Annotated in this window: 160 protein-coding genes, 6 tRNA genes and 3 pseudogenes (1 of these 169 cut by a window edge); 91 read left to right on the top strand and 78 right to left on the bottom strand. The window is 61.4% G+C overall.

Features of this window, described 5'->3' with window-relative positions; translation table 11 throughout:
• A partial coding sequence (locus tag E8E75_RS15080; protein WP_280359337.1) for an FAD-binding protein occupies positions 1-691 on the top strand: 691 nt, incomplete at its 5' end.
• 61 nt (positions 692-752) lie between these two features.
• Here the strand turns inward: E8E75_RS15080 and E8E75_RS15075 are convergent.
• On the bottom strand, positions 753-1,682 hold the full coding sequence (locus E8E75_RS15075; RefSeq protein WP_120650128.1) for an alpha/beta hydrolase: 930 nt from the start codon (positions 1,680-1,682) through the stop codon (positions 753-755).
• Between the two features lie 115 nt (positions 1,683-1,797).
• Here E8E75_RS15075 and E8E75_RS15070 point away from each other — a divergent pair, with 115 nt between their 5' ends.
• The 8 genes from E8E75_RS15070 to E8E75_RS15035 all read left to right on the top strand — a co-directional run bounded on the left by E8E75_RS15070 (position 1,798) and on the right by E8E75_RS15035 (position 9,083).
• Positions 1,798-2,616: a transporter substrate-binding domain-containing protein gene (locus tag E8E75_RS15070; protein ID WP_120650130.1), complete on the top strand. Its 819-nt coding sequence runs from the start codon at positions 1,798-1,800 to the stop codon at positions 2,614-2,616.
• Between the two features lie 14 nt (positions 2,617-2,630).
• Positions 2,631-2,987, top strand: a complete 357-nt coding sequence (locus E8E75_RS15065) for a DUF4398 domain-containing protein (RefSeq protein ID WP_077526125.1) — start codon at positions 2,631-2,633, stop codon at positions 2,985-2,987.
• The gene (locus E8E75_RS15060; protein ID WP_120650132.1) at positions 2,987-3,796 is read left to right on the top strand and encodes an OmpA family protein; all 810 of its coding nucleotides are present in this window, start codon (positions 2,987-2,989) and stop codon (positions 3,794-3,796) included. Before E8E75_RS15065 ends, E8E75_RS15060 begins: the two co-directional genes overlap by 1 nt.
• 156 nt (positions 3,797-3,952) lie before the next feature.
• Positions 3,953-5,386, top strand: a complete 1,434-nt coding sequence (locus tag E8E75_RS15055) for a PLP-dependent aminotransferase family protein (RefSeq protein WP_120650134.1) — start codon at positions 3,953-3,955, stop codon at positions 5,384-5,386.
• 117 nt (positions 5,387-5,503) lie between these two features.
• The gene (locus E8E75_RS15050; RefSeq protein WP_153917223.1) at positions 5,504-7,228 is read left to right on the top strand and encodes a VWA domain-containing protein; all 1,725 of its coding nucleotides are present in this window, start codon (positions 5,504-5,506) and stop codon (positions 7,226-7,228) included.
• A gap of 1 nt (position 7,229) precedes the next feature.
• Positions 7,230-7,820, top strand: coding sequence for an RNA polymerase sigma factor (locus E8E75_RS15045; RefSeq protein ID WP_120650138.1), 591 nt, complete (start codon positions 7,230-7,232; stop codon positions 7,818-7,820).
• Positions 7,817-8,485, top strand: a complete 669-nt coding sequence (locus tag E8E75_RS15040; protein WP_153917221.1) for a hypothetical protein — start codon at positions 7,817-7,819, stop codon at positions 8,483-8,485. Before E8E75_RS15045 ends, E8E75_RS15040 begins: the two co-directional genes overlap by 4 nt.
• On the top strand, positions 8,475-9,083 hold the full coding sequence (locus E8E75_RS15035) for a hypothetical protein (protein WP_178123421.1): 609 nt from the start codon (positions 8,475-8,477) through the stop codon (positions 9,081-9,083). The genes E8E75_RS15040 and E8E75_RS15035 overlap by 11 nt, the downstream gene beginning before the upstream one ends.
• Positions 9,084-9,165: 82 nt before the next feature.
• Here the strand turns inward: E8E75_RS15035 and E8E75_RS15030 are convergent, their stop codons facing one another.
• From E8E75_RS15030 to E8E75_RS14995, 8 genes are all read right to left on the bottom strand, one after another.
• Positions 9,166-10,989: a long-chain-acyl-CoA synthetase gene (locus tag E8E75_RS15030; RefSeq protein WP_153917219.1), complete on the bottom strand. Its 1,824-nt coding sequence runs from the start codon at positions 10,987-10,989 to the stop codon at positions 9,166-9,168.
• A gap of 240 nt (positions 10,990-11,229) precedes the next feature.
• Entirely contained in the window at positions 11,230-12,054 is an 825-nt protein-coding gene (locus E8E75_RS15025) for an NAD(P)-dependent oxidoreductase (protein WP_120650144.1), read from the bottom strand.
• A gap of 128 nt (positions 12,055-12,182) precedes the next feature.
• Positions 12,183-14,168, bottom strand: coding sequence for a geranyl-CoA carboxylase subunit apha (gene atuF / locus E8E75_RS15020; protein ID WP_153917217.1), 1,986 nt, complete (start codon positions 14,166-14,168; stop codon positions 12,183-12,185).
• Between the two features lie 127 nt (positions 14,169-14,295).
• Complete coding sequence (atuE, locus tag E8E75_RS15015) at positions 14,296-15,090, bottom strand: isohexenylglutaconyl-CoA hydratase (protein ID WP_153917215.1); 795 nt, start codon at positions 15,088-15,090, stop codon at positions 14,296-14,298.
• A 4-nt stretch (positions 15,091-15,094) separates the two neighbouring features.
• Complete coding sequence (gene atuD / locus E8E75_RS15010) at positions 15,095-16,255, bottom strand: citronellyl-CoA dehydrogenase (RefSeq protein ID WP_120650150.1); 1,161 nt, start codon at positions 16,253-16,255, stop codon at positions 15,095-15,097.
• A gap of 72 nt (positions 16,256-16,327) precedes the next feature.
• Complete coding sequence (gene atuC / locus E8E75_RS15005) at positions 16,328-17,944, bottom strand: geranyl-CoA carboxylase subunit beta (protein ID WP_120650152.1); 1,617 nt, start codon at positions 17,942-17,944, stop codon at positions 16,328-16,330.
• Positions 17,945-17,948: 4 nt separating this feature from the next.
• Positions 17,949-18,824: an SDR family oxidoreductase gene (locus tag E8E75_RS15000; RefSeq protein WP_120650154.1), complete on the bottom strand. Its 876-nt coding sequence runs from the start codon at positions 18,822-18,824 to the stop codon at positions 17,949-17,951.
• 11 nt (positions 18,825-18,835) lie between these two features.
• On the bottom strand, positions 18,836-20,623 hold the full coding sequence (locus E8E75_RS14995; protein ID WP_153917213.1) for an acyclic terpene utilization AtuA family protein: 1,788 nt from the start codon (positions 20,621-20,623) through the stop codon (positions 18,836-18,838).
• 193 nt (positions 20,624-20,816) lie between these two features.
• On the opposite strand from E8E75_RS14995, the gene E8E75_RS14990 reads away from it, so the two are divergent.
• Entirely contained in the window at positions 20,817-21,446 is a 630-nt protein-coding gene (locus E8E75_RS14990) for a TetR/AcrR family transcriptional regulator (RefSeq protein ID WP_218569233.1), read from the top strand.
• Between the two features lie 108 nt (positions 21,447-21,554).
• Positions 21,555-22,376 carry a transporter substrate-binding domain-containing protein gene (locus tag E8E75_RS14985; RefSeq protein WP_120650158.1) on the top strand — a complete coding sequence of 274 codons (822 nt, stop codon included), beginning with the start codon at positions 21,555-21,557 and terminating at the stop codon, positions 22,374-22,376.
• Here the strand turns inward: E8E75_RS14985 and E8E75_RS14980 are convergent.
• The 3 genes from E8E75_RS14980 to E8E75_RS14970 all read right to left on the bottom strand — a co-directional run bounded on the left by E8E75_RS14980 (position 22,327) and on the right by E8E75_RS14970 (position 23,879).
• A complete protein-coding gene (locus E8E75_RS14980) occupies positions 22,327-23,082 on the bottom strand; it encodes a CPBP family intramembrane glutamic endopeptidase (RefSeq protein WP_153917241.1) in 756 nt (251 codons plus the stop codon). The two genes, E8E75_RS14985 and E8E75_RS14980, sit on opposite strands and share 50 nt — an antisense overlap.
• A 52-nt stretch (positions 23,083-23,134) precedes the next feature.
• Positions 23,135-23,302, bottom strand: coding sequence for a DUF2897 family protein (locus E8E75_RS14975; protein ID WP_120655166.1), 168 nt, complete (start codon positions 23,300-23,302; stop codon positions 23,135-23,137).
• Positions 23,303-23,405: 103 nt separating this feature from the next.
• Positions 23,406-23,879, bottom strand: a complete 474-nt coding sequence (locus E8E75_RS14970) for a multidrug/biocide efflux PACE transporter (protein ID WP_120650161.1) — start codon at positions 23,877-23,879, stop codon at positions 23,406-23,408.
• 90 nt (positions 23,880-23,969) lie between these two features.
• On the opposite strand from E8E75_RS14970, the gene E8E75_RS14965 reads away from it, so the two are divergent.
• From E8E75_RS14965 to pyrF, 3 genes are all read left to right on the top strand, one after another.
• On the top strand, positions 23,970-24,857 hold the full coding sequence (locus E8E75_RS14965; protein WP_120650163.1) for a LysR family transcriptional regulator: 888 nt from the start codon (positions 23,970-23,972) through the stop codon (positions 24,855-24,857).
• Between the two features lie 42 nt (positions 24,858-24,899).
• A complete protein-coding gene (locus E8E75_RS14960) occupies positions 24,900-25,643 on the top strand; it encodes a hypothetical protein (protein ID WP_120650165.1) in 744 nt (247 codons plus the stop codon).
• A 65-nt stretch (positions 25,644-25,708) separates the two neighbouring features.
• Entirely contained in the window at positions 25,709-26,407 is a 699-nt protein-coding gene (pyrF, locus tag E8E75_RS14955; protein WP_120650167.1) for an orotidine-5'-phosphate decarboxylase, read from the top strand.
• A gap of 45 nt (positions 26,408-26,452) precedes the next feature.
• Here the strand turns inward: pyrF and E8E75_RS14950 are convergent, their stop codons facing one another.
• Positions 26,453-27,457: an NADP-dependent oxidoreductase gene (locus E8E75_RS14950; protein WP_120650168.1), complete on the bottom strand. Its 1,005-nt coding sequence runs from the start codon at positions 27,455-27,457 to the stop codon at positions 26,453-26,455.
• A gap of 227 nt (positions 27,458-27,684) precedes the next feature.
• On the opposite strand from E8E75_RS14950, the gene E8E75_RS14945 reads away from it, so the two are divergent.
• Complete coding sequence (locus E8E75_RS14945; protein ID WP_120650170.1) at positions 27,685-28,446, top strand: SDR family oxidoreductase; 762 nt, start codon at positions 27,685-27,687, stop codon at positions 28,444-28,446.
• Positions 28,447-28,527: 81 nt separating this feature from the next.
• Here the strand turns inward: E8E75_RS14945 and E8E75_RS14940 are convergent, their stop codons facing one another.
• Together E8E75_RS14940 and E8E75_RS14935 are read right to left on the bottom strand one after the other, a co-directional pair.
• Complete coding sequence (locus E8E75_RS14940) at positions 28,528-29,742, bottom strand: benzoate/H(+) symporter BenE family transporter (RefSeq protein ID WP_120650172.1); 1,215 nt, start codon at positions 29,740-29,742, stop codon at positions 28,528-28,530.
• Positions 29,742-30,359 carry a LysE family translocator gene (locus tag E8E75_RS14935; RefSeq protein ID WP_120650174.1) on the bottom strand — a complete coding sequence of 206 codons (618 nt, stop codon included), beginning with the start codon at positions 30,357-30,359 and terminating at the stop codon, positions 29,742-29,744. Before E8E75_RS14935 ends, E8E75_RS14940 begins: the two co-directional genes overlap by 1 nt.
• 149 nt (positions 30,360-30,508) lie before the next feature.
• Here E8E75_RS14935 and E8E75_RS14930 point away from each other — a divergent pair, with 149 nt between their 5' ends.
• Positions 30,509-31,138, top strand: a complete 630-nt coding sequence (locus E8E75_RS14930; protein ID WP_120650176.1) for a hypothetical protein — start codon at positions 30,509-30,511, stop codon at positions 31,136-31,138.
• Here the strand turns inward: E8E75_RS14930 and E8E75_RS14925 are convergent.
• Positions 31,135-31,590 carry a MarR family transcriptional regulator gene (locus tag E8E75_RS14925; protein ID WP_107504110.1) on the bottom strand — a complete coding sequence of 152 codons (456 nt, stop codon included), beginning with the start codon at positions 31,588-31,590 and terminating at the stop codon, positions 31,135-31,137. The two genes, E8E75_RS14930 and E8E75_RS14925, sit on opposite strands and share 4 nt — an antisense overlap.
• A gap of 82 nt (positions 31,591-31,672) precedes the next feature.
• Between E8E75_RS14925 and E8E75_RS14920 the strand changes: the two genes are divergently transcribed.
• The 3 genes from E8E75_RS14920 to E8E75_RS14910 all read left to right on the top strand — a co-directional run bounded on the left by E8E75_RS14920 (position 31,673) and on the right by E8E75_RS14910 (position 33,927).
• Positions 31,673-32,839 carry a PLP-dependent aminotransferase family protein gene (locus E8E75_RS14920; RefSeq protein ID WP_153917211.1) on the top strand — a complete coding sequence of 389 codons (1,167 nt, stop codon included), beginning with the start codon at positions 31,673-31,675 and terminating at the stop codon, positions 32,837-32,839.
• 18 nt (positions 32,840-32,857) lie between these two features.
• Positions 32,858-33,460, top strand: coding sequence for a glutathione S-transferase family protein (locus tag E8E75_RS14915; RefSeq protein ID WP_153917209.1), 603 nt, complete (start codon positions 32,858-32,860; stop codon positions 33,458-33,460).
• 119 nt (positions 33,461-33,579) lie between these two features.
• Entirely contained in the window at positions 33,580-33,927 is a 348-nt protein-coding gene (locus tag E8E75_RS14910; RefSeq protein WP_120650182.1) for a GFA family protein, read from the top strand.
• A 71-nt stretch (positions 33,928-33,998) separates the two neighbouring features.
• Here the strand turns inward: E8E75_RS14910 and folE are convergent, their stop codons facing one another.
• Together folE and E8E75_RS14900 are read right to left on the bottom strand one after the other, a co-directional pair.
• A complete protein-coding gene (gene folE / locus E8E75_RS14905) occupies positions 33,999-34,547 on the bottom strand; it encodes a GTP cyclohydrolase I FolE (protein ID WP_120650184.1) in 549 nt (182 codons plus the stop codon).
• An 83-nt stretch (positions 34,548-34,630) separates the two neighbouring features.
• Positions 34,631-34,969, bottom strand: a complete 339-nt coding sequence (locus E8E75_RS14900) for a helix-turn-helix domain-containing protein (RefSeq protein WP_120650186.1) — start codon at positions 34,967-34,969, stop codon at positions 34,631-34,633.
• 89 nt (positions 34,970-35,058) lie between these two features.
• Here E8E75_RS14900 and E8E75_RS14895 point away from each other — a divergent pair, with 89 nt between their 5' ends.
• Positions 35,059-35,622 carry a carboxymuconolactone decarboxylase family protein gene (locus E8E75_RS14895; protein WP_153917206.1) on the top strand — a complete coding sequence of 188 codons (564 nt, stop codon included), beginning with the start codon at positions 35,059-35,061 and terminating at the stop codon, positions 35,620-35,622.
• Between the two features lie 35 nt (positions 35,623-35,657).
• Here the strand turns inward: E8E75_RS14895 and E8E75_RS14890 are convergent, their stop codons facing one another.
• The 3 genes from E8E75_RS14890 to E8E75_RS14880 all read right to left on the bottom strand — a co-directional run bounded on the left by E8E75_RS14890 (position 35,658) and on the right by E8E75_RS14880 (position 37,308).
• The gene (locus tag E8E75_RS14890; protein ID WP_153917204.1) at positions 35,658-36,242 is read right to left on the bottom strand and encodes a Smr/MutS family protein; all 585 of its coding nucleotides are present in this window, start codon (positions 36,240-36,242) and stop codon (positions 35,658-35,660) included.
• Positions 36,243-36,292: 50 nt separating this feature from the next.
• Entirely contained in the window at positions 36,293-36,613 is a 321-nt protein-coding gene (locus E8E75_RS14885; protein ID WP_120650191.1) for a hypothetical protein, read from the bottom strand.
• 98 nt (positions 36,614-36,711) lie between these two features.
• On the bottom strand, positions 36,712-37,308 hold the full coding sequence (locus E8E75_RS14880) for a cysteine hydrolase family protein (protein WP_120650193.1): 597 nt from the start codon (positions 37,306-37,308) through the stop codon (positions 36,712-36,714).
• A gap of 225 nt (positions 37,309-37,533) precedes the next feature.
• Here E8E75_RS14880 and prmB point away from each other — a divergent pair, with 225 nt between their 5' ends.
• Entirely contained in the window at positions 37,534-38,448 is a 915-nt protein-coding gene (gene prmB, locus E8E75_RS14875; RefSeq protein WP_120650195.1) for a 50S ribosomal protein L3 N(5)-glutamine methyltransferase, read from the top strand.
• A gap of 9 nt (positions 38,449-38,457) precedes the next feature.
• Here the strand turns inward: prmB and E8E75_RS14870 are convergent, their stop codons facing one another.
• Positions 38,458-39,237 (bottom strand): hypothetical protein, encoded by a 780-nt coding sequence (locus tag E8E75_RS14870; RefSeq protein WP_120650197.1) that lies wholly within the window; start codon positions 39,235-39,237, stop codon positions 38,458-38,460.
• Between the two features lie 105 nt (positions 39,238-39,342).
• Positions 39,343-40,323, bottom strand: coding sequence for an alpha/beta fold hydrolase (locus tag E8E75_RS14865; RefSeq protein WP_153917203.1), 981 nt, complete (start codon positions 40,321-40,323; stop codon positions 39,343-39,345).
• Between the two features lie 133 nt (positions 40,324-40,456).
• On the opposite strand from E8E75_RS14865, the gene aroC reads away from it, so the two are divergent.
• The 6 genes from aroC (at position 40,457) to E8E75_RS14835 (ending at position 45,473) form a co-directional block, all read left to right on the top strand.
• Complete coding sequence (gene aroC / locus E8E75_RS14860) at positions 40,457-41,548, top strand: chorismate synthase (protein ID WP_120650200.1); 1,092 nt, start codon at positions 40,457-40,459, stop codon at positions 41,546-41,548.
• Entirely contained in the window at positions 41,545-42,705 is a 1,161-nt protein-coding gene (locus E8E75_RS14855) for an MFS transporter (protein WP_120650202.1), read from the top strand. Before aroC ends, E8E75_RS14855 begins: the two co-directional genes overlap by 4 nt.
• Positions 42,702-43,316, top strand: coding sequence for a methylthioribulose 1-phosphate dehydratase (locus E8E75_RS14850; protein WP_120650204.1), 615 nt, complete (start codon positions 42,702-42,704; stop codon positions 43,314-43,316). The genes E8E75_RS14855 and E8E75_RS14850 overlap by 4 nt, the downstream gene beginning before the upstream one ends.
• A gap of 87 nt (positions 43,317-43,403) precedes the next feature.
• Complete coding sequence (locus E8E75_RS14845) at positions 43,404-43,949, top strand: acireductone dioxygenase (protein ID WP_028627809.1); 546 nt, start codon at positions 43,404-43,406, stop codon at positions 43,947-43,949.
• Between the two features lie 98 nt (positions 43,950-44,047).
• Positions 44,048-44,731: an acireductone synthase gene (gene mtnC, locus E8E75_RS14840; RefSeq protein ID WP_120650206.1), complete on the top strand. Its 684-nt coding sequence runs from the start codon at positions 44,048-44,050 to the stop codon at positions 44,729-44,731.
• A 184-nt stretch (positions 44,732-44,915) separates the two neighbouring features.
• On the top strand, positions 44,916-45,473 hold the full coding sequence (locus E8E75_RS14835) for a histidine phosphatase family protein (RefSeq protein ID WP_120650208.1): 558 nt from the start codon (positions 44,916-44,918) through the stop codon (positions 45,471-45,473).
• Between the two features lie 26 nt (positions 45,474-45,499).
• Here the strand turns inward: E8E75_RS14835 and E8E75_RS14830 are convergent, their stop codons facing one another.
• Together E8E75_RS14830 and E8E75_RS14825 are read right to left on the bottom strand one after the other, a co-directional pair.
• Positions 45,500-46,000 carry a methylated-DNA--[protein]-cysteine S-methyltransferase gene (locus E8E75_RS14830; protein ID WP_120650210.1) on the bottom strand — a complete coding sequence of 167 codons (501 nt, stop codon included), beginning with the start codon at positions 45,998-46,000 and terminating at the stop codon, positions 45,500-45,502.
• A 2-nt stretch (positions 46,001-46,002) separates the two neighbouring features.
• Positions 46,003-46,863 (bottom strand): DNA-3-methyladenine glycosylase, encoded by an 861-nt coding sequence (locus tag E8E75_RS14825; RefSeq protein WP_153917234.1) that lies wholly within the window; start codon positions 46,861-46,863, stop codon positions 46,003-46,005.
• Positions 46,864-47,070: 207 nt separating this feature from the next.
• Here E8E75_RS14825 and speE point away from each other — a divergent pair, with 207 nt between their 5' ends.
• Positions 47,071-47,931, top strand: a complete 861-nt coding sequence (speE, locus tag E8E75_RS14820) for a polyamine aminopropyltransferase (RefSeq protein ID WP_120650212.1) — start codon at positions 47,071-47,073, stop codon at positions 47,929-47,931.
• Positions 47,932-48,083: 152 nt separating this feature from the next.
• Here speE and E8E75_RS14815 read toward each other — a convergent pair whose 3' ends face one another.
• Genes E8E75_RS14815 through E8E75_RS14805 form a run of 3 tightly spaced genes read right to left on the bottom strand, consistent with a single transcriptional unit; the run spans position 48,084 to position 51,142 of the window.
• Positions 48,084-49,070: an alpha-L-glutamate ligase-like protein gene (locus tag E8E75_RS14815; RefSeq protein ID WP_120650214.1), complete on the bottom strand. Its 987-nt coding sequence runs from the start codon at positions 49,068-49,070 to the stop codon at positions 48,084-48,086.
• Between the two features lie 3 nt (positions 49,071-49,073).
• Positions 49,074-50,600, bottom strand: coding sequence for an inactive transglutaminase family protein (locus E8E75_RS14810; protein ID WP_120650216.1), 1,527 nt, complete (start codon positions 50,598-50,600; stop codon positions 49,074-49,076).
• Between the two features lie 5 nt (positions 50,601-50,605).
• A complete protein-coding gene (locus tag E8E75_RS14805) occupies positions 50,606-51,142 on the bottom strand; it encodes an ATP-dependent zinc protease (RefSeq protein ID WP_120650217.1) in 537 nt (178 codons plus the stop codon).
• A 304-nt stretch (positions 51,143-51,446) separates the two neighbouring features.
• Here E8E75_RS14805 and E8E75_RS14800 point away from each other — a divergent pair, with 304 nt between their 5' ends.
• From E8E75_RS14800 to prpF, 5 genes are all read left to right on the top strand, one after another.
• Positions 51,447-52,169, top strand: a complete 723-nt coding sequence (locus E8E75_RS14800; protein WP_120650219.1) for a GntR family transcriptional regulator — start codon at positions 51,447-51,449, stop codon at positions 52,167-52,169.
• The gene (gene prpB / locus E8E75_RS14795) at positions 52,166-53,050 is read left to right on the top strand and encodes a methylisocitrate lyase (protein ID WP_120650221.1); all 885 of its coding nucleotides are present in this window, start codon (positions 52,166-52,168) and stop codon (positions 53,048-53,050) included. Before E8E75_RS14800 ends, prpB begins: the two co-directional genes overlap by 4 nt.
• 85 nt (positions 53,051-53,135) lie before the next feature.
• Entirely contained in the window at positions 53,136-54,293 is a 1,158-nt protein-coding gene (gene prpC / locus E8E75_RS14790) for a 2-methylcitrate synthase (protein ID WP_120650222.1), read from the top strand.
• Positions 54,293-56,914, top strand: coding sequence for a Fe/S-dependent 2-methylisocitrate dehydratase AcnD (acnD, locus tag E8E75_RS14785; RefSeq protein WP_120650224.1), 2,622 nt, complete (start codon positions 54,293-54,295; stop codon positions 56,912-56,914). Before prpC ends, acnD begins: the two co-directional genes overlap by 1 nt.
• Before the next feature lie 95 nt (positions 56,915-57,009).
• The gene (gene prpF, locus E8E75_RS14780; protein WP_153917201.1) at positions 57,010-58,197 is read left to right on the top strand and encodes a 2-methylaconitate cis-trans isomerase PrpF; all 1,188 of its coding nucleotides are present in this window, start codon (positions 57,010-57,012) and stop codon (positions 58,195-58,197) included.
• A 52-nt stretch (positions 58,198-58,249) separates the two neighbouring features.
• Here prpF and E8E75_RS14775 read toward each other — a convergent pair whose 3' ends face one another.
• Positions 58,250-59,068, bottom strand: coding sequence for a pyruvate, water dikinase regulatory protein (locus E8E75_RS14775; RefSeq protein ID WP_120650228.1), 819 nt, complete (start codon positions 59,066-59,068; stop codon positions 58,250-58,252).
• Positions 59,069-59,232: 164 nt separating this feature from the next.
• Between E8E75_RS14775 and ppsA the strand changes: the two genes are divergently transcribed.
• From ppsA to E8E75_RS14735, 8 genes are all read left to right on the top strand, one after another.
• On the top strand, positions 59,233-61,602 hold the full coding sequence (gene ppsA, locus E8E75_RS14770; protein WP_120650230.1) for a phosphoenolpyruvate synthase: 2,370 nt from the start codon (positions 59,233-59,235) through the stop codon (positions 61,600-61,602).
• A gap of 65 nt (positions 61,603-61,667) precedes the next feature.
• The gene (locus tag E8E75_RS14765; RefSeq protein ID WP_120650231.1) at positions 61,668-62,654 is read left to right on the top strand and encodes an alpha/beta fold hydrolase; all 987 of its coding nucleotides are present in this window, start codon (positions 61,668-61,670) and stop codon (positions 62,652-62,654) included.
• A gap of 404 nt (positions 62,655-63,058) precedes the next feature.
• A complete protein-coding gene (gene rraA / locus E8E75_RS14760; RefSeq protein WP_120650233.1) occupies positions 63,059-63,547 on the top strand; it encodes a ribonuclease E activity regulator RraA in 489 nt (162 codons plus the stop codon).
• A gap of 47 nt (positions 63,548-63,594) precedes the next feature.
• Positions 63,595-64,590, top strand: a complete 996-nt coding sequence (locus E8E75_RS14755; RefSeq protein WP_153917197.1) for a zinc transporter ZntB — start codon at positions 63,595-63,597, stop codon at positions 64,588-64,590.
• Positions 64,591-64,638: 48 nt separating this feature from the next.
• Positions 64,639-64,893: a CrfX protein gene (locus E8E75_RS14750; RefSeq protein WP_174235567.1), complete on the top strand. Its 255-nt coding sequence runs from the start codon at positions 64,639-64,641 to the stop codon at positions 64,891-64,893.
• Positions 64,894-64,895: 2 nt separating this feature from the next.
• Positions 64,896-65,720 (top strand): mechanosensitive ion channel domain-containing protein, encoded by an 825-nt coding sequence (locus E8E75_RS14745; RefSeq protein ID WP_120650239.1) that lies wholly within the window; start codon positions 64,896-64,898, stop codon positions 65,718-65,720.
• 96 nt (positions 65,721-65,816) lie between these two features.
• Entirely contained in the window at positions 65,817-66,407 is a 591-nt protein-coding gene (gene sigX / locus E8E75_RS14740; RefSeq protein WP_120650241.1) for an RNA polymerase sigma factor SigX, read from the top strand.
• 108 nt (positions 66,408-66,515) lie between these two features.
• The gene (locus E8E75_RS14735; protein ID WP_120650243.1) at positions 66,516-67,568 is read left to right on the top strand and encodes an OmpA family protein; all 1,053 of its coding nucleotides are present in this window, start codon (positions 66,516-66,518) and stop codon (positions 67,566-67,568) included.
• A 254-nt stretch (positions 67,569-67,822) separates the two neighbouring features.
• Here the strand turns inward: E8E75_RS14735 and cobA are convergent, their stop codons facing one another.
• From cobA to acnB, 13 genes and pseudogenes are all read right to left on the bottom strand, one after another.
• On the bottom strand, positions 67,823-68,560 hold the full coding sequence (gene cobA / locus E8E75_RS14730; protein WP_153917195.1) for a uroporphyrinogen-III C-methyltransferase: 738 nt from the start codon (positions 68,558-68,560) through the stop codon (positions 67,823-67,825).
• Between the two features lie 136 nt (positions 68,561-68,696).
• Positions 68,697-69,698 (bottom strand): annotated as a pseudogene (locus tag E8E75_RS14725) (FAD-dependent oxidoreductase); the annotation flags it as partial.
• Between the two features lie 253 nt (positions 69,699-69,951).
• A complete protein-coding gene (locus tag E8E75_RS14720; protein ID WP_153917191.1) occupies positions 69,952-71,622 on the bottom strand; it encodes a bifunctional protein-serine/threonine kinase/phosphatase in 1,671 nt (556 codons plus the stop codon).
• Positions 71,623-71,713: 91 nt separating this feature from the next.
• Positions 71,714-72,925, bottom strand: a complete 1,212-nt coding sequence (locus E8E75_RS14715) for a nitrate/nitrite transporter (protein ID WP_153917189.1) — start codon at positions 72,923-72,925, stop codon at positions 71,714-71,716.
• A gap of 416 nt (positions 72,926-73,341) precedes the next feature.
• Positions 73,342-73,785 carry a thioesterase family protein gene (locus tag E8E75_RS14710; RefSeq protein WP_120650257.1) on the bottom strand — a complete coding sequence of 148 codons (444 nt, stop codon included), beginning with the start codon at positions 73,783-73,785 and terminating at the stop codon, positions 73,342-73,344.
• An 80-nt stretch (positions 73,786-73,865) separates the two neighbouring features.
• Positions 73,866-74,552 (bottom strand): polysaccharide lyase family 7 protein, encoded by a 687-nt coding sequence (locus tag E8E75_RS14705; RefSeq protein WP_120650259.1) that lies wholly within the window; start codon positions 74,550-74,552, stop codon positions 73,866-73,868.
• Positions 74,553-74,790: 238 nt separating this feature from the next.
• Positions 74,791-75,450 carry a hypothetical protein gene (locus tag E8E75_RS14700; RefSeq protein WP_120650260.1) on the bottom strand — a complete coding sequence of 220 codons (660 nt, stop codon included), beginning with the start codon at positions 75,448-75,450 and terminating at the stop codon, positions 74,791-74,793.
• Positions 75,451-75,912: 462 nt separating this feature from the next.
• Positions 75,913-77,157, bottom strand: a complete 1,245-nt coding sequence (gene alaC / locus E8E75_RS14695; RefSeq protein WP_120650262.1) for an alanine transaminase — start codon at positions 77,155-77,157, stop codon at positions 75,913-75,915.
• Between the two features lie 158 nt (positions 77,158-77,315).
• Complete coding sequence (locus E8E75_RS14690) at positions 77,316-78,668, bottom strand: pyridoxal-dependent decarboxylase (RefSeq protein ID WP_153917187.1); 1,353 nt, start codon at positions 78,666-78,668, stop codon at positions 77,316-77,318.
• A gap of 98 nt (positions 78,669-78,766) precedes the next feature.
• Positions 78,767-79,345, bottom strand: coding sequence for an ANTAR domain-containing response regulator (locus tag E8E75_RS14685; protein ID WP_120650266.1), 579 nt, complete (start codon positions 79,343-79,345; stop codon positions 78,767-78,769).
• A 14-nt stretch (positions 79,346-79,359) separates the two neighbouring features.
• Positions 79,360-80,580 (bottom strand): CmpA/NrtA family ABC transporter substrate-binding protein, encoded by a 1,221-nt coding sequence (locus E8E75_RS14680; protein ID WP_153917185.1) that lies wholly within the window; start codon positions 80,578-80,580, stop codon positions 79,360-79,362.
• Between the two features lie 191 nt (positions 80,581-80,771).
• Positions 80,772-80,981, bottom strand: coding sequence for a YgdI/YgdR family lipoprotein (locus tag E8E75_RS14675; protein WP_120650270.1), 210 nt, complete (start codon positions 80,979-80,981; stop codon positions 80,772-80,774).
• Positions 80,982-81,135: 154 nt separating this feature from the next.
• Positions 81,136-83,745 (bottom strand): bifunctional aconitate hydratase 2/2-methylisocitrate dehydratase, encoded by a 2,610-nt coding sequence (gene acnB, locus E8E75_RS14670; RefSeq protein ID WP_120655168.1) that lies wholly within the window; start codon positions 83,743-83,745, stop codon positions 81,136-81,138.
• 401 nt (positions 83,746-84,146) lie between these two features.
• Here acnB and E8E75_RS14665 point away from each other — a divergent pair, with 401 nt between their 5' ends.
• Entirely contained in the window at positions 84,147-84,623 is a 477-nt protein-coding gene (locus E8E75_RS14665) for a DUF1289 domain-containing protein (protein ID WP_153917233.1), read from the top strand.
• Between the two features lie 41 nt (positions 84,624-84,664).
• Here E8E75_RS14665 and E8E75_RS14660 read toward each other — a convergent pair whose 3' ends face one another.
• Positions 84,665-85,528, bottom strand: a complete 864-nt coding sequence (locus tag E8E75_RS14660; protein WP_120650272.1) for a universal stress protein — start codon at positions 85,526-85,528, stop codon at positions 84,665-84,667.
• Between the two features lie 172 nt (positions 85,529-85,700).
• Here E8E75_RS14660 and miaE point away from each other — a divergent pair, with 172 nt between their 5' ends.
• Positions 85,701-86,303: a tRNA isopentenyl-2-thiomethyl-A-37 hydroxylase MiaE gene (gene miaE, locus E8E75_RS14655; RefSeq protein WP_120650274.1), complete on the top strand. Its 603-nt coding sequence runs from the start codon at positions 85,701-85,703 to the stop codon at positions 86,301-86,303.
• A 52-nt stretch (positions 86,304-86,355) separates the two neighbouring features.
• Here the strand turns inward: miaE and lpxH are convergent, their stop codons facing one another.
• Both lpxH and E8E75_RS14645 read right to left on the bottom strand, forming a co-directional pair.
• Positions 86,356-87,078 carry a UDP-2,3-diacylglucosamine diphosphatase gene (gene lpxH / locus E8E75_RS14650; protein WP_120650276.1) on the bottom strand — a complete coding sequence of 241 codons (723 nt, stop codon included), beginning with the start codon at positions 87,076-87,078 and terminating at the stop codon, positions 86,356-86,358.
• Positions 87,075-87,569 (bottom strand): peptidylprolyl isomerase, encoded by a 495-nt coding sequence (locus tag E8E75_RS14645; RefSeq protein ID WP_120650278.1) that lies wholly within the window; start codon positions 87,567-87,569, stop codon positions 87,075-87,077. The genes lpxH and E8E75_RS14645 overlap by 4 nt, the downstream gene beginning before the upstream one ends.
• 122 nt (positions 87,570-87,691) lie before the next feature.
• Between E8E75_RS14645 and E8E75_RS14640 the strand changes: the two genes are divergently transcribed.
• Together E8E75_RS14640 and cysS are read left to right on the top strand one after the other, a co-directional pair.
• Entirely contained in the window at positions 87,692-89,359 is a 1,668-nt protein-coding gene (locus E8E75_RS14640) for a glutamine--tRNA ligase/YqeY domain fusion protein (RefSeq protein ID WP_120650279.1), read from the top strand.
• Positions 89,359-90,744: a cysteine--tRNA ligase gene (gene cysS / locus E8E75_RS14635; protein ID WP_153917180.1), complete on the top strand. Its 1,386-nt coding sequence runs from the start codon at positions 89,359-89,361 to the stop codon at positions 90,742-90,744. Before E8E75_RS14640 ends, cysS begins: the two co-directional genes overlap by 1 nt.
• 58 nt (positions 90,745-90,802) lie before the next feature.
• On the opposite strand, the gene folD is transcribed toward cysS, so the two are convergent.
• Entirely contained in the window at positions 90,803-91,657 is an 855-nt protein-coding gene (gene folD, locus E8E75_RS14630) for a bifunctional methylenetetrahydrofolate dehydrogenase/methenyltetrahydrofolate cyclohydrolase FolD (RefSeq protein ID WP_153917178.1), read from the bottom strand.
• 263 nt (positions 91,658-91,920) lie between these two features.
• On the opposite strand from folD, the gene E8E75_RS14625 reads away from it, so the two are divergent.
• The 10 genes from E8E75_RS14625 (at position 91,921) to E8E75_RS14580 (ending at position 101,152) form a co-directional block, all read left to right on the top strand.
• Positions 91,921-91,997 (top strand) — tRNA-Arg (locus E8E75_RS14625).
• Between the two features lie 34 nt (positions 91,998-92,031).
• Positions 92,032-92,107: transfer RNA gene (locus E8E75_RS14620), tRNA-His, on the top strand.
• 57 nt (positions 92,108-92,164) lie between these two features.
• Positions 92,165-92,249 (top strand) — tRNA-Leu (locus E8E75_RS14615).
• A gap of 119 nt (positions 92,250-92,368) precedes the next feature.
• Positions 92,369-92,444: transfer RNA gene (locus E8E75_RS14610), tRNA-His, on the top strand.
• 244 nt (positions 92,445-92,688) lie between these two features.
• Positions 92,689-93,999 (top strand): trigger factor, encoded by a 1,311-nt coding sequence (gene tig, locus E8E75_RS14605; RefSeq protein ID WP_120650284.1) that lies wholly within the window; start codon positions 92,689-92,691, stop codon positions 93,997-93,999.
• Positions 94,000-94,095: 96 nt separating this feature from the next.
• Positions 94,096-94,737 (top strand): ATP-dependent Clp endopeptidase proteolytic subunit ClpP, encoded by a 642-nt coding sequence (gene clpP / locus E8E75_RS14600; RefSeq protein WP_077523795.1) that lies wholly within the window; start codon positions 94,096-94,098, stop codon positions 94,735-94,737.
• Positions 94,738-94,846: 109 nt separating this feature from the next.
• A complete protein-coding gene (clpX, locus tag E8E75_RS14595) occupies positions 94,847-96,127 on the top strand; it encodes an ATP-dependent Clp protease ATP-binding subunit ClpX (protein ID WP_077523794.1) in 1,281 nt (426 codons plus the stop codon).
• A 133-nt stretch (positions 96,128-96,260) separates the two neighbouring features.
• Complete coding sequence (gene lon / locus E8E75_RS14590; protein ID WP_120650286.1) at positions 96,261-98,657, top strand: endopeptidase La; 2,397 nt, start codon at positions 96,261-96,263, stop codon at positions 98,655-98,657.
• A 135-nt stretch (positions 98,658-98,792) separates the two neighbouring features.
• Entirely contained in the window at positions 98,793-99,065 is a 273-nt protein-coding gene (gene hupB / locus E8E75_RS14585) for a nucleoid-associated protein HU-beta (RefSeq protein WP_003087931.1), read from the top strand.
• 212 nt (positions 99,066-99,277) lie between these two features.
• A complete protein-coding gene (locus E8E75_RS14580; RefSeq protein WP_153917175.1) occupies positions 99,278-101,152 on the top strand; it encodes a SurA N-terminal domain-containing protein in 1,875 nt (624 codons plus the stop codon).
• 179 nt (positions 101,153-101,331) lie between these two features.
• Here the strand turns inward: E8E75_RS14580 and fabI are convergent, their stop codons facing one another.
• From fabI to E8E75_RS14550, 6 genes are read right to left on the bottom strand one after another with little or no spacing between them, the layout of a single operon-like run.
• On the bottom strand, positions 101,332-102,126 hold the full coding sequence (gene fabI / locus E8E75_RS14575; protein ID WP_120650290.1) for an enoyl-ACP reductase FabI: 795 nt from the start codon (positions 102,124-102,126) through the stop codon (positions 101,332-101,334).
• A gap of 20 nt (positions 102,127-102,146) precedes the next feature.
• Complete coding sequence (locus E8E75_RS14570) at positions 102,147-103,754, bottom strand: ABC transporter ATP-binding protein (RefSeq protein ID WP_120650292.1); 1,608 nt, start codon at positions 103,752-103,754, stop codon at positions 102,147-102,149.
• Position 103,755: 1 nt separating this feature from the next.
• Positions 103,756-104,775, bottom strand: coding sequence for an ABC transporter permease (locus E8E75_RS14565; protein ID WP_120650294.1), 1,020 nt, complete (start codon positions 104,773-104,775; stop codon positions 103,756-103,758).
• 2 nt (positions 104,776-104,777) lie between these two features.
• Complete coding sequence (locus tag E8E75_RS14560) at positions 104,778-105,863, bottom strand: microcin C ABC transporter permease YejB (protein WP_153917174.1); 1,086 nt, start codon at positions 105,861-105,863, stop codon at positions 104,778-104,780.
• Positions 105,864-107,711: an extracellular solute-binding protein gene (locus E8E75_RS14555; RefSeq protein ID WP_120650298.1), complete on the bottom strand. Its 1,848-nt coding sequence runs from the start codon at positions 107,709-107,711 to the stop codon at positions 105,864-105,866. It abuts the gene before it with no gap.
• A complete protein-coding gene (locus E8E75_RS14550; RefSeq protein WP_120650300.1) occupies positions 107,708-109,534 on the bottom strand; it encodes an extracellular solute-binding protein in 1,827 nt (608 codons plus the stop codon). Before E8E75_RS14550 ends, E8E75_RS14555 begins: the two co-directional genes overlap by 4 nt.
• Positions 109,535-109,770: 236 nt before the next feature.
• Between E8E75_RS14550 and E8E75_RS14545 the strand changes: the two genes are divergently transcribed.
• Positions 109,771-111,225: an HDOD domain-containing protein gene (locus E8E75_RS14545; RefSeq protein WP_120650302.1), complete on the top strand. Its 1,455-nt coding sequence runs from the start codon at positions 109,771-109,773 to the stop codon at positions 111,223-111,225.
• Here the strand turns inward: E8E75_RS14545 and E8E75_RS14540 are convergent.
• Together E8E75_RS14540 and gloB are read right to left on the bottom strand one after the other, a co-directional pair.
• Entirely contained in the window at positions 111,213-112,805 is a 1,593-nt protein-coding gene (locus tag E8E75_RS14540) for a LysM peptidoglycan-binding domain-containing protein (RefSeq protein WP_153917170.1), read from the bottom strand. The two genes, E8E75_RS14545 and E8E75_RS14540, sit on opposite strands and share 13 nt — an antisense overlap.
• Positions 112,806-112,903: 98 nt before the next feature.
• Entirely contained in the window at positions 112,904-113,683 is a 780-nt protein-coding gene (gene gloB, locus E8E75_RS14535; protein WP_153917168.1) for a hydroxyacylglutathione hydrolase, read from the bottom strand.
• Positions 113,684-113,744: 61 nt separating this feature from the next.
• Between gloB and E8E75_RS14530 the strand changes: the two genes are divergently transcribed.
• From E8E75_RS14530 to E8E75_RS14510, 5 genes are all read left to right on the top strand, one after another.
• Entirely contained in the window at positions 113,745-114,509 is a 765-nt protein-coding gene (locus E8E75_RS14530; RefSeq protein ID WP_120655170.1) for a methyltransferase domain-containing protein, read from the top strand.
• Positions 114,510-114,953, top strand: a complete 444-nt coding sequence (gene rnhA, locus E8E75_RS14525; protein ID WP_120650308.1) for a ribonuclease HI — start codon at positions 114,510-114,512, stop codon at positions 114,951-114,953. It begins immediately after the preceding gene.
• Between the two features lie 238 nt (positions 114,954-115,191).
• Positions 115,192-115,929 carry a DNA polymerase III subunit epsilon gene (gene dnaQ / locus E8E75_RS14520; RefSeq protein ID WP_120650310.1) on the top strand — a complete coding sequence of 246 codons (738 nt, stop codon included), beginning with the start codon at positions 115,192-115,194 and terminating at the stop codon, positions 115,927-115,929.
• A gap of 104 nt (positions 115,930-116,033) precedes the next feature.
• On the top strand, positions 116,034-118,289 hold the full coding sequence (locus E8E75_RS14515) for an arginine/lysine/ornithine decarboxylase (protein ID WP_153917167.1): 2,256 nt from the start codon (positions 116,034-116,036) through the stop codon (positions 118,287-118,289).
• 21 nt (positions 118,290-118,310) lie between these two features.
• Entirely contained in the window at positions 118,311-119,675 is a 1,365-nt protein-coding gene (locus E8E75_RS14510) for an amino acid permease (RefSeq protein ID WP_153917165.1), read from the top strand.
• Here the strand turns inward: E8E75_RS14510 and nhaB are convergent.
• Positions 119,659-121,161, bottom strand: coding sequence for a sodium/proton antiporter NhaB (gene nhaB / locus E8E75_RS14505; protein WP_153917163.1), 1,503 nt, complete (start codon positions 121,159-121,161; stop codon positions 119,659-119,661). The two genes, E8E75_RS14510 and nhaB, sit on opposite strands and share 17 nt — an antisense overlap.
• A 219-nt stretch (positions 121,162-121,380) precedes the next feature.
• On the opposite strand from nhaB, the gene E8E75_RS14500 reads away from it, so the two are divergent.
• The 3 genes from E8E75_RS14500 to nudC are packed head-to-tail and all read left to right on the top strand — an operon-like array spanning position 121,381 to position 124,746.
• Positions 121,381-122,193: a crotonase/enoyl-CoA hydratase family protein gene (locus E8E75_RS14500; RefSeq protein WP_280359293.1), complete on the top strand. Its 813-nt coding sequence runs from the start codon at positions 121,381-121,383 to the stop codon at positions 122,191-122,193.
• Positions 122,194-122,231: 38 nt separating this feature from the next.
• Positions 122,232-123,911 carry a ferrous iron transporter B gene (locus E8E75_RS14495; protein ID WP_120650320.1) on the top strand — a complete coding sequence of 560 codons (1,680 nt, stop codon included), beginning with the start codon at positions 122,232-122,234 and terminating at the stop codon, positions 123,909-123,911.
• Between the two features lies 1 nt (position 123,912).
• On the top strand, positions 123,913-124,746 hold the full coding sequence (gene nudC / locus E8E75_RS14490) for an NAD(+) diphosphatase (protein WP_153917161.1): 834 nt from the start codon (positions 123,913-123,915) through the stop codon (positions 124,744-124,746).
• Here nudC and E8E75_RS14485 read toward each other — a convergent pair.
• Positions 124,720-125,493, bottom strand: a complete 774-nt coding sequence (locus E8E75_RS14485) for a TSUP family transporter (protein ID WP_280359343.1) — start codon at positions 125,491-125,493, stop codon at positions 124,720-124,722. The genes nudC and E8E75_RS14485 overlap by 27 nt on opposite strands.
• Positions 125,494-125,599: 106 nt before the next feature.
• Here E8E75_RS14485 and E8E75_RS14480 point away from each other — a divergent pair, with 106 nt between their 5' ends.
• Complete coding sequence (locus E8E75_RS14480) at positions 125,600-126,250, top strand: hypothetical protein (RefSeq protein WP_120650326.1); 651 nt, start codon at positions 125,600-125,602, stop codon at positions 126,248-126,250.
• A gap of 96 nt (positions 126,251-126,346) precedes the next feature.
• Here E8E75_RS14480 and E8E75_RS14475 read toward each other — a convergent pair whose 3' ends face one another.
• The 4 genes from E8E75_RS14475 to E8E75_RS14460 all read right to left on the bottom strand — a co-directional run bounded on the left by E8E75_RS14475 (position 126,347) and on the right by E8E75_RS14460 (position 129,501).
• Complete coding sequence (locus E8E75_RS14475) at positions 126,347-127,114, bottom strand: SDR family oxidoreductase (RefSeq protein ID WP_120650328.1); 768 nt, start codon at positions 127,112-127,114, stop codon at positions 126,347-126,349.
• A gap of 25 nt (positions 127,115-127,139) precedes the next feature.
• Positions 127,140-128,210: a phosphotransferase family protein gene (locus E8E75_RS14470; protein ID WP_120650330.1), complete on the bottom strand. Its 1,071-nt coding sequence runs from the start codon at positions 128,208-128,210 to the stop codon at positions 127,140-127,142.
• Between the two features lie 206 nt (positions 128,211-128,416).
• Positions 128,417-128,731, bottom strand: a complete 315-nt coding sequence (locus E8E75_RS14465; protein ID WP_077526001.1) for an SCP2 sterol-binding domain-containing protein — start codon at positions 128,729-128,731, stop codon at positions 128,417-128,419.
• A 59-nt stretch (positions 128,732-128,790) separates the two neighbouring features.
• Entirely contained in the window at positions 128,791-129,501 is a 711-nt protein-coding gene (locus tag E8E75_RS14460; protein WP_120650332.1) for a histidine phosphatase family protein, read from the bottom strand.
• 209 nt (positions 129,502-129,710) lie between these two features.
• Here E8E75_RS14460 and sohB point away from each other — a divergent pair, with 209 nt between their 5' ends.
• From sohB to E8E75_RS14440, 4 genes and pseudogenes are all read left to right on the top strand, one after another.
• Positions 129,711-130,736 carry a protease SohB gene (gene sohB, locus E8E75_RS14455; protein WP_280359288.1) on the top strand — a complete coding sequence of 342 codons (1,026 nt, stop codon included), beginning with the start codon at positions 129,711-129,713 and terminating at the stop codon, positions 130,734-130,736.
• Between the two features lie 164 nt (positions 130,737-130,900).
• Positions 130,901-131,065: a periplasmic nitrate reductase, NapE protein gene (gene napE / locus E8E75_RS14450; RefSeq protein WP_153917155.1), complete on the top strand. Its 165-nt coding sequence runs from the start codon at positions 130,901-130,903 to the stop codon at positions 131,063-131,065.
• Positions 131,062-131,600 (top strand): annotated as a pseudogene (locus tag E8E75_RS14445) (molybdopterin-dependent oxidoreductase); the annotation flags it as partial. The gene napE and the pseudogene E8E75_RS14445, both read left to right, overlap by 4 nt.
• Positions 131,595-131,693: pseudogene (locus tag E8E75_RS14440) on the top strand (NapC/NirT family cytochrome c); the annotation flags it as partial. The pseudogenes E8E75_RS14445 and E8E75_RS14440, both read left to right, overlap by 6 nt.
• 19 nt (positions 131,694-131,712) lie before the next feature.
• Here E8E75_RS14440 and E8E75_RS14435 read toward each other — a convergent pair.
• Entirely contained in the window at positions 131,713-132,567 is an 855-nt protein-coding gene (locus tag E8E75_RS14435; RefSeq protein WP_120650336.1) for an alpha/beta fold hydrolase, read from the bottom strand.
• Between the two features lie 109 nt (positions 132,568-132,676).
• On the opposite strand from E8E75_RS14435, the gene E8E75_RS14430 reads away from it, so the two are divergent.
• A complete protein-coding gene (locus tag E8E75_RS14430) occupies positions 132,677-133,255 on the top strand; it encodes a TetR/AcrR family transcriptional regulator (RefSeq protein WP_120650338.1) in 579 nt (192 codons plus the stop codon).
• Positions 133,256-133,369: 114 nt separating this feature from the next.
• Here the strand turns inward: E8E75_RS14430 and E8E75_RS14425 are convergent, their stop codons facing one another.
• Both E8E75_RS14425 and E8E75_RS14420 read right to left on the bottom strand, forming a co-directional pair.
• Positions 133,370-133,870, bottom strand: a complete 501-nt coding sequence (locus E8E75_RS14425; protein ID WP_120650340.1) for a DUF934 domain-containing protein — start codon at positions 133,868-133,870, stop codon at positions 133,370-133,372.
• Positions 133,854-135,512, bottom strand: a complete 1,659-nt coding sequence (locus E8E75_RS14420; RefSeq protein WP_153917153.1) for a nitrite/sulfite reductase — start codon at positions 135,510-135,512, stop codon at positions 133,854-133,856. The genes E8E75_RS14425 and E8E75_RS14420 overlap by 17 nt, the downstream gene beginning before the upstream one ends.
• A gap of 453 nt (positions 135,513-135,965) precedes the next feature.
• Here E8E75_RS14420 and E8E75_RS14415 point away from each other — a divergent pair, with 453 nt between their 5' ends.
• Positions 135,966-137,051 (top strand): ABC transporter substrate-binding protein, encoded by a 1,086-nt coding sequence (locus E8E75_RS14415; RefSeq protein ID WP_153917151.1) that lies wholly within the window; start codon positions 135,966-135,968, stop codon positions 137,049-137,051.
• Between the two features lie 3 nt (positions 137,052-137,054).
• Here E8E75_RS14415 and E8E75_RS14410 read toward each other — a convergent pair whose 3' ends face one another.
• The 3 genes from E8E75_RS14410 to E8E75_RS14400 all read right to left on the bottom strand — a co-directional run bounded on the left by E8E75_RS14410 (position 137,055) and on the right by E8E75_RS14400 (position 139,107).
• Entirely contained in the window at positions 137,055-137,273 is a 219-nt protein-coding gene (locus E8E75_RS14410) for a DUF2970 domain-containing protein (protein WP_120650346.1), read from the bottom strand.
• Positions 137,274-137,328: 55 nt separating this feature from the next.
• A complete protein-coding gene (locus tag E8E75_RS14405) occupies positions 137,329-138,369 on the bottom strand; it encodes an RNA methyltransferase (protein WP_153917149.1) in 1,041 nt (346 codons plus the stop codon).
• A 66-nt stretch (positions 138,370-138,435) separates the two neighbouring features.
• Positions 138,436-139,107 carry a hypothetical protein gene (locus tag E8E75_RS14400; protein ID WP_174235568.1) on the bottom strand — a complete coding sequence of 224 codons (672 nt, stop codon included), beginning with the start codon at positions 139,105-139,107 and terminating at the stop codon, positions 138,436-138,438.
• A gap of 110 nt (positions 139,108-139,217) precedes the next feature.
• On the opposite strand from E8E75_RS14400, the gene E8E75_RS14395 reads away from it, so the two are divergent.
• Complete coding sequence (locus E8E75_RS14395; RefSeq protein WP_069084458.1) at positions 139,218-139,511, top strand: DUF1883 domain-containing protein; 294 nt, start codon at positions 139,218-139,220, stop codon at positions 139,509-139,511.
• Positions 139,512-139,533: 22 nt separating this feature from the next.
• Here the strand turns inward: E8E75_RS14395 and E8E75_RS14390 are convergent, their stop codons facing one another.
• Positions 139,534-140,919 (bottom strand): FAD/NAD(P)-binding protein, encoded by a 1,386-nt coding sequence (locus E8E75_RS14390; RefSeq protein ID WP_120650349.1) that lies wholly within the window; start codon positions 140,917-140,919, stop codon positions 139,534-139,536.
• Between the two features lie 78 nt (positions 140,920-140,997).
• On the bottom strand, positions 140,998-144,690 hold the full coding sequence (gene metH / locus E8E75_RS14385; protein ID WP_153917147.1) for a methionine synthase: 3,693 nt from the start codon (positions 144,688-144,690) through the stop codon (positions 140,998-141,000).
• A 173-nt stretch (positions 144,691-144,863) separates the two neighbouring features.
• On the opposite strand from metH, the gene E8E75_RS14380 reads away from it, so the two are divergent.
• Together E8E75_RS14380 and nfuA are read left to right on the top strand one after the other, a co-directional pair.
• Entirely contained in the window at positions 144,864-147,149 is a 2,286-nt protein-coding gene (locus E8E75_RS14380; protein ID WP_153917145.1) for a fatty acid cis/trans isomerase, read from the top strand.
• Between the two features lie 94 nt (positions 147,150-147,243).
• Positions 147,244-147,828 carry a Fe-S biogenesis protein NfuA gene (gene nfuA, locus E8E75_RS14375; protein WP_120650354.1) on the top strand — a complete coding sequence of 195 codons (585 nt, stop codon included), beginning with the start codon at positions 147,244-147,246 and terminating at the stop codon, positions 147,826-147,828.
• A 181-nt stretch (positions 147,829-148,009) separates the two neighbouring features.
• On the opposite strand, the gene E8E75_RS14370 is transcribed toward nfuA, so the two are convergent.
• From E8E75_RS14370 to E8E75_RS14355, 4 genes are all read right to left on the bottom strand, one after another.
• Entirely contained in the window at positions 148,010-149,176 is a 1,167-nt protein-coding gene (locus tag E8E75_RS14370) for an MFS transporter (RefSeq protein WP_153917143.1), read from the bottom strand.
• A 22-nt stretch (positions 149,177-149,198) separates the two neighbouring features.
• On the bottom strand, positions 149,199-149,441 hold the full coding sequence (locus E8E75_RS14365) for a DUF1272 domain-containing protein (RefSeq protein WP_153917141.1): 243 nt from the start codon (positions 149,439-149,441) through the stop codon (positions 149,199-149,201).
• 10 nt (positions 149,442-149,451) lie between these two features.
• Entirely contained in the window at positions 149,452-150,459 is a 1,008-nt protein-coding gene (locus E8E75_RS14360) for a DJ-1/PfpI family protein (protein WP_153917139.1), read from the bottom strand.
• Between the two features lie 219 nt (positions 150,460-150,678).
• Complete coding sequence (locus E8E75_RS14355) at positions 150,679-150,948, bottom strand: hypothetical protein (protein ID WP_120650362.1); 270 nt, start codon at positions 150,946-150,948, stop codon at positions 150,679-150,681.
• Between the two features lie 314 nt (positions 150,949-151,262).
• On the opposite strand from E8E75_RS14355, the gene E8E75_RS14350 reads away from it, so the two are divergent.
• The gene (locus E8E75_RS14350; protein WP_280359274.1) at positions 151,263-151,931 is read left to right on the top strand and encodes a PA2778 family cysteine peptidase; all 669 of its coding nucleotides are present in this window, start codon (positions 151,263-151,265) and stop codon (positions 151,929-151,931) included.
• Between the two features lie 59 nt (positions 151,932-151,990).
• Here E8E75_RS14350 and E8E75_RS14345 read toward each other — a convergent pair whose 3' ends face one another.
• Positions 151,991-153,274 carry an FAD-binding oxidoreductase gene (locus E8E75_RS14345; RefSeq protein WP_120650367.1) on the bottom strand — a complete coding sequence of 428 codons (1,284 nt, stop codon included), beginning with the start codon at positions 153,272-153,274 and terminating at the stop codon, positions 151,991-151,993.
• A gap of 184 nt (positions 153,275-153,458) precedes the next feature.
• Between E8E75_RS14345 and E8E75_RS14340 the strand changes: the two genes are divergently transcribed.
• From E8E75_RS14340 to E8E75_RS14280, 13 genes are all read left to right on the top strand, one after another.
• A tRNA-Val gene (locus E8E75_RS14340) sits at positions 153,459-153,535 on the top strand.
• A 227-nt stretch (positions 153,536-153,762) separates the two neighbouring features.
• Positions 153,763-155,685, top strand: coding sequence for a threonine--tRNA ligase (gene thrS, locus E8E75_RS14335; RefSeq protein ID WP_120650369.1), 1,923 nt, complete (start codon positions 153,763-153,765; stop codon positions 155,683-155,685).
• A complete protein-coding gene (infC, locus tag E8E75_RS14330) occupies positions 155,685-156,236 on the top strand; it encodes a translation initiation factor IF-3 (RefSeq protein ID WP_174235599.1) in 552 nt (183 codons plus the stop codon). Before thrS ends, infC begins: the two co-directional genes overlap by 1 nt.
• Positions 156,237-156,297: 61 nt before the next feature.
• Complete coding sequence (gene rpmI, locus E8E75_RS14325) at positions 156,298-156,492, top strand: 50S ribosomal protein L35 (protein WP_016493509.1); 195 nt, start codon at positions 156,298-156,300, stop codon at positions 156,490-156,492.
• A gap of 28 nt (positions 156,493-156,520) precedes the next feature.
• Positions 156,521-156,877, top strand: coding sequence for a 50S ribosomal protein L20 (rplT, locus tag E8E75_RS14320; RefSeq protein ID WP_016493508.1), 357 nt, complete (start codon positions 156,521-156,523; stop codon positions 156,875-156,877).
• Between the two features lie 94 nt (positions 156,878-156,971).
• Complete coding sequence (pheS, locus tag E8E75_RS14315) at positions 156,972-157,988, top strand: phenylalanine--tRNA ligase subunit alpha (RefSeq protein ID WP_153917135.1); 1,017 nt, start codon at positions 156,972-156,974, stop codon at positions 157,986-157,988.
• 37 nt (positions 157,989-158,025) lie between these two features.
• The gene (pheT, locus tag E8E75_RS14310; protein ID WP_153917133.1) at positions 158,026-160,404 is read left to right on the top strand and encodes a phenylalanine--tRNA ligase subunit beta; all 2,379 of its coding nucleotides are present in this window, start codon (positions 158,026-158,028) and stop codon (positions 160,402-160,404) included.
• Between the two features lie 3 nt (positions 160,405-160,407).
• A complete protein-coding gene (ihfA, locus tag E8E75_RS14305) occupies positions 160,408-160,710 on the top strand; it encodes an integration host factor subunit alpha (RefSeq protein ID WP_003282572.1) in 303 nt (100 codons plus the stop codon).
• A complete protein-coding gene (locus E8E75_RS14300) occupies positions 160,691-161,047 on the top strand; it encodes a MerR family transcriptional regulator (RefSeq protein WP_016493505.1) in 357 nt (118 codons plus the stop codon). The genes ihfA and E8E75_RS14300 overlap by 20 nt, the downstream gene beginning before the upstream one ends.
• Positions 161,048-161,134: 87 nt before the next feature.
• Positions 161,135-161,211 (top strand) — tRNA-Pro (locus E8E75_RS14295).
• Positions 161,212-161,792: 581 nt separating this feature from the next.
• The gene (locus E8E75_RS14290; protein ID WP_280359270.1) at positions 161,793-163,592 is read left to right on the top strand and encodes an AAA family ATPase; all 1,800 of its coding nucleotides are present in this window, start codon (positions 161,793-161,795) and stop codon (positions 163,590-163,592) included.
• Positions 163,593-163,600: 8 nt separating this feature from the next.
• On the top strand, positions 163,601-165,319 hold the full coding sequence (locus tag E8E75_RS14285; RefSeq protein WP_280359269.1) for an ATP-dependent helicase: 1,719 nt from the start codon (positions 163,601-163,603) through the stop codon (positions 165,317-165,319).
• Positions 165,320-165,456: 137 nt separating this feature from the next.
• On the top strand, positions 165,457-166,890 hold the full coding sequence (locus tag E8E75_RS14280) for a DUF4263 domain-containing protein (protein WP_280359267.1): 1,434 nt from the start codon (positions 165,457-165,459) through the stop codon (positions 166,888-166,890).
• Positions 166,891-167,493: 603 nt separating this feature from the next.
• On the opposite strand, the gene E8E75_RS14275 is transcribed toward E8E75_RS14280, so the two are convergent.
• Entirely contained in the window at positions 167,494-168,390 is an 897-nt protein-coding gene (locus tag E8E75_RS14275; RefSeq protein ID WP_280359266.1) for a hypothetical protein, read from the bottom strand.
• A 429-nt stretch (positions 168,391-168,819) separates the two neighbouring features.
• Here E8E75_RS14275 and E8E75_RS14270 point away from each other — a divergent pair, with 429 nt between their 5' ends.
• Entirely contained in the window at positions 168,820-169,497 is a 678-nt protein-coding gene (locus E8E75_RS14270) for an inovirus Gp2 family protein (RefSeq protein WP_280359264.1), read from the top strand.
• A 34-nt stretch (positions 169,498-169,531) separates the two neighbouring features.
• On the top strand, positions 169,532-169,726 hold the full coding sequence (locus tag E8E75_RS14265; protein ID WP_124984804.1) for an AlpA family transcriptional regulator: 195 nt from the start codon (positions 169,532-169,534) through the stop codon (positions 169,724-169,726).
• Positions 169,727-169,920: 194 nt separating this feature from the next.
• On the opposite strand, the gene radC is transcribed toward E8E75_RS14265, so the two are convergent.
• Positions 169,921-170,415 (bottom strand): DNA repair protein RadC, encoded by a 495-nt coding sequence (radC, locus tag E8E75_RS14260; protein WP_280359260.1) that lies wholly within the window; start codon positions 170,413-170,415, stop codon positions 169,921-169,923.
• Between the two features lie 596 nt (positions 170,416-171,011).
• Positions 171,012-172,025 carry a hypothetical protein gene (locus E8E75_RS14255; protein ID WP_280359258.1) on the bottom strand — a complete coding sequence of 338 codons (1,014 nt, stop codon included), beginning with the start codon at positions 172,023-172,025 and terminating at the stop codon, positions 171,012-171,014.
• A gap of 176 nt (positions 172,026-172,201) precedes the next feature.
• Here E8E75_RS14255 and E8E75_RS14250 point away from each other — a divergent pair, with 176 nt between their 5' ends.
• Complete coding sequence (locus E8E75_RS14250) at positions 172,202-172,549, top strand: helix-turn-helix transcriptional regulator (RefSeq protein WP_280359255.1); 348 nt, start codon at positions 172,202-172,204, stop codon at positions 172,547-172,549.
• A 346-nt stretch (positions 172,550-172,895) separates the two neighbouring features.
• Here E8E75_RS14250 and E8E75_RS14245 read toward each other — a convergent pair whose 3' ends face one another.
• Both E8E75_RS14245 and E8E75_RS14240 read right to left on the bottom strand, forming a co-directional pair.
• On the bottom strand, positions 172,896-173,789 hold the full coding sequence (locus E8E75_RS14245; RefSeq protein WP_280359341.1) for a hydrolase or metal-binding protein: 894 nt from the start codon (positions 173,787-173,789) through the stop codon (positions 172,896-172,898).
• Positions 173,790-173,881: 92 nt separating this feature from the next.
• Positions 173,882-174,528: the 3' portion of a lambda-exonuclease family protein gene (locus E8E75_RS14240; RefSeq protein WP_280359253.1), read on the bottom strand. The gene runs 358 nt beyond the window's last position; 647 of the gene's 1,005 nt are visible here — the last part of the coding sequence; its start codon lies beyond the right edge, outside the window; its stop codon occupies positions 173,882-173,884.

Here is a 174,528-nt window from a genome sequence, read left to right as displayed (position 1 = left end):
GGGCAAGGGCTACAGCCACGTGCTGGCACCCGCCACTACCAACGGCAAGAACTACCTGCCGCGCGTGGCGGCCCTGCTGGACGTCGACCAGATCTCCGAGATCATCGCCGTTGAAAGCGCCGACACCTTCAAGCGTCCGATCTACGCCGGCAACGCCATCGCCACCGTGCAATCCAGCGCGGCCGTGAAAGTGATCACCGTGCGTACCACCGGTTTCGACGCCGCTGCCGCTGAAGGCGGTTCCGCTGCCGTTGAAGCCGTGGGCACTGTTTCCGACGCCGGCAAGTCCGCCTTCGTCGGTGAAGAGCTGGCCAAGTCCGATCGTCCGGAACTGACCGCTGCCAAGATCGTCGTTTCCGGCGGCCGTGGCATGCAGAACGGCGACAACTTCAAGCACCTGTATGCCCTGGCCGACAAGTTGGGCGCTGCCGTGGGTGCCTCCCGTGCCGCCGTCGACGCCGGTTTCGTACCGAACGACATGCAGGTCGGCCAGACCGGCAAGATCGTCGCGCCGCAGCTGTACATCGCCGTCGGCATCTCCGGTGCCATCCAGCACCTGGCGGGCATGAAGGACTCCAAGGTCATCGTCGCGATCAACAAGGACGAAGAAGCCCCGATCTTCCAGGTGGCCGACTACGGCCTGGTGGCGGACCTGTTCGAAGCCGTACCGGAACTGGAAAAGCTGCTGTAATAGCGCTTCCCGGCCTGCCGTACAAAAAACCCGCGCTTCGGAGCGGGTTTTTTATTGCCGTTTAACGGCGGCTGGCGTCGAGGAAGGCCTGGTAGTGCCGGGCAGTTTCTTCCGGGCGCTCGAGCATGGGAGCGTGTCCGCAGTCCCGCATGATTACCACTGTTGGTTTTTTCAGCAGTGGTTTCATTACCTCGATGCTGGATACATCCAGCACGCGGTCGCGATCTCCCCAGAGCAGCAGGGTAGGGGCCTCGATTCGCGACAGCTCAGGCTCCAGTGGGATATAGCGCTCCCGGAGCTGGCGGAAGACTTCGTTGTAGTGCGCCTCGTTAGCCATGGATTGTTCGGCGAGGTAGGTCTTCACTGACTCGGGAAGGGGCGGCGGCTCGACGAAGACGAAATCCAGCAAGTGCTGGAAGTCATCGGCATTGCGCACTATCAGGGGATTGGACTGGCCGCCTTCGATCAGGCGAAACAGTTCGCTCTTGTTCGGGGCCGTGATCCCGCCATTGTCGAACAACCCCAGGCTGCGCACCTGCTGCGGGTAGCGTGCTGCGAAGATCCCGGCGATATGGCCGCCCATGGAGTTGCCTACCAGGTGCACTTTGCCCAACTCCAGTACCTTGATGAAGGACTCCAGGCGCTCGGCCTGGGTGCCGACATCGTAGCTGCCGGCAGGACGGTCGCTGTCACCGAAGCCAGGCAGGTCAAGCGCGATGACGTGGTAGCGCTCGGTAAAATGGCGGGCGAAGCGCAGCCAGTTGTCCTTGCTGGCGCCGAACCCGTGGATCATCACGATGGTTTCGCCCTTGGTCGGGCCGCCCTCGTAGTAATGGATGCTAAGATCGCCCAGCGCGATCTGGCGCTCCGACAAACCGGCAAGTTGGCGCTCAACGAGGCGCACGCTGGCGGTGAGCGCCATGGGAGAGAAGTAGAGGGTTGTCGCCGCAGCCGCTAGCAAGATGATGACTGCGATGATGAGTTTCTTCATGGCCTGCCCTTATTGCGAATAGTTCTTTAAGCCGCCTGTACGCTAGCATGAAGCTCGCTCCAGGCGATGCAGCACAAGTCGGTGCCAATCGAATGTCCAGCCCAGGAAACTTCAGATGCCAAGATTGCAGCTCTCGTCCTTGCTCCTCGTGCTGTGCCTGTTGCCCGGAGTCGGGCAGGCCGCCGGGAAATGCGAGCGTCTGGTGGCCACCGGCAATCCCGAGTATCCCCCCTATCTGTGGCGCGATCCCGAGAACCCCAAGCAACTCATAGGCGCCAATGCCGACCTGCTCAAGCAGATCGCCAAGGAACTCGGGCTCAAGGTGGAAATCCTCTACACCGGCCCCTGGTCCCGTGCCCAGGATGAAGTCCGTACCGGTCGCGTCGACCTGATCGCAGGGGCCTTCCTCACCCTGCCGCGCCTGGAAACCATGGACTACGTTCATCCGGCCTTCCTGGAAACCCAAAGCGTCGTCTGGGTGAAGCGCGAGCGCGCGTTCCCCTACAGCGGTTGGGAAGACCTGCGCAGCCACATCGGCGGCACGCTGGTGAAGAACAGCTTTGGCGAGGCCTTCGACCGCTTCGCCAAGGAGAATCTCAAGCTCGAAGAGGTTCCCAGCCTGACCCAGGCCTACCAGAAGCTGCTGCTGGAGCGCACCGACTACGTGCTCTATGAGCGATACCCCGGCCTGGTGCTGGCCGACACCCTGGGCATGGCCGACGATCTGGCCGCGCTGGAACCTCCGATTTCCAGTGAAGGTCTGTACCTGACGCTGTCCCACAACTCGGCCTGCAACGACCCCTGGCTGCGCGGACAGCTCGCGAAAAAAATGACAGAATTGGTCGCCGCCGGAGTGCCGGAAACCCTGCTGCAGCGCAACCTGGAACGCTGGAAGGCACTGCAGATGATGCAACCCGCCGGCACTCCCGAATGATTAGGAATCCTCTAGTGAGCAAGACACCCCTGTTTGCCGCCGGCCTGGTTGTGCTGGCCCTGGCCGGCTGTGCCAGCGATCCGGCGCCCATCGAACAGATGCGCCTTACCGAGAAGGCCGTGGAGCAGGCCAAGGCCGTCGGCGCCACCGAACAGATCGAGGAAATGAAGCTTGCCCAGGACAAACTCGCCCTGGCCGAGAAGAACATGGGTGAGCAGGACTACAAGCGTGCGCGCGTCCTGGCCGAAGAGGCGGAACTGGATGCACGCCTTGCGGAAGCCAAGGTGCTCACCAAGAAGAGCCAGGACCAATTGGCCGAGCTGACCGCGCGGATCAATCGCCTGCGCAAGCAGCTGGGAGACGTGCAGTGATGCGGAATCATGCATTGACCGCCGGCCTGATGCTTGGCCTTGGACTGCTCGGTGGTTGCGCCAACCAGCAGCAGACCGAACAGAGCCTCGAGCAGGCTCGCCAGATGTTCCAGAAGGTAAAGGAGGACCAGAACGTCCTCAGCGCCGCGCCGAAGGATGTGATCCGCGCTGGCGAATCCCTGGCTCGTGCCGAGCGCCTGTCCAGCTATTGGGGCAATGACCGGGACGTAGTCCACTACGCGTATCTCAGCCAGCGCTACAGCGAGATCGCCAGCCAGCACAGCGAACAGAGCCAGAACCAGGCGCGTGCCGCCAAGTTGCAGATGGAGCGCGAGCGCCTGCAACTGGCACTGCGTGAAGCCAAGCTCCTCAGTGTCCAGCAGCAGGGCAAGTGGCTTGAAGAGCAGATGATCGCGCTGGCCGCCACTGAGACCGATCGTGGCCTGGTGATGACCCTGGGCGATGTGCTGTTCGATACCGGTCACGCTGATCTCAAGGCTTCGGCCAATCGCACGGTGCTGAAACTGGTGCAGTTCCTCCAGTTGAACCCACGCCGTGTCGTACGTATCGAGGGCTACACCGACAGCAGCGGCAACAAGGCAGACAACCTCAGGCTCTCCACCGATCGTGCCCAGGCGGTGGCGGATGCCCTGGTCGACCTCGGCATCGATGCCAAGCGCATCCAGGTCCAGGGTTATGGCGAAGCCTTCCCTGTAGCCGAAAACGCTTCCAACCGCGGCAGGGCGCAGAACCGTCGAGTGGAGATCGTCTTCTCCAATGAAAAGGGCGAGCTCGGCTCGGCACGCTGAAGCCGCTCTGCCACAAGGCCCCGGTTGCCGTTCGGCACCGGGGCTTTTTCATGCCTGGACAAATTCACTGTATCGCACACAATTTCCCGATCTGTACCGGTGCAGTTGTTAAGTGTTCAGATAGTGTTTCGGTCCAGTGATACAGGTGCTGCCGTCATGACCAATCTGTTGCTCTACCAACGCATCGCCCAGCAACTGGCCGATGATATTCGCCGAGGCGTCTACCAGCCGGGCGAACGCGTGCCTTCGGTGCGCAAGCTCAGTTCCCAGCTCAGTGTCAGCCACGCCACCGTGCTGCAGGCTTACGCAAGCCTGGAGGACCAGGGACTGATTCGCGCTCGTCCGCAATCCGGCTTCTATGTGCACCAGACCCCGGCCCTGACCGCGTCCACCCCGGATATCGCTCGTGTCGAACGCCCGGGCCTCGTCACCCGCGCCAGCATCATTCAACAGGTTCTAGCCGAGTCCCGCCGCGAGGGCGTCTTCCCCTTGGGCGCAGCCGTTCCCCATGTCGATTACCTGCCGGTACGCACCCTCCACCAGCAGCTCGCCAAGGTCACACGCTTCCATAGCCCGCGCGCCTTCAGCTACATGTTCAGCCCCGGCTTCGAGCCGCTGCGTCGCCAGGTGGCGATCCGCATGCGCGACGCCGGCGTAGTGGTTGACCCCAGCGAAGTGGTGATCACCCACGGTTGTGTGGATGCGCTGCAGATGAGCTTGCGGGTGCTGACCCGTCCGGGTGACCTGATTGCCACGGAGTCGCCGACCTATTACGGCCTGCTGCAACTGGCCGACCTGCTTGGCCTGAAGGTCATCGAGATCCCGAGCGACCCGACCACCGGCATCAGTCTGGAGGCCCTGCAGCTGGCAGCCAACCAATGGCCGATCAAGGCGCTGGTTCTGACTGCGCGCCTGAGCAACCCGCTGGGCGGCACCATTCCCGAGGAGCGACAGAAGCAACTGCTGCGCCTGTCCTCGGACTTTGACATCCAGATCATCGAAGACGATATCTATGGCGAACTGATGTTCGATCAGGGGCCTTCCAAAGCGATCAAGGCGTATGACCTGGACGACCGGGTGATCTACTGCTCCAGCTTTTCCAAGACGCTGTCGCCTGGTGTGCGCATCGGCTGGATGGTCGCCGGCAAGTACCAGGCGGAAATCCAGCGCCTGCAGACTTTCAGTACCCACTCGGCGTGCAGCGTCACGCAGATGGGGGTGGCGGCCTACCTCGAGAATGGCGGCTACGACCGGCACCTGCGCTACATCCGACAGGAGTACCGGAAGAACCTCACTGCCTTCCAGCTCGCGGTCCAGCAGTACTTCCCAGAAGGCACCCAGATTACCCGCCCCAATGGAGGCTTCATCCTCTGGATCAGCTTGCCGGCCAAGGTGAACACCAAGGACCTGCACATGCGTGCCTTGCAGCAGGGCATCAGCATCGCGCCGGGGCTGATCTTCAGTAACACGGAACAGTTCAACCACTGTGTACGGTTGAACTGCGGCATCCCGTGGAACCGCGAGGCTGAGCGGGCCATGATGACGCTCGGCATGCTGGCCAAGCAGCTGTGCCAGGAAGTGGGGCTGTAACTTTCAGCCAGGGGCCGCCTGTGGTCCTTGGCGAATGATTTTTTCCTGCATTAACCCGTCTGGCGTAAGGCATCCGTCTACTGGTGCGAGTGGCTCATTCGTTCCCAGGAGGCATCCATGTCCAGCCATCAGTTCCTTGCGCACCAACCTTTGGCCGCTGGCTTCACCGCGGGCCTGCTGCTCGCCCTGGCCGCCTGCAGCGCCCAGGATGCCTCGGCTCCGCCCGCCAGCAAGGCCTCGGTGCCGCCTGCGGTATTGAACCAGCCCGAGCCGGAGATGCACCGGGAGGCCATCGCCAGTGCGCCGGAAACGCTCGCCAAGCGCGCCGATTACGCTGCCGAAGCACGACAGATGCCAATGATCGCGCCCGCCCCAATGCAAGATGCCTTGCTGCCGGGCTACCGCGATGTGCCCCGGGAGCAGTACCAGCATCTGGCTGACAACCCGGTGCATTCGGTGGCCAACGAGCCCGTCTCAACCTTCAGCATCGACGTGGACACGGGCAGTTACGCCAATGTGCGACGCTTCCTCAGCGGCGGCCAATTGCCGCCGGCCGACGCGGTGCGGCTGGAGGAGATGGTGAATTATTTCCCCTACAGCTACCCAATGCCCGAGGGCGATGTGCCGTTCGGCATCGGCATCGAACTGGCGCAGACTCCGTGGAACCCACAGACGCGTTTGTTGCGAGTGGCAATCAAGGCATCCGATAGCAAGGTCGCACAGCTGCCGCCGGCCAATCTGGTGTTTCTCGTGGATGTCTCCGGTTCCATGGATCGCCGCGAGGGCCTGCCCATGGTGCAAGGCACCCTGAAACTGCTGGTGGACCAGTTGCGACCCCAGGACCGGGTTTCCCTGGTCACTTATGCGGGGGAGGCACGGGTGGTGCTTGGCTCCACGCCTGGCAGCGAGAAGGCGAAGATCCGGACCGCCATCGATCAGCTCAGCGCCGGCGGTTCCACGGCGGGCGAGTCGGGTATCCAGCTGGCTTATGCAGAAGCGCAGAAGGGCCTGATCCCGAATGGCATCAACCGTATCCTCCTGGCCACCGATGGTGACTTCAATGTTGGCATCAGCGACTTCGAAAGCCTCAAGCAGTTGGCTGCGCAGAAGCGCAAGGGCGGGGTATCCCTGACCACGCTGGGTTTCGGCATGGACAACTACAACGAACGGCTGATGGAGCAGTTGGCCGATGCCGGTGACGGCAACTACGCCTATATCGACAACCTGCGCGAGGCACGCAAGGTACTGGTGGACCAGCTTGATTCGACCCTTTCGGTAGTGGCCCGCGACGTGAAGCTGCAACTGGAGTTCAATCCGGCCGAAGTCAGCGAGTACCGCCTGCTGGGTTACGAGAACCGCGCGCTCAAGCGTGAAGACTTCAGCAACGACAAGGTGGATGCCGGCGAGATCGGTGCCGGACACACCATCACCGCGCTCTACGAGATCGTCCCCGCAGGTGCCAAGGGCTGGCTGGAGCCGCTGCGCTACCAGTCGACCGCCAAGACCCAAGGCAATCCTGGCGAACTTGCCTGGTTGCGTGTGCGCTACAAGGCGCCGGGTACGGAGCAGAGCCGCTTGTTGGAACGTCCCATCGCTGCCGCCAATGTGACCAGCCCCGGCGAGGCCAGCGAGGACCTGCGCTTTGCTGCTGCGGTAGCTGCCTTCGCCCAGCTGCTCAAAGGGGGGCAATACACCGGGGATTTCAGCCTGTCCGACAGCGCCAGCCTGGCTCGCGCGGCCCGTGGCGACGATCGCTTCGGCTTGCGTAGTGAGTTCGTACAACTGGTGGAACTGGCGCAAAGCCTGCAAACTCCCGCTCCATCCCACGCGCGGAAGGAATGACGTGAACGCGATCCTCACGGATGACGACGCCGCTTTGCTGCGGCGTTACCGCAACGGCGATGCCGAGGCCTTTGGCGTGCTCTACGCGCGGTATCGCCTTGGCCTCTACCGTTTTCTCTGTGGCCTGTGTGGTGATGGCGCGCTGGCCGAGGAAATCTTCCAGGAAACCTGGCTGAACCTGATTCGCAGCGACTCCTCGCCGCTCGGCCAGGCCAGTTTCAAGACCTGGCTCTACCAGATCGCTCGCAATCGCCTGATCGACCATTGGCGCAAGTACGGCCGCTTGCAGGGCCGGGAAGAAACCTTCGATGAGACGCTCCACGGTGAGGCACTGCCGGGCAGCAGCCCGGATCCCGAACGGGAGCTTTCCCTGAGCCGGGACCAGCAACGCCTGCGCGCGGCCCTGGACGAATTGCCGGGTGAGCAGCGCGAGGTGTTTCTGTTGCGTGCCCATGGCGACCTGGAAGTGACCGAGATCGCAGAACTCACGAGTACACCCGCGGAAACGGTGAAAAGCCGTCTGCGCTATGCGCTGCAGAAGTTGCGTCGGCTGTTGGCCGACCCGGCCGCGGCGGAGGAGGTATCCGCATGAACCAAGACCCGCACAAGCCGGACGCCATGGAACGGGAACTGCTCGAACATTACCGTCGCCACTGTCACGACGAGCCCTCGGTGCTACTGGACCAGCGTATCCTCGCCGCGGCTGCGGCGCAGGCAGCGCAGAACAGGGCTGAAAAAGTGCCTTCCTGGGGAAAGCACCTGCATGCCTGGCTGTTCGGTTCTGGCGGTCGGCAGCGCTGGGCGGTCGCTGTGGCCGGCTTCGCCACTTTGGGCATCGGGCTCAGCCTGACCTTGCGCACCCAGCAGGAGGCCGAGCAGCGTTTCGATGCTCCGCCCGCCAGCCCCATGCAGTACTCCGCTCCGGCGCCGGCCGCTGCACCCATGTCCAAGGCCGCACCGGCCACCCTGGCCAGCCCTCCTGCCCAGACTGAGAAAAAAGCTTCGGCCATGGCCGACAGCAGCGCCGAAGTCGAGGCACGCCAGAAAGAACCGATGCAATTGGAAGAGGCCGCACCCAAGGCCGAAATGGCCAGGGCCGCACCGCCAGTCGAGCCGCGAGCCAGCTTGCAACGCGTGCTGGAACTCAACAGGGCAGGCAAGCGCGAGGAAGCACGCAAGCTGATGAGTGAATTGCAGACCCGCTACCCCGAGCGGGATATCGCCGCCGAGCTGCGGAAACTGGAGCGTGACCGCTGACAGCGGTCGCGCCGGACTTGCCACGCTGCTGGCTAAGGTGGAGCATGGCGCCATCACTGCCCCCGCTAGAACTTCCATGCGTTCGATTCATCTGCTTTGTGCCGGCCTGGCACTGACTTTGTTGGCGGCATGCGACAAGGATGCCCCCTCGCAGCCCAAGTCGCCTCCCGCGCCGCCACCCATCTCCGCCAGCCCGGAGCCGGCGCGCTCGGCTTCCGAACCGGCTGCACCCGTGGAGCCCCCGCCCGTGCCGGAGTCCAAGCCGGTACCACCGCCACCGGTGCCAACGCCCAAGCCGGTGCCGTCGCCTCCTGCTCCGGTCAAGCCGAAGGAACCGCCGGTGGCCGCTTCGACCGAGGCGCCATTGCCCAAGGCCAAGCTCGACCTCACCTTGCCGAAGGGGCTGGTCGATCAGCTGCAGCCGAGCGAAGCCACTGCCGATCTGCCGGACCAACCCCTGCTACCGCAGATGTTCGTGGAGAAACCTGCACCGGAGAGCCCGTTTCAGCTCAATGGCAAGTTGATTACCAACGAACGGGAAGACGACTACTGGCGCTCCGTTGAGGGCGCCGAATTGCAGTTCGAGTTCAAGCGATAGGCCGTCGCAGTCGTAGGTCGGCGCCAGCCTGTGGGAGCGAATTCATTCGCGCATGATTTCGCCCGCACAGTTTCAGGAAGCCTCAGAAACGGTATTCGCCGCGCTGTATTGCCTGATACAGCGCCCCATCCAGGGGGCGAAAGTCCGGATCGCCCGGCAGGCGGGCGAAGAGGGGCTCGCGCACTGATTCCGGGTCATAGGCTTGCTGCTTCAGCTCGGTCTTCTTGTACTTGAAGGTCCCAGTGGTCTCCACCTCTCCCAGCAGGCGCACGAAGAGTGGCGAGGCGTAGGCCGGCAGTTCTCGATCCAGATGATCGGCAAGGGCCTGGCGATCCAGTTGTGTGCCACTGCTCAGGCGCAGGGCTGCCATGCCGCAACGGCCATTAGTGCCGGGAATTTCCACGCCGTAGACCACCGCGTCCTCCACGCCGGGAAAGGCGCCCAAGGCGTTCTCGACCTCGGTGGTGGAAACGTTCTCGCCTTTCCAGCGGAAGGTGTCGCCAAGGCGGTCGACGAACTGTGCATGCTTGCAGCCGATACCACGCATCAGGTCGCCGGTGTTGAACCAGGCATCGCCCTTCTTGAACACGTCACGCAAGATCACCGCCTCGCTCTTGGCCGGATCGGTGTAGCCGTCGAAGGGCCACTTGGGGCTGATCTCGCTGATCAGCAGACCCGGCTCACCCTGCGCCACTTCCTGAAGGAAGCCACGAGGGTCCCGTAGCGGACGGTCATTTTCCAGGTCATAGCGGACGATGGCGAAAGTTGCGGGGGAGAACCCCACCGTATTGTCGAAGTTGAATACGTTGGTGAAGCCAATGTTGCCTTCGCTGGAGGCGTAGAACTCCATCACGCGCTCGATACCGAAGCGCGATTTGAACTCACCCCAGATCGACGGGCGCAGGCCGTTACCAATCATGCAGGTCAGGCTGTTGCTCCGCTCCTCGGGGCAGGGCGGCTGGTTTAGAAGGTAGCGGCAGAGCTCGCCGATATAGCCGAAGCAGGTGGCCTGATAGCGCGCGACATCCTTCCAGAAATTGCTGGCGGAGAACTTGCGACGCAAGGCGATGGCGGCACCACCGGCCAGCACCGAGGCCCAGCTCACGGTGACTGCGTTGTTGTGATAGCAGGGCAGGGTCAGATAGAAGACGTCGGTCTCGCTAAGGCCAAGACCCGAGTGGCCGAAGCCGCCATAGGCCTTGATCCACTTGCCATGACTGAGGATCGAAGCCTTGGGCAGCCCTGTGGTGCCTGAGGTGTAGATATAGAAACACGCGTCCTTGAGGCGCACCTGCCCGGTGTCCGCCGGGTTGTCCCCGGGCTGGCCCAGGGCGAGGCGCATCAGGTTCCGCCAGCCGGCGGGAGCGTCGCCGGGCTCGAGCAGGCTATCGGCATCGGCCACCCAATAGCAGCGACGGGAGTCTTCCAGTTCATTGCGAACTTCATCGAAGGCACCGCGTAGCTCTTCGCCCACCACGAAATGCCGAGCTTTCACCAGGTTGAGGCTATGGCTGAGCACCTTGCCGCGCTGTGTGGTGTTCACCAGGGCGGCGATCGCCCCGAGCTTTGCCAGCGCGCCGAGTACCGCCAGCACTTCGATACGGTTCTCCAGCATCACAGCCACCACGCTGCCATGGGCAACGCCTTCGGCCTTCAGGGCATTGGCCAGACGGTTACTCCAGGCATTGAGCTGGGTGTAGTTGAGCTGGCGTTGTTCGTCGACCACTGCAGGGCGATCGGGATACAGGCGCGCGGCTCGCTCCAGCGCCCATCCGAGGGAGAGCGCTTTCTCGCGGTTGCGAATGCCGGTGTAATAAAGCCCCAGCAGCATGCGCGGCAGGCGTGGCAGGTTAGTCGGCAGGCGGGCGATGAATCTCAATGGGGAAATCAGTTCGACCTGGCTCATGGTTCTCGCGTGTTGTCGTTGTTGTACGCAGTCGTCTTCCTGACTCTAGAACGGGTCGCCGAACCCCACCATGACCCTCGCGCGGCGATGTGGGGGCAGATGGGCAAATAGTGGCGGTGGCGCAAGGCTGTTGTAGGGGCGAATTCATTCGCCAAGGGCAGCATCGCTGCCCCATTCGATCTTTCAGGGCAGACCTTCGGCCTGCTTGGCGAATGAATTCACCGCTACAGGTTTTGGACCTCAATCCAGGAACAGATCCGGCACCAGCGAGCCCCCTTGCGGGTCGTAGCGGTACTGTTCGAAGTCGGTCTGGCCTTGCTCGCGCAGGATTTCTTCGTCGATCAACAGGCGGCCGGTGATGCTGCGACCCTGGCTTGCCAGGATGGCGTAGGCGGCATCAGCCATGATCGCCGGCGTGCGCGCGCGCTTGAAGGCGTCGCGGCTGCCCAGTTCGAACTCGATGGCGGCGGTAGCGATCATGGTTTGCGGCCAGAGTGAGTTGACGCTGATGCCATAGCGCTTGAACTCCTCGTTCATGCCCAGGGTCAGCATGCTCATTCCGTACTTGGTGACGGTGTAGGGCCCGTGCTGGGCGAACCATTTGGCTGCCAGGTTGAGCGGCGGCGACAGGCTGAGAATATGGCCATTGGCGCTTTGCTTCAGATAGGGCAGAGCGGCTTGGCTGCAGACCATCACTGCGCGAGTGTTGATCTGGTACATCAGGTCGAAACGTTTGGGCTCCAGGCGCTCCACGCCCACCAGCTTGATGGCGCCGGCATTGTTGACCAGTGCGTCGATGCCGCCGAAGTGTTCGGCGGCCCTGGCCATGGCCTCGCGTACGGCGTTCTCGTCGCGCACGTCCAGTTGCAGCGCCAGGGCCTTGCCGCCGGCAGCTTCCACTTCCTCGGCCACGCTGAAGATGGTTCCAGCCAGCTTCGGATGGGGCTCGGCGCTTTTGGCGGCGATGACGATATTGGCGCCATCGGCGGCGGCGCGCAGGGCGATTTCACGGCCAATGCCGCGACTGGCGCCGGTGATGAACAGGGTCTTGCCGGAAAGAGACATCTGGACCTCCTGGTTCTTGTTGTTGTCCGGGGCCGCGCTGCGGCCATTGGCGAATGAATTCGCCCCTACAGGGCGAATCGTGCCGCAATCCTTCGCAAGCAGAGCTCGCTCCTACGAAACGTACCTCGTCAGAGGCTTTCCTCTACCTCCACCAGCAACTGGCGGCTTTTCACCTGGTCGCCTTGGCTGACCTGAACGCGGCGGATCACACCGTCAACGCCGGCCTTGAGCGGGTGCTCCATCTTCATGGCTTCCAGTACCACCAGTAGCTGGCCCTTGGAGACGCGGCAGCCTTCGGCCACCAGCACCTCGACAATGGCACCGTCCATGGGCGCCTTCACTACGCCGGATCCGGCACCGGCTTGGCCGCCGGCGGGCTCGTGGGTGACGTCTTGCAGTTCCAGATTGCCGTTCTGGCCATACAGCCAGAGCTGTGCGGCCTGCTGGTGGTAGGCGATGCGGCGACGAATTCCGTCCAGCTCCACGATCGCCCAGCGGCCATCGGCGCTCACCAGGCGAACGGCGATCTCCGCGTCATTCACCCTTGCCAGCAGGCGTGGTTGCCGGCCGGCCTCCTGCACAGCCAGCTCCACGGCGTGCTTCTGCTCTCCTTGACGCAGCACCAGGCACCAAGGGGCACTGCCGGCGCTGCGCCAGCCGGCGAGACTGCCCTGGTGGGCGGAGCGCGTGGCCGAGGCCTGGTAGAGCAGGGTGGCTGCGACGGCCAGCTCCATCGGCGAAGCCGATTGCGGGCAGAGGCTGGAATCGTCGCCGAAAGCGTCTCCAATAAAGGCGGTGGTGGCTTCCCCGCTGGCGAACCGAGGGTGACGCAGCAGGTTGGCGAGGAAGCGCTGGTTGCCCTTCACGCCGAGCAGCACGCAGTCCTCCACCGCGCGTGCGAGCTTGCGCCGGGCTTCGTCGCGAGTGGCACCCCAGGCGATTACCTTGGCCAGCATGGGATCGTAGAACGGCGACACGGCTTGGCCTTCCACCAGACCGTGGTCGATGCGGATACCCTCCAGTTCGGCTGGCTCCCAGCGCAGCACGTCGCCGGTTTGGGGCAGGAAACCGGCAGCCGGGTCCTCGGCATAGAGGCGTACCTCCATGGCGTGGCCGTTGAGGTGGATATCTTCCTGTTTCAACGGCAGCGGTTGGCCTTCGGCAACGCGAATCTGCCAGGCCACCAGGTCCTGGCCCGTAATCAGTTCGGTCACCGGGTGTTCCACTTGAAGGCGGGTGTTCATCTCCAGGAAGTAGAAGTCGCCACGGGTATCCAGCAGGAACTCCACTGTACCGGCACCGACATAGTTAACCGTGCGTGCTGCCTGTATCGCCGCTTCGCCCATGGCACGGCGCAGTTCGGCGGTCATGACCGGGCAGGGCGCTTCCTCGATGACTTTCTGATGACGACGCTGCACCGAGCAATCACGCTCGCCTAGATAGACCAGGTTGCCGTGCTGATCGCCGAACACCTGGATTTCCACGTGACGCGGTTTCAGTACGGCCTTTTCCAGGATCAGTTCGGCGCTGCCGAAGGCATTCAGCGCCTCGGAGCGAGCGGTGCGCAGTTGTGCCGCGAGTTCGTCCGGGCCGTTCGCCAGACGCATGCCACGGCCGCCGCCACCGGCGCTGGCCTTGATCATCAGTGGGTAGCCGATGCGCTCGGCTTCGCGGGCCAGCGTGGCGTCGTCCTGTTCGGCACCTTCGTAACCGGGGATGCAAGGCACGCCGGCCTCCAGCATGGCCAGCTTGGAGAGGCGCTTGCTGCCCATCAGGTGGATAGCTTCCACGGTCGGGCCGATGAAGGTGATGCCGGCAGCCTCGCAGGCCCGGGCGAAGTCAGCATTCTCGGAAAGGAAGCCGTAGCCGGGGTGAACGGCGTCGGCACCGGTCTTTTGCGCGGCGCCGATGATGGCCGGGATCGACAGGTAGGACTGGCCCACCGGCGCCGGACCGATGCACACCGCTTCGTCAGCCAGCTGCACATGGCGGGCGTCGACATCGGCTTCGCTGTAGACGGCGACAGTGCGATAGCCGAGGGCCTGGGCGGTACGCATCACCCGGCAGGCGATCTCGCCTCGGTTGGCGATCAGGATCTTGTTGAGGCTGGGCATATTCTCTGGCTCCTCGGTTTCGATTCCCCTCTTCCCCTGGGAGAGAGGCCAGGGGGGAGGGGGCTACCTGCGCGCGGCGTGGTTCCCCTCACCCCAACCCTCTCCCTGGGGGAGGGGGAGTAAAGGCTCACTGCGCCCAAGTGGGCTTGCGCTTCTGCACGAAGGCCATCGTGCCCTCGGTGCCTTCGGCGCCGGTCACGGCGGCGGCGAACTGCTCGGCGGCGCTATCCAGCAAGGGGCCAAGGGGTTCGTTTTCCGTGGCTAGTAGTAGTGCCTTGGTTCGGGCGTTGGCGCCTGGCGCACAGCGGCGGACCTGCTCCAGGCTCTCGGCCAGGCGCTGCTCGAGGGCTTCGGTGTCGGCTTCGGCGAAGTGGACCAGGCCCAGGCGCAGGGCTTCTCGACCGTCGAAGCGCGCGGCGGTCAGGGCCAGACGGCGCGCCTGGGTGAGTCCGATGCGCTTGACCACGAAGGGTGCGATCTGCGCCGGCAGAATGCCCAGGCTCGTTTCCGGGAGACCGAATTGGGCGCCGGCAAGGGCAATGGCGATATCCGAGACGCAAGCCAGGCCGAAGCCGCCGCCGAGCACCGCGCCTTCCAGCACGGTGATCAGTGCCTGGGGCTGTGCTTGGGCTTCTTCCAGTAGGCTGCCGAAGGCGCGGTTCAGGTCGCGATAGGCATCGCTACCGGCCGCACGGGCGCTGGCCATGTCCTTGATATCGCCACCGGCGCAGAAGTGCCCACCGGCGCCGCGCAGCACCACGGCGCGCACGCTGGCGTCGCTGTGCACAGCAGCTAGCACCGCGCGCAGTTCTTCAACCATGGCCAGGCTCATGGCGTTGCGACTGTCCGGGCGGTTGAGGGTGACGTGAAGTACGCCTCCAGCCAGTTCCAGCAGCAGGGCTTCGCAGTTCGGCAGGGTCATGGCGTCAGCCCTTCTTCTTGCCCGGCAGGATGCCCATCAGCTTGCAGATGATGCCGAGCATGATTTCGTCCGCACCGCCGCCGATGGAAACCAGACGGGTGTCGCGGTAGGCGCGGGAAACATGGTTGTCCCACATGAAGCCCATGCCGCCCCAGTACTGCAGGCAGGCGTCGGTGACTTCGCGGCCGAGGCGGCCGGCCTTGAGTTTGGCCATGGAGGCCAGGCGCGTGACGTCCTTGCCGCTGACGTAGAGCTCGACGGCCTGGTAGACCAATGCGCGCAGGGCTTCGATCTCGGTCATCAGCTCGGCCAGGCGGAAATGGATCACCTGGTTGTCGATCAGTGGATTGCCGAAGGTCTTGCGTTCCTTGCAGTAGTCGATGGTGACGTCCACGCAGTGCTCCAGGCCCTTGATCATGTTCGCGGCGCCGAACATGCGTTCTTCCTGGAACTGCAGCATCTGCATCATGAAGCCGGCGCCTTCGTGACCGATGCGGTAGCGCTGCGGCACGCGGACGTTGTCGAAGAACACCTGGGCGGTTTCCGAACTGCGCATGCCGAGCTTGTCGAGGTGGGCGCTGAGGGTGATGCCGGGGGTGTTCATCGGCACCATGATCAGCGACTTGTTGACGTGCGGCTTGTCGTCCGAGGTGTTGGCCAGCAGGCAGATGAAGTCAGCGCTGGGGGAGTTGGTGATCCACATTTTGCTGCCGTTGATCACGTAGTCGCTGCCGTCCTTGCGGGCGGTGGTCTTCATCCCGGCGACGTCGGAGCCGGCGCCCACTTCCGAAACGCCGATGCAGCCGACCATCTCGCCGGCGATGGCCGGGCGCAGGAACTCCTCGCGCAGTTCATCGGAGCCGAAACGCGCGAGGGCCGGGGTGCACATGTCGGTCTGCACTCCGATGGACATGGGAATGCCGCCGCAATGAATGGTGCCGAACTCTTCGGCGGCGACGATGGAATAGCTGTAGTCCAGGCCCATGCCGCCGAACTTCTCCGGCTTGGAGATGCCCAGCAGGCCCAGCTCCCCGGCTTTCTTGAAGATGTCGTGGATCGGGAAGCGACCTTCCTTTTCCCACTGGTCGACATAGGGGTTGATCTCCCTGTCGACGAAATTACGCACCGTGCGGCGAAGTTCTTCGTGTTCCTGGGTAAAGATCATTCTTCTTGTTCTCCTTGTAGGGTGCGCCCTGCGCACCGAGATCCGGGATGGTGCGCAAGGCGCACCCTACCTTCAAAACCGGGCCACGCCGAAGCTGTTGGCCTTGAGCGGGCGGGCGTCGGCCTCCGCGCAGATATCCAGCAGATAGCCCAGCAGTCGGCGGCTGTCACGGGGGTCGATCAGACCGTCATCCCAAAGGTTGGCGGTGCCGTAGAGGGCGGTGGACTGGCTGTCGAGCTTCTGTGCGGTCACCTGTTCGAGCATGTCGAGCATCTTCGGGTCGGGCTCCTTGCCCTCCTTGGCGTGCTTTTCCTCGGTGACGATGCGCAGCACCTTGCCGGCCTGGGCACCGCCCATTACCGCCGTACGGCTGTTGGGCCACGCGAAGATGAAGCGTGGGTCGAGGCCGCGGCCACACATCGCGTAGTTGCCCGCGCCGTAGGAACCGCCCACCACCAGGGTGAGTTTCGGCACGCGGGCGTTGGCCACGGCCTGGATCATCTTCGAGCCATGCTTGATCACGCCCAGTTGTTCGGACTCGGTGCCGACCATGAAACCGGTGGTGTTGTGCAGGAACAGCAGAGGCACATTGGCCTGCTCGCAGAGCTGGATGAACTGTGCTGCCTTGGCCGCGCCCCGGGGCGTAATGGGGCCGTTGTTGCCGATCAGCCCGCAGGGGCGACCTTCGATGCGCAGGTGGCCGCAGACGGTCTGGCTGTCGAATTCATTCTTGAAGTCCAGGAACTCCGAGCCGTCGGCAATGCGGGCGATGATCTCGCGCACGTCGTAGGGTTTCTTCGGATCGGCCGGGACCACGCCCAGTAATTCCTCGGTGCTGTACAGCGGCTCGCGCCAATCGGTATTGGCACGGGCTGGCAGTTGGGCATTCCAGGGCAGCATGGCGAGGATGTCGCGGGCAAGGCGCAGGCCATCGGCGTCGTTCTCGGCCAGGTATTCGGCGGTACCGGCTACCTGGGCGTGCATTTCGGCACCGCCCAGTTCTTCGTCGGTCGCCACTTCACCGGTGGCGGCCTTCAGCAGCGGCGGGCCGGCGAGGAACATCTTGGCCTTGCCGCGCACCACGATGACGTAGTCCGACAGCCCAGGCTGATAAGCGCCGCCGGCAGTACTTGAGCCATGCACTACGGTCACCTGGGGGATGCCCATGGCGGAAATCCGTGCCTGGTTGGCGAAGCCTCTGGCGCCTTCGACGAAGATTTCCGCAGCGTAGTTGAGGTTGGCGCCACCGCTTTCTGTAAGGGCCACCAGCGGCAGCTTGTTCTCCATGGCGATCTGCTGCAGGCGCAGTGTCTTCTTGAGCCCCGTAGGGGAGATGGTGCCGCCCTTGATGGCGCTGTTGCTGGCACTGATCAGGCAACGGATGCCGGAGATGTAGCCGATGCCGGCGATGATGCCGCCGCCGGCCTGTGTGCCGTCCTTGTCGTCGTGCAATTTGTAGCCGGCCAGGGAGCAGAGTTCGAGGAAGGGGCTGCCCGGGTCCAGCAACAGGTTCAGGCGCTCGCGGGGCAGCAACTGGCCGCGTTTCTCGAACTTCGGTTTGGACTCGGCTGCCTTGTCCAGCACCTTCTGCTCGACGTCACGGAAGCTGGCGATCGCGTCGAGCATGGCGTCGCGGTTTCTGGCGAAGTCTTCGCTCTGGGCATCGAGTTCGGATTGGATGACCGTCATCGTGTCACTCCTGGTCCTTCAGCACGTCAGGCAGGTAAGCGCGGTGGAAGCCGTTGTAGCCCTTGCTCTGGCCCGGCTTGGCCTTGGCCAGGGGGAAGGCGCGGCTGCCCTGACTGGCGGCACCGTCGATACGAATGGTGTTGCCACTGATGAAGGCGGCGCCGGGGGAGAGCAGGAAGACAATAGCGGCGGCGACTTCCGACTCGCTGCCGATGCGCTTGAGTGGCACGTGTTCGCGAAGGGTCGGGATGATGGCCTTGAAGGCGCCTTCATAAGTGTCCATGCCGCTGGACGCGATCCAGCCGGGAGCCACGGCGTTGACCCGCACACCCGCATGACCCCACTCAACGGCGGCGGTCTTGGTGAAGTTCTCCATGCCGGCGCGGGCGGCGCCGGAGTGGCCCATGCCAGGCATGCCGCCCCACATGTCGGCGAGCATGTTGACGATGCTCCCGCCGGTCTTGCTCAGCGACTGGTTGAACACCTCGCGGGCCACCAGGAAGCCGCCTACCAGATTGGTGCGTACAACGGTCTCGAAACCTTTCTGGTTGATCGAGGCGAGCGGGGCGGGGTATTGGCCACCGGCATTGTTGACCAGGTGATGGATGGCGCCGTGTTCGGCCAGCACGGCTGCCACCATGGCTTTCACTGCGTCTTCGTCGCGGATATCGCAGGCCTGCCAACTGGCGACACCGCCATCTTCGATGATCTCCCCCGCGGTCTTTTCCAGTTTCTCCGGCTTGCGACCGACAAGAACGACATGTGCGCCCAGGGCCGCCAGCTCATGGGCGGTGCAACGGCCGATGCCACTGCCGCCGCCAGTGACCATGATGGTCTGGCCGCTGAACAGGCCAGGCTTGAATATCGAGTCGTATGCCATGGATTGCATCCTCAGAGGCTGTCGGCCAGGGCCTTGGGCACCGGCACCGGGAATTCCAGGAGTTGCTGGGCGAAGGCTTTGCCTTGCGGGTCGATGCGCAGGCTGGCGACACCGCCGCCGCCGAGGGCGTTTTCCAGCAGGAAGTTGAGGCTGTGGCTGCCCGGCAGGTACCAGCGAGACACGCGCCCGAACTGGGGATCGAGGACATGTCCCATCCAGTCGACCACGGCTTCCGGGGTCAGGGCTTCGGCGATCCAGGGCAGGAACTCCGCCTTGCGTGCCATGACGCCGATATTGCTGTGGTTGCCTTTGTCGCCGGAGCGCGCAACCGCTAGCTTGACCAGCGGAACGCTGGCACTGGCCTGGCCATCGGCGCTGGGCATCGGCAAGTCTTCGGCCAGGGTTGCCGGGTCGAAGTTGCCTACCTGCGGTAGGGCGCATTCGCTGCGTTGGCCATCCAGCTCCACTTCCAGACGGCAAGCGGATTTGTCTACCAGAAAGGAGAACAGGCGGATCACCGGATAGACCGTGGGCCGGCCCCCGACTATGCCGGTGAGGCCCGGCGCCATGCCGGTGGCGGCCTGCGCGATCTCGCGGGAGAACAGCACCAGGGCGTCCTTGCGGTTGTGGCTGACGGCGATCTTGATCACCACTTCGCGGCTGTCCTGGCGCTGGCCGTGGGGGCCATAGGTCGCCTCGCTGCCGAGCAGTTCGATGTTCACGTCGCGGTAGGGCCCCCAGCCGCGCCCGGCGAATATCTCTTCGGTCTTGGCGATGATCGCGCGGCTGACCCGCTCGGCTTTCTTGACTGCGTCGATGCCGGCCAGCAGGCAACTGGCGGTGCAGCGGAAACCATCGGGGTAGGTGGCGCTGACCTTGTACTGCGGCGTCGGGGCCAGCCCACGAGCGCCTAGTACGCGTACGCGGTTCGGGCCGGCTTGGTCGAGGGTGACGCGCGTGAAGTCGCAAACCACGTCGGGGAGCAGGTAGGCGCGCGGGTCGCCGATCTCGTAGAGCATCTGCTCGCCGACCGAGAAAGGCGTGACCAGGCCGCCGGAACCGTCCGGCTTGGTCACGCAGAAACTGCCATCGGCCTCCACTTCGATGATGGGGAAGCCGATGTGTTCATAGTCCGGCACCGACTCCCAGTCGGTGAAGTTGCCGCCAGTGCACTGGGCTCCGCACTCGATCAGATGACCGGCAAGGGCGGCCTGGGCGAGCTTGTCGTGATCCTCCCAGGACCAGTCGAACTCGTGGACCAGCGCTGCGCTTACCACCGCGCTGTCCACTACTCGGCCGGTGATGACGATGTCGGCACCCTGATCCAGCGCGGCCACTATCCCCGGTGCACCGAGGTAGGCGTTGACCGAAACGCACATGGGGGGCAGCGGGGCGTTCGTGAACATCTCGCGGATGCCGGACTTGGCCAGTTCACCCAGCCGTGGCTGCAGGTTGTCGCCATGCAGGACAGCGATCTTCATCGTTACGCCAGCCTTTTCGCAGGCGGCGGCCAGGGCGCTGGCGCAGGCCGCCGGGTTCACCCCGCCAGCATTGCTGATCACGCGCACCTTCTTCTCGGCGATCGCCGGCAGCAGGGGGGCCAGGACCTCGACGAAGTCGGTGGCGAAACCGGCGTCCGGGTCCTTCAGGCGAGCTCCGGCCATGATCGACATGGTGATTTCGGCCAGGTAATCGAAGACCAGATAGTCCAGCGTGGCGCCATGTACCAATTGGGCGGCGGCGGTGGAGGTGTCGCCCCAGAATGCAGAGGCGCAGCCGATGCGTACGGTTCTTGTCATTGGAGTATTCCGCAGCACTGTTGGGTGATGGATTGAACACTACCAAGCAAGCGCTTGGTTGAAAAGTGCCTGGCTAGCTCTTTTTCACCCGAGCGCTTGCTTGGGCGCATCAGCCAGCATAGATTTCATCAATCAAGACAGAGACTTGCGAACCATTCTTAAGTTGGAGTGGCTGACCGCAGCGGGGAAACCAATGAGCCTTGACGACGAAAAAGCCCAGGCGGTGATGCAGGAACTGGTTGCCAGTGGCCAGATCACCGACCCCGAAAGTGCCCGTGGCAAGCTGCTGCAGACCGCTGCCCACCTGTTCCGTAGCAAAGGTTACGAGCGCACTACCGTGCGTGACCTGGCCGGCGCGGTAGGTATCCAGTCCGGCAGCATCTTCCATCACTTCAAGAGCAAGGATGAGATCCTGCGTTCGGTGATGGAGGAGACCGTCCTTTACAACACTGCGCTGATGCGAGCTTCGCTGGCGGAAGCCGGAGATTTGCGCGAGCGGGTACTGGCGTTGATCCGCTGCGAACTGCAATCCATCATGGGTGGCACTGGCGAAGCCATGGCGGTGCTGGTGTACGAGTGGCGCTCGCTTTCGGAGGAAGGGCAGCAGTACATCCTCCAGTTGCGCGAAGCCTATGAGCAACTCTGGTTGGGCGTCCTGGGCGAAGCGAGAACCGAGGGATACTTCACCGCCGATCCGTTCATCCTGCGGCGTTTCCTCACCGGCGCCTTGAGCTGGACCACCACCTGGTTCCGCCCGGAGGGCCCGATGAGTCTCGATCAGCTCGCGGAGCAGGCGCTATCCCTGGTGATCAAGGACGCCTGAAGGCAAATGTGAGATTTGTCACGTCCTGCTCGGGGAAGAGTGGGTAGTTGCAACGTTAATCACGTACTCTGCGGCGCAGTGCCGTAACTGCAGGGAGCAGCGGTAGAGATGGAAGTTTGCAGGGGGTTGTCCCTGAAGGCGTTGTGGGTTTCCGTAGTCCTGCTGATTTCAGCGCCTGCAGTGGCGTCGCAGACCGTGCAGGTCGCCGGCGCGCATTTCCCACCCTATGTGGTCAAGCCGGAGTCGGCCGAAGCCAGCGGCCTGCTTCTGGACATGCTCGCTGCACTCAACGAACTGCAGACGGACTATCGCTTCGTCGTGCGGCCGACCTCCATTCCTCGGCGCTTCCGCGACTTCCAGGAAGGGCGGATCGACCTCGCGGTATTCGAGAATCCGGACTGGGGGTGGCAGGGTATTCCCGGCGCGCGGATCGACATGGGCCTGGAAGATGCAGAAATATTCGTCGCCAAGGCTCAGCAGGGGCGCAGCCAGCATTACTTCGCCAAGCTGGCCGGCAAGCGACTCGCGCTCTACAACGGCTATCACTACGGCTTTGCCGGCTTCAATCCCGATCCTGAGTTCCTCCAGCGCGAGTTCGACGCGAAGCTCACCTATTCCCACGACAGCAACCTGCGCATGCTGCTGCGGGATCGGGCGGATATCGCCTTGGTGACACGTTCCTACTTCAATGCCTACCTGGAGCAGAACCCGAGCCTGGCCGGCAGCTTCCTGGCCAGCGAACGGCTGGACCAGAGTTACCACCACTACGCCGTGTTGCGGCCAGGAGCCCCCATCAGTGCCGCGCAGTTTTCCGCGCTGCTTAACAGGCTACACAGTGGCGGCCAGTTGCAGCAGATATTCGGGCGTTATGGGGTGGTGGTCAGGCCAGTCGCAACGGGTAACTCAGTAGCAACAGATGGCAGAGATTGACCCCCAGGTGCAGGGCGATGGCTACCGAGAGCCGTCCGCTGTAGTGGAACGCAAGGCCGTAGCCCAGGCCGGCGAGTCCTGCGACTAGCGCGAACAGTGGGCTGAAGGGCAGGTGGACGGCGCCGAAGATCGCCGCTGTGAGCAGCACGCCCTTGCGCCCACCCAGCCAGGAAACCAGCGCTGGTTGGAGCAGGCCACGAAACACCAGCTCTTCCGCCAGCACCGTGGCCAGCAGGTTCACTGCCAACCACTCCCAGATCATCTCCGGCCATTTCGGCTGCCAACCCACGAGACCGATTGCGAGTGCCAACCCCGGCACCAGCAGCAGGGTTGCCAATGCAGCGAACCATGCCCGCTGCGGCGCCAGTGCGGGTGGCGCCGGGCGGCCCAACCAGCACGCCAGCAAGGTCATGCCCACCAGCAGCTTGTCCCAGGACAAACGCAGGGCATATGGCGGAGCATCGGGGTTCAATTGCTGTGGAGCAGCAAGGACAAGTGGGCTGAAGCCCGGCAGCAGATGGGCGGCCAGGGCGACGGAGAAAAGCAGGGTTACCGGCAGCCAGACTCGGGGCGGTAGCAGGCGTTCGGCGAGGACCCAACCGGAGAATGCGACGCCCGCCAGCAGTGCCACGACTTGCACGCCACCCAGGCCCTGGCCGATGGCGAGGACGACAAGCGGGAACAGCAGTTGCAGGTGAAGCGGCATGCCGCTTCCCTGTGGCAATGCCTCGGTCTGTTCTTCAGGGGCGGGCACGGGGTCAGCGGTCCTTGGCGTCCTTTGCATCCATTTCGGCATTGCGCTCGCGGATGCGCTTGAGTTGCTCTTCTGTCAGCGGCAGTTTCTTTGCCGTATCGCGCAACACCATCAGGCTACCGACTATGGAGCCGATGGCCAGGACCAGTATCAGCCAGGCATACCAAGGCATGATCATCTCCCGTGGAAAGGGTGGTTACTCTATTCGATTGTGCTCGCCTTTCCACGTTCCCGAGAATCATTCATTTCGATAGCCGGCTGTGAAGGAGCTGCTGTTACCTCAGCGCGCTGCATTCGCTGGGCCGTACTGCCGGCTCCTCCATCAGGCGGGCGCGAAGCGTGTCGTAAGCCCAGTTGAAGATCAGGGTGTAGGGCAGGAAGAACAGCAGCAGCCCGATATCCAGCACAAAGGCCTCCAGCAGTCCGATCGAAAGCCACCAGGCCGCCAGCGGCACCAGCACCAGGATCAACCCCAGCTCGAACAGCACGGCGTGGGCTATCCGTACCGGCATGGTGCGCTGGAACCCCAGGCGTTGCTGAGCCCGGTCGAACAGGCTGTTGAAGAGCATGTTCCAGAGCATCGCCACGGTGGAGAACATCAGGGTCAGTGCACCCATGTGCGCCAGTGACTTGCCCAGTACCAGGGAGAGCACGGGGGCGGTCAGCAGGACGGCCAGGCCTTCGAAGGCGAGGGCATGGAAAACCCGCTCCTTGACGGTTTTGTTCAGGGCTACATTGGTTTGGGTCATGGCGCTCTCCAGGCTTGGAGTGAATGTCTGGTCTGTATTCTCATCGGTCTATGGGATAGGGTTAAGTGAGATGCCATCGGGAAAACCGATATGAACTACTCGCCTGAATCTTTGGAAGCCTTTGTCCATGCCGTCGCCCTGGGTTCGTTCAGTGCAGCCGCGCGCAAGCTGGGCAAGAGCCAGTCAACCGTCAGCGAGGCTATCGCCCGATTGGAGATCGACCTGGGCCTGGAGCTCTTCGATCGCAGCAGTCGTCAACCCCAGCTGACCGATGCCGGCCGTGTCCTGCTGGATCGAGTCGAGGAAATCCTCGCTGCTTCGGATCGTCTGCAGCATGCAGCGGCGCAGCTGGCCGGTGGATTGGAGCCCCGGGTAAGCCTGGCCTTGTCGGATGCGTATCAGTCCGGGCAGTACGAAGAGCGTCTGGCCGAGATGGATCAGCGTTACCCCGACCTCGAGTTCGAGTGCCTGATTGCCGAGCACAATGACGTAATCGAGTTGGTCGCGCAGGGGCGCGCAACCTTGGGTCTGCTGGCTTCTCAGGGGACCTACCCGCCGGAGTTGGGGGCGGCAACCGTTGCCGAGCGTGCCGACTTCGGTCTTTTCGTGGCCCAGGAGCATCCGCTGGCGCAAATGAGTGATGTGCAGGAGAGCGACCTGGCGGGGTGGCGCTTGCTGCGCCTGAATACGCTGGGCAATGCGCTGGCGCTGGACGACGGTCTGCCAAACAGTGGTGGTCGTTGCTGGTCCGCGCCGAGCTATCTGCTGCTGCTGGAAATGGCCAGTAACGGCTTCGGCTGGGCCGAGCTGCCGCGCTGGCTGGTGAGCGGTTACGCCAACGGCCGCCTTAAAGAACTGCAGGTGCCCGGATGGCCGCGCAGTCAGGCCGTGGATGTGGTCTGGTCCCGCCAGCGGCGCCTGGGCCCGGCGGCAAGCTGGCTGTTGGGGCGCCTGCTGGACCGTCCGGCCGCCCGATGAGCCCCTTCTGTTAGCCTTGGGCCCGGCATTCAAGGAGGATACATGCAGATTTCCGTCACCCTACAAGCGGGTCTCTGGGGCTGGCTGGCCGCCAGTAGCCTGCTCATCGGCGCGGCCGTCGGTTTCCTGGTGAAGCTGCCGCAGAAGGTCGTCGCCTCGATCATGGCCTACGGCAGTGGTGTGTTGGTCGCCGCCCTGTGCTTCGGGCAGATCCCCGAAGCCGAGCGCATCGGCGGTCTCTGGCCGACCCTGGCCGGGCTGCTGGCCGGCGGTGTGGTCTTCGTCCTGGCGAGCCAATACATCGATCACCTGGAACGGCACCATCGCCGCAAGAGCGGCAACGGCGGCGGCAGCATGGTCGCCTTGCTCATCGCCGTTGGCGCATTCCTCGATGGCATCCCCGAATCCCTGGGGCTCGGGTTGGGGTTGCTGGATGGTGGGGACGTAAGCCTGCTAATGCTGGTGGCGATCTTCCTCGCCAACCTGCCCGAAGGCCTGGCCAGTGCGGCCGGGCTACGCGAGGAGAAACGCAGCGGCTGGCTGGTGTTCGGGCTCTGGGGTGCGATAGCACTGCTGTCCGGGCTGGCGGCCATGGCTGGGCCGGGATTGTTCGCCGACCTCCCTCCTCATTGGCTGGCTGTCGCCCTGGGCTTTTCGGCGGGGGCGGTGCTTTGCATGCTGGTGGATACCCTGATCCCCGAGGCGTTCGAGAGTACCCACGCCTGGACCGGGCTGGTCACCCTGGCTGGCTTCATGACGGCATTCGCACTCGACCACATCGTGTGAAGCAGCGACGCGCGCCGGCTTCCGCTACAATGCGCGCCGTTTCCGATTCGTATGAGATTTTCCCCATGTCCGCCTGTCAGACGCCGATCATTGTCGCCCTCGACTTTCCTACCCGCGAAGCCGCGCTTCGGCTGGCCGACCAGCTGGATCCCAACCTGTGTCGGGTCAAGGTGGGCAAGGAGCTGTTCACCAGCTGCGCCGCGGAAATCGTCTCGACGCTGCGCGACCGGGGTTTCGAGGTCTTCCTTGACCTGAAATTCCACGACATCCCCAACACCACCGCCATGGCGGTGAAGGCCGCTGCCGAAATGGGTGTTTGGATGGTCAATGTGCATTGCTCTGGCGGCCTGCGCATGATGGCGGCCTGCCGCGAGACACTGGACAAGTTCAATGGGCCCAAGCCGTTGCTGATCGGCGTGACCGTGCTGACCAGCATGGAGCGCGAGGATCTCGCCGGCATCGGCCTCGACATCGAGCCGAAGGAGCAGGTCCTGCGTCTGGCGGGCCTGGCAGACAAGGCTGGCATGGATGGCCTGGTGTGCTCGGCCCAGGAAGCCACCGATCTCAAGGCCGCCTATCCGCGCCTGCAACTGGTCACTCCGGGCATCCGTCCCGCTGGCAGTGCGCAGGACGACCAACGCCGCATCCTCACTCCGCGCCAGGCCCTGGATGCCGGCTCCGACTACCTGGTGATCGGCCGTCCGATCAGCCAGGCAGCCGACCCGGCCAAGGCCCTGGCCGCAGTCGTCGCCGAACTGGCCTGATGCCGACTCAGGTGCGCTGCCCGGGCAGCGCACCTTTCGCGCCATTCAGCGAACCTTCAGCACCAGCTTCCCGAAGTTCTCCCCGCTGAACAGTTTGCCCAGGGTTTCCGGGAAACTTTCCAGTCCCGTCACCACGTCTTCCTTGCTTTTCAAATCGCCACTGGCCAGCCAGCCGGCGATGTCCTTGACCGCCTCGCCGAAGCGCGGCGCGTAATCGAACACCACCATGCCTTCCATGCGTGCGCGGTTGACCAGCAGCGCCAGGTAGTTGGCCGGCCCTTTCACCGCTTCCTTGTTGTTGTACTGGCTGATGGCGCCGCAGATGACGATGCGCGCCTTGCGGTTGATGCGGGTGAGCACGGCATCGAGGATGTCGCCGCCGACATTGTCGAAGTAGACGTCAACGCCCTTCGGGCATTCACGCTTGAGCGCGGCGTGGAGGTTCTCGGCCTTGTAGTCGATTGCACCGTCGAAACCCAGTTCTTCCACCAGGTAGCGGCACTTGTCGGCACCGCCGGCGATACCCACCACACGGCAACCCTTGATCCGTGCAATTTGGCCGGCAACGCTGCCTACCGCGCCAGCGGCCCCGGAGATGACCACGGTTTCCCCTGGCTGGGGCTGGCCTACGTCGAGCAGCGCGAAGTAGGCGGTCATGCCAGTCATGCCCAGGGCTGACAAGTAGAGCGGCAACGGCGCCTGGTTGGGGTCCACCTTCTGGAAGTCGCGTGGCTCGCCGAGGAAGTAGTCCTGCACGCCGACCACGCCGCAAACGTGTTCGCCCACCTGGTAGTCCGGGTGTGAAGACGCCATCACCTTGCCAATGCCCAGGGCGCGCATGACCTCACCTATCGCCACTGGCGCGATGTAGGAACGGGCGTCGTTCATCCAGCCGCGCATGGCCGGGTCCAGGGACAGGTAGAGGTTCTCCACCAGCACCTGCCCGGCAGAGGGTTCGTCGGCCGGGGTTTCCACATAGGAGAACGTCTCGCGAGTGGCTGGTCCGACCGGGCGTTGGGCAAGGAGGAACTGGCGATTGAGGAGAGGCATGGCAGGAGCTCCAGATGAGGGAAAGCCTTGGTGATAGTCCCGTGGCGCGGTCGCGGCAAGTCCGCTGGCCGGGCGGAATGTACAGGCATGGATGTCCGTGATCTTGAATGGGCGCTTTCATCATCGATCTGGATGGTTCGCCCACCAGAGCCCTGATGATGCTGACGCCCTGTGCCGGTCACTGATTAGACTTCGCCACAGTTTCCATTCCCGTCGAGGATGCACAGATGAGCATGAAGTTCTCCGGCCAGGTTGCCCTGGTGACCGGCGCCGCCAACGGTATCGGCCGCGCGACTGCCCTGGCGTTCGCCGCTGAAGGCTTGAAGGTAGTGGTTTCCGACGTGGACACCGTCGGTGGAGAAGGCACCGTGGAGCTGATTCGCACCGCCGGTGGCGATGCAAGCTTCATTCGTTGCGACGTGACCCGCGAAGCCGAGGTTCAGGCGCTGATGGAGGGCACGGTCGCTGCTTACGGCCGCCTCGACTACGCCTTCAACAATGCCGGCATCGAGATCGAGAAGGGTAAGCTGGCCGAGGGCAGCGAGGCCGAGTTCGACGCCATCATGGGCGTCAACGTGAAAGGTGTGTGGCTGTGCATGAAGCATCAGATACCGCTTTTGCTGGCCCAGGGTGGCGGCGCCATCGTCAACACCGCCTCTGTGGCGGGGCTGGGCGCCGCGCCGAAGATGAGCATCTATGCCGCTTCCAAGCACGCGGTGATCGGCCTGACCAAGTCGGCCGCCGTCGAGTATGCGAAGAAGAAAGTACGAGTGAATGCCGTATGCCCGGCAGTGATCGACACCGATATGTTCCGCCGCGCCTACGAGGCCGATCCGAAGAAGGCCGAGTTCGTCGCGACCATGCACCCGGTGGGACGCATCGGCAAGGTGGAGGAAATCGCTGCTGCCGTGCTTTACCTCTGCTGCGACGCGGCAGGCTTCACCACCGGTCATGCCTTGGCCGTGGATGGTGGCGCCACTGCGATCTGATTGCCTAACCCCTCGTGCGAATTCATTCGCGATTGAAATCGCTCCCACAACAAAGAGAAAGGCGCCAATTGGCGCCTTTCTTCATTTTTGCTTGCCACTGTCCCAGTTGAGGATCAGCAAGGTCAGTACCCCGGCGATCAGTCCCCAGAAGGCGGAGCCGATCGACAGCAGCGTCATGCCGGAGGCGGTGACCATGAAGGTGATCAGCGCCGCCTCGCGTTCCTTGGGCTCGTGCATTGCAGCGGTCAGGCCATTGCTGATGGAACCGAACAGCGCCAGGGCTGCGATGGACAGCACCAGTTCCTTGGGCAGTGCGGCGAACAGCGCCGCCAGGGTCGCGCCGAAGGTTCCGGCGATGCCATAGAAAATCCCGCACCAGACTGCGGCGGTATAGCGCTTGTTGCGGTCTTCGTGGGCATGAGGTCCGGTGCAGATGGCTGCGCTGATGGCCGCCAGGTTGATGCCGTGGGAGCCGAAGGGCGCCAGCAGCAGGGACGCAATGCCAGTGACCGAGATAAGCGGCGAGGCAGGTACCTGGTAGCCGTCAGCACGCAGCACGGCGATGCCGGGGATGTTCTGCGATGCCATGGCCACCACGAACAGCGGGATGCCGATACTGATCACCGCCGTGACGGAAAACTTTGGCGTCGTCCACACCGGTTCGGCCAGGGCGAACTCGAAGCCGCTGAAATCCAGCAGGCCAAGAACCGCCGCCATCACACAGCCCACCAATAGCGCCACCAGCACGGCATAGCGCGGCTGCAGGCGCTTGAATACCAGGTAGCTGAAGAACATTGCCAGCACCAGGGCGGTGCGGTGTTGGGCGGCGATGAAGATCTCGCTGCCAATCTTGAATAGGATGCCCGCCAATAGCGCCGCTGCCAGCGACCCCGGCAGGCGACGCATCAGTCTTTCGAATCCGCCAGTCAGGCCAACCAGGGCGAGGAGGGCGGCGCAGACGATGAAGGCCCCGATTGCTTCTCCATAGCTCACGCCCGGCAGGCTGGTAATCAGCAGGGCCGCACCCGGGGTGGACCAGGCGACGACGATGGGCGTGCGATAGCGCAATGAGAGCCCGATGGTTGTCAGGGCCATGCCAATGGACAGCGCCCAGATCCATGACGAAATCTGCGCGCTGCTGAGCCCTGCAGCCTGTCCCGCCTGGAACATCAGCACCAGAGAGCTGGTGTAGCCGGTGAGCATGGCGATGAAGCCCGCCACGACGGCCGAGGGCGAGGAATCGGCCAGGGGACGAAGACGCGTCGGATTGGCCGGGGTTTCTGAAGTTGAGGTCATCAGATCGTTCCGTGGACGTCGACCAATATGGGGTAGAGCGAGGCCACCAGCAGCAGGGCCATGCCGATGTTGAACAGGCGCAGTATGCGTGGTTCGGCAAGCCAGCGGCGCAGCAGGCTACCCGCTACGGTCCAGAGTCCGACGCTGGGGCAGTTGATCAGGGCGAAGAGGGCTGCAATCAGCACCACGTTGACCACGAAATTGTCCTGCGGGGTGTAGGTGGTGATGGCGCCAATCGCCATGACCCAGGCCTTGGGGTTGACCCACTGGAAGGCCGCCGCCTGCAGGAAAGTGAAGGGTTTGGGTCGATTCTCGACGTTTCCTTCGTCCGGGGCACCGGAGCCAGCGATCTTCCAGGCCAGGTAGAGCAGGTAGGCGGCGCCGATGTAGCGCAGCGCGGTGTAGAGCACGGGAACCTGCTGGAAAATCTGGGATAGACCCAGGCCTACGCACATCACCAGCACCATGAAACCGACGCTGATGCCAAGCATGTGCGGCAGGCTACGGCGTACCCCGAAGTTCACCCCGGAAGCGAGCAGCATCATGTTGTTGGGGCCGGGCGTCACCGAGGTGACGAAGGCGAAGAGAATGAAGGCGAAGATCAGTTCCAGGCTCATGGCGGTCACCTTGTCGTTGTGTCCGCAGACTAAAGCCAGTTGCCTTGCAACGTCCCGATACAGCAGTGCGCGGGTTGAGCAATACAGTCAGTTGGCACCCCCGGTATCTGCGGCTACTGTGATGTTTTTTGCCGCTTGGAGTGCCACACATGGAGGAGAACCCCTACGCCGCCCCTCGCGTGGAACTGGTGGAGGACGCGGGGCCCCGCCAGATGAACGGCTGGACGCCTGGGCATTTGAGACTCTTGGGCTGGCTGAGCCTGGCCTGTGCCGTGTGTACCCTGATCCTCACGGGTGTCGCCGTAGCTGCTGGCGCCACCGAAGACCCGCTTATGACGCGCCTGTCCGACTGGATCGGCGTGGCGTTGACCCTTTTGGGGTGTTACCTGCTGATCCGCCTGAAGCTGTTCGCCGAGGCGCGCTTTTCCGCCGATGGGCTGGCACCGCCAGTCTGGGCAGTGATCATCGGTAGCCTGGCGATCGAAGGACTGGATTTTCTAATGGGTGATGCCAGCACCGAACCCGGCTGGCCCATGCTGTTCTACTTCGGTGCGGTCGCCGTGCTCGGCGCCTTGACGGGTTGGCTCGGTGTGCGCCTGCTCAAGGTGCAGAATGCATATCCGGCATTCCGGGTGATGGGCTGGCTGGATCTGGTGGGCGGCATCATGATGGCCACCATCGTGCTGATGCTGCTGGGGCTGCTGCCACTCATTGCCGGCAATCTGGCGATGATGCTGGTGTTCTTCCGGGGCGCGCGGGAGCTGGAACCCTCCAGCTAGTCCTCGGCGGCTTCAGTCTGCCGTGCGGTGCAGAGCGCCTGGTTGACTTCAAGCCAGCCTCGCACCGCCTCCTCCCCGGCCTCGCCAAAGGCGCGTTGCAGTAGTCGCGCCTGTTCCCGGCGCAGGGCCTGTTCCAGCCTGGCGCCCTCGGCAGTGAAACCCAGCAGGCGCTTACGCTTGTCATCGTCGGCAGCCACGCTCTCAACCAGCTTCATCTCGATCAGCTGTCGCAGCGGCGTGTTCAACGCCTGCTTGGTTACGCCCAGATAACCCAGCAGTTCCTTGACGCTCAGACCAGGGTACTTGGCAATGAAGAACAGGATGCGGTGGTGCACCCGCGACAGGCCTCGGCGGGCGAGGATTTCGTCCGGCTTGCTGGTGAAGGCCTGATAGCCAAAGAAAAAGGCTTCCATGGCGGCTTGCTGAATGCTGGGATTTTTCAGGTCAAGCATATTGACGTATCTGTCGCGGTCGTCGTAGTTTCGGTCAAGCAGTTTGACTTAATTTCCTCGCTTCCGCACCCGGTGACAATCCATGGCATTCTCCGAACGCATCGCCCGCCTGAAAAGCTCCCTGATCCGCGAAATCCTTGCCGCCGCCCAGCGTCCGGAAGTGATGTCCTTCGCCGGAGGCCTGCCGGCCGAGCCGATGCTTCCGAAAGTGGACTGGAGCGAAATGCCAGCCAGCATGGGCCAGTACGGCATGAGCGAGGGCGAGCCGGCGCTGCGTGAGGCCATTGCCGCTGAAGCGCGCGCCCTTGGCGTGCCCTGTGAGGCGAGCCAGGTATTGATTGTCAGCGGCTCGCAGCAGACCTTGGACCTGGCGTCCAAGCTATTCATCGATCCGGGCACCGAAGTGCTGCTAGAGGCCCCGACCTATCTGGCGGCTCTGCAGGCCTTCCAGCTGTTCGGTGCCGATTGCATCGCCGTGCCGCAGGAAGCCGATGGCCCGGAGATCGCCGCGTTGCGCCAGCGCCTGGAGCAGCACAAGCCGTCCTTCGCCTACCTGATCCCGACTTTCCAGAATCCGTCCGGTACCCGCTACAGCGAGGCCAAGCGTGATGCGGTCGCTGCGCTGTTGGACGAGTTCGGAGTGACGCTGATCGAAGACGAGCCCTATCGCGAGCTGGTGTTCGACGAAGGCAGCGCCACGCCCATCGTCAGCCGCCTGAAAAAGGCCAGCTGGATCTACACTGGTACCGTTTCCAAGACCCTGCTGCCGGGCCTGCGAGTGGGCTTCCTGATTGCCACCCCGGACCTCTTCCCGCACCTGCTGCGCCTGAAACAGTCCGCGGATCTGCACACCAACCGCATCGGTCAGTGGCAGGCGCTGCAATGGCTCGGCACCGAGCAGTATCGCCAGCATCTGGCCGAGCTGCGTGACTTCTACCGAGTGCGCCGCGACTCCATGCAGGTTGCACTGGAGGAACACTTCGGCGAGCTGGCCACCTGGGAAATTCCCCAGGGCGGGCTGTTCTTCTGGCTGACCCTGAAACAGCCGCTGGATACTCGCACGCTGCTCAAGCCGGCGCTTGAGCAGAACGTTGCCTTCATGCCGGGCGAACCGTTCTTCATCGACCCGGACAAACATCCGGGCCACTTGCGACTGAACTTCAGCCATGTGGCACCCGAGCGCCTGAGCGAAGGTTTGAAACGACTTGCTGGCGTCATCCGTCAGGCCCAGGCCGCGGAAGCTGCCTGACCACAGAGGAGTAGAGCGATGTACAAGGTTTACGGCGACTACAAATCGGGCAACTGCTACAAGGTCAAGCTGATCCTGAATCTGCTCGGCCTGCCGTATCAATGGGTGCCGGTGGATATCCTCAAGGGCGAGACCGAGAGCCCTGAGTTCCTCGAGAAGAACCCCAACGGCAAGATCCCGGTCCTGGAACTGGAGGACGGCACCACGCTCTGGGAATCCAACGCCATCCTGAATTTCCTCGCTGAAGGCAGCGACTTGCTGCCCGCGGAGCCGCGCCTGCGCACCCAGGTGCTGCAGTGGCAGTTCTTCGAGCAGTACAGCCATGAGCCCTACGTCGCGGTAGCGCGCTTCATCCAACTATATAAAGGCATGCCGGAAGACCGCCTGGAGGAATACAAGGTCTGCCAAGTGCGCGGACAGAAGGCGCTGAAGGTGATGGAGAAACAGTTGCAGCGCACGCCGTACCTGGTGGGGGATCGCTATTCCATCGCCGATATCGCTCTCTATGCCTACACCCATGTGGCCCATGAAGGCGGATTCGATCTGTCCGGCTACCCGGCGATCCTCGCGTGGCTGGATCGTGTGGCCAGCCATCCGCGGCATGTGGGAATGTTCGACTGAGATTTCCCAGTTACGAGAGAAGCCGGCGCAAGCCGGCTTTTTCGTGATGGCGGGCTCTCCGGGCCTGTACTAAGTTGGTCGCTTCAGCCTGGCCACAGGCTTTCTTCGGAGTGTCGACCATGAAATACCGGGGCAGCTGCCATTGCGGGAAGATCGCCTTCGAAGTCGAGGGGACCCTGGAACAGGTCATGGAGTGCAACTGTTCACTGTGCAGCCGACGCGGCTACCTGCTCTGGTTCGTCCCGCGCGAACAGTTCAAGCTTTCCACCCCGGAGTCCGGCCTCTCCACCTATCGCTTCAATCGCATGCATATCGCCCACCACTTCTGTGCCAACTGCGGCTGCGCGCCCTTTGGCGAAGCGACCGATCCCAGGGGCAAGGCCATGGCCGCAGTGAACGTGCGTTGCCTGGAGGATGTGCCCCTGGATGGGCTCAAAATACTGAAGGTGGATGGGAAGACCTTCTAGACAGTCCGACCTTGTGCCGGAAACAGAAACGAAAAAGCCGGCAGAAGCCGGCTTTTTCGTGGGTGCAAAACTCAGTTGTTGATCAGACTGAGGAACTCGCTGCGGGTGGCGGCGTTCTCGCGGAACTCGCCGAGCATCACCGAGGTGACCATGGAGGAGTTCTGCTTCTCCACGCCGCGCATCATCATGCACATGTGTTGGGCTTCGATGACCACGGCCACGCCCAGGGCGCCAGTGACCTGTTGTACCGCTTCGGCGATCTGGCGGCTGAGGTTTTCCTGGATCTGCAGGCGGCGGGCGAACATGTCGACGATTCGCGCGACCTTGGACAGGCCTAGCACTTTGCCGCTGGGGATGTAGGCCACATGGGCCTTGCCGATGAACGGCAGCAGGTGGTGCTCGCAGAGCGAGTACAGCTCGATGTTCTTCACCAGCACCATTTCGCTGTTGTCGGAGCTGAACAGAGCGCCGTTGGTGACTTCCTCCAGCGTCTGCTGGTAGCCGCGGCAGAGGTACTGCATCGCCTTGGCGGCGCGCTTCGGGGTATCGAGCAGGCCTTCACGGGAGACGTCCTCGCCGAGCTGGCCGAGGATCGCGGTGTAATGCTGTTCCAGGGACATGGAAATTCCTGTGGGGATTTACGCAAAGGCGCAGGGTAGGGCGCGAAGGGGCGGCTGGCAAGGGCGCCATGCGCCAGCGCGAGTCATTTTTCAGGCGCGGGCAGACGGCTGGCCCAGTGCTCCGCCCAATCCGCCAGGGGCAGGCAACGTCGCACCAGTTCCTCTCCGTCCTCTGTCAGGCTGTAGCCAGCCTCGCCATTTTCCACCAGCAGCGCCTGGCGCAACTCGCCGAGCCGAGTGTTCAGCACCGAAGGCGACAGGCTTTCGCAGCGAGCTTGCAAGTCGCGGAAAGTCGCAGGTCCTTGGTGCAGTTCCCAGAGAATGCGCAGGCTCCAGCGCCGCCCCAGGAGATCGAGCAGCGCCATGATTGGTCGCCCGCTGGCGGAGCCGCGGACGGGATGACCGGGAAAGGGTGTGGTCATGAGTGATCCTCTTGCTTCTAATTCAGTAGCGGTCTGCAATGTTGAGTGCTACGTTTTCGATAGCGTAACAGCCCAACAGGAGCATCGCCATGAACGAACCCCGTATCCAGCCGGCCCAACCACCCTATGACACCGCCATCCAGGCCGCCTTCGACCGGGTGATGCCGCCCGGAGTACCACCATTGCTGCTGTTTCGCTGTGTCGCCCGCAATCCTCGCGTGTTACAGCGGATGATGGCTGGTGGGCTGCTGGATCGCGGCAGCATCGGCCTGCGTGAGCGGGAACTGCTGATCCTGCGCAGCACCGCCCGATGTGGCGCCGAGTACGAGTGGGGTGTGCATGTGGCGGCATTCAACGCCAAGGCCGGATTCAGCCAGGCGCAGCTGGACGATACCTGCCAGGTAACGGTGGAGCCGAGCCTATGGGAGGGATCGGAGCTGGCGCTGCTGGCCCTCGCCGATGCCCTGCACGAGTGCGCGGATATCGACGATGGCTTGTGGCGGCGGCTACGCGAGTATTTCAGCGAGGAACAGCTGGTTGAGTGCGTGATGCTGGCGGGGTTCTATCACGCCGTTTCCTTCCTGGCGAAGGGATTGCGCGTGGAGTTGGAGGCGCATGCGCCGAGGTTTCCATCTGATCGTTCGCAGGGTTGAATCCGCTACGGGGCTTCAACCCTGCAGGCCGAAGGCTACTCGTCGCGGCCTTCAAGCATGGTGCGGCGCAGCATCACATAGACGGCGCCAGTGCCACCATGTTTCGGCAGGCAAGAGGTAAAGCCCAGTACCTGCGGGTGCTGGCGCAGCCAGGTGTTGACGTGGCTCTTGATCAGCGGCCGCTTGCCGTCCAGGCGTGCTGCCTTGCCATGGGTCACGCGCACGCAGCGCACCTCGAAGCGGGTGGCCTCGGCAATGAAGTCCCATAGCGTCTCGCGGGCCTTTTCCACGGTCATGCCATGCAGGTCGAGGCTGCCGTCGAAGCCGATCTGGCCCTGCTTGAGTTTGCGCATCTGGCCTTCCTGTACACCATCGCGGGCCCAGTGCAGTTCGTCTTCGGCACCGACATCGATGACGAACTGATCGGACAGGCCGTCGACCTTGACGTTGGCCACACTGATGGTCGCATTTTGCCGGCGGTTGGCCAGCTGCTTCTGGTCGGCGCGCACCTTGCCGGTATCGGCGCGATCATTCTGGATGCGCTTCACACCGCGCATCTGCTCGGCGAACAAGGAGCTTTCGTTGTTCCAGGAGTCGTTTTTTTGGGTGTCGTCTTGCATTCAGGCCTCCGCGAAGGGCGGCTAGTTTACCCAAATGACTCGCTCGAGGCTTAGTCGCGTTTCTTCATCAGGTGGGGCGACATGCTGAGGCCGGCGCGACGCCGCGAACGCCGCCGGCAGAGGCGCCAGGCAAGTACGCCGATCCAGAGGAAGAGCAGGCCGAAGAGCAGCAGCACGATGGCCGCGCCCGTGCTTTCGTTGAGGGGGCCGAGGGCAGGAGCGCGGCCAAGGAGGGTAGCGGTGCCGGCCATTGCCAGCATCACGCCGAAGCCGGCGAAGAGCGCGGACAGGGCCGCGGCAAAACGCCAGCGCCAGCTGCCTGGACCGCGTGGGCGGAGGCGGCGGGCATCGAAACCATCGGATAACTTCATCCGGACGTCCTCTTGCTTGATCGGGGTATGACCGGCGCCAGCTGGCGGTGGTTCCGGTCGACCCCGTCGCGGATGTCGCGGGATGTGATGACGCTTCCTTAGATAAGCGCCTTGGCCTGCGGCACCACGCTGGCGAAGTTGTCGGCGAGTGCGATCACCTCGACACGGTGCATGTCTTCCGCGCTGATGACGCCGCCATCGACGGTCGGCAGGTCGCGGGTTGCGCAGGCGGCGCTCACCAGCGTGCAGCGATAACCATAGTCCTTCGCGGCGCGGACCGTGGTGCTGATGCTGGAATGGGTCATGAAACCGCAGACGATCAGGTCAAGGTGGCCGATTGCCTGCAGGCGATCATGCAGGTCGGTGCCGGCGAAGGCATTGGGCAGGCGCTTCTCGACGACGATCTCGCCAGGCAGGGGCGCGACCTCGGGCAGATGCTCGCCGCGCTCGCCGCGGGGATCGAAGATGCCGCCAGGTACACCAAGGTGCTTCACATGGACAATGGCGCTGCCCATAGTGCGGGCGGTGGCGAGGAGGCTGGCGATTTCGCTGAGGGCGGCATCCAGGCCGGGCAGGGCGAGAACGCCACTGCGGTACTCTTCCTGAGCGTCGATGATCACCAGGGTGGCATTGTTCAGGTTGGCGGGCGGATAGCCGCGGCCACTGAGCTGGAACATGGATTTCGGGGCGGACATGCGAATCTCCAGGTACGACATGGCCACTATTGTCCGCCCTGCGGCGCAATAAGTGAACCATGGACCAAGGTCCAGTTGCCCCGCCAGCGCATGATGACCAGCCGCTGCGTGGCGTGCAGGTGGGAATCGGACCTTGGTTCGGGGCTTCCGTTCGTCGGTTGCCGCGGGCTGCCCCGGGGCGGCAGGGGTGGTAGAATCTGCGCCCCGTTTCCTGAGGTAGTTGCCGTGTCTGAATCCCGCCTGCGCACCCTGCGTGACTACATCCGCTGGGCTGTCAGCCGTTTCCATGCTGAGAACCTGTTCTTCGGTCACGGCACCGACAACGCCTGGGATGAGGCTCGTCAACTCGTACTTGGCGCTCTGCACCTACCTTACGAGATTTCCGACAGCTACCTGGACTGCCGCCTGGAAGACGACGAATGCGCGCGCCTGCGTGAACTGCTGCGTCGGCGTATCGAAGAGCGCGTGCCGGTGGCCTACCTGCTCGGTGAAGCCTGGTTCTGTGGCATGCCCTTCGTGGTCGACGAGCGAGTTCTGGTACCGCGTTCCCCCATCGCTGAACTGATCCAGCAGCATTTCGCTCCCTGGTTGCCCCAGGATCCGGCACGTGTGCTCGATCTCTGCACCGGCTCGGGTTGCATCGGCATAGCCTGCGCCCATGCCTTCCCCGCGGCCGAGGTGGTGCTGGGCGATCTTTCTTTCGACGCGCTGGAAGTGGCCAACCTGAACATCGAGCGCCACAGCCTGGAAGACAGGGTCTACACCGTGCAGGGCGATGGCTTCGACGGGCTGCCGGGGCAGCGCTTCGACCTGATCGTTTCCAATCCGCCTTACGTTGATGCCGAGGACTTCGCCGACATGCCGGCCGAATATCAGCATGAGCCCGAACTGGGCCTGGCTTGCGGCAACGACGGCCTGGACCTGGTGCGGCGCATGCTGGCCGAAGCCGCCGATCACCTGACCGAGAAAGGCCTGCTTATCGTGGAAGTGGGTAACAGCCAGGTGCACGTCGAAGAGCTGTATCCGGAGGTGGATTTCCTCTGGCTGGACTTCGAGCACGGTGGTCACGGGGTATTCATGCTCAGCGCCAACCAGTGCCGGGAGCACCAGGCGCTATTCCGTGCGCGCTTGAATCCCTGACTCTGGGGGTCAGTGGGTGGTGATCCAGATCAGCAGGCCGGCCTGGAACACGGCAAAGACCACCAGGCATGCGATGGTAAAACGCAGTCCGCCGTCTTCTCGCTTGTAGACGGCGATGCGCTCTTCCAGTTTGCGAATCTCCACTTCCTGCCGATGCAGGTTCTGGTCGGCTTGTTCGAGCATGGCAGCGGCTTCCTGCAGCCCCACCAGCTGGACTTTCTCGCGGTGCCAGTCACCGTGCAGCTCACTGACCCGCCCGGCGCCGTAGCTCGCTTTCAGTTGCAAGTTGTCCTGGTACTCGATCCCGAAGCCTTGGGCCTTGAGCACGTGGTCGCGGCGCAAGCGGGCTTCGTTGTCCAGGGCGTCCTTGGCCGGCAGGGCGCCACCTTCGACTCGATAGTGCGCCCAGTGTTGCTTGGCCCAGGCAATGCCTTGGGCCAGGAGAAAGCGCCCCAGGCCACGGTTCTGCGGCTCCAGGTTCAAACCGTTGTCCGGTCCGAAACGAACCTCCTTGCTGCGGTGATCCACCCAGACTTCCAGAAGATTCTGCTCCTTGCGCACTTTCTGCCCGGGAAGCCCGACGCTCAGGCGCAGCACGCTCTGTTCCTTGCTGTGGCGTTCCACGCGCCCGAGTTCGACGAATCGCAGCGGGCGTGACCCGGTGTGTCGGTCGATGGGCAGGGGCGCGAGACGCAGCAGGTCGAAGTGTTCGGCCGCCAGCTCGGACCACGGATGGGGCTGGGGTTCGGCTTCTTCAGCGCTCTGCTGTTCGGCTGTGCTTTCGGTCATCGGGAGGTACCTTGTAAGGGCCGGTGACGATGAATCTGGTACGTGGGTACATATTCTGTGCGCAACTGCCCTTGCCAGGCGAGATTTCCTACAGAACCTTCCGCCTTATCGACTGATCTTCGAGTTTCTGGAGTCGAACTGCTCCTGAATGAATGCGAGGATGCGTTCGCCCAGCTCTCGCGCCAGGGGCAGGTTCGGGTTGCCGTAGGACGCCAGTTGCTGATCCATCTCCATGGGGACTATGCGCAGCATGTGGTTCATGCCCTCGATGATGGCTAGCTCGGCGTCAGGTCGTGCGGCCTTGAGCTGCTCAGCGTCGTTCACGCTGACCTGGATGTCGTGGCTGCCCTGCAGGATCAGCGCCGGCATCCGCAGTCGACCGAAGGCCTCGGACGGGTCCTGGCGGAACAGGGAAATCAGGTAGGGCTGCACGCTGGGGCGGAACAGTACCTCCAGCGACTGCGGCACCTCGGCCACTTGCTGGCCAGCGCGCAAGCTGGCCAGCAGGGCTTCGCTCTGATGCAGTAGGGGCGGCGGCAGGCGGCTTTGCAGCTGGTCGCGCAGCAACTGGTCGATGGGGCGGGCGCTGCCAGCAATGCTGACAAGCGCGTCGGCGCCTGCACCCTCCGCTGCGAGACTGGCAATCAGTGCGCCTTCGCTGTGGCCGATGAGGATGAGTTGCGAGAAGTGCGGGTTCCGCTTCAGGCGCTGGCCCCAAGCCGCCGCATCCTGGGCGTAGAGCTCGATGCTGAGCTGGCGTTCATCGATGCCGGCATCCTGGCTGCCGGCGATGCCACGCTTGTCGTAGCGCACGCTGGCAATGCCATTGCGTGCCAGCAATTGAGCGAGTTTCTTCAGGCTGTCGTTGCGTCCGCCGAGCGGATTGTTGCCGTCGCGATCCGTGGGGCCGGAGCCGGCGATGATTAACGCCACCGGCACGGGGCGATCGATATTCGGGCGAAGCAGGGTGCCGCGCAGTATGCCGCTACCGGTGTCCAGTTCGAGGGGGCGTTGCAGCACGCTCTGGGGCGCGGCCTGGGCCAGGCTGGCGAGGAGGGGGAGGAGAAGCAGTAAGAATCGCAGCATTTAGGCGGAGTCGGTTGTCGATTTGGCGGGTTGGACGCGATTGGCGGCGCAAGGTTCGAGGGGTGAACTGGCCGGACGCCGCGGGTATACTGCTCGACCTTCGATCGAGGCCCATTTCTGCGGAGCACTGTGCATGTCCGGCAACACCTACGGCAAGCTGTTCACCGTCACCACCGCTGGCGAAAGCCATGGTCCGGCGCTGGTCGCCATAGTCGACGGCTGCCCGCCGGGGCTGGAACTGTCCCTCGAGGACCTGCAACGTGACCTCGACCGCCGCAAGCCGGGTACCAGCCGCCATACCACCCAGCGCCAGGAAGCCGACGAGGTGGAAATCCTCTCCGGCGTGTTCGAAGGCAAGACCACCGGTTGCGCTATTGGCCTGCTGATCCGCAATACCGATCAGAAGTCCAAGGACTATTCGGCGATCAAGGACCTGTTCCGCCCGGCCCATGCCGACTACACCTACCACCACAAATATGGCATCCGCGACTACCGTGGCGGCGGCCGCTCCTCGGCACGGGAAACCGCCATGCGCGTCGCCGCTGGTGCCATCGCCAAGAAGTTCCTGGCCACCCAGGGCATCACCGTGCGCGGCTACATGAGTCAGCTCGGCCCGGTCGAGATTCCCTTCAAGACCTGGGACTCGGTGGAGCAGAACGCCTTCTTCAGCCCTGACCCGGACAAGGTGCCTGAGCTGGAGGCCTACATGGACCAGCTGCGCCGCGACCAGGATTCCGTGGGAGCGAAGATCACCGTGGTCGCCGAGGGCGTGCCGCCGGGGTTGGGCGAGCCGATCTTCGACCGCCTGGACGCTGAACTGGCCCATGCGCTGATGAGCATCAACGCGGTGAAAGGCGTGGAAATCGGTGCCGGTTTCGACAGCGTGTCGCAGCGCGGCACCGAGCACCGCGACGAGCTGACCCCGGAAGGTTTCCTCAGCAACAATGCCGGCGGCATTCTCGGCGGTATTTCCTCCGGCCAGCCGATCGTCGCCAACCTGGCGCTCAAGCCGACGTCCAGCATCACGACCCCCGGCCGCTCGATCGACATCCATGGCAATCCGGTGGACGTGATCACCAAGGGCCGTCATGACCCTTGCGTGGGCATTCGTGCCACTCCGATCGCCGAAGCCATGATGGCCATCGTGCTAATGGACCACCTGCTGCGCCATCGCGCGCAGAACGCCGACGTGCGGGTGGAAACCCCGGTGCTCGGCCAGCTGTGACGGGCGGCGCGAACGCGCTGCCCTATTGGCGGCTGTCCAGCTTCTATCTCTTCTATTTTTCCCTGCTGGGCGCCACGGCGCCCTTCCTCGGCCTGTACTTCGCGCACCTGGGTTTTTCCAGTGAGCGCATCGGCGAGCTGCTGGCCATCCCCATGCTGATGCGCTGCGTGGCGCCCAATCTCTGGGGCTGGCTGGGCGACCGCAGTGGCCGACGCCTGGACATCGTGCGCTTCGGCGCGTTCTGCACGCTGGTGACCTTCTCGCTGATCTTCGTCAGTCACAGCTATGCCTGGCTGGCATTGATCATGGCTCTGCACGCCTTCTTCTGGCACGCAGTGCTGCCGCAGTTCGAGGTTATTACCCTGGCGCACCTCCGGGAGCAGGCTGCGCGTTACAGCCAGGTGCGGTTGTGGGGCTCCATCGGCTTCATTCTCACGGTGATCGGCCTGGGGGCGTTGTTCGAGCTGTTCAGCCTGGACCTGTATCCCTGGGCGCTGGTTGTCATCATGGGTGGAATCGTCCTCAGCAGCTTTTGGGTACCCAATGCGGTCCCCCAGGCGCGGCCAGATGCGCCGGGGCAGGGCGGTTTCCTCGCCCAGCTGCGTCAGCCGGGCGTATTGGCCTTCTATTCCTGCGTGGGGCTGATGCAGCTGTCCCACGGCCCCTATTACAGCTTCCAGACGATCTATCTGGAGTCGCTCGGCTACTCGCGCAGCCTGATCGGTCAGCTCTGGGCCCTGGGGGTCGTGGCTGAGGTACTGCTTTTCATGGTGATGGCGCGGATCCTGGCGCGTTACTCCGTGCGTGTGGTGCTACTGGCCAGTGTCCTGATCGCCGCCCTGCGCTGGTTGCTGATCGGCAACTTCGCCGACCAACTGCCGGTGCTGCTGTTCGCCCAGCTGTTGCATGCCGCCACTTTCGGCAGCTTTCATGCAGCCGCCATCCATTTCGTGCAACGTCGTTTCGGTCCGCGCCAGCAGGGCCAGAGCCAGGCGCTCTACGCTGCACTTGCCGGTACTGGCGGAGCGCTGGGGGCGCTTTACTCGGGCTACAGCTGGAGCAGCCTGGGGCCAGTCTGGACATACGCCATCGCCAGTCTCGCGGCGCTTGCCGCAGCCGTTATCATTGCCACCCAATTGCAAGAGGAGCGGGCATGAATCGCCAACAACTCGCCCAGGAAATCATCGACGCCGGCCGCTTCCTTTACGGTCGTGGATGGTCACCGGCCACCAGCAGCAACTACTCGGCAAGACTGTCCGCCACCGAGGCGCTGTTGACCGTCTCTGGCAAGCACAAGGGCGAGCTCGGCCCGGATGATGTGCTGGCCACCGATATGGATGGCAAAAGCCTGGAGCCGGGCAAGAAGCCGTCGGCGGAAACCCTGCTGCACACCCAGCTCTACCGCTGGAAGCCGGAAATCGGTGCGGTGCTGCACACACACTCGGTGAATGCCACCGTACTGTCGCGTCTGACCCTGGCTGATTCGCTGGTATTCGCCGACTACGAGCTGCAGAAGGCCTTCAGTGGCATCAGCACCCATGAGTCCCAGGTGCTGGTGCCGATCTTCGACAACGACCAGGACATCGCTCGCCTGGCCACCAAGGTGCAACCGTGGCTGGACGAGCACCCGGACTGCGTCGGTTATCTGATCCGTGGTCACGGCCTCTATACTTGGGGGTCGCGCATGAGCGACGCCCTGCGCCAGATCGAAGCATTCGAATTCCTCTTCGAGTGCGAGCTGAAGACGCTTTCGATCACCCGGCGCTGAAGCTTCCTTCACACGAAGATGCCTGACTGACAACGGTGCCGACCGACCCGCCAGAGAGCCGGGAGGACGCCCGCAAGGAGTACCCAGATGAGCAGCCTGACCGTTTACCACGAATCCAGCCCCGACCTGCCGAACAAGGTCCTGACCCACCTGGATGACATCGCCTCCACTCTCGCGTCCGTCGGTGTGCGCTTCGAGCGCTGGGAGGCGTCCGCCCCCATCGCCCCGGGTGCCAGCCAGGAGGAGGTGATCGCGGCCTATCGCCCGCAGATCGACCGGTTGATGCAAGAGCAGGGCTACGTGACTGTCGACGTCGTCAGCTTGACCCGCGACCACCCGCAGAAAGACGAACTGCGTGCCAAGTTCCTCGACGAGCATCGCCATGGCGAAGACGAAGTGCGTTTCTTCGTCGCCGGACGCGGCCTGTTCACCCTGCACATCGACGACTATGTCTATGCCGTGCTCTGCGAGAAGAATGACCTGATCTCCGTGCCAGCGGGCACTCGCCACTGGTTCGACATGGGCGAGCATCCGCATTTCGTCGCTATCCGCCTGTTCAACAACCCGGAAGGCTGGGTCGCCAAGTTCACCGGCGACGAGATCGCCAAGCGCTTCCCGCAGCTGGAAGACTGATCCCGGCCTCTGTAGGAACGAACTTGCTCGCGACGCTTTGTGATTTCGCCAGCAAGTTGGTTCCTACGACGGCAACATCCGATTCACCTGGAGTCCCCATGTCCATCAAGGCCATTCTCACTGATATCGAAGGTACTACCAGCGCGGTGAGCTTCGTTTATGACGTGCTGTTTCCCTTCGCTGCCAGCCATCTGCCGGAATTCGTCCTGACCCATGCCGATGAACCGGCGGTGGCGCAGCAGGTCGAGGCCGTACGCCTGGAAAGCGGTGAAGCCGGGGCCAGCCTGGGGCGAGTCGTGGAAATTCTCCTCGGCTGGATTGCCGAGGATCGCAAAGTCACGCCGCTCAAGGCGCTACAGGGCATGGTCTGGGAGCAGGGTTATCGCGCCGGCCAGCTCAAGGGACATGTCTACCCGGATGCGGTGGAAGCGCTGGCCCGCTGGAAACAGCAAGGCTATGCGCTTTACGTCTATTCCTCCGGTTCCATCCAGGCCCAGAAACTGATTTTCGGCTGCTCCGAAGCGGGTGACCTGACCCCTCATTTCTCCGGCTACTTCGATACGACCTCCGGACCCAAGCGCGAGGCAGCGTCCTATGAGCGCATCGCTGAGTCCATCGGGCTGCCTGGCGAGGAGATCCTCTTCCTCTCCGATGTGGTTCAGGAATTGGATGCCGCGCGCGAGGCCGGTATGCAGACCATCGGCCTGGCGCGCGACGGCGGTGTGCTGGAGGGACACGAAACCGTGGCGAGTTTCGCGGTGATCGATCTGGCGCGTTTCTGACACTGACTGAAATCGTCTGACAGAGCGCGAGGAAGGCTTCTGCCGGCCGATCTATCCTTGGGGGGACTGCATCCACCTGGGAGCGTCCCCCCATGGGTTCCTGCCTTTGCATCGTTACGGCTAGCCCCGTCCCGGGCCTGTACAGGGCAACCCGCGGCCGGACGTTGCAACCGGCGGCCCGGCAATGACCCGCCTACTCGTCCTGATGATGATTGCGCTGCTGGCATTGCCGGCGGCAGCCGACCAGAAGTCGGCCTGGCAGGCGCTCCGCGAGGGCAAGGCCTTTCTCCTGCTGCGCCACACGACCGCCCCCGGTACCGGTGACCCGGAAGGCTTTCGGCTGGGGGATTGCAGTACCCAGCGCAACCTCAGTGACAAGGGGCGCCAGGAAGCGCGGCGCTGGGGCAAGCTCCTGGTGCGTCGTAAGGTCGAGCAACCGCGCCTCTATACCAGCACCTGGTGCCGTGCCCAGGACACCGCGCAGGAGATGGGGTTGGGGGCCGTCGAGACCCTGCCGGCACTGGATTCCTTCTTCAGTGACCCGGACAGCCAGGCCGCGCAAACGGTGGAGATGCGCAAGGCCATCGAAAAGGTGCCCAAGGACCGGCCGGTGGTGATGGTCAGTCATCAGGTGAACATCAAGGCACTGACCGGGGTTGAGCCGAAGAGCGGGGAAGGGCTGATCATCGAGCTGCCGCTGGCCGATCCGCCCAAGGTATTGGCGCGTGTCCGCCAGCCCTGAGATCGGACCGAAACCCAGTCTCTGGGCTAGATCAGCAGCAATTGGTCCTGTTCAGGCTGCAGCTTCACACCTTCAAGCTTCAGTAGCAGCGCCTTGCGCGGCAGGCCGCCGGCGTATCCGGTCAGGCTGCCGTCGCGGCCGATTACCCGATGGCAGGGAATGATGATGGAAATGGGGTTGGCGCCGTTGGCCGTACCTACAGCCCGCACTGCTTTGGGATTGCCGATGCGTTCCGCCAGCTCGCTGTAGCAGGTGGTGTGACCGTAGGGAATTTGCAGGAGCGCCTGCCAGACCCGCTGCTGGAAAGGCGTACCCCGTGGCGCGAGAAGCAGGTCGAAGCGCTTCAGGCGGCCGCCGAAGTAGCGGTCGAGTTGACGGCAAGGGTCATCCAGCCGTCGGCCGGCAGCTTCCCAGCGTTCGTCCGGGTAGCCGCGTCCCTCGTTGTCCATGTAGAGCATCTGCAGGCCGGACTCGTCGCCCGCCAGCAGCAGTGGGCCGGTGGGGCTTTCGTGGTAGCGGAAGTACATTTTCATTGCTCCTCGGCGTAGCTCTGCCAGAGATAGACGGCTGCGTAGGCCCGCCAGGGGCGCCACTGTTCAGCGCGTCTGGCCAGTTCCTTCGCGCTGATGCCGCCAGGGCCCCAGAGCGGCGACTTGAGCAGGCCCAGGTCGGCGGTGGGGAAGGCGTCTGGCTGGCCAAAGGCGCGCAGGGCGATGTACTCGGCCGTCCAGCGACCGATGCCGGGCAGGGCGCAAAGGCGTTCGACCAGGGCTTCGACGCCGGCGGCCAGGCTCAGTTCCAGGCTGCCGTCGGCCACCGCAAAGGCGAAGCGGCGCAATGTGTCGACACGTTTGCCGGGCATGCCGATGCCGGGCAGCGGATCGTCGGCGATGGCTTGTGCAGAAGGGAAGAGCCGCTGCGGCCCGTCGAGTTCGGCATCCGCCAACGGCTCGCCAAGACGCTCCACCAGGCGTCCGGCAATGGTCACCGCTGCCTTCACGGTGACTTGCTGGCCGATGATGGTGCGCACGCCCTGCTCGAATGGGTCGAAGGCGACAGGCAGGCGCAGGCCCGGATAACGAGCCAGCAGTCCCTGTAGCAGAGGATCGCGGCCCAGGTGATGAGCGATGGCCGCCGGATCGCTGTCCAGGTCGAACATCTGGCGGATGCGCGGCGCCACTTGGGGGGCAAGGTCTCGGGCCGATGGGCTCAGCTCCAGTTCCAGGGCGCCGGGCAGCGGGCGCAAGCGAAACCAGCCGCTGCGCTCGCCCAGTCGGAAGCTGCGGCAGTAACTGTCGGCGGTCAGATGCTCGACACCAGGCAGCCGCCGCAGGGCGAAATGTTGCTGGAACTGCTTCCAGCTCCAGGGCTCGAAATAGTCAAGGCGCATGGACTTGGTGGGCTCGTGGGAATCGGAAAAGGGAGCGTTAGCGGTCATGGTGCGACGATATTCTCTTGGCGCTGCGCCGTCTCTGCAAAACTGACTTTCAAATTCCCCAGTCGCGGTTCGACCTGACATCGAAGCCACAGTAGAATGCGCGCCTTTTCATGGGGCGGTGGCACCGTCCGCTAATACAGCCAGCAGGGGAAACAACCCATGAGCGATTATCAGGAAACTCTCTACGACGGTTACGGCCAGCGCTTCCGCATGGACAAGCTGCTGCACGAAGTGCGCACCGAGCACCAGCACCTGGTGATCTTCGAGAACTCGCGCATGGGTCGTGTCATGGCCCTCGACGGTGTGATCCAGACCACCGAGGCGGATGAGTTCATCTATCACGAGATGCTCACCCACGTGCCTATCCTCGCCCATGGCGCGGTGAAGAGCGTCCTGATCATCGGTGGCGGCGACGGCGGCATGTTGCGCGAAGTGAGCAAGCATCGCGACATCGAGCGCATCACCATGGTCGAGATCGACGGCACCGTGGTCGAAATGTGCAAGGAGTTCCTGCCGAATCATTCCAAAGGCGCCTATGAAGATCCGCGCCTGAACCTGGTGATCGACGACGGCATGCGCTTCGTCGCCACCACTCAGGAGAAGTTCGACGTCATCATCTCTGACTCCACCGATCCCATCGGTCCGGGCGAGGTGCTGTTCTCCGAGAACTTCTACCAGGCCTGCCGCCGCTGCCTGAACGACGGCGGCGTGCTGGTCACCCAGAATGGCACCCCCTTCATGCAGCTCAGTGAGGTGCAGACCACTGCGAGCCGCATGGACAGTCTCTTCGCCGACTGGCACTTCTACCAGGCGGCCGTGCCGACCTACATCGGCGGCGCCATGACCTTCGCCTGGGGGGCTACCGACGCCGAACTGCGCAAGCTCCCGGTGGAAACCCTGCGCCAGCGTTACGCCGGCAGCGGTATCGTGACCCGTTACTACAACCCGGAAATTCATGTTGGCGCGTTCGCCCTGCCACAGTACGTCCTGCACGCGGTGAACAAGCCGAGCAACGACTGAGGTTGTCGGGGTAAATGAAGAAGGGGCCAGAAGGCCCCTTTTTTCGTGGATGAACAATGGGAGAGCGGGATTCTCTCACTCTGGTTCTCTTCCGGAGTTCCGGAAAAGAAAAAGCCCGGCGTGTGGCCGGGCTTATTCCTTGAAGCGATGAATCAGATCTCCGTCGGTCGCACGTGGCCGAAGAGTTCCTGGGAAAACCGTACGCGTTCGTCCGGGGTTTCCTGGATGCCCTTGGCTTTAAGCTCTTCGAGGCGTGCCTCGACGGCGTGTGCGCGATGGGTCAGGCCGCAGTCGTTGGCGATCTGGATGTTAAGGCCGGGACGAGCGTTGAGCTCGAGGATCAACGGCCCCTTGTCTTGGTCCAGCACCATGTCGACACCGATGTAGCCCAGGCCGCACAGCTCGTAGCAACCAGCCGCCAGTTTCATGAAGCCGTCCCAGTTGGGCAGCTGCACGCCATCAACCGCGTTGGTGGTGTCCGGGTGCTTGGCGATCTTGTTGTTCAGCCAGGTGCCGCGCAGGGTGACCCCGGTAGCCAGATCCACGCCAACGCCGATGGCGCCCTGGTGGAGGTTGGCCTTGCCGTTTGACTGCCGGGTCGGCAAGCGCAGCATGGCCATTACCGGGTAACCCATCAGCACGATGATGCGGATGTCCGGCACGCCTTCGTAGCTGATGCTCTTGAAGATCTGGTCAGGCGTCACACGGTACTCGATCAGCGCGCGGTCACGGTGCCCGCCGAGGGAGTAGAGACCGGTAAGAATCGAGGAGATCTGATGCTCGATTTCCTCGTGGCTGATGATCTTGCCAGAGACCGTCTTGTAGCGGCCTTCGAAGCGGTCGGCGATTACCAGGATGCCATCGCCGCCGGCACCCTGCGCCGGCTTGATCACGAAGTCGTTGCGCTCGCCGATGATCTCGTTGAGCTTCTCGATTTCCTTCTCGGTGGAGATGACGCCGTACATCTCGGGTACGTGAATCCCCGCTTCGATGGCGCGCTGCTTGGTGATGATCTTGTCGTCGACGATCGGGTACAGGTGCCGTTTGTTGTACTTCAGCACGTAGTCCGCGTTTCGCCGATTGATACCCATGATGCCTTTGGCTTCTAGGGCTTTCCACGTCTTGATCAGGCCGAACATGGCTCAGTCCTTCAGGAAGGCTTTGAAGCGGAAGAGTTCGGTCAGGCGGTAGCCGCGGTAGCGACCCATCGCCAGCATGAAGCCCACCATGATCAGCAGCACTGCCGGGAAGGTGAAGATGAAGTAGGTCAGCTCCGGCACGGTCATCAGCAGGTGCGCCAGGGTGGCCGCTACCAGGGTGCCAATGGCCACTTTGAAGGCATGGCCGCCGCCGCGCTCTTCCCAGGTGATGGACAGGCGTTCGATGGTCATGGTCAGGATCACCATCGGGAACAGGGCGACGGACAGGCCGCGTTCCAGGCCGAGCTTGTGGCTCAGCAGGCTGATGACTGCGATCAGCACCACCACGAATGTCAGCACCACCGATAGTCGCGGCAGCATCTGCAGCTTCAGGTGTTCGAGATAGGAACGTAGCGACAGGCCAAGCGCCGTTATGATGGTGAAGAGCACGATTCCGAAGCCCAGCTGGGTTTCGCGGAAGGCGAGGGCGATCAGCACCGGGGTGAAGGTACCCAGGGTCTGCAGGCCGCCGAGGTTGCGCAGGATCAGGATCACCAGCACGCCAATCGGGATCATGATCATGATCTGGTAGGTCTGCTGGGTCTGCAGCGGCAGGCCGTAGAGCGAGTACTCGAGGAAATCGGCGTCGGTGTTCTCGTCGGTCAGCTTGGCCAGGCGGATGGCGTTCATCTCGCTGTTGTTCATGCTGAAGGTCACCTGGACCTTCTTGCCACCATCGACAGTGATCAGATTGTCATCACCGGTCCACCAGATCAGGCGGTCGCTGGGCAGGCCCTGCTCGCCGGTGTCCGGGTTGAAGTACAGCCAGTTCTCGCCGTTGAAGCTGCGCAGCCAGAGCTCGGGGCTCTGTGCTTGTTCGCTCATCAGGCGGATGGTGTGGACGCGCTCCATCGGCACATGAGCAATAGACAGCAGCAGCTCGATGGCCTTGGCCTTGTTCGGGGTGCCGGTGTCGCCGGCCAGCAGCAGCTTGACGTTGTCATCGTTCAGGTTGTTGACCCGCTTGATGGTCTCGCTGATGAAGGTCTCGACGTCAGCCGAGTGCTGGCGGATGGGAGCCAGCAGGGCTTCGGCGGCGATCTTCTCGGGACCTTCCACCGGAATGCTGTCGCGGAAGATCGGCCCCTTGTCCTTGGGCTTCTCGCCGCTATAGCGCTTGGTCAGTACCAGGCGGTAATAAAGGGTCTGGTTGCCACTGGCGCGACGCGCCGACCAGGTCACCTTTCGGTTGCCGTCAGCGCGATTGATGCTCACCCCATAGTTGTTGGAGATGAAGCTCTCGTTGAGGCTGACGTAGTCCCGGTTCAGCGGCGGAACGAACATCTGGACCTTCACCGGATCGCGCGGGTTTGCCTGGAACTCGACCTTGGCGTCGATGTTCCAGAGATCGTCGGTCGCATCCTCGGTGATCGGAATGCCCTGGATGAATATCTGGTAGGCCGTTATCAGAACGCCCAGGCTCACCAACAGGGTGATCAGGACTTTCAGATGCAGGGTAAGAGAGCGCATGTGGGTTACTCGTCAGAGTTTGCGTCGGTGGCACAACCGGGTTTGCCGGCAGCGTATTTAAGGCTCGGGTCGACCAGTGCATCGAAGCGCTTGAGCGCCTCGGAACCGATCAGAAGCGGGTATTGGAAAGCACTACGGTCGGTGAGGTTCACTTCGATCTGCCGCAGGGCCTTGCCCATGCACACCTCCAGTTCGATGACCGGGCGTGCGGTGTAGGTCTTGCCTTCGTCGGGGTTGAAGTCCCCGGCACGGCGCTTGATCTTGCTGATTCGGGCCAGGGGGCGCTCGATCGGATGTTCGTGGGCATCATCGATGGCCAGGTAGAAGCGCACCCAGGTCTCGCCGTCCTTCTTGAAGCGCTTGATATCCCGCGCACTGAGGGACGCGGTCTTGGCACCGGTATCGAGCTTGGCGGCGACCTCCAGGTCGAGATCCTTCAGCTTGGCGTATTCATTGAGGCCGTAAACGGTCTTCTCGTTGGCGAAGCCAAGTCCGGGGAGGGCGAGCAGGCAGGCAAACGGGGCGAAGGGCTTGAGTGTCATAAGTCCTTTGAGCGTAACGCGGTCATCGGTCCAGGAGCCCGGCCCACGGCCATCTTGGCGGCGGCGCCTGGTCTGGGAGTCTAGCAGGCAAGTCATTGGCGCCCAGACTGGCGCTGGCGGCGCGCATTCTAACACGCGGATTTTCCGGCGCGACAGACGCTTATGGCTTCGGGCGCACGAGCGTGATGCCGTACCCGGTTTTTCAGCTATTAGATGGATTGTCGACAATTGGTCGGTGATTGTTTGACATGGTGGGGTTGATGGCAGTAGTTTTGCTCAACCAAACAACAATGTGTCGACAATCATGCTGGACACCCCTGAAGCCCCCGTTACTGAACAGCTGGACTCGGAAACCCTCTCCGAGAGCGTCTTCCGGCGCATCCAGACAGCCATCGTGCGTGGCGAGATCGCTCCGGGCAGCAAGATCTCCGAACCCGAGTTGGCGCGGACCTACGGAATCAGCCGTGGGCCGCTGCGCGAGGCGATCCATCGCCTGGAGGGTCAGCGCCTTCTGGTGCGCGTGCCCCACGTCGGTGCGCGAGTGGTGTCCCTCGGTCACGCCGAGCTGATCGAGCTGTACGAGATTCGCGAGTCCCTCGAAGGCATGGCCTGCCGCCTGGCCGCAGAGCGCATGAGCCAGGCCGAGATCGACGAGCTGCGCCGGGTGCTGGATACCCACGAGCGTGACGAGGCCTTCCAGGCCGGACGCGGCTACTACCAGCAGGAAGGCGACTTCGACTTCCACTACCGGATCATCCAGGGCAGCGGCAACCAGACCCTGACCAAGATGCTCTGCGGCGAGCTTTATCAGCTCGTGCGCATGTACCGCCTACAGTTTTCTTCCGTGCCGAACCGACCACGCCAGGCCTTCAACGAGCACCACCGCATTCTCGATGCCATCGCCGATCGTGACGGCGAGCTGGCCGAGCTGCTGATGCGCCGTCACATCGGTGCCTCCAAGCGCAACATCGAGCGCCACTACAAGGAAGCGCTCGCCAACCCGTCCAAAACACGAGGTGAGTCATGAGTCAGAAAACCGCCGGCCAGCGCTTCCGCGACGCCATTGCCGAGGAACATCCGCTGCAGGTCATCGGCGCCATCAACGCCAACCATGCGCTGCTTGCCAAGCGTGCCGGCTTCAAGGCCATCTACCTGTCTGGCGGCGGCGTCGCTGCCGGTTCGCTGGGTCTGCCGGACCTGGGCATCAACACCCTGGATGACGTGCTCACCGATGTACGCCGCATCACCGACGTCTGCGACCTGCCGCTGCTCGTGGATATCGACACCGGCTTCGGTCCCAGCGCGTTCAACATCGAGCGCACCATCAAGAACCTGATCAAGGCTGGCGCGGCTGCCGCTCACATCGAAGACCAGGTTGGCGCCAAGCGCTGCGGTCACCGTCCGGGCAAGGAGATCGTTTCAACCGAAGAGATGGCCGATCGTGTCAAGGCCGCTGCTGATGCCAAGACCGACCCGAACTTCTTCCTTATTGCCCGTACTGACGCCATTCAGGCCGAGGGCGTGGATGCCGCCATCGAGCGCTGCCTGCGCTATGTGGAAGCGGGTGCCGACGCCATCTTCGCCGAAGCGGCCTACGATTTGCCGACCTACAAGCGCTTCGTCGATGCGTTGGGCGTGCCGGTGCTGGCCAACATCACCGAGTTTGGCGCAACCCCGCTGTTCTCGCGCGACGAGCTGGCTTCGGTCGGCGTCGCCATCCAGCTCTACCCGCTGTCGGCTTTCCGTGCGGCCAACAAGGCAGCCGAAGCTGTCTACACCGCGATTCGTCGCGACGGCCATCAGAAAGAAGTCATCGACCTGATGCAGACTCGTGCCGAGCTGTATGACCGCATCGGCTACCACGCCTTCGAGCAGAAGCTCGATGCGCTGTTTGCTGCCAAGAAGTAACCGGAAGTGGGGCGCCCCGGTTGGCGGGGCGGCCTGCGGAATAACAAGACTCAAGCAACCGGATTGAAATGAGGAGAATCACGCGATGAGCGCTTCCGAAACCACTACTGCCTTCAAACCGAAGAAGTCCGTGGCCCTGAGTGGCACCGCCGCTGGCAACACTGCCCTGTGCACCGTTGGCCGTACCGGTAATGACCTGCACTACCGTGGCTACGACATTCTCGATTTCGCCAACGCTTGTGAGTTCGAGGAAATCGCTCACCTGCTGGTTCACGGCAAGCTGCCGAACGTTGCTGAGCTGGCCGGCTACAAGGCCAAGTTGAAAGCTCTCCGCGGCCTGCCGGCCGGTGTCAAGGCTGCCCTTGAGCAGTTGCCGCCGTCCGCCCATCCGATGGATGTGATGCGTACCGCCGTCTCCGTGCTGGGTTGCCTGTCCCCGGAGAAGGACGATCACAACCATCCGGGCGCTCGTGACATCGCTGACAAGCTGATGGCCTGCCTGGGCTCCGCGCTGCTCTACTGGTATCACTTCAGCCACAACGGCAAGCGCATCGACGTCGAGACCGATGACGACTCCATCGGCGGTCACTTCCTGCACCTGCTGCATGGCGAGAAGCCGCGCGCCTCCTGGGTCCGTGCGATGCACACCTCGCTGATTCTCTACGCCGAGCACGAGTTCAACGCCTCCACTTTCACTTCTCGCGTGATCGCCGGCACCGGCTCCGACATGTTCTCCTGCATCACCGGCGCCATCGGTGCGCTGCGTGGGCCGAAGCATGGCGGTGCCAACGAGGTGGCCTTCGAGATCCAGAAACGCTACGACAACCCGGATGAGGCGGAAGCCGACATCCGCGCCCGCGTCGAGAAGAAGGAAGTGGTGATCGGTTTCGGCCACCCTGTCTACACCGTGTCCGATCCGCGCAACAAGGTGATCAAGGAAGTGGCTCGCGAGCTCTCCGCCGAGCAGAGCAACACCAAGATGTTCGACATCGCCGAGCGTCTGGAATCGACCATGTGGGAAATCAAGAAGATGTTCCCCAACCTCGACTGGTTCAGCGCCGTCAGCTACCACATGATGGGCGTGCCCACCGCCATGTTCACTCCGCTGTTCGTCATCGCCCGTACCTCGGGCTGGTCGTCCCACGTCATCGAGCAGCGCATCGACGGCAAGATCATCCGCCCGAGCGCCAACTATGTCGGCCCGGAAGACCTGAAGTTCGTGCCCCTCAAGGACCGTAAGTGATGAACAGCCAATACCGTAAGAGCCTGCCCGGTACGGCGCTCGACTACTTCGACACCCGCGAGGCGGTGGATGCCATCGCCCCCGGTGCCTACGCCACGCTGCCATACACCTCCCGCGTGTTGGCCGAGCAGTTGGTGCGCCGCTGCGATCCGGCCATGCTGACCGATTCGCTCAAGCAGCTGATCGAACGCAAGCGTGACCTCGACTTCCCCTGGTACCCGGCCCGCGTGGTCTGCCATGACATCCTCGGGCAGACCGCCCTGGTGGATCTGGCCGGCCTGCGCGATGCGATTGCCGAGCAGGGAGGTGATCCGTCCAAGGTCAACCCAGTAGTGCCGACCCAACTGATCGTCGATCACTCGCTGGCCGTGGAGTTCGGCGGTTCCGATCCGGACGCCTTCGAGAAGAACCGTGCCGTCGAAGAGCGCCGCAACGAGGACCGTTTCCACTTCATCGAGTGGACCAAGACCGCGTTCAAGAACGTCGACGTGATCCCGGCCGGCAACGGCATCATGCACCAGATCAACCTGGAGAAGATGAGCCCGGTGATCCAGGCGCGAGGTGGCGTTGCCTTCCCGGACACCTGCGTTGGCACTGACAGCCACACCCCGCATGTGGACGCTCTGGGTGTGATCGCCGTCGGCGTCGGCGGCCTGGAAGCGGAAACCGTGATGCTCGGCCGAGCGTCTATGATGCGCCTGCCCGACATCGTCGGCGTCAAGCTGACCGGCAAGCGCCAGCCCGGCATCACTGCCACCGATATCGTCCTGGCTCTGACCGAGTTCCTGCGCAAGGAGAAGGTGGTGGGCGCCTATGTCGAGTTCTTCGGCGAGGGTGCTGACAGCCTGTCCATCGGTGATCGCGCCACCATCTCCAACATGTGCCCGGAGTACGGCGCCACTGCGGCGATGTTCTACATCGACCAGCAGACTATCGACTACCTCAAGCTGACCGGTCGCGAGCCGGAGCAGGTGGAGCTGGTGGAGAACTACGCCCGGACCACGGGTCTGTGGGCCGACGCACTGGTCACCGCCGAGTATGAGCGCGTGCTGCAGTTCGACCTGTCCAGCGTGGTGCGCAACATGGCGGGTCCTTCCAACCCCCATCGTCGCCTGCCGACTTCCGCGCTCGCCGAGCGCGGCATCGCCGACGAAGCGAAGCTGGAGGCCGGCAAGGCTGAGGAAGCCGATGGCCTGATGCCGGATGGCGCGGTGATCATCGCTGCCATTACCAGCTGCACCAATACCTCCAACCCGCGCAACGTCGTGGCCGCCGGCCTGCTGGCGAAGAAGGCCAACGACCTCGGGCTGGTGAGCAAGCCTTGGGTGAAGACGTCCTTCGCGCCGGGCTCGAAGGTCGCCAAGCTGTACCTGGAGGAATCCGGTCTACTGCCGGAACTGGAGAAGCTCGGCTTCGGCATCGTCGCCTACGCCTGCACTACCTGCAACGGCATGTCCGGTGCGCTGGATCCGGTGATCCAGCAGGAAATCATCGACCGTGACCTTTATGCCACGGCCGTGCTGTCCGGCAACCGTAACTTCGACGGACGTATCCACCCCTATGCCAAGCAGGCTTTCCTGGCTTCGCCGCCGCTGGTGGTGGCCTACGCGATCGCCGGCACCGTGCGTTTCGACATCGAACAGGATGTGCTGGGCCATGACCAGGCTGGCAACCCTGTCACCCTGAAGGACCTATGGCCGAGCGACGAAGAGATCGACGCCATCGTCGCTGCCTCGGTGAAGCCCGAGCAGTTCAAGCAGATCTACATCCCGATGTTCGACCTCGGCACCGTGAAGGAAGCCGAAAGTCCGTTGTACGACTGGCGTCCGATGAGTACCTACATCCGCCGTCCGCCGTACTGGGAAGGCGCTCTGGCCGGTGAACGCACCCTTAAGGGCATGCGCCCCTTGGCTGTACTGCCGGACAACATCACCACTGACCACCTGTCGCCGTCCAATGCCATCCTCGCCAACTCGGCGGCTGGCGAGTACCTGGCGAAAATGGGGCTGCCGGAAGAGGACTTCAACTCCTACGCCACTCACCGTGGCGATCACCTCACCGCGCAACGCGCCACCTTCGCCAACCCGCAGCTGGTGAACGAAATGGCCGTGGTGGATGGTGAGGTGAAGAAGGGCTCCCTGGCCCGCGTTGAACCGGAAGGCAAGGTCATGCGCATGTGGGAAGCCATCGAGACCTACATGGATCGCAAGCAGCCGCTGATCATCATTGCCGGCGCCGACTACGGCCAGGGCTCTTCCCGTGACTGGGCAGCCAAGGGCGTGCGCCTGGCGGGTGTCGAGGCGATCGTGGCCGAAGGCTTCGAGCGTATCCACCGCACCAACCTGATCGGCATGGGCGTGCTGCCGCTGGAGTTCAAGCCGGGTGCCACCCGCAAGACCCTCGGCATCGACGGCACCGAGACCTTTGACGTGATCGGTGAGCGCAAGCCGCGTGCCGACCTGACCCTGGTCATCCGCCGTACCAATGGCGAATCCATCAAGGTCCCTGTGACTTGTCGCCTGGATACCGCCGAAGAGGTGTCGATCTACGAGGCTGGTGGTGTACTGCAGCGCTTCGCCCAGGACTTCCTTGAGTCCTCGTCGCAGAAAGCTGTCGGCTAGCCCATCTGTAGGCGCGAGCTTGCTCGCGAATGGCTCCCAGTGCGGGGGGTTATTCGCGGGCTAGCCCGCTCCTACCGTACCTACAGGACATGAGAATGGCCCACGTACCTCAAGTGAAAATCCCCGCCACCTACATTCGCGGTGGCACCAGCAAGGGTGTGTTCTTCCGCCTGCAGGACCTGCCCGAGCGCTGCCAGGTGCCGGGCGCGGCGCGCGATGCGCTGTTCATGCGCGTCATCGGCAGCCCTGATCCTTACTCCGCTCATATCGACGGGATGGGTGGGGCCACCTCCAGCACCAGCAAGTGTGTGATCCTGTCGAAGAGCAGCCAGCCGGATCACGACGTGGACTATCTCTACGGGCAGGTCTCCATCGACAAGGCCTTCGTCGACTGGAGCGGCAACTGCGGCAACCTCTCTACCGCCGCCGGAGCCTTCGCGCTGCATGCAGGGCTGGTGGATCCGGCGCGGATACCTGACAACGGCACCTGCGTGGTGCGCATCTGGCAGGCCAATATCCAGAAAACCATCATTGCCCATGTTCCGGTCACCAATGGCCAAATCCAGGAAACCGGCGACTTCGAGCTCGACGGTGTGACCTTCCCCGCGGCGGAAATCGTGCTGGAATTCCTCGATCCGTCCGACGACGGCGAGGAGGGTGGTTCCATGTTCCCGACCGGAAACCTGGTGGACGACCTGGAGGTGCCGGGTATCGGTACCCTCAAGGCGACCATGATTACTGCGGGTATCCCTACGGTGTTCGTCAATGCCGAGGCCATCGGCTACAGCGGCACGGAGTTGCGCGAAGACATCAACGGTAATCCTGAGGCACTGGCTCGGTTCGAGGCGATCCGGATTGCCGGGGCTTTGCGCATGGGGCTGATCAAGAGTGCGGAGGAGGCTGCGACCCGGCAGCACACGCCGAAGATCGCCTTTGTTGCACCGCCCAGGGATTACCTGTCTTCCAGTCGCAAGGAAGTGAAGGCTGGCGACGTCGACCTGCTGGTGCGCGCACTGTCCATGGGCAAGCTGCATCACGCCATGATGGGTACCGCAGCGGTAGCTATCGGGACCGCTGCTGCGATCCCCGGTACCCTGGTGAACCTCGCGGCCGGTGGCGGCGAGCGCAATGCGGTGCGTTTCGGGCATCCGTCGGGCACTCTGCGAGTTGGTGCCGAGGCCTGCCAGGTAGATGGTCAGTGGCAAGTCACCAAGGCCATCATGAGTCGTAGCGCCCGCGTGCTAATGGAAGGATGGGTACGAGTACCTGGCGATTCCTTCTAAAGCGGCAGTCGTGAAAAAGCCCGCCGAAGCGGGCTTTTCTTCCGGGATCGGCTTACTTGAGGCGTCGTTCGACACCTTTCTCCACCAGGATCTTGGCGGAAATCTCTTCTACCGAGAAATGCGTGGAGTTGATGAAGGTGATGTTCTCGCGGCGGAAGAGATTCTCCACCTCGCGCACCTCGAACTCGCACTGGGCGAAGCTGGCATAGCGGCTGTTCGGCTTGCGCTCGTTGCGGATGGCGGTAAGGCGGTCGGGGTCGATGGTCAGGCCGAAAAGCTTGTCCTTGTACTTCTTCAGGGCGGCAGGGAGCTGCAGTCGCTCCATGTCCTCTTCGGTAAGCGGATAATTTGCGGCACGAATTCCGTATTGCATTGCCATATAAAGGCAGGTCGGCGTCTTGCCGCAGCGGGATACCCCGACGAGGATCAGGTCGGCCTTGTCGTAGTAATGAGTGCGGGCGCCATCGTCATTGTCCAGGGCGAAGTTCACAGCTTCGATCCGCTCCATATAATTGGAGTGGTGACCGATGGAGTGGGATTTGCCGACCGAGTAGGACGAATGTGAGGTAAGTTCCTGTTCCAGCGGCGAAAGGAAGGTCGAGAAGATGTCGATCATGAAGCCGTTGGAAGTGGCCAGGATGTCGCGGATTTCCTGGTTTACGATAGTGTCGAAGATGATCGGACGGGCACCGTCTACATCCGCAGCCTTGTTGATTTGCTGTACCATGGCGCGCGCTTTTTCAACGCTGTCGATATAGGGCCGCGTGATCTTGTTGAAGGTGATGGTTTCGAACTGCGCCAGGAGGCTCTGGCCAAGGGTTTCCGCAGTGATACCGGTACCGTCGGAGATGAAGAAAGCGGTTCGTTTCATTTGCGCCAAAGGCCTTAAGTCGGGAACGATTCTTGGCTATGATAGGCCGCGTTTTTCGCCAGGCCCGAGCCGGTCGGCATTGTGACGTATTTTTCTGGACCAGCGCCAGAACGCTGCGGAGCTGTTCCGCATGAGCTTTTCCAACAAATAGTGGAGAGATCACCTTGGTAGAGTACGTAGTTTCCCTCGATAAGCTCGGCGTTCACGATGTTGAGCATGTGGGGGGCAAGAACGCATCCCTGGGCGAGATGATCAGCAATCTGGCTGGTGCCGGTGTTTCCGTTCCCGGTGGTTTCGCCACTACTGCCCAGGCCTACCGTGACTTCCTCGAGCAGAGCGGCCTGAACGATCGCATCCATGCGGCCCTCGACGCCCTGGACGTGGATGACGTCAACGCCCTCGCCAAGACCGGTGCGCAGATTCGCCAGTGGGTAATGGATGCCGAGTTCCCGACCCGCCTGGATGCGGAAATCCGCACCGCCTTCGCCGCCATGGCTGGCGACAATCACAACATGGCCGTGGCCGTGCGTTCCTCCGCCACCGCCGAGGACCTGCCCGACGCATCCTTTGCCGGCCAGCAGGAAACCTTCCTGAACATCCGTGGCGTGGACAACGTGATCCGTGCCGCCAAGGAGGTGTTCGCCTCCCTGTTCAACGATCGTGCCATCGCCTACCGCGTGCACCAGGGCTTCGACCACAAGCTGGTCGCCCTGTCCGCTGGCGTGCAGCGCATGGTCCGCTCGGAAACCGGCACTGCCGGCGTGATGTTCACCCTGGATACCGAATCCGGCTTCCGTGACGTGGTGTTCATCACCTCCGCCTACGGCCTCGGCGAGACCGTGGTACAGGGTGCCGTCAACCCTGACGAGTTCTACGTGCACAAAGCGACCCTGGAAGCTGGTCGTCCGGCCATCCTGCGCCGCAACCTGGGCAGCAAAGCGATCAAGATGGTCTATGGCGAGGAAGCCAAGGCTGGCAAGTCGGTGAAGACCGTGGACGTGGACCGCGCTGACCGCGCTCGCTTCTCCCTGTCCGACGCCGAAGTGACCGAACTGGCCAAACAGGCTCTGATCATCGAGAAACACTACGGCCGCCCGATGGACATCGAGTGGGCCAAAGACGGTGACGACGGCAAGCTGTACATCGTTCAGGCCCGTCCGGAAACCGTGAAGAGCCGCTCCAGCGCCACCGTAATGGAGCGCTACCTGCTCAAGGAAAAGGGCAAGGTCCTGGTGGAAGGTCGTGCCATCGGCCAGCGCATTGGCGCCGGCCAGGTCCGCGTGATCCACGACGTATCCGAGATGGACAAGGTTCAGCCGGGCGACGTACTCGTCTCCGACATGACCGACCCGGACTGGGAGCCCGTGATGAAGCGCGCCAGCGCTATCGTCACCAACCGTGGCGGTCGTACCTGTCACGCGGCGATCATCGCCCGCGAGCTCGGCATTCCGGCTGTAGTGGGTTGTGGCAATGCCACTCAGGTGCTTCAGGATGGCCAGGGCGTAACCGTTTCCTGCGCCGAGGGTGACACCGGCTTCATCTTCGAAGGCCAGCTGGGCTTCGATATTCGCACCAACTCCGTCGATGCCATGCCCGACCTGCCGTTCAAGATCATGATGAACGTCGGCAACCCGGATCGCGCCTTCGACTTCGCCCAGTTGCCCAACGAGGGTGTAGGTCTGGCACGTCTGGAATTCATCATCAACCGCATGATCGGCGTGCATCCAAAGGCGCTGCTGAACTTCGCCAGCCTGCCGGCGGAGATCAAGGAAAGCGTCGAGAAGCGCATCGCCGGTTACAACGATCCGGTCGGCTTCTACGTCGAGAAGCTCGTTGAAGGCATCAGCACCCTGGCCGCTGCCTTCTGGCCGAAAAAAGTCATCGTGCGCCTGTCGGACTTCAAGTCCAACGAATACGCCAACCTGATCGGCGGCAAGCTGTACGAGCCGGAAGAAGAGAACCCGATGCTGGGCTTCCGCGGTGCTTCCCGCTACATCAGCGAGTCCTTCCGTGACTGCTTCGAACTGGAATGCCGTGCGCTGAAGAAAGTGCGCAACGAGATGGGTCTGACCAACGTCGAGATCATGGTGCCCTTCGTGCGCACCCTGGGTGAGGGGAGCCAGGTGGTCGAGTTGCTGGCCAGCAATGGCCTGAAGCGCGGCGAGAATGGCCTGAAGGTCATCATGATGTGCGAGCTGCCATCCAACGCACTGCTGGCCGATGAGTTCCTGGAATTCTTCGATGGCTTCTCCATCGGCTCCAACGACCTGACTCAGCTGACCCTGGGCCTGGACCGTGACTCCGGCATCGTCGCTCATCTGTTCGACGAGCGTAATCCGGCGGTCAAGAAGCTGCTGGCCAATGCTATTGCCGCCTGCAACAAGGCTGGCAAGTACATCGGCATCTGCGGCCAGGGCCCCTCCGACCACCCGGACTTGGCCAAGTGGCTGATGGAGCAGGGTATCGAGAGCGTGTCTCTGAACCCTGACTCTGTACTGGATACCTGGTTCTTCCTGGCGGAAGGCCAGGCCTGATCCCTCGTAAGTCGAAACGAAAAGGGCGGGTTCGAAACCCGCCCTTTTTTGTGCAAGCAGCAATCATGCAAAGCAGTAGCGAACTCTTTCCCGTTGCGCTGATGAGCGCAGAACTCCGTGGCGACCTGACTGAAGATGTCTATCGCCTGAAGCCCGGCAACAGCCCCGACCCCAGCGTCGAATTGGTGCTGACGCGCCTTGGCCTCCTGGGGCAGGAGGATGTCCGGGGTGTGCCGGTCATACTGGTCCACGGCAGTTTTTCCAATCGCCGGTTCTGGTATTCGCCCAAGTGCCTGGGTCTTGGGCCATATCTAGTCCGTGCCGGCTTCGATGTGTGGATCGCCGAGATGCGCGGCCACGGCCTGTCGCCGCGCAACCAACAGTACCGACGTAACCGAGTGGCCGATTACGCGCGCTTTGATCTGCCCGCCATTGCCGCTTTCGTTCGCGAGCAATGTGGTCAGGTGCCGCACTGGATAGGCCATTCCCTGGGCGGCACGACCCTTGCCGCTGCCCTTGGTGGACACTATCTGGGCGAAGAGGACGTGGCGTCCGCCGCACTGTTCGGTAGTCAGGTCAGCCGCGTCTACTGGCCGCTGAAGATGCCGCCGGTGGAGTGGGGTGGTCGGTTGCTGCTCAAGCGCTTCGAAGTGCTGTCGGGCTCGCGTCTGAAGCGAGGTCCGGAAGACGAGCCTATCGGCCTTGCTCTGGAAAGCATGCGCTGGCACGGCCTGTTCGGCCGATTCGGGGACGACGAGCGGGATTGGTGGGCCGGGTTATCGGATGTGCGCATCCCTGTGTTGGGGGTGGCGGCCGCGGGTGACCAGCAGGACCCAGTCTGGGCGTGCCGCAAGCTGTTGGAGCAGGTGCCTCGGGAGTACCGCCATTTCCTGCGACTGGCCAAGGACGAAGGATTCAGCGACGACTTCGGTCACATCGAGATGCTGGTGAGCAAGGCTGCCGAGCGTGAGGTCTGGCCGCTGGTTGCCCATTGGTTGGAACGCCTGTCTTTGCCCGTGACAACGCCGACCGCTGAGGTCACGGCGCTCTAGTCCGCTGCCTGCCCGCAGTTTCCGGTTTCGGGTGTCGGGAGGCTGTGCTAAAGATGGCGGGAATCGCGGAGTGGCGGAGGCTCCATATTCGTGGCGCTGGAGTGGTTGATCAATCTGCAGGATGGTTATTGAGGCACGTTTCAGGTGTGCAGGCGGTCATAGTTGCTGAGCGTCGTTGATCAGCACTCGATCCTCGTGGAAAATCGCTGCCCGCGTCAGGGCGAGCCGCTGCATTCGGCCACTTTTCGCGGTGGCGCGCTGCGTTGTTCCAGGTATGGCGGCCTCTTCGACCTGGCCAGTGGTCGTCCAGTCAATGCGCCTTGCCCTCCGTTGTAGCGCGTGACGCCGACCTTTGACGGCGACCGCATCGGTCTCGATCTGTAACTGTTATCAAGGAGATTTCCATGCAATACGTTACCCCTGATCTGTGCGATGCCTATCCGGACCTGGTCCAGGTCGTCGAGCCAATGTTCAGTAACTTTGGCGGGCGCGATTCCTTCGGCGGCGAAATCGTCACCATCAAGTGCTTCGAGGACAACTCCCTGGTCAAGGAGCAGGTCGACCTGCCGGGTAAGGGCAAGGTGCTGGTGGTTGACGGCGGTGGCTCCCTACGTCGCGCTCTTTTGGGCGACATGCTTGCCGAGAAGGCCGCGAAGAACGGTTGGGAAGGCATCGTTGTCTACGGTTGCATCCGTGACGTCGACGTGATCGCTCAGACCGACCTGGGTGTCCAGGCCCTGGCCAGCCATCCGATGAAGACCGACAAGCGCGGCATCGGAGACCTGAATGTGGCGGTCACCTTTGGTGGTGTCACCTTCCGCCCGGGCGAGTATGTGTACGCGGACAATAACGGCATCATCATTTCGCCCAAGCCCCTGGAAATGCCGGCCTGATCGAGAGGGCCCGGCGGAAGCCGGGCTTTTTCTTCCAAGGAGACTGAATGTTCGAGGAGCAGAACGCCCAGTGGGGGCTAGTACATGCCTTTGTGCTGGACGGGAAGGGAGGCGCCGAGCCGATTTCACGGGAGGTGCTGGCAGAACTGAAACTGGCGCCCGCGCAAAGTCTCTGGTTGCACTGGGACCGTAGCCACCCCTTGGCGCGGCGTTGGCTGCGGGAGCAGAGCGGGCTATCCGAATTCGCCTGCGACCTGCTGCTGGAAGAAAGCACTCGGCCGCGCATGCTGGCCCTACCTGATGACGAGTTGCTGCTGTTCCTTCGTGGCGTGAACCTAAATCCAGGAGCCGTCCCCGAGGACATGGTGTCGGTGCGTATCTTTGCTGCGGCGCAGCGCATTGTCTCGCTACGCCTGCGACCCCTGCATGCCACGGATGAGCTTATCGAGCAGTGGGCAAAGGGTACTGGCCCGAGGGTGGCATCCGAGGTGCTGCTCTATCTGGCCGAGCATCTGACCGTGAAGATCGACTCGCTGGTGGCGGAGTTGTCCGAGACCATCGATGAGCAGGAAGAGCAGCTCGACAATAACGAACGCTTCCGCCCCGATCATGACCTGATGATGCAAATTCGTCGTCGCGCCGCCGGCCTCAAGCGATTTCTGTCTCCCCAGCGCGATATCTATGGCCAGTTGGTGCGCAGCAGGATGCCCTGGTTCGTCGATGACGACAGTGACTACTGGAACGAGTTGAACAACAGGCTGACTCGCTATCTGGAAGAGTTGGAGCTGATTCGCGAGCGTATCGGCCTGGTGCTGGAAAGCGAGAATCGCCGCCAGGGAGAACGGACCAGTCGGACCATGTACCTGCTTGGCATTACCACCGGTTTTTTCCTGCCGCTGAGCTTCATCACCGGCTTGCTGGGAATGAATGTAAGGGGAATTCCCGGAGACGAGACGTCTTATGGCTTCATCATTGCCTGCGTATTCATTCTCGGCATAGCAGGGTTCCAGATTTGGCTGTTTCGTCGTTTGCGCTGGCTTTGATGTGACCTGAGCCGACCCGGGCACGTCTAGCCGACATATCCACGCGAGGTGCGCATGCACGATCCGTTTGAAGAATCCCTGCGGGACCTGCTCAAGGCGTCTCCGCAGCCCGATCATGATGATGACGCTACCCTGGGCCGCGTGCTCAAGACTGCCAATCGTCAGGTGGGGGCGGGGGACCTGTTCAGCCTCATGGGTCACTGGCTCGACGCCATGATGATCGCCCTCAACAATGGTTCGCCCCACTTGGCGCCTGTTTCGCGCCGCAACGCTTCTGTCCGTTCTGAAGATAAGGCTGATTGAACATGGAATTCGACCCCTGGACTCAAGGTCTCGTTAACGCCATGACCTCGGTATGGACGCCGGTAGCGGGCTTCATCCCGCGCCTGTTCGGCGCGCTGGTCGTGGTTCTGCTGGGCTTCGTGGTGGCCAAGCTGCTGGATACCCTTCTGTCCAAACTGCTGGCCAAGTTGGGTCTGGATCGCCTGATGGGGGGCACCGGTCTGACCAAGATGCTGGCCCGTGCCGGGATTCAGGTGCCGGTTTCCACCTTGATTGGCAAGATCGTCTACTGGTTCGTACTGCTGATCTTCCTGGTATCCGCGGCCGAATCCCTGGGGCTGGACCGCGTTTCAGCGACCCTCGATGTGCTGGCTCTCTATTTGCCCAAGGTGCTGGGCGCGGCGCTCGTGCTGCTCGCAGGGGTGCTGCTGGCGCAACTGGTCAGCGGGCTGGTGCGTGGCGCGGCTGAGGGCGTTGGCCTGGAGTACGCCCATGGTCTGGGCAGACTTGCCCAGGGCCTGGTCATCATCATCAGCATCTCCGTGGCCATTGGCCAACTGGAGGTCAAGACCGAACTGCTGAACAACGTTATCGCGATCGTGCTGATCTCCATCGGCCTGGCAGCAGCGCTGGCACTGGGTCTTGGCAGTCGCGAGATCGCCGGGCAGATCCTTGCAGGAATCTATGTGAGGGAGCTTTATCAGGTTGGGCAACAAGTGAAGGTTGGCGATGTCGAAGGGCAGATCGAGGAGATCGGCACGGTGAAGACCCTGCTGCTCACCGAGGAAGGTGAGCTGGTATCGGTGTCTAACCGTACTTTGCTCGATCAACGGGTAACCAGCCGCTAACACGACGGCATTTCCCTGCTAATGTATGCCGCCAGACAAGGTGCGTGGTTCTCTGCGCCCCGGCGGCTTTTGACCTGACTGTCGGCCCGACCCGTTTTGAACAAGCCCCAATCGCTTTCTTTGCGCTATGACCCACGCGAGCTCTCCGATGAAGAGCTGGTGGAGCGTGCGCATGTCGAGCTGTTCCATGTCACCCGCGCCTATGAAGAACTGATGCGGCGTTATCAGCGCACGTTGTTCAACGTCTGTGCCCGATATTTAGGGAACGACCGTGATGCGGACGATGTCTGCCAGGAAGTGATGCTCAAGGTGCTCTATGGTTTGAAGAACTTCGAAGGCAAGTCGAAGTTCAAGACATGGCTATATAGCATCACGTACAACGAGTGCATTACTCAGTATCGGAAAGAGCGTCGAAAACGACGTTTGCTAGATGCACTGAGTCTGGATCCCCTTGAAGAAGCCTCGGATGAGAAGTCGCCCAAGGTCGAGGAGAGAGGGGGGCTCGAGCGATGGCTGGTACATGTCAATCCCATCGACAGGGAGATTCTTGTGCTACGTTTTGTCGCAGAGCTGGAGTTCCAAGAGATCGCAGACATTATGCATATGGGCTTGAGTGCGACAAAAATGCGCTACAAGCGTGCGCTGGATCGCCTTCGCGAAAAATTTTCCGGACTCTCTGAAACTTAGTTCGGGAAAAATTATCTCTTATGGGCCGGCGTGTTCTGCTAGACTTGCCGCCCAAGTTGTCTGGAGATTGTTCGACAACTTACTGACCACCAAGATGGGGATTTACGGATGAAACTGAAAAACACCTTAGGCGTAGCCGTTGGCTCTCTTGTTGCCGCCTTTTCGCTGAACGCGCTGGCTCAGGGCCAAGGCGCAGTTGAGGTGGAAGCTTTCGGTAAGCGTTACTTCACCGACAGTTCTCGCGATCTCGAGAACGGCAACCTGTACGGCGGCTCGGTAGGCTACTACCTGACCGACGACGTCTCCCTGGCTCTGTCGTACGGCGAATACCACGACATGACCTCCGAAGACGCTTTCGGTACCGACGGCCACAAAGATATCAAGGGCAACCTGGCTTCCCTCGATGCCATCTACCACTTCGGCACCCCGGGTGTTGGCCTGCGTCCGTACGTTTCTGCCGGCTTCGCCCATCAGAACATCAGCAACATCCCGCCGCGTACCGGTCGTGACCACAGCACCTTCGCCAACGTTGGTACCGGTCTGAAGTACTACTTCACCGAGAACTTCTTCGCCAAGGCTAGCCTGGACGGCATGTACAACCTGGACGCCCAGGAATCCGAGTGGATGGCTGGCGTAGGTGTTGGCGTGAACTTCGGCGGTTCCACCAAGCAAGCCGAGCCGGCTCCGGCCCCGGTTGCTGAAGTGTGCGCTGACAGCGACAACGACGGCGTGTGCGACAACGTCGACAAGTGCCCGGACACCCCGGCCAACGTCACCGTTGACGCTGATGGCTGCCCGGCTGTTGCCGAAGTCGTACGTGTTGAGCTGGACGTGAAGTTCGACTTCGACAAGTCCAAGGTGAAAGAAGAAAGCTACGGCGACATCAAGAACCTGGCTGACTTCATGAACCAGTACCCGGCTACCACCACCACCGTTGAAGGCCACACCGACTCCGTCGGTACCGACGCCTACAACCAGAAGCTGTCCGAGCGTCGTGCTAACGCCGTTCGTGAAGTGCTGGTTGACCAGTACGGTGTAGGTAGCGAGCGAGTCAACGCTGTTGGCTACGGCGAAACCCGCCCGGTTGCTGACAACGCCACTGCTGACGGCCGCGCTGTTAACCGCCGCGTAGAAGCCGAAGTAGAAGCCCAGGCCAAGTAATTGGTTTGAGCGGTAAGAAAAACCCGGCTCAGGCCGGGTTTTTCTTTGCCCGGAGAAAAGTGCCGGAAGAAGTCGGCAATTTCGAGCGCCGCCGTTTGGTGCCAGGCACAGCCTGCTTTCTGTACGCGCGAATTCATTCGCGAAGGGCCGCTAGCGGCCCGTGATCCCGTATCGCGAGTTCGCTCCTGCGTCCACGCCCATAAAAAAGCCCGACATCGCCGGGCAAGCACTACTTCGCAGGAGCGAAGATAGATTCAGGCGCTTTGCGCCAGAGGGAGGGCTGCCTGTGCTGTTGCGACTTCCCCGATGACCAGGATCGCCGGACTTTTGAGCTCAAAGGCTTTGGCGTCCTCCTGCATGTGCGCGAGTGTGCTGCGGCATTCACGTTGCCAGGGTAGTGAGGCGTTTTCGATCATCGCCACGGGCATTGCGCCGGGCATGCCGCCCTCCAGCAGCCCTTGATGGATATCCCCCAACTTGGCCACCCCCATATAGACCACCAGGGTGGTACCTGACTGCGCCAGGGCTTTCCAGTTGAGGGTGCTGTCGTCCTGGGTATGGGCGGTGACCAGGGTCACGCCGCGGCTGATTCCGCGCAGGGTCAGGGGAATGCCGCAGTTGGTGGCGCCAGCCAGCCCGGCGGTGATGCCATTGACCAGTTCGCTTTCAACGCCACGCTCAGCCAGCCAGTCGGCCTCTTCGCCACCGCGACCGAAAATGCACGGGTCGCCACCTTTCAGTCGTACCACGCATTTGCCCTGGCGCGCATAACGCAGCATCAGACGATGGATGAACTCCTGTGGGGTCGAGCGGCAGCCGCCGCGTTTGCCGACCCGGACTACCTGGGCTCGCGGGCTGTGCTCCAGCACGGCCGGATTGACCAGGTCGTCGATCATTACCACATCAGCCTGATTCAATGCCTTTACCGCTTTCAGGGTGAGGAGTTCCGGGTCGCCGGGGCCCGCGCCTACCAGCCAGACTTTGCCGTTCATTGGGGTTCTCCAGTGCGCTAGACGCGCCGCAAATGATTCAGGTCCACGCCAGCACTTCGTCGGAAGCCAGCTCTATCTGCCACTCATGCAAGGGGCACGCGCCGGGCATGCCGTGTGTCTGCCCTGGGTGTGGTATATCGCCGGCGCTGAACATCTCGATACCGGCAACCTTGAGCCGAGTACCGGTGTGGGAACCCGGGTAGCGAGCGAAGCCGAGCATGGCCAGGTGATTGGCGCACACCTTGGCTTGCTCCATCAGTGGAGCAACCAACCCGTAGGAGATGCCCCGGTGGTTCGCGCACTCGCCAATGGCATAAATGCGTGGGTCGTAGGTCTGCAGGGTGTCGTCGACCAGGATGCCGTGATTGCAGGGCAGGCCGGCCCGTTCGGCCAGCTCGGTGTTGGGCGTGATTCCGGCGGCCATTACCACCAGGTCGGCGGTTATGATCTCGCCGCCGGCCAGCTGTACTGCGCAGACGCGGCCGTCACCGTTGTCGATCAGCTCTTCGGTATTGGTGCCCAGGCGGAAACGGATGCCACGGGCCTGCAGGGCGCGTAGTAGCTTGTCGCCGGAAGGCTGGTCGAGCTGTTTTTCCAGCAGCCAATTCGGCAGGTGCACGACGGTAACGTCCATGCCGCGTTGCTTGAGGCCATTGGCTGCTTCCAGGCCAAGCAGGCCGCCACCGATCACCACGGCGTGGCTATGGGTGCGGGTTGTTTCGATCATCGCTCGAGCGCCGGCGATATCGCGGTAGCCAATTACACCCTGCAGGCGATTGCCGGGTATGGACAGGCGACTCGGCGTCGAACCGGTGGCGATGACAAGACGGTCGTAGTCGGCGCGGGTGCCATCTTCGGCAATCACCTGGCGTCGCTGGCGATCGATCTTCACTACCTTGCGATTCAGTAGCAGCTCGATGCCATTCTCAACGTACCAGTCCAGGTCGTTGAGGATGATGTTCTCGAAGGACTGCTCGCCGGCCAGTACCGGGGATAGCAGAGTGCGGTTGTAGTTCGGGTGGGGTTCGGCGCCGAACACGGTGATCCGGTAGTGCTCAGGTGCCAGTCTCAGCAGTTCTTCGAGAGTACGCACTCCGGCCATGCCGTTTCCGATCACCACCAGCTTGGATGTCTTCATGCCAGGACACTCCTGCACAAACGTCGAGCAAACAAAAAAGGCGTCCCGCTGTTGCCAGCAGGACGCCTTTGTCCAAGTCCCGTTCTATCGGGAAAGTGCCGTCTCGTCGTTGAGGCGGGCGCTTTTTGTAGATTGTCGTAATGGACATTGCAGCCCTCGTGCCAACCCCGGAAGTACCGTATTCCGGGGGGGAGAGCGATGACCTGGTGGTCGCTGCGCCCTGGCTTGGGGCATTTTGCTCCAGTCTGGTGCGCTACCCGTGCAGGAACAGGACCAGTAGCACCAGGTTCGCCAGCAGGGACGAAAGCGCTATACCGCGCCAGACTTTCAACGGTTCGCGCTCCAGTAGCGGTCGGGGCTTGGCCGTCAGCGCACGGCGTTCGCCTTGCTCCAGGGCCAGTAGCCACTCTTCCATTGTTTCGTAGCGGGTAGCGGGGTCTGCGGCCACCGCTCGCGCCAGGCATTCATCGAGCCAGGCGGGCAGGTCGGGCCGGTAGCGGCTGGCCGGCGTGGGTGTGCCAAAGCGTGGATGCTGAAATGCTTCGATCTCCCCATGGGGGTAATGGCCGGTCAGCAGGTGGTACAGGGTGACCCCTGCCGCGTAGAGATCCTGCTTCGGAGAAGGGGCCGCACCGGTGAACGCTTCCGGCGCGATGTAGCTGGGCGTCCCAGGCAGGCTGTGGGCCTCGTCCTGGGACAGGCCAGGACAAAAGACCAGGCCGAAATCCAGCAAGCGCAGTTCGCCGTCATCCCCCCAAAGCAGATTCTCCGGCTTGATATCGCGATGCAGGATGTTGCGTCGGTGTAATTGGCCAAGAGCCTTGAGCAGCCGTGGGGCGATATCCAGCCATTCCGGCAGTGGCATGGGGCCGCCGAGGCGCAGGTGCTCGGCCAGGGTCTGCCCGGCATACTCGCGCTGCACGTAGTACAGATGCTGGCGCTGGGGCAGCGGATGGGCTTCTGGAAAATGGCGCCCCGCGACGCGGCGCAGGAACCACTCTTCCAGCATCAGGGCCGGCCCGGCGGTTGGCTCGTCGTGTCGGCTGGTGGGCAAGGTCTTGAGTAGCCAGCGACGGTCCTGGCTGTCCCGAACCCGATAGACAATGGACTGGCGCGATTCTGCTATCAGGCGTTCCACCTGCCAGCCCTCGAAGACCTGACCTTCCTGCAGGCGCGGTGGCAGCGGCCAGTGATCGAGCTGCGCCAGGGTATCTGCCAGACCCGTCTGGGGCAGGTTGTCGACGCGGATCAGCAGCGCGCTGGCGTTGTCCTGGCCGCCCGCCAGGTGCGAAGCACTGACCAGAGCCTGGGCGGCGGCAGGGAGGTCCTGTTCGTCTTGCAAGATGCGCTGGATGCCGTGGTCGCCGAGCACTGCCCAGACGCCATCGCTGACCAGCACGAATCCCTCGCGCTCCGACAGCTCGCCGTCCAGGTAGTCCACCACCAGGTGCTGGTCCAGGCCGAGGGCGCGTTTGAGCACATGCTGCATGCCGGGTTGTTCCCAGACGTGGTCTTCGCTGAGTCGCGTCAATTGCTGGCCGTCCCAGCGGTAGGCGCGGCAGTCGCCGACATGGGCCAGGGTGAAGCGGCGTCCTCGCAGCACCATGGCGGTCAGGGTGGTGAGCAGCGGCTGGCCGCCTCCATTGGCCTGGAGCCAGCGGTTCTGGGCCACCAGCAGCCGGTCCAGGGATTGAGCCACTGCCCAGGTTTCCGGCGTCGAGTAATAGTCCAGCGCCAGGGCCTGCAAGGTGGCGCGCGCGGCGAGACCGCCGTCGGCGCACTGGCTGACGCCGTCGGCGAGGGCGAAGAGATAGCCCTTGCTGGCCGCGAGGGCCGGCGCCGGAGTGACTACCCGGACGGCGTCCTGGTTTTCCGTGCGCGGACCAGTGGAGCTGGCTTCGCCAAAGCTGAGTTGCAGGGTCATCGACGGTCCGTCCTGTATGGCGAAAGGAGCGCGAGGCGCTCCTTGGTCGGATCAGTTCCGGCACCGCAAGGGTGCCGGATCGGGCTCGAGGTCAGACGCGGGCCGCGGTGACGGCAGCGGAGCCCCAGGTGGTGCGCCAGCGTTGCTTCACACCATAGAGGCCGAACCATGCCACTACGCCCAGGCTGGCGAACAGCCACAGGCCCAGCTGGTAGTCGCCGGTATGCTGTTTGATGGCGCCAAGGCCAGCAGTCAGGCAAAAGCCGCCAATTCCGCCGGCCATACCGATCAGGCCGGTCATTACGCCGATTTCCTTGTGGAAGCGTTGCGGTACCAGTTGGAAGACTGCCCCGTTGCCGGCACCGAGGCTCAGCATGGCAACCACGAACAGGGATAGGGCGGCGCTGGAACTGGAGATGTGGAAGCCCACTGCAGCGATGCACACCGAGGCCACGGTATAGACCACCAGCAGCGTGCGGATGCCGCCGATGCGGTCGGCAAAGGCACCCCCCAGCGGGCGCATCAGGCTGCCGGCGAAGACGCAGGCGGCGGTGTAGTAGCCGGCGGTAACCGGGGCCAGTCCGTATTGGTCATGGAAGTAGCCGGGCAGGGTGCTGGCCAGGCCGAGGAAGCCGCCGAAGGTCACGCTGTAGAACAGCATGAACCACCAGCTGTCGCGGTCACCCAGGGCCTTGAGGTAATCACCCAGTGCCTTGGGCGCGGGGCGGTTGGGGGCGTTGCGCGCCGCCACGAAGAAGATTGCCAGGGTCAGCACCAGCGGGATCAGCGCCAGTCCGAAGACGTTGTTCCAGCCATAAAGGGCCGCGAGGCCGGGGGCAAAGAGGGCGGCCAGAACGGTACCCGAGTTGCCGGCGCCGGCAATTCCCATGGCCTTGCCCTGGTGCTGCGGCGGATACCACTGGGAGGCGAGCGGCAGGGCCACGGCGAAAGAGGCGCCGGCGAAGCCCAGGAAGAGGCCGAGGAGCAGCGCCTGTTCATAGGTGTGAATGCCCATCCGCCAGGCGATGAACAACGAAGCGATCACCACTACCTGTCCGACCAGCCCGGCGGCTTTCGGAGAAGTGCGGTCGGCCAGCATGCCCATCAGGAAGCGCAGCACCGCGCCGGCCAGGATGGGCGTGGCCACCATCATCGCGCGCTGCTGGGTGGTGAGCTGGAGATCGGCTGCGATCTGCACACCCAGCGGACCAAGGACGTACCAGACCATGAAACTCAGGTCGAAGTAGAGGAAGGCGGAGAACAGGGTGGGCGTGTGGCCGGCTTTCCAGAAACTCGTTGTCATCGAACACCTCATCTGCAGTTAGGGGCCGGGAGGCGCGCGCACCATGATCGTGGGCATGGCGGTTGCACCTCCCGGTTAAACGTCGCGCTTGTGGCGCGCCGTCCTGCGGCCGGGGCCGCAGCGGGATTGAGTGAGCTGCAAGTGAACGTCCGGATCTCGGCCCGTTCACTGCCCCATCGCTGGGGCCGGAACTAAAAAGGCGCCGCACCACTACCCGCATTGCTGCGGAGTGACGCGACGCCTTTGTCGTGTAGTAGGGCAACCGCCTTTGGCTACCTCTGCCTGTAATAGAGCAAGAGCCGGGCCAATCCCGGGAAGTGCCGCCCTAGCGTGCTTTTCCGACCCCTTACCGGTTTGTGCGCTGATTCAAAACGGGGCGATGTGGTCGTGGGTGCACCGAGTTGAAGCTGAATGGTTCAGTCGAGCCAGTTCACCTTCGGGAAGGTACTGCGGAAGTTCTCTGGCATGGGAACCACGCGGGATTCCCGATAGTTGAAGAATACGAAGCCGGACTTGGCCATGGCCACCTGCTTGCCGTCAGCCGGCCGGGTGATGCGGAAGGTGATATCGCCGCCGTACCGGTTGAAGTCCATGACGCCGACTTCGAACAGCAGTTGATCGCGGGCGTGTGCCTCGGCCCGGTAGGTGGTCGCAAGGTCGGTGACGATGATCCCGATGCCATCCTCGGCGGTTTCGTTGATGCCGAACTCGAACAGGAAGCGCGCCCGGGCCTCGGAAATCATCGAGATCATCGAGTCGTTTCCCAGGTGGTTCGCGCCGTTGATGTCGGTGACGCGTACGGTCAGATGGGTGGAGTAGCAGTACTGATCTTCGGGGAAGTTCAGGGACAGTCGAGCCATTGGAACCTCAAGCGTAGAAGCGGCGAGGGGGCGATTCTACGCCCGTGCGATCGGATGTACCGTCATTCCCCGGTTGAATCTCAGCGATGCAGCCCGTTCAACCAGTAGAAGGTCACACGACCACCTTCGTTGGTCGCGCCGTAATTATCCTGGATGTAGGCACCAGCCTTGAAATAGAGCTGTTGATTGCTCCAGTAGCCGCTGAGCTGGCGGTACAGGTTGCCGTCATCGCCCTTGCTGGTGACGACGATGCCCAGCCTGCCGGTGGGGGTGAGGCGCAGGTCGTAGCCGAAGCGTTCGCCGAGGTCGACGTTTTCCGCCAGTACGATGTTCTCCACCTCCGCGTCGCCCGGCCGCTTGCGCAGCAGTGCTTCGATCCGGCCGTTGCCGCGCAGGTAGTGGTACTGGATCTTCAGCAGCGGATCATTCTGGCTGCCGGGCTCGTCTTTGCTATGAATCTGGCCGATGACAATCTTGTTCTGGCTCGGTACCTGATCCACTGAAAGCACGGCACTCAGGTAGTTGTCTGCGCTGGCCTGGTACCAATAGCTCAGGGTTCCGTCGGCCTGGGTTTCGCGCAGCTCTGTACGTGGATAGCTGGCGTCCTCGGTGCGGGAGCCGTTCACCGGCACCCAGAAACTGATGCTGCCGTCGGAGTTGCGTCGGAAGTACTGGCTTTCGTAACCGTTATTGAGGCGGTCGGTGGTAATGAGGGTATTGGAGCTGGTGGCTGGGACCGTGAGGTTCCAGGTGCTGAGGTCGATCACTGGATGTCCTTACTGCGGATTACCTATGGGCAGCAGTTCGTACATGCGGAAGGTAGAAAAGTTCCGGATCGGGTCAACAAGGGAGGGGATTTGGACTTTAGTGCCTGTTCGTGATGAGTCGGCGAGAGGAATTGCTCGAGGTGCTCGAAGTGCTGATTGGAAGTTTAGGGTGAAGTTTATCCGAGTGTTATCCGTTAAAACTCTTGTTTGAAACTGGGCATCCTTGCCCAGCCATCTCTTACAGCGAGGCGAGTGCGGGTTTCACTCCGGAAGGAGCGAGGTTCTCATCTCTGTTGCTTGCCCACTTCACCAGCAGCGTCATCGCGACGAAGCCAAGGCAGATGAACAGCGGGTAAGCGAACATGATTTCGCCAAGGGAGTATTTCCAGCTGAGCGGACGAGCGATGCCCAGCATGGCTCCGTAGAACCAGGAGACTCCGGAGACGACGCCCGAGAACACCGCGAGGGTGCGGGCGTTGGTTTCCATCTTGACCAGCGTGCCGGCCTTCTTGATGGCAGGCAATACAGCGCTGTGCAGCAGGAAACCGTTTACGGTCAGCAAAGTTACGACCAGGATCTTGGCCTGGAGTTTGGGGTTGAGGAAGTACACCGCGCCTTTGACAGAGTAGTCCAGCAGTACGATACCTATCCCTGTTACCCAGAGTGCCGCAAGTGCAAGCAGTACAGTTTTCTTCAGAGTATCAAGATGGGTTTTGTCGCTATGGGCCGCGTTGTCTTCGCCGGTGATCATCTGCTTGATCATGGCGTAATCGCTGGTCAGGACCAGGCCGATTGCCACGCAGCAGGCGATCAGGTGGGCATAAACAACACCCATGCGCATTAATTCCATGGTTGCTTCCTGTTTGAACAGGGAGGTAATTAGATGATACAGCTCCATGGTTGACCTCTTGTTTTACAAAGTAAGTTGGTGTGCTGATGCAGTAAGGGCACCGATATATTGTTTAAATTACTCGTTAGCCTCTAAGGACTTTTGAGTGGTTGGTCAGGTTGTTAATGCATCTCTAGTTTTGTTCATGTCTTCATAGGCATTCCTCCTTTTTTGAGACAGAGAATCCTCCTGCACGTGAACTTGTGCATTTGGAATCGCTCCGGACTCAAGGGGAAAAAGACATGCGCGCCGATGACCGACCATGGTTCAAAAGTGGCGCGATGCACTTAGGCTTTCATCAGAGTGGTAGAACCCTGATTTTGTTCAAAAAGCGATCTGAAAGCCGACGAGCGGTTGTACTTGGGGAGGTGTGCCAAGCGCTTGAAAAGGCGAGGAAACCTTGCCGGGTGGGCGTTTGGGGAAAGTTCAGAGGAGGGAGCGTCCCCTGTGACCAGGGGACGCTTTCGTGCGTCAGGCCTTGCTGGCCTTCCGGGACTTGGGCGGAGTCGAGGGTTCAAGGTGTCCGTCGGCGCGGAACATGCCCTTGATGCCGCGAACGGCCTGGCGGATCCGGTCCTGGTTCTCGATCAGGGCAAAGCGCACATGGTCATCGCCGTAGTCGCCGAAGCCCAGGCCCGGGGATACGCAGACCTTGGCGTCCGCCAGGAGCTTCTTGGAGAACTCCAGCGACCCCATGGAGGCATAAGGCTCGGGAATCTTGGCCCAGACGTACATCGAGGCTTTCGGGTTCTCCACCATCCAGCCGATCTCGTGCAGGCCTTTCACCAATACGTTACGGCGCTGACGGTACTGCTCGGCGATATCGCGCACGCACTGCTGATCACCTTCCAGGGCGGCGATGGCGGCCACCTGCAGTGGGGTGAAGGTGCCGTAGTCGTGATAGCTCTTGATCCGCGCCAGGGCACTGACCAGTTCCGGGTTGCCGACCATGAAGCCGATCCGCCAGCCCGCCATGTTGTAGCTCTTGGACAGTGTGAAGAACTCGACCGCGATGTCCTTGGCGCCAGGCACCTGCATGATCGAAGGTGCCTTCCAGCCGTCATAGACGATGTCGGCATAGGCCAGGTCATGCACCACCAGGACGTCATACTGCTTGGCCAGGGCCACCACGCGTTCGAAGAAGTCCAGCTCCACGCATTGGGCGGTGGGGTTGGAGGGGAAGCCGATGATCATCATCTTCGGCTTCGGAATGCTCTCGCGAATCGCCCGTTCCAGCTCGGCGAAGAAGTCCACGCCGGGCACCAGGGGAACCGAGCGCACCTGGGCGCCGGCGATCACGGCACCGTAAATGTGGATCGGATAGCTGGGGTTGGGCACCAGTACCGTGTCGCCATGGTCAAGGGTGGCGAGCATCAGGTGCGCCAGGCCTTCCTTGGAGCCGATGGTGACGATGGCTTCGGATTCGGGATCGATCTCCACGTCGTAGCGGTCCTTGTACCAGCGCGAGATGGCTCGGCGCAGGCGGGGAATGCCGCGGGAAGTGGAGTATCCGTGGGTGTCTTCACGCTGGGCGACCTGCACGAGCTTTTCCACGATGTGCGGCGGGGTGGCGCCGTCGGGGTTGCCCATGGAGAGGTCGATGATGTCTTCGCCGCGACGGCGTGCAGCCATCTTGAGTTCGGCGGTGATGTTGAAGACGTAGGGGGGGAGACGATCGATGCGCGCAAAACGGCGCGGTGAACGCTGGTCAGCCATGCTTTCCTCGGATACGTAAGCGCCCGGAACCGTCCGAGCGACGTCGGCCACTGCGGTGGCCTGGCGGCGAAGATAAGGGCTTCGCAGGGCGGTTGTCGAGGGGAGTTTCGTGCAGGTAGCCGCACCTCCGGGAATCTGGAGTGCGGCTGAGTGAGTCGTCAGCGGGAAATGCCCTTCAGGCCTGCGAGAAGGGTAGCCAAGTGCTCGATGTCGTCATCGGTGGTGCGCCAGGACGAGATGCTGAGGCGGAAGGCCGGACGGCCCTGCCAGAGCGTGGGGCCGAACCAGACTTCGCCCGAAGCCTGGGCCGCGCTGCGGATGGCGATCGTTTCTTCGTCGCTGTCGGCGCGCACGAGCACTTGGTTCAGTGCCACGCGATTGAGTACCTGATAGCCGGCCGCACGCAGGCGCTCGGCAAGGTTTTCGGCCTGGCGCATGTGGCGATCGATCATGCTGGCCAGGCCATCGCGACCGAGGGAGGCGAGGGCGGCCCAGACGGGCACACCGCGGGCGCGGCGGGAGAACTCCAGGGTCAGGTTCTTCTGCGCATCTCGCGAGGCACTGGCATAGGCAGCATCACTGTTCATGGCGATGCTCAGCGCGTCGGCGTCACGGCAGATGGCCATGGCTCCGTCGTAGGGTGTGTTCAGCCACTTGTGGCCGTCGCAGGTCCAGCTGTCGGCATGCTCCACGCCGTTGGCCAGTTGGGCATGGGACGAAGCGCGGACCCAGAGGCCGAAAGCGCCATCGACATGCACCCAGGCGCCGGCGGCGCGGGCGCGGGGAATCAGTTCGGCGAAAGGATCGAACTCGCCCGTATTGACCTCGCCGGCCTGCAGGCAGAGGACAGTCATGTCATCCAGTGGCGGCAAGCGCCCCGGATCGATGCGGCCGAACTCGTCGGTGGGTGCCACCAGCAGACGGTTCATGCCGAACCCCAATATGCGCAGGGCTTTCTTCACGGTGATGTGCACATTGGCGGAGACCACCACGCGTACCTCCGGTGCCCCCATCAGGCCGTCGCCGTCGAAGTCCCAGCCCTTGCGCTGCAGAAGTGCGCGACGGGCCGCGGACAAGCAGGCGAGGGTGCAGGCGGTGGCGCTGGTGCCAAAGCCGACCGCACTGCTGGTAGGCAGGCCAAGACTTTCCAGGACCCAGCGTGCGGCCACTTTTTCGATGCGATCGGCGGCCGGCGAGTTGTCGAAGGAGGACGCGCACTGATCCCAGGCCAGCGCCAGGCGCTCGGCGGCCGCCGCGGCCGGCAGGGTTGCGCCGATGACGAAGCCGAAGTAGCGACCGCCATTGGACGCGGTGGTGGCGGGGGAGCCCAGTTCATCGAGCTGGTGCAGCACCTCGGCGGCCGGGCGACCCCGCTCCGGCAATGGTCCGTCGAAGGCTGCCAGCGCCTGGATGGCTTCCGGGGAAGGGAAGACTCGGCGCCCGGGTATGCCATCCACGTAGGCGAGGGCGCGGCGGTCGGCGTCTTCGAGAATCTGGCGTTCAGTGTCCATGGCGGTCTCGCTGGCAGGAGGGGGCTCCTTACCTTAGCGGGACCGCGCGAAAGCCAGCAGATACACCTGACGGCATACAGTTGTGTTGGGTTCGGACTTCAATGACCCAGCATGTCGTGCATCGCAATGATCTGTTCGGCTACCTGGATCAGCTTCTGCTGCCGGCTCATGGCCTGGCGGCGCATCAGGGTGTAAGCCTCTTCCTCGTTGCAGTTCTTCATTTTCATCAGCAGCCCCTTCGCCAGTTCGATGCGCTTGCGCTCGGCCAGTTGCTGGTCACGGGCGTTGAGCTGGGCGCGCAGGGCCTGGTCGCTTTCGAAGCGCGCCATGGCGACATCGAGGATGGGCTGCAGGCGGTCGACCTGGATGCCTTCGACGATGTACGCGCTGACGCCGGCCTGAATGGCCTGGCGCATGACCTTCGGGTCGTGCTCGTCGGTGAACATGACAATGGGGCGGGGCTGGTCGCGACTGACCAGTACCACCTGTTCCATTACGTCGCGGCCCGGGGACTCGGTGTCGATGAGGACCACATCCGGGCGGATGGCCTCGACTCGCCCTGGCAGGTCGATGGTCAGGCCGGATTCGTCGATGACGTCGAAGCCGGCTTCGATCAGGGCGGCCTTGAGTCGGCCGACTTTCTTCGCAGTGTCGTTGATCAGCAGAATACGCAGCATGGCGGCGGTCTTCCCTAACGGCTACAGGCGATGGCGCGGGAGTTGCCGGCCAGGGAGTGGATCGGGAAACTGCGGGCGTAGCCGGCGGGGTCGCTGCCGTCCCAGGTGCGACCGTCAATCAGGGTGGCGCTGCGCATGAGGTCTGGAAGCGGGACGTCGAGGGCTTCGGCCGCCTCGCGATAAATGTCCAGACGCTGTACGCGTCGGGCAACGGCCAGGTAGTCCGGGTCGTCCCGCAGCAGGCCCCAGCGGCGGAACTGGGTCATGAACCAGATGCCGTCGGAGAGGTAGGGCATGTTCACCTTGCCTTCTGCGTGGAAACGCAGCGGGTGCTCGTCCTCCCAGACATTGCCGAGGCCATCCTGGTAATGGCCAAGGAAGCGCGGCTCGATGGCAGACAGGGGGACGTCCACGTAGTCGCTGCCACTGATCAACTGAGCGGTGCTGCGGCGGTTTTCCAGGCTGGCATCGATGAAGCGGCTGGCTTCCAGCACGGCCATGGTCAGCGCGCGTGCAGTGTTGGGGTACTGCTCGGCAAATTCGCGAGTTACGCCAAGCACCTTCTCTGGGTGGTCAGGCCAGATCATCTGGCTGGTAGCGAGAGTGAACCCCTGGCCCTGGTCTACGGCCAATGCACCCCAGGGGCCGCCTGCGCAGAAGCCATCGATTCGGGCGGCCTTGAGGTGGGCGACCATCTGCGAAGGCGGCACGACAACTGTGTCGACGTCGCGTAACGGGTGGATGCCCTGGGCGGCGAGCCAGTAGTTCAACCACATGGCGTGGGTGCCGGTGGGAAACGTCTGGGCGAAGGTCAGGCGCGCTCCGCTCTGGTGCACGTGATGGGCTAGTGCCTCGGAATTGGTCACACCGATGCGCTTGAGTGGTTCAGACAGGTTGATCGCCTGCCCGTTCTGGCAGAGTCCCATGAGAATGGCCATTTCCGCGCTAGGACCACCAATACCGAGTTCGATCCCATAGATCTGCCCATAAAGGGCTTGCGCTGCATCCAGCTCACCGGACAGCAGCTTGTCACGCAGGGTTGCCCAGGACGACTGGCGCTGCAGTTCGAGAGTCAGCCCGTAGGGCTGGGCGAACCCCTGGGTGGCCGCGACTATCAGGGATGCCGAGTCGGTCAGGGGCATGAAGCCAAGGCTGAGCATGCACTTCTCCGGTGCATCGCTGCCTGCGACCCAGGCCAGGTTGTCCGTACGCGTGGTGTTCTGCTTATCCGTCATTGTGGTGGCCACCTATCAGCAAAATGGCGCCGATCCGGAGCAGCCGGGGCCGGCCGGAATCGACGCCATTGTCAGCAGCCCGCTCCGTCGTTGGAGCAGGCTTCGTTGAAGCTGCTGAAGCAAGCGATATGCCAGCGGCAATAAAAACTAGCCCCGCGAGAGCGGGGCCAGGGTTGGAGGTTGGAGCTAGCTTAACGTTCGATGATCTGCTTCACCTGGCTCTGCGGAATCTGCTGGGTTCGACCTTCGTGGTCCTCGAATTCGAGCATGCCGGTGTCTTCATCCAGTTCAGGCTTCTCATCGGTGGCGATGAGCTGGCCGTCGGTTGTGGCGATCAGGTATTCGCTGGAGCAGCCTGCCAAGCCAAGGGCGCAGATGAGTATCAAGGACCAGGTTTTCATGGCGGCATCCAAGTCGTGGGGGCTGATACTTGGAACATAGCTGCTGGCAGGGAGGCTGCAAGTTGGCCTGACGGCGAACGGCCTGGCAGCCTCCGGAAAAGAAAAAACCCCGCACGGGGCGGGGCTTTCTCATTGCCGAGCTACCGATGGGGCCTTAGGCCTGGACCACCGGAATCTTGGCGTTTGCAGCGGCTTCCTTGTACTCGGCGATCTGGTCGAAGGACAGGTAGCGGTAGATATCGGCAGCCATGCTGTCGATGTTCTTCGCGTATTCCATGTACTCCTCGACGGTCGGCAGTTTGCCCAGGATCGAGGCAACGGCCGCCAGCTCGGCGGAGGCCAGGTAGACGTTGGTGGCGTCGCCCAGGCGGTTCGGGAAGTTACGGGTGGAGGTGGAGACTACGGTGGCGCCAGTCTGTACGCGAGCCTGGTTGCCCATGCACAGGGAGCAGCCCGGCATTTCCATGCGTGCGCCGGCCTTGCCGTAGATGCCGTAGTAGCCTTCCTCGGTCAACTGGTGCTGGTCCATCTTGGTCGGCGGAGCCAGCCACAGACGGGTCGGGATGCCGCCCTTGACCTTGTCGAGCAGCTTACCGGCAGCGCGGAAGTGGCCGATGTTGGTCATGCAGGAACCGATGAACACTTCGTCGATCTTGTCGCCAGCCACGGTGGACAGCAGGCGGGCATCGTCCGGGTCGTTCGGCGCGCAGAGCACAGGCTCCTTGACGTCGGCCAGGTCGATTTCGATTACGGCGGCGTATTCGGCGTCCTTGTCGGCTTCCAGCAGTTGCGGGTTGGCCAGCCAGGCTTCCATCGCCTTCGCGCGGCGCTCCAGGGTACGGGCGTCGCCGTAGCCTTCACCGATCATCCAGCGCAGCAGGGTGATGTTGGACTTCAGGTACTCGGCGATCGCATCTTCCGGCAGCTTGATGGTGCAACCGGCGGCGGAACGTTCGGCGGAAGCGTCGGACAGCTCGAAAGCTTGCTCGACGGTCAGGTCGTTCAGACCTTCGATTTCGAGGATGCGGCCGGAGAAGATGTTCTTCTTGCCTTTCTTCTCGACGGTCAGCAGACCAGCCTGGATGGCGTAGTAGGGGATGGCATGCACCAGGTCACGCAGGGTGATACCGGGCTGCATCTTGCCTTTGAAACGCACCAGAACGGATTCCGGCATGTCCAGCGGCATGACGCCGGTGGCGGCGGCGAAGGCCACCAGGCCGGAACCGGCCGGGAAGGAGATGCCGATCGGGAAGCGGGTGTGGGAATCGCCACCGGTGCCAACGGTGTCAGGCAGCAGCATGCGGTTCAGCCAGCTGTGGATGATGCCGTCGCCCGGACGCAGGGACACGCCGCCGCGGGTCTTGATGAAGTCCGGCAGAGTGTGGTGGGTGTTGACGTCGATGGGCTTCGGATACGCGGCGGTGTGGCAGAACGACTGCATTACCAGGTCGGCGGAGAAGCCGAGGCAGGCGAGGTCTTTCAGCTCGTCGCGGGTCATCGGGCCAGTGGTGTCCTGGGAGCCGACGGTGGTCATCTTCGGCTCGCAGTAGGTGCCCGGACGGACGCCTTTGCCTTCCGGCAGACCGCAGGCACGGCCAACCATCTTCTGGGCCAGGGTGAAGCCCTTGCCGCTGTCGGCGGGGGACTCCGGCTTCTTGAACAGGTCGGACGCACCCAGGCCCAGCTCGGCACGGGCCTTCTCGGTCAGGCCGCGGCCGATGATCAGCGGAATACGGCCGCCGGCGCGAACTTCGTCCAGCAGGACCGGGGTCTTCAGTTCGAAGGTGGTGACTACTTCGCCGCTGTCGTGGCGAACGACCTTGCCTTCATAGGGGTAGACGTCGATCACGTCGCCCATGGCCAGGTTGGTGCAGTCGAATTCGATCGGCAGGGCGCCGGCGTCTTCCATGGTGTTGTAGAAGATCGGGGCGATCTTGGTGCCGAAGCAGAAGCCGCCAGCGCGCTTGTTCGGAACGAACGGAATGTCGTCGCCGAAGAACCACAGTACCGAGTTGGTGGCGGACTTACGGGAGGAGCCGGTACCGACCACGTCACCGACGTAGGCAACCGGGAAACCCTTGGCCTTGACGGCTTCGATCTGGTTCAGCGGACCAACGGAGCCCGGCTGGATCGGCTCGATGCCGTCACGAGCCATTTTCAGCATGGCCAGGGCATGCAGCGGGATGTCGGGGCGGGACCAGGCGTCCGGAGCGGGCGACAGGTCGTCGGTGTTGGTTTCGCCAGGCACCTTGAACACGGTCAGGGTGACTTTCTCGGCGACGGCCGGCTTGGCCTGGAACCACTCACCTTCGGCCCAGGACTTCAGCACGGCCTGGGCGTTGGCGTTGCCTTTCTTGGCGCGCTCGGCGACGTCGTGGAAGGCGTCGAACATCAGCAGGGTGTGCTTCAGTTGCTCGGCGGCGACGGCGGACAGTTCGGCATCGTCCAGCAGTTCGACCAGGGTGGCGATGTTATAGCCGCCCTGCATGGTGCCCAGCAGCTCAGTGGCGCGGGCCTTGCTGATTAGCGGAGAAGTGGCTTCGCCCTTGGCGATAGCGGAGAGGAAACCTGCTTTGACGTAGGCGGCTTCATCCACACCCGGCGGAACACGGTTGGTGATCAGGTCGAGGAGGAAAGCCTCTTCGCCAGCCGGGGGATTTTTCAGCAGCTCGACCAGGCCTGCAGTTTGTTCGGCGTTCAGCGGCTGGGGCACGACCCCTTGGGCGGCACGCTCTTCTACGTGTTTGCGATAGGCTTCAAGCACAGTTTTACCCTCATCAGTGGCCCTGGAGTAGTCCAGGGCGCTCATCCAGGAATCCGCCGAACGCATGCGCCGCACAGCTTTTTGGGCTGTCTGGCCAAGGTTTCGGCGGCCTCCATCGAGAAGCTGTTTTCAAAGTTTTACGCCGGAAGGAAGGCCTGATGAGGGCTGGCGGCGGACATCCCGGGCGGGATGCCCGGCGCCATTATTTCCTGCCGGATCGACTGTGCTCGTGACGCTTTGAAAACAGCTTCCAACGGATATCGGCGCCTAAAATGGCGGGCTGATTCTAATGGAAAGGCGCGGCAAAGTTAAGACGAAATCCCTATTTACCCGCGCGTGACCCTGATTAGACAAAGGGCTAAGATGGCCGGCCCGTGTCACCTGCCGAATCCGCCTCCACCATGTCCAACCAGCGCATCAAGACGCCTTGCGTCGGCCTCTGTTCAACCGTCTATGGCGATCATGTGTGCCGCGGCTGCAAGCGTTTCCATCATGAGGTGGTGAACTGGAACCTCTACAACGAGGAAGAGAAGCGCGCGGTCTGGCGGCGCCTGGAGATCCTGCTAGTGCAGGTGATGGCGGCCAAGTTGGAGGTGTTCGACCCGGAACGCCTGCGGCACCAACTGGAGCAGCGCCAGGTGCGTTTCGTACCCGAGCAGTCCCCTTACTGCTGGGCGTACCAACTGATCGCGCGAGCCTCGCGGATGATCAACCGCCTCGACGCCTACGGCATCTCGTTGCTTCCTGAGTTTCGCGACTGGGCATTGCCAGAGTTGCGGGAAGCCATTGATCGGGAATTTTTCCTGCTGTCCGAGGCGCACTACGAGCGCTATATCGCTCCACGTTTCCTGCAAGAGGGCGTCGAGAGTCGTGTCTGAAGAAAAAGCCGCCATCAGGCGGCTTTTTCTAGTGGCTCGAATCAGCGCTGTGCGACCAGTTCCTCCAGGTGGGCGATGATCGCGTCGGGTTTGAGGACCAGGACATCGCTTTCCAGGGTATCCAGCACGACTTCGGCAGTATTGCCGATCAGTGCACCGGACAAGCCGGAGCGAGCGACAGTACCTATCACAGTGACCACGGCTTCGAGCTTGTGGGCGACGTGGGGAATCAATACGTCTGCCGGACCTTCCTCGATGTGCAACCGCTCATCGCTGACGTCGTATTCAGCCTGGAATGCACGGCATTCGTCGCGGTAACGCGCCTCGATGGTTTCCTTGAGCTGGAAGGTGGGGTCTGCTGCCGAGAGCATGGGTGACGGGTGGGCGCTGATCACATGTAAGGTGCCGTGCGCCAGGCTGGCGATGTCGTAGCCGTGACTGACGATGGTGGCGTGCAGGGTGCGGTGCTCGCCGTCGCTGTTGCCCACGTCCACTGCAGCCAGGATGTTGCCGCCGGTCCAGGGCTTGTCAGTCTTTACCATCAATACCGGCCCCGGGCAGAAGCGCAGGAGCTTCCAGTCGTCCGGTGTGAGCAGGGCCTTTTTCAGCGGGTTGTCCGGCACGTGCTGCTTGATGACCAGGCCGCAGCCTTCCGCCTGCTGCGCAGCGATGATGGTGTGGTGCTGGTTGTCCAGCCAGCTTTGCTGTGTGCTGGCGCTATAGCCTTCAGCCTTGAGCGATTCGGCGAGGTCGCTGAGATAGTCGGCATGGTCGCCCTTGCGGTCGCAGATCAGCAGGTGCAGGTGCGACTGAGTCACTCCGGCGATCAGTTTTGCCCGTTTCAGGGCAAGGCCCTCCGGCCGGTCCGGCTCCAATACCACCAGAATGCTGCGAATGGCTTGCATGGTCCTATCTCCCTGTCGATGGCATATAGCCAAAACAAATGTAGTCCCGATTCCGCTTTGGCGTTCTTGACATATATCAAACGGCCCAGGCTGGTCGTCGCTTCCGGCATTCGTATAATGCTCCGCCTTCGAGAGCCCGGCCAGCGTGGCCCCAGCACGATGAGAACCGCTTGTGAACCCGCCTGAGATCCATGACTTCCTTGGTTGCCGCACCCCCGATGCCTGGGTGGCGGCCGCACTGGCCGATCAGGAAACCCTGCTGATCGACCATAAGAACAACGAGTTCAAGGCAGCGTCCACGGCCATGGCGCTGATGGCCAAGTACGCCACCCGGTTGGATTTGATCAATTTCATGTCTCGCCTGGCCCGTGAGGAGCTGGTGCACCACGAGCAGGTGCTGCGCATCATGAAGCGCCGCAAGATCGACCTGAAGCCCGTGTCGGCGTCGCGCTACGCGTCCGGCCTGCGCAAGCTCGTGCGCGCGCATGAGCCGCAGAAACTGGTGGATACGCTAGTGGTGGGGGCTTACATCGAAGCGCGCTCGTGCGAGCGTTTCGAGGCGCTGGTGCCGCATCTTGATGAAGAGCTGTCGAAGTTCTATGGCGGATTGCTGAAAAGTGAGTCTCGCCACTATCAGGGCTACCTCAAGCTGGCCTATCTATACGGCGAGGCGCGGGATGTGGATCACTGCATCGAGAAGGTGCGAGTGGCCGAGCAAGAGCTGATCGAGTCGCCCGACGAGGAGTTTCGTTTCCATAGCGGCGTACCGGTCTGAAGCGGCAACGCAAGAGCGCCCTCGAGGGGCGCTTTTTTATTGGACGCGGGGGTCAGTCCAGGCTAAACGGGGTCTGCCGGAAACCGCTCTCATCCACCTGAAGGGCCCAGCCTTGCCGGTCCCAGTCGCCGAGGACGATGCGCCGAGCGGGGTGGCCATCCAGTTCCAGGTCGTGAGTGGCGGGGCGATGCGTATGGCCGTGAATCAGGATCCTTGCGTCGAATTGGCGAAGCATGCGTGGAACTTCTTCTGCGGTGACGTCGGTGATTTCCACGGCTTTCTGCCGCGTCTGCATGCGGCTTTCCTTGCGCAGCTTGCGTGCCAGCTTGTAGCGCGTCGCCAAGGGCAGGTTGCGCAGGATGAACAGGCTAACGGGGTTGCGCAGCCACTTGCGCAGGCGCATGTAGGCCTCATCCTGGGTGCACAGGCTGTCGCCGTGCATCAGCAGCACCGGCTCGCCATTCATCTGCACCAGGCTCGGGTCCTTCAGCAGGGTGCAGCCGGCTTCGCGGCAGAAGGCGCTGCCGATCATGAAGTCGCGGTTGCCGTGCATGAGGAAGATGCGTGTTCCACTGTCGGCGAGTTTGCGCAGGGCCTGGGCGATGGAGCGCTGAAAGGGCGTCATCGCATCGTCACCGATCCAGGCTTCGAAGAAGTCGCCGAGGATGTAGAGGGCTTCGGCTTGCGGTGCGCGGGTCTGCAGAAAATGAAGAAACGCCCGGGTGATGTCCGGGCGTTCCTCTTCGAGATGCAGATCGGAGATCAGCAATATCACTCGGCGATCTCGGCCTTCTCGATGATCACGTCATCGACCGGGACGTCCTGGTGGCCAGCCTTCATGGTGGTGGCCACGCCCTTGATCTTGTTCACCACGTCCATGCCTTCCACGACTTCACCGAACACGGCGTAGCCCCAGCCTTGCACGGTCGGCGCGCTGTGGTTGAGGAAGGTGTTGTCGGCAACGTTGATGAAGAACTGGGCGGAGGCCGAGTGAGGCTCCATGGTGCGGGCCATGGCAATGGTGCCGACCTTGTTGGACAGGCCATTGTTGGCCTCGTTCTTGATCGGGGCGCGGGTGGACTTCTGCTTCATGCCCGGCTCGAAGCCGCCGCCCTGGATCATGAAGTTGCCGATTACGCGGTGGAAGACGGTGCCGTCGTAGTGGCCGGACTTCACGTACTCCTTGAAGTTGGCCACGGTTTCCGGGGCTTTGTCTTCGAAGAGTTGCAGGGTGATGACGCCGTGGTTGGTGTGCAGCTTGATCATTTGGCTATTCGCTCTATCGAGAAATCCAAGGCCTGTCAGGGGATTGACAGCTTCGGCTATGATAAGCGCTTTGATTTGGCCGGCCTACCCTGAGCCGCGCACCAGCTAGATGTAAGGACCCCATGAGCAAGCCAGAGACTCCCGCCGCTTCCAACTTCCTGCGCCAGATCGTCCAGGCGGACCTGGATGCCGGCAAGCACACCAAGATCGTCACCCGCTTCCCGCCGGAGCCCAACGGCTACCTGCATATTGGTCATGCCAAGTCGATCTGCCTGAACTTCGGCCTGGCCAAGGAATTCGGTGGTGACTGCCATCTGCGCTTCGACGACACCAACCCCGCGAAGGAAGACCAGGAGTACATCGACGCCATCGAAAGCGATGTGAAGTGGCTGGGCTTCCAATGGGCCGGCGAGGAGCGTTACGCGTCCAACTATTTCGACCAGTTGCATGACTGGGCTGTCGATCTGATCAAGGCCGGCAAGGCCTTTGTCTGCGACCTGTCGCCGGAAGAAATGCGCGAGTACCGCGGCAGTCTGACCGAAGCCGGTAGGAACAGCCCGTTCCGCGACCGCTCAGTGGACGAAAACCTGGACCTGTTCGCTCGCATGAAGGCCGGCGAATTCCCGGACGGCACCCGTTCGCTGCGCGCAAAGATCGATATGACTTCGCCGAACATGAATCTGCGTGATCCGATCCTCTATCGCATCCGTCATGCCCATCACCACCAGACCGGTGACAAGTGGTGCATTTACCCGAGCTATGACTTCACTCATGGCCAGTCGGACGCCATCGAGGGCATCACTCACTCCATCTGCACCCTGGAGTTCGAGGATCACCGCCCGCTCTACGAATGGTTCCTGGAGAACCTGTCGGTCCCGGCCCAGCCGCGCCAGTACGAGTTCTCGCGTCTGAACCTGAACTACACCATTACCAGCAAGCGCAAGCTGAAACAGTTGGTGGATGAAGGTCATGTAAACGGCTGGGACGACCCGCGCATGTCGACCCTGTCCGGATATCGTCGCCGGGGCTATACCCCAGAATCGATCCGCAATTTCTGCGAAATGATCGGCGTGAACCGTGCCAGCGGTGTGGTCGATATCGGCATGCTGGAATTCAGCATTCGCGACCATCTGGATGCCACTGCGCCGCGTGCCATGTGCGTGCTGAAGCCTCTGAAAGTGGTCATTACCAACTATCCGGAAGGCCAGGCCGAAAGCCTCGAACTGCCGCGCCATCCAAAGGAAGACATGGGCGTACGCGTCCTGCCGTTCGGCCGCGAGCTGTACATCGATGCTGGAGACTTCGAAGAAGTCCCGCCGGCCGGCTACAAGCGCCTGATCCCGGGCGGTGAAGTACGTCTGCGTGGCAGCTACGTGATCCGTGCTGACGAAGCCGTCAAGGACTCCGATGGCAACATCGTCGAGCTGCGCTGTTCCTACGACCCGGAGACCCTGGGCAAGAACCCCGAGGGGCGCAAGGTCAAGGGCGTCATCCATTGGGTGCCGGCCGAAGGCAGCGTCGAGTGCGAAGTGCGCCTGTATGACCGTCTGTTCCGTTCGGCGAACCCGGAGAAGTCGGAAGAAGGTGGCAGTTTCCTCGACAACATCAATCCAGATTCCCTGCGGGTACTCAGTGGTTGCCGTGCCGAGCCTTCCCTGGCTAATGCGCAGCCGGAGGATCGCTTCCAGTTCGAGCGCGAAGGCTACTTCGTTGCCGACCTGAAAGAGACTCGGCCCGGTAAGCCGGTGTTCAACCGCACCGTGACCCTGCGCGATTCCTGGGGGCAATGATGGCGCTGTCGATCTACAACACCCTCAGCAAGGCCAAGGAGCCATTGCAGCCGCTGGTCGGCAACCAGGTGCGCATGTATGTCTGCGGCATGACCGTCTATGACTTCTGCCACATTGGCCATGCCCGTGTGATGGTCGCATTCGACGTGGTTGCGCGCTGGTTGCGCCATCGTGGCTACGATCTCACCTACGTACGCAACATCACCGACATCGACGACAAGATCATCCGTCGCGCCAACGAGAATGGCGAGCCGTTCGAGGCTCTGGTGGATCGCATGATTGCGGCGATGCATGAGGATGAGGCGCGTCTCTCTGTGCTGCGTCCGGATATTGAGCCGCGCGCCACTGGCCACATCGCCGGTATGCACGAGATGATCCAGACCCTCATCGACAAGGGTTTCGCTTACGCGCCAGGCAACGGCGACGTGTACTACCGCGTCGGCAAGTTCGAAGGCTACGGGAAGTTGTCACGGCGCAAGATCGATGAGCTGAAGATCGGTGCGCGTATCGAAGTGGACGAAATCAAGGAAGACCCGCTGGACTTCGTGCTCTGGAAAGGCGCCAAGCCGGGTGAGCCGAGCTGGGCGTCGCCTTGGGGGGCGGGTCGTCCGGGGTGGCACATCGAGTGCTCGGTAATGTCCACTTGCTGTCTTGGCGAGACATTCGACATCCATGGTGGTGGTCCGGACCTCGTGTTCCCGCACCATGAGAACGAGATTGCGCAGAGCGAAGCGGCCACCGGCAAGCTTTACGCCAAGTCCTGGATGCATGCCGGCGCGGTACGTGTCGATGGCGAGAAGATGTCCAAGTCGCTGGGCAACTTCTTCACCATTCGCGAGGTGCTGGAGAAATATCACCCTGAGGTGGTTCGCTATCTGCTGGTGTCTAGCCACTACCGTAGTCCGATCAATTATTCCGAAGAGAGCCTCAAGGAAGCGAAGGGCGCTCTGGAGCGCTTCTATCACGCCCTCAAGGGGTTGCCTGATGTCGCGCCGGCAGGCGGTGAAACTTTCGTCGAGCGCTTCGCGGCAGCCATGGATGATGACTTCAATAGTCCGGAAGCCTGCGCGGTGCTCTTCGAGATGGTGCGTGAGGTCAATCGACTGCGCGATGGCGACCTTCAGGCTGCTGCTGCCCTGGCGGCGCGGCTCAAGGAATTGGCCGGCCTGCTCGGTGTGCTTCAGCTGGAGCCGGATGCCTTCTTGCGCGCAGGTGCTGAAGGCAAAGTGGATGCAGCTGAGGTCGAGGCGCTGATTCAGGCGCGGTTGCAGGCGCGTTCCGACAAGAATTGGGCTGAGTCCGACCGTATCCGCGACCAACTGACCGCCATGGGGGTCGTGCTGGAAGATGGCAAGGGTGGCACTACCTGGCGCTTGGCTGACTAGTTTGATTGCCCAATAAAAAAGGCCGCACTTAGCGGCCTTTCTTATTTCTGTTTGCGCCTCAGGCGTGGAGCGTTTCAGCGGCGTAGAGGGTGTTTTCCAGCAGGCATGCACGAGTCATGGGGCCGACGCCGCCGGGAACCGGAGTGATCCAGCTGGCGCGCTGTTCAGCTACGTCATATTCCACGTCGCCAACCAGCTTGCCGTCGTCCTGGCGGTTGATGCCGACATCGATGACGATGGCGCCGGGCTTGATCCACTCGCCCTTGACCAGGCCCGGCTTGCCAGCGGCCACTACCACCAGGTCCGCATTGCCCACATGTCCGGCCAGATCCTTGGTGAAACGATGGGTGACGGTCACGGTGCAGCCGGCCAGCAGCAGTTCCAGAGCCATGGGGCGGCCAACGATGTTGGAGGCGCCCACGACAACCGCGTTCATGCCATAGAGGTTTGCGCCGGTGCTCTCCAGCAGGGTCATGATGCCCTTCGGGGTGCAGGGGCGGAGCAGGGGGATGCGCTGCGCGAGGCGGCCGACGTTATAAGGGTGGAAACCATCTACATCCTTGTCGGGATGGATGCGCTCAAGCAGCTGCGAAGCATCCAGGTGCTCCGGCAGCGGCAGCTGGACCAGGATGCCGTCAATGGCCGGGTCTTCATTGAGGCGGTCGATCAGCGCCAGGAGTTCGGCCTGGCTGGTGCTGGCGGGAAGGTCATGCGCTTCGGAGAGAAAGCCGACTTCCTCGCAGTCCTTGCGCTTATGTGCGACGTAGACCTGGGAGGCGGGATCGCTGCCGACCAGGATCACGGCGAGACCGGGAACGCGAAGTCCCTGCTGGCGACGCTCGGCGACACGTTGGGCTATCTGCTGGCGGAGGCGGGCGGCGATCGTTTTGCCGTCGATCAGTTGTGCGGTCATGACGCTAGATTAACCATCGGGAAGGGCTAAAAAGGGCGCGTATTCTCGCATGGAGGGGCGGGCGGGCAAAGGCGGCTGGTCAGCATTTTCCCGTAAGCCCTTTATCTTTCTGATTTTTTTCAATTTTCCTGTTGACGAGGTGTGGGGCTGGCTATAACATGCGCCCCGCTTGTCGAGCACAGCCTGTCGCTGGGTAAGATGGCAAGGGTGGATCCAGGTGATTCAGCTCAAGCCAAAGCTTTATAGTCTGCTCGCAGATTTAAGCGCCCGTAGCTCAGCTGGATAGAGCATCCGCCTTCTAAGCGGATGGTCGCAGGTTCGAGTCCTGCCGGGCGTGCCATTTGGCACATTTGGCACAAGCAATGCGTAATATGGTGGGCGTAGCTCAGTTGGTAGAGCACAGGATTGTGGCTCCTGGTGTCGTGGGTTCGATTCCCATCGTCCACCCCATATTCGAGAGAACGCCAGGCCGCGCGCCTGGCGTTTTCGTTTCAAGCGTTGCCTCTAGCGGACGTGGTGGAATTGGTAGACACACTGGATTTAGGTTCCAGCGCCGCAAGGCGTGAGAGTTCGAGTCTCTCCGTCCGCACCATGATGTTCGAGTCGTGCTGAATGGCGGATGATCCGCTGGTTCTTGACGATTCTGGTTGTTGAACGGGTTGGTCCCAGTGGACCTCCGTTGCCGATGAAAATCGGTGAATAGGTAATATGGTGGGCGTAGCTCAGTTGGTAGAGCACAGGATTGTGGCTCCTGGTGTCGTGGGTTCGATTCCCATCGTCCACCCCATATTCATGAAGGCGCCAGGCTCAATGCCTGGCGTTTTCATTTCCGGGCCGTGCGGTGCGTCCCGTCGCGGCAGGGAGTTCGAGTCGTTGCCTGTCAGCGAAGCATCCTGATTTCTGTTTCTTCTATCCCTTCCTTTTGCCGGCTGTTTCTGCTGGGTGACTTCTGTAAATCGACCCACTAGAATGCATGCCCTTGATTCTGGGGCCGGAACGGCCGGCTAATGTCTGTGCAACGAGGAATATCCATGCAAGTTTCTGTAGAAAGCACCTCCGCTCTTGAGCGCCGCATGACCATCGGCGTGCCGGCCGAGCGCGTCGAGGACGAAGTGACCAAGCGCCTGCAGCAGACTGCCCGCCGCGCCAAAGTTGCCGGTTTCCGCCCGGGCAAGGTGCCGATGAGCGTCATTCGCCAGCGCTTCGAAGATTCCGCTCGTCAGGAAGTTCTGGGCGATTTGATCCAGTCCTCCTTCTATGAAGCTGTGGTTGAGCAGAAGCTGAACCCGGCTGGCGCTCCGGCCGTCGAGCCGAAAGTGTTCGAGAAGGGCAAGGACCTGGAATACATCGCTACCTTCGAAGTATTCCCCGAATTCCAGGTTGCCGGCTTCGAAGGTATCGCCATCGAGCGCCTGCAGGCTGAAGTTGGCGACTCTGACGTCGACAACATGCTGGACGTGCTGCGCAAGCAGAACACCCGTTTCGAGGCTGTTGAGCGCGCTGCCGAGAATGGCGACCAGCTGAATATCGACTTCGTTGGCAAGATCGATGGCGAAGCCTTCGCTGGCGGTACTGCCAAGGGCACCCCGCTGGTGCTGGGTTCCGGCCGCATGATCCCGGGCTTCGAAGAGGCTTTGGTTGGCGTCAAGGCTGGCGAAGAGCGCGTGATCAACCCGACTTTCCCGGCTGATTACCAGAACCTGGACCTGGCCGGTAAGACCGCCGAGTTCACCGTGACCGTCAACAGCGTTTCCGCTCCCCAGCTGCCGGAGCTGAACGACGAGTTCTTCTCCCTGTTCGGCATCAAGGAAGGCGGCCTGGAAGGCTTCCGCACCGAAGTTCGCAAGAACATGGAGCGTGAACTGCGTCAGGCCACCAAGTCCAAGGTGAAGAACCAGGTAATGGACGGCCTGCTGGCTGCCAACCCGGTTGAGGTTCCGAAGGCCCTGATCGGTAACGAAGTCAACCGTCTGCGCGTGCAGGCTGTTCAGCAGTTCGGTGGCAATATCAACCCTGAGCAACTGCCGGCTGAGCTGTTCGAAGAGCAAGCCAAACGTCGTGTCGTGCTGGGTCTGATCGTCGCTGAAGTGGTCAAGCAGTTCGAGCTGAAGCCTGACGAAGCCCGCGTGCGTGAGCTGATCGAAGAGATGGCTTCCGCTTACCAGGAGCCGGAACAAGTCGTGGCCTGGTACTACAAGAACGACCAGCAGCTGAACGAAGTCCGTTCTGTTGTGCTGGAAGAACAAGTTGTAGATACTGTCCTGCAGAAGGCCAACGTTACCGATAAAGCGGTTTCCTACGAAGAGGCAGTCAAGCCGGCAGAAGCTCCGCAAGCCGACTGATTGTTCCGCCTCCTTCGAGTACACCATAAGCCAGCCTCCGAGCTGGCTTATGCGTCTTTAAGACATGACTATTCAATTAGGGAGTGATCGCAGGACATGTCCCGCAATTCTTTTATGCAGCAAATGCCTGACATCCAAGCCGCTGGCGGCTTGGTGCCGATGGTGATCGAGCAGTCCGCCCGTGGTGAGCGCGCCTACGACATCTACTCGCGCCTGTTGAAGGAGCGCGTAATTTTCCTGGTGGGCCCGGTCGAGGACTACATGGCCAATTTGGTGGTGGCGCAGCTTCTGTTCCTCGAGGCTGAGAACCCCGACAAGGACATCCAGCTCTACATTAACTCTCCGGGTGGTTCGGTTACCGCCGGCATGTCGATCTACGACACCATGCAATTCATCAAACCCGACGTTTCGACCCTTTGCATTGGTCAGGCGTGCAGCATGGGTGCGCTGTTGCTGGCTGGTGGTGCTGCAGGCAAGCGTTACTGCCTGCCGCATTCTCGGATGATGATTCACCAGCCGCTGGGCGGCTTCCAGGGCCAGGCGTCGGATATCGAGATTCACGCCCGTGAAATCCTGACCATCCGCGAGCGCCTGAACAAGATCCTGGCTGACCACTGTGGCCAGCCTATCGACGTGATTGCCCGCGATACCGACCGCGACAACTTCATGAGCGGCGACGAAGCAGTCAAATACGGCCTGATAGATCAGGTGCTCAACAAGCGCCAGATCGCGGGTTAAGCCCATCCGCAGGACCGCGGCCGGAGAATATCCGGCCGTTTCGCGGGGTTGAAAATGCCCGCATTTGCCTTCATCTTGTGTTTCACGCCTACCCGATTGGATCGATCGAATGACTGACACCCGCAACGGCGAGGACAACGGCAAGCTGCTTTATTGCTCCTTCTGCGGCAAAAGCCAGCACGAAGTGCGCAAACTGATTGCCGGTCCCTCCGTATTTATCTGCGACGAGTGCGTCGACCTGTGCAATGACATCATCCGTGAGGAGGTGCAGGAAGCCCAGGCCGAGAGCAGTGCGCACAAGCTGCCCGCGCCAAAGGAAATCCGCAACATCCTCGACCAGTATGTGATTGGCCAGGAACGTGCGAAGAAAGTGCTCGCGGTAGCGGTGTACAACCACTACAAGCGTCTGAACCAGCGTGACAAGAAAGATGATGTCGAGCTGGGCAAGAGCAACATCCTGCTGATCGGCCCGACCGGTTCGGGTAAGACCCTGCTGGCCGAAACACTGGCTCGTTTGCTGAATGTTCCCTTCACCATCGCCGATGCGACCACCCTCACTGAGGCTGGCTACGTTGGCGAGGACGTCGAGAACATCATCCAGAAGTTGCTGCAGAAGTGTGACTACGACGTCGAGAAGGCCCAGATGGGGATCGTCTACATCGACGAAATCGACAAGATTTCCCGTAAGTCCGATAACCCGTCGATTACCCGCGATGTTTCGGGTGAAGGCGTGCAGCAGGCGTTACTGAAGCTGATCGAGGGCACCGTTGCCTCAGTTCCTCCGCAGGGTGGACGCAAGCATCCGCAGCAGGAGTTCCTGCAGGTCGACACCCGCAACATCCTGTTTATCTGTGGTGGTGCGTTTGCCGGGCTGGAGAAAGTAATCCAGAACCGTTCCACTAGAGGTGGCATCGGCTTCAACGCAGAGGTTCGAAGCAAGGACCTGGGCAAGAAGGTGGGTGAGGCTCTCCGCGAAGTCGAGCCGGAAGATCTGGTGAAATTCGGCCTGATCCCCGAGTTCGTCGGCCGTCTGCCAGTCATCGCTACTCTCGACGAGCTGGACGAAGCTGCGCTGATGCAGATTCTCACCGAGCCGAAGAATGCGCTGACCAAGCAGTACACCAAACTGTTCGAAATGGAAGGTGTAGACCTCGAGTTCCGTCCCGATGCTCTCAAGGCCGTTGCCCATCGTGCGCTCGAGCGCAAGACTGGTGCTCGTGGCCTGCGTTCCATCCTCGAAGGAATTCTGCTCGACACCATGTATGAGATTCCCTCTCAAACAGATGTAAGCAAGGTAGTCATCGACGAAAGTGTCATCGAAGGATCGTCCAAGCCTCTGTTGATCTACGAGAACAACGAGCAGCCTGCCAAGGCGGCGCCTGACGCTTGATGAAACAAAGGGGCCTGCGGGCCCCTTTGTATTTCCTGCCTCAAAGCTTGTTTTTTCCCGGGCCTAACCCCATCTTAGGGCCAAGGGTTTTCCCATCTGTTTACGGCCTTAGGGCCGCCGTAGAGCTGATACCATGAATACGACTGCTGAATTACCTCTCCTGCCATTGCGCGATGTCGTCGTCTATCCGCACATGGTCATCCCGCTTTTCGTAGGGCGTGAGAAATCCATCGAAGCACTCGAGGCTGCGATGACGGGGGACAAGCAGATTCTCCTGGTTGCCCAGAAGAACCCCGCCGATGACGATCCGGGCGAAGACGCCCTGTATCGCATGGGCACCGTCGCCACTGTGCTCCAGTTGCTGAAACTGCCGGACGGCACCGTGAAGGTGCTGGTTGAGGGCGAGCAGCGTGGCTCGATCGAACGTTTCATCGAAGTGGATGGGCATTGCCGCGCCGAAGTCAGTCTGGTCGATGAAGTCGATGCGGGCGAACGCGAATCCGAAGTATTCATCCGCAGCTTGCTCAGCCAGTTCGAACAGTATGTGCAGCTGGGCAAGAAAGTGCCTTCCGAGGTGCTCTCCTCGCTGAACAGCATCGACGAGCCGGGCCGTCTGGTGGACACCATGGCTGCTCATATGGCGCTCAAGATTGAGCAGAAGCAGGAAATTCTCGAGCTGACTGATCTATCCGAGCGCGTTGAGCATGTGCTGGCGTTGCTGGATGCCGAAATAGACTTGTTGCAGGTCGAGAAGCGCATTCGTGGTCGCGTCAAGAAGCAGATGGAGCGCAGCCAGCGTGAGTACTACCTGAATGAGCAGATGAAGGCCATTCAGAAGGAGCTGGGCGACATCGATGAAGGTCACAACGAAGTCGAAGAGCTGAAGAAGCGCATCGACAACGCCGGCCTGACCAAGGAGGCAATGGCCAAGGCCAATGCCGAGCTGAACAAGCTGAAGCAGATGTCGCCGATGTCTGCTGAAGCGACTGTAGTGCGCTCCTACATCGATTGGCTGGTCAATGTGCCGTGGAAGGCCGAGAGCAAGGTTCGCCTGGACTTGGCCAAGGCCGAAGACATCCTCGATGCCGACCATTACGGTCTGGATGAGGTCAAGGAGCGTATCCTTGAATACCTCGCCGTGCAGAAGCGCGTGAAGAAGGTAAAAGGCCCCGTACTTTGCCTGGTTGGCCCGCCCGGCGTGGGCAAGACCTCACTGGCCGAGTCCATTGCCCGTGCCACCAATCGCAAGTTCGTACGCATGGCCTTGGGTGGTGTGCGCGACGAGGCTGAAATCCGTGGCCACCGCCGCACATATATTGGTTCCATGCCGGGTCGCCTGATCCAGAAGATGACCAAGGTTGGCGTGCGCAACCCCCTGTTCCTGCTCGACGAAATCGACAAGATGGGCAGCGACATGCGCGGTGATCCTGCGTCTGCACTGCTGGAAGTGCTCGATCCTGAGCAGAATCACAACTTCAACGACCATTACCTGGAAGTCGATTACGACCTCTCGGACGTGATGTTCCTCTGCACCGCCAACTCCATGAACATTCCGGCCCCGTTGCTGGATCGTATGGAAGTGATTCGGTTGCCGGGTTACACGGAAGACGAAAAGGTAAACATCGCGGTCAAGTACCTCGCACCCAAGCAGACCAAAGCCAACGGTCTGAAGAAGGGCGAGCTGGAATTCGACGAGGCAGCCATCCGCGACATCATTCGCTACTACACCCGCGAAGCCGGTGTGCGTAGCCTTGAGCGCCAGATTGCCAAGGTTTGCCGCAAGGCCGTGAAGGAGCATGCCCGTGAGAAGCGCTTCGCTGTACAGGTCACGGCTGAATCCCTCGAGCATTTCCTGGGCGTGCGCAAATATCGCTACGGGCTGGCCGAGCAGCAGGATCAGATCGGTCAGGTGACTGGTCTGGCCTGGACCCAAGTTGGTGGTGAGTTGCTGACCATCGAGGCCGCGGTCGTTCCCGGCAAGGGCCAGTTGACCAAGACCGGTTCGCTGGGTGACGTGATGGCAGAGTCCATTACGGCTGCGCTTACCGTGGTTCGTAGTCGTGCGAAGAGCCTTGGTATTCCCGCCGACTTCCATGAAAAACGCGACATTCACATTCATATGCCTGAAGGGGCCACTCCGAAGGATGGCCCGAGCGCCGGCATCGGAATGTGCACGGCCCTCGTTTCAGCCATGACGCAGATTCCGGTTCGTGCCGATGTAGCCATGACCGGGGAAATCACCTTGCGTGGCCAGGTGCTCGCGATTGGTGGTTTGAAAGAGAAGTTACTGGCTGCGCATCGTGGTGGAATCAAGACCGTGATCATTCCCGAAGAGAATGTGCGCGATCTCAAAGAAATTCCCGAAAATATCAAGCAAGACTTGGCGATTAAACCGGTTAAATGGATTGACGAGGTCCTGCAAATTGCGCTGCAATACGCCCCGGAGCCCTTGCCCGATGCGGCTCCGGAGATGGTTGCAAAGGATGACAAGCGCGAGACTGATTCCAAGGAGCGAATCAGCACGCATTAGCCGGGGGGCTTTCTTGACACATTTTTCGAGCCCTTGTTATAAAGCGGCTCTTATGTGTTAGCAGGCCATCCAGCACCCGCTTTGCTTACACCAAACAACTAAGAAACAACTCAACAGAAATAAGGGGACTTAAGAGTGAACAAGTCGGAACTGATTGATGCTATCGCCGCATCTGCTGACATCCCGAAAGCTGTAGCTGGCCGCGCGCTGGACGCAGTTATCGAATCCGTTACTGGCGCTCTGAAGGCTGGTGACTCCGTGGTGCTGGTTGGCTTCGGTACTTTCGCTGTTAAAGAGCGTGCCGCTCGTACTGGCCGTAACCCGCAGACTGGCAAGCCGATCAAGATCGCTGCTGCCAAGATCCCTGGCTTCAAAGCCGGCAAAGCTCTGAAAGACGCCGTCAACTAAGCGTCTTTTGGGCTCTGCCCGACCGGGTCGGGTTCAACCTGACCCGATAGCGGAGCGGTGGAAGCGGAGAGTTTCTTCCTACCACCAGAGAGGTCGAATCTCAGACTCCGCAAGCTACGAGAAGGCGCATCCTTGGATGCGCCTTTCTCATATTCGGATACTCTACCCGCGTTACTCGGCTGCGACTTAATGCGGCCGTTTCTGGGGGACCCATGCTGCAGAACATACGGGACAATTCACAGGGGTGGATTGCCAAAACCATTATTGGCGTAATCATCGCACTGCTGGCGCTGACCGGCTTCGACGCCATTTTCAATGCCACCAGCAATCGCCAGAACGCGGCTGAGGTCAACGGTGACGAAATCACTCTGGACCAGTTGAGCGAAGCTGTGAACATGCAGCGCCGCCAGTTGCAGCAGCAACTGGGCAAGGACTTCGATGCTTCCCTGCTGGACGAAAAGCTGCTGCGCGAAGCCGCGCTGAAGGGCCTGATTGAGCGCAAGCTCCTGCTGCAAGCAGCCGGTGATGCCGATTTCGCTTTCTCGCAAGGCGCCCTTGACCAGCTCATCCTGCAGACGCCGGAGTTCCAGGTGGACGGCAAGTTCAATGCCGACCGCTTCGATCAGGTCATCCGCCAGATGAACTACAACCGCCTGCAGTTCCGTCAGATGCTTGAGCAGGAAATGCTCATCGGCCAACTGCGTGCGGGCTTGGCTGGTAGTGGCTTCGTGACTGATGCGGAAGTTGAAGCCTTCGCTCGCCTGGAGAAGCAGACCCGCGATTTCGCGACCCTGACGCTCAAGGCTGATCCGGCTGCCGTCAGCGTTTCCGATGAAGAGCTGAAAACTTATTACGACGCCCATGTCGACCAGTTCAAGAGCGCCGAGCAGGTTGTGATCGAGTATGTCGAGCTGAAAAAGGCTGCCTTCTTCGACCAGGTCGAAGCCAAGGAAGAAGACCTCAAGGCTCAGTACCAGAAAGAGATCAGCAACCTGGCTGAGCAGCGTCAGGCCGCCCACATCCTGGTGGAGGTCAACGACAAGCTCAACGAGGAACAGGCCAAGGCGAAGATCGAGCAGGTCAAGCAGCGCCTGGACAAGGGCGAGGACTTCGCCGCGCTGGCCAAGGAATTCTCCGATGACTCCGGCTCTGCTGCCAATGGCGGTGACCTTGGCTTCGCAGCTCCTGGCGTATATGAGCCTGCCTTCGAGGAATCGCTGTATGCGCTGAAGCAGGGTGAAGTGTCCGCCCCCGTGCGTACCCAGTACGGCTGGCACCTGATCAAGCTGCTGGGCGTACAAGCACCTGAAGTCCCGAGCTTCGAGAGCCTCAAGCCGAAGCTGGAGCACGACATCAAGGCCCAGCAAGTTGAGCAGCGTTTCGTCGAAGTGAGCAAGGAGCTTGAAGACGCCGCGTTCGAGGCTTCCGACCTGGCCCAGCCGGCCCAGGAACTGAAGCTGGAAGTCAAGACCAGCGCACCCTTCGGTCGTGAAGGTGGCGAAGGCCTGACGGCCAACCGCCAGGTCCTCCAGGCTGCATTCAGTCCGGAAGTGCTGGAAGACGGTGCCAACAGCTCGGCGATCGAGCTGGACCCGGATACCGTGATCGTCCTGCGCGTCAAGGAGCACAAGAAGCCTGAGCAGCTTGGCCTGGATAAGGTCGGTGACAGCATTCGTCAGCATCTGATGGGCCAGAAGGCAGGCGAAGCCGCCAAGGCCAAGGGTGATGCGCTGATTGCCAGTCTGCGCGAAGGCAAGACCCCGGTTGAGCAAGCTCAGGAAGGCCAATCCTGGAACGTGGTAGAAGCCGCTACCCGCAGCCAGGAGGGAGTCGAGCCTTTGCTGTTGCAGACCCTGTTCCGCATGCCGAAGCCGGCCGCTGCAGACAGGCCTGAGTTCACTGGTGTGAAGCTGAACAATGGCGACTACGTTGTAATTCGCCTGAACGGCGTCAATGTGCCGGAGGAGAAACTCTCCGAGCAGGAAAAGGCGATGTACAGCCGATTCCTTGCTTCGCGCAGTGGCCAGCAGGATTTCGCTGCCTACCGCCGCCAGGTCGAAGAGAAAGCGAAGATCGAGCGTTTCTGATCGATTCGCTGAAGAAGAAGGCCGCTTATGCGGCCTTTTTCTTTTGTGCGCCCAGCTTAATAACCGAACCGAACCGAACCGAACCGATTCGCGAGCAGGGCTCGCTCCTACAGGGTGGACGCGTCGGTGACGGCCACAAAAAAGCCCGCACGAGTGCGGGCTTTTTTGGGGGGCGACTATCAGTCTTCGATATTGCCCATGGCGGTGGTGTTGAAACCACCGTCGACGTACATGATTTCGCCGCTGATGCCCGAGGCCAGATCGGAGCACAGGAAGGCGCCGGCGTTGCCGACTTCTTCGATGGTCACGTTACGGCGCAGGGGGGTCTGCTTCTCGTTGGCGGCGAGCATCTTGCGGAAGCTCTTGATGCCGGAAGCGGCCAGGGTGCGGATCGGGCCGGCGGAGATCGCGTTGACGCGAGTGCCTTCCGGGCCGAGGCTGCCGGCCAGGTAGCGAACGCCTGCTTCCAGGCTGGCCTTGGCCATGCCCATGACGTTGTAGTTCGGCATGGTGCGCTCGGCACCCAGGTAGGACAGGGTCAGCAGGCTGCCGTTGCGGCCTTTCATCAGTTCGCGACCGGCCTTGGCCAGGGCGACGAAGCTGTAGGCACTGATGTCGTGGGCGATGCGGAAACCTTCACGAGTGGTGACTTCGGTAAAGTCGCCGTCCAGCTGGTCGCCAGGGGCGAAGCCAACGGAGTGCACGATGCAATCCAGGCCATCCCACTTCTTGGCGAGGGCCTCGAAGACCGCGACGATTTCTTCGTCCTTGGCCACGTCGCAGGGGAAGCACAGCTCGGCGCTGGAGCCCCAGCCCTCGGCGAACTCTTCCACGCGGCCTTTCAGTTTCTCGTTCTGATAGGTGAAGGCGAGCTCGGCGCCTTCGCGATGCATGGCTGCAGCGATGCCCGATGCGATGGACAGTTTGCTGGCTACGCCAACGATCAGTACGCGCTTACCGGCGAGAAAACCCATGTGCTTTCATCCTCTTCTGGTTAATGGGCAGTTTCCGGAGCCAGGAATGCGGCTTCCAGCAACTGCTTCGTATAGCTGTGCTGTGGGGCAGCGAAGATGGCATCGGCCGGACCCTGTTCGACCACCTGTCCGTGCTTGATCACCATCAGGTGGTGACTCAGGGCCCTGACCACCGCCAGATCATGGCTGATGAACAGGTAGGTCAGGTTGTACTTGGTCTGTAGCCTGCGCAGCAACTCCACTACCTGGCGCTGAACCGTCCGGTCGAGCGCCGAGGTGGGCTCGTCCAGCAGGATCAGTGCCGGTTTCAGCACCAATGCCCGGGCAATGGCAATCCGCTGCCGCTGCCCGCCGGAAAACTCGTGGGGGTAGCGGTGCCGGGTTTCCGGATCCAACCCTACCTCCAGGAGCGCATCGATGATGGCTTGTTCCTGTTCCGCTTCGGTGCCGATACGGTGGATTCGCAGACCCTCTCCGACAATCTGACCCACGCACATGCGTGGGCTAAGACTGCCGAAGGGGTCCTGGAAGACCACCTGCATCTCGCGCCGGAACGGCCGCACATCCTTTTGCGACAGGCCTTCCAGGGACTGGCCCTGGAAGCGGATGCCGCCCCGGCTGCCAAGCAGCCGGAGAATCGCCAGGCCCAGCGTGGACTTTCCAGAGCCACTTTCGCCCACGATGCCCAGGGTTTGGCCCTGCGGCAGGCTGAAGTTGACGCCGTCCACGGCCTTTACATGATCCACGGTGCGCCGCAGCAACCCCTTCTTGATGGGGAACCACACGCGCAGGTCATCGACCTCCAGCAGTGGCGCGCCCTCGGGGTTCTCTGCCGGCCGGCCCGAAGGCTCGGCGCCGAGCAGTTCCTTGGTGTAGGGATGCTGCGGTGCATGGAACAGCTCATCACACGACGCTTGTTCGACGATGCAACCGCGCTGCATGACACATACGCGATGTGCAATTCGCCGAACCAGGTTCAGATCATGGCTGATCAGCAGCAGCGCCATGCCCAGGCGGGCCTGCAATTCCTTGAGCAGTTCGAGAATCTTCAGCTGGACGGTGACATCCAGCGCGGTAGTGGGTTCGTCGGCGATCAGCAGTTCCGGCTCGTTGGCCAGGGCCATCGCGATCATCACCCGCTGCCGCTGGCCGCCAGACAGCTCGTGGGGGAAAGCCTTGAGGCGCTTGTGCGGTTCGGGTATGCCGACCAGCTCCAGCAGTTCCAGGGTCCGCTTCGTGGCGGCCTTGCCTGTCAGGCCCTTGTGCAGGGCGAGCACTTCGTTGATCTGCTTCTCGATGTTGTGCAGCGGGTTGAGCGAGGTCATGGGTTCCTGGAAGACCATCGCGATGCGGTTGCCACGAATGCCCCGCAGTTTGTTCTCGGGTAGTTTCAGCAGGTCCTTGCCGGCGTAGTGGATGCTGCCGCTCGGGTGGCGGGCGAGCGGGTAGGGCAGGAGGCGCAGGATGGAGTGGGCGGTCACCGACTTGCCGGAGCCGCTTTCGCCTACCAGGGCCAGGGTCTCGCCCTTGCGGATGTCGAAATTGATGCCTTCGACTACGCGTTGGGCCTTGTCGCCGCTGACAAACTCGACGGAGAGGTCGCGGATTTCGATCAGGTTCTCGCTCATCTCACTTCCTCGGGTCGAAGGCATCGCGCGCGGCTTCGCCGATGAAAACCAGCAGGGTCAGCATGGCCGCCAGCACCAGGAAGGCGGAGATGCCGAGCCAGGGCGCCTGCAAGTTGGATTTGCCCTGGGCCACCAGCTCGCCGAGGGAGGGCGCTCCTGGCGGCAGGCCGAAGCCGAGGAAGTCCAGTGCGGTGAGGGTGCCGATTGCGCCGGTCAGGATGAACGGCATGAAAGTCATGGTGGACACCATGGCGTTGGGCAGGATATGGCGGAACATGATGGCGCCGTTCTGCATGCCCAGGGCGCGCGCAGCACGCACGTATTCCAGGTTGCGGCCGCGGAGGAACTCGGCCCGCACCACGTCCACCAGGCTCATCCAGGAGAACAGCAGCATGATGCCCAGCAGCCACCAGAAGTTCGGCTGCACGAAGCTGGCCAGGATGATCAGCAGGTAGAGCACCGGCAGGCCGGACCAGATTTCCAGGAAACGCTGCCCGACCAGGTCGACCCAGCCGCCATAGAAGCCCTGCAGGGCGCCGGCGATCACGCCGATGATCGAGCTGAGCAGGGTCAGGGTCAGGGCGAACAGAACCGATACGCGGAAGCCGTAGATTACCCGTGCCAGCACATCGCGGCCCTGGTCGTCGGTTCCCAGCCAGTTGTCCGCCGAGGGCGGCGCGGGGGCCGGCACCTTGAGGTCGTAGTTGATGGTTTCGTAGCTGAACGGGATGGGCGTCCAGATCATGCTGCCGCCCTTGGATTCGATCAGTTCGCGGATATAGGGCGTCTTGTAGTTGGCTTCCAGCGGGAATTCGCCACCGAAAGTGGTTTCCGGGTAGCGCTTGAGGAAGGGGAAATACCACTGGCCGTCGTAGTTGACCGCCAGAGGCTTGTCGTTGGCGATCATCTCGGCACCCAGGCTCAGGACAAAGAGGATCAGAAATAGCCACAGTGACCACCAGCCGCGCTTGTTGGCCTTGAATCGCTCGAAGCGCCGCTGGTTGATGGGGGAGAGGGCCATGCTCAACCCTCCCGGCTTTCGAAGTCGATACGCGGATCGACCAGGGTGTAGGTGAGATCGCCAATCAGTTTCACGACCAGCCCCAGTAAAGTGAAGATGAAGAGCGTGCCGAAGACCACGGGATAGTCGCGGTTCAGGGCTGACTCGAAGCTCAACAGGCCCAGCCCATCTAGGGAGAAGATCACCTCGATCAGCAGGGAGCCAGTGAAGAAGATGCCGATGAAGGCCGACGGGAAGCCAGCGATGATCAGCAGCATCGCATTGCGGAATACGTGGCCGTAGAGCACGCGATTTTCCGACAGGCCCTTGGCGCGGGCGGTGACCACGTACTGCTTGTTGATCTCGTCGAGGAAGCTGTTCTTGGTCAGCAGTGTGAGCGTGGCGAAGTTGCCGATCACCAGGGCAGTCACCGGTAGCGCCAGGTGCCAGAAGTAGTCGGCAATCTTTTCGGTGAAGCTAAGCTCGTCGAAGTTGTTCGAGGTGAGCCCGCGCAGTGGGAACCAGTCGAAATAGCTGCCGCCGGCGAAAAGCACGATCAGCAGGATGGCGAACAGGAAGGCAGGAATGGCATAGCCGACGATGATGGCGGTGCTGCTCCAGACGTCGAAGGCGCTGCCGTGGCGTACCGCCTTGGCGATTCCCAAGGGAATGGACACCAGGTACATGATCAGGGTGCTCCAGAGCCCGAGGGAGATGGACACCGGCAACTTCTCGATGATCAGGTCGATAACCTTGGCGTCACGGAAGAAGCTCGTCCCGAAGTCCAGCTTCAGGTAGCTCGTGATCATCAGCCAGAAGCGTTCCGCGGCGGGCTTGTCGAAGCCGTACATCTTCTCGATCTCGGCCACCAGTTCCGGGTCGAGGCCTTGGGCTCCGCGGTAGTTGGAGCCAGCAGTGGCAACTTCCGAACCACCTCCGGAGATCCGACCGGTGGCGCCGCCCGCGGCGGCATCGAAGCCTTCCAGCTTGGCGATCATCTGCTCGACCGGACCGCCGGGAGCGGCCTGGATGATGATGAAGTTGATCAGCAGGATGCCGAACAGCGTTGGAATGATCAGCAGCAGTCGACGGAGTATGTAGGCGAGCATTTACTGTGCATCCGGCTCGGAGGTGGGTTGCTCAGACTGGCTAGCAGTTTCCGTGCCCGGTTTCTGCCACCAGGTCATCAGGCCGAAGTCATACAGCGGTGTGCTGTCCGGGCGCTGGAAGTGGTTCCAGTAGGCGACGCGCCAGGTATCGACGTAGTAGTTGGGCACCACGTAGTGCCCCCACAGCAGTACTCGGTCCAGGGCGCGAGCGTGTTTCACCAGGCTCTGGCGCGAGTCGGCGCGGATCAGGCCTTCCACCAGTTTGTCGATGGCAGGGTCACGCAGGCCGATGAAGTTGCGGCTGCCGGCGCTGTCGGCACTGCGCGAATGCCAGTACTCCATCTGTTCGTTACCCGGCGAGTTGGACTGGCCCCAGGTGGCGGGAATCATGTCGAAGTCGCGCGAGCGCAGTCGATTGATGTACTGGGATACGTCCACGCGGCGGATCTGCAGGTCTATACCCAGTTCGGCGAGGTTGCGCTTGAAGGGGAGGATCACTCGCTCGAGGTTGGCCTGGGCGGTAAGGAACTCGAAGACCAGGGGCTTGCCGTCCGGGCCAACCATTTTGTCGTTCTCGATCTTGTAGCCGGCGTCCATGAACAGCTGGTAAGCGCGACGCTTTTGTTCACGGATGATGCCGCTGCCATCGCTGACCGGTGGCTGGAATACCTGGCTGAAGACTTCTGCCGGCACTTGGTCGCGCAGCGGTTCGAGAATCTTCAGTTCATCAGCGTCAGGCAGCTCGTGGGAAGCCATTTCCGAGTTCTCGAAGTAGCTGCTCGTGCGTTTGTAGGAGCTGAAGAAGAGTTGCTTGTTCGCCCATTCGAAGTCGAACAGCTGGGCGATGGCTTCGCGCACGCGACGGTCCTGGAATACTGGTCGGCGAATGTTGAAGGCGAAACCTTGCATGCCGGTTGGATTGTGGTTGGGGATAGCTTCCTTGAGGATCTTGCCGGCGCGCAGGGCGGGGCCTTCGTAGCCGGTGGCCCAGTCCTTGGCGGAATACTCCAGGTTGAAGTCGAACTGCCCGGCCTTGAAGGCTTCAAGGGAGACCGACATGTCGCGGTAGTAGTCCACTGTGATGGCGTCGAAATTGTAGTAACCGCGCGTCACTGACAGGTCCTTGGCCCACCAGTCCTTGACCCGCTCGTAGCGGATCGAGCGACCGGCGTCGACCTTGGCAATACGGTAGGGGCCACTGCCTACCGGGGGTTCCATGTTGGTCTTGCCGAAGTCGCGGCCTTCCCAGTAGTGCTTGGGCAGCACCTGGATCTGGCCGATGATCAGCGGCAGCTCGCGGTTGCCTGGATGCTTGAAATCGAAGCGCACACGTTGTTTGTCCTCCGCCTCCACCTTGGCGACGTCCGCATAGTAATGGCGGTACATGGGGTCGCCGTGCTCGACCAGGAGGTTGAAGGTGAAGACCACGTCTTCGGCGGTCACTGGCTGACCGTCATTGAAGCGTGCCTTGGGGTTCAGGTAGAAGCGCACGTAGCTGTTGTCCGGCGCTTTCTCGATCTTTTCAGCCAGCAGGCCGTACTCGGTGAAGGGTTCGTCCGGGGAGTGGAAGGTCAGGCTGTCGTAGATCAGGCCCAGCTGGTCGGCTGAATTACCGCGGGGGATGAACGGGTTGAGACTGTCGAATCCGCCAACCCCGGCGAGGCGCAGTATGCCTCCCTTGGGGGCATCCGGATTGACCCAGGAGAAGTTCTTGAAGTTTTCCGGGTACTTGGCCGGCTCATCGTAAAGGGTGATGGCGTACTTCGGCTCGGCGATGGCGAGCCCGGCCAGGGATAGCAGCAGGGCGCCACAGCCTTGCAGGCAAAGGTTGCGTAGCGTTTTGCTCATCGGGCGTTCTCCGTGGGCTTCAGCCACCAGGCGCGCAGGCCCAGGGTGTAGGGCGGCGTGGTGACGAAGGCGAACCGGTTGCGGTACGCCAGGCGGTGATAGTTGATGTACCAGTTGGGGATGCCGTAGTGCTGCCACAGCAGGGTGCGGTCCAGTGCGCGTGCGGCGGCCAGCTGTTCGTCGCGGCTCTGGGCGCCGAGGAGTTTCTCGATCATCTCGTCGGCTACCGGGTTGGCGACGCCCGCATAGTTCTTGCTGCCCTTCACGCCTACCTGGCTGGAATGGAAGTAGAGGTATTGCTCCAGGCCGGGGCTCAGAGTCTGCGGCAGGGTCATGAGGATCATGTCGTAGTCGAAGTGGTCCAGGCGCTGCTTGTACTGGGCGCGATCCACCGTACGCAGGCTGACGTCGATGCCGATGCTGGCGAGATTTTCGCGGTAGGGCTGGAGGATGCGTTCAAGGTTCGGATTGACCAGCAGGATTTCGAAACGTAGCGGCTGGCCACGATCATTTACCAGGCGCTGGCCGGACAACTTCCATCCGGCTCCGGCCAATAGACCCAGGGCACGGCGAAGGGTTTCCCGCGGAATGCCTCGGCCTTCTGTGGTTGGCACCTGGAAAGGCTGAGTGAACAGTGGCTCGGGCAATTCCTGGCGATGCGGGGATAGGAGTAGCCACTCATGCCCCTCGGGCTTGCCCACGGCGCTGAACTCGCTGTTCGGGTAATAGCTGGCGGCGCGTATGTAGGCGTTGTTGAACAGCGTGCGGTTGGTCCATTCGAAGTCGAACATCAGCCCCATGGCTTCGCGGACCTTGCGGTCGCCGAACACTGCGCGTCGGGTGTTCATGAACAGGGCCTGTGTCTGGGTCGGGATCTGGTGCGGAATCTCCGCGCGGATCACATCCCCTCGGGCGATGGCTGGAAAACGATAGCCGTTGGCCCAGTTCTTCGCCTGGTGCTCGATGTAAAAATCGAACTCGCCGGCCTTGAAGGCTTCGAAGGCGACGTTGCTGTCTCGGTAGAACTCCACCTCAACCCGGTCGAAGTTGTACTTGCCGCGGTTGGCTGGAAGCTGTTCGCCCCACCAGTCCTTGACTCGCTCGAACACCAGGCTGCGCCCTGGCCTCACCTGGGTAATGCGATAGGGACCACTGCCCAAGGGCGGCTCGAAGCTGGTCGCCTTGAAGTCTCGGTTCTTCCAATAGTGCTGCGGCAGCACCGGCAGTTCGCCGAGGCGAAGAATCAGCAGCGGGTTGCCGGCGCGTTTGAGCACGAAACGGATGCGGTGGCGGTTGAGGATGTCGACCCGCTTTACTTCCTGAAGGCTGGTGCGGTACTGCGGGTGGCCATTCTTGATCAGGGTGCGGTAGGAAAAGGCTACATCGAAGGCGGTTATCGGCTTTCCATCGTGGAAGCGGGCTTCTTCGCGCAGGTTGAACACCACCCAGCTTCGGTCCTCGCTGTACTCGACGCTCTTGGCGATCAGGCCGTAGCTGGAGGCAGGTTCGTCGCCGGACGGGTCGTACTGGCCGGTGCCCACCATCAGCGGCTCGTTCAACTCGGTCACGCCGTACTGCTGGAAGTTCGGCGTGGACACCGGGCTGGTGCCCTTGAAGGTGTAAGGGTTGAGCGTGTCGAAGGTGCCGAAGGCCATCACCCGCAAGGTGCCGCCTTTGGGAGCGTTGGGGTTGACCCAGTCGAAATGGTCGAAATTGGCGGGGTATTTCAGGGCGCCGAACTGAGCGTAGCCGTGGCTTTCGGTCAGGTTGGCGAAGCAGGGTTGGGCCAGCAGGCCAATGAGCATGAACGCAAGACGACGCATCAGGCGGGGGTCCGATCCATGGATATCGTGTCGGGCATGTGGGTGCTGGCCTCGCTGGCGGGATGGCGCGGGCATCGGGCCGGCGAAATCGTGTCAGGGGTCACGCGCCGCGGGTGTCGGCGGTAACGGCTGGCAAGTACAGTAACAGCTTGTACAGGCAAGAAAAAAGGGCCAGCCTGCGGGTAGCTGGCCAGCATTCTGGCCACCATTCTGAATTTTGCGCAGGGGTGCCAATCTTGGGTGAACGCAGCCATGGTTTGCAGTCATGGATCGACCGCCTCAACGAGGCCGAATTACCCGCTCTGGCCGCGGTGGTGCAGGACCTGCACCAGATGGCCCAACAGGACAAATCCTCCGTTCAGCAGCTGGCAGATGTGCTGCTACGTGACGCGACGCTGACCTCCAAGGTGCTGAAGGTTGCCAACAGCGTCTATTACAACCCGTCCCAGGAAGCCATTCGCACGATCTCCCGCGCCATCGTGCTGATCGGTTTCGAGAACGTGCGCCTGATCGGCCTCTCGGTCAGTCTTATCGACAGCCTGCTGGCTCGAGGCCCGAGGGAGCAGTTACCGGAGATTCTGGCGCGCTCCTTTCACGCGGCGGTACAGGCCCGCAACATTGCCGGCTACCTCCTGGCGCGGAGCCAGGAAGAGGTGTTCATCGCCGCCCTGTTACACAACCTGGGTGAACTGGCGTTCTGGGGCTGTGGTGGCGAGCAGGCTGATGAGCTTGCTGCAGCGCTGGCGCAACCGGGAGTCGATGAAGAGCAGGCAGTGCGCGAAGTGTTGGGCACCAGCTTCCGCCAATTGACCCTGGGTCTGGTCCGCAGCTGGAACCTGGGTGAGCTGGCGAGTCTGGCGCATACCGGCTCCGCCCAGAGTGACCCGGCGGTGAAGGCCGTGAGCCTGGGGGTTCGGATCAGCGAGGCAGCCTTGCAGGGCTGGGACTCAGCCTCCATGACGCAACTTGTAGAGCAACTGGCCGGACTGGTCGGCCTGAGCCGGGAGGAGGCCATGCAGCAGGTGCTGGCCAGTGCCGATGAAGCGGTCAAGGTGGCCACCACATTTGGTGCCAGCAAGCTCTGCCACCTGATACCCCATACCGACCCGGAGCAAATCCGTCTGCAGAGAGAACAGCGCCAGGCGCGGCTGCTGCAACCGGATCTGCTGGTTATGCAGCAGGCCTTGCAGGAACTGGGAATGCTGGTGTCGCGCAAGGCGGACATCAATCTCGTGCTCGATACCCTGCTTCAGGGGTTGCACCAGGGGGCCGGGCTGGAGCGGGTGATGGTTGCAGTGCTGACCGACCAGCGCAGTCGCTTCACGGTGCGTCGGGCGGTGGGCGAGGGCAGCCAGCGCTGGCTCGACGGCTTCGTCCTGCCCGCCGGCCAATCAGAGCAACCCAATCTATTCAGCTACGTATTGCGTGCCCGCGAGACTCTCTGGATGGGTGTGCCCGCGAGTTATAGCCTGAGCGACCTGGTTACGCGGCCGATGCGCGAATGGCTGGGACAGGGGATGTTCTTCATTGCGCCGCTACTGGTGGGCAAGCGGGAGATCGGGGTCATCTACGCTGACTGCCGCCTTTCTGGACGGGCGTTACGGCACGAGCAGTTCGTGGCGTTCCAGCATTTCGCCCAGGCGGCGGGGCGCTGCCTGGAGGCGATGGCGCAGAAGAGTCAGGGCAGGTAGACCGTCAGGGTCTGGCCGGGCTTCAGGGCGCGGTCGCTGCGGGGGTTCCAGCGTTGAAGATGCTTCATCTCAACGTTGAAGCGCTTGGCGATCAGATAGAGGGAATCGCCCTGTTTGACCTTGTAGTAGGTCACTGACTCGCGGCCGTTGCTCTTGGACTTCCCCCTGCTGGTGGCGCTGGCGCTTGCGACCTGGGTGGCGCCGCCTTCAAGTTTCAGCACCTGGCCTGCCTTGAGGTGGTTGCCCTTGAGGTGGTTCCAGCGCTTGATGTCCTGCACAGTCACCTTGTACTGACGGGCGATGGTCGAAAGGTTGTCGCCCCTCTTGACCTTGTGGTTGCGTGCCGGGGTCGGCGCCGGGGCACTGGCGATGTTCTGGAAGAGCGGCTTGTCAGGTTTCAGGCCAGGCTCGACCGGGATGCTCAGCTGCTGGCCTACCCGCAGGTGGTTGCCGGAGAGGCCGTTGATCTCTTTCAGCGTCTTGACCGTGACGTGGTAACGGTTCGCGATGCCATGCAGGCTATCACCGTTGCGCACGCGGTACTGCTGCCAGTCCACCAGCATCTGGGGCTTCATCAGGGCAAGGTTGGCGGTCAGCAATTCGGCCTTGTCGGTGGGGACCAACAGGTGCTGCGGGCCATCCATGGTGATGCGTTTCTTGAAGGCCGGATTGAGCTGGTACATCTCATCGGCGTCCATGTCCGCCATCGCCGCCACGCGAGACAGGTCCAGGCGCTGCTGCTTGACTTCCACTACTTCGAAGTACGGCTCGTTGGCGATGGGGTTCAGGTTCACGCCATAGGCTTCCGGCGCCATCACCAGCTGCGACAGGGCCAGCAGCTTGGGTACGTAGTCCTGGGTTTCCTGGGGGAGCGGCAGGTTCCAGTAGTCGGTCGGCAGGCCGAGCTTCTGGTTGCGCTCGATGGCACGGCTGACGGTACCTTCGCCAGCATTGTAGGCAGCGAGGGCCAGCAGCCAGTCGCCGTTGAACATTTCGTGCAGGCGTTCGAGGTAGTTCAGGGCAGCGTTGGTGGACGCGGTGATGTCACGGCGGCCGTCGTACCAGTTGGTCTGGCGCAGGTTGAAGTGGCGACCGGTCGACGGAATGAACTGCCAGATGCCCACGGCATTGCTTCGCGAGTAGGCGAACGGGTTGTAGGCGCTTTCCACCACTGGCAGGAGGGCCAGCTCAAGGGGCATGTTGCGTTCTTCCAGGCGCTCCACAACGTAGTGGATATAAAGGCTGCCACGGTCGCTGGCGCTTTCCAGGAAGGAGGGCTTGCTCACGTACCAGAGGCGCTGGCGCTCGATGCGTGGGTTGACGCCGATCTCGTCTTGCAGCTTGAAGCCGTTGCGCATGCGTTCCCAGATGTCCTGGGGTTCGCGCTCGGTCTGCGCCTCTTCCAGCCACTGGGCCTGTTGCTGCATGGCCAGTGCGCGGTCGGTGTCGCGGCCCTGGTCATCGTCCTTCTGACCCGTGCCGGAGCAGCCGGCAAGCGTGACGGCGCACACCACCACAAGCGCGCGCGCGGCTCGTGCCAATGCATCCAGGTCGAGATTTCTGATCGGCGAAGACAACATTGGCTGTGAGGTTTTTCCGGCAAAAAAGTCCGGCGATTCTAGGAATCGACCTATGGTTGGTCAAGTTTTCACCAATTCGCCAGAGCCTGACCGAGTGTTCAGAATTGGTCTTTCCAGGCTCGAAGGGTCGCGAAGACCTCGGCTGGCGTAGGGTTATCCCGACCCGCCCGCTCGTCGGCCATTTGTTTAACGGATGTTTCAGTCACCCGCAGGAAGGGGTTGGTCGCCAACTCGAGGGCGATGGTTGATGGCAGGCTGATACCGCCTTGCTCGCGCATCCGGGTGACCTCATCGAAACGCTTGGAAGTGGCATGGTTGCCGGGCTCTACGGCTCTGGCGAAACGCAGATTGCTGAGCGTGTACTCGTGGGTGCAGAAGACCTGGGTGGCCGCCGGCAGCGCCGCCAGGCGATTGAGGGAGTGATGCATCTGCTCCGGCGTTCCTTCGAACAGCCGGCCGCAGCCGGCAGCGAACAGCGTATCGCCACAGAACAGCAGCGGTTGCCTGGTTTCCCCATGGTAGTAGGCGATATGGCCCAGGGTGTGGCCGGGTACTTCGATCACCTGGAACTCCAGTCCCAGTACCTGGACGGTGTCTCCGTCACCAAGCGCTTCGTCGCGGGCAGGAATCTTCTCCTGCACCGGGCCTAGTACGCGGGCGCCGGTTGCATCCTTCAGTCGCGCAACGCCGCCGACATGATCATGGTGATGATGGGTGACCATGATGTCGGTCAGCTTCCATCCGGGATGGGCTTCTAGCCAGGCCAGCACCGGTGCAGCGTCGCCGGGGTCGACCACGGCGCAGTGTCGGGTTGTGTCGTCCTGCAGCAGCCAGAGGTAGTTGTCGGAAAAGGCGGGGAGGGCATCGATCTGGATCATGAAGGGAGTCGCCAAGCAGAGAGCAATGGAGCATCTTAGGGCTCTCATGCAGGAGATTGCCATGACCGAAAAAGCATTCGCCCAAGCCGATGCCGACTGGCTGGAGCTGATCTCCGGGGCCCGCTCCTGGTTCTCCGGTCCCCTCGGCGGCCTGATGCTGTTCGAAGAGCAGCGCTTGCTGGAGGACGAGATGGCGCGCTACTTCGGCGGCTATCTGGTGCACTACGGACCCCGTGCGGAGTTGCCCCCAGGAGCCAAACAAATCCAGCGCTGCGTGCATCTCGGTGCGCCATTGCCCGGCGTGGAGATTGCCTGCGAAGAGTCCGCCTGGCCGCTCAGCGAACACGCCGCGGACGTGGTGGTGCTGCAACACGGCCTGGATTTCTGCCTTTCCCCCCATAGCCTGCTGCGTGAAGCCGCACGCAGTGTCCGTCCAGGCGGGCACCTGATCATCGTCGGGGTCAACCCATGGAGTGCCTGGGGCGTGCGCCACTACTTCGCTCGTGATGCCCTGCGCCGTGCCCGCTGCATCTCGCCGACACGGGTCAGCGACTGGCTGAACCTGCTGGGCTTCGCGCTGGAGAAACGCCGCTTCGGGTGCTATCGTCCGCCGCTTGCTTCGGCCGCCTGGCAAACACGCCTGGCTCGCCTGGAGCGCTGGGGCGCCGCCGGACAAGGGTTCGGTGCGGGCTTCTATCTATTGGTGGCGCGCAAGCTGGTGATCGGCCTGCGGCCACTGCGTCAGGCCCGGCGAGAGCCCATGGGCAAGCTGGTTCCCATGCCGGTGGCTAAGGTCAGCCGGTGCGATTCGAAACATGAGGCTTAAGTGAGCGATCTGGTCGAGATCTATACCGATGGCGCCTGCAAGGGCAATCCTGGTCCTGGCGGCTGGGGCGCCTTGCTGGTGTACAAGGGTGCCGAGCGCGAGCTCTGGGGTGGTGAGCGCGATACTACCAACAACCGCATGGAATTGATGGCCGCCATCATGGGGCTGGTAGCGCTCAAGCGTTCCTGCGAGGTGAAGATCATCACCGACTCCCAGTACGTGATGCAGGGCATCACCGAGTGGATGCCTAACTGGAAGAAGCGCGGCTGGAAGACCGCTGCCAAGCAGCCAGTGAAGAACGCCGACCTCTGGCAAGCCCTGGATGAGCAGGTCAATCGCCACACCGTGCGTTGGCAATGGGTACGCGGCCATACCGGCCACCCCGGCAACGAACGCGCCGACCAGTTGGCGAATCGGGGTGTCAGCGAACTCAACGCCCGTTAGAACCCGTTCACGATCAGCTGGGCGTCAGCCCTGCGGCGTTGAAAAGCAGTCTCGGAAAGTCGCTTGCGGCTAACGCGCTTCAGCGCGGCACGAAGGGGAGCGAAGCGAGTAATGCTCATTTACAGCTGTAAACTCTGCTTCCTCCCCTGTTTTTGCCTTGCATGGCCCTAGCTCGCAAGATCGTGAGCGGGCACTTAGAATTGCGCCCTTGCGGCAATCTCCTTCATAGGCCCTGAACATGCGTTTTGTAGTCCTCGATACTGAAACTACCGGCATGCCGGTCACCGACGGCCATCGCGTCATCGAGATCGGCTGCGTCGAGATGGAAGGCCGGCGCCTTACTGGTCGCCATTTCCACGTTTACCTGCAACCCGACCGTGAGGTGGATGAAGGCGCCATCGCGGTACACGGGATCACCAACGAATTCCTGGTGGGCAAGCCGCGCTTCAAGGACGTCGCTGACGAATTCTTCGAGTTCATCAAGGGCGCCGAGCTGATCATCCATAACGCGGCGTTCGACATCGGCTTCATCAACAACGAATTCGCCCTGCTGGGGCAGTCCGATCGCAGCGACGTCACCGAGCACTGCACCGTGCTCGACACCCTGATGATGGCCCGCGAGCGCCACCCGGGGCAGCGCAACAGCCTGGACGCCCTGTGCAAGCGCTACGACGTCGACAACTCCAACCGTGAACTGCACGGCGCATTGCTCGACGCCGAGATCCTCGCTGACGTCTACCTGGCGATGACCGGAGGCCAGACCAACCTGTCTCTCGCCGGCGAAGGTAGCGAGGGCAGCGGTGGTCGAGCCCAGGCTTCACCGATCCGTCGCCTGCCGGCCGATCGCACGCCCAGCCGGGTGATCCGCGCCAGTGAGGAAGAGTTGGCCGCCCACGCTTCGCGCCTGGCCGCCATCGAGAAAGCCGCCGGGGCTCCGGCTCTCTGGGTGCAGATGGACGCTCCACCAGCTTCCTGATTGCGACCTTTACGTACAGCCAGTGGCTGCGGGGGTACCACCCCTGTGATCGAGCTTCTACCCTGAGGGCATAGGCGGGCAGGCCCGCCCCTCAGGGAGCCACAATGTATAAAGAGCTCAAGTTCCCCGTCCTCATCGTCCATCGCGACATCAAGGCCGATACCGTTGCCGGTGACCGGGTTCGCGCCATCGCCCGAGAACTGGAGCAGGAAGGCTTCACCATCCTCTCTACCGCCAGTTCCGCCGAAGGCCGCATCGTCGCTTCCACCCACCACGGCCTTGCGTGCATTCTGGTCGCCGCCGAAGGCGCCGGGGAAAACCAGCGATTGCTGCAGGACATGGTGGAGCTGATCCGCGTGGCCCGCGTGCGTGCGCCACAGCTGCCGATATTTGCCCTGGGCGAGCAGGTGACCATCGAGAACGCACCCGCCGAGGCGATGGCAGACCTCAACCAGCTACGTGGTCTGCTTTATCTCTATGAGGACACGGTGCCCTTCCTTGCCCGCCAGGTGGCCCGAGCTGCGCGCAACTACCTGGAAGGCCTGCTACCGCCATTCTTCCGGGCGCTGGTGGAACACACCGCGCAATCCAACTATTCCTGGCACACGCCTGGCCACGGCGGTGGTGTGGCCTACCGCAAGAGCCCGGTGGGGCAGGCGTTTCACCAGTTCTTCGGCGAGAACACGCTGCGCTCGGACCTCTCGGTATCGGTGCCGGAACTGGGCTCGTTGCTGGATCACACAGGTCCCCTGGCCGAAGCCGAGGCCCGGGCCGCGCAGAACTTCGGCGCCGACCATACCTTCTTCGTGATCAACGGCACTTCGACCGCCAACAAGATCGTCTGGCATTCGATGGTTGGCCGCGACGACCTGGTGCTGGTGGATCGCAACTGTCACAAGTCGATCGTCCATTCCATCATCATGACTGGCGCCATCCCGCTGTACCTGACGCCGGAACGAAACGAGCTGGGCATCATCGGACCGATTCCGCTACGCGAGTTCAGCCGTGAGTCGATCAAGGCGAAGATCGATGCCAGTCCGCTCGCCAAGGGGCGCGAGCCGAAGGTCAAGCTGGCGGTGGTGACCAACTCCACCTACGACGGTCTCTGCTACAACGCAGAAATGATCAAGCAGGCACTGGGCGATTCGGTGGAAGTGTTGCACTTCGACGAGGCCTGGTACGCCTATGCAGCGTTCCACGATTTCTACGCCGGCCGCTACGGCATGTGCACCCAACGCGAGGAGCGCTCGCCGCTGGTATTCACCACCCACTCCACACACAAGCTGCTGGCAGCATTCAGTCAGGCGTCGATGATCCATGTACAGGACGGTGGCGCTCGCCGGCTCGACCGGCACCGCTTCAACGAAGCGTTCATGATGCACATATCGACCTCGCCGCAGTACGGCATCATCGCCTCGCTCGATGTGGCTTCCGCAATGATGGAAGGGCCGGCCGGGCATTCGCTGATCCAGGAAACCTTCGATGAGGCCCTGCGCTTCCGCCGCGCCCTGGCCAATGTGTGGCAGAACCTTGCGGCGGACGACTGGTGGTTCGACATCTGGGAGCCGCCCCTGGTCGAGGGAACCGATGCCGTCAGTACCGTGGACTGGCTGTTGCGCCCGGATGCGGACTGGCACGGTTTCGGCGATGTGGCAGACGACTACGTGCTGCTCGATCCGATCAAGGTCACCCTGGTAACGCCGGGCCTGACCGCTGACGGCAAGCTGGGCGAACAGGGCATTCCCGCGGCGGTTGTCAGCAAGTTCCTCTGGGAGCGGGGGCTGGTGGTGGAGAAGACCGGCCTCTATTCATTCCTGGTGTTGTTCTCCATGGGCATCACCAAAGGCAAGTGGAGCACCTTGCTCACTGAGTTGCTGGAGTTCAAGCGCGGTTACGACGCCAATCAGCCGCTGAGCGATGCGTTGCCCTCGATCGCCACTGGACATGGGGCCCGATATGCCGGCATGGGGCTGCGCGATCTCTGCGACGCGCTGCACGCCTGCTATCGCAACAGCGCCACACCCAAGGCGCTGCGACGCATGTACACCAAGCTGCCGGAGTTGGCGATGAAGCCGGCTGACGCCTATGACAAGCTGGTCCGTGGCGACGTGGAGCCGGTGCCCCTGGACAAGCTGCAAGGGCGCATCGCCGCTGTGATGCTGGTGCCCTATCCGCCGGGCATCCCTTTGATCATGCCGGGCGAGCGCTTTACGGCTGAAACACGCGCGATAATCGACTATCTGGAGTTCGCGCGAACCTTCGACATCAGCTTCCCGGGCTTCGATATCGACGTCCATGGGCTCAACTGTCAGGAAAGTCCTACAGGTCGCTGCTATACAGTGGACTGCATCAGGGAATAAATCGGACTGCGGGGGAACGCGATGGCGACTGGGGAAGTGGCGAAGCCTCGCGGCAGAATGGGGTTCTGGACCTGCACCGCGCTGGTGGTGGGCAACATGATCGGCTCGGGCGTGTTCCTCCTTCCCTCGAGCCTGGCCGCCTACGGTGGCCTCAGCCTGTTCGGCTGGCTGATCTCCAGCACCGGAGCGGTGATCCTTGCGTTGACCTTTGCCCGTCTGGCGAGGCTCAACCCCTCGGCCGGGGGACCTTATGCCTATACCCGCGACGGATTTGGAAACTTTGCCGGCTACCTCTGCGCCTGGACCTACTGGAAGGCTGCGTGGATAGGCAATGCGGCCATCTCCGTGACCCTGGTGGGCTACCTGCAGGTCTTCATTCCCGCGCTGCGCGATCCGGTGCTGATGGTGGGCACCGCAATCGGCGCGATCTGGCTCTGCACCCTGATCAACCTGCGCGGCATCGGCGCATTCGGCCTGGCACAGAACATTCTCACCGCGCTCAAGCTCATCCCACTGCTGCTGGTGGGTATTCTCGGCTGGTTTTCCTTCCATCCCGAATACCTGCGAATTCCCGAGGTCAGCGAGCTGCCGCCAGGCGCTGGCGGATACGCCAATGCCATCGCCACCACGGCGGCACTCACGCTCTGGTCATTCATTGGCCTGGAGTCGGCGACCGTGCCGGCGGATGATGTCGACGACCCCAAACGCACCATCCCACGTGCCACGGTGTTTGGGACCCTGGTGGCGGCCGGGGTCTACATCCTTTCCATTACTGCCGTACAAGGCGTTCTGCCGCCCGACGTGCTGATGCATTCCACGGCGCCTTTCGCCGATGCAGCGCGGGTGCTGGTGGGGGAGTGGGGCTATCACCTGGTGGCCGGCGGCGCGGTGATCGCCTGCCTGGGCGCGCTGAATGGCTGGGTCCTGCTGCAGGGCCAGATTCCGATGGCCACCGCCCGCGATGGCCTGTTGCCTGAATCTCTGGCGCAGACCAACAAGTACGGCGTGCCGGCCCATGGCCTACTGGTTTCCGGCGTGCTGGTCACTGCGCTGGTGCTGGTGGATGGCCAGGGCGACCTGGTGGAGGTGTTCAACGTCATCATCCTGCTCGGCACCATGACAGGCGTGGTGCCTTATGCCTTCTGCACCGCAGCGTTGCTGCAGCAACTGGCGGTGAAGCCCGGCGACTTCTCCGAGCGCGAACGTGGTCGGCTAGTGGCCATCGGCGTGCTGGGCTTTGTCTATTCCATCTGGGCCCTCTACGGCACCGGCGAGCAGGCCATCTTCTGGGGCTTCCTCGTGCTCATGGCCGGCATTCCGCTCTATACCTGGCGGCAGTGGCGCAATCGGGTGCAGGCCGAGGCGGCCGTCAGAGCCAATGGCTGACGGCCCACCAGCCGAGTACGCCCATCACGATGGTGTAGGGCAGGGCCATCCACACCATGCGGCCGTAGGACAGGCGCACCAGCGGTGCCACGGATGAGGTGAGCAGGAAGAGGAAGGCCGCCTGGCCGTTGGGCGTGGCGACACTGGGCAGGTTGGTACCGGTGTTGATGGCCACCGCCAGGGTGTCGAAATGCTCGCGGGTCATGTTCCCGGCATCCAGCGCGTTCTTCACTTCGGTGATGTAGATAGTGGCAACGAAGACGTTGTCGCTGATGGCCGAGAGCAAACCGTTGGCGATGAACAGCATCCCCGGTTGCTGGTCCACCGGCATCGCCAGTACCGCGTGGATGATCGGGGTGAACAGGTGCTGCTGCTGGATCACCGCCACCACCGCGAAGAAGGTCACCAGCAGGGCGGTGAAGGGCAGGGCGTCCTGGAATGCGCGGCCAATCTGGTGCTCGTCGGTGATGCCGTTGAAACTGGTGATCAGCACGATCACCAGCAGGCCAATCAGTCCCACTTCCGCCACATGCAGCGCCAGGCAGAGGATGAGAATCAGCGCTGCCACGCCCTGGACCATCAGCGCCAGACGCTGGTTCTGGGTGCGCCGCAGGTTCTCTTCATGGGCGAAGTCAGCCAGCACCTGCCGTACGCTGTCTGGCAACTGGGCGCCGTAACCGAACCAGCCCAGTTTCTCCAGCAGCACGCAAGTCAACAGGCCCGCCGCCAGCACCGGCATCGACACCGGCGCTACGTTCAGGAAGAAGTCCTTGAAGTGCCAGCCGGCCTCGTGGCCGATCAGCAGGTTCTGCGGTTCGCCCACCAGGGTGCAGACACCGCCCAGGGCGGTGCCCACGGCGGCATGCATCAGCAGGCTGCGGAGGAAGGCACGGAAGGTCTCCAGATCCTCGCGGCTGGAGCTGGCGACGTCGTGGTCGGAGTCGGGGCTGTGCTCATCGCCCGCACCCTTGCCGGAGGCTACGCGGTGGTACACGCCGTAGAACCCGAGGGCAACGCTGATGATCACGGCAGTCACGGTCAGCGCGTCAAGGAAAGCCGAAAGGAAGGCCGCCAGCAGGCAGAACATCAAGGCCAGCAGGGTCTTGCTGCGCACGCCGAGCAGCAGGCGGGAAAACAGCAGGAGCAACAGGTCCTTCATGAAATAGATGCCCGCCACCATGAACATCAGCAGCAGGATCACTGGAAAGTTGTGCTTGAGCTCCTCGTAAACCGCGTCGGGTGTCGCCAGGCCGAGCAGTATTGCCTCCAACACCAGGAGCCCGCCCGGCAGCAGGGGATAGCACTTGAGAGCCATGCCCAAGGCGAAGATGAACTCACCTACCAGCAACCACGAGCACACCACCGGGCCGAGAAGCCAGAGCACTACGGGATTCAGCACCAGGAAGCCGATGATCGTCAGCTTGTACCAGCGCGGCGAGTTGCCGAGGAAATTGCGGCCGAGGGCGACGGCGGGCGAGGCGGGCATCGGGGTTGTCCTTGGACTTGTGGTTACAGATGGGCGCAGGGAAAGTGACAGCCTGGTCCCGGTAGATCAAGCGTTTAAGCCGGTTTTTCGATGTGAAGTGGCAATTGCATGGCGTGGCCTGCGTCACAGTGGGCAGCATCGACTTTTACTTCGTGCTTGTTATAGTTGCCGGGCTTCCTGAATGACACTTTTTCTGTGGCGCACGCCGAGGACTGACCCGTGCCTGATTACAAAGCCTTCCGCGTAGAGTTGGCAGACAAGATCGCCCATGTGCAGATCAATCGTCCGGAAAAGATCAACGCGATGAATGCCGATTTCTGGAAAGAGATCGTCGATGTATTCCGCGAGATCGAGGATAACGATGAAGTTCGGGTAGTGGTGCTTTCCGGCGCGGGCAAGCATTTCTCCTCGGGCATCGACCTGATGATGCTCGCCTCCGTCGGTGCCCAACTTGGTCCGGATGCTAGTCGCAACGCACGCGCCCTGCGCCGCAAGATTCTAGAGCTGCAAGCCTCGTTCAACGCTGTCGACAACTGCAGCAAACCGGTGATCGCGGCTATCCAGGGCTACTGCCTGGGTGGCGCCATTGACCTGATTTCAGCTTGCGACATGCGTTACTCGACCGCCGATGCGCAGTTCTCCATCAAGGAAATCGACATCGGCATGGCGGCTGACGTCGGCACCCTGCAGCGCCTGCCGCGCATCATCGGCGACGGCATGATGCGCGAACTGGCCTATACCGGCCGCACCATCGACGGTGAAGAGGCGCAGCGCCTCGGGCTGGTCAATCGAACCTACGCCGACCAGGTCGCCCTGCTCGACGGGGTGTTCGGCATCGCCCATCAGATCGCCGCCAAGTCCCCTATCGCCGTACGCGGAACCAAGGAAATGATCCGCTACATGCGCGACCACCGGGTCGACGATGGCCTCGAATACATCGCCACCTGGAACGCCGCCATGTTGCAATCGGCCGACCTGCGCGTGGCCATGACAGCCCACATGAGCAAGCAGAAGCCAGAGTTCGCTGACTGATGCGATTCCGCACACTCGCGCGGGAGGCGCATTAAGGCATGGTCACTGGAGTCACTTCGCTGGGGCTGGTGCGCGACGAACTGTTCGCCACCATGGAGCATGCGGAACAGAGCCTCGAGCAATTCATTGCCGAGCGTCAGAACGGCAGCCTTTTGCAGCTGGCCGTGGAAGCCATGCACCAGGTACGTGGAACGCTCAACCTGATCGAGCTCACCGGCGCCGAACTGCTGGCCCAGGAGCTGCTGGACCAGGCCACCGACATTCCCACGGGAGCGGGCGAGGAGCGCGACGTCCAGCTGGCAGCGCTGAGCAATGCACTACATGTGCTGCGCCGCTACCTGGAGAATCTCGACCTGCATCGCCAGGAAATGCCGGAGCTGCTGCTGCCCGCCATCAACGACCTGCGTCAGGCTGGCGGCCAGCCGCCACTGCCGGAGAGTTACTTCTTCAGCGTCCGCCTGGACCAGGCGCGTCGTGTCGCGGTGGAGGTTCGGTTGCCGGAAGGTGCCGATCCCGACGCCCTGGCCCGGCGTTTCCGTCAGGCCTATCAGCAAGGGCTGCTCGGCTTCCTGCGCGGACAAAAGGTATCCAGTGCGCTGCGCACGATGGAGCGCGCACTTGGTGGCCTCGAACGCCTGTATGGCGATCAGCCCCGTGGCCGCCTGTGCTGGATCGGTGCGGCCGCAATCGAGTCGCAACTGGCCGGCCAACTGTTGGCGCGCAAGTCGCGCAAGCAGCTGTTTTCGCGGCTGGACCGTGAGCTGAAGTCGCTGCTGGCCAACGCCGCCTACGAGGCGCCGCGTAATCTGCAGAAGGAACTCCTCTACCTGGTTGCGTTGGCCGACAGCCAGGCACCTCGCTCCCAGGAACTGCGCGAAGTCTTCGGCATGACCGCGCTGCCTTTTACCGACCAGCTCCTGGAGCAGGAATACCAGCGTCTGTCCGGCCCTGGTCAGGCGGTTATGCGTTCGCTGTCCTCGGCCATCTTCGAGGAGCTGAACAGCGTCAAGGATATGATCGACCTGATCGAGCGCGGCACTGCGCCGGGCGAGTCCTTTGGAAGCCTGCACGCTCTGCTCGGAAAGCTGGCCAAGACGCTCGTCATGGTCGGCCTGAACTCCCCCGGCAATGCCTTGCAGGTACAGCTGCCGATGGTGGCGGCCTGGGGCGCAAGCAAACCAGTCGATTCCAGCGAATTGCTCAAGCTCGCCGATGCGGTGCTTTATGTGGAAAGCATGGTGGCCGGCCTCGATAGCGGCGAGCGCCGAGGCGTGCGCCAGGCCGTCGAGCCGGGGCATGAAGCGGAGTCCTTCGCCAATCATCAACTGGCCGAAGCGCGTATCGTGGTGCTGGATGAAGCCCAGGCGGGGCTGTCCCTGGCCAAGCGGGCCATCACTGCGTATCTCGAATCGAACGGCGACAAATTGCACCTGGCCAACGTACCGGTAAGTCTGCAAGCCGTGCGTGGCGGGCTGTGGTTCCTCGGTCAGGAGCGCGCCGCCGCCCTGGTTGCCGCCTGCGCGGAATACATCCAGCAGCAGATGCTGGAAACCTCCTTGATGCCTTCGGAGCAGATGCTTGAAACCCTGGCAGATGCCCTGACCAGCCTCGAGTATTACCTCGAAGGCGGCGCCGGCATGCGTCGTGGCTTCCAGACCGATGTGCTCGACCTGGCCGCCAATAGCGTGCGCGCCCTCGGCTTGCCGGTGGCGGCCTGATATGGCGGGCGAGCGCTGGCAGTCGGGCTTGCTGGATGCCTCGGCACCTGGTGGCTGGGCCGTGGCCCACTGCCGCCAGCAGTTCCTCACTGACAGCAATGGCGTGCTGTTTCCCCGTGAGTGGCTGAAGCGCCAGGAGTTGCCGGTGCTCGCCGAGCATGGCATCGGTCACTTCGATGGTGACCCTATCTACCTGCTGGAGCTGGCTCACCCGGCCGACGTGGCTGGCTGCTTCTGGCAGGGTCTGCGCCAGGTGATGTTGCAGGGTGATCCGGATACCTTCCGCATGCTCGGTTACGCCAGCCAGATTGGTACCTGGGCGGACCAGAACCGTTTCTGCGGCAGCTGTGGTCAGCGTATGGAGCAGGTCGCGGGCGAGCGTGCAATGCGCTGCCCGAGCTGTGAAGTTCACCATTATCCGCGGCTGTCACCGAGCATGATCGTGCTGGTGAGTCGTGGCGACGAGTTGTTGCTGGCGCGCTCGCCACGCTTCGTCAGTGGCGTCTACAGCACGCTGGCGGGTTTCGTCGAACCCGGCGAGTCCGTGGAAGAGTGCGTGGCTCGCGAGGTGCGGGAAGAGGTCGGCGTAGAAATCGGCAATATCCAGTACATCGCCAGCCAGAACTGGCCGTTCCCGCATTCGCTGATGCTTGGCTTCCACGCCGAATACCGTAGTGGTGAGATCGTGCCGCAGCCCGGTGAGATCGAAGATGCCCGCTGGTTCCCCGTGGATGCGCTGCCGCCATTGCCGGCGCAGCGCTCCATCGCGCGTTACCTCATCGACCTCTACGTTGCGCGTCGTCTCGGCCTAGCCGATCCAGTGTTGCCACACTAGACGCGCGGTCAGCGCCAGTACCACCAGGATGAACACCGGGCGGATGAACTTGGCGCCGCCCTTGATGGCGGTGCGTGCGCCGAGGAAGGCACCAGCCATCAGCGCCACCCCCATGCTGATACCCAGTGCCCAGGCGACCTGGCCGGCGGCGATGAAGACCACCAGGGCCATGGCGTTGCTGACGAAGTTCATGCTGCGGGCGACGCCGCTGGCGCGCACCAGGTCCAGGGGATAGAGCAGCAGGCTGCTGACGGTCCAGAAGGCGCCAGTGCCAGGGCCTGCCACACCGTCGTAGAAACCCAGTCCGAGGCCCTGGGGCCATTGGCGGTCACGGGGTATCGGTGCGTCCTGGCTGTGCTCGACATCCGGCGTCTTGCCGAACAAGAGGTAGAGGCCACATCCGAAGACCACCACCGGCAGCATCTGGTTGAGCCATGCAGCGGGTAGCCAGTGAGCGATCACCGCGCCCAGTGCGGCGCCGATGGCCGTGGCGATCAATGCGTTGCGCCATTTCGATGGGTCGAACAGCTTGCGCCGGTAGAAGGTGTAGCTGGCGGTGGCGGAGCCGAAGGTGGCGCAGAGTTTGTTGGTGCCCAGCACCAGGTGGGGCGGCAGACCCGCAGTGAGCAGGGCGGGGATGGTCAGCAGGCCGCCGCCGCCCGCGATGGCATCGATGAATCCGGCAAGAAAGGCAACGGCGGCGAGAATCGCCAGGGTGGCGGGATCGACCGCCAGCTCGAAGGGGATTGGCATGGAAAACGAGGTCCGTGTCTACAACTGCCGCGTGGCTTGTGGCTGCGGCTTTGGGAGTTGCGCATAATGCCGGCATTTTCACGCATAAGGAATGGGCTCCATGCAGTATGACGGCCTGGCCTGGGCTACTGCCCTGCTGGCGGTGTTGGTCGCGGTAGTGGCGGGACGCATTCTCTTCGACCGCAGCTGGTTCCTCGGCTGGCTCCGTGGCACCTGTGGGCTGGCATTCCTCGCCCTGGCGTTGCTGGTAGCGTTGGTGGCCCGGGATCTGTGGAGCTACAGCACGCTACCCGAAGACAAGCCATTGGTGACCCTGAGCTTCAAATCCATGGGGCCGCAGAGCTATCAGGTCACCTTGCTCGAGGGGGCTACCGAGCGCGAACTGCTGCTGGATGGCGACCTTTGGCAGCTGGATGCGCGCCTGTTCAAGTGGAAAGGGTTGGGCAACCTGCTGGGGCTTCAACCGGGCTACCGCCTGGAGCGGTTGTCGGGTCGCTTCCTGGCCATCGAGCAGCAAGCCCTGGCCCAGCACCCGCGCGCGCAACTGGCGAGCAGCCCCTACGGCGTCGATCTTTGGCGCTGGCTGCGTCTGGCACAGCGCGACTTCTTCCTTTTCGTGCCTGAGGCTCAGCGTGTGACCTATCTGCCGATGGCTGACGGTGCGGTGTATTCCGTGAGTCTGTCACCCACAGGCCTGCTGGCCCAGCCACTGAACCAGGTGGCCAAGGAAGCGTTGAAGGACTGGCGCTGATTCCAGGACATCTCACTGCGGGAGCGAATTCACTCCCAAAGAATCCTGGACATGAAAAAGGGAGCCCTCGGGCTCCCTTTTTCATGGGCGTGAGCCTCAGGAGAGGAAGCCGCCGTCGACGTTCAGTGCAACGCCGGTGGTGTAGCTGGAGGCATCGCTGGCCAAATACAGAACGGTGCCAGCCATCTCGCTCGGGTCGGCAACGCGCTTGAGCGGGATGCGCTGCAGGGCGACGTTGAGGATGGCATCGTTCTTCACCAGGGCCGAAGCGAACTTGGTGTCGGTCAGGCCCGGCAGCAGGGCGTTGCAGCGGATGCCGAACTGGGCGCATTCCTTGGCGAAGACCTTGGTCATGCTGATCACGGCGGCCTTGGTCACGGAGTAGATGCCCTGGAACTCGCCTGGGGAAACGCCGTTGATGGAAGCGACGTTGATGATGCTGCCACCACCGTTCTGCTTCATCAGCTTGCCGCCTTCGATGGACATGAAGTAGTAGCCACGGATGTTGACGTCCACGGTCTTCTGGAAGGCCGACAGGTCGGTGTCCAGCACGTTGCAGAACTGTGGGTTGGTCGCGGCGTTGTTGACCAGGATGTCGAGGCGTCCGAACTTCTCGCGGATCTCGGCAAAAACGTTCTGGATCTGTTCCATCTCGCCGATGTGGCAGGCGATGGCGGTGGCCTTGCCGCCTTCGGCGATGATGGCATCGGCGACGGCCTGGCAGCCCTCGATCTTGCGGCTGGAAACGATCACGTGGGCACCTTGCTGGGCCAGCAGCTTGGCGATGGCTTCACCGATGCCGCGGCTGGCGCCTGAAACGAAGGCGATCTTGCCGTCGAGGTCGAACAGGTTGGTCTTGGACATGGGGTTCCCCTTGTTGTAAGCCGGTTTACAGCCGTGATTGGTTGATGACCTGCAGGCTCATCTGCTCCAGCAGCTTGTTCATGTGGATGAACTGGGCGAAGCGCTTGTCCTGGGTCTGGCCGTGGAAGTAGCGGTAGTAGATCTGCTGCACGATGCCGGCCAGGCGGAACAGGCCGTAGGTGTAGTAGAAATCGAGGTTGGTAATCGGCGGCAGGCCGGCGCGCTCGGCGTAGTAGTCGGCGAACTCCTGGCGGGTCAGCATGCCCGGCAGGTGGCTCGGCTGGCGGCGCATCAGTTGCACCGGCGCTGGGTCCTTGGCCTCGATCCAGTACGCCAGGGTGTTGCCTAGGTCCATCAACGGATCACCGATGGTGGTCAGCTCCCAGTCCAGTACGCCGATGATCTTCAGCGGGTCATTCGGATCGAGAATGACGTTGTCGAAGCGGTAGTCGTTATGCACGATGGCCGGCTTGTGGTGGTCTGCGGGCATCTTGTCCTTGAGCCAGGCCTTCACCGGTTCCCAGGTCGGGGCGTCCGGAGTCGTGGCCTTCTCATAGCGGTCGGTCCAACCCGCGATTTGGCGCTGCACGTAGCCTTCCGGTTTGCCCAGGTCGCCCAGGCCGCAGGCGTTGTAGTCGACCTTGTGCAATTCGACCAGCTTGTCGATGAAGCTCAGGCAAAGCTCACGGGCCTGGCCTTCCTCGAGCTTCATGTCGGCTGGGAGGTCGGCGCGCAGGATCACGCCCTTCACCCGCTCCATCACGTAGAACTCGGCACCGATCACCGATTCGTCAGTGCAGTGCACGTACGCCTTCGGGCAGTAGGGGAAGCCGGAATTGAGCTGGTTGAGGATGCGAAACTCACGGCCCATGTCATGGGCGGATTTCGCCTTGTGGCCGAAGGGTGGACGGCGCAGCACGAACTCCTGGTCGGGGTATTCCAGCAGGTAGGTCAGGTTGGATGCACCGCCAGGGAACTGGCTGATGCGCGGGGTGCCGGTCAGGCCTGGAATGTTGGCCTTCAGGTATGGGTCGATAACAGCGGCGTCGAGCTCTTCGCCTTCGCGGATGCGGGTGGACTGATCAGTAAGCGTCATGCTTATCCCTTCTACTTATGATGGGGGCCCGAGACTATTCGCTAATCTAATGCCGCCTTGGCGGCGTCACAAGCTGAACGAGCCGTTATAGACAAAGGTGTTGCAGCACAATCAGGCTGCCTGATTCGCCTGTGCCGTCTGCATCGGGCGAAAAAAAACCGGAGCCCTGGGACTCCGGTTTCTTGTTCGTGATCTGAGCGTTGAGCTTAGACCGGGAACAGTTCGCCGAGCTTCATCGCCAGCATCATGTCGCCTTCGGCGCGCAGCTTGCCGGCCATGAAGGCCTGCATGCCGTCGGTTTCGCCGGTCATGATGCCGACCAGGGTGGCGCTGTCCATGATCAGGGTGACGTTCGGATTCGGGGCATCACCCTGCTGTACGTCGCAGGTGCCATCCTTGACTACCAGGTAGTGGTTGTCGCCATCTTCGATGTTGAACTGGAATACCAGGTCCAGGCCAGCGGCGGCACCGGCGTTGAACTTGGACTGCATGGTTTTGACGATGTCAGCAACGTTGGTCATGGTGTTTTCCTTTTTCTAGGGTTTTATCCAGCGGCCCTTCCGGCCGCGGTGGGCCGGACTCAGCGATAAGTGATGAGTTCCGGCGCCTTCAACAGTTCCAGATGCACATGACTGTTGAAGGAAGCCAGGGTCACTTCGCTTCCACGGAACTTCAGGCGGCTGAGCGAGGTGTTTACGATCTGCCAATTGAGGCTGAAGGCGCTGTCGGCCGGTACACCCGCTACCAGGTGGAGCAGGGCGGTGATGGTGCCGCCCGAGGTGAACACGGCAATGTTCTGCTTGCTGTCAGCGTCGGCCAGGACACGTTCAAGACCACCACGGACCTGCTCGACGAAGGCGGACCAGCTCTGTAGGCCAGGCTTGTCGTACTCACCGGAGACCCAGCGCAGCACCAGCTTGGAGAACAGGCGCTGGAACTCGGCGCGGTTCTGCACGGCGTTGCGCAGCACGTGCAGCGCTTCGGGTTCTTCTGGAAGCAAATCCGGGAGCAGGGCGCGAATCACCGCGTCGGCATCGAATTCGTTGAAGGCTGGATCGATCTGGATTGCAGGAGCGCCAAGACCGGCAGCGTCGAACTGTGCGAGTGCGGCCTGGGCGGTATGCTGCTGGCGACGCAGGTCGCCGCTGTAGCAACGATCCAGACGCAGGCCCAGTTGGGCAAGGTGGGCGCCGAGTACTTCGGCCTGGCGGATGCCGGTGGGCGAGAGGACATCGTAGTCATCGGCGCCGAAGGAGGCCTGGCCATGTCTTATCAGATAGATGCTGCCCACGTACTGGCGTCCCGTGAGGTTGAAAGTTCCGCGAGGGTATGAGGAAGCCAGGGGGCTGTCAACGAAAAAACATACGCTTGTTTGAATGCATTCCCACTGTTTATGCAGACGTTTCCGTTAACTGGCGAGCCGGGAATGGCGCCGTTATGCTTGCGGGTCTTCGCGCCACCGAAAGGCCGGCGCCAGTTGGGATAACAAAGGGGATTCAAGTGGAGTTCTTTGCCGAGTACGCAGGTTTTCTGGCCAGGACCGTGACTGTGCTGGTGGCCATCCTTGTCGTGCTGGTGGCCATCGCGGCGTTGCGTGGCCGCAACCGTCGTGTGGCCAGCGGTCATCTGGATGTACGCAAGCTCAACGACTTCTACAAGGACCTGCGCGAGCGCCTGGAGCACTCGGTGCTGGACAAGTCGCACGTGAAAGCCGCGCGCAAGGCTGAAGCCAAGGCAGCGAAGAAAGCCAAGAAGACGGCCGAGATGAAGCCACGGGTCTTCGTGCTGGACTTCGATGGCGACATCAAGGCTTCGGCAACTGATCACCTTCGCCATGAAGTGACCGCACTGCTGTCGATGGCCACGGACAAGGACGAAGTGGTGGTGCGACTGGAAAGCGGGGGTGGCATGGTACACAGCTACGGCCTGGCTTCGTCGCAACTGGCGCGCATTCGCGATGCTGGCGTACCGCTCACGGTCTGCGTGGACAAGGTCGCGGCCAGTGGTGGTTACATGATGGCGTGCATCGGCAACAAGATTCTCGCAGCGCCTTTCTCCATCATCGGTTCCATCGGTGTCGTTGCGCAGCTGCCAAATGTGCATCGACTGCTGAAGAAGCACGATATCGACTTCGAGGTGCTTACCGCCGGCGAGTACAAGCGCACGCTGACTGTGTTCGGCGAAAACACCGATAAGGGCCGGCAGAAGTTCCAGGAGGACCTGGAAACTACTCATGAGCTGTTCAAGGGCTTCGTCGGGCGCTATCGCCCGCAGCTGGATATGGCTGAGATCGCCACGGGCGAGGTCTGGCTGGGCATGGCGGCGCGGGACAAGCAACTGGTGGACGAGCTGAGTACCAGTGACGAGTACCTTGCCACGCGGGCCAAGGAAGCAGAACTGTTCCATTTGCACTTTGCCGCTCGCAAGAGCTTGCAGGAGCGCGTAGGGCTTGCCGCCAGTGTGACGATCGATCGTGTGCTGCTGAGCTGGTGGGAGCGGCTGAGCCAGCAGCGTTTCTGGCAGTAAACCCGATCTGCGCCAGGCCCTCTCAACCGCCTGCATTGAGCGACTCGGTTTCCCAAAAGCGAGTCGCCGCGTGTTTTTGTCGCACGCTGCCCCCCTCATCTCTCTCCTTCACTACCGTCGGCAAGATCTTGGCTAACTCCAGTTGCCGACGGAGAAGTGCCGCCATGACTGCCGATACTGGAGACAGAAGCAAGCGCAAGGAAACCCGGTTGTTCCTTTTCCTGGTGGCGTGTCTGTTTCCCATCCTTGCCGTGATGATCGTCGGCGGATACGGCTTCATCGTCTGGATCTACCAGATGATCGCCGGGCCCTCCTGTGTAAAGGGCTGATCGACCGCCGGCTCAGTGCGTCCCAGGTCAAGGTCGCGGTGCTTTCCACGTTCCGGCACCGCAGCTTCGACCTTGCCGACATACCCATGGTGTTCAAACCGCAGAGCGACCTGTTCATCCTCAACTACATCATCCAGAGCGGCGCGGTCAATCAAGACTTCATCGACAAGCACGTCAGGTTCGCCCAGGGCGCCGAAGTCATCGGCTACGGGCTGAGGCCTACCGACCCGCTGGAACAAAAGGCGAAGAACGCGGCCAAGGCCAACACCTGGTCCGACATCGTTTTCGACGAGTTCGCTGCTTACGTGAAGCTCTATACCCTCGAGCGTGCGGCCAAGGAATCCGGGGTTTCCGCCGCGCACCTGAAAACCCTGGCCGAGATGTATGCCGACCCGAAGCGCAAGGTGGTGTCGTTCTGGACAATGGGTTTCAACCAGCACACGCGTGGGTCTGGGCGAATAACCTGATCTACAACATTCATCTGCTCACCGGGAAGATCAGCGAAGCCGGTAATAGTCCATTTTCTCTCACCGGCGCGCTGGCTTCGGGCGAGGCTACCTGCATCGACTGTCACAAGGGGATCGCACACCACCTCCCTGACATGACTGGTGTGAAAGGGTGGCAGTAGCGCTCCAGGTTGGTGGTTATCAGGTCAGCTCGGGCAGCAACACGCTCTTCCACAGGGACTGTTCGTACTGCGGTTTGAAGAATCCGAAGTGGCCGATGTTCTGCTCGCCCACATCGGCGGGCGCGATGCGTTTGAAGCGTTTCTCTGCCTGGCGATAGAAGCTGTGCAGCGACTCGGTGTTGCGCCCGGACATCATCTCGTCGTCGGTAAAGGAGATCGAGGTGATGGGCGTACGTACCGCGGAAAAAGCCTCCCTCACTTCTTCGCCTTCAGCGCCCACGGCGTACTCCGGGTCCAGGCACCAGCGCCGCCACTGATTGATTACTCCCTTGGGCAGGTCGCCCACCATCCCCAAGCGCTTGCCGGGGAAGTAACCGGCCAGAGGCGTAACCAGCGGGGCGACCAGGAACCACAGGAGCCATACGCGGCGGCGCAGTTCGGCGGTGTTCTCGCGCCAGTAGCCGCTGCCCGTAGCAATGGTCAGCACTTTGCTGATGCGTTCTGCCCCTTCGACGAAGGGCAGGATCTGTCCTCCCAGGCTGTGACCGATCCAGTACAGTGGCTTGCTGCCGGCCGCATTGGCCACCAGTGAGAGCATGGTGCTGCAGTCATGGCGGGCCCAGTCGAGGATGTCCACGTTCAGGTTGCGCAGATGGCCATTGCGCGACTGGCCCATGCCGACATAGTCGAACGTGGCGACCAGGTAACCCCGGTCCGCCAGCCAGGTGGCGAAAGGGGCGTAGTAGCGTTGCGGCACACCCATGGCAGGTACTATCAGCACTGCAGCCTGGACCTCGCCTTTGGGGCGGAACCAGTTGGCGCTGATGAAGTGGCCGTTGCCGTTGTCGATCCGGGTTTCTGTCGAGCTGCTCATTGCATCCATCCTGACGTCGAGAGGCTTCTGGAAAAGCGTGAACCCGGGCAGTATACGAAAGCTAGAAAAGTATTCTAGAAAAATATTCTAGTCTCATCAAAGGACATTCATGAGCCGTCCCTCGCGCAAAGACGACATTCTCCAGGCCGCCTTGGCCTGTTTCAGTGAACAAGGGGTGGATGCCACCACCATCGAGATGATTCGTGATCGCTCGGGTGCCAGCATCGGTAGCCTCTATCACCATTTTGGTAACAAGGAGCGGATCATCGCTGCGCTCTACCTGGAGGGGGTCAGCGGCTATGCGCGCTTGCTGGAGGCAGGCTTCGCCAAGGTCGACAGTGCCGAGGGTTGCATCAAGCTGCTGGTGGCCTGCTACGTCGATTGGGTGCTGGCGAACCCGGATTGGGCTCGTTTCATTCTGCACAGCCGGGGTAGGGTAGAGGCGAGCGAGTTGGGCGAGCAGCTTCGCGAAACCAATCGCTTGCACCACGGGCGAATCGACGAGGTTCTGCGGCCCTACCGCGAACAGGGTGCCTACCGTGAAATGCCTCGTGACTGCTTCGTTTCCGTCGTCATCGGCCCGGTACAGGATTTCACCCGCAATTGGTTGGCCGGGCGCACCCGCACGAGCCTGGCCGATTGCCGCGAGTTGTTCATGCAGGTGGCATGGGACGCGGTTCGCGCCTAGTCCTTGGTGGAAAATGTACTTGTGGAGCGAATTCATTCTCGAATGAATGCGCCCCACAAACACCACACCCAACAAAAAGCCCCGCAGATGCGGGGCTTTTTATCGGCGCGTCACTCAGGCCGTGCGGCGGCGGAACAGCGGCAGGGGCTGATCGCTGGACGCCTGGTAGACCTCGGAGAACTCCTCGAAGGCCTTGAGGGCGTCGTACGGGTCCTTGTCCGCACGCAGGGCGAAGGCGTCGAAACCGCAACGCTTGAGGGCCCAGAGCTGGTCGCGCAGCACATCGCCAATCGCGCGCACTTCGCCCTTGTAGGCGTAGCGCTGGCGTAGCAAATAGGCGGTAGAGGAGTGACGGCCGTCGGTGAAAGCCGGGAAGTTCAGGGCGATGACCTGGAAGTGCTCCAGGTCATCAGCGATTTCCTCGATTTCCTCATCGCTGTCCAGCCAGACGCCCAGGCCGCCATCGCGTGCCTTCAGCGCATGGGCGTGATCGCGCCAGAGCGCGAGCGGAATGATGATGTCGTCGCAGTTGGGGATGCCGTCGAGGGTCGCGTCCTTGGCCAGCAGATGCCAGGTCTCGTCGATGACCTGGCCGTTCTTAATGATTCGCTGCATATACGCGCTCCTTGAACGGATCGATACCGATACGGCGGAAGGTGTCGAGGAACTGCTCGTCCTCGGTGCGCTGTTCCACGTAGACCTTGATGATTTTCTCGATCACATCGGCCATTTCATCCTGGGCGAAGGACGGACCGAGGATCTGTGCCAGGCTGGCATCACGGCCGGCGCTGCCGCCGAGGGACACTTGATAAAACTCCTGGCCCTTTTTGTCCACGCCGAGAATGCCGATGTGGCCGACATGGTGGTGGCCACAGGCGTTCATGCAACCGGAGATGTTCAGGTCCAGGTTGCCGATGTCGAACAGGTAATCCAGGTCGTCGAAGCGACGCTGGATGGCTTCGGCCACCGGGATCGACTTGGCGTTGGCCAGGGAGCAGAAGTCGCCGCCCGGGCAGCAGATGATGTCGGTCAGCAGGCCCACGTTCGGCGTGGCGAAGCCAAGCTCACGCAGTTCTCCCCACAGGGTGAAGAGCTGGGACTGCTCGACGTCAGCGAGGATGATGTTCTGGTTATGGCTGTTGCGGACTTCACCGAAACTGTAGCGGTCGGCCAGGTCGGCGATGGCGTCCAGTTGCTTGTCGGTGACGTCGCCGGGGGCCACGCCGGTGGGCTTCAGTGACAGGGTCACAGCCACGTAGCCGGGCTTCTTGTGGGCCACGACGTTACGGGTGCGCCAGCGGCCGAAGCCGGGGTGCTCGGCATCCAGGGCTGCGAGGGCGGCGTCCTGGTCTTCCAGGGCCTTGTAGGTCGGGTCGACGAAGTGCTTGGCGACGCGAGCCACTTCAGCTTCGGTCAGGGTGGTGGGGCCATCCTTCAGGTTGGCCCACTCGGCATTCACGCGCTCGGCGAAGACTTCAGGGGTGAGTGCCTTGACCAGGATCTTGATGCGCGCCTTGTACTTGTTGTCACGGCGGCCATAGCGGTTGTACACGCGCAGGATGGCGTCGAGGTAACTGATCAGGTGCTGCCAGGGCAGGAACTCGTTGATGAAGCTGCCCACGATCGGGGTACGGCCCAGGCCGCCACCGACGGATACACGGAAGCCCAGTTCGCCGGCATCGTTCTGCACCGCTTCCAGGCCAATGTCATGGACTTCGATGGCCGCGCGATCGCTTACGGCGCCATTGACGGCGATCTTGAACTTGCGCGGCAGGTGGGAGAATTCCGGATGGAAAGTGGACCATTGGCGGATGATCTCGCACCAGGGGCGCGGGTCGACGAGCTCGTCACGGGCAACGCCGGCGAACTGGTCGGTGGTGGTATTGCGGATGCAGTTGCCGCTGGTCTGGATGGCGTGCATTTGCACGGTGGCCAGCTCGGCGAGGATTTCCGGCACATCTTCCAGCTCCGGCCAGTTGTACTGGACGTTCTGGCGGGTGCTGATGTGGGCGTAGCCCTTGTCGTAGTCGCGAGCGATCTGCGCCAGCTTACGCACCTGGACCGAAGAGAGCAGGCCGTAAGGCACGGCAACGCGCAGCATGGGCGCGAAGCGCTGGATGTACAGGCCGTTCTGCAGGCGCAGCGGGCGGAATTCCTCACCCGAGAGCTCGCCTTCCAGATAGCGGCGGGTCTGATCGCGGAACTGCTTTACGCGGTCCTCGACGATCCGTTGATCGTACTCGTCGTATACGTACATGAAATGTCCTGTTGTCAGGCTGCTTACAGCTTTTCTGCGCGCACGGCCGCGCACTCCCCGCGGAGCCGGAGGAAGATACCAGTTCGGGGTTATGCGCAAAAGTGATGTTTGAGTATATGTAAAGAACCAAAAGTTATTGTTTGGCGGGGGTGCATAACCCTTCGGCTTGAGCCCCTGCAGGGGCTGGTCTTTACTCGATGTGCAAGCCGCCTATAACCACAACAAATGGGGGACGCCATGACCGATCATTCCGAGGACTCCAACCGTGACAGCAAGGTTGACGCCTGGGCCATCTTTTTCCTGATTCTGATCGCCGTTTCCACCGCTGTTTTCTGGGTCAGCCACCAATAAAGAAGGCGTAAAGCGGGCCAGCTTCCACTGGCCCGCTTCGTCGCGCCCGAATGCCCTGCAAGAAGTGGTTATACTTCGCCGCTGCTTTTTCAGGGTGATCGAATGAAAGGTCGCTACTCCTCCCTTCTTTTTGGCTTATGCCTGGCGTTCAGCCAGTCGCTGAGTGCCGCATCCGTGGTGTTTCTCAATCCGGGCCGTACTAGCGAGCCCTTCTGGGCCAGCTATGCGCAGTTCATGGAAGCCGCTGCCCGCGACCTGGGTATGGGCCTCGAGGTCCGATATGCCGAGCGCGATATGAACCTGATGCTTGAGCAGGCCCGCGAAGTGCTTCAGGGCGAGAATCGGCCCGATTACCTGCTGTTCGTCAATGAGCAGTATGCGGGACCGGAAATCCTGCGCCTGGCCCGAGGCAGCGGGGTCAAGCTGTTCACGGTGAACAGCAACCTGACACCCGACCAGCAGATGCTCACCGGGGCCACCCGGGAACGCTATCCCGACTGGATCGGCAGCATGGTCGCGAACGATGAGGAAGCCGGGTACCTGATGGCGCGTACGCTCCTGGATCTGCAGGAACAGCGTACGCCCGGTCAGCCCTTCGATGTGCTGGCATTCTCCGGCGTCAAGCAGACTCCCGCTGCGCAGCTACGCGAGCAGGGGCTCATGCGCGCCCTGGCGGAGGCTCCCAATGCCCGCTTGAGGCAGTTGGTCTATAGCGAATGGAATCGCGATCGTGCCTACACCCAGGCGTTGCAATTGTTCCAGCGCTATCCGGAGGCCAAGGTGGTGTGGTCGGCCAATGATGAGATGGCCTTTGGTGCAATGAAGGCTGCCATTGAGCTTGGGCATGAGCCTGGAAAGGATGTGCTGTTCTCCGCCTTGAACAATTCCACGGAAGTCCTGCACACCTATCTCGATGGGAAGATCAACGCCCTGGTCAGTGGCCACTTCACCATCGGCGGTTGGGCCATGGTGCTGCTCCACGACTATGACGCCGGACTGGATTTCGCCAGGCATGGTGGCAAGGACCGGGAAGTGCGGTTGTTCATGTCGCTGGATCGGGACAAGGCGACACGCCTGCTGCGGCGTTTCGAGCGACAGGGTTTCGATCTCGATTTCCGAAAATTCAGCCTGGTCGGCAAGAAGGCTGCCGGCGATTACCGATTCTCCCTCGAGCCGTTGATCGACTGAGGCTCACACGCCAGCGAAGTGAAGCACCAACTTCACCAGCCCATAGAGCACCAGCACGAAGATCGCCGTGAAGAGCACGCCCAGGATGATGAAGTGACTGGGCTTGCCGCGGCTGAAGTCGCGAGCGCGGTTCTTCCCGCTCTGCACGCCGAAGGCGGCCGCCAGCACGCTTTGCAGCATTTCCCGGAAGCTCAGGGGTTGGTCGTGATTCTTGTCGTCCATGGAGCACCTCCTGGCCTGAGCTTAGCTCGTTGGGCCGGATTTGCCGTTGGTCGTTTCAGGACGTGGGGCGGTGCAGGCGGCGGGTGTTGACCAGTTCCACTGCGCGGGCACGCAATTGTCCACAACCGCCCTCGACGTCCTGCCCGGCAGAGTTGCGGACCTTGGTGAGCACCCCGCGACTGTGCAGGTAGCGCACTATCTGCACGATGCGGTCACCGTCAGGGCGCTGGTATTCGTCCGCGTCCAGGCTGTTGTAGGGAATGAGGTTGAGCACCGCGTACTTGCCCTTGAGCAGACGCAGGATGCCATCCATTTCCTCCTGACTGTCGTTGATGCCCTTGAGTAGCGTCCATTGGTACTGGATCGGATAACCGATGGTGCGGGCATAGGTTTCGCCCAGCTCCACCAGTTCGTCCGGGGTGATGCGCGGTGCCTTGGGCAACAGCTGTTCGCGAAGATCGGCGCGGGTGGTATGCAAGGACAGGGCGAGGGCAGGCTTGACCCGCTCGCGAGGTAGTCGCTCGAACACGCGCATATCGCCCACGGTCGAAAACACCAGGTTCTTGTGGCCGATGCCGCCGTCGGTGCCTAGCAGGTCGATCGCTTCCAGCACGTTCTCCAGGTTGTGGGCGGGCTCGCCCATTCCCATGAACACCACCTTCTTCACCGGTCGGAAGCGGCGCGCGAGGGCGACCTGGGCAACGATTTCGGCACTGCCTATCTGACGAAGCAAACCGCTCTTGCCAGTCATGCAGAATACGCACCCCACAGCACAGCCAACCTGGGTGGAAACGCAGAGGCCGTCTCTGGGCAGTAGCACGCTCTCCACCATCTGGCCGTCGCGCAGCGCTACCAGCAGGCGGGCAGAGCCGTCGGAACCAGGGTGCTGGGAGTCCAGTCGCACCAGCGCGTCCAGCTGTTCGGCCAACGCAGGCAGGCCGTCGCGGACGCTCAGAGGCAGGAAGTTTTCAGTGTGCTGGCGACGGGTGCCGCTATCCAGGGGTTTGCCTTGCAGCCAGGCACGCACCACCCGTCCGCTGTGGACGGGGAGGGCGCCGAGGTCGGCCAGCTGTTGATGGATATCGCTGATACGCATGGGGCGCGCATCCTACCACTGTCCCCGAAGGCGTGGCAGGACCGCCAGGCGTCCAGCTTGCCGGCTTCAGGGAGCCTCTACGGTGATAGCCAATGCGGAGGTCATCCGGATAACCACTTCCTGATTGAGATAGGAAGGCTTTAGCTCGATGTCGGGGCGCACCCTCACGACCTTGCGGGTGCCATCGTCGAACTCCAGCGTGGCGGTGTGCTGTGTGGTGTCGATGGCTTTGACCACTGCAGTGACTTCCACGGTATTGGCCGCCAGCATGCCCGGTTTGTCGCCTTCGGGAGCGGTTGCGACCAGGCCGGCAGCGCCATCTTCATGGGCTTCGCCAGGCGCGCGCAGCTGGATTACCCGCTCGTGGGTCACCACTGCATTGACCCGGTCTCCGATTTTCAGCTGCGGGAAATTGCGCATTTCCGGCACCGCGTTGAAGGTCTGGCGATTGCCCTTTTCGTCTTCAAGAGTGAAGGTCCGCTTCTGATGATCGATGGCCGTAACGACCGCCGAGACTTGCTCCGTCTCCGTGACGACGCTACCTGGGACACCCTGGGCGTAGGCTTCGCCTGTGCTGGTGGTCGCGTCCAGACCATCATTCTCGGCATGACTGCTGCACGCTCCGAGCAGGCTGAGTGTGATCAAGAGCGCAGGGATATGGCTGGAGTGAGGCATGTCGTGTCCACCTTGTTTGATCGGCTTCCAGAATGATTGGATGCGCGGCAGGCGGTCGTCCATTTTTATCCGGGCATCCCGCCTGGTCGGCTTCTTCAGCGTAGGCGAGGCGACGACATTTGCCTCCGTGGTATTCTGGCGCGCTGTTCGATCCAGTGATCCAGGAGCTGTAAATGAAGTTCATCCATCAACGCGAGCACCTCAACGAGGGCGACCTGGTCGTCATCCAGTGCTCGCAGACCTGCAACATTCGCCTGATGAGTGATGCGAACTTCCGCAGCTTCAAGAACGGCGGCCGTCACAGTTATCACGGCGGCGCGTTCGACCGTTTCCCGGCGAAGATCGTGATCCCTAGTACCGGCTTCTGGAACGTCACTCTCGACACCGTTACCCGTCGCGCCATCAGCGTCACGCGCAAGCCTAACTTCGAGTGGTCGATCAAGTTCGTGAGACGTACCAAGGGTTGAGCCCAATGCATGGTAGGCCAGGCTAGTTGGTCTGGTCGCCGCTCAGTAGCAGCTCTGCAAGTCTGGCCGCGTGTTGACGCAACTCTGGCACCGCGGTCGCTTCCCAGTAACGGGCACGGAGCATGGGGCTCAGCAGGAACAGGCGCTCATGGGCGTCGTTGTCTCTGCCGATCAGGCGATAGTCCGCTGTGGCCTCCACGCCCAATCCTTCGTCGTCTCGTCGTACAACGCCACGGGCGTGTAAACTGTTCAACAGCGGCTCGTCCAGTCTTGTGAGGTCACTACAGGGCCCCGTGCAGTTGATGATGTGGTCGACCTCGAAGCGTTTCGTCTGCTGCTTTCCGCGCAGCTTCAGATCCAGTATCAGCGCCTCTTCGGAGGCCTTTGCCGTTCTCACGCATCCGGCGACTACCTCCAGATGGCGATGCTGTAGCATTGCTTCGATTCGCGCGGAGACTTTCGGTGCAGCTCTGTGTCGATGAACCTCCCAATATGGCTGCAAGTGGCGCAGAAAGCGTCTGCGCTCGCTGCTATCCAGCTGCTGCCAAAGCATTGGCGTCGCAGGGCGCAGCGCTGCGAGCGCTTCACGCCAGTCATAACCATCACGCTGGGCAGCGCGCACGTATGCCCGGATGCCGGACAGCAAGTGCCTAGTCCTGGCCCGACGGAGCAGCGAATCGGGTACCGCCGGAAGGTTTGGTGATTCCAGATTGGAGCGGTGGGCCTGAGGCAGAAGCGCCCGCCGTGAAAATGCTTGCAGCGTGCCGTTGTGGCCTTGGTCTTGAAGGGCCAGCGCCACGTCGAGCATGGTAAGTCCGGTGCCGATCAACAGGACCCTTGCATTCCGCTCGATTGGCCCGAGCGCGTGGGGCCGCCACGGGTCGCGAATGAATCGTGAATCTGAGGCAATGCTGGCGAGTGGAGCGGGTACCGCTGGTGCGAAGTTCCCCGTGGCAATCACTGCCTGTGTGCTTTCCAGGCGACGGCCGTCCAGCAAGGTCAGGACGACCTGGTCGGACGCCATGTCGATATCGATGACCTGGGCTACGACATGCTCGAACGAAACTACCGGAGATTTGCAGGCAATAGCCTCCGCCAAGCGCTGCTCCAGATAATCCCCATAGAGGCTCCGAGGCAGAAAGTCGCCCATCCGCGCGCTGGGCAATTTGGACTGGGCGTACAGGAGGAAATCGTCATGGCGTTCCGGGAACAGGCTCATGCGTCCTGCGGGAACGTTGAGTAGGTGGCTGGTCGAACGGGTGCCGTAGGCCAGTCCTCTCGCCAGGCGTCCTGAGCGATTGATCAGCTGAACATGCAGTGGTCCTCTAGCGTGGTTCAGCAACTGGACGGCCAGCGCCGTCCCACAGAATCCGCTGCCAATGATGCTGATGTGCTGATGCACTCTCATGCCTATCCCCCAATACGTCCTTCGGGCACACTGCTGCAACGGATCAGATCAATTGCAATGATGCAACGCGTGCCTTTTCTAGTTCTCGTAGCCGAGGTTGGGCGCCAGCCAGCGCTCGCTTACGGTCTGGTCCTGAGCCTTGCGTTTACTGTAGCTCTCGATCTGGTCGCGCTCGACTTTGCCCACGGCAAAATACTGAGCCTCGGGGTGGGCGAAGTACCAACCGCTGACCGCGGCCGCCGGGAACATCGCGTAGTGCTCGGTGAGGGTGACGCCGGAAGCGCCTTGCGGATCGAGCAGGCGGAAGAGGGTGCCTTTCTCGGTGTGGTCCGGGCAGGCCGGGTAGCCGGGAGCGGGGCGAATGCCCTTGTACTGCTCCTTGATCAGCGCCTCGTTGTTCAGTTGCTCGTCGGCGGCGTAGCCCCAATATTCCTTGCGCACACGCTCGTGCAGCCACTCGGCGCAGGCTTCTGCCAGGCGGTCAGCCAGTGCCTTGACCATGATCGCGCTGTAGTCGTCGCCCTTGGCTTCGTACTGCTTGGCCAGTTCTTCGGCACCGATGCCGGCGGTGGTGATGAAGCCGCCGACGTAGTCGGTGATGCCGCTTTCCTTGGGCGCGACGAAGTCGGACAGGCAGAAGTTTGGCTTGCTGTCAGGTTTGATGGTCTGCTGGCGTAGGTGGTGCAGTCGGGCGAGGGCCTTGCCGTGGTTGTCGTAGACCTCGATGTCATCGTGGTCCACCTGGTTGGCCGGCCAAAAGCCGAATACCGCGCGGGCCTTGATCTGCTTGCCCTCGATCAGCTGCTTGAGCATGGCCTGGGCGTCGTTGAACAGCGAGGTGGCCGCTTCGCCCACGACCTCATCGGTAAGGATGCGCGGGTACTTGCCGGCCAGGTCCCAGGAAATGAAGAAGGGTGTCCAGTCGATGTACTGGGCCAGTACGGCCAGGTCGATGTCTTCCAGTACCTGGGCGCCAGTGAAGCTCGGCTTGGCTGCGCGGTAGCTGTTCCAGTCGAACTGCGGCTTGTTGGCCAGGGCGTCGGCATAGGCCAGGCGCTCTGTACGGGAAGCTCGATTGGCTGTGCGTTCGCGGACTTCGGCGTACTCGATGCGGGTCTTCTCGACGAAGCCGGCCTTGAGTTCCTTCGACAGCAGCTGAGTGGCAACGCCCACGGCGCGGGAGGCGTCGGTCACGTAGACCACCGCATCGTTGCTGTACTGCGGGTCGATCTTCACGGCGGTGTGGGCCTTGGAGGTGGTGGCGCCGCCAATCATCAGCGGCAGCTTGAAGCCCTGGCGCTGCATTTCCTTGGCGACGTGGACCATCTCGTCCAGCGACGGGGTGATCAGGCCGGAGAGTCCAATGATGTCGCACTTCTCGGCGATGGCGGTCTGCAGGATCTTCTCCGCCGGCACCATCACGCCCAGGTCGACGATGTCGTAGCCGTTGCAGCCGAGCACCACACCGACGATGTTCTTGCCGATGTCATGCACGTCGCCTTTCACGGTAGCCATGAGGATCTTGCCCTTGGCTTCGGGCTTGTCGCCTTTTTCCGCTTCGATGAAGGGAATCAGGTGCGCCACGGCCTGCTTCATCACGCGCGCCGACTTGACCACCTGGGGCAGGAACATCTTGCCCGAGCCGAACAGGTCGCCGACCACGTTCATACCGCTCATCAGCGGGCCTTCGATGACTTCGATCGGGCGCGCGCATTGTTGGCGGCACTCTTCGGTGTCTTCGACGATGAAGGTGGTGATGCCCTTGACCAGCGCATGCTCCAGACGTTTGCCGACCGGGTAGCTGCGCCACTCTTCGTTCTCGGCCTCCTTCACCGCGCCGCCGCCCTTGAAGTTGTCGGCAATGGCGAGCAGGGCCTCGGTGGAGTCGGGGTTGCGGTTGAGCACCACGTCTTCGACCTTTTCACGCAGCTCGGCCGGGATCTCGTCATAGATCTCCAGCTGGCCGGCGTTGACGATGCCCATCGTCAGGCCGTTCCTGATCGCATGGTAGAGGAACACCGAGTGGATGGCTTCGCGCACCGGGTTGTTGCCGCGGAACGAGAACGACACGTTGGACACGCCGCCAGATGACAGCGCGTAGGGCAGATGGTCGCGGATGTAGGCGCAGGCTTCGATGAAGTCCACGGCGTAGTTGTTGTGCTCTTCGATACCGGTAGCTACGGCGAAGATGTTCGGGTCGAAGATGATGTCTTCAGGCGGGAAGCCCACTTCGTTGACCAGGATGTCGTAGCTGCGCTGGCAGATTTCCTTCTTGCGCGCGGCAGTGTCGGCCTGGCCGACCTCGTCGAAGGCCATGACCACCACGGCGGCACCGTAGCGCTTGCACAGGCGGGCGTGGTGCTTGAATTGCTCGACGCCTTCCTTCATGGAAATCGAGTTGACGATGCCCTTGCCCTGGATGCACTTCAGGCCAGCTTCGATCACTTCCCACTTGGAGGAGTCGATCATGATCGGCACGCGGGAGATGTCCGGCTCACCGGCGATGAGGTTGAGGAACTTCACCATCGCCGCCTTGGAGTCGAGCATGCCCTCGTCCATGTTGATGTCGATCACCTGGGCGCCGGCTTCCACCTGCTGCAGGGCGACTTCCAGGGCTTCTGTGTAGTTCTCTTCTCGGATCAGCCGGGCGAACTTGGCGCTGCCGGTAATGTTGGTGCGCTCGCCGACGTTGACGAACAACGAGCTGCGATCGATGGTGAACGGCTCCAGACCAGAGAGGCGACAGGCCCTGGGGATTTCCGGAATGACGCGTGGCGGGTACTTGGCCACGGCCTCTGCAATCGCCTTGATATGCGCCGGGGTGGTGCCGCAGCAGCCGCCGATGATGTTGAGGAAGCCGCTCTTGGCGAACTCTTCCACCACTTCGGCCATTTGCTCTGCGGTTTCGTCGTACTCACCGAAGGCGTTGGGCAGGCCGGCGTTGGGGTGGGCGGAAACGTGAGTGCCGGCCTTGGCTGCGAGCTCGGCCAGATAGGGGCGCAGGTCGGCGGCGCCAAGGGCGCAGTTGAGGCCGACGGAAATCGGCTTGGCGTGACTTACCGAGTTCCAGAAGGCTTCGGTGGTTTGTCCGGACAGCGTGCGGCCGGAGGCGTCGGTGATGGTGCCGGAAATCATGATCGGCAGTTCGAAGCCGACTTCCTCGAATACGCCCTGCACCGCGAAAATCGCTGCCTTGGCATTGAGGGTGTCGAAGATGGTTTCGATCAGGATCAGGTCGGCGCCACCCTCGATCAGGCCCTTGGTGGCCTCGGTGTAGTTCTCCACCAGTTCGTCGAAGGTGACGTTGCGGTAGCCGGGGTCGTTGACGTCCGGGGAGATCGAGCAGGTGCGGCTGGTCGGGCCGAGCACGCCGGCGACGAAGCGCGGGCGATCCGGGGTTTCCAGCGTCTTGGCGTCGGCGACCTTGCGAGCCAGTCGCGCACCTTCGACGTTCAGTTCGTATACCAGTGACTCCATGCCATAGTCGGCCTGGGACACCTGGGTGGCGTTGAAGGTGTTGGTTTCCAGGATATCGGCGCCGGCGTCCAGGTAGGCTTTCTCGATGGCACCGATCACGTCCGGGCGGCTCAGGATCAACAGGTCATTGTTGCCTTTGACGTCCTGCGGCCAGTCGGCGAAGCGCTCGCCGCGGTAGTCCTCTTCCTGCAGCTTGTAGCTCTGGATCATGGTGCCCATGCCGCCGTCGAGGATCAGGATGCGCTCTTTGAGCGCCTGTTGCAGGGCTTGCTGGCGGGCGATGCGGTCGGACATGGGAACTACCTGAGGGGTGGCGTGAACAAAGGCGAGGATGATAGCAAAACCTTAGTATTTTTTAGCTTGTTCGCCGTTTCCATGAATTTTGTTCATGTTGGTGTTGGGGCCGGTTCGCCGGCCTGTCCCGTAAGTCAGTAAAATCCGCCCATTTGCTCCTCATGGACCGAGTCATGTCGTTGCGTACCTGCGCCACCCTGTTTGTTCTGTTCATGCTGTGGATTCGCCCGACAGCGGCGGAGGAGTTGTCCTACAGTCGCGACGTCCAGCCGATCTTCACCCAGAAGTGTGTGGCCTGCCACGCCTGCTATGACTCGCCGTGCCAGCTCAACCTGGGCAGTGCCGAGGGCGCCGCGCGTGGGGGCAGCAAACTGCCGGTGTATGACGGCGGCCGTACCAGGGCCCAGGCGACCACTCGCTTGTACTTCGATGCCCAGGGAGCCGACGCCTGGCGGCGCAAGGGCTTCCATTCCGTGCTGGACGCCAATGGCGCCCAGGCTGCCCTGATGGCCCGGATGCTGGAGCTGGGTCGCAGCAATCCGCCCGAGGCCAATGCAAAGCTGCCCGCCGAGCTCGATATCGGCATCAATCGACAGAATCAGTGCCCCTTGCCCGGAGAGTTCGACGACTACGCCCGCAAGCACGCGCAAGCCGGTATGCCGTTCGCCGTCACCGGTCTCAGCGAGGCGGAGTACCAGACCTTGCAGCGCTGGTTGGCACAGGGTGCGAAGGTGGAGGAGCAGGCCGTGCAGCCCAGCGATACGGAGGTCCGCCAGGTAGCCGAGTGGGAAGCGCTATTGAATGCCCCAGGGGCGCGTGAAGTGCTGGTGGGGCGCTGGCTGTTCGAGCACCTGTTCCTTGCCCATCTCTATTTTGAAGGGAGTGAGTCTGGCCATTTCTTCCAGCTGGTACGCTCGCGTACCCCCAGCGGTCAGCCCATCGACCCCATTGCCACGCGTCGTCCCAATGACGAGCCGGGCAATACCTTCTATTACCGGCTTTGGCCTATCCAGGGCGTGATTGTCCATAAGACCCACATCACTTATCCGCTGAGCGCGAAGAAGCTGGCGCGGGTCAAGGAGCTCTTCTATTCCGGTGCCTGGGTGGCTGATCAGGTTCCTGGCTACGGAGCCCAGCGCCGCGCCAATCCTTTCGAAACTTTCCAGGCCATCCCGGCACAGGCCCGCTACCAATTCATGCTGGATAACGCCGAGTATTTCGTGCGTACCTTTATTCGTGGCCCGGTCTGCCGTGGCCAGATCGCCACCGACGTGATTCGCGACAACTTCTGGGCGTTGTTCCAGGCCCCGAGTCACGACTTGTACATCACCGATGCCAGCTACCGCGAACAGGCAACCCCATTGCTGGCGATGCCGGGGCAGTTCGATGACATCGGTGACCTGCCTAGTCTGTGGCGCGCCTACCGCAACAAGCGCAACCAGTACGAGGCGCTGCGCATGGAAGCCTACGCCGACGCGCCATTTCCGAGTTGGTCGCACATCTGGACCGGTAACTACAATGCACTGCTATCGATCTTCCGCCAGCACGACAGCGCTTCGGTGCGCAAAGGCCTGATCGGCGAGATCCCGCAGACCATCTGGTGGATGGACTACCCGCTGCTCGAGCGGACGTACTACCAGCTGGTGGTCAACTTTGACGTGTTCGGCAACGTTTCCCACCAGGCGCAGACGCGGCTGTACTTCGACCTGATCCGCAATGGTGCCGAGGTCAATTTCCTTCGCCTGATGCCGGCAGAGTCCCGCGCGGCGCTGCTCGGCGACTGGTATCAGAAGAGCGGCAAGGTGAAGATGTGGCTGGACTACCAGAGCATCGACAACGACACCCCCACAGCGCTGGCACTGCCTGAAAAAGACCCCAAGCGCGCGTTTGCCCAGGAATTGCTGATGCGCTACGCCGGCCTGAATGCCCGGCCCGACCCGATCAATCGCTGCCGTGATGGACGTTGCTACAGACCGGGCATAGCACCTGAACTGCAGGGTGCCGAGCAGGTTCTGAGCAGGCTGGTGAGCCGGCCAGCGGCTGGGCTCAAGGTCATCGACCAACTGCCGGAGGCGACCCTGCTCCGGGTGGAGTTGAATGACGGTAGTCGCGAGATCTACAGCCTCCTACGCAACCGCGCCCACAGCAATGTGGCTTTCATGCTCGGCGAGGAACTGCGCTACCAGCCGGGCCTGGACACCCTGACGTTGTATCCGGGCGTGCTATCCAGCTACCCGAACTTCATCTTCAGTCTCAAGGCGGAGGAAGCTGAAACCTTCGTCGCTGCCTTGGAACAGGCGAAGGATGGAGCAGCGTTCGACAAGGTGGTGGAGCGCTGGGGCATTCGTCGCACTCACCCACGGTTCTGGACCTATTTCCACGATCTGGCGGGCTATATCCGCGAAACCGAGCCCGTCGAGGCAGGTGAGCTGGATATGAATCGCTATCGGAATCTGTGAACCACTGGACGAGAATAATTCCTACTAATTTGGTAAGGCTTTAACCCCCGTTCCCCTTTGGCGTACACTGCGCCCATGTTTGCGAGGAGTTGCCATGAGCGCCATCACCATTACCCAAGCTGCCCAGGATTATCTGGCTGACCTGCTGGAGAAGCAGAACACCCCGGGCATCGGCATTCGTATCTTCATTACCCAGCCCGGCACCCAGTACGCCGAAACCTGCATCGCCTACTGCAAGCCGGGCGAGCAGAAGCCTGAGGACAACGCTGTTGCCCTGGCTGCTTTCACTGCCTGGATCGACGGCGTGAGCGAGCCGTTCCTGGATGATGCCGTGGTGGACTACGCCACTGACCGCATGGGCGGCCAACTGACCATCAAGGCGCCAAATGCCAAGGTCCCGATGGTCAACGAAGACAGCCCGCTCACCGAACGCATCAACTACTACCTGCAGACCGAAATCAATCCCGGTCTGGCTAGCCACGGCGGCCAGGTCAGTCTGGTGGATGTGGTCGAGGAAGGCATTGCGGTGCTGAAGTTCGGCGGCGGTTGCCAAGGCTGCGGCATGGTCGACATGACGCTCAAGGACGGCGTCGAGAAGACCCTGATGGAGCGCATCCCGGAGCTGAAGGGTGTACGCGACGTCACCGATCACAGCAATCGGGAAAACGCCTACTACTGAGGCGTACGCGCAATTAGAAAGGCGACCTTCGGGTCGCCTTTTTCGTATCCAGTTGCGAATGAGTCCGCTCTCACAACGAGCCTTGTGGGTTGCGGCTGGAATAAGCTCAGTCCGGGAAGTCCTGAGCACCGATGTTTGGGCTCGCTGCGTTTGGCGCCTGCGGAGTCCAGGCGCTGGCAATTCAGCCTGCCGCCAGTCTGCGCCGTAATGGCAGCAGCATCAGCAGGGCAACCACCAGCAGTGGCAGCATGCCCAGGTTCACGGCGTTCCAGCCGATACCGCTGATCAGTGCACCCGAGGTGAACGAGGCGCAAGCTGCCACCAAGCCATTGCCCAGCTCCATAAGGCCTTGGGCCTGGCCACGTTCGTTGGCGTTGTGGCCTTCGCCCAGAAGAGTGGTACCTGCCACCAGCATCAGGTTCCAGCCGATGCCCAGAAGAAATGAACTGGCCAGGAAATGACTCTGCTGCAGGCCTGTGAGGGCTATTGCGGCACTTCCCAGCAGGATCAGGCTGCCAAATACAGCGATTCGTCGACTGCCGAGACGGTCCACCAGCGGGCCGGCAATGAAGGCGGGCAGGAACATGCCTAGCATGTGCCAGCGGATCACCTCTGCGGCTGATTCCAGCGGTAGGCCGCAAAAATTCATCGCCAGGGGTGTGGCGTTCATTACCAGCATCATCAGGCCGTGGCCAACGGCGGTAGTGGCCAGCGCGGCGCGCACCAATGGCCGTGACAGCAGGACACGAGCCTGACTCCAGCCAGCACGGGGAGGACGTGGCGCTTCACCTTCGCGCAGGCGTGACATCAGCAGCAGGGCGATCAGCGCCAGCGCCGCAATGAGTAGGTAGGCGCCGACGAAAGGTGCGTCCAGGGCATCGCGCGACCATAGGGACAGGTTTGGGGCAAAAAGCGCGGCGCAGACACCGCCTCCGATCACATAGGAAGTCGCTCGGCCTTTCTGGGCATCGCCCACTGCCTCCAGGGCGGCGAAACGGTAATACATGGCCGATGCCTGGTAGCCGCCTATAGCCAGGGCGCCCAGGCAGAACAGGACGAAGTCCCATAGCCAAACGCCTACAGCGCTCAGCATCCCGCCCAGCACTCCGCAGCTTGCGCCCAGCATCAGACCTGAGCGCCGACCGTGGCGCTGCATGAAAAGTGACAGCGGTTGCACGGCCAGCAGATTGCCCAGGATCAGCAGCGTGAGAGGCAGCGTCGCCAGGGCATTTAACGGTGCCAGTTGCAGACCTGCCAGGGAGGTAAGCGTGATGCCGATCATCGAGCAGCTCCAGTAGAGCGCCTGGCCGGCGAAGAGCACTCGGAGGGTAGGGTTGTTCAGCAGCATGGTGCTTCCTTGAGAGGTCGTTTCAGCTCGGGCAACCGTCAGGCTTGAGGACGCGCTGGGCGGAGGCGGGGAATTTCGCCAGTTTCGCCATGGGACGTATTGGCCGTCGCACGAGTTCACCGCCGCAGTTGGGGCAGGTGCCATGCAGGCGCTGGTCGGAGCAGTCCTGGCAGAAGGTGCATTCGAACGAGCAAATGAGCGCCTGCTCGGAGTCGGGTGGCAAGTCCTTGTTGCAGCATTCGCAGTTGGGGCGCAGTTCGAGCATGACCGGCTCCTCAGTTGTGAGTGGGGCGTCCGAAGCGTTGCGCGTATTCCTGCGGACCAACGGACAGGTGCTTGTGAAAGGTGCGGCGCAGGTTTTCGGGGTGACCGAAGCCGGTCAGGCGCGCCACAGTGGCGATGGAGGCCTGGGAGTCCTGCAGCAGGGTGCGAGCCGCTTCCAGCCTGACCCGCTCCACATACTTGCCCGGGCCCACGCCCAATTCCTGGGCGAACGCGCGTGACAGGCTGCGCGGCGCCATTTTTGCCTGGGCGGCTAGTGCTTCCAGCGACAGGTCGGCGCCTAGGTTCGCCGGAATCCATGCCAGTAGCGCCGCCAGCTTTGGCGTGCGGCTGGGCTCCGGTGTGAGCAGCGCACTGAACTGCGTTTGACCGCCCTGGCGGCGCAGGAACAGGACCAGTCGCCGGGCGATCGCCAGTGCCATCGGACGACCAAGGTCGGCTTCGACCAACGCCAGTGCCAGATCGATGCCAGCGGTGACGCCAGCAGAGGTGAAAATGTGGGGGTCGCCATCCTGACCCGCGGGGTCGTAAGTGTGCAGCCGATCGCCCGTCACCTCGATGCCCTCGTGGCAGCTCAGGGCTTCCACGTCCGACCAGTGGGTGGTGGCCTGGCGGCCATCCAGCAATCCGGCTGCCGCAAGAATCAAGGCGCCCGAGCAGATGGAGCCGAAGCGTCGTACCTGTGGTTCCGTACTGCGCAACCAGTCCAGCAGTTCCTGGTCCCTGCATTGGATTTGCATGTCCATGCCACCTGGAACGAGCAAGGTGTCCAGGCTTGCCGGGTCGACCTCACGCCACGCCCGGTCGGCCATCAGGGCAAAGCCGGCCGAGGTCTTCACAGGTCCCGCTTCGGGTCCCAATAGGTGGATCCCGTAACTCGGCGGAAGGCCCTGGCGCGCGCGTTCGTCGTTGGCTGACGCGAATACCTGCAGAGGGCCGGTCACGTCCAGGCTCATGACATCAGCAAAGGCCAGGCAGGCGATGTGACGAATCGATTCCATGACGATCTCGGAGAAGGCGATGGCGTCAGTCTGCAGTCAAAGGTGGGTGGCAACAATGACAATAAGCCCACAGATCCCGCCAAATAAGTGCGAATGTAGGGCCTACTGAGTATTCAGTCGCTGCGGGGAATCGATTGGAAGGTAGGGGAGAGGGGAAAACTGTGGCCGGGCGAGCAGTAGGACCTGCTCGCCGCGCATTGGGCACTGGCGCTGAAGCGTTTACTCAGGCATCGACCAGGGTTCGAGGTCGTAGCCCTTGCGGCTCAGCTCCTCACGGGACTGCTTGAGGATGTTGGCCAGTTGCTCCGGGTCGGAATAGGTGCTGCTGGGAATCTTCGAGCGGCCGAGAAGACGGGTGTTGGTGCGGTCGATCACGCTGATGCTGAGTTCGCCGGTGCCGTCTTGCAGGGCCCAGGCAACGCACTGGAACGGTTTGAATGCACGGCCAGTAATGATCAGTGCTTCGTTGAAACGTAGCGGAGTGTTCATGGGAGGGGGTCTCTCCATATTGTGCCCAATGAAGGTGACAGCGCGGCTAAGGCCTTTGTTGCGCTGTCGTGAATGTGGATGGCGAGACCCGACCGATAAGTCACAGCACGTCGTGAAAAACTAAGTTTTTGTCGCTGAAATGAATGGGTAAGCCATTTTTGTATCGGCCGTTGTGCGTTTTTATCGTGGGATAGGGTATACAGGTCGCCTTCGGTATTGTCCCGAATCGGGTCCAGCCCCTCTCGCGATGTATCGCCCGGGCTGCTGCCAGTATGATCATCGGCCGTTCGAGGTTGCCTACAGCGAGTGTTGCCGTGCCCGTCCTGAACCGCCTGTTCCGTCCCATCCTTGTCGCCACCTGCATTGCCGTGTTGGCCGGCTGTGGCGCCCAGTCGCTGTCCCCCAAGCTGCGCTCGGGGCCGGAGCGAGTCGAGTTAAGCGGTGTCCCGTTCTTCGCCCAGAACGCCTACCAGAGCGCACCGGCTTCGTTGGCGGCCTTGCTGACCCAGCAGGGAGACGAGGTCACGCCAGGCATGATCGAAAAAGAGCTGCAGTTGCCGCAGAAGGAAGCCTCCCTGCGGGATGGGTTGGCGATGACGGCACGCCAGCATGGCCTTGTGGTCTATCCCCTGGGCAGCCGGATGGACGACTTGCTGGAACAAGTAGCTGCGGGGAATCCGGTGCTCGTGCACCTGCGCGAAGGCTTCGGCTGGATGCCCTCTTGGCGCTACGCGCTGCTGATCGGTTACGACCGTAAAAACCGGCAGGTTCTGCTGCGACATGGTCACGAGCGTCGCGCCGTGATGAGTTTCGGTGCATTCGAGGCGGGCTGGACGGAGGCGGGTAATTGGGCGGTGCTGGTGCAGGCGCCGAATCAGTTGCCGGCATCGGTGGAGCGGGCTCGTTGGCTGAAAGCGGCCGATGAGCTTGCGGCGGCGGGGCAGGTTAATGCAGCGAAAATGGCACGCTTGCAGATGCCTTGATCGGCAGTTACTGAAATGAAAAACGGCGCCCTTGGGCGCCGTTCGTGTTTGCAGGCGGATCAGACGCCCAGCTTGTCGCGCATGGTGTAGTACCAGGCACCCATCGCGGTGAAGGGCACGCGGAACACGCGACCACCCGGGAAGGGGTAATGCGGCAGGCTGGCAAAAGCGTCGAAGCGCTCGGCCTGGCCACGCAGGGTCTCGGCGATCACCTTGCCGGCGATGTGGGTGTAGGTCACGCCGTGGCCGCTGCAGCCTTGGGAGTAGTAGATGTTGTCGCCAATCCGACCGACTTGGGGCAGGCGCGACAAGGTCAGCAGGAAGTTGCCGGTCCAGGCGAAGTCGATCTTCACATTCTTCAGCTGCGGGAAGGTCTTCAGCATCTTCGGCCGGATGATGGCTTCGATGTTCGCCGGGTCGCGGGCGCCGTAGACCACGCCGCCGCCGTAGATCAGGCGCTTGTCGCCGGAGAGACGGTAGTAGTCCAGCAAGTAGTTGCAGTCCTCGACGCAGTAATCCTGGGGCAGCAGGGAATTGGCCATTTCATCCGAGAGCGGCTCGGTGGTGACCACCTGGGTGCCGCAAGGCATGGACTTGCTGGCCAGTTCGGGAACCAGGTTGCCCAGATAGGCGTTGCCGGCTACCACCACGAACTTGGCTTTCACGCGGCCTTTCGGGGTGTGCACCACCGGGTTGGCGCCACGCTCGATGCGGATTGCCGGGCTCTGCTCGTGAATCACGCCACCCAGGGATTCGATGGCTGCGGCTTCACCCAGTGCCAGGTTGAGCGGATGGATGTGACCGCCGCTCATGTCCAGCATGCCGCCAATATAGTTGTCGGTCGCCGCCACTTTGCGGATGCCCTTGGCATCCAGTAATTCAAGCTGGTTGTGGCCGAAGCGCTCCCAAAGTTTCTTCTGGGCTTCCAGGTGACCCATCTGCTTCTTGGTGAAGGCAGCGAATACACCGCCATCCTTCAGGTCGCACTGGATGTTGTACTTGCTGATGCGGTCGCGAATGATGCGGCCGCCTTCGAACGCCATGTCAGCCATCAGTTTGGCGTTCTTGGGGTTCGCGGTACGCTCGATCGAATCGATGTCGCGGCTGTAGCTGTTGACGATCTGGCCGCCGTTACGACCGGATGCGCCGAAGCCCACCTTGGCGGCTTCCAGGATGGTGACCTTGAAGCCGTTCTCCAAGAGGAAGAGGCCGGTGGAAAGTCCGGTATAGCCTGCGCCGATAATGCAAACGTCAGTTTCGATCTCGCCTTGCAGTTCCGGGCGAGCCGGTACCGGGTTGGCCGAGAACGCGTAATAGGACTGGGGGTAGGGAGTGTGCGTCATAATGGAATCTCTGTTTTTTATTTTTTACAGATGTGACGATGCTACCTGAGTTGAAACGGGTCGGCTAGCCTCTGTGCAAAATATTAAACGAGGCGATGAACAGTAAAAAATCCACTTTTTCAGAGAGTTAGCGAAAAAAGGTGTTGACAGGGAAAAGTTAGTCCGTAGAATGCGCACCCATCGAAGGCACATAGCTCAGTTGGTTAGAGCACCACCTTGACATGGTGGGGGTCGTTGGTTCGAGTCCAATTGTGCCTACCAAATTCGATAAAAAGGGTCACTCAGGTGACCCTTTTTTATTGGGCGCTTGTCGGGGCTTTGGCTTTCTGCAAGCATCCCGCTCTTTATTACCTCCAGTGACTCTGGTTCGGCTCTGGTTGGCTGCAAGGCTCCTGCCATCGTACGGCGGGCATACCACCGAATCGCGTACTGGCTCATCCCAACCCATGTGGCCTTTGGTAGAGGTCACCACTAGGAGAGGAGGCGCCATGCCCATCATCACTCTTCCTGACGGCAGTCAGCGTACTTTCGATAAACCCGTATCCGTGCTCGAGGTGGCTCAGTCCATCGGTGCGGGGCTGGCCAAGGCGACCCTGGCTGGCAAGGTGAATGGCAGGCTGGTAGACGCTTGCGACCTGATCGAAGACGATGCCTCGCTGCAGATTGTGACCCCCAAGGACGAAGAAGGGCTGGAGATCATCCGCCATTCGTGTGCGCACCTGGTCGGCCATGCCGTCAAGCAACTCTATCCGACCGCCAAGATGGTTATTGGGCCGGTCATTGAGGAAGGCTTCTATTACGACATCGCCTTTGAGCGCTCCTTCACGCCGGAAGACATGGCGGCCATCGAAAAGCGCATGGCTGAGCTGATCGAGAAGGACTACGACGTCATCAAGAAGATGACTCCGCGGGCCGAGGTCATTGAGCTGTTCAAGGCGCGTGGCGAGGAATACAAGCTGCGTCTGGTCGATGACATGCCGGACGAGAAGGCCATGGGTCTGTACTTCCATGAGGAGTACGTGGACATGTGCCGTGGCCCTCACGTGCCGAATACCCGTTTCCTTAAGGCGTTCAAGCTTACCAAGATTTCCGGTGCCTACTGGCGCGGCGACTCGAAGAACGAGCAGCTGCAGCGTGTGTATGGCACTGCTTGGGCGGACAAGAAGCAGCTGGCTGCCTATATCCAGCGCATCGAAGAGGCCGAAAAGCGTGACCATCGCCGTATCGGCAAGCAGTTGGACCTCTTCCACCTGCAGGAAGAAGCGCCGGGCATGGTTTTCTGGCACCCGAGCGGCTGGACCGTCTATCAGGTGCTCGAGCAGTACATGCGCAAGGTCCAGCGTGACCACGGCTATGTAGAAGTGCGCACTCCCCAGGTAGTCGATCGCATCCTTTGGGAGCGCTCGGGTCACTGGTCTAACTACGCCGAGAACATGTTCACCACTTCGTCGGAAAGCCGCGATTACGCCGTCAAGCCGATGAACTGCCCGTGCCACGTTCAGATCTTCAATCAGGGCCTGAAGTCTTACCGTGACCTGCCGCTGCGCCTGGCTGAGTTCGGTGCCTGCCACCGCAACGAGCCGTCCGGCGCCCTGCACGGCATCATGCGCGTGCGCGGCTTCACCCAGGACGACGCCCACATCTTCTGCACTGAAGATCAGGTAAAGAAAGAGGCGGCTGATTTCATCAAGCTGACCCTGCAGGTCTATTCCGACTTCGGTTTCAGCGATATCTCAATGAAACTGTCCACTCGTCCGGTTAAGCGGGTGGGTTCCGACGAGCTGTGGGATCGTGCCGAAGGAGCTCTGGCGGATGCGCTGAACGAGTCCGGCCTGTCCTGGGAATACCAGCCGGGAGAGGGTGCTTTCTACGGCCCGAAGATCGAATTCACCCTGAAAGACTGCCTCGGTCGTAACTGGCAGTGCGGCACCCTGCAGTACGATCCGAACCTGCCGGAGCGTCTGGATGCCAGCTATATCGCCGAAGATAACAACCGTAAGCGCCCGGTGATGCTGCATCGCGCGATACTTGGTTCCTTCGAGCGCTTCATCGGCATGCTGATTGAACACTACGCGGGCGCGTTCCCGGCATGGCTGGCGCCTACCCAGGCGGTGATCATGAATATCACCGACAAGCAGGCCGATTTCGCCGTCGAGGTCGAGAAAGCCCTCAACGAAAGCGGGTTCCGTGCCAAGTCCGACTTGAGAAACGAAAAAATCGGCTTTAAAATCCGCGAGCATACTTTGCTCAAGGTTCCCTATCTCTTGGTTATTGGAGACCGGGAGGTTGAGACTCGATCCGTTGCTGTGCGCACCCGCGAGGGTGTCGATTTGGGTTCCATGCCCTTCGAAAGCTTCTCTGAATTGCTCGCACAAGCGGTTTCCCGGCGTGGTCGCCAAGAATTGGAGTAATCACTATTAAGCGTGAAATGAGACAGGACAAGCGGACTCAACCGAAGGCCCCGATCAACGAGAATATCTCGGCTCGTGAGGTGCGGTTGATTGGTGCTGACGGCCAGCAGATTGGCGTCGTCTCGATTGATGAAGCGCTTCGCGCTGCTGAAGAAGCCAAGCTGGATCTGGTAGAAATTTCTGCCGATGCCGTGCCGCCTGTTTGCCGGATCATGGATTACGGCAAGCACCTCTTCGAGAAGAAGAAGCAGGCTGCCGCAGCGAAGAAGAACCAGCACCAGCAGCAGATTAAAGAAATCAAGTTTCGTCCAGGGACGGAAGAAGGGGATTACCAGGTAAAACTACGCAACCTGGTACGTTTCCTTAGTGATGGGGACAAGGCCAAGGTATCCCTGCGATTCCGCGGTCGTGAGATGGCCCACCAGGAGCTGGGTATGGAGCTATTGAAGCGGGTCGAAGCTGACCTCGCCGAATATGGCACCGTAGAACAGCATCCTAAGCTGGAAGGACGCCAGCTGATGATGGTCATCGCCCCCAAAAAGCGAAAATAACCCCCAGGGCACTGGCAGGCCTTGCGGTTATATGTATTGATTGAATGCGGAGTATCCGAACATGCCAAAAATGAAAACCAAGAGCGGTGCTGCGAAGCGCTTTAAGAAGACTGCTTCCGGCTTCAAGCACAAGCACGCTTTCAAGAGCCACATCCTGACCAAAATGACTACCAAGCGTAAGCGTCAGCTGCGCGGTTGCACCCTGGTGCACCCGTCTGACGTCCGCAAAGTAGAGCGCATGCTGCGCGTTCGTTAATCGGTCAAGATTCTAGAGGAAATTACTCATGGCTCGTGTTAAGCGTGGCGTCATCGCTCGTAAGCGTCACAAAAAGATTCTGAAACTCGCCAAAGGCTACTACGGTGCACGCAGCCGCGTGTTCCGCGTTGCCAAGCAGGCGGTAATCAAGGCTGGCCAATATGCCTACCGTGACCGCCGTCAGCGCAAGCGTCAGTTCCGCGCTCTGTGGATCGCTCGTATCAACGCTGGTGCTCGTCAGAACGGTCTGTCCTACAGCCGTCTGATCGCTGGCCTGAAAAAAGCGGCCATCGAGATCGACCGTAAGGTTCTGGCCGACCTGGCAGTGAACGAAAAAGCGGCGTTTGCTGCGATTGTCGAGAAAGCTAAGGCCGTTCTGGCTTAAGTCCCCGACAATCACCGGGCTTGCCCGGTGCTAAACGTCACCGATAGGGGAAGGGCCTTGCGCTCTTCCCCTATTTCGTATCTGGAGTCAGTAAATGGAAAATCTGGATGCGCTGGTCTCGCAAGCGCTTGAGGCCGTGCAGCAAACTGAAGACGTGGATGCCCTGGAGCAGATTCGCGTTCACTACCTTGGCAAGAAAGGCGAGCTGACCCAGGTGATGAAGACCCTGGGCGATTTGCCGGCCGAAGAGCGTCCCAAGGTCGGCGCCCTGATCAACGCTGCCAAGGAGCGCGTTCAGGATGCTTTGAACACCCGCAAAGAGTCGCTTGAGCAGGCTGCCCTGACCGCCAAGCTCGCGGCCGAACGAATTGATGTGACCCTGCCGGGGCGCGGTCAGGTTTCCGGCGGCCTGCACCCGGTAACCCGCACCCTCGAGCGTGTCGAGCAGTTCTTCACTCGGATAGGCTACGGCATTGCCGAAGGCCCCGAGGTCGAAGACGACTACCACAATTTCGAAGCGCTCAACATTCCTGGCCACCATCCGGCCCGGGCAATGCACGACACCTTCTATTTCAACGCGAACATGCTGCTGCGCACCCATACTTCTCCGGTACAGGTGCGCACCATGGAGTCGCAGCAGCCGCCGATCCGCATCGTCTGCCCTGGCCGCGTCTACCGCTGCGACTCAGATATCACCCACTCGCCGATGTTCCACCAGGTCGAAGGCCTGCTGGTCGACGAAGGCATCAGCTTCGCCGACCTCAAGGGCACCATCGAAGAATTCCTCCGTGTGTTCTTCGAGAAGGACCTTGGTGTACGTTTCCGTCCGTCTTTCTTCCCCTTTACCGAGCCGTCGGCTGAAGTCGACATGCAATGCGTGATGTGCTCTGGCAAAGGTTGCCGCGTATGCAAGCAGACCGGCTGGCTGGAAGTGATGGGCTGCGGCATGGTGCACCCGAACGTGCTGCGCATGTCCGGCATCGACCCTGAGAAATACCAGGGCTTCGCCTTCGGGATGGGCGTGGAGCGCTTGGCCATGCTGCGTTATGGCGTCAACGACTTGCGCCTGTTCTTCGACAACGACCTGCGCTTCCTCGCGCAATTCCGCTAGGTCGTATTGTCCGAAACGAATCCCTTAGGAGAGCAGGATGAAATTCAGTGAACAATGGCTGCGGAGCTGGGTCAGCCCGCAGGTTTCCCGTGATGAGCTGGTCGCTCGTCTATCCATGGCCGGCCTCGAAGTCGACAGCGTTACTCCCGTAGCCGGTGCATTCAGTGGCGTTGTCGTGGGCGAGGTGCTAAGCACGGAACAACACCCCGACGCCGATAAACTGCGCGTCTGCCAGGTGAGTAACGGTAGTGAGACGCTTCAGGTTGTGTGTGGTGCGCCGAATGTGCGCCCCGGCCTGAAGATCCCCTTCGCCATGATCGGTGCTGAACTGCCGGGCGACTTCAAGATCAAGAAGGCCAAGCTGCGTGGCGTTGAGTCCAATGGCATGCTCTGCTCGGCCTCCGAGTTGCAGATCAGCGATGACCATGACGGTCTGATGGAGCTGGCTGACGATGCTCCGGTAGGCCAAGACATTCGTGCCTACCTGGGCCTGGATGATGTGATTATCGAGCTGGGCCTGACCCCCAACCGCGGCGATTGCCTGAGCCTCTCCGGCCTGGCCCGTGAAGTGGGTGCGCTCTACGTTGCTCCGGTCACCCGTCCGCAAATTGCTGCTGTTGCTCCTGCCCACGACGAAGTGCGTCCGGTCGAAGTGACTGCTCCGGCTGCCTGCCCGCGCTACCTCGGTCGCGTAATCCGCAACGTCGACCTGTCCCGCCCGACCCCGCTGTGGATGGTCGAGCGCCTGCGTCGTTCCGAAGTACGCAGCATTGACGCCGCAGTCGACATCACCAACTACGTGATGCTCGAGCTCGGTCAGCCCATGCACGCCTTCGACCTCGCCGAAATCAACGGCGGCATCCGCGTGCGCATGGCGGAGGAGGGCGAGAAGCTTGTCCTGCTGGATGGCCAGGAAGTTAGCCTGCGCGCTGACACTCTCGTCATCGCCGACCACACTCGCGCCCTGGCCATCGCCGGTGTTATGGGTGGTGAGCACAGCGGCGTAAGCGACAAGACTCGCGACCTGTTCCTTGAGGCCGCTTTCTTCGACACCATCGCCGTTGCCGGTAAGGCCCGTTCCTATGGCCTGCATACTGATTCCTCGCATCGCTTCGAGCGTGGTGTCGACTTCCAGCTGGCCCGCGAAGCCATGGAGCGCGCCACTGGCCTGCTGCTGGAAATCGTCGGTGGCGAAGCGGGTCCGATCATCGAGGCCGTCAGCCAGGAAAGCCTGCCAAGCGTAGCTCCGGTTACCCTGCGTGCCGAACGCATCACCCAGATGCTCGGCATGGAAATGGACGCCGCCGAAATCGAGCGTCTGCTCACCGCGCTGGACCTCAAGGTCACCGCCGATGGTGCCGGCCAGTGGCGTGTCGATGTGCCGAGCCACCGCTTCGACATCAGCCTTGAAGTGGACCTGATCGAAGAGCTGGGCCGTCTCTATGGTTACAACCGACTGCCGGTTCGCTACCCGCAAGCCCGTCTGGCTCCGCGTGCGCGCGCTGAAGGTGCCATTGAGCTGCCGGCCCTGCGTCGTCTACTGGTCGCCCGTGGTTACCACGAAGCCATCACCTACAGTTTCATCGATCCGAAGCTGTTCGAGTTGTTCAATCCGGGCGTGAAGCCGCTGATGCTGGCCAACCCCATCTCCGCTGATATGGCCGCCATGCGTTCCTCGCTGTGGCCGGGGCTGGTGAGTGCGCTGCAGCACAACCTCAATCGTCAGCAATCTCGCGTTCGCCTGTTCGAAAGCGGCCTGCGTTTTGTGGGGCAACTCGAAGGCCTGAAGCAGGAACCCATGCTGGCTGGCGTGCTCTGCGGTTCCCGTCTGCCGGTAGGCTGGGCCAACGGCCGCGACGCCGTCGACTTCTATGACGCCAAGGCAGACGTAGAAGCCATCCTCGGTGCCGCTGGTGACCTGGGCGCCTTCAGCTTCGTACCGGGTGAGCATCCCGCCCTGCATCCGGGCCAGACCGCTCGCATCGAAAGAGAAGGGCGGCTAGTCGGCTTCCTCGGTGCCCTGCATCCGGAACTCGCAAAGGCCCTGGACCTGGATCAACCGGTGTACATGTTCGAGCTGGTGCTGGCCGAAGTGATGCAAGGCAAGCTGCCGAAGTTCAGTGAGCTGTCGCGCTTCCCTGAAGTGCGTCGTGACCTTGCCCTGCTGGTGGATCGCGACGTCGCCGCCGAGTCGGTACTCGCAACCATCCGTGAGGCTGCTGGCGAATGGCTGACTGACCTCAGGCTATTTGACGTGTATCACGGTAAAGGCATTGATCCGCTTAGAAAAAGCTTGGCGGTTGGCTTGACCTGGCAGCATCCATCGCGCACTCTTACTGACGATGAGGTGAACAACACAACGCAAAACATCGTCACCTCGCTGGAAGACAGGTTCAATGCCACGTTAAGGAAGTAGCGTATGGGGGCTCTGACGAAAGCTGAGATGGCTGAACGTCTTTATGAAGAGCTTGGCCTGAATAAACGGGAAGCCAAGGAATTGGTGGAGCTGTTCTTCGAGGAAATCCGTCAGGCGCTGGAGCACAACGAACAAGTGAAGTTGTCCGGGTTCGGCAATTTCGACTTGCGCGACAAGCGTCAGCGGCCTGGCCGAAACCCGAAGACAGGAGAGGAAATCCCGATCACGGCTCGCCGTGTGGTCACTTTCCGTCCAGGGCAGAAACTCAAAGCCAGGGTCGAAGCTTATGCTGGAACCAAGTCATAACGACGAGTTACCGCCCATTCCAGGCAAGCGATACTTCACTATTGGCGAAGTTAGTGAACTTTGCGCAGTCAAGCCCCACGTGCTGCGTTACTGGGAGCAGGAATTTCCCCAGCTCAACCCAGTAAAGCGGCGCGGGAACAGGCGCTACTACCAACGTCAGGATGTGCTGATGATTCGGCAGATCCGGGCGCTGCTTTACGATCAAGGCTTCACCATCGGCGGGGCGCGCCAGCGCCTCTCCGGGGACGAAGCCAAGGAAGACACCACCCAGTACAAGCAGCTCATCCGCCAGATGATTGCCGAGCTTGAGGACGTCCTCCATGTGTTGCGGAAGTGAATTTTTTTTAAAAAAACCTTCCACAATTCAAAAGCTTAAGATATAGTTCGCTCCGCTTCCGGCGATCCGGAGCGAGCTAGAAAACGTCGGGGCGTAGCGCAGCCTGGTAGCGCACTTGCATGGGGTGCAAGGGGTCGAGTGTTCGAATCACTCCGTCCCGACCAAAAATCCCTAGAAAATCCAGTCACTTAGCGGTGACTGGATTTTTTTATGGGCGGGTGTTTTGTGTGGTTGCCGAATTTTGTGCCACTTTTTGTGCCACCGGGATTTTGTGCTGCTATCGAGCGAAAGGCTGGTTAATTATCAGCCGCCTTTGTCCAGTGGGCGAGGGCTCAGCTTCTCTGCTGTGCTGCCATTGGGAGTCCTGGGTTTGTGCATCTCTACAGCATTCAGTTTCCGCTTCGTATGCGCACTTCGTGCTTCTAGTTTGATGCAGCGCGCTTTCTACCCTAAGAGCTGGGGTAGCTGCGAGGGCCGATTACGGCATCACGATACCTGCAATCGGTCAGTTTCAGCTATCGGCCAAGAGCGGTCTTTTCAACAGATACCGACGAAACTCCTAAACGGCGCCGGGCTCGCCTATCAACAGGCGTTACTGTGGGTTGACTGCTAGGCGAGATGTTGCCCATGCCTACATTGAGAGTCATCGGCACGTTTCATTACCCCTTCGTAATCAACAGCATGTGCTTGCTTAGACGCTATCCTTGGGATGGGATCGAAATCAGCGCAAGGGAAGAGGGATGACATGCGTGTTGCAAGCTTGAAAGTAGAAAACTTTCGCGGGATTAGAGCGGCAGAGATTCTGCTTCCTGATCATGCGGTGATCGTCGGCGACAACAACATAGGGAAATCCACTCTTCTCGAGGCTATCGACCTTGTTCTGGGGCCGGAGCGCTTGTCACGTCGCCCGGTTATTGATGAGCACGATTTCTACGCTAGCGAATACATCGGTCCCGAAGGGCAGCCTGTCCCCATTAGCATTGAACTCGTGATTACCGGGTTGAATGCGGACCAGGAAATGCGCTTCAGAGACCACCTTGAATGGTGGGATAACGAGCACTCTGCTGTTCTCGAGGGACCTCCCGCTCAGGGGACAGATGCCGAAGGTGTCCAGTCCTGCCTACGCATTGGTTTCACCGGTGGATATGACGCCGAGGAAGATGATTTCACCGGCTCAACGTACTTCGCGTCTCCTGCAAAGCAGGACGGCACATTTGATGCCTTTCGCAACACCGACAAACGGGAGTGCGGGTTCCTTTACCTTCGGACCGTGCGCACCGGAAGTCGAGCTTTAAGCCTAGAACGGGGTTCGTTGCTCGACATCATTCTGAGGTTGCAGCAGGAAAAGAACTTCAAGATCTGGGAGGACTTGCTTGTCGATCTTCGCAACCTTGAGGTTGCCGAAAAGCCGGAGCTTGGGATCAGCAACATCCTTTCAAGTGTGCAGGCCTCTATCAGGAATTACATGCCGTCAGATGGCGGTACTGATCCCCTTATGCGGGTATCTGACCTCACGAGAGAGTCCCTCCGTCGAACACTCACAGTGTTCATGGCCACGGGCGCTCAACGTAGCGACGGCAGCGAACATGCCGCCCCGTTTCAACACCAGGGCACCGGAACGATAAACATGATGGTTTTGGCTCTGCTATCACTCATCGCGGAGCTGAAGCAGAACGTCATCTTTGCGATGGAGGAGCCAGAAATTGCCATCCCTCCCCATATCCAAAAACGCATCATCAATGGCGTCCGAGGTAAGTCAGCCCAAGCCCTGTTCACGTCGCACTCTCCGTACGTTCTTGAAGAATTCACGCCACAGCAGATCGTCGTAGTTAGTCGGGAGGAAGGGCATCTGCAGGCACGCGAGGCCGGGATGCCACCTGGCATCAAAGCCAAGCTCTATAGGCAAGATATCCGGCAGCGGGTCTGTGAAGCCTTGCTTGCACGGCGTGTGCTTCTTGCAGAGGGACGCACTGAATATGATGCCTGGCCCGCAGTGGCTCGCATGCTCCACAAGGAAGATCCTAACCGGTTCATGCCGTTAGAGGCATTAGGTATCCCCATCCTAGATGCCGGCAGCGACTCTCAGATAGCTGCTATGGGGGCTTACTACCGTGGCTTAGGGAAAACGGTGTACGCAGTTTTCGACCAGCAAGAGCCGGCACAGCGGCAGGCTATTACCGAGTCGGTTGACTTCCCTTACGAGGCTCCCGAAACAGGGTTCGAGAATGTCGTTCTCAACGGAACTGATGTGGCTGTGCTTCGCAAGTATGCTGCCGATCTGGTCGCCAGCGAATCTTGGCCATCAGACCTCAGAGAAAGGGTACCAACAGATCAAACCACCGTTGACGAGCTAAAGGCGATCTTGAGCGTGCTGCTGAAACGTTGGAAAGGTGATGGAGCCGCTGCAGCATTACTTTGCACTGCCACCAATCAAGGCCAGCTGCCTCCGTTCATCGTAGGCACGCTGGCCAATATTTGTGCGACAGTCATTCCCCCAAAGCCAACTGCTCCAGATCTCCTGGACGAAGTTCTTGATTTGATCTAGGAGCGGCAATGCTGGAGCTAGACGACACTCGTAACACGGTTATCGGCTGTCCGAGACATATGCTCGTCCTTGGAGGACCTGGGTCAGGAAAGACCACCGTAGCCCTACTAAAAGCGGAAGCGCTGATCGGCGAGCAGCAATTGAAAACCGGTCAGCGGGTGCTTTTCCTCAGCTTCGCCAGGGCGACTGTCGCGAGGGTAGCCGAACATGCGGGGAAGCTTTTGCCGGCATTAGAGCGCGGCAGGCTTGAGGTCAATACCTACCATGGTTTCACCTGGGGGCTACTGCGCAGCCATGGGTATCTGTTGCGCGCAGATAGCCCCATAATTCTTCTACCCCCGCCAGAGGCAGCATCTCGGTTGTCCAGCCTTCCCGAGGATCAGCGAGAGGCTGAAAAGCATCGGCTGCTGGCAGAGGAGGGGTTGCTTCATTTCGACCTTTTCGCGAGCAACGCAGCCCTGCTGCTTGAGAGCAGTAAAGCGCTGCAGCGCATCTACGGATCAAGCTATCCCCTGATCATCTTGGATGAGTTCCAAGACACGAACGAAGATGAGTGGCGGTTCATACGCGCACTTACGCCGCACAGCCAAATCATGGCGCTAGCTGATCCTGAGCAACGTATTTATGAATTCCGCGGAGCGAGTGCGGCCCGGATCCAAGAATACCAAGATGCTTTCAATCCGGACGTTTTCAACTTTGGACTAGAGAACCACCGAAGCAACGGAACGGACATCGTTCAGTTCGGGAACGACCTAATGAATGGGGTGAATAAAGGCAAGGCCTACAAGAGCGTCGCGGTGCAAACGTATACCCCCCGGAAAGGCCAGCTGCACGTAGACTTCAAGAGGGTCGTGATCGGCATCATACGCCGCTTGCTGAAGGCCGGCAGAGATTGGTCCTTGACCATCCTCGTACCGAGTAAAGACTTCATGGCAGAGGTATCCGCTTACCTCTCCAGCGATGCTGATGAGCTACCACGGATTCCTCATGACGTGGCGTTCGACCAAGAAGCTGCTGCTCTGGCTGCGGTGACCATTGCGGCCCTCCTGGAGGGGGGACCCCATGCCGAATCGATCACATTGAAACTACTCGGGAATCTGTGTGCCCACGTCCGCGGCCGGCGAGGAGAAAAGAAGCCAAGCAAGCCAAACTTAGATCTTGTCAACGCCATAGACGGTGTGGTCGCAGGGCAGGAGCTGAAGAAAATTGCCCATAAAAGGGTATTGGCGGCTGCGCAGGAAATCTCGCAGCAGCGTATGCAGTTAGAACTGTCGGGCGATCCTGCCGCCGACTGGATCGCCGTGCGCAAGCTCTTGGATGCCAGCGCCTGCGCTGAAATTAAACAGATCGCAGCTGATGGTCGCTTTGTTCGATTACTCGGCAAAGGAACTCTGCTGCGTGGCCGTCTAGGGGAAGTTTGGAGGAACACGCAGAGCTATGCCGGTGCCGAGGGCCTCGTTCGAGATGCACTTCTGCAGGAGCATTTCCAAGCTGCGACAAAGGAGTGGAAAGGTGTCCACCTGATGACCATGCACAAGTCAAAGGGCAAGGAGTTCACCGAAGTCCTTCTTTACGAAGGACTGATGAAAGGCCGATACCTGACTGACAACGCCTCCGCTGAGCGCGAAAGGCAAGCCCGTTTGACCATGCGAGTAGCCGTGACTCGAGCGATGCAGCGAGCGACAATTCTGACTCCAAAAGGGCAGCGAAGAAGCCCTTTGCTCTAAGTAAGGTGTCGGTCGCCATGACCGGTAATTGCTGGCTCAAGTCTGATCATTTAGGTCGTCTGTTTCTGGCCGATTGGTGCCTGTTGTAACCGTCCAGTTTGGGGCGTTAGCTAACCATTCCAACGAAGGATTGCCATATGGCCAAAGGATCCAATGGGGCTGCAGCACTGTCACAGACATTCAGTGATCAGGAGGTGATGGAGGCGAGTTTTCGCCTGGAAGCCGTGACTGAGGCGGACGCGCCTGTACGAAAACTCTATCTGCGGACATACGAGCTTGCGGATGCTGAGACTCGGACTTGGCATGCAACGCCTGAGAGCGAATGGCCACTGCTGGCTTCCATCACTCCAAACCAGATCATCATGCGGCCTATCCATGTGAACCCGCATGCACAGCGCTATCTGTCGCCAAAGAATGGTCGTTTTACGACGGTCATCTATGCGGATGAAGTCGGCACCAAGTTGCCAGATGACGCAGCCACTGCGGCGAGTCATATTGAAATGCATTTACCTTGGAAGCTCTTTGATTCTCCGGAGTACGGCCTCGGTTTGCACAGGGATCTTGACCAGGTGTGGCAAGGCCTCTCGCGAATTCCGAATGCAACGATCCTAGTAGTTAGCCAGCACCCGGGTCAGTACGCGGGCGACGGAGTAGTCTCCGTAAGTGTTGAGGAGCTCGACAAGCTGCGCCGCGGCTTCAATAGGATCACGACGAACGGCCGCCAGCTAATCCGCCAAAGCAAGCAAGGCCTTGTGCACGACGATGTGCTCAACCGGATTGACCCCGAGCGATTCCAGCGAACAGTGCGGGTGGCTCCGCCCCTGGTCGAAGTTCGACGTGAGGGATCAAGGCAAGCCGCAAACCGGGAGCGTGCCGAGCGTAGGTCCAATGTGCAGGCTGTACGCAAGCAACTCTATGAGTTGGTGACTGAGGCTCCTCGGGAGTTGATGATGCTGCATGCTGAGATCGAACGGGTGACCCTCGCCAAGATGATCGAAGCATTCAGAGCGAAGCTCGCAAGCAAATTCACCGAATCTGTCTGGCAGACATTCTTTGAGGTGAACAAGTTTGTCCTGAGCTTGGCGTTCGCTCGGCCTGTCGAGCTGGCGCATACGCAATTTCATGCCAAGGGGTCCACCTTGACCGGATCGGGGGCCCAGATCGGTGACTTCCTATTCAAGGAGCATGGCCAGGCGCTGGCCATCGTCGAAATCAAGACACCAGAGACGATCTTGATGCGAGCCAAGGCCTACCGCGGAGAGGAAGTATTTGGACCGAACTCGGAGCTCTCTGGAGCGGTGACTCAAGTCCTGTTCCAGCAAAGTGAACTCAAGCAACGTTGGATGCAACATCGGCATGACACTCCGGGAATGCAGCTGTCAGGCGCCGACGCCATCAAGTGCGTGGTCGTCGCAGGAACCTTGCCAACCGATCCGATTCAATTGCGCAGTTTCGAGGTGTTCCGCAACGCCTGCAAGGACGTGGATGTCGTCACTTTTGACGAACTTCTCGCGAAGCTGGAATTTCTGAAGAAATACCTGACCCCAGGGCCTGAGCAAGATTTAATCTGATCGCGCTACGCAGCTATCACAGGCCAGCGCTTCTCTCCGCAGGTGAATTGCGCGCGGTTATCGGCCTGCTCTATCGCACCCTGCTCAGCCGCCTTACCGGGAAAGATGGCCCCACGGTCTGCTCCACTCGATGCAGCAGACGTCAGCGTTTGAGAATGGGCCGAGTGAAGTAATGCAGCGGAGGAGAGATCATGGCAGCAGTGTCTGGTTGGCGCCAGATCGAGCCGGGCGGATGATCCTGCCGAAGAGACGGCCTGCCCTAGCTGTCTTGGCGGCTGGTTGCTTCTGACCGGTTCCTGCCTATTGCCGTCGTCAACTTTCGACCGAAAGCGGGTGCCGCGCGCCTAGCTTGTGCTACTACTGGCCTTGACCCCTTAGTCTCAGCTTGGCCAATAGGTCGTCGACGTGATCACATCTCAGTCGTTGCCTACATACCTGAATGTGGCAAAGCATCGATGTTGCTCGTCGCCGGCCGCGATCTAAGTGCTTGATAACGTCAGCCTAGCGCTAGAACACGCTCTGTGATTCGGGAGGCTGTTTTGGGTGGGCCTAAGATCAGCGGGCATCGTTTCAGCCTATTGTCGTGATACTTCCGGCGGGGGCTTAATCCTCAATGTGCATAGTTTTTAACGCTTGCTTAAGGTAGAGCTTTTGCTCTGTTTCTAGTTTGAGCAATAGCTCAATTACTTCATTGCGCTTAATTCCATGCTTCTTGGATAGCGATTTTAGTCGCGATATTGCTTTTTCCGAAAGCAGAAGGTTTTGTTGTTTTTTTCCTTTTAAACTTTCTCTATAGGTTTTTTGATACCAACGGTTTTTTGCGTATTTTTTTATGGCTTCCAGTTCGTATTCGCTGATCGATACTTGATTAAAATGCTGCATCACATCTTCGATGCTTCTGAATGCTGTCTGTAGAGGTTGGATGTGGGTGTTGTTATTTTTTATCCAGTCCCATATGCAGGTGGATATGTAGCTTTCGTCTGCATTTAAGGCCCAGCTAAAGTGGTTATATGGATTTCTCTTGGATTGCCATTCTTTTTTAAGATTTGCGACGATGTCGTTTTTTTCAGATAGCTCTATGTTCCATGTGTCAATTGTTGCTATCAAGAAATCTCTGCTTGTAATTTTTGTTGGAGCTATTTCGTGGAGGTTTCTTGGTTTGATATTTTTACTTGTTGGTGTCTTGTCTATTTTGTTTTTAATCCAGTCGTGTTGTATTTTGTCTTCGGTTACCCAGGTTAATGCCTTTTCTTCTAAAAGCTCTCTGCAAAGGCCTGAATTAATTGACGGTAAACTGCGAGGATTTACCACGATCATGCTGGATATTGCTTGGTCTAGATTTGGGAGGTCTATAATTTCGCTGCTCATGGAAGAGGGTTTTTTTGATTTGAAATAGATTAATATCCAAATTATCTCCCTTTTGCTTAACTTTGATCTGCGAAGTCGGCTCATAAGTTCGTTCACAGTTTCTTTTTTTATTCCTAAAAAATCTGATTTCATTTATTTTTATTCCTTTTGGTTTTTGAAATGATATGCCTTACTAGTAATATTTATAGCATTTTTCTAGATGATCATTTCTTTTGCTTAGCGGCCAAAAACGGACGTTTTCGTCGCTAGCCATGCCTAGCTCTCGCTAGCCATCCTAAACCTACTCAGTGCTGGAGTTGATGTTAAAAGCCAAATGCGGACGTGTGAAACACCAACCAGAGATCGCCCTGCTGAGGTGAGCTGCGTGGTTCGGAATAAGTGCGGAGCGCTGCTGCGAGGTGAGTGAGGTGCTGGAGTTAGTCCTGCCTTAGGCTGCCTTAGATGAGTGGGTGTTTTTATGTTGGTTAGTTATTATTAATATTGATTAGGAGGGGGTATATCTAGCGTTTGTGAATATCTACTGATCAGAGAGCTCCTATGAAACCATCATAGGAGCTACTCATGTACATTCAACCACCACCTAGCGCAACTGAATGGCGAGGCTTTCCTGTTCAGTTGGCGCTCAGCGATCTTAATTCAGACTATCTGAAGAATATCTGCCTCTTACTGCTGGATAGCTTGCTCATGCATTCGCGCTGGACGGTTATTCGGATTGACCTAAAAGCACCCAGAGGATTCATATTGCCTCAAGGGGCAATAACTGGCTTCATCGAGTCACTTAAGAGCCAGCTTGAGCATGACCAGTCCATTAAGCCAGCATTAGGGGTTAGAGCCTACGACCCGATGCTCCGCTATGTTTGGGTGCGCGAGTGGAACGACGCGAGCCAGCCGCATTATCACCTAGCGCTAATGCTGAATCGCGATGCCTACTTCACCTTGGGCGATTACTCGAAATTGCATCCTGCAGGCTGCAACTATGATGAAATGCTTGCGGGTCGTATCTACAAAGCCTGGGGTGTGGCACTGGGCCTGGACTGGTTCGTCGCAAGGAGTGGAGTTCACTTCCCACAGCGGCCCGTATCGCCGTTGAAGATTCAGCATCAGCTGTTCGAGCAGCAGTATCGGGCGGTCTTCTACCGCCTGAGCTACTTCGCCAAAAAGAGAAGCAAGGTGTATGGGGACGGGCAGCGCAACTTTGGCATGAGCCAGCTTCGTCGTCTTCAAACTGCACACACCTGAGCCATCTCATGGACTAATTATCGGAGTGCCGACCATGAGACTGATTCGACTGAAAGAAGTGATGCGACTGACTGGACTTGGCCGTTCTACTGTCTACAAGGTCATGAAGGAGGGGAGCTTCCCTGGCTCGGTTGCATTGGGGGGCAAGGCTGTAGCGTGGGTTGAGTCCGAGGTGCAGGAATGGATTCTGGCCCGGCTCCGGGAACGAGATGGCCAGGCATCACTGTAGCCCTGCGATGCAATCGCAGATGGTGTTGTCATCGCGTCCGTCTGCTGGTGTAGGGATACCTCTAGGCCTTGGCCTCTCAAGGCAAAAAAATATCGGGCATGGATCGGCGTGGGCAGCTGCTACGCTGCCCACGCTGAATCTATCCGGTGCAGATCAATTTCGACGTGTGTCTTCACGGAAAACCCGGCGCAGTTTCACAGGTATCCCTGTTCGGCGAGCGATACGCATCCTTCAGCCCCCACAACAATGTGGTCGAGCGTGCGGACGCCCACCAGCTCTAAGGCCTGCTTGAGTCTACTGGTCAGTACGCGATCTGCCTGGCTGGGTTCCGGATCGCCGCTAGGGTGGTTATGCACCAACACCATGGCTGCAGCGTTGTGTTCCAGCGCAACTTTGACGACTTCCCGGGGATAGACGCTGGCTCCGTCCAGGGTGCCGCGGAACAGCTCCTCGAATCGAATGACACGGTGTTTGCAGTCCAGCAGTAGCAGTGCAAATACCTCGTGCTCATAGTCCTGCAGCAGGATCTGCAGGTAGCTGAATACTTCCTTGGGTTGATGCAAGGCCTGGCCTTTGCGCAGCCGCTTGCTGGCAAGGCGTTGTGCCATCTGCACGATATCGGCTTCGGTCACAGGTGCATCGGCGATGTAGGTGCCAGCGGACTCGCCGGCCTTGAACTTGGCAGTCATAGGACCTCCATACGGCTGTGTTTGCAGGGGCATAAAAAAACCGCCAGACCTTCGACTGATCTGGCGGTTTGAGGGGGTTACGCGGAACCGGTATTTCAGGTCGGCTGTGTCAGTAGCTCATCAGGGCAAGCGGCCTTCGCTACACCATTGCTGCCATTCGGTGATCTGGTCGTGGATGATCGCAACTTCGTCACCTTCTTCTTGGCGATAGGCTGCAATCCAGGCGTCCAAACACTCGTCGGCATCCAGCGCAGACGGTGCTGGATCCTCTTTGACTCGACCCAGCTGAAGCAGCCGGCCCTGGAATTAATACTCGACGCAAGCGTAATTCTGGCAGTTGCCTTGCACCTTTTGCTCCCAGGCTTGCTGCTCCTGCAGGACGTTCTGCTTGGTTGCCTCACTGTAGTTTGGGCTGCTGGCGATCCTGGTTAGGCTTTTGTCGACAGCTCTCTTGAGCCCCTCCAAAGATTGTCGATAGCAGGTTTCAACCTCATAGGCAGATCGTTTGGAGTCGCAGTAGGCATTGGCTTGGACGTTGACCGATGACGCCAGTAGCAGTACCGGGACAAGTGTTGTCAGGAGCTTCATGAGCATGCCTACATCAGGGGCGCTTTTTGGCGCAGATCTGAATAGGTTTCCGCGCTATTGCTGTAGACGGCCTGTAGGCTCCCGAGCCGATTGATATGGCCGAACGTCTTGACCTGCCCGTCGCTGTAGGTGCCTTCCAGTCCCGACCAAACGAGCTTGATCTCTTCTCCCTTTACGACCCACTGAAAGACCTCGGCCACTGACTCTATGGTGGCGGCATCGTCAAATTGCTTCAGCTTGGCAGCGTGCTGGGCATCCAGCTCTTCAAGCTTTGTGGCAACGGAGTTTTGCAGGTTTTCATAAAGCTCTTTTGCCCGATCCAGGCGCTGCTGAGCATAAGCTACAGATTCTTGCCCTCGAGCGTTCTGGACTTCGCTCAGGCGAGCGCGTTCTTCGTCAATATCGACTTGCACCTTGGCGCGTGCGGCCTCCATGGTCTGAAGCAGCTCCCGTTCGTTCTGCTTGTGCGCGGCGAATTGAGGGGACGCTGGGTCACGCACGTAGCTGAGGAAGTAGCGCTGCGCGGCTTCAGCAACCTCTGGGCTGCCGGTGTAGTTCTGAAGCGATCGTGAAGGGGGATTTTCGGTGAGCAAGGCCTCCTGGGCCAGCAGCTCATTGAGCTGGTCGCTGTCCAAGGAGACACTGCTGGTAGGACGCGGTTTATTCAGCGCGTTTTCGGCTGCCTCCACCTCCATGCGTGCCGGTTCCAAGTGGACTTGAGCAGCACGTCTTTCCATATCGAAGCCGCTGAGTAAGTTCTCCCGGGTGCGTTGTTTTTCCCGTTCGTAGTACGACTCGATGCCGGTGATATGGCATTTGTACTGGACGAGTTCTCTGTTTCTATCATCGGTGATGACGTTCCAATCGACGCTGTCGCAAATGCTTCGATTACTGAATGCTTGGTCGACGGTGTATTGATCGTTGATTTTCATTCGACCGTTCTTGACGGTATCGATGGCGTCGTTGCATCCGGCCAGAGCCAGGGGCAGAAATGGCACGAGAATGATCTTTCGCAGGCTCATGTGATCCTCGAATGGTCTGAAAATGAAAGGGGGGGATTGAAGCGGGCTGCATCCTGCAGAGGTGATTCCCTAGCTGTTTAAGTCGTGTGTAGGCATTAGAGGTTGAGATTCAACTCTTTAGGTCCTTCATGTCAATAAGTGGTTCGCCAACCATCCAGGGCGAGATGGGAGGCGACATGTCCGAGATTGATCAGAAGCACTTGGCTGAAGCTGTAGGTCGAGCGATTGCCAAGCAGCGTGTCCGCGTGGGTATGACGCAAGAGGACGTTGCCGAGCGGCTTGGTATTGGCAGCGAGGCGGTTTCCCGCATCGAGCGGGGTATCGTCATCCCCAACATTTCTCGCTTGCTGGAGTTTGCTGCCATCTTCGAGTGCGAGGCCGCGGACCTGCTGACAGAAGCAAGTCCGCGAGCCGATGACCAGGCCCAGCGAATCAGCCGCCTGCTGGCTACGGTCGCACCTGCGGATCGCCAGCTGATTCTTGGGATGGTCGAGCAGTTGGCGGATCGCCTGGCTGGGGCGTGACGGTATCGCTGAGGTGCTGGTCGAAACGTGCACCGCAGCGCAGGCAAAGGCAGTCGAATTCTCCGAAGTGATAACGCTGAACGTCCTGAGCGAACTCCCAGCTTTGGGCACACCCAGAGGTAGCGCTTTCTACGGCACTTGTAACCAGCTCCAGTCCGGTCTGAAAGTTTTCGCCGGTACTGCGGTTTCCGTGTCCACTGCGCTGGTCTCGCGTCTGCGAAAAGCCGTCCAAGAAGCCGCCTAAGGTTCCCAACAGAAGCGAGAATGCTTGCACCTGAGCCTTGGTGATGACCAGGGTCGATTCGCAGATCAGACATCGTGTTTCCATGGTGAGTCTCCTGATGGGTTAGGGCCTCGATTCGCTGCTGAGCGATTCCAGCTTGGCGGCCAGGGTTATGCGCTGTGAGGATGAGGGCTCGCTGATGGCGGGCGCTGGCTCGGTGAGCGGGAAGAGCTCATCGACAATGGCGCCGCTGTCCTCCTCGTTGTCTTCAAAGGTGCCATTGCCTAACCCTTGTTGCGCTGCACTATCCAGCGCGCGCTGATCGAAGCCAGCTGATTGCCGTGCCTCATCCAATTGCTTGGTGGCCAGCAGGTTCTCCTCCACGCTCATACCGCTACGCAGCGTGATGTCCACGTAGAAAATTGGCGTGCCATGGCTTTGCCGGGTGGACTTGCCGCGCAGACGCAGCTCCAACGCCAAGCAGGCCAGACGGTTGCCTGAAATGGCCTGGAAGTATTTCAAGCGGGCCGCGAGGGTACGAATGCTGTTGAAACCAGTGGTACGGAAGACAAAGCTGCCCAGCGGATCATCATCGCCAATGACGACATTCAGTCGGCCATACGGCTTGCAGGCGCCACCTTTGGCCAGTGGGCAGGCATCGGGGGAGGGGCAGGGCAGTGACTGGATTCCATCCTGGCCAATGCGCTTGCAGGTTTCCCCATTACCCACACAAACCGGTCGCCCGGTTTGCCGATCGAAAAGGGTGTAGTCGGCGCGGAAATTAAGCTCGGGTTCGTTGAACATCAGGCGAATCGGGATACTGCGCAGCTTGTCTTCTTTACCCTGGCGCAGCTGGTCGTTGAGCGGGTGCAGTAGCCAGCCATCCTTACCTTGCACTTGGGAGGTGATGGTGAACTGATCATCCTTTTCCGGCAGGCGCTTGCCGTTCTTCTCAACAACTTTGCCGATGGAGATGCGCCCAATCACCGGGGGTGTCAGAGCTAGACCTTTCAACATGGTGGTTCTCCTGGAAACGAAAAAAGGCCAGCCATGCAGCGTGAACGGCACGGACTGGCCAAGGGGGAGGGAACAGATGGAAGCGGTTGGATTCAGCCGACCAAGAAGCGCCGCGCACCGGGTTTCAGCAGCGGGTACTTGGCCTGCAGGTAGGGCTTGTCTTTGAGCAACTGGACGACGTCCAATCCGATGCTGTCCTTGGCCTTGCGCCAGCTGACATAGCCGCTGGCGAACTCAGCCCGGCTGGCATCGCCCATGGCTTGCTGCAACATCTGCTTGAGCTCGGCCTCGCGCTTCTCCTTGTCGGCAATCGACTGGCGAACGGCTTTGAGCTCGATGAAGGCGGCGGTCAGTCCGGCATGGCTGCTGAAATCGATGACCTGGCCGTTGTCTTCGGGATAGAGGCAACGCAGGGCCGCTTCAGCAGATGCGGTGCCATCGGCCGGCGGAGGCGTGTCGGTCTCCACGTACTGCCAGAACTTGCGCTCCAGCTCGATCAGGCGAGCGATCATCTGCTCATCCCGCTCGATGCGGTGGATCTCCAGCGCCTGGCCGCCGAGTAGCACGGCGACATCCGCAGCCTGTTTACCGGTGACGGCGAGCTGGTGCATGACCTGCAGCAGCACATACTCGGGCACGCCTTCTTTCCAGAGGCGTGCCCCGTTTATGCCGGCGGTCTTGCATTCGAGAATCTGCACGTCGTCGGCCCCGATTACCTCGCGGTCGATATTGGCCAGCA

The sequence above is a fragment of the Pseudomonas sp. BN606 genome (assembly GCF_029873115.1).
Taxonomy (GTDB): domain Bacteria; phylum Pseudomonadota; class Gammaproteobacteria; order Pseudomonadales; family Pseudomonadaceae; genus Metapseudomonas.
The sequence above is the reverse complement of the archived record's forward strand: the minus strand, read 5'-3'. Positions and strand labels throughout refer to the sequence as shown.

What these genes read in the sequence shown, in the direction of transcription:
- E8E75_RS14775 (WP_120650228.1), bottom strand. Translation starts at nt 59,068, where the DNA reads ATGAAACGAACCGCTTTCTTCATCTCCGACGGTACCGGTATCACTGCG.
- E8E75_RS14480 (WP_120650326.1), top strand. Translation starts at nt 125,600, where the DNA reads ATGCAGTATGACGGCCTGGCCTGGGCTACTGCCCTGCTGGCGGTGTTG.
- E8E75_RS14830 (WP_120650210.1), bottom strand. Translation starts at nt 46,000, where the DNA reads ATGTACTTCCGCTACCACGAAAGCCCCACCGGCCCACTGCTGCTGGCG.
- rpmI (WP_016493509.1), top strand. Translation starts at nt 156,298, where the DNA reads ATGCCAAAAATGAAAACCAAGAGCGGTGCTGCGAAGCGCTTTAAGAAG.
- E8E75_RS14405 (WP_153917149.1), bottom strand. Translation starts at nt 138,369, where the DNA reads ATGCGTATCAGCGATATCCATCAACAGCTGGCCGACCTCGGCGCCCTC.
- E8E75_RS14495 (WP_120650320.1), top strand. Translation starts at nt 122,232, where the DNA reads ATGGTCACTGGAGTCACTTCGCTGGGGCTGGTGCGCGACGAACTGTTC.
- E8E75_RS14290 (WP_280359270.1), top strand. Translation starts at nt 161,793, where the DNA reads ATGCGTGTTGCAAGCTTGAAAGTAGAAAACTTTCGCGGGATTAGAGCG.
- E8E75_RS14985 (WP_120650158.1), top strand. Translation starts at nt 21,555, where the DNA reads ATGGAAGTTTGCAGGGGGTTGTCCCTGAAGGCGTTGTGGGTTTCCGTA.
- E8E75_RS14530 (WP_120655170.1), top strand. Translation starts at nt 113,745, where the DNA reads ATGACCGAAAAAGCATTCGCCCAAGCCGATGCCGACTGGCTGGAGCTG.
- E8E75_RS14895 (WP_153917206.1), top strand. Translation starts at nt 35,059, where the DNA reads ATGAACGAACCCCGTATCCAGCCGGCCCAACCACCCTATGACACCGCC.
- E8E75_RS15050 (WP_153917223.1), top strand. Translation starts at nt 5,504, where the DNA reads ATGTCCAGCCATCAGTTCCTTGCGCACCAACCTTTGGCCGCTGGCTTC.
- E8E75_RS14475 (WP_120650328.1), bottom strand. Translation starts at nt 127,114, where the DNA reads ATGTCCAAGACCAACCTGTTCGACCTCGACGGCAAGATCGCCTTCGTT.
- E8E75_RS14430 (WP_120650338.1), top strand. Translation starts at nt 132,677, where the DNA reads ATGAGCCGTCCCTCGCGCAAAGACGACATTCTCCAGGCCGCCTTGGCC.
- E8E75_RS14825 (WP_153917234.1), bottom strand. Translation starts at nt 46,863, where the DNA reads ATGCGCCTTGACTATTTCGAGCCCTGGAGCTGGAAGCAGTTCCAGCAA.
- pheT (WP_153917133.1), top strand. Translation starts at nt 158,026, where the DNA reads ATGAAATTCAGTGAACAATGGCTGCGGAGCTGGGTCAGCCCGCAGGTT.
- atuF (WP_153917217.1), bottom strand. Translation starts at nt 14,168, where the DNA reads ATGCCCAGCCTCAACAAGATCCTGATCGCCAACCGAGGCGAGATCGCC.
- E8E75_RS14370 (WP_153917143.1), bottom strand. Translation starts at nt 149,176, where the DNA reads ATGCTGCTGAACAACCCTACCCTCCGAGTGCTCTTCGCCGGCCAGGCG.
- E8E75_RS14555 (WP_120650298.1), bottom strand. Translation starts at nt 107,711, where the DNA reads ATGAGCAAAACGCTACGCAACCTTTGCCTGCAAGGCTGTGGCGCCCTG.
- E8E75_RS14470 (WP_120650330.1), bottom strand. Translation starts at nt 128,210, where the DNA reads ATGACGCTTACTGATCAGTCCACCCGCATCCGCGAAGGCGAAGAGCTC.
- E8E75_RS14970 (WP_120650161.1), bottom strand. Translation starts at nt 23,879, where the DNA reads ATGACCCAAACCAATGTAGCCCTGAACAAAACCGTCAAGGAGCGGGTT.
- E8E75_RS14925 (WP_107504110.1), bottom strand. Translation starts at nt 31,590, where the DNA reads ATGCTTGACCTGAAAAATCCCAGCATTCAGCAAGCCGCCATGGAAGCC.
- E8E75_RS14920 (WP_153917211.1), top strand. Translation starts at nt 31,673, where the DNA reads ATGGCATTCTCCGAACGCATCGCCCGCCTGAAAAGCTCCCTGATCCGC.
- nudC (WP_153917161.1), top strand. Translation starts at nt 123,913, where the DNA reads ATGGCGGGCGAGCGCTGGCAGTCGGGCTTGCTGGATGCCTCGGCACCT.
- E8E75_RS14845 (WP_028627809.1), top strand. Translation starts at nt 43,404, where the DNA reads ATGAGCAGCCTGACCGTTTACCACGAATCCAGCCCCGACCTGCCGAAC.
- E8E75_RS14265 (WP_124984804.1), top strand. Translation starts at nt 169,532, where the DNA reads ATGAGACTGATTCGACTGAAAGAAGTGATGCGACTGACTGGACTTGGC.
- atuD (WP_120650150.1), bottom strand. Translation starts at nt 16,255, where the DNA reads ATGATCTTTACCCAGGAACACGAAGAACTTCGCCGCACGGTGCGTAAT.
- E8E75_RS14565 (WP_120650294.1), bottom strand. Translation starts at nt 104,775, where the DNA reads ATGGCCCTCTCCCCCATCAACCAGCGGCGCTTCGAGCGATTCAAGGCC.
- E8E75_RS14380 (WP_153917145.1), top strand. Translation starts at nt 144,864, where the DNA reads ATGTCGTTGCGTACCTGCGCCACCCTGTTTGTTCTGTTCATGCTGTGG.
- clpX (WP_077523794.1), top strand. Translation starts at nt 94,847, where the DNA reads ATGACTGACACCCGCAACGGCGAGGACAACGGCAAGCTGCTTTATTGC.
- E8E75_RS14930 (WP_120650176.1), top strand. Translation starts at nt 30,509, where the DNA reads ATGGAGGAGAACCCCTACGCCGCCCCTCGCGTGGAACTGGTGGAGGAC.
- metH (WP_153917147.1), bottom strand. Translation starts at nt 144,690, where the DNA reads ATGTCCGACCGCATCGCCCGCCAGCAAGCCCTGCAACAGGCGCTCAAA.
- E8E75_RS14270 (WP_280359264.1), top strand. Translation starts at nt 168,820, where the DNA reads ATGTACATTCAACCACCACCTAGCGCAACTGAATGGCGAGGCTTTCCT.
- E8E75_RS14755 (WP_153917197.1), top strand. Translation starts at nt 63,595, where the DNA reads ATGTTCGAGGAGCAGAACGCCCAGTGGGGGCTAGTACATGCCTTTGTG.
- E8E75_RS14550 (WP_120650300.1), bottom strand. Translation starts at nt 109,534, where the DNA reads ATGCGTCGTCTTGCGTTCATGCTCATTGGCCTGCTGGCCCAACCCTGC.
- E8E75_RS14720 (WP_153917191.1), bottom strand. Translation starts at nt 71,622, where the DNA reads ATGACCCTGCAACTCAGCTTTGGCGAAGCCAGCTCCACTGGTCCGCGC.
- E8E75_RS14570 (WP_120650292.1), bottom strand. Translation starts at nt 103,754, where the DNA reads ATGAGCGAGAACCTGATCGAAATCCGCGACCTCTCCGTCGAGTTTGTC.
- alaC (WP_120650262.1), bottom strand. Translation starts at nt 77,157, where the DNA reads ATGGCTGACCAGCGTTCACCGCGCCGTTTTGCGCGCATCGATCGTCTC.
- mtnC (WP_120650206.1), top strand. Translation starts at nt 44,048, where the DNA reads ATGTCCATCAAGGCCATTCTCACTGATATCGAAGGTACTACCAGCGCG.
- E8E75_RS14885 (WP_120650191.1), bottom strand. Translation starts at nt 36,613, where the DNA reads ATGAAGTTATCCGATGGTTTCGATGCCCGCCGCCTCCGCCCACGCGGT.
- dnaQ (WP_120650310.1), top strand. Translation starts at nt 115,192, where the DNA reads ATGCGTTTTGTAGTCCTCGATACTGAAACTACCGGCATGCCGGTCACC.
- prpF (WP_153917201.1), top strand. Translation starts at nt 57,010, where the DNA reads ATGGCCCACGTACCTCAAGTGAAAATCCCCGCCACCTACATTCGCGGT.
- E8E75_RS14800 (WP_120650219.1), top strand. Translation starts at nt 51,447, where the DNA reads ATGCTGGACACCCCTGAAGCCCCCGTTACTGAACAGCTGGACTCGGAA.
- E8E75_RS14880 (WP_120650193.1), bottom strand. Translation starts at nt 37,308, where the DNA reads ATGTCCGCCCCGAAATCCATGTTCCAGCTCAGTGGCCGCGGCTATCCG.
- E8E75_RS14745 (WP_120650239.1), top strand. Translation starts at nt 64,896, where the DNA reads ATGGAATTCGACCCCTGGACTCAAGGTCTCGTTAACGCCATGACCTCG.
- E8E75_RS14425 (WP_120650340.1), bottom strand. Translation starts at nt 133,870, where the DNA reads ATGCAGCGAATCATTAAGAACGGCCAGGTCATCGACGAGACCTGGCAT.
- E8E75_RS14515 (WP_153917167.1), top strand. Translation starts at nt 116,034, where the DNA reads ATGTATAAAGAGCTCAAGTTCCCCGTCCTCATCGTCCATCGCGACATC.
- E8E75_RS14675 (WP_120650270.1), bottom strand. Translation starts at nt 80,981, where the DNA reads ATGAAAACCTGGTCCTTGATACTCATCTGCGCCCTTGGCTTGGCAGGC.
- E8E75_RS14400 (WP_174235568.1), bottom strand. Translation starts at nt 139,107, where the DNA reads ATGGACGACCGCCTGCCGCGCATCCAATCATTCTGGAAGCCGATCAAA.
- aroC (WP_120650200.1), top strand. Translation starts at nt 40,457, where the DNA reads ATGTCCGGCAACACCTACGGCAAGCTGTTCACCGTCACCACCGCTGGC.
- E8E75_RS14300 (WP_016493505.1), top strand. Translation starts at nt 160,691, where the DNA reads ATGCTGGAACCAAGTCATAACGACGAGTTACCGCCCATTCCAGGCAAG.
- E8E75_RS14580 (WP_153917175.1), top strand. Translation starts at nt 99,278, where the DNA reads ATGCTGCAGAACATACGGGACAATTCACAGGGGTGGATTGCCAAAACC.
- cysS (WP_153917180.1), top strand. Translation starts at nt 89,359, where the DNA reads ATGGCGCTGTCGATCTACAACACCCTCAGCAAGGCCAAGGAGCCATTG.
- E8E75_RS14690 (WP_153917187.1), bottom strand. Translation starts at nt 78,668, where the DNA reads ATGGACACTGAACGCCAGATTCTCGAAGACGCCGACCGCCGCGCCCTC.
- E8E75_RS14465 (WP_077526001.1), bottom strand. Translation starts at nt 128,731, where the DNA reads ATGACCAACGTTGCTGACATCGTCAAAACCATGCAGTCCAAGTTCAAC.
- E8E75_RS14900 (WP_120650186.1), bottom strand. Translation starts at nt 34,969, where the DNA reads ATGACCACACCCTTTCCCGGTCATCCCGTCCGCGGCTCCGCCAGCGGG.
- E8E75_RS14410 (WP_120650346.1), bottom strand. Translation starts at nt 137,273, where the DNA reads ATGGACGACAAGAATCACGACCAACCCCTGAGCTTCCGGGAAATGCTG.
- tig (WP_120650284.1), top strand. Translation starts at nt 92,689, where the DNA reads ATGCAAGTTTCTGTAGAAAGCACCTCCGCTCTTGAGCGCCGCATGACC.
- E8E75_RS14345 (WP_120650367.1), bottom strand. Translation starts at nt 153,274, where the DNA reads ATGACGCACACTCCCTACCCCCAGTCCTATTACGCGTTCTCGGCCAAC.
- E8E75_RS14435 (WP_120650336.1), bottom strand. Translation starts at nt 132,567, where the DNA reads ATGAGCAGCTCGACAGAAACCCGGATCGACAACGGCAACGGCCACTTC.
- E8E75_RS14420 (WP_153917153.1), bottom strand. Translation starts at nt 135,512, where the DNA reads ATGTACGTATACGACGAGTACGATCAACGGATCGTCGAGGACCGCGTA.
- E8E75_RS14975 (WP_120655166.1), bottom strand. Translation starts at nt 23,302, where the DNA reads ATGCCTTGGTATGCCTGGCTGATACTGGTCCTGGCCATCGGCTCCATA.
- cobA (WP_153917195.1), bottom strand. Translation starts at nt 68,560, where the DNA reads ATGAACGGCAAAGTCTGGCTGGTAGGCGCGGGCCCCGGCGACCCGGAA.
- atuC (WP_120650152.1), bottom strand. Translation starts at nt 17,944, where the DNA reads ATGACGGTCATCCAATCCGAACTCGATGCCCAGAGCGAAGACTTCGCC.
- E8E75_RS14700 (WP_120650260.1), bottom strand. Translation starts at nt 75,450, where the DNA reads ATGGAGCTGTATCATCTAATTACCTCCCTGTTCAAACAGGAAGCAACC.
- E8E75_RS14945 (WP_120650170.1), top strand. Translation starts at nt 27,685, where the DNA reads ATGAGCATGAAGTTCTCCGGCCAGGTTGCCCTGGTGACCGGCGCCGCC.
- speE (WP_120650212.1), top strand. Translation starts at nt 47,071, where the DNA reads ATGAGCGATTATCAGGAAACTCTCTACGACGGTTACGGCCAGCGCTTC.
- E8E75_RS15000 (WP_120650154.1), bottom strand. Translation starts at nt 18,824, where the DNA reads ATGGCATACGACTCGATATTCAAGCCTGGCCTGTTCAGCGGCCAGACC.
- E8E75_RS14980 (WP_153917241.1), bottom strand. Translation starts at nt 23,082, where the DNA reads ATGCCGCTTCACCTGCAACTGCTGTTCCCGCTTGTCGTCCTCGCCATC.
- lon (WP_120650286.1), top strand. Translation starts at nt 96,261, where the DNA reads ATGAATACGACTGCTGAATTACCTCTCCTGCCATTGCGCGATGTCGTC.
- E8E75_RS15055 (WP_120650134.1), top strand. Translation starts at nt 3,953, where the DNA reads ATGACCAATCTGTTGCTCTACCAACGCATCGCCCAGCAACTGGCCGAT.
- E8E75_RS14245 (WP_280359341.1), bottom strand. Translation starts at nt 173,789, where the DNA reads ATGTTGAAAGGTCTAGCTCTGACACCCCCGGTGATTGGGCGCATCTCC.
- E8E75_RS14395 (WP_069084458.1), top strand. Translation starts at nt 139,218, where the DNA reads ATGAAGTTCATCCATCAACGCGAGCACCTCAACGAGGGCGACCTGGTC.
- E8E75_RS14365 (WP_153917141.1), bottom strand. Translation starts at nt 149,441, where the DNA reads ATGCTCGAACTGCGCCCCAACTGCGAATGCTGCAACAAGGACTTGCCA.
- E8E75_RS14415 (WP_153917151.1), top strand. Translation starts at nt 135,966, where the DNA reads ATGAAAGGTCGCTACTCCTCCCTTCTTTTTGGCTTATGCCTGGCGTTC.
- folE (WP_120650184.1), bottom strand. Translation starts at nt 34,547, where the DNA reads ATGTCCCTGGAACAGCATTACACCGCGATCCTCGGCCAGCTCGGCGAG.
- E8E75_RS15025 (WP_120650144.1), bottom strand. Translation starts at nt 12,054, where the DNA reads ATGTCTCTTTCCGGCAAGACCCTGTTCATCACCGGCGCCAGTCGCGGC.
- E8E75_RS14890 (WP_153917204.1), bottom strand. Translation starts at nt 36,242, where the DNA reads ATGCAAGACGACACCCAAAAAAACGACTCCTGGAACAACGAAAGCTCC.
- E8E75_RS14735 (WP_120650243.1), top strand. Translation starts at nt 66,516, where the DNA reads ATGAAACTGAAAAACACCTTAGGCGTAGCCGTTGGCTCTCTTGTTGCC.
- E8E75_RS14280 (WP_280359267.1), top strand. Translation starts at nt 165,457, where the DNA reads ATGGCCAAAGGATCCAATGGGGCTGCAGCACTGTCACAGACATTCAGT.
- E8E75_RS14960 (WP_120650165.1), top strand. Translation starts at nt 24,900, where the DNA reads ATGCAGATTTCCGTCACCCTACAAGCGGGTCTCTGGGGCTGGCTGGCC.
- E8E75_RS14250 (WP_280359255.1), top strand. Translation starts at nt 172,202, where the DNA reads ATGTCCGAGATTGATCAGAAGCACTTGGCTGAAGCTGTAGGTCGAGCG.
- E8E75_RS14665 (WP_153917233.1), top strand. Translation starts at nt 84,147, where the DNA reads ATGTCCAACCAGCGCATCAAGACGCCTTGCGTCGGCCTCTGTTCAACC.
- E8E75_RS14940 (WP_120650172.1), bottom strand. Translation starts at nt 29,742, where the DNA reads ATGACCTCAACTTCAGAAACCCCGGCCAATCCGACGCGTCTTCGTCCC.
- E8E75_RS14640 (WP_120650279.1), top strand. Translation starts at nt 87,692, where the DNA reads ATGAGCAAGCCAGAGACTCCCGCCGCTTCCAACTTCCTGCGCCAGATC.
- E8E75_RS14255 (WP_280359258.1), bottom strand. Translation starts at nt 172,025, where the DNA reads ATGAGCCTGCGAAAGATCATTCTCGTGCCATTTCTGCCCCTGGCTCTG.
- E8E75_RS15075 (WP_120650128.1), bottom strand. Translation starts at nt 1,682, where the DNA reads ATGAAGAAACTCATCATCGCAGTCATCATCTTGCTAGCGGCTGCGGCG.
- prpC (WP_120650222.1), top strand. Translation starts at nt 53,136, where the DNA reads ATGAGCGCTTCCGAAACCACTACTGCCTTCAAACCGAAGAAGTCCGTG.
- acnD (WP_120650224.1), top strand. Translation starts at nt 54,293, where the DNA reads ATGAACAGCCAATACCGTAAGAGCCTGCCCGGTACGGCGCTCGACTAC.
- E8E75_RS15040 (WP_153917221.1), top strand. Translation starts at nt 7,817, where the DNA reads ATGAACCAAGACCCGCACAAGCCGGACGCCATGGAACGGGAACTGCTC.
- E8E75_RS14360 (WP_153917139.1), bottom strand. Translation starts at nt 150,459, where the DNA reads ATGGAATCGATTCGTCACATCGCCTGCCTGGCCTTTGCTGATGTCATG.
- radC (WP_280359260.1), bottom strand. Translation starts at nt 170,415, where the DNA reads ATGACTGCCAAGTTCAAGGCCGGCGAGTCCGCTGGCACCTACATCGCC.
- E8E75_RS14910 (WP_120650182.1), top strand. Translation starts at nt 33,580, where the DNA reads ATGAAATACCGGGGCAGCTGCCATTGCGGGAAGATCGCCTTCGAAGTC.
- E8E75_RS14865 (WP_153917203.1), bottom strand. Translation starts at nt 40,323, where the DNA reads ATGCTGCGATTCTTACTGCTTCTCCTCCCCCTCCTCGCCAGCCTGGCC.
- E8E75_RS14560 (WP_153917174.1), bottom strand. Translation starts at nt 105,863, where the DNA reads ATGCTCGCCTACATACTCCGTCGACTGCTGCTGATCATTCCAACGCTG.
- E8E75_RS14835 (WP_120650208.1), top strand. Translation starts at nt 44,916, where the DNA reads ATGACCCGCCTACTCGTCCTGATGATGATTGCGCTGCTGGCATTGCCG.
- rplT (WP_016493508.1), top strand. Translation starts at nt 156,521, where the DNA reads ATGGCTCGTGTTAAGCGTGGCGTCATCGCTCGTAAGCGTCACAAAAAG.
- folD (WP_153917178.1), bottom strand. Translation starts at nt 91,657, where the DNA reads ATGACCGCACAACTGATCGACGGCAAAACGATCGCCGCCCGCCTCCGC.
- E8E75_RS14645 (WP_120650278.1), bottom strand. Translation starts at nt 87,569, where the DNA reads ATGATCAAGCTGCACACCAACCACGGCGTCATCACCCTGCAACTCTTC.
- E8E75_RS15070 (WP_120650130.1), top strand. Translation starts at nt 1,798, where the DNA reads ATGCCAAGATTGCAGCTCTCGTCCTTGCTCCTCGTGCTGTGCCTGTTG.
- gloB (WP_153917168.1), bottom strand. Translation starts at nt 113,683, where the DNA reads ATGATCCAGATCGATGCCCTCCCCGCCTTTTCCGACAACTACCTCTGG.
- E8E75_RS14285 (WP_280359269.1), top strand. Translation starts at nt 163,601, where the DNA reads ATGCTGGAGCTAGACGACACTCGTAACACGGTTATCGGCTGTCCGAGA.
- E8E75_RS14950 (WP_120650168.1), bottom strand. Translation starts at nt 27,457, where the DNA reads ATGCCTCTCCTCAATCGCCAGTTCCTCCTTGCCCAACGCCCGGTCGGA.
- E8E75_RS15060 (WP_120650132.1), top strand. Translation starts at nt 2,987, where the DNA reads ATGCGGAATCATGCATTGACCGCCGGCCTGATGCTTGGCCTTGGACTG.
- E8E75_RS14915 (WP_153917209.1), top strand. Translation starts at nt 32,858, where the DNA reads ATGTACAAGGTTTACGGCGACTACAAATCGGGCAACTGCTACAAGGTC.
- E8E75_RS14685 (WP_120650266.1), bottom strand. Translation starts at nt 79,345, where the DNA reads ATGCTGCGTATTCTGCTGATCAACGACACTGCGAAGAAAGTCGGCCGA.
- E8E75_RS14870 (WP_120650197.1), bottom strand. Translation starts at nt 39,237, where the DNA reads ATGACCGAAAGCACAGCCGAACAGCAGAGCGCTGAAGAAGCCGAACCC.
- E8E75_RS14935 (WP_120650174.1), bottom strand. Translation starts at nt 30,359, where the DNA reads ATGAGCCTGGAACTGATCTTCGCCTTCATTCTCTTCGCCTTCGTCACC.
- E8E75_RS14810 (WP_120650216.1), bottom strand. Translation starts at nt 50,600, where the DNA reads ATGCGCTCTCTTACCCTGCATCTGAAAGTCCTGATCACCCTGTTGGTG.
- E8E75_RS15030 (WP_153917219.1), bottom strand. Translation starts at nt 10,989, where the DNA reads ATGAGCCAGGTCGAACTGATTTCCCCATTGAGATTCATCGCCCGCCTG.
- prpB (WP_120650221.1), top strand. Translation starts at nt 52,166, where the DNA reads ATGAGTCAGAAAACCGCCGGCCAGCGCTTCCGCGACGCCATTGCCGAG.
- rraA (WP_120650233.1), top strand. Translation starts at nt 63,059, where the DNA reads ATGCAATACGTTACCCCTGATCTGTGCGATGCCTATCCGGACCTGGTC.
- E8E75_RS14680 (WP_153917185.1), bottom strand. Translation starts at nt 80,580, where the DNA reads ATGACGGATAAGCAGAACACCACGCGTACGGACAACCTGGCCTGGGTC.
- E8E75_RS14965 (WP_120650163.1), top strand. Translation starts at nt 23,970, where the DNA reads ATGAACTACTCGCCTGAATCTTTGGAAGCCTTTGTCCATGCCGTCGCC.
- pheS (WP_153917135.1), top strand. Translation starts at nt 156,972, where the DNA reads ATGGAAAATCTGGATGCGCTGGTCTCGCAAGCGCTTGAGGCCGTGCAG.
- E8E75_RS14540 (WP_153917170.1), bottom strand. Translation starts at nt 112,805, where the DNA reads ATGTTGTCTTCGCCGATCAGAAATCTCGACCTGGATGCATTGGCACGA.
- E8E75_RS14805 (WP_120650217.1), bottom strand. Translation starts at nt 51,142, where the DNA reads ATGACACTCAAGCCCTTCGCCCCGTTTGCCTGCCTGCTCGCCCTCCCC.
- ihfA (WP_003282572.1), top strand. Translation starts at nt 160,408, where the DNA reads ATGGGGGCTCTGACGAAAGCTGAGATGGCTGAACGTCTTTATGAAGAG.
- atuE (WP_153917215.1), bottom strand. Translation starts at nt 15,090, where the DNA reads ATGACCCTGCCGAACTGCGAAGCCCTGCTGCTGGAACTGGCTGGAGGC.
- nfuA (WP_120650354.1), top strand. Translation starts at nt 147,244, where the DNA reads ATGAGCGCCATCACCATTACCCAAGCTGCCCAGGATTATCTGGCTGAC.
- E8E75_RS14715 (WP_153917189.1), bottom strand. Translation starts at nt 72,925, where the DNA reads ATGACAACGAGTTTCTGGAAAGCCGGCCACACGCCCACCCTGTTCTCC.
- E8E75_RS14995 (WP_153917213.1), bottom strand. Translation starts at nt 20,623, where the DNA reads ATGACAAGAACCGTACGCATCGGCTGCGCCTCTGCATTCTGGGGCGAC.
- napE (WP_153917155.1), top strand. Translation starts at nt 130,901, where the DNA reads ATGACTGCCGATACTGGAGACAGAAGCAAGCGCAAGGAAACCCGGTTG.
- E8E75_RS14990 (WP_218569233.1), top strand. Translation starts at nt 20,817, where the DNA reads ATGAGCCTTGACGACGAAAAAGCCCAGGCGGTGATGCAGGAACTGGTT.
- E8E75_RS14275 (WP_280359266.1), bottom strand. Translation starts at nt 168,390, where the DNA reads ATGAAATCAGATTTTTTAGGAATAAAAAAAGAAACTGTGAACGAACTT.
- thrS (WP_120650369.1), top strand. Translation starts at nt 153,763, where the DNA reads ATGCCCATCATCACTCTTCCTGACGGCAGTCAGCGTACTTTCGATAAA.
- nhaB (WP_153917163.1), bottom strand. Translation starts at nt 121,161, where the DNA reads ATGCCCGCCTCGCCCGCCGTCGCCCTCGGCCGCAATTTCCTCGGCAAC.
- clpP (WP_077523795.1), top strand. Translation starts at nt 94,096, where the DNA reads ATGTCCCGCAATTCTTTTATGCAGCAAATGCCTGACATCCAAGCCGCT.
- E8E75_RS14510 (WP_153917165.1), top strand. Translation starts at nt 118,311, where the DNA reads ATGGCGACTGGGGAAGTGGCGAAGCCTCGCGGCAGAATGGGGTTCTGG.
- E8E75_RS14660 (WP_120650272.1), bottom strand. Translation starts at nt 85,528, where the DNA reads ATGCAAGCCATTCGCAGCATTCTGGTGGTATTGGAGCCGGACCGGCCG.
- E8E75_RS14815 (WP_120650214.1), bottom strand. Translation starts at nt 49,070, where the DNA reads ATGTTCGGCCTGATCAAGACGTGGAAAGCCCTAGAAGCCAAAGGCATC.
- pyrF (WP_120650167.1), top strand. Translation starts at nt 25,709, where the DNA reads ATGTCCGCCTGTCAGACGCCGATCATTGTCGCCCTCGACTTTCCTACC.
- E8E75_RS14850 (WP_120650204.1), top strand. Translation starts at nt 42,702, where the DNA reads ATGAATCGCCAACAACTCGCCCAGGAAATCATCGACGCCGGCCGCTTC.
- E8E75_RS14390 (WP_120650349.1), bottom strand. Translation starts at nt 140,919, where the DNA reads ATGAGAGTGCATCAGCACATCAGCATCATTGGCAGCGGATTCTGTGGG.
- fabI (WP_120650290.1), bottom strand. Translation starts at nt 102,126, where the DNA reads ATGGGTTTTCTCGCCGGTAAGCGCGTACTGATCGTTGGCGTAGCCAGC.
- E8E75_RS14765 (WP_120650231.1), top strand. Translation starts at nt 61,668, where the DNA reads ATGCAAAGCAGTAGCGAACTCTTTCCCGTTGCGCTGATGAGCGCAGAA.
- E8E75_RS14710 (WP_120650257.1), bottom strand. Translation starts at nt 73,785, where the DNA reads ATGGCTCGACTGTCCCTGAACTTCCCCGAAGATCAGTACTGCTACTCC.
- E8E75_RS14355 (WP_120650362.1), bottom strand. Translation starts at nt 150,948, where the DNA reads ATGAACACTCCGCTACGTTTCAACGAAGCACTGATCATTACTGGCCGT.